Here is a 162,644-nt window from a genome sequence, read left to right as displayed (position 1 = left end):
ATTTGTAACCTATAATTGGGTTCAGTACTTTATAAGGTGTAACCTTATATGGGGTTCATCCCTTAAAAAGCGTAACGTAAATGGGGGTCAGACCACATTGAATACGTAAGGAACAACTACAGCCGCGCTTGTGAATGCATATTTTGGAGTAATTGTAAGTTTCTTTCCATCAACTACAGCAGTAGAAGCATAAGTCTTAGATGCGTCTACGTCAGCAACCTTTTTCCAGCTGTAGAAATAAGGTGTACCTGAAGATGTATCTTTGTTAGCAAGAACAGCTGTGAAGCCAGTGATGTCCTGTGTGAATTCAATTACGATTGGGCTACTGATAGACTTCTTGAAGTCGTCAAACTTAGTTGTAGCAGATTTGTCTCCAGCAGGAACAACGTAGTAACCTACAGTTTCGATTTTGATGTAGTTGTGCTCTCCAACAGCTTTTTTAAGAATCTTTGTAGAGAGTGAAGCTGTAGGATCAGAAACAAGGTTAGCAAAGTCAGCAGCAGTTGCTTTGTCAGTATTGAACAATACAACTGTGTCAACATCATTACCCTTTGTTGCTTTAAGTGAAAGGTAGTATGTCTTACCAAAGTCAAGTTTCTTGCTTGCTTCTGTCAAAGCTACAGTTACTACTTTTCCAGCAGCAGTTGCAGTTACAGCATAAGAAGTCTGAGTAAGGTCATTTGAACCTACTTTATCGCTGTCATAAAGCTCAGCTGTCCATTTAGCAGTGCTTACATCCTGATCGAATGTGAATGTAATGCTGTCTGTTGGCTGAATCTTTTCTACTTTAGCATCGTTCTGTCCAGCTGCGATAGATACAGTTTCTTTATAGAGGCTTGTAGAAACCATCTTGTATGTAAGCTTAGAAAGAGCATAACCTGTTTCGAGTTCTTTGCCAACTTCCCATGTTTTTGTAGCACCGTCTACAGCAGTTACAGTACCCTGAACTTTGAGTTCTGACTCGTCAGAAAGTTTGTTAAGAGCAAGGTAAACTGATTTGTCAGCTACATAGTTGTTTACATCTTTGTAAGAAGTTGAAGATTTGTCATAAACTAAAAGTTTAGAACTTCTTACAGCTTTGTTGAATGTAAGTTTAAGATATTTCTCTGCAGTTACAAATGCAGCACGTGACTGCTCAGCACCAGCAGGAAGTTCTGTTACGATTTCAACAGCAGTTTCAGCGAATTTTTCTGGGCCTACTGTGAAGTCTGTGTCAAAGTTCTTTGTTGTAAGAATATTTGTTGTTCCAGCAGCGCGGAATTTTGTTTCACCAGTTTTACCAACTACAGCTTCGCCAAGAGTTACGCGATAGTATCCAGTGTTAGCAAAGTCATTGTTTTTAGCACTGATTGTAAGAACTGTGTTTGTATCGTTGAATTTAGCTTCAAAGTCAGTTACAGCAGCAGTTGAAGTAGCAAGACCAGCTTTTGTTGTTGCATGTGTTACAGTTACAGCAGTAGCAATGTCATCTTTTGTAAGAGCTTTGATTGCTTTAGAGAATGTAAGAGTAAATGATTTGTCATCAACTTTTGCAACAGTTACGTCAATCTTGTTATCGAAGTAAGCGATAAGACCAACGTTTTTCGGCTCAGTTCCTGTAGTATCAACTTCAACATTGTTTTTCCAGTATTTAACATCGTCTGTCAAATCCTGTGCAAGACCTTTTACAGTGAATACAACTTTTCCGTCAGCATCTGAAACTGTGTCCCAGAATGTTGTTGGAGTAAGTGTAAGCTCTGTCTTTCCTTCATTCCAACTCTTAGAGAAAGCGTTTGTCAATTTTTTTGAAGAATAAGTTTCGTAAGCAACAACGCTTGCAGTTGTCATTGGTTTAGAGAAAGTAAGTTTAACTGGCTGTGTAAGACCAAGCTCAACATCGTCCTTTGAAGAATCGCTGATTTCAACGTAGATTGTTGTATCAAAGTAAGCTGTAAACTTGTCATTCAAGAGTTCTTTAGTTCCATCAGCTGCGAGAACTGAAAGTCGAACTTCGCCAGCTTTAGCATCAGTTGTTTGATTTCCAGCAGCTTTTGGTGTCCAAATGCCATCTTTTGGAGTAATTGTAACTTTCTTAGCATCTGTGCTGTCGATTGTTACAACGTAGTTCTCATCTTTAACATCCTGGAAACCAGAACCTGCAATGTCAACACGCTGGATAGCTTTGTTGAATGTGAATTCAAGTGGTGTTTTAACACTGATAAGTGCTGCGCTGTTGTTCTTGATGAGGTTTGTTTCTTTAACCCAAATCTTCTCAAGCTGAGCGAAGAGCATAATGTCAACACCAGCAACATTCAAAGAATTGCCGTCAATTTTGATTGTTGCTGCAGATGTTGCAGTTGAATCATTATAGCTTCCGTTGTTAAGGAGCTCTGCGGCATTTGAGCGATATGTAGACAAACCAACGTCTGTTGAGAAGTAAGCCTCAACTTCGCCAGCTTTAGCTGTGAATCCCTCAACATTAATTGAGAGAGGAACACCAGATGGGAGTTTTTCAAATTTGAAATTACCCTCAGCGTCTGTCTTAGAATCGAATGTATAAGGAGCGTTGCTATCAGCCGATTTATAAGTAACTGTTACAACAGTGTCTTTTGGAGCTGGATAAGTTGTCTCGCTGAAAACTTCAGCTGTTGCTGGTGAAGGATTGAGCTTGAGTTTACCGCTCAAAGAAGCATTCAAAGGAATGAGTGTACCTTCAGCCCATGTTGAGCTGTATGTTGTACCCAGTTCTGAATAAAGCTTCTGGATTTCCTTGAGGGCATTTGCAACAGTTGTCATTGTAGCAGATTTGTCCTCGTTATCCTTAATAGTAGCACCATAGCCATCGCCTGTAGCACTTGCAACTATAGAACCTGTGCCTACAGCAGTAGCGTAAGAATTAAGGATTGTTGCATACTGATCTTTCAAAGCTGAAAGGCGTGCATCCTCGATTCCACCGATGTTCTCAGCAGAAGAAACATATACACCCTTAATAAGGGCAGAAATGTAATCGTTCTTTGTTACAGTCAATGTATAAGCATAAGTAGTGCCTGTTGTTGGAACATTTGTAGATGTAGCCGGTACAAGTGTACCGCTAGTAGAAGCAGTTGTCTGAACGGCTTTTACTGTTGGATCGTTGACATCAACGTTCTCAAGTATGAATTCACCGCCACGGTTTGTTGAAGCAGTTTTATTGCCGAGAGTGACTGTTGCGCCTTCAACAGGTTCACCCCTGTTGTCAAGAACAACACCAACGATAGCTCCACGTGCATGCTCAGAAGCGCTGCGTGCACCTGAATCGTCATCATCATCGCTGCTACAAGCCATGAAAGATGTAGCTGCGAGAAGCATGGTTGCGACCGAAATTAATCGCAAAAGTTTTTTCATAAAAACCTCCGTTTTGAAAATAGTCCTAATCTCCGATACGAGGCTGACAAAAAATATGTCAACCCAATACTAGCGATTATTCAAAGGGTATGTTAAAATAGATTTCAGAAAAATTTATGAGTATAACGCACGGTTTTTAAGAATTTTATTAAATTTTATTAAGAAAAATAAGAGAAAAATAATAAAAATGGAGAATTTAGAGATTCTATGAAGTGTCAAATTTTCATTTTTGACAACCAGCAGGTTGCACTAGAGGGCCTTTCAAGCTATCTGAGCAAGAATGCGGGCTGCAAAATTCTGGGTCAGGCCAGCAACTTAATGGACGCAGAAGAAATAATCAGTCACGCAAAGACCGGCGACGGGCCGATTGTAGCGATAACTGAGCTTTCTTTTAAAAAGTCAGGCGGCGAGGACAACATCGACGGAACCGCCCTGCTCTCTGCCATGCGCTATTCCGGCAAAAATATTCTCCCCCTTGTCTTTACGATAATGGATGCGGCTTGTTACGCGCATATTGCGATGGATGATTTTGGAGCAAGGGGATTTGTGTCCAAAAATGCGCCCCTTCCTACCCTTCTCAACGCTATCGAAATTGTTGCGGCGGGCGGGCTTTTCATTCAGAACGAGCTAAAAGAAGGAATCAATCAGTTCAATTCCTTTCTTGCCACCCTCACAAAAACCGAAAAGAAGGTGCTCAAGTGCATGCAGGAGGGCGCAAACAACATGGACACTGCGGAAAAACTGGGGCTTTCCAAGCGCACGATAGAAAATCACCTCTCCAGCATTTACTCCAAAGCCGCCGTCACAGACAAAAACCAGCTTTTCAATTTTATGGGCATAAGTGCCAGCGAGGGACTATAGATTATCGGGTCAAGCCCGGCAATCCTTACTGATACAGATACAAGCATTTGCCGGCGCTGCTGCCCAAAAGTCCGTAAACGCTTGCTTCCGGATTTTTTGCAAGGCTTGCGGCTCCTGAAAGAAGCGACATCCAGCTTTCCTCAAAACGGTATTTTCTTTCGATAAAATTGACGTTTTCTTCTTTTTTATCTTCGCTATCTTTGTTCAAGATTTCCCGGATTTTTGCCTTTGCTTCATCGAATGAGCAGACTTGGTCAATCAGGCCGTTTTTCTGTGCCTGGGCAGCCGTGTAGACTCTGCCGTCAGCCAGTTCCTTTATGTCTGAAAGGCTCATTTTTCGTGAGTCGGCTACGATTCCCGTGAACTGCTCGTAGGCTTCATCAGCAATTGACTGCATGATTTCTTTCTGTTCCTGGGTGAGCGGTGAGTTGTAGTTGCCCATGTTTTTGTTTCGGCCGGCCGTGATTGTCGTGACTTTGACTCCGATTTTGTCGAGAAGGCCTGTCGCATCGAGGCTTCCGCCAGCAATTACGCCGATTGAACCTGTGAGCGTGTTGCGGTTAGCGAAAATTGTGTCAGCCGAGCAGCCGATGTAATAGCCGCCGCTTGCCGCAAGGGCTCCGAAGAAGGCAAATACCGGTCTTTTTGTGGAATTTTTGTATTCCATGAGGGCCAGATATGCTTCGTCTGATTCGTAAACCGTGCCGCCCGGAGAATTGATGTTGAGCAAAATTCCGCGGTTATTCGGGTCAGTCTTGGCTTTTTTAATCTGTTTGAGCAGCCATTTCTGGTTATAAGTTTTATTTTCTTCTGAAATTACGCCGTTGATGTAGATTACTGAAACGTAAGGCTTTTTTGTGCTGATTACAGGCTCGTCCAAATCCTTGTTTTTGGCCATGCTGATGATTTTGTTGAAGGCCCCACCCCTGTCCAAATCTTCGCCGTCAAAGTCTTCGTCAAATTCGTCGTAGAAATCTTCGCCATCAGAATCTGAGCCGCTTTTAAAAGTGAAAGAGAAACTTGGTTTTGACGTGATTTTTGAATAGATTGATCTGGCTCCAAAAATTACGGAAAGTGCCGCGATGATGATTAAAATTATAAGTCCTTTCTTGTGCTTCATTTTATGCCTCGAAATCTGCCGGTGTAAGTTTGCCCTGTGCAAAGGCCATTCGCTTTAAGTCGTAGTAAGCGTAAGTTTCGGTCATGGTCATGTATGGAATGAGCCAGACAAAGCCGATTCCACATGAAATCGCACACAAAAATGCCCAGCCCAAAAAGCTCATGTCCATCACAAAAAGATTTGCCTTGTGGCCCTGAGTAAGAACTTTGCTGATGTCCATTGCCTTCATCGCACCGATTCTCGGATTTTCAGCAAGAACGTAGAACATCATCGAATAACTGTAAGCCTTTACAATACCAGGAATTACAAACAAAAGGGACCAGAGGAAAACCCAAAGGAGATTCCAGAGACTGCCCAAAAGTGCTGACAGCCAGCGGGTTTCGATTCCTTCGAGGAAAGAGCTGAAAGTGATTTTTTCGGCGGCTTCTGCTGATGTTACGACAGAGTGCTGGGCAACAATCATCTTCATAAAGGTAAAAATCATTCCCACGCAGACGATTCCGCTTACACAGGCGCTGAGGATTCCGGTTCCTGTGCTTGAAAGGGCTGTAAGAATCAGATAAACGATTGCCGTAAGACATGGCACAGACCAGTTATTTTTTAAGGTTGAAAGAGCGTCTTTTTTATACTGAACTCGATTAAACATTTTTTCTTCTCCTTTTAGATTATTTTCATTCTAGCACTATTTGCGAAAAGATAATAGATTATGATAAAATATCTTCATGACAATCACACTTAAAAATTCTAACTACCAGGTAGTTCTCAACACGCATGGAGCCGAAATCACTTCCTTCCAGAGCGTAAAAGACGGCACAAAATATGTTTTTGAAGGCCCGGAAAGCGTCTGGAAATTCCACGCGCCAGTTTTGTTCCCTCATGTCGGCCGCATCAAAGACGGATTCTACACTTACGGCGACACTGAATACAATCTCGTAAACAACGGAATGAGCCGCGATTTGGAACACAATATAATAGAAGAAAGTGAAACAAGCGCAACTTTTGAGCTCACTGAAAGCCCGGAAACAGCCGGAAAATTTCCATGGAAATTCAGCCTCAAGACTCATTATGAATTAAAGGAAAACGGCCTTGTCTTCACAACAACCGTCACAAACACAGACAGCAAAACCATGCTTTTCTCTGTCGGAAGCCATACCGCTTTCTGCTGCCCGCGAAACACTGACCCGGCCGGCACTACAAACGCTGACTATCAGTACGAATTTGAGCGCAGAGAGCCTCTCACTACAGTCCTTTTAAATGACCAGGCTCAGCTTGCCGTCGATGAGGAAGGAACTGCCCCTTGCACCAAGCCTTACGGTGAAAAAGAAGCCGGAATCATCCCGATTACAGACCAGGGATTTGGAAACGGTCACTTCTTTACAGCCTTCAAATCAAACTGGGTGGGCTTGCGCAACAAAAAAGACGGTTCCCTCATCAAAGTAAACTGCTTCGGCTATCCATATCTCATGGTATGGCAGGGCGGAAAAGGCAGCGAAGGAGCCGCCGGAAACGGATTTAACTGCATTGAACCTTGGTACGGTCTCCCTGATGCCGAGAACACCGAGCACGAATGGGAAGAAAAAGCAGGATTGATTGCCCTGGAGCCTGGAAAATCCTTCACAGCAGATCAGAGCATTACAATTGAGAAATAAAACTAAAAGCCGTATTTAAGCAGGCTCAATTCAAGCACTTTGCCGCACAGTTCCTGAGGACCGCCGTGGCAAAGTGCGCTTGCAAATGGCCGGCCCACCAGAACGCAATCAGCACCAAGAGCCATTGCCGTGGCAACATCGCGCGGGCTTCGGATTCCGCCGTCAACCCAGATTTCATCACAATAATTTTTGAGTTCATCAACGTGGCTGGCAAAAAATTCTGCCGTGCTGCCCTTTCGGGTTTCTACCCGCCCGCCGTGATTTGAAATATAGACGATGTCGGGCTTTACTTCCTTTACAAGTTCAATGTCTTCCTGAGTGAAAATTCCTTTAATTGCAAAGGGAATCTTAATATGGTTTTTGATTTCAATCAGCTGGGCCGCAGATTTCTTTTCGAGTTTGACAAGATTCCGCATCGTGACGATGTTGTAGGAATCAATGTCTACTCCGGCAATTTTTACGCAATCCTTCGCCCATTCAAAACGCTCAAAAATCCGCTCGTTGGAATATGGCTTTATGAAGACGGAAGTTTCTGCCTGTGGCGCTTCGATTTTGATTTTCTGCAGGGCTTCAATTCCAAATTTGAGCTTTTCGTCGGGATAGCCGTCGCCAATCGAAAGACCAACGCCAACTTTGTGCATGGCCTGGATAATCGCATCGTAAAAATCAGATTCCTGACCAAAACCGATGTTCTCAACGGCACCGGTCATTGGAGCAATCGTAATCTGAGGAATGCGGAATTCCGGCTCCAGGTCAAGAAATTGTTTAATTCTTTCTATATTATTGTTGCGTACATTTTCCCAAGCAGAACAGTTGAGGATGAAATTTTCGTTTTTGCGGACGCCGCCCATTCCAGGCAGCTGGCCAATACACCCCTTTCCGTTACAAACTTTGCAAAAATTGCATTTAAAATTATTTTCACTCACTAAAATAGTATAGCGAATTATCCGATAATCATAAAGTATGAAGTGCCAAAAATGTTCAATTGTTGCGGGCATCCTTCTTTTTGTTCTCGCAGCATTAATTTCTGTATCATTACTTTTAGTCGCAGTTGATTTCGGACAAATCAGCCCTGCCAGAAACACGCTTTTCTATGCGCTGGGTAAAATGTTCACCGGTGTCTACGGCTTTACGTCAATTTGTATTCCGATTTTTCTGATTGTCGCCGGAATACAATGCTTTAACGCAAAATGGCGGTTCAGGAACGGAGTCCTGCTGATTGGCTCGATTGTTCCTTTCTTTACTCTCGATGCTGTTGAACACATCTGCCGCATGATTATAGCAAATGAAAGCGACACGGTAATGCTGGTAAAAATAAGCTCGACTCTGCTCATCGGTTCTTTAATTATTGCCGCAGAATACCTGCTTCTTTCGATTTTGGGCGACGTAATTGAAAATTCACTGATTGAAACTGCCGAAACGAAAGAATTCCTCGCCCACAGTCACCTGAACCAGCCGGAAGAAGAAGTTGTAATCCCGGAAACAGGAGAAAAAGACGAACTCGATGACTATTTTGAAGACGAAGAAGAGCTTCCTTTCGATGATGACGACGTGCATATTGTCCGAAGGGGATTTTTCTCACGCAACAAGAAGACTCCGCCCAAGGAAGAAGAGCTGGACCTTTCAAAAGACCGCCTTTTCCTTGAGCAGAAAGAAGTCCTCAAAGATTTGATTAACGACGGAAAGCCCCAGGCTCAGGAAGCAGACGACGATGCGACCTTGGTTGACGAGCCGACAATTATCGAGCACGAAGGCTTTGCAGAATCAGAAGACCTGCCGGAAGCCGTTACGGAAGACGAACTTCTCGATGATGAAGATTTTGCCGAGCCAGAGCTGCCGGAAGAACCTTCTCCATTCGACCACATTTTCGACCAGCAGAAAGAAGAGCCTCCAGCAAAAGAAGAAGAAGATATTACTTCTGAGACAGAATTTTCTGCTCCAAAAGAGGAATCTCACTTCCAGGACGTGGCACTCCCGGACGAAGAATTCGATGAAAGCGAGCCTGTAATCGGCGGAGAAGCAGAATTGATTTCCGAAGACGAGGATGAAATCGCCCCGGCAGATGAAGAAGATGAACTTGCTTCAAGCGAGCTTAACGAACCAACCGTAATTGAAGAAACTGCAAACGAAAGTGATGAGCCGGAATTTATTACCAATGAGGAAGAATCTGCACTCCCTGTAAATTCCCAGGACTTTCAGGACGAATTTGACCAGATGGACGATGTAAGCCCGGTTTCTTTTGGCGAAGATGATTTTGAAAATCTTTCAGAAGAAGAGTCTCACCCGGAAGACGAAGATTTCTTTGAGGATATCCCGGACGCACTTCAGGAAGAGGATGTCCCGGAAGTCTCTTTCCAGGAAGATGAAGCTGAAGAAGAAAGTGCATTCGAAGAATTTGCCGAAGACGATGACGTTGAGGAAGCCGCTGAAATCACAGAAGAGCCGAAAGACGATGATGTTGAAGAGGCTGTCGAAATCGAAGATGACATTGATTCCCAGCTTGATTTTGAAGAACTCCCGGACACAGAGCCTGAGCTTGCAAGCGAGCCTGAAACAGAATTCGCAGAAGACGAAGTTTCTGAGCCGGAAATTGTTGAATATCCCCAGGATGATGAAAACCCGGCTGACTTTATCAACATCGAAGACATAGCAGAAAGCCCGGAAGAACCAGTTAATGAAGAAATTGACGATGAGCCTTTTGAAACTGCAGAAGACCAGGAAGAGCCTTTGGGCGTAGAAGATATTTTCTCACAAATGGAAGCTGACGCCGCCGCAAATCCGGTCGTTAAAAATCCTGAGGATCTGGCTTTGGCTCAGCAGGCAGCCGTTTCTGAAAAGGCCGAGGGCGAAAGTGAAAAACCGGCACCTCTCCGAAAACTGAGCCAGTACGCAATCCCGACAGACTTGCTCGAAAAATTTGAAAACGAAGAATACTGGCGCATTGACGACGAGACAAAGGCCGCCGGCGAAAACCTCAAGCAGACTTTGAATGAATTCGGAATTGAAGCCGAAGTCACTGGAATCCGAAAAGGTCCGGTTGTCACAATGTTTGAGCTGCTCCCGGCTCCGGGCGTAAAACTCAGCAAAATCGTCAACCTTCAGGACAACATTGCCCTTGCCCTGGCCGCAAAATCAGTGCGAATCGTCGCTCCGATTCCAGGCCGCCACGCTGTGGGCATCGAAATCCCGAACAAAGAGCGGGCAATCGTATCATTCCGCGAAATTATCGAGCAGAATCTTCCTGAATACAAGAAAATGGCAATCCCTGTCATTCTCGGAAAGGATATTTCCGGTCAGTCACAGATTATCGACATCGCAAAAACACCGCATCTTTTGATTGCTGGTGCGACAGGTGCCGGAAAATCAGTCTGTGTAAACTCAATTATTCTTTCTATTTTGTACAACCGCTCGCCACAGGACGTCAAACTGATTATGGTCGACCCGAAAGTAGTTGAGCTGAAGCTTTACAATGACATTCCTCACCTGCTCACTCCGGTCGTAACCGAGCCAAAACGAGCCCTTCAGGTTTTGCAGTACTGTATCTGTGAAATGGAACGACGTTATGCCCTTCTCGATGGAATGGGCGTCCGTGACATCATGAGTTACAACACCCGAATCCGTGAACGCAGAATCGCAACCGAAAAACTGCCTTACATCGTGGTAATCATCGATGAGTTTGCGGACTTGATGGCAACCAGCGGAAAAGAGCTTGAAACAAGCGTAGCCCGACTTACAGCAATGAGCCGTGCAGTCGGAATCCACCTTGTTCTTGCAACCCAGCGACCTTCCGTAAACGTAATCACCGGTCTTATCAAGGCCAACATTCCTAGCCGAATCGCATTCATGGTTGCGAGCCGACAGGATTCACAGATTATCATCGACAGCATCGGTGCAGAAAAACTGCTGGGCAAGGGTGACATGCTTTACACCTCAGCCGTCAACCCGATTCCAACCCGAATTCAGGGAACTCTGGTCGGTGACAACGAGGTTGAGCGCGTAGTTGATTACGTCAAAACATTCGGCGGTCCTGACTACATTGACGACGAGATTTTCGTTGATGATGATGAGGAAATTGAAGAGGAGCCAGGCTTGTTCAGCGACGGCGAAGATCCTCTCTACGATCAGGCTTTGCAGATTGTTATTCAGGCTGGAAAAGCAAGCGCAAGCTACATTCAGCGGCGGCTTAAAATCGGCTACAACCGTGCAGCCCGTCTGGTTGAAGATATGGAAGCCCGGGGAATCGTTGGTCCTGCCAACGGAAGTAAACCCCGCGAAGTAATCCATGTGCCTTAAAATAAAAAAGCGGTCTCCCAGCGGGAACGCGCCCCAAACATCGCAGTGAGCAAAGCTCAGGCGAGTTTGTGTCGCAACCCCGATTCCGACCGCTTTTTTATTTTTGAGTTACCTGTCTTATAAATCGATTAACAGATAACTACTGAGTTGTCTGTTGAGCTGAATGGAGCCGGAATGTATTTATCAGCGGCCCAGTCGTTCTCCCAGCGAGAACCATCGAGAAGGTAGCGGAACTGATATTCTTTGCCAGCTTCAAGAGAAAGTTTAACAGAGAAAGAACCGTCCTTACCTTTTTTGAGAGGAGTTTCTGTGCTGCTCCAGCTATTGAAATCTCCAGCAATCGTTACTGTTTTTGCACCCTGTGCGGCTTCTGGAGACACTGAGAATGTTACGTTACAAGTTTTTTTGTCTTTTGAATAAGATTTCTTCAAAGCCATGATAAAGCCCCTTGTTTTTTAATCGATAAACTATTCTATACCAAATAAAATTTATTTGCAAGTTTTTTTAAGTTTTCTTCAATATTAATTTTATTTCTTGCCTTTGATTTTTGGTGCTTTACCGGTTGTGAGCCAGTGCTGGGCAAAATATGCGTCAGAAATCGGCTCATCGAATACGAAATCTTTAACAGTCGCGATTGTCTTTCGCCCTGTAACAAGGTTGGTGATGATATTTGAACGGCGCAGAGGATATTCAATGCCTGTCGCACCCTTAACCATCTCAACTTTGAGACATTCATAAAGCTTAATCATGTTGTTTTTTGAATCATAGTATTCGATTCGGACAGGGATGTATGTCTTTTTGTCAAACCATGACATGCGGTAAGAATATTCAACTTCGCTCTTTTTATATGGAGTTGACTTCATTTTCCAGCATAAATACGAATTACCGTTAACAGTGATTTTAGCTTCGTTCTCAACGATTTCATTTTTATCTTCGTCCTCGTTACGGATTGTCATGTCGTTGTAAGTGAGCTCTGTGCCGCCGAATGACTTTGTGCGCTCTGTCATTGGAATTCGGCGTGACTGGCGGAGTTTTGGCATGTAAACCCAGCGGTCGTCGGCTTTTTTGAGCTTTTCCAACTGGAGAACCCTCATACCCTTTACACTTGCAGGAGCTTTAAAATCAAATGCTACATTTTTGAGTCCATTATCAACACCACTGCCATACTGCCACAATTCGATGGTCTCTCTTTTACCGTCTTTTTCGATATTTTCGAGAATGATGGTTGAATAGTTGTAATCAGGAACCCTGTCCAAATCACAAAAAACTTTAGCGATTTCTTGCGCAGTCTGTGCAGAAAGACCGAATGATGCAAGCAAAAGTGAAATAATAACAAATACTTTAATTTTCATTTTGTGCTCCTTTTTGGCTACTTTTGAATCCTCTCAGTTTATTTTAAGTATTTTAACACAATTTTAAAATAAAGCAAGAGGATAAAAGACTTTGATAGCATTACTATCATATTTTTAAAGTTTTGTCATCCGGGCACTTTGTAAAATATTCTTTTAAGCGGGCGCGGGCATCTTCGTTGTCTTTTGCGTTTATCATCTGGGTCTGGAAATAGTGACCGAAGCTGAAATTGAGGCAGTAATATGCAAAGAATCTCTGAAGGCGGGTCTTCCAGAATTCGGGAGGCTGGCACTCTTCCACGCCGCTGATGAAATCAAGGGCAAGCTGCTCGCAGTCAATCGGCTCGCAGGAACGACCGGAAAGCTGAGCGAAAATCCAGGGTTTCTGGACGGCGGCGCGGGCAATCATAATTCCGGCAGCATGTGGGGCGGCTTTTTTTGCTTCCTCAAAACTTGCTACATCCTTTACATCGCCATTAAGGTTGACCGGGATTTCCGGGTATCGCAGGGCAAGTTCCTCGACGAAGTTCCAGCGGGCACGCTCGCGGTATTTTTCCTTTTTAGTTCGCGGATGAAGGGTGAGCATCTGAACTCCCTCGCCAACGAGCATGTCAGTAAACTCAAAGAATTTTTCGAGGGTAAAATCCTGATCTCCAAGTCGCAGCTTTACCGAAAGCCTTTTTGCAGGCCGGCCGTCCTTTGCAGCATTTTCAAGCGCAGACTTTACGCCGTGAACCATTGCCTGAGTTTCAGAAACCGGCTTTGTCATCCAGGCAATTCCGGCGCCGGTGTTTGCAATCTGGGGAGCCGAGCAGCCCATGTTCAAATCAACGCCGATTCCACCGCGCTCAGCCAGAAGACCAGCCGCCTGAGCCATTTTCTCGCCGTTTTTATCGGTCAGCTGCCAGACAAGCCTCTGAGAATCCGGCCCTTCCAAAAGATAAAATTTTTCCCAGGGACCGTTATTCAGCAGGGATGAGGCGTTTATCATTTCGTTGAAATACTCGTCGCAGCCGCCGAAGCGTTCAACAAGATTCCTGAAAGCCTGATGCGTAATTGCATCCATCGGCGCAAGAAGAAGTTTCATAGATTATCCAGATAGGGCGTTGCGGGCTTTCCCGCAGATGGGGGTAGCGACCAACGAAGTGGGCGCTAGGGGGAAGGCTTTCCCCCTTTATTTATATTGCTTTTATCAAATCAACTGCGGCATCGAGGAAATCGGCGTCCAATCGCTCTACGTCGCCTTCGTCGATTGCCTTGGAAATGTCCTCGCTCATCGGTATTCGGGCCAGAACCGGGATTCCGTAATCTTTTGCGATTCCGTTGATGTTGCTTTCACCGAAGACTTTGATTTCCTCGTTACAGTGAGGGCATTTTACATAGCTCATGTTTTCGACGAGACCTACAATCGGCACCTTCATCATGTTTGCCATTTTAACTGCCTTTTCGACAATCACGCGGACAAGCTGCTGGGGTGACGACACGACCACAATTCCGTCAACCGGGAGAGACTGGAAAACCGTAAGAGGAACGTCGCCTGTTCCCGGAGGCATATCGACGAACATAAAGTCTACGTCACGCCATTCAACATCAGTCCAGAACTGCTTTACTGCACCAGCGATTACCGGACCACGCCACAAAACCGGGTCCGTTTCCTTTTCGAGAAGGAAATTCATGCTCATGAGCTGGATTCCAGTTTCAGTTTTTACAGGATAAATCGTGCCTGTCTTGTCGCCGGTTGCCTTTTGGTCAGAAACACCGAAACTTGTCGGGATTGAGGGACCGGTGATGTCGGCATCGAGAACGGCTGTTTTAAAGCCCGCCTTTCGCATTTTTGAGGCAAGCAGGGCTGTTACGAGGGATTTTCCAACGCCACCTTTTCCAGATACAACGCCTATTACTTTTTTAACGCAGCTTCCTTCGCGGAGAGTGGCGCGCAAGTCTTTTGATTTACAATTTGAACCACATGTCGAACAGTTGTGGGTACATTCTTCTGCCATTTAAAATACCTCTTTGAGATTACTCGTTATTAAGATAATAAAATTTGAAGTGGAAGACAATAATAAACTAGCACAAAACGAAATGCTTTCTTATAATAATTTTATGGAAAAAAAGCATTATTATGCCGCGATTGTTGGCACCGGGCGGATTGGATTTTCGCTTGGCTTTGACAAAAAGCGCGAACAGCCTGCCAGTCATACCATGGCACTTCTCAATAACAAGCGAATCAAGCTGATTGCAGCCGCCGACTCCAACGAAGAAAATCTTGAAAAGTGGCGGAAATATGTCCGAAAGCATAACGGCAAAAATGACTTTACCCTGGTTTTTCCGACCAGCCAGGAACTTTACGAAAATGTGACCTGCCTCGACATCATCACGGTTGCAGTTAATGAAGATAATCACCTCGAAGAATGCATAAAGGCAATTGAATATAAACCCAGGCTGGTGATTCTGGAAAAGCCGGTCGCCCTCAATTCCGAGGAAGCCGAAAAAATCCGTGCAAAGGCTGAGGAATGCGGCGTTCCTGTAATGGTAAATCATGAACGAAGATTTGCAAAAGACTATCTATCGGTCGTAAGTTTAATTGATAAAATCGGAGACATTCAGTCTGTAACAGGAGAACTGGATTCCGGTCTGCGTATTTACGGTGAGGAATTTGAAAAGGACGGAACTTATTCGCTCCTGCACGACGGAACCCATCTGGTCGACATCCTGCAGTTTTTGCTGAAAGCATCATTATCAAATCCACTTGTTTCCGGCGTTCATAAGGATGAAAAAGGCATTGTGCGAAATTTCTCTGCTCACTACCAATCGGTCGTTAGTCAGTTTGGCACAATCCCGGAAGTCACCTTCAAAATGAGCGGCCGAAGCAAGTTCTTTGAGTTCAGAATTGAAATCCTCGGCACTCTTGGAAAAATCTGCGTTGGAAACGGATTTGCCGAGCTTTACCTTCGCGAAGAATCCAAACTCTACACAGGCTTTTACTCGCTCACCAGGCAAAAGATCAAGCTGCCCAAAAAGACAGGTTATTTCAGCGGAATGATTCAAAACGCGGTGGATTTTCTCGACGGAAATTCTGAGCTTGTCTCTCCGCTTGAAGATGCGATTTCAGATTTAAAAGTTCTCGAAGAAATTAAGGCAAAGTTTTAGGAAAAAAGAATGTCTCAGGAAAAAACAGCCAAAACAAATGTTTTGATTATCCAGCCGCCAATCGTGCAGCTCAACACGGCTTATCCCAGCGGTGCCTATCTCTCCGCATTTTTCAAATCTCTCGGTCACGAAACAAAATGGCTCGATTTGAGCCTTGCCCTTTACTACGAGATTTTTTCACGCTCAGGCCTTACAAAACTTTTTTCCCTCTGCGAAAAAAATGCCCTCAAGCTGGCAGACCAGGCCGAAAAGTCAGGTGACGAGGCGACGGCATTCAATCTCCGGCGCTATCTTGCCCAGAAAGATTTGTGGATTGAATGGATTGATTTTATCACGGCGATTTTGCGGCCGGGCTCGCGCGACAATATTTCTTCGGGCTATGAAAATGCCCACCGCTTTGTTTTTGGCGCCCATGTTCCGCGCGGAAACCGAATGGAAAATTATCTTGCGAATCTGGGCCACGATTTGACCACGGACGATGCCCGCTCGCTTGCAAGTTTTGCCCTGGCGGATCTTGCGGATTTTATCACGATTGCTTTTGACAGGAATTTTTCTCTGGTGCGCTATGCGGAAAGTCTGACGGTAAGCGAGTCAAGTTTTGCGGAAGTTGAGAAAGGCGCGGACAGCCCGATTCTAAAGGAGTTTTATGAGTCTCTTTTGAGGAAGCTAGAAATTGCTGAGGGGGAAAGCCTCGTCCTCATTTCAATTCCCTTTGCGGGGACTTTTGCGGCGGCACTGGCTACCGGACGATTCTTTAAGAAACAATTCGGGGACTCGGTTTATGTCTGCTTTGGCGGCGGATTTGTTAATACAGAATTGCGCGAGACAAACGAACCTTCGTTAGTTAAATATTGCGATGCCATTTGCTATGACCGGGGCTATGCTTCTTACAAAGAATTGGCAATGAGAATTGAGCAATTAGGAATTGACTCTTTGTCAGGGGCAAGTGAACCCATTTTCAAGCTCAGGCAGTTTGTTAATGATTCCGGCTCGGTTTGCGTGATTCCGCCGCTTGGGGAAGGTTCTGACACTTACGAACAGTCGTTAGCTTATGAAAAGGAAATTACATCTTCTTTGATTCCGGATTTTTCGGACATTGATTTTTCCCAGTACCCGCGGCTGATTGACGACACGAATCCAATGCACCGGCTCTGGTCGGACGGCAGCTGGATTAAGGCTTACATGGCCCACGGCTGCTACTGGCACAAATGTGCTTTCTGCGATGTTACTCTGGATTATGTCAAAGGATATTGTCCAACTAACGTTAGTAAGTTATATCAAGGACTCCTCGCCCAGTGCAGGGAAAAGGGCGTTTACGGAATTCACTTTGTTGACGAAGCAATGCCCCCGGCCCTCATGATTGCCTTTGCCCGCGAAAACATCGCCCACGGCTCGCCGATTACCTGGTGGGGAAACGTCCGCTTTGAAAAATCATTTACCCGCGATGTGGCAGACTTTCTGGCTTACGGCGGCTTAATCGGAGTTTCAGCCGGACTTGAATCTGCAACAGGCAACGGACTTAACGCAATCCACAAGGGCACGGATCTGGAGTCAATCGTCGGAGCCTGCTGTGCCTTTAAGGAAGCCGGAATCCTCGTCCACGCCTACATGATTTACGGCTACTGGTGGGAAAAGGAGCAGGATTTAATCAACTCTATGGAAACCCTGCGCCAGTTCTACGCAAACGGACTTTTGGATTCATGCTTCTGGCACAAGTTCGTCCTCACACGTCACTCGCGCGTTTACAAGGAATGGACTGAAGGCAAAATCCCGGATTTAAAGCCAATCGATCCCCAGGAAAAACAGAACGCCCCTCTTTTCGCCAAAAACGGCCTTCACTTTGAGGGAGAGAAAAAATCCCAGAAATACGGAGCTTTCCTCGACTATTCCCTCAACCAGTGGATGCACGGCGAAGACCTGGAAAAACCTGTCCAGAAATGGTTCGACTTCCAGGTTGCCCGCCCGACAGTTCCCAAAGATTTTATTGAAAAAATAATCGAAAAATACGAAGCAAAACGAGACGAAATTTTCAAAAAGCCTCTCCCCGAAGACAAAGCTAAAATCTTCTGGCTCGGCGGAGAAAAAGTCCCGCTTGCAAACGGCAAAATCGGCTGGTTCTACATGGGTGAATTTTACACAGCCAAAAAAAATGCCCCGGAAACTGAATTCCGAGGCAAAGGATTGTGTGTATTACCATAAAATGCGGCGCCCGCTATGGAGTGGCGCGAAGCGTTGCCAAAGGCAATGAGCGTTAGCGAACCACGGAACAGCGGCAGGAAATTGATTGCGCCCCTAATAAATCTTTTCGCCCAAAAGTCGCGCGATTAAGTCTACCGCAAAGGCAGCTGTCTGATTGCGAACATCGAGAACCGGGTTCACTTCCACGATTTCGGCAGAGCGTACCATACCGAGATCGCACATTTCTTCCATTAAAAGAAGGGCCTCGCGGTTTGTCATGCCGGCCGGAAGCTGATAGCCTGTTCCCGGTGCGTACATCGGATCAAGACAGTCCATGTCAAAACTTACGTGAACTACATCAACCTTCTGCTTGAAAAATCTGAGTACATGCCGCATGACTTCGTTAAAGCCCTGGCGGTCAATGTCGGTCATCGTGTAGGCTTTGACTCCAGCCTGTTTCATAAGCTCGCGCTCGCCTTCATCAACGCTTCGCAAGCCGACATAGCAGACGTTACGCGGATCAACTTTCTGTCCGTCAAAATACAAATTAGTAAGCTCAGGAAGGCCGTAACCGCAGCTTGCAGACATACACTCACCGTGAATGTTTCCGCTAGGGCTAGTTTCATCCGTGTTAAAATCGCCGTGAGCGTCAACGTAAAGAACGCCGAGCTTGAGCCCCTTCTTTTTGTAAGCGGCAGAAAGACCTGCAATCGAGCCGAGAGCTATCGAATGGTCGCCGCCAAGAATAAGAGGGAAATCCCCGCAAGAAGCAGTCTTTTCGACCTCTTCGGCAAGCTGAGTATTCGCACGCACAATCGGAGCAAGATATTTTGCCTTTGGATTGCCCACAGTCTCGAATTCCTGGGGGTTAATCTGAATCGGTGAGAAACACTGGACGGCTTTGTGACCAAGGCCTTCAATGCGTTCCTTGACTCCTGCGAGTCGGATAGCTGAAGGGCCCATATCCGCACCGTGACGGCTTGCACCATAATCCAATGGCATTTCAAGAATACGAATGTTCATCTTCCCAAAAACCTTTTAAATTCTTGCAAGGCCTGCTTTGCGGGCTTCTTCTGCAACTGCTTTTGCAACAGTTGGAGCAACACGCTCGTCAAATGCACTTGGAATTACAAGCTCAGGAGCAAGTTCTTCGTCGCTGATGAGTGAAGCCAAACCACGGGCAGCCGCAATCTTCATTTCCTCGGTGATTTTTCGTGAACGGCAGTCGAGTGCGCCGCGGAAAAGTCCCGGGAAAGCAAGAACGTTGTTAATCTGGTTAGGATAGTCGCTTCGGCCAGTTCCGACGATGTATGCGCCGGCAGCCTTTGCCTTTTCGTAAGTGATTTCCGGCTCAGGATTTGCCATTGGAAGAACGATTGATTTTGGAGCCATTGATTTGACCATTTCTTCTGTGACAACGCCTGGAACAGAAACGCCGACGAAAATATCAGCACCCTTCATTGCCTCTGCGAGTGTGTAACGTTTATTCTCTGGGTTTGTGAATTCTGTGATTTCTTTTTTGAGGAAGTCATATTTGTCGTAGTCTTCCTTGAGGATGATGCCTTTGCTTCCGAAACCGTAGATTTTTCTGATTCCGAGGTTGTAGAGCATACGCATGATTGAAGAACCGGCAGCGCCTACGCCTGAAACAACTACCTTGCAGTCCTCGGCCTTTTTGCCAGTGAGTTTGAGTGAGTTGATTACAGCGGCAGTTACTACGATTGCAGTTCCGTGCTGGTCATCATGGAAGACCGGAATGTCCAAGTCACGAATCAAAGCGCGTTCGATTTCTACACAGCGTGGAGCCGAAATATCCTCAAGGTTGATTCCGCCAAAAGTCGGTGCAATCTGCTTGCAGAATTTGATGATTTCCTGTGGGTCTTTTGTGTCGATACAGAGAGGAACGGCATCAACTCCGCCGAACTTCTTGAAAAGGACACATTTTCCTTCCATTACAGGCAGGCCGCCTGCAGGACCGATGTCGCCCAAGCCAAGAACAGCGGTTCCATCACTAACTACGGCAATAGTATTACCTTTCCATGTGTATTTATACGCATCATCAGGATTTTTATGAATCTGGCGGCAAGGTTCTGCAACTCCAGGAGTGTAAGCTACAGAAAGGTCATCACGATTTTCCAAAGGCATTTTCAATTCAGTTGAAATTTTGCCCTTCCATTCTACATGTTTTTCAAGTGCTTTTTCGTAAATTGTACTCATGTTGGTCATTATAGTACAAAAATTGTGATTAATAAACTGCTAGAATCGTATATAATTATAATATAGGTACAGTTTTTACAGGAGGCCTTATAAAAAATGAAATATTTCGAAACACTTAAAAAAGAACGCTCTCTCGACCGAGTAATTTTCCTCGCAGGAATGGTTCTCACCTTTATCGGATTTATGATTCCAACATTTTTCCTCAAAGATGAATCAGGAACTGTATTAAAGAACGTTTTTGGAGCAGCTTCTTACTTCAACAAAGCACCATCTGCTTACAACTCAACTTTCATCGTAATCACATGGCTTTGCTCAATCGCAGGAATCGCATTGTTCTTCTGCACAAAGACAATCGTCGGCGACATCATCGTAACTTTGCTTGCCCTCGCTTTTGAAATCGCATCAGTCATTTCAATCGCACCGGCCCTCACAGACATGTTCGGCGCTTACACAAAATTCTACACAAGCCCGGTCACACCAATCTTCGGTTACACAAGTGTCGGCGGATATCTGGTTTTGGCAGGCCTCATCACAGCAGCTGTCGGCTCAATTTTGGGCGCAGCTCACATCCAGCACCCAAGCCAGGCAAAATAATCATCTGATTTGAACATAAAAAATCCCGTCTGCTTCAAGAACAGGCGGGATTTTTTTTATCTTGTAAGCTTACGATAAACTGTCTTATGAGGAACGTCGTCGTCGATTCCGAGGACGTTTTTGCGCCATTCGACGTAATCGCTCCAGCTTCCTTCTACGAAGTGAACTTCCGAGTTGTTTTCGAAAGCCAGGATGTGAGTGCAGATTCGGTCGAGGAAGTAGCGGTCATGGCTGATTACGAGAACTACACCCGCAAAGCTGTTGATGGCTTCTTCGAGGGAACGGGTTGTCGTGATATCCAAATCGTTTGTAGGTTCGTCGAGCATGAGGACGTTTCCTGCTTCCTTGAACATCATACCCATATTGAGGCGGTTCTTTTCACCACCGGAAAGAACGCTGATTTTTTTGTTCTGTTCTGCTGAGTTGAAGTTGAACCAAGAGCAGTATGCGTGTGCGTTGATTTCACGGACTGCACCGTTGAGGGCGCGGCCTTTTTCGTCAACTGCACCGAGCTTAACGAGGTCGCTTCCACCTGAAAGCATTTCGTAGATTGTCTTGTTCGGGTCGAGCTTTGAACGCATCTGGTCAACGTAGACGAGCTTAACAGTGTCGCCCACTTTGATTGAACCAGAATCAGGAAGCTCCTTGCCCATCTTGCCGTCTGGGAGTTCGATTTCCTGACCTGCGGCACTTGCAATCATCTTGAAGAGTGTAGTTTTACCAGCACCGTTAGGACCAACGATTCCGACAACGCTTCCTGCCGGAATATGGAAGTCGAGGTTTTCAAAGAGAAGCTTGTCATCGAATGATTTTGTGAGCTTTTCTGCATCGATTACGACACTTCCAAGACGAGGACCGGCCGGAATTGAAATCTGTGTGTCCTTAAGCTGAACGCGCTTTGATTCTTCTGCAAGCAGGGCTTCGTATTTTGTGATGTGTTCCTTGTGCTTTGCCTGACGGCCTTTTGCTCCGGCGTGAATCCACTCCAACTCTTCCTGCATTTCGCGGCGGCGGGTTGAAGCCTGTTTTTCTTCGAGAGCAAGGCGTTTTTCCTTTGCCTCAAGCCATTCTGAGTAATTTCCTTTGAAAGGATAGCCTTCACCGCGGTCCATTTCCAAAATCCAACCGGCTACATTGTCGAGGAAGTAGCGGTCGTGAGTGATAGCGATGATTGTGCCCGGATAGTCCTTGAGGTGGCGTTCGAGCCAAGCGACTGTCTCTGCATCGAGGTGGTTTGTAGGTTCGTCCAGAAGCAGGATGTCCGGCTTCTGCAAAAGGAGTCGGCACAAGGCAACTCGGCGGCGCTCACCACCGGAAAGAACGTCTACGACCTGGTCGCCCGGAGGACAGCGGAGTGCGTCCATTGCAAGCTCAAGGTTTGAATCAAGGTTCCATGCGTCGGCTGCATCAAGCTTTTCCTGAATTTCTGCCTGACGTGCGCAGAGCTTGTCAAAATCAGCATCAGGATCACCGAAAGCCTCGTTTACTTTGTCAAATTCGGCGAGCAAATCTGTAATCGGCTTTACGCCCTCTTTAACGACTTCAAGAACGGTCTTTCCCGGCTCAAGATAAGGCTCCTGCTCCAGATATCCCATTGAGTAGCCCGGAAGGAGTTTTGTTTCGCCGGTGTAATCCTTGTCGATTCCTGCAAAAATCTTGAAAAGTGAAGACTTACCGGCACCGTTTTCACCAATAACGCCGATTTTTGCTCCGTAATAGTAAGAAATGGAAATGTCTTTGAGTACAACTTTAGTTCCATACGCGCGGGAAACGCGATCCATCGTGTAAATGATTTTTTTATCGTCGAATGTCTTTGCCATGCTTAAAATTATATATTAAATAGAAGATTTTGTCTTTAAATAATGGGGTCTGGCGGGGTCTTTCCATTGTTTTTTTAATTTTCTTCCAATAAAATTAAAAGTATGCAAATTTCGCAGAATATTAAGACCTACACAATCAATCTTCTCGTTGTTCTGTTTATTGCAGCCGGCATTTTTGTTGTAATCGCAGGCCGAAACACAAAAGATGCGCAGATTTTCAAATTTCAGGAAAAGACTTTCAACAAAGGCTGGTACTACTACGATCACTACGGCGAAAAGGTTTATATTCCTTCACTCCCGGCACAAGTTCCTGCTGACGGAATGAGAGCCACAATCTACCACGAAATCAGCCCCAACGATTTGGACACAAGCTCAATCTGTTTTTACTCGCAGCATCAGGACGTCAAATTAAAGCTCAACGACCAGGAAATTTACTCATACAAGACCGTCACCACGCCCAAAACAATCAAATCCTACAGGGCAATCTACAATTTCGTGGACCTGCCTTCAATTTCAGAAAAATCAGTCCTCTCCATCGAAAGCGAGGCAATAATTGACATCTGCGCCGGAAAATACGAGGAAATCTTTTTGGGAGACAGCGCCCAGGTTCTTTTTACAATCATCTACAAGCACCTCAATAATTTCCTGCTTGGCGTTATGTTCATCGTAACATCCTTCTTCCTTTTCGGAACCCACCATCTTTTCTCCTACACAAACAAAAAGGACTACACTCTGCTGGACTTTGCCCTGCTCACTTTTTTCATCGGACTCTGGCAGCTGGATGATTCAACCCTCCTTCTTTTCTTCACAGGTAACCTTCCCCTCTTGTGGTGCTTCAAGTACCTCAACCAGTTTTTCATATCCCTCTTTACATTCCTTTTCATGAGAAGCATCACCGATCAGAAGAACCGCCGCTTCCTCAAGACATTTTACTGGGTCATCATTCCGGTCATTCTCCTTCAGTTTACACTCCAGTTTACAGGCATCAGGGCTATAAAAAACACCCTCTTCCTGTCCTATACAATCTACTTAATTTCTAGCATTTACGTATTAATTTCCCTCTTTAAAGAGGATTGGGTTAAGACCAGCAGATTTAAATATCTCTGCATCTTCTCAATGATTACTTCAATCATCGTATTTACGCTTGCAACCCTTTCAATTTTCAACACTTTATTCTTCAATTCAATAATAAGCATTGGAGTCGCCCTCACATTCACCTCAACGCTTTTTATTACCTATCAGAAGGAACTTAAGATTTTTAAAGAGGTAAGCAAGGCTGACATGTACAAGACCATGGCCTTCATCGACATTGCGACCGGCGTTTACAACAAAACCGCATGGTTTACCCTGGTCGATAATTTTGCCGAAAAGGCTGATTCGCATGAAGAATACTGCCTGATTGTCTTTGACATGAACCACCTCAAAAAAATCAACGACACCTTCGGCCATTTAATCGGCGATAAAATGATAAAGTCATTCTGCGACTGTCTCGTAAGTGTAGTCGGCAATATGGGAAAGATTTACAGGGTGGGTGGAGACGAATTCATCTGCGTCTGCCAGGATTTCTACCGCGAGAACGTAATGACCATGCTGCACCATTTTGATGAAGCCGTTAAAAATCAGGAAGAAAGCGAATACAAATTTTCCGCTGCCTATGGATATGAATTCTTCACCCCTCGTTCACCGGCTGACTTCAAAAGTGCCGTTGAGCGCGCTGATGAAAAAATGTACGCCATGAAAGTCGAAATGAAGGCTACAAGAGATTAGCTTACTGTAAAATCAATTGCCTCGTCGGCAGGAATTGGCTTCGAGAAGAAATATCCCTGAATCGTATCAGCACCGAATTCCTTAAGTCGCAGGAACTGGCGCTCTTCCTCAACACCCTCGATAATCATGTTTTTGTCCAAGTCGTGCATGAGGTGTATGATATTACGGATGAAAGAATCCTTGCCGTCAACCAGATAGGTATCAACCAAAGATTTGTCCAGCTTGATCACGTCAACCGGAATGTATGTGAGGTAGCCCAGAGAAGAATAGCCTGTTCCAAAATCATCCATGAGCAGGCGGATTCCCAAATCCTTGAAGCGGCGGAAAATGTCATCGGCCAGGACGCTCTTTTCCAGGAAGAGGCCTTCAGTAATTTCAATTTCCAGATAATGAGGAGGAATATCGTAGCGGTTGAGCAATTCTTCGACAAAATCCACGTAACCGTGATCGTTGAGCTGGTTGCTCGAAAAGTTTACTGAAACCGGATGCAGGGTTTTGCCCTGGTCACGCCATGCCGCAAGCTGCTTGATTACAAGCTCGGTGGTGATTCGGCCGATACGCCAGATCCAGCCGCTGCGCTCTGCAACAGGAATAAACTGGCCCGGATAAATGCCCGGTTCCTTCATTCGCACCAGGGCCTCGTAACCTGAAACCTGTTTGGTCTGGGTATCAATCTGGGGCTGATAGAGCATGAAGAAGCCGTCGTTGTCAAATGCAGCCTGCAATTTTTCTTTAATGCGGATTTCTTCGAGGGCCTTTTCCTTCATTTTATCGTCGTAAATTACGATACCGTTCTTGCCCCGGGTCTTTGCCTCATACATTGCCGTTTCTGCGTTGATGATGTGCTGTTCTGCAGGCGTAATTCCGTCGGAGCAGGAAGCGCCCATGCTGGCCGTAATCGCAAGGCTTTCGTCACCGAGAGGAATCGGAGCACGGATAGCCGCAAAAAGCTGGCGGACAGTCTGGCAATCCATGTCGAGAATTTCATCAGGAATAACAAGAAGGAGCTCGTCACCGCCAAAGCGGGCAATCTTCCAGCCGCCCTCTTCGACCATTCCTTTTAGAAGGGCAACGATGTACTGCAAAATGCTGTCAGCAAGTGAATGACCATAATTTTCGTTGAGCATTTTAAAGTCATCGATATCAATGATGACGACCGAATAAACGCTGTCCAGCTTCATTTTATCACGCAGCCAGGCCGTTATTGTGCGCCTGTTCAATACGTCAAGAATTTCATCGTATTCGGCCTGATAAGTGAGCTGCTCCTGAGAATCCAAAAGTGTCTTTTGCGATTTTTTAAGCTCGGCAATGTAGGTCATGGAAATCATTTTGCCGACTTTTGAATAAAGCAGAATAATAATGAGCGTTACAAAAAGCATTATTATTGTAGGAAGAATCTTGCCATAGTGAGACAGGAAAGACTCAGGCCGGTTATAGAAAATCGTATCCTTTGGAAGAAGGGAAAAATCCAGGTTAAAAGACTTCATGAGGCGGTAATCAAAAGCTGTGCGGCTTTCTGTGTGAGCATCGAGGGGCATTTTTGAAAGGTCGCCATTGCCCAGAGCCCAAATAAGCATCTGGCCGGCTTTATAGCACTGTTCCTCTACGTCCATGTGAACTCCGCCCAGAATACCCATTCCTTCGCCACCAACATAATTTCTGAAAATAGGAACCGATGCGGAACGGACGACCGTACTTGTGCGGGCAAGCATGGAATAAACATTGCTCTGCTTGTCAGAATAACAGGTCATGTAAATGAGAATGGAATCCTTTGGAAGCTCAGCAAGCAGGAAAACCAAATCAGTCTGTGACAAAAGGGAAGAATCCAAATCAACAAAAGAATATTCTGGATATTTCTCGCGAAGACTCCAGAAAATCTCGAAATCAGTTTTGCCCGAAGACGACTGGTCATGAAGGCCGATTAAAGTTTTTCGCTCCGGGAAAAGAGATATGGCAAGATTTATCGTTTCTTCAAGGTAGTCATTTTCGTAAAGACCGGATATGTAGGGATTTCGGGAAGCTTTTAAAGCCAGGTCATAATTGTTGACACCGAAGAAAATCATGGGCATGTTTGGAAAAAGCTCTGACTGATATTTGAGGGCGAATTCCAGGGCTGCGTCATCACCAAGAAGAATCGCTTCGTATTTTTTCATATTTGAGAAGCGGTTTTTTATAAAACTGTAAAACTGGTCGATTGAAGCACTGCCGCGGGCATCGGAATACATGTAGGCAACGTCATATTCAATTCCGTTTGGGTAAAGACTTTTTCCAAGGCCCTTTATCTGAGAATCGTAAGTAAAATAAAGCGGGTCATAAGAGCTGATAAACAAAACCCGATGGCGAACTTCTGCAGGCGGTTTTATTTCATCATTTGTATCAATCTCATTTGTGATAAAGCGGAGAAGAAAAATAAAGAGGACAAATATACAAAGGAGACTAAGCAAAAGCGAAAAATTTCTTAAAAAGATAAGAGTTTTTCTTTTATCCATAAATTTCCTTATTTTCAGAAAGTTGTATACCTATTATATACCGTTTCATACGAATTTCACAAGAAAATTTTATATTATTTCAATATTTTTCCTCCGCCTTAAGATCTGCAAATTCATGGTAATCAAAAGTTTATCGACATAAATCAATATTCTGAGTAATATTTACCCATGTTCAAAACACCACCTCACTTTGATTCGCTCGCAGAAGCCCTGGTAACTCTTTTTGGAAGTTCAGTAGCAATCGCACACACTGACAGACTGACTGGCGGCGACATCAACAAAGCCTATGGCCTCACGCTCAATAACGGCGAAAGGATTTTTATGAAGGCCAACGCCAAGGAAAACGCGCCATTTTTTACAGCCGAAGCCCTCGCCCTTTCAGCAATCGAATCCACTAAAACAATAAAGACTCCGAAAATCATCTGCACCGGAACAGACGCCGGCGAAGAAGCTGGATATTCATTCCTCTTTTTGGACTTCATTGAATCAGCAGCCAAAGTCAAAAATTACTGGGAAGATTTCGGTCAGGAACTTGCCGCCATGCACAAGGCAGATACTGAAAAATTCACCTGCGGCAAAAAATTCGGCTTTCTTCAGGACAATTTCATCGGAGCAAGAAAGCAGGAAAACAGGGATTCCGACAGCTGGATAGACTTTTTCCGGAATTCAAGGCTGGCTCCTCAGTTTAAGGAAGCGGACTCTTATTTTGATACAAACGAACGAAAGTTAGTTACAAAACTTCTTGACCACCTGGAAGACTTTTTGATTGAGCCGGAGCAACCTTCACTTTTGCACGGAGACTTGTGGAGCGGAAACGCAATGCCAGGCTCAGACGGTAAAGCATGGCTGATTGATCCGGCTTCTTACGTCGGACACGCAGAAGCAGACCTGGCAATGACCGAGCTTTTCGGTGGCTTTGAGCAGGGTTTTTATCAGGCCTACAAAGAAGCAAATCCCCTGCAGCCCGGCTATGATGAGCGGCGGGATTTATACAATCTCTACCACCTCCTGAACCACCTGAACATGTTCGGAGCGAGCTATCTAAATCCTGTAAAATCAATTTTGGAGGAATATACAAAATGAGCGAATACAATTTCGACGTTGCAAAAATCACAAATGAAGTCGTTGAATGGATCCAGAAATGGATTAGCGAAAACGGAAACGAACTAACGAAAGTTATTGTCGGTGTTTCCGGCGGAAAAGATTCCAGCGTAGTTTCGGCCCTTATGGTCAAGGCTCTGGGAAAAGAGCGCGTAATCGGTGTAATGATGCCAAACGGAGAACAAAAAGATATTTCTGATTCACAAACGTTAGTTAGTCACTTAGGAATCAAAAACTACACCGTAAACATCGCCCAGGCTTACGAAGGACTTCAATCAGCTTTTGCAGTAGCCGGAGTTGTTGATACTGACGAAAATGCTCTTTTTGATGAGAATCACGCTAAACTACTGAACGATAGTTTTTCTTCTGTATTCAGGACAAATACACCGGCCCGCCTCCGCATGGCAACCCTTTACGGAATCGGAGCTCAAATCGGAAACTGCCGCGTAGCAAACACCTGTAACCTGAGCGAAGATTTGGTCGGTTACTCAACATTCTACGGAGACGCAGCAGGAGATTTCGCCCCAATCAACAAGCTCACGACCGAGGAAGTCGTTGCAATCGGCGATTATCTCGGTCTTCCATCATCACTGACCCACAAGGCTCCAAGTGACGGCATGTGCGGCAAAACTGACGAAGACAACCTGGGCTTCACCTACCACGAAGTCAATGAGCTAGCCCGCAAGAACGTCAAGGGCGAAAATGCAGAAAAGATTATTGCCAAGTACAAGGCAAATCTCTTCAAGGTAAAGATTATTGCATTGCCTTGTTACAGGCCGAACCTCCCATTGTTCCTGGAAATATAATCACGCGCCCGCCGTGGAGGGGCTTGTTCCTGAGCGTAGCGAAAGAATGAGGGTGACCGAACCCCGAAAGGGCGGCAGCCAGTTGATTCGCGCCTTAAAATAAATTAAAATACCCAAATCAACTCAGGAGGTCTTCTTATAATGAAGAAAATTGTTTTACTCGCTTTGTCACTGGTTGCCGTGTTTGGTATGATTTCATGCGCAACAACAAGCACAATGGATCCGGCAGCTCAAAAACAGGCTGCAATCAATAAATCTTTCGATCAGGTTTATAGCTCACATGCCGGCAATCTCGTTATGGACGGAGCAAAAAATTACACTGTAAAAAAGGGTGACACCCTCACATCAATCACAAAGACTTTCTACGCTGGCGATGACGAAAATGGATATTACTTCCCGATTATCATGCTTGCCTCACGAAACGTCGTAAGTGACCCGGAACTCATCACACCAGGCATGAAGCTTACAATCCCGAACTTTGAAAAGAACATCAAGGATAAGGCCGTAGCCAAAAAGATGAGCACTTTCTTCCGCGACCTCACAGGCGTTTACCGACAGAAAGACACTCCTGCAGCAGCTGACATTCTCCCACACCTTATCGAGATTGCAGACCTGCTTGCAAAGGGCGGACCAACAGCAATCGCCGAAGCAGAGGCCGCAGCAAAGAAAAGTGAAAAGCCTGCAGCCACAGAAGCAAAAGAAACAAAATCAGAAGGAAGTAATTCTTCAAAACCAAAGACATCAACTGAACCGGTTGTAATGCCTAACTAATTTTAGCCATATCTAAATTTTTTTCTTTGCGATTTCCATTTTTTGAGTTATCTTTATTATATATCATACGATAAGGAGACCAAATTATGGAAATCACACTCACCGAATCAAACTTCGAAGCAGAAGTTCTCAAGTCAGATAAGCCAGTTCTCGTAGATTTTTGGGCATCTTGGTGCGGTCCGTGCAAAATGCTTGCACCTACAATTGAGCAGATTGCAAATGAGAATGATTCTATCAAAGTCGGAAAAGTAAATGTCGATGACGAGCCAGCTTTGGCACAAAAATACGGAATTGTAAGCATTCCTACAGTAATTTTGTTCAAAAATGGCGAAGCAGCAAAGACTTCAATGGGCTTTGTTCCAAAAGAAACCTTGGAAGCAATGTTCAAGTAAAGATTTTCATTCCAAGCCGAACTGACACCACAAATCGTGGAGTTCGTCGCTTGAGAAAACGAAAGACAGGTACATTGAGAGGTCGGGATAACCTTCTACATCAGGTTTTTCGGCCTCTCCCCTGCTTTCACACCCCGCCTCTACCAGCTTTTCCTTAAAGATTTCAAACTGTTCCTGAGTACACAAATGATTCAGCTTAAGGCTTGCCTCAATTCCGGCAAAATTCCCGCATAAAACGATATAAACCCTGTCTTTGAACTGGCTTGCGTAAAGCCTGCCCTGATATTCTTCGTATGTGAAAACGCTCCAAGAATCAAGCTCCGGCTCAGCACGGTGGCAGGAAATCGCCAGAAAAGAAATCAACAAAAGCGCAGTAAAAGGAATAAAACTCTTTCTCATAAAAAGAATTATAACAGATTGCGTAAAAATAAAAAACTTCCAGCTGAAACTGGAAGTTAGTTGGAGACGATCGGACTTGAACCGAGGCTTCTAGTCGCGCCTTCCTAGCGCTCCCGCCAGCCCCGCCTCCACTCGCTGACGGCGGCCTCCTTGCCGCCTTTTCGCCTGTCGGCGCGCTCGTTTCGGAAGTCGGTTCTCTGCTACCAGGAACATTTTTTGAACAAAAAAAAGCTGTGTCAATTACAGCGAAAATTACTGGAGACGATCGGACTTGAACCGACTACCTCTACAATGCCATTGTAGCGCTCTAGCCAGGTGAGCTACGCCCCCGAATAGATTCAGTATGACAGATTCCTGGAAAAAATTCTAGCCGATTAAGTCTAAATTATGTATCTTTTTAAAGGAAATGAACTTCTATAAAATGAAACGGGGGTAAACATGAAGTACCGAAGAAAAGAAACAGTTGAAGCCCTTCAGTGGAATGGTAGAAATCAGGCAGAACTCAAGGCATTTGCAGGCCAGTTCGTGATGTTTGATTACGCGGATGTGGACAAAGACGGCGTTCTCGATGCGCTTCTCAAAGTCAAAAATGCCGAAAAGATTGAAAAAGCCGAGCCCGGCGATTATATCGTACGCGGAAAAAAAGGCGACTTTTTCATCATGAAGCAGGCAGAATTCGAAGCTCTTTACGAGGAAGCGGAATAATACATTAATAATTGTATTCCCTAAAATTCTGAATTTTTTTCTTTCCGTTTTCTCAAAATTTCATTATCTTTTCTATATATAAATTTCAAATAGAGGTATAAAAACCATGGCAGAATATCAGTTTCAAACGGAAGTAAACCAGCTTCTTAAACTTATCATCCACTCAATGTATTCAAACAAGGACATTTTCCTTCGCGAAATTGTTTCCAATGCTTCGGATGCGCTCGACAAGCTCAATTACCTCAAGGTTTCGGACGAGACTTACAAGGGCGTAAAGAGCGAGCCAAGAATCGACATCACTTTTGATGACCCGAACAAAATCTTGACTGTTCAGGATTCTGGTATCGGTATGAACGAGGAAGACTTGAACAACAACCTCGGAACTATCGCACGCTCTGGAACTAAGGCTTTCATCGAAAAAATCGCAGAGGATAAGAACGCCGGAGAATCTAACCTTATCGGTCAGTTCGGTGTCGGTTTCTACTCTGCTTTCATGGCTGCTAAAAGAATCAATGTTTACACACGAAAGGCAGCCAGCGACAAAATCTATAAATGGTCAAGCGACGGTACAAACAGCTACACAATCGAAGAAATCAAGGCAGACAGCGACGAGGCTAAAAAATATGGCTTTGATAAGGCTGAAACCTGCGGTTCTGCAATCGAAATGCTCTTGAACGATGATTCAAAAGAGTACGCTTCACGATGGAAGATTGAAGAGCTTATCAAACGCTACAGTGACCACATTGCATTCCCGATTTACCTTCACTACACACAGAACAAATATGACGACAAGGGCAACATCACTGGAAGCGAGGACAAGGTTGATCAGGTAAACTCAGCTTCTGCCCTCTGGAAGAGAAGCAAGAGCGAGCTCAAAAAGGAAGATTACGACAACTTCTACAAGACAATCAGTCACGACGGTCAGGAGCCGCTTCACTATGTTCACACACACGCAGAAGGAACTCAGGAATACACAACACTTTTCTATGTTCCACAGAACGCTCCTTTCGATATGTATCAGGCTGACTACCAGAGCGGTGTCAAACTTTATGTAAAACGAGTTTTCATCACTGACGACGACCGCGAGCTTTTGCCGGCTTATTTGCGCTTTGTCCGCGGTATCATCGACAGTGAGGATTTGCCACTCAACGTAAGCCGCGAGATTTTGCAGCAGAACCGAATTCTTGAGACTATCAAGAGCGCAAGCGTCAAGAAATTGCTCAGCGAGTTCAAAAAGATGGGTGAAGCCGCTGACAAGGCAAAGAAGACTGAAGCCGACAAACGCAGCGACGACGAAAAGGCCGCAATCGAAAAGTGGAACAAGTTCGTAAAGAATTTCAACCGCCCGATGAAGGAAGGCCTCTACTCAGACTACGCAAACCGCGAGGAAATCTCAGAAATCGTCCGCTTCAAGAGCACTGATGCAGCCGGCACTGGCGACGACAACTGGACAAGCTTTGCCGACTATGTTCAGAGAATGAAGCCTGAGCAGAAAGCAATCTACTATATTACAGGAACCGACGAAAAGAACTTGCGCGCTTCACCACTCCTCGAAGCATACAAAAAGAAGGGTTTTGAAGTCCTGATTATGGCTGACGAAATTGACGACATCGTAATTCCAAGTCTGATGAAATACAAGGAATTCGACCTCAAGGCTGTAAACCGCGCCGGAAGCGACGACGAGCTTGGCGTTGACAAGGACGAGGCAAAGAAGAAGGAAGAAGCCTTCAAGCCAGTTCAGGAAAAAATCAAGAAGGCACTCGGCGAGCGCGTAAAGGACGTCGTGCTTTCAAAACGACTTTCTGACTCACCGAGCTGTATCGTAGTTGACGAGAACGATCCTGGAATCCAGATGGAGCGCATGATGCGTGCAATGGGTCAGGCCGGCCCTGGAATCAAGCCAATCCTCGAAATCAACGGCGACCACGCAATCGTCAAGACACTGGAATCTTGCACGGACGAAGCCTACATCGCAGACGTGAGCGAAGTCCTCTTTGACCAGGCATTGCTTGTAAGTGGTGCTGAGCTCAAGGATCCGATGGAGTTCGTTAAGGCAATGAATAAATTGCTTAGCAAGTAAAACATTATAAAGCCAATGAATGCCGCTTCCTATGTGGGGAGCGGCTTTTTTGTGTATGCCATTCTCTTTCAGCGTGAATTCTGCTAGAATATTTCTGTTAAGAGAAACAATTCATGAAAGAAAACGAGACAATCAATACAAATCAGACTGCGGAAGAAGAAAAGGCTCAGGCTCTTCTTGAGGAAAAGGATTCTGAATCCCGCCTGCGAACTTATTCTGGGCCGGCGGCAATTGCAATCACCGTGCTTTTGTGCCTTTGGACGGCTTTCCAGCTCTGGTTCAGCACTTTCGGCGTTATCAGCGCGATTAATCTTCGGGCTTTCCACTGCATTTTCTTGCTTGCATTTACTTTCTTGCTTTATCCTGCCTACAAAAAACAGAAGCGGGTTCGAAAATTTCCGCCGATTGTTGACTTAGTTCTTATTTTGGCGGCTGTCTTTACTTTCGGATATCTTATAACCCATTACACTGAAATCGCACGGAACGGCGGACGAATCAATAAATATGAGGTCTGGATTGCGGCGGCGGCTATTCTTGTTGTTTTTGAGGCTTCACGTCGCACTTCTCCAAACCTTGCGATTCTTGCGACTGTCTTTCTTGCTTACAATTTCTTCGGAAAATACATTCCGGGTCAGCTTGGGCACAACGGATTCACTCTCAAGCGAGTTTTAATCACTCAGTTCTGGGGAACTCAGGGCGTTTTGGGAACCGGCATCAGCGTTTCTGCGACTTACATCTTCCTTTTCGTTGTTTTCGGCTCATTCCTTAAATATTCGGGCTTTTCAAAGTTCATCAATGACTTTTCGCTCACTCTCGTAGGTCAGACTCCGGGCGGTCCTGCCAAGGTTGCGGTTCTTGCTTCGGCACTCATGGGAATGATTAACGGTTCAGCTGTCGCAAACGTGGCCACCACAGGTACGATTACGATTCCGCTGATGAAGCAGACCGGCTACAAAAAGGAATTTGCCGCCGCTGTTGAGGCAACGGCTTCCACAGGCGGTCAGTTCTGCCCTCCGATTATGGGCGCAGTCGGCTTTGTAATGGCAGAATTCCTCAATTTGAGCTACACCGCCGTAATGATTGCTTCGATTCTTCCGGCTTTCCTCTATTATCTGGGACTTCTGGTTGCAGTTCACTTTGAGGCAAAACGGCTCGGTCTTTCGGGAATCGCAAAGGAAAACATTCCGAACGCACTCAAAGTCGTAAAGGAAGAAGGTCATCTAGTCCTTCCGCTGGTAATTTTGATTGCTCTCATGTGCAAGGGCTTCACTCCGCTTCTTGCGGCAGTAATTTCAATTTTCGTGACGATCGGAGCAAGCTGGATTCGGAAGGAAACCCGCATGACTCCTGACAAAATCCTCGCCGCCTGCGTTGAGGGAGCAAGGAGCGCAATCGGTGTCGGAGTTTCCTGTGTCATCATCGGCGTGATAATCGGAACGGTAACGCTCACGAGCCTGGGATTGAACATGGGCTATCTGATCCTCAACGTTGTTCCAAGCAATTCGATTTACCTGACAGGATTTTTGGTAATGCTGATGTCGATTATCCTCGGCATGGGAGTTCCTGGAGTTGCCGCCTACGTTATCGTTCAGGCAGTAGCCGTTCCGGTCTTAATCAAGGTTGGAATCGCACCGCTTCCGGCACACATGTTCTGTCTGATTTACGCATGCCTTTCAAACATCACGCCGCCGGTCGCAATCAGCTGCTATGTCGCTTCGGGAATCGCAGGCTCAAATCAGCTCAAGACAGGACTTCTTGCAGTCCGGCTGGGGCTCATCGGATTTTTGATTCCATTCTTCTTCCTGGGAAATCCGGTTCTCCTGATTGGCTCAAGCCCGGACTTCACGCTGGCACAAAGCCTTTGGGCAAGCATTACGGCCGCAGTCGGAACAGTCACGCTGGTTGGAGCACTTGAAGGCTGGTTCCTGAGGAAATCGGGCTGGATTGAGCGCGCAGCCCTTCTGATTGTAGCCCCGCTTCTTCTTTACGCAGGAGTCACGACTGATTTTATCGGATTCGGAATTCTGGTCGCTGTGATTGCGTATCAATTGATTAGGAATTTTCGTGCAAGGGATTGAAGGGGCGCGAAGCGTTGCGGAACAAAGTGAAGCAATGAAGCGAACAGCGGAACCCCGGAAAGCCCGACCGGCACTTGTGCCGGTTGCACCCAAATAAAATAAAAGGAGTTTTTATGAAAAAAACAACAAAAGTATTCGCTGCCATTGCTGGCACGATTCTTGCCCTTTCACTTGCTTCATGCAATGAAAAGAAAACAGCCGCAGCTGGCTCACACGAGAAAGTCACAATCAAATTCCCGACAGCGGGAGCAAGCGGCGCACTTTACGCAGTCGGTGCCGCAATCACAAACCTCTGGGACACACAGATTGACTTCGTAAGCGCTTCAAGCCAGGCTTCAAACGGCGGAATCGACAACCTCAACCAGATTGCAGACGGAGAATCACAGGTTTCAATCGCAATTTCATCAAACTGCTGGCAGAGCTTCAACGGAACTGACAGCTTCAAGGGAAACGCAAACAAGGACTTGCGCGTAATCGCAGGACTTTACTTTAACCCGAACCAGGTCGTCGCAACAAAAAAATCAGGAATCGAACAGATTGCAGACGTAAGGGGAAAGCATTTCGCAGTAGCAGCTGCTGGTTCTTCAGTCGAAGGTGAATGCAAAAACCACTTCACCGCAGTCGGCATGAACTATCCAAGCGACATTCAGGCAGAATACATCGCATTCGGAGACGCAGCAGACATGCTCCAGAACGGAACAATCGACGGCGCATGGATTATGAGCGGTGCACCGGCAGCAGCAGTCAGCCAGGCATGTTCAGCAGGATGCCATCTCGTAAACATCGGCGATGACGTAATCGCAAGCCTCAAGAAAGACTATCCGTGGTACGCAAAATTCACGATTCCAGCTCAGACCTACCCGGGACAGGACTCTGACGTTCAGACTTCGGCAATCAAAATGGTAATGTTCACATCAACAAGCCTCGACGAAGAAACAGTCTACCAGCTCACAAAAACACTCTGGGAACATATCGCAGAACTCGGTGAAGCACAGAAAAACCTCAAGGGCCTCACACCGGAAGCAGCCGTAGTAGACATCGCAGGCCTCCCACTCCACGACGGAGCCGCAAAATACTACAAAGAAGCTGGGATTATTAAATAAAGGGATTTAGAGGGGCGCCACTCGTCCTAAGGACGGGGCGGGTGTTCCGCCCTTCGCTTACGCTCATTGCCAGCAAGCTGGCAACTTCGGGGCTCCATACCCTGGCGCGGGAAAGATTTCAAAAAATTATTTTTACCAAACAGTCTTTACATCGTATTTGGGGATTATTGTATCTCGCGTAATTATCGTAAGATTTTCTGACTGTGCAAGTGCAATAATAAGGCGGTCAAACGGATCACGATGAATAAAATCAAGAGTTTTTGTCTTTTCGACATGAGAAGAAGTCATTGGTATTTGTATAAAACCTGCGTCCCTACATAATTCATCTAATTCTGTAATAGCAAGTGTTTCATCAAGTTTTCCTAATTTTTGTTTAATAGCAATTTCCCAAAGAGAAGCCATGCTATAAAAACATTCTTCTGATTCCATAATAGAGCGGGCTTTTTCTGAAAGTTCATTATTTCCTTGTGCATACCAAAGAATTGCATGTGTATCAAGCAAATATTTCATTACATGTACTCCGCAAAATCCGCAAGGGGTTCATCAAAATCAGGAGCAATATAACTTATTTTATTTTTGAGCGCACCGAAATAGGACTTTTTTTTGGCAGAAGTATGTTTTGCTTTATTTTTTTTATTAACATTATTTGCAATATATGCCAGTAAATAAAGCTGCTCTTCTAATGAGAATTCAAGAATCTGATTCTGTACATAAGCAAGTGCACCACTCATACACACACCTCCGTTACAAATAGTATACCACAATTTGTTGTAAAACACAGCTATTTTAGTAATTTATAATTGATTAAAACCTGTTATGTATTATTTTAAAGCATTTCGAATTTCATTTGTAATAGAACTTTGCAAATTTGCTACAATCTTTGAAGACAATTCTGTTATTAAGTCTTCCTTGTTAAAGCTTTTCAAATTATCAAGTGAAGCTTTTTCTTCAAGTAATAAACTAGGTTCTATTTCTAATTTTTCAGCAATCAAAGCAATCATTTCCAAAGGCGGAGAACTTTTCCCCTTTTCGATTAATCCTATATAATTTTGATTTTTCCCAACCAATTCAGAAAGTTTTTCCTGCGTAAATGGGGGATTATGACTTTTTCGAAAAAAGCGAAGATTATTTGCAAAAATCTCTCGGATTGCAAAAGAATTCATATTGTAACTATGCGATATTTTTTAATTTATTTTTACAATCTCAAATATTTGAAACTTTAGATATTGTCAAAATTTCAAATATATTGTATTTGTTTAAATAAATATAAAATGTTTGATTCTTTATCAAATCAATAATATAAGATTTGAAAATCTGTATTTTTCATGGAGCCTCTAATGAAAAAAATTTTATTTTTGCTATTTTTTGTTCTTTCTTCGTCTTTCTTCGCTCAAGAATATGGTTTAATCTCTAACGCAAGAGATTACATGGTCTTGATAAATAAATCAGGAAATGACGATACTTTTAGAATAAAAATCAGAGTTCCAAGAGGTTCAAGAACATCTGCCAATGCAGATGCATTTTCTTTTTCTCTAGATTCTAAAGTTCAAAACGAAGATCGCTTTGCTACATATATGACATGCACTCTAAAAAACGGTGAAAAGAAAAAGTCAAAAGAAGAATTTGATTGGAATCAAGTCGACCTTGTAAAAGTAGAATCGAAAAGTGGAAAAAAGTACACATTAAACATGTATTGTAAATTTAATGATTTGTATATTGAAATTTTACCTTATGAAGATTGGTAAGAGACTTAAAATGTTTACAATTAAAAAAAAATTTATTCTCCTCATTTGTTTTGTCTTTTTTTTACCAGAACTTTTTGCCAAAAAATCAAATTTAGATACCATAATTAATTCTATAAGTGAGTCTATAGTTTTTACTCTTCAAAAAAACACATCCATTGCTGTCCTTGATTTTAAGGCAGATTCAAAAAAGCTTGGTAGCTATATTAAAGAAAAACTTATTTCAGATATTATGGAAGTAGATCAAAACAACAAGCTCATAATTGTTTCAAGAGATGAATTTGATAAATTAGAAAGAGAATCTGAATTTCAGTATTCTGGATATGTTGATGATGAGACTGCAGTTTCACTTTGCAAAAAAATTGGTGCACAAGCATTGGTTGTCGGAAAAATTGAAAACTTAGGTAATGACTATGTACTTACGGTTAAATTATTAAATGTTGAGACCGCAGAATACTTATTTTTTAAAACATATACTATCGCAAATGATATAAAATTCAAAAGTGTTCAAAATTCAGAAGAAAAAGAAATAGAAACACCTGTCTTAAAAGTATTTAACAATTCATACACCTATAATGGAGATGTATATGTTGAAACAACAAATTCGCTTCTTTATAAAAGTATTTATAGTTTTGAAAAATACAGAAATGTAAAGTATAACAAAGAACATGAAATCGATATTACAGAATTTATAACTAATCTTGTAAAAGAAAACCCAGGTTTATCTGAACAATTAAGTTTTCTAAAAAATGGAGAATATACTATTATTGAGACAAATTCTACCGGGAATAAAAATGGAGAAAACTTTACCTCCAAAAGTGTTTATCGTTATGATGAAAATAGAATCTACATAAACTCAGATTTTATTAGATAATCCAGAAAAGAATAAAACCAAACACAATTACTAAAGAGAAAGAACTGGGGCGTTGCGGGGAATCCCCGCAGAGGGGGTAGCGGAAACCGCGAAGCGGTTGGAGCGAGGGGGAAACTTCCCCCTTCCCCCTATTCCTTGTGATACCTGTACGCCCCTTCGATTGCGTGGATCAAGTCTACTATCAGCGAATTGTAATGGACTTTTACGTTGTAGAGTTTTGCCTGCTCGACGATGGCGCCGTTGATTGCGTCGATTTCGGTCAGGCGGCAGTTCATTACGTCCTGGCTCATTGATGAATAGCCTTTGCCGGCGTCTTCGCACACATGATGAACCATGTTGAGCACTTCCCGGTATGAAAAATGGGTTCCGTCGGCTTCGGCTACGTCTACTGCCTCACAAATCATTTTTTCTGCAAAGTCCCAGGCGTACTTGTTTTCTATCATTGAGCCGATTGGAGCTCGCGTAATTGCCGTGAATGTATTGATTGAAAGGTTTACGAAAAGCTTGCTCCAGATTACCCGCTGAATGTCGTTCGTCTTTTCGACCTTAAAGCCGCATTCTTCGAGGATTGCCTGGATTTTGTCGAGGTTCTTGTTGTTTTCGAGATTGCTTCCGATTGTCGTTTCGCCGCTTCCGCTGTGTCGGACTTTTCCGCCGCCCATGTTTACGGAATTGTGCTTGCTTGTTCCAATGATGATGTTCTTTTTGTTGACGTATTTTGCGATTTTGCGGTCATTTCCGGCACCGTTCTGAAGTGTCATTACGAGGGTTTTATCGCCAAAAAGTTTTTTATTGTCACGAAGCGCGTCTTCGGTGAAGGTTGACTTTACGAAAACGACGACCAGATCAGCAGCTTCCTTGTATTCTCCGGAAATGCAGGCCTTTACGTTCTTGAAATTTTCTTCCCTGCCGTCTTCCTCAAGGACTGTTATTCCGTTCTGATTGATTGCTTCAACCTGCTTGTCAAAACTGTCAAGCATGATGACTTCATGATTGCGGCTGAGATATGCTCCGTAAAGGCATCCCATTGCACCGGCACCGATAATAACGATTTTCATATATTGCCCCCCGAAAATCTATTTTTACTTGAGGAAAATTATAGCACTAAGTGTTATTCTTCACAAATTCGGTAATCCCAGTTGTGCTTGGGGTAGCGGCCTTTCATTTCCTTACAGATTTCAATCCATGCACCGGTCCAGAAATGCTCAAGGTCATCGGTGATTTGAAGTGGACGGCTTGCAGGAGAAAGGAGTTTGAGCAGAACCGGCGTTCCCAAAATCTTCGGGGTCTCAAAGCAGCCGAAAATCTGCTGGATTATTATTTCCAGTGCGGGCTGTATCTTTCCGTCCGCTTTCTTTTCATACTTGATTTTACGCTTCCGTCCGTTAGCCAGAGTGAGCTGCAGGGGAACTTTTGAATCGATTTCAGCTCCGTCAAGATACCAGTAAAGGGCATCATAAATGTCCTGGGCGTTGATTTTTTGTGACTTAACGAACGGTCGTAACCATTCTTTCGCATTTTTCGCAAGAGAATTAAACTTTTTCTGCAATTCAGAATCTGAAACAAGTTCAGAACGTTCATTTTCTGGCTGATTTTTGATGTAAAACTCGGTTCTCAGCAGAAAATCTGAAATTTTGCTATCGAGCGGTAGTGAATCCAGGCCTTTTTTGCCGACAAGGTCACAAAGTGCCAACGCAAAGTCTTCTTCCGAAGGCGGCAGTTTCTTTTCCTTGATTATAATCGCGCCGTAAGCCAGAACTTCCTTTTTCTGAATCGAAAGATTTTTGAAATCGCTTCCGTTCGTTAGTCCTACAAATTCCGTTCTTATTTCAGACTTCGCATGATTCTTCAAAAACTCTTCGGCCTGATTTTCAGAAAGCGCCTCAAAAGAATAGATTTTTCCAGTCCGTTCCCCGGCATCAACTTCAGGCGCAACAAGCCAGATCGGAAAGGAAGAAAGCCGAGCCTGAGAAAGAAGCTCACGGCTAAGCCAGGCCTTCCGCCCGCTCGGAAACTGATATTCAGCACGATCAGCATTCGCTTGTGTCTCAGGAGAAATTCTGGCAATTCTGTCAGGAAAACCTGATAAAACAGGAGATTTACCGGCTTTTTCCGCACATTCTTGCGAGGCATTCAATCCTTTCAATCGACGTTTCAAATCATTCAAGAAAATCTTCTGCCGCTCCGGGCTTGCTTTGGCATATTCCGAAAAAGGAAGAACCGATTCCGCTCCGCCCGCAAGAGCCACACAGGCAAACCGGGGATGGAGACCAAGCTTCAAAACAGCCTTTCCTTTTTCGGTAATTCGTGTAGATTTTATACCGAGTGAATCTTCATGAATTTCAAGACAATCCAGATTTTCTAGCAAAAACTTCGCTGCATTCCAGGCAGATTCATTAGGCCGGGTAAGCCAGTCTAGTTTTTCAATTTCACCCGCTCCCCATTCGGCACATTCAAGCACAAGCCCTGTCAAATCGGCACGCAAGATTTCAGGCTGATTTTGCTCCAGCCGCACATCATGCTCACCCCACAAACGAACACATTTTCCGGCAGCAACTCGACCAGCACGCCCCGCACGCTGCTCTGCACTGAAAAGGCTTTCGTTCTCAGTCACAAGGTGTTCCATCCCAAGAGCAACATTCATTTTATTCACACGGCAAAGTCCAGAATCCACGACAATCGTAACGCCGGGAACAGTGAGTGAAGTTTCCGCAATTGCAGAGGAAAGAATCACACGGCGAGGAGAATCCACTGAACACGGACGAAGAATCTTTCGCTGCTCACCCAAAGGCACGGAAGAATGAAGAATCAGAATTTCTATTGAACTATCGGAAGTTAGTTTTTCTTCAAGCTCAGCTTTTGTTTTTCGAATTTCATAAATGCCAGGCAAAAAGCAAAGAATTGTATCTGAGCGAAACTTTGAGTTTTTTTCAAGAATAAATCTTTCGTTTTGTGGATTCTTTTTATAACTATCGTTAGTTTTTAATTCTTCCAAAATCGCATCCGCAACGCTCAAGTTCGGCTTGTATTCAATCTCAACCGGGAACTGACGCCCTGGAATCTGCATAACAGGTGCTGGTTTTTCCTTACAACCCAAGTATTCTGCTATCGAACGATAGTTAATAGTTGCACTCATCACGATTACAAACAAATCATCGCGAAGCTGCATCGTCTCTTTTAAGAAAGCAAGTGCCAGATCAGAATGAATCGAACGCTCGTGAAACTCATCCAGAACAATCACATTCACATCTTCCAAAAGCGGATCAACCTGCAAGCGCCTTGTCAAAATTGCCTCTGTAATAACTTCAAGCCGAGTCCGTGCCGAAACTTTTGAGTCAAGATGAAGCCTGTAACCCACCGTTCCGCCAGTTTCCTCGCCAAGCAAATCCGAAAGCCTGTCCGCAATCGCACTCGCTGCAAGACGACGAGGTTCAAGCATCAAAATCTTTCCATCAAAATGTTCCAGCAAAGCAAGAGGAACTGCAGTAGATTTTCCAGCAGCTGTTTCAGCAGTAAGAACGAGAAAACGAGATTCAGAAGATTTCAGAGTATCACAAATCTGGTCAAGATACGGATATATCGGAAGATTGGAAAGTTCAGGATTCATTTGAGACCATTATAATAGAAAAGAATCAAATTAATGAAGTTGTGTTAAGCAATCACTTAAACGGATCCTTCGACTGGTCCACGGTCATCAATTCATCCACATTCACGCCAAAATTCATTCTCTGCACCGACTTCAAAACCTGCTGATAACTGTAAGTCTTTTTTTCTTCTTTCTGCGCATTGAGAGCGGCAAGGACTTTCTTACAAGGTTTATATTTCGCGGCGCGGGCAAAAAGTTCATTGCGTGGAACAGCCCTTTTGGTCACTTTTAAATCCTCGGCAATCTGGCTCACAACGATGTCATCAATTCTCGCGCTTATTGAAGATGCCAGAACGTAAGCCTTTCGGACAGATTTTTCTTTGGTATCATAATAGAAAACTTTTGCGGCCTCAGGATTTTCCGTCGCAAGTCCATCCTCTGTTTCTTCCAGAGATTTTGCAATTCGAGCGGCAAATTTCAGAGGATTTTGTGGACTCTCAATCTTCTGGGACAAAGTTGAATCCGAATACAAGAAAGTTTTTTCAATCGCAACAGCATTTTCACAATTCAATGCAAAAACCGTATTTTCAAGCCAGAAATCCAAGTTATCATGAACAACATGAATGTATTCCGTACCTTTGACTGGAATTTGTTCGACATATCCGCTATTTTGAGAATCTTCCGAACTTTCGTTAGTCAGATTCTTATTCTCTGTCGAATTTTCTTTTTCATCAGGCACAAACTTCGTATCAATCACGCCATCAATTTCAAGCACGGAAATGTCATCACCACATGATAGTTTTATCACAGGGTGCATTTGTTCATCGCGCCCGAAAAGGCAAAGACCAGCTTTTTTACTCAAAATTTTTCCACTTACAAACGTCTCGACAGGCTCCGGCTCCGGCTCTTCTTCAACGATCACATCTTTTTTTGAACAGGAAATATTAAAAATCGCCGGCAAAGCGAAGGCACAAAAAACAAACTTACTTAAATTCATATTAATAATATCGGCAATTTGGCAAGGATAGACGATAAAAAAACTTGCAAATTATGAAGAATTATGAAAGAATAAATAAATTATGAACATTTATGAATAGTTACCAGAATTATGAAACTTTTTTAGGAGGCTAATTACATGGCAAAGAACAATCCTTTCACGCTGTCATTCGGAAAATCACCAAATGAAATTATTTCTCGTTATGAATTTGTCAATGATATAATCGATACATTCCAATCTGAAAATCCAATCAGTAATGCGTATCTCATAGAAGGATTGCGGGGAACAGGAAAAACCGTTCTGATGACAACAATAGAAAAAGAACTGGAGAAAGAAAATGATTGGATTATCGTTGACTTAAACTCTACCCAGGACCTACTTACAGATTTCGCAATGCGACTTGTTGATTCATGCAAAAATTTTTCGGACATATTCAAGAAGGGCTTCAATTTATCTATTGCTGGTTTCGGAATAGGTTTAAATGGTGAAAATCAGAGCCGTGACAGCGTTAGTATCATCTGTGAAATCTTGGAAAGTTTGAGAAAAAAGAACAAAAAAGTCTTAATCACTATTGATGAAGTGATGAACGGTGAGAATATGCGACATTTTGCAAGCGAATTCCAGATTCTTTTGCGAAAAGATTTTTCTGTTTTTCTTCTTATGACAGGTCTTTACGAAAATATTTATTCAATTCAAAATGATCCAGCACTTACTTTTCTACTTCGAACACCAAAAATCAAGCTTGAGCCTTTGAGTCTCGCACAAATCACAAAAACTTATCAGAAAGTTTTTGAAACCGACCTTGATATGTCAAAAAAACTCGCAAAAACCACGAAGGGCTATGCTTTTGCTTTTCAAGCACTTGGACTTTTGTATTTCGATTATAAAGATTCACTTTCTTTAGAAAAAATACTTCTTAAATTCGATGATTTGCTCGATGATTTTGTCTACAGAAAAATTTGGCAAGGACTTTCAGAACAAGACAAAAATGTGATTCTTGCGATTACAGATTCAAAAACACAAGTTAGTGAAGTCTGTAAGAAACTGAATATGACAAGTTCGACATTTTCGAAATACCGACAACGGCTTTTGGAAAAGGGAATTATCCAAGCACCACAGCATGGATATGTAGAAATCGTACTCCCTAGATTTGCGGAAGTTAGCAAATATTATGTAGAATAAAAAAAAATCCACCCCTATTTTGAAGTGGATTTTATTACCTTAAAGGTTTATTTTGTCTTCTTAAGTTTTACTGTATAGTAAGACTTCGCATTCTCCATCCATAGCATAAGCGAATATGAACCGTCATTATTTTTATCTAAATTCAGACTGTTCCATGCGCCATTAGACTTTAGATATGAAAGCTCACACTTGTCGGTGCGGCTCATAAACCACTGACCAATAAGCTCGCTTCCATCTACATTGATGGAAGCAGTTTTACGGTCGCTTCCGTCGTAATCCTGACCAGTCAAGAAGATCGTAACAGAAGAAATATCCGGGTCAGAATCATTCTTTTTTATAATCGAAGTGGAAATAAGCACAGTATTGATAAAATCAGAGTCATTAATCAAGTCAGCTCCGCTTCCAGTAATTTTTATGACCTCTCCCTTATTCCTGTTTTCAGTAAAATTATAAGTAAATAAGCCCCCAGCAACAGAACCTGCAAGTTCCACACCATTTGCATACACTTTTGAATCGTTCAATTCATACCATGTCTCAGGCCAAAGCTCCAGCTTAACCTGTGAATTTTTATTCACATAATACAGTCCATCTGAAACAACCTGTTTTATAAAAGTTCCGGTTCCATCTGCCTGTACGTCATAAAGATGAGCTTTTACATGCTCTCTAAGCCCACTTACATCAAAATATGAATAGATTGTTTCATCAGAAAGGCGTATTTCATCAAAAGCGATTTTCCTCGGCGCATTTTCAAATGAAATTTCCAGAGTGTCAGCGTTACAAGTAACATTCGCGGTAAACAACGAAGAAATTGCGTTCGTCTCAAGCCGCTCGTCCCCATACCCAGACTGCACAACTCCGCTTTTGTTTTCAGCATTCTCACAGTTTACAAAGACCTTGAACAGTTTTTCATCAGTAGTGAGATTTCCGTAAAAAGCGTAGGTATCAGACTCACTTTCTTCGACATCGGCAGCAAAAACATGAATCGTAATATTGTCGGATGGAGCCGCAACTTCTTTTGTACCTGCCTGTTTTAAATCGGTATAGCGGTATCCGCTTATAATCTGAATACCTTTTACATTGTCCGGCCATTTTTCGATTTTGACAGTTTTTGTCGGCTCTTCATCCTCTTTTTTACAAGAAACAAAAATTATCGTAGCAAGAGAAAGCAAAATTAACAAAATTTTTTTCATAATTTCCTCCTTTAAAAACTCCGCGTTAGCGGCGTTGCATGGAAGCAACGAATCAGCAAGTTTTCGCCAACGGTGAAAACTTGGCCGTGATAAAAATTACATGGATGTAATTTTTATCATGCCTCCTTTATTTAAAATTATAATACAGGAAAGACAAAAAAAATCCACCCCTACTTTGGGGTGGATTTTATTACCTTAGAGGTTTATTTTTTCCAAGGATTCTCGCGGATGAAGGTCTCGTCGCGCTCGTAACCAACTGAAATGATTCCGACCGGCGTCTTGCAGTAGTCTTCGATGAACTCAACATAGTCGCGAGCTGCTTTTGGAAGCTCTTCGTATGAGCGGCATTTTTTGAGGCTTGCCTTCCAGCCAGAGAACTTTTTGAGGACTGGCTTTGCCTTTTCCATTGCAGGAACGCTTGCCGGAAAGTCTGTAACGACTTTACCGTCGATTTCGTATGCGATACAAGCTTCAATTTCGTCGAATGTGTCGTAGATGTCGAGGTGTGTGAGAACGAGAGAATCGATTGAATTTGTGATGCAAGCATAGCGGAGTGCTACGAGGTCAAGATAACCGCAGCGGCGTGCGCGTCCTGTTGTAACACCGTATTCGCGGCCAGTCTTGCGGACATATTCACAAAGCTCGCCTTCGCTTTCGTTGTTGAACTCAGTTGGCATCGGGCCGTTTCCAACGCGAGTCTGGTATGCCTTGAAAACGCCGAGGATTTTGTCCAGGTCTTTAGGACCGATTCCACAGCCTGTAGCGGCACCAGCAGAGCAAGAAGCGCCGGAAGAAACATATGGATATGTACCTGAGTCGATGTCGAGCATTGCGCCCTGGGCACCTTCAAAAAGGATGTCATCTTCGCGGTATTCGTACATTTTTGCGGTCAAATCGACGCGCATTTCAATGAGCTTGTCTTTGTATTTGTTGAGGTAAGCGAGGTTTTCGCCTTCGAACTCAGCCATTTTCTCCGGCCAGTCCAAATCTGCAAGGCGGAGACCGTCGCGGTGAGCCTTTTCTGAATAAGCGATACCGATTCCGCGGCCTGTTGTGCCGATCGGGCGTTTGCGGGCTGCATCGCGGTCTTTGTCCATCTGGCGGTAACCAGGAAGAATGATGTGAGCGCGGTCAGAAATGAAAACGCGGCCTTCCCAGTCGATTCCGTTGTCTTTGAGCATCTGAAGCTCGTTGAAAAGTGCCTCAGGGTCAATAACCATGCCTGCACCGAGGAAAACTGATTTGTTTGGATACAAAATTCCAGACGGAACCTGATGAAGTGCAAACTGTTTTCCATCAACGACGATTGTATGACCTGCATTTGGTCCGCCGGCATAGCGGACTACATATTTGGCATCTTCTGCCAGGTAATCAACAATCTTTCCCTTTCCTTCGTCGCCCCACTGAGCACCGATAACAACGACCTTCATAAAAGCCCCCAAAAATACGCGTGTTTCTACGCAAAAATACGAAATATTATATCAAAAACTGAAGGTTGTTTCAACGAATACTAATTTACTTCAATTCAAGGGAAATGTTTGTGAATTCTACGTAAGCATTTCGCGAAGTGTATGTTCCGACGTACATATTTTCCTTGTCATACTCGTTCAGATTGATTGTGTATGTTACAGGAGCTTCCTTCCCGTACTGAACCGTGAATTCGTTTCCTTTTTTTGTGATTGAAAGGGCTACGCTTGTGCCTTTAGCCGGGACTGACTCAACAGAATGTGGATTTTCCTGCAAAACGGTGTCGATTCGGGCAAATCCTGCTGACCATGCATCAACATTCGCAATCTTGACTGCACCGGCGGCGGCATAATTGCTGTTCAATCCGCCCAGGCTTTCATCAATGATTACGTTGTCGCGTGCCATAAGTCCGAAAGAAACCTGATTGTTTGACTTGATGTTGAGGATTTTTGCATCAGCTGTGAGGGTAAAATCTTTATCGACTGGCAATTTCTGGAAATAGAACAGAATTCCGTCTTCAGAATTGGCGATTTTACCACAGTCCTTGCTTCCGTCCTTCATTCCGGAATGCATTACAACGCCGTTTGCATTTTCTTCGATTTCGTTCAAATCAGAATTTCCGGCCTTTGTTGAACCGCCGATGCTTCCGAAGGCTGCTCCCCACCAAGGATCTGTCGTTTCAAAGTTCACGCTTTTTGCCTGAGGTGCGCCATAGCCCGGCTCAACATAGTCTGCATTTTTGAGTGAATCGAGGTCATATTTTGGCTCAGTGATTTTTCCAACAAGCTTTTTGAAGTTTTTGTCCTTTTTTGCAAGGTCTTCAACGAGGATTTTAGCGATTACAGAAGCACCATAAGCATTGAGGTGAGTCGTGTCGATTGAACCTTCCTTCATGCCTGTCTGAGCGTGGAATTTTTTTGCCTCGTCGCCAATTTTTTCGTAAAGGGCCTTTGTATTTGCAGTCTGGTCAACAACAGTGACTTTGATTTCTGAGCCCAAGTCGCGGATTGACTGAGGATAGTCACCGCCCGGGAATTCTGAACTTCCCTTTGTGACGTGAACTGAATTTCCTTCGTATTTTCCATCTTTGTTGAGGCGGACAATCGGAGTTACGAGAACCGGAATTGCACCGGCATTCTGGGCAAGCTTTACATAGTTTTCGTAAAGTGAATTTTTGAATGAGCCGGCTTCGTCTTTTCCGCCGTTTGGATTTGTGTAGCGTTCTTCCTCAAGCTTTTCGTCATTGTGGCCAAAAGCAATCAGAAGATAGTCACCCTTGCGGATGTTTGATTTAAGAAGCTCGTAGTTTTTTCCAGAGCCTGAATCAGTGATGAAGTTCTTTGATGAGCGGCCGCTGACTGCAAGATTTACGACGGCAGCCTTTTTTGAATTCAGATAATCCTGAACTTTTGTTCCGAATCCAAAGCGGGGAATATAATATGGGTCGTTGAATGGGGATGCGGTTGAATCTCCTACGATGAAGACTCGCGAAAGTTTTTTTCCTTCCGGAATTTGAATGTCAGTGGCAACGACAGCCTCGACTTTTTCGAGTTTTGCTGTGGCAGCATCCTGTGCGATTGCGGAAAGTGAAAGGCAGGTAAAAGCGATTCCTGCGGCAAGAATTTTTTTCATAGTTTTCTCCTATTAAGATAAATTATAAACGCCCCTCTTGTAAAAAAAAGACATAAAAAAGATGTGAATTTGTCGGATTTTGTCAGATTCTATCCAATATCTACCTATTTAAAAATAATAAAAATTCCTTTAAACTTCTTTCTATAACAATTATAGGAGTTAAAAATGGATTCTGTAATGATTGCAAAAATCTGTGCGTTCGTGCTTTATCTTGGCTTCATGATTTACATCGGCCTTCGTAACGCGAACAAAAACAACAGCTCGTCTGACTTCTTCCTGGGCGGACGACAAGTAGGACCATGGGTTACTGCCCTTTCAGCTGAGGCTTCTGATTCTTCTGCCTGGCTTTTGATGGGCTTGCCTGGCCTCTGCTACCTTGGCGGCGTGCGCGAAACTTTCTGGACTGCGCTCGGTCTCATCGTGGGAACATACCTCAACTGGCTTTTCGTCGCAAAACCACTCCGCAAATGCTCGATTTCTTTCGGCGACTCAATCACAATTCCAGAGTTCTTCTCAAACCGATTCAACGACAAGTCTCACATTCTTTCAATCGTTTCTGTCGTTTTAATCGTATTCTTCTTTACAATTTACACTGCTTCCGGTTTCGTTGCCTGTGCAAAGCTTTTCAACTCAGTTTTCGGACTCCCATATCACGCAGGACTTGCAATCGGTCTGGTCGTAATTTTGTGCTACACAATCACCGGCGGTTACACAGCCGTCTGTACAACTGACTTCGTTCAGGGAACCTTGATTTTCGTAGCATTCGTTGTATCAGCAACAATCGCTGTATTCGCTTTGGGCGGACCTACCGAGGCAATCGCTCAGGTTCAGTCTTTCGATGCACGTGCCCTCGCAAATGAATTCGGCGAGAACATGCAGAAGGCTTTTGCCGGAAACCAGTCTTTCAAAGGCATGGCAATTATCTCGGCTCTCGCATGGGGCCTGGGTTACTTCGGTATGCCTCACATCATCGTCCGCTTCATGGGAATCCGCTCAAACGACGAAATCAAAAAGGCACGCCGAATCGGCACTGTCTGGATGGTAATTTCTTACGTTGGCACATTCTTAATCGGTACAATGGGAACTGCTTACCTTTTGAAGCACGGTGTTCTCCTTGGAACAGGTGCAGAAGAAGTCATCGTTGACGGCGTAAATCAGTTCGGTGACGCAGAAACAGTTTTCAGTGCGACAATGCTCAAAATGTACCCTGCTTTCATCGGCGGAATCTTCCTCTGTGCAATCCTTGCGGCTTCAATGTCAACCGCTGACTCTCAGCTTCTGGCAGCATCAAGTGCCGTAGCCCAGGACATCTACAAGGGAATCATCAACAAAAACGCAGACGAAAAGACAGTCTTGAACGCAAGCCGCTTCATGGTCTTCCTGATTGCCCTGATTGGTCTCCTTCTCTCACTCAATCCGTCATCTTCAATCTTCGGCCTCGTATCTTATGCATGGGCTGGATTCGGTGCAACTTTCGGACCGCTCGTTCTTCTCGCTCTCTACTGGCGAAAAACAACTGCAAAGGGCGCAATTGCAGGTCTTATCACAGGCTTCGTTGCAGTCGTTTTGTGGCACAACCTTCCTGCATCAGTTCACCCGATTTTCGGTCTCTACGAAATCCTGCCGGGCTTCGCAATCTGTCTTTTGTTCACAGTCGTAGTTTCTCTCCTCGACAAAACAAAGGACGAAAAAGTGCTCGCCCAGTTCGATGCATATAAAAAAATGAGTGACTAAATAGTTTGCAAATTCATAAGTCCTCTGTTAAAATAGAATTCTGAAATTCATCTTAATAGGGGGCTTAGAATTCTTATGAAAAATCGAAGTCTCACCTTCAAATTCACCCTAATGTTTGCGGCTTTTACAATCATCACGCTTGTAATCAGTTCGCTTCTTTCCTATGCAAATCAAACGAATCTTTATAAACAGCAGCGCGAAGAAAGCATTCGTTATGTCGCATCATATCTTGAAGATGTGCTCACTTCTGACGGAGAAGATTTCGCCTGGTGGCAGGAATATTTTCTAAAAAACTACAAAGACCTTAATATTCCCCACGATTTCGGTCCAAAAGAAATTCAGCAGGCCCGGCACAAATACGAAAAACTTTTCTCTCAGAATTATCCCGGAATAATTCCCGGCATCGACATTGCCTTCAGCGAGCTTCCAAAAGAAATCAAGACCGCCTACACAATTTATAAGCATGAGTATTACCTTTACAAATTCGAGCAGGCCTGCAAAAGATTCAATCTGGCTTATGTAGAGTACATAATTCCTGACGTCAACACAGGACGGATAATGTACGCCCTCGATGCCATGCGCGACGAAAAAATCATTAACGGTGAAAAATACATTGAGCTTGGAATCTCTGTCCCCCACTCGCCCGAAGAACACAAAACTGAATGGGAAGCCTGGAATTCCGGGATTCAGCCGAGCGGTTACGATTCTTTTGACAATGAATACGGAAAAACCTACGCCTACTACATGCCCCTTTACATCGGCACGAAAAAGCTGGGTCTGATTGGCGTTGAAGTCTTCATTTCAGCCGTAAACAAGGAAATCCTCCGCGCCACAATTCGCCAGATGCTGATGATTAGCGGTGTCCTCACCCTTTTCATGGTATTTCTGCTTTTCTTAATCCGCTTGAGATATATCCGAAAGCTTATCCGCCTGCAGCATGCAATCGATGAATATTCAAAGAGCAAAAAGACTGAAATCGCCGAGCAGCTTCTCAGCGACGTCACCAACAAGGACGAAATTTCCACGATTATGGCAAAATTTGCCGAAATGATTTTCAAGCTGGAAACCTACATGAAGTTCCTTGTCAAAACCCGCCAGGACTTGCAGGACACTCAGAAAAAGGTTCAGGAAATGAGCGAGGATGCCGTCAAAGACTCACTCACCGGCATCCGCAACAAAAACGGCTACGACCGGGAAGTTAAGCACGTTGAATGGGAAATGTCGGACGGCCTGCAGGAAATCGGCCTCGCCCTGATTGACCTCAACTCCCTCAAAAAAATCAACGACACTTACGGCTACGACAAGGGAAATGAGGCACTTATTTCCCTCTGTCAGATTGTTTGCGACACTTTTGACCATTCGCCTGTCTTCAGGATTGACGGCGACGAATTTGCGGCCATTTTAAAAGGACATGATTTTAAGCATGTCGACGAGCTTGTTTCAAAATTCAAGCGCCAGGTCAAAAAAGCCCAGGGAAACCAGGATCTGGAAGACTGGAAAAAGATTTCGGCCACAATCGCCTATGCACTTTTTGATCCACAGATAGATACTACTTTTGAAAACATCTTCAAGCGGGCCGTCGAAGAAATGTCCAAAAGCAAAAAGACAATAAAAGCCCCTGCCAAAGATTAATTTCCCCCAAAATAAAAAAGGCTGCCTGCTGAGGTTCAACCGAACTTCAAACAGGCAGCCTTTCTAGCTTTTAAGCCTATTATTTAACTTCGCCGTTATCAACAACAACTTTCTTCAAGTGCCAGATATCGCGGACGTAATCCTCGATTGTACGGTCGCTTGAGAATTTGCCTGCATTAGCAATGTTAATGAGAGCCTTGCGTGCCCAGCCTTTTTTGTCTGTATAAGCCTTGGCAAGCTCTTCCTGTGCCTTGCAGTATTTGTCGAAATCAGCAAGAACGTAGTAAACGTCCGGGCGCTGACCTTCAACACCGTAGACCAAAGAATCGTGAATCTCTTTGAAAACCTGACGTGTCGGGTCGTATGTGCCGTCAACAAGCTGCTCAACAACCTTTTCGAGACGCGGGTTGCGCTCAAGATACTGCTGTGGGTTGTAAGAGTGCTCTTCTTCCATTTTGAGGATTTCTGGAGTTGTAAGACCGAATACGAATCCGTTCTCTTTTCCAGCTTCCTCGAAAATCTCGATGTTTGCACCGTCGAGAGTACCCATTGTGAGGGCACCGTTGACCATGAACTTCATGTTTGATGTACCAGAAGCTTCTTTTCCGGCTGTTGAAATCTGCTCAGAAACGTCTGCTGCCGGGAAGATTTTTTCTGCGACAGAAACGCGGTAGTTCTCAATGAATACAACGCGGAGCTTTCCACCAATTCGGCGGTCATTGTTTACGCGCTCAGCAACAGTGTTAATCAATTTGATGATTGACTTTGCACGGCGGTAACCAGAAGCTGATTTTGCTCCAAAGATGAATGTGCGGTTTGGAGCATTGTAGCTTGGGTCCTCAATGATTCGGTTATAAAGATACATGATGTGAAGGACATTGAGGAGCTGTCGTTTGTACTCGTGGAGTCGTTTTACCTGAACGTCGAAGATTGAATCCGGATCAAGGAATTCATTCTGTTTATGCTTGAGGTAGTCAACCAAAGCTTCCTTATTGCGGCGTTTGATTGCGATAAGTTCTTCAAGAGAAGCGTCATCATCAACATATTTTTCGAGACCTTTGAGCTTTGTCAAATCCTTTTCCCAGCCGTGACCAATTCGTTTTGTGATGAAGTCGGCAAGCTCTGGGTTAGCGTTCAAAAGCCAGCGGCGCTGAGTGATACCGTTTGTCTTGTTGTTGAATTTCTTTGGATAAAGATCGTACCAGTCTTTGAGCTCCTGATTTTTGAGCAATTCAGTGTGAAGCTCTGCAACACCGTTTACGCTGAAACAAGCATGAATTGCAAGCCATGCCATGTAGACTTTTCCGTCATGGATAATAGACATGTGATTCTGCTTTTTGTAGTCGTTCGGATATTTTGCACGAAGCTCAATCATGAGACGACGGTTGATTTCTTCAACAATCTGATAGATTCGAGGAAGCAAGCTCTGGAAGATTGCAATATCCCACTTTTCAAGAGCCTCAGCGAGGATTGTGTGGTTTGTGTAAGCGAATGTTTTCTGAACGATTTCCCAGGCTGAGTTCCAGCCAAGGCCATATTCGTCCAAGAAGATTCGCATGAGTTCAGGAATAGCAACAACCGGGTGAGTATCATTAAGCTGAATAACGTGAAGATCTGGGAATTTTGTAAAATCCGTGCCGTAATCTGCAACAAAGTGATGAACAAGATCCTGCAAAGAAGCAGAAGAGAAGAAATACTGCTGCTTAAGTCGCAAAGATTTACCTGTCGGACCGCTATCATTCGGATAAAGAACGCGGCTTACGTTCTCTGCGCTGTTCTGGCGAACAACAGCCTCGTTGTAGCGCATATCATTGAAAAGCTGCAAGTCAAAACCGTTCGGGCTTGAAGCCTGCCACAAGCGGAGTGTGTTGACTGTATTTGTATCGAAACCAACTATAGGCATATCATAAGGAGTTGCAGTAACCTCCTCTGCATTCTCGACATAGAATCGATCCTGTCCGTCCGGAGTTTTGCCATATTTGATTTCGCCACCGAATTTAACAGTAACTGCCAAATCTGAGCGTTTGATTTCCCACGGGTCACGGTGTTTGAGCCAGTTGTCAGGATATTCTACCTGATAGCCATTTTCGATTCTCTGCTCGAACATACCATACTGATAGCGGATGCCGTAGCCGTGTCCAGGATAATCCAAGGTTGCCAATGAATCCAAGAAGCAGGCAGCAAGTCGGCCAAGACCACCGTTACCCAAACCAGCATCAGGCTCTTCATCCTCGATAAGATTGAAGTTGATGTTCATATCTTTGAGAACCTTCTGAACTTCTTCTTTGATTCCGAGGTTGATAAGGTTGTTGCTCAAAGCACGTCCCATCAAAAATTCTGCGGAAAGATAATAGAGCTGCTTTGTAGGCTTTTTTTCGTACTCGTGACGGGTTGCCATCCAAGCCGGCATTATCAGCTCTTGAACAGAAGCAGAAACAGCATCAAACAAGTCGTGACTGTTTGCCTGAGAAATGTCTTTTCCGTACTGTCGGCGAAGACGAGCGGAAAGATTCTCTCTGAATTTCTCTGCATCAAATTTCATAAAAACTCCTTTAAAACTTTATTTGCTTATTAAAACCAAGATACTATTTGCCATAAGGACATAGTGCTCCTGGGAATTCAAGGTTTCTTCTTCACCACCAAGCAGAATCGCGGTTCGGTTGTGAATTGAGGTGTCGATTGTGCGGTACCATTTTCGTCCGCTCGACGGCTTTGGAATGGTAATCGTCAAATCGCGGATATCCATGTTCATGGCGACAAAGAAATCATTGTCGTCTTTTGGCAGCCCGGCAGCCTTTCCGCCAAGACGGAAGCCAAGATAGCGGTTCATCTTGTTCCAGTCCGGAATCGTGCCGTCAAAATTGAACCAGCTGATGTCAGGAGGCTCGTTGAACTGGCTTGTAGCAGCTCCGCCAAAGAAAGTGCGACGATGGAACACAGGATGCTGATTTCGCAAAGCAATCAGTTTTTGAACGAATTCAAGCATCTGCGAATTAGTGTTCAAATCTTCCCAATTAAACCAGGAAGTTTCATTGTCCTGACAATATGCGTTATTGTTGCCGCCCTGAGTGCGACGAACTTCATCACCAGCAACGAACATTGGAACGCCCTGAGAAATCATGAGCGTTGTGAAGAAATTGCGCAGCTGAGTGGAACGAAGATTCTCAATCTTTGGGTTGATTGTAGGACCTTCGTAACCGTAGTTGTAGCTGAGGTTGTTGTCGTTGCCGTCACGGTTGCATTCGCCGTTATCCTCATTATGCTTGTAGTTGTAAGTGACCAAATCGTTGAGGGTAAAGCCGTCATGAGCCGTGATGAAGTTGATTGAGTGAACCGGAGAACGGCCGCTCAAAGCATAAATGTCGTTTGAACCGGCAATTCGTGTGGCTGCCTCGTTGGCAATGTATTCGTCACCGCGGATAAAGCGGCGGATTCCGTCACGGTAGTGGTCGTTCCATTCGCACCATCTTCCGCCCGGGAAGTTGCCGATCTGATAAGCGCCGCCGCAGTCCCAGGGCTCAGCGATGATTTTTGTGTTGCGGAGAATTGAATCCTCGGCAATTCGCCTGGCAATCGGAGCATTGTCACAAATGTAGCCCCTTTCGTCACGGCAAAGCTCGCTGGCCAGGTCAAAACGGAAGCCGTCAACGTGCATTTCAAGAACCCAGTAATGCAGACAGTCGATGATGAAATCCTGAACTACCGGATGATTTGCATTGACCGCGTTACCGCAGCCTGAATAGTTCATGTAATATTCTTTGTGGTCGTTTACAAGGTGATAGAAAATCTTGTTGTCAAAGCCGCGGAAATTGAGTGAAATTCCGTTTTCATTGCCCTCGGCCGTGTGATTGAAAACTACGTCGAGAATGATTTCGATTCCAGCGTTATGAAGGGCCTTGACCATGTCCTTAAATTCACGAACACATCCGCCAGGAGTCTTGTCGCTCGAATAAGAACATTTTGGAGCAAAAAAACCGATTGTGCTGTAGCCCCAGTAATTCTTCATGCGGGCGCCAGTACGCGGATTGACGTTTGTATTTTCGTACTGATCGAATTCAAAAACAGGAAGAAGCTCAACTGCTGAAATTCCAAGTGACTGAAGATAAGGAATTTTTTCGATAAGGCCGCGGTATGTGCCCGGATGCTCGACCTTTGAAGTAGGCGAAGCTGTGAAACCTTTCAAGTGAGTTTCGTAAATGATGGATTTTTCGAGCGGAATTGCAAGAGGCTTGTCGTCTTCCCAATCGTATTCATCGTCATCAATGATTACACATTTTGGGAAACGCTCCATGTATTTATCTTTGCCAGGCTGCATGTATTTGAAAACAGAGCCCGTCGTAAAAGCCTTTGCACGCGGATCAAAAAGAGATTGATTCTTGTCAAAGCGATGGCCCCGGCTTGGCGTAAAAGGACCGTCAACCCGGTAAAGATACAAATCACCGGCTTTGAGACCTTCGACAAAAACATGCCACAAATCACCAGTGCGGTTTTCTTCCGGGGTTAACTCTACCGTGTGATACGGAACTGCATCTTCCGCAGAATTATAGAGTTCGAGAAAAATCTTTTTTGCATTCCTACTGAATACAGTGAAATACACACCCTTTGGCGTAACGGTAGTGCCCAAATTCATGGGTTTTCCCGCTTTAGTCCGAATCGAGTCCATATTAGAATAATTATAACACACAAGCCTTAATAATTAAAGGAAAATTTCAGAAAATCATACGATAGTCATAAATTTATGAGAATTTTGGATTATTGTATTATTTTTTTAGCCAAGTTCTGCAAGTTCTTCCCAGCGCTCGTAATCAGCGGCCAGCTTTTCTTCGACTGATTTGTATTCTTCGCCAGCCTTTTGAGCCACAGAAAAATCCGAAGAAGCCATCTGCTGCTCAAGCTCAGATTTTTTCTCCTCAAGCTCCATGATTTCCGTTTCAAGATTCTCGAATTCTTTCTGTTCTTTGAAAGTCTTTTTGCGGTTTTTTACAGGTTTAGAGGGTGAAGTCTCCCCCTCGCTACAAGCGTCAGCTGCGCTGCCGTTTTCCGCTACCCCCTCTCCTAAGGGTGTACCCCCCTTAAAATCCCCCGATTTGCTCTCAGAATTTAGTTTTTGCTTACTACCGTTCGTCTGTTTATCCTTATTCGCGGAATTTTCACTCCTACTTCCTAACTCCTCACTCCTAGCTTTCTCATCTAAATACTCAATATACTCCGAACATTTGCCAACAAAGCCTGAAACTGAGCCATCTTCTTCCATGATGAACATTGTGTCGGCGATTTTGTCCATGAAATAGCGGTCGTGACTAACGATGAGCAGGCATCCTTTGTAGCCGAGCAGGAATTCCTCAAGGATATTCATCGTGAAGATGTCAAAGTCGTTGGTCGGCTCGTCGAGAATCAGGAAGTTAGGATTTGAAATCAAGAGGCGGACCAGGAAGACCCGCTTGCGCTCGCCGCCGCTCAAAGTCGAAAGCATCGAGTGCTGGATTTTGCCCTCAAAGCCGAAGTGATTCAGGAAAAGACTTGCGCTCAAGGTTTTGCCGTCGTTCATTTGTACCACGTCGGCGGCTTCCTTGATGTATTCGAGCACGGTCAGGCTCAAGTCCTTGAAAACCGGATTCTGCTGGTAATAGCCGAAAAATGTGTTCTCGCCCTTAACGATTGTTCCAGAATCAGGCGGAACAAGCCCGGTGATTATGTTCAAAAGAGTAGATTTTCCAGAGCCGTTCCCGCCAAAAATACCGATTTTTTCGCCTTTGCTGAAGGTGTAGGAGAAATCCTTAATGACTGGGGCTGAGCGGGCGTTGCGGGTAGGGAGCGACCCCGCTTGCGGGGGCAAAACCTGTGAGACAGGTTTTGAGCGAGTCTCGGCGAAGGCTGTGCCTGAGCCGTGTCCGTCACTTTGGGGTTTTAGGGGTTCACCCCTAGGCGATGGGGGTGTCGGCGCAACGGAGTGCGACGCAGGGGGAAGGCTTTCCCCCTCTGCATTGCCCTTCAAGAAATTCTTTGAAATCCCATGCAGTTCCAGAATTTTTCCGCCCAGGCGACGGCCTGCCACCTCAAACTGAAAGCCCTTGTCCTTTGCAAATTTTTCGCGGTTAATCAGCTGCATGTCGCGCTGGATTCTTGCCTTTGCCTTTGTTCCGCGCGCACACGGGCCACGGCGAAGCCAGTCACGCTCAAAACGGAGCACGCTTTCAATACGCCGCTCGGTGTTTTCTTCGATTTCGGCCTCAATTTCCTTTTTTTCGAGATAGGTCGAATAGTTGCCCTGATAAAGCTTGAGGCTCGTCCGGAAAAGCTCGTAAATGTTGGTGCAGACAGCGTCCAGAAAGTAGCGGTCGTGAGTGACCATGAGGACGGTGCGCTTGGTGTCGTGAAGATAATTCTGCAGCCAGTAAATCGTCTGGATGTCCAGGTGGTTGGTCGGCTCGTCCAGGAGAAGGAGCTTTGTGTCCTCAACAAGAACCTGTGCCAGCGCGACTTTTTTGACCATGCCGCCGGAAAGAGTGCCCATTTTGCGGGAAAGGTCGTTGATTCCGAGGGTACCCAGGATTGAGCGGATCTGGCTTTCGTAGTTCCAGAGGTCGCCCTTGTCCATTTCAAGGGTGAGTTCGTCGAATCTTTTCTGCTGACCGTTAGTTAGTCCAGCCCCCATTTTGTCGCAAAGGTCCTCGTATTCGTTGATTATTTTGAGTTTGGGGCTTTTTGATTTAAAAATATGCTCGCGGATTGTGTTTTCTGAGTCAAATTCGGGATTCTGCGGAAGATAACTAACTCCCGATAGTTTGTTTATTGTAATCTGGCCGTCATCAGCGTTCAAAACGCCAGCGATGACATTGAGAAGAGTCGATTTTCCGGTTCCGTTGCGGCCGATAATCGCAGCCTTTTCGCCTTCATTGAGACCGAAAGTCACGTTTTTAAAAAGCGGCGCTTCCCGCCCCATTTTTGAAACATTTGAAACTGATAATATATTCATAAGTTACTTTTCTTCCTGCCAGTCTCTGCTGCTTATAAAAAAATGATCTCCAGAACGCCCGTCAATTCCTGTAGCAAATTCAATTCCATCTTCGGGACGCTGGTCTTTGTAATTTGAAAACGAGTACCAATAAGTACATTCCACATCGTTATCATCATTATCTACATACTCAGAAGGAAATTCGTGAAAAAAGAAATAATTGCAGCCTTCTCTTTTAATCAAAGACTTTTCATCGATGGGGAGCTTGATTCCACAATAATACTTGGCAAAATTTTTTGACGCTTTTATGAATTCTTCTTTAGTCATTTTATATCGCACAGATTCCTATAATTTTAAGAAGAATTGTAGCACAAAACATTGAAAGATTGAATCTGTGTAAGAAATTGCCAGCCTGCACTTTTCTGCACAGGCTGAACGATTTCTACTCCCCAAGGATTTCCCCGAGAGCTTTTACGGCATTTCGCACGCAATTGTCACACTCGCAAAGAACTTTCCCGGTACCGACGCCCTTCAAATCCTTGCATGTGACCGCCCCGCACTTCTCACGGAAGTTTGCAAGAAGCTCGCGGCTCTGACGGACAGTTCCCTCGCCGTTCGTGCGAAGTCCAAGAATCATATTCGCGCCAACCAAAGCACCGCAAGTAGCTTCCATGCACCCCATTCCGGCCGCAAAACCCGCTGACATTTTCTGCAAAGTCGCTTCATCAACATTCACTGTATCGGCAAAAACTTTTGTAACAGCCTGGCAGCAATTGCAGGCTCCGGTAAGTTTTAGTTCCGCCGCCTTTTCAGCACGCTCGTTAATTGTCATTTTAGTACCTCTTTATATTTCAATTTGCAAATGCCCTGTGTCATCGTTCCCATAGGACAGAAAGTGCACCAGCTCCGCGGCTTGTAAAGCACCATCACAATCAGCCCGATTAAAGTCGAAGTGAGCATAAGACTATAAAAACCATAACTGAATTGTGCCACCCACGCAAGACTTTCACCCAAAAATGCCGGATTATAAGCCCATTTCCACGGAACACGGAACGTCCAGAAAAGCTTAACCGCCTGTCGAAGATTCTGAGCACCCGAAGCAACAAGCCAGGTCTGCCAGACCATAGAACCGAACATCGTAAGGAAGAATATCAAAAATCCGTAGCGGAAATATTTTGAAGTGATTGCTCTGGGAGTCGTTTTATTCCGGGAAAGCTTAAACGATGAGCCTAGCAAATTAAAAAGCTGACCGCGACCGCACATATTATTGCAGAACCATTTGTTCCCGCCCACAATCGCAAAAATCAGCGGAAGCAAAAAATCAATCATGCCGAGCCACGCAAAAAGAATGTTAAAAAATCCAAGCGCGAAATACACAATCGACCAAACCCAAAGATAGTTGTACCATTTCTTAGTTTTCATGCCGCACCCTCCCTCAAAACCGGAGAAATACAGCCAACAGGACAAGTTTTACCACACAAGCCGCATCCTACGCAAATTTCAGAATCAACACGCGCAAAACATCCGTGAAGGACCGAAATTGCCCCGCGCGGACAGACATTCGCACAGGCTCCGCAAGCCACGCACCGAGCCTCGTCAACCCGGGCATATTTTTTTGATTTCATAGCCACCTCTTAACATAAGGATAACCAGGAAATCAAAAATCGTATGTGATTAAGTCACACAACTAATTTTCCCGTATCCAGAATCTCAATTTTTCCGCGGCCCAGACGGACAAGTCCTTCTTCTTCCATATATTTAAGCGTTTTTGAGACAACTTCCCGCACGCTTCCAATCTGTTTTGCCAAATCTTCGTGCGTGACAGAAAGCACATTACTTTTTTGTCGCAATCTCTCGTCATGCAAAGCAAGCGCAATTCTCTGGTCAATTTTCATAAAAAGAACCTGCTGAATCGTCCAGAGGACTTCAGAAAATTTCTCTGTAGCATTTTTGTAAATGTAAAGCTCAACAAGAGGATTTTCCAGTTCAACTTTGTGAAGAACTGCAGACGGTATCAAACTAACGGTAGTTTCTTCTCCCGCTTCAATCAGAACATCAAAAACAATTGAATCCATTAGACACGAAGCCGAAAGAATACAGACATCACCAGCCTCAACCCGATAAAGCGTAACTTCGCGGCCTTCCTCAGAAACGCAATAAACCCGCAGGCTACCAGAAACGACAGCCATAACTCCACGACATTCTCCGTCAGAACGATGAATCAATTTCCCCGCTGAAAAAACTTCCGTTCGTAAGTTTTGCTCTAAAAAAGCGGCCTGAGAAGGAGTTAAATCTTTCCAAAACGAAAAAAGAGTTGCAGGAGTGTCCATAAGTCATATTATAGCATAAAAATACGTTCACACAAAAATCTTTTGTCAAAATCAGAGAATTATGATATTCTTTTTGTCTATTAAACCACTAGGCATAGGAGAAAACCATGAAAGTAATTCTTTTTAACGGAAGCCGCAACGAAAAAGGCAGCACATACACAGCTTTGAACCTTGTCGCAGACTCACTCAAAGAAAATGGAGTTGAAACCGAAATTTTCTGGGTTGGAGGCAGAGCACTCACTGGCGAAATCGACGCCCTTGTTGAAGAGGCTATTGCAAAATTGCAAACCGCAGACGGAATCGTGCTTGGCTCACCAGTTTATTATGCTTCTCCGAGCGGTGAAATGGTCGCTTTTTTGGACAGACTTTATTGGAAGGGAGAAAAATATCTCCGATTCAAGCCGGCAGCTGCTGTCACAGTCGCACGCAGAGCTGGAACTACTGCATGTCTCGACGTCCTCAATAAATACATCACTTACGCGCAGCAGCCTGTAATCACTTCACGCTACTGGAACATGGTTCACGGCTCAAACGGCGATGACGTCATGAAAGACGAAGAAGGAATCCAGATTATGCACACAATCGGCCGAAACATGGCATGGATTTTAAAGAGCATTGAGGCAGGAAAAACCGCTGGCGTCGCACAGCCAGAATCAGAAAAGAAGGTTTGGACTAATTTTATTAGATAACAACTATCGTTTGGTAGTTATATTCTTTCGCTTACTTTATAGACTTCACAACACTGTCCTTAGATTTTTCATCGGGCAGTGTTTTTTTTATTCGGTCTTTAATCCGTCGAAAGCACCTTCTTCATAAAGCTCAAGAAAAGCCTTTGCCACAACTGGATCAAACTGCGTTCCGGAACATTTTTTTATTTCCTCAACAATTTCCCCCATTGGGAGCTTTTTTCGGTAAGGACGGGTTGAACTCATGGCATCAAAGGCATCGGCAACGGAAATGATTCGCGCAACCCACGGAATTTTTGTTCCTGCAAGATTTGTCGGATAACCTTTGCCGTCAAACCTCTCATGATGATACTTGGCTCCCTCGGCAAGAAAAGTCTGTTTTTTTACTTTTTTGAGGATTTCATATCCTCGATACGCATGTTCTTTTACGGTTTCGTATTCTGCCGCGGTTAATTTCCCTGGCTTATTCAAAATTTCATCAGGGATTCCAATTTTTCCAATATCATGAAGCAAGGCAATATTATAATATCTTCCGGAGGTCTCTTCATCTTCGCCAAGTTTTGAGGCAAGCATTCTGGTGTATTTCGCAACCCGAAGCGAATGTCCGTTCGTATAAGAATCCTTTCCGTCAATACAAACTGAAAACGAGTCAATAATGGAATTCGTGAAATCCAAAATATCATTTCTACGGCTCTCTTCAGATTGTAAAAGCATTTCAGTTCTCTTATAAATAATCACAACTGATAGAGTAGTACCAATCGTAATGAACAATCCTGGCAAACAGCCCGGCCTAAACTGAAAAAGCCCAATAGTCAGGGAAATAAAACGCCAGCCAAGAATAACTAAAGCCGTATAAAATCCTAATCTTCGGTAGAAAACCGTAAGCGAGATCAAAGCAACAGCCACTAAGGAAGAAAAAACACCAGCCAGAACATTCACTGGCAAAATATGACCAGAGACTGAAAAAGTCTCGGTAGACATTGATGTTTTTCTGGCAAAATAGGCCATAACCACATAGAAGAGCAAAAGCGAAAGGCATCCTAATTTGGATGTAATTTTACTGATTATCTGGATTATACTTTTTTTCATGTTATAAACTATAACACGGTTTTTTAAAAAATCATATAGATTTATAACTATTCCGTTTTAATATTGTCAAAAAGCCCCTCTTCGTACAGATCAAGGAAGGCTTTTGCGACAACCGGGTCAAACTGGCTGCCTGAACAGTCCTTGATTTCCTTGACAATCTGATCCATCGGCATCTTTTTTCGGTAAGGCCGGGTTGAATTCATGGCGTCAAAGGCATCGGCAACGGAAATAATTCGCGCAACCCAAGGAATTTTCTTTCCGCTTAGCTTTGAAGGATATCCCTTGCCGTCATAGCGCTCATGATGATAGTAAGCACCTGAAGATATGTCTTTCTGACTCTTTACCCTTTTAAGGATTTCAAATCCGCGGTAAGTATGGGTTTTTATCGTCTCATATTCTTCTTCATCCAGTTTGCCGGGCTTGTTGAGGATTTCATCAGGAATACCGATTTTTCCGATGTCGTGCAGCAATGCAATGTTGTAGAATTTCTGAGCCGTTTCCTCGTCTTCACCAAGTTTTTGAGCAAGCATCTTAGTATATTTTGCAACCCGGAGAGAATGCCCGTTTGTGTAATAATCCTTACCGTCAATACAGACAGAGAAAGCATCAATAATGGAATTGTTAAAATCTACAAGTTGTTTTTTATGAGTTTCATGCTCCTGAACAATTCTCCTGCTTTTATGGTAAATAATTATAATTGCAAGCAGGGCTACAACGGTTGTAAAAAATGCCGGAAGGCTCATAGGATGAAAGAGAGTCATACCACGAGCAAGCCTTATCGCACGGACTATAAGAATCACCATAGCTGTGTAAAATCCGATTCTACGATGGAAGACGACCATGCAAATCAGGACGATAGTTGAAATTGAAGAACATACAGGAGCCAGAAGACCTATTGGATATTGGTGCCCAAAAATGTGGAGCATTTCTTTAGAACCAGAAGTTAATTGAGAGCCTTTTGCAGAAAGGAAATATAGGGCAACAAATAGAAGATAACCAAAAAGAACAGGAATGTTTCGGATTTTAATTTGCTTTTTTAAATATGTTATATATTTTTTTTGCATATTCTAAATTATAACACAATCTCTAAAAAAAATACGCTTATTATTGACTTATTTGCCTAATAGTTTTAACATAAAACATATGAATAATTGTTCAAGTGATAACACAGAAGATTTGCAGGTAATCTCGGATTCAATGCCGGACGAGGATTTGCTTTTCAATTTGGCCGAACTTTTTAAGATTTTCGGTGACTCTACCCGCATCAAGATTCTTTTCGCACTTCTGGGGCGCGAAGTTTCGGTCGGGGATTTGGCACAGGTTCTCGGCATGACTCAGAGCGCAATCAGTCATCAGCTGAGAATTCTCAAAACAAACGGCCTGGTCCGTTACCGCCGCGAAGGAAAATCGCTATTTTACGCCCTCAGCGACGATCACGTATCAAAAATCCTGAACATGGGATTAGAGCACATTGAGGAGTAATTTATGGAACATAAACATGAAAATCATCTTGGAGAGCACATTCACTGTGATTGCGGTTGCTGCGAGCACGACCATCACGAGCACGACCATGAGCACGAAGAGCACTGCCACGAAGGACATTGCGAATGCGAACATGACGAAGAATCTTCTCCGCTCAAAAAAATCCTGTTGGCTGGTGTGATTTTTATCGCCGCCCTGCTTTTCGAGCATCTTCCGATTTTTTCAGCAGATTCTCCCCTCCTGCAGAGTCTTTCAACTAACTTCCGTTCGGTTGGTTTTGTAAATTCAGGAGCCAGCACCCGCCTCATTTACGGAATTCTTTATCTTGCCTCATATTTAATCTGCGGCCGGGACGTCATCAAGGGAGCAATCCGTAACATCCACAAGGGAAACGTCTTCGGCGAACAGTTTTTGATGACCGTCGCTTCGGTCGGCGCGATTTTTGTCGGCGAGTATGCTGAAGCCGTAGCCGTCATGCTCTTTTACAACCTCGGCGAATTCGTTCAGGATTACGCCGTTGACCGTTCCCGCGATTCAATTTCCGCCCTCATGGATATCCGCCCGGACAAGGCAACAGTTATCCGCGACGGAAAAGAAATTGTCGTCTCACCGGAAGAAGTCCAGGTTGGTGAAATCATTCAGGTAAAGGCCGGAGAGAGAATCGCCCTCGACGGCATCGTAGTCGAAGGAAAATCTTTTGCAGACACATCTGCCCTCACAGGCGAAAGTCTTCCACGCGAAGTTGCCCCTGATTCAGAAGTTCTTGCAGGCTTTGTAAACCAGACAGGCCTCCTTAAAATCCGCGTCACAAAATCTTACGGAGAAAGCGCCGTCACAAGAATCCTCAACCTCACCGAAAAAGCAAGCGAGGTCAAGGCAAAGAGCGAAAAATTCATCGCCCGCTTTGCAAAAGTCTACACGCCGATTGTCTGTATCGCAGCCCTTGCAGTTGCAGTCCTTCCGCCACTCGCATTGCAGTTCTTTGCACCGGATCTTTTCGAAAAATACGGCTGGTCGGTCTGGATTTACCGCGCTCTTACATTCCTCGTCGTTTCATGTCCATGTGCCCTCGTAATTTCAGTTCCACTTGCTTTCTTCTGCGGAATCGGAGCTGCTTCAAAATCTGGCGTTCTTATCAAAGGCTCAAACTTCGTCGAGATTCTTTCAAAGGCAAAAATCGCCGTATTCGACAAGACAGGCACCCTCACAAAAGGCATTTTCGACGTCGCTCAGGTCAATCCTGCAAATAGATTTACGAACGATAGTTTGCTTGCAATCGCTACTCACGCTGAAAGCTATTCAAACCACCCGATTTCAAAGTCACTCAAAAAGGCACACCACTGTGTCCTCTGCGATGCCCTCAAAATCCTCGAACCGGAAGAAATCACAGGATTTGGCATACGCTCGGTAGTTGACGGCAAAACAGTCTTAGCCGGAAACGCAAAACTCATGCTCCAGGAAAAAGTCACGGGCTTTACAGAAGACAAAGGCCCGGCAGCCGGAACAATCGTTCACGTTGCAGTTGACGGTCTTTACGCCGGAAACATCGTAATTTCTGATCAGGAAAAAGAAGATTCAAGGCAAACGATTGGTAGTCTCAAAAAGCTGGGAATCAAAAAAACCGTAATGCTCACCGGCGACACGGCGGCAACAGCCCAAATCGTTGCGGAAAATCTCGGAATCGATACAGTCTACGCTGACCTTCTCCCGGAAGACAAAGTTTCCAAAGTCGAAGAATTAATTGGCACGGACAAGCTTATCTTCGTTGGTGACGGAATCAACGACAGTCCTGTCCTCGCCCGTGCCGACGCAGGAATCGCAATGGGCGCCCTGGGAAGTGATGCCGCAATCGAAGCCGCAGACGTTGTAATCATGGACGACAAGCCAAGCCGCCTTATTGATGCAATCAAGATTTCCCGCCGCACGATGAACGCAGTCTGGCAGAACATTTACGCTTCAATCGGCATAAAAGTCGCAATCATGCTCCTGAGCGCAGTCGGAATCGGCAACATGTGGCTGGCAGTTTTCGGAGACGTCGGAGTCTGCATCCTCGCCGTAGCAAACGCGGCAAGAGTTCTGAAAAGATAAAAATAACATTGAATTTTATAGAAAAAACTACACAAATTTAAACTTCAGTGTTAAAATAGTCTTTATGAACGAAAAGACAAAGACTAAGAAACAGGGCAAATTGGTCTACTATATCGTAGGCATTACAGTTGTGATTGTTGCAGCATTGACTTCGGTGCAGATTCTTGTAGTAAAGGGCCGCACCAAGCAATCTGTAGCATATTCGTACGAAATTAACTGCCGCAAAATCTCTGAGGCATACGCAGATGTAGTTTCAATCCGCCTGAGCGAATACATCAAGCAGATGCGCATGTACACAGAGGCAGATGTAACCCAAACAGAGGATCCCCATCAGATTCAGGAGTGGCTCGTTGCTCACGCCAAGTCACGCACTCCTGATTTTGACCGAATCGGCTACATCGATGACAAAGGCGACTTCTACAACGACCAGAACAAAGTCACCAACGTCAAAGACCGTGTCTACTTCCAGGCCATCATGGTTCAGGGAAATGACACAAACATCGATGACCCGGTAACGTCAAAATCCACAGGAAGCACGATTATTCATGTCTCACAGGCAGCCAAAAAAGACGGCAGGACAATCGGCTTCTACAGCGCAGTCGTCGGCGTAAACAAGCTCACAGAATTCATCAAAACCATTCAGCTTGGCCAGACAGGTTACGCAATCCTTTTCAACAGCGAAGGTGACGTAATCGCAACTTCTGCTCCAGAAACAGATGAAGAAAGCAAAAATACCCTTTTTGCAGCATTGCAGCCGGTCATTCAGGCTCTTAAACAGAAACAGAGCGGCTACATGTGGATTGACGCAGGCAAACTCGGTAAACAGTATGCCACTTATCAACCGGTCGAAAACGCAGACTGGGGCTTCGCATTCATTATTGATGAACGACAGGTTTATGCAACCGCAAACGAAATCTCAATCACCCTCGTATTCGCAGGAATCATCCTTGGAATCGCACTTGTTCTTGGAATCGGTGCAGGAATTTTCCATTCCCTCAAGCCTCTCCAGAAAGTTCAGTCTTCTATCGACGAAATTGCATCCGGAAAAGCTGATTTGACTCAGCGAATCACAGGAGCAGCCGCAAACGTCAACAATGAAATCGGTGGCGTTGTAAAAGGCTTCAATAAATTCACCGAAAAGCTCCATTCGATTGTCTCTGACGTCAAAGGCTCAAAAGAAATCCTTGCAGCCGCAGGTGAAGACCTGGACGTGAGCATGCAGGAAACAAGCGCTTCAATCACCGAAATTATCGCAAACATCACGAGCGTCCACAATCAGATTTCATGTCAGGGTGACAGCGTTTCACAGACAGCCGGTGCCGTAAACGAAATCGCATCAAACATCGAATCCCTCGAACGAATGATTGCAAACCAGTCTCAGAGCGTAAGCAATGCTTCTTCCGCAGTCGAAGAGATGATCGGAAACATCGCATCCGTAAACAATTCTGTCGATAAAATGGCTCACTCATTCGATTCCCTCACGGAAGATGCAAAGAGCGGTGCTGAAAAACAGGTTCATGTAAACGATCGAATTCATGAAATCGAACAGCAGTCACAGATGCTTCAGGAAGCAAATGCCGCAATTGCCGCAATCGCAAGCCAGACTAACCTTCTTGCCATGAACGCCGCAATTGAGGCTGCCCATGCCGGTGACGCAGGAAAAGGCTTTGCCGTTGTAGCAGATGAAATCCGAAAACTCTCAGAAACATCTACAATCCAGTCGAAGACAATCGGTGATCAGCTTTCAAGCATCAAGGAATCAATCAACTCTGTTGTAGCGGCTTCCCAGGAATCAAGCGATGCATTCAACAGCGTTACTGAAAAAATCCATGACACAGACCAGCTCGTCCGTCAGATTAAATCTGCAATGGAAGAACAGCAGGAAGGCTCAAAGCAAATCACGGATTCCCTTCAGTCAATGAACGACAGCACTATTGAAGTCCGCACTGCATCCGAAGAAATGTCCATCGGAAACAAACAGATTCTTGATGAAGTTCGGAACCTTCAGAATGCTACAACCGTCATGAAGGCCAGCATGGAAGAAATGGCAGTCGGTGCAAAGAAAATCAATGAAACCGGAGCCGCCCTTTCTGAAATCGCCGAAAAAATGAAGAATTCAATCGAACAAATTGGTACGCAAATCGACCAGTTCAAGGTATGATATTTCGGACATGAAAAAGCCATTTGCATTGATTGCAGTTCTGCTTTGTCTCGCTCCGGCCTTCTCCCACACACATTCCTTACAGCTTGTGCAGGGAGAAGGAAAAAATATCGTCGAGCGAATCAAGGTTCCGCCCAAGTTCAAGCGAATCAAAGCCGAGCCGCAAAGCTTTGCCGGCTATTTGCGGAATTACCCTTTAAAGGAAGCCGCCAGCCCCCTTCTTCTGCACAATGGTAACCAAAAATCAAATCAGGAAGCCCATGCCTGCATTTTTGACATGCCTCCTGAAAGCAAATTGCAAGAAAACTCCCAAACGATAGTTAGATTATACGCTCAATATCTTTACGCATCAGGAAAAGAAAAAGAAATTTCCTTCCATCTGACTAATGGTGAAATCTGCAAATGGACAGAATGGCTTTCAGACTGCGAAAGAAAGCGGAATTTACGAAAAGATGTTGCAAATGACTTAAAAAAATGGACGAAATACGAGAAGCCGGTCAGTAAAAAGGAAAAAGATGAATTTTTCCGCTCTTACCTTAAAAATATTTTCGCCCACACAAGTCCCCTTTCAATGATGGAATATGAATCCAAATCGATTGAAATAAATCAAGTGCGAACCGGTGACATTCTTTTTGATTTGAACAAACCCGGCTATATCTGCATGGTCGTGGACATCTGCAAAAACCCTGAGACTGGCGAAAAAGCCTATCTTCTTGCTCAAAGTTCTTCTCCTGCCTCAGATTTTTATGTGTTAAAAAATCCCAAGCTGGTTAACGATCCCTGGTATCATGAAGAAGATTTTAGAATGCCAGCGGAAACCCCGGAATACCTTTTCCCAAAGGACAGCTGGCGAAGGCTCAGCTATTTGGGAAATTAACCAATCAAAGCTATTTGACAAAAATCTAGCAGCATGACAAACTTTTAAATATGAGAACATTTCTTCGTTTTTTACTCGTGACGGCGGGTGCAGTCCTCATGGCTGTAAACATCAATACATTCGTTCATGGAGCAGGACTACTTCCTGGCGGATTTACAGGAATAACGCTTCTCTTGCAGGAAGTTTTCTCAAAATTCTTTAATATTAACGTTCCTTTTGCCGTCTTTTACTGGGGCCTAAACATCGTTCCAGCAATAATCTGTTTTAAATACGTCGGAAAAAAATTCACAATCTTTTCAATCTGGGCTATTTTGCTTTCAGGCTTCCTCACGGACATAATTCCCGGTCTGGATGTCACAAATGACGTTTTACTCTGCACAATTTTCGGCGGAATCGTAAACGGCATGGCAATAAGTTTTTGTCTTCTTGCAGGAGCAACAAGCGGCGGCACAGACTTCATATCAATCTATGTTTCTGAAAAAACAGGCCGCAGCATCTGGAATCACATTTTCATTGGAAATGTAGTCGTACTCGTCACCTTTGGAATTCTTTTCGGCTGGACGCGCGCACTCTATTCAATAATATTCCAGTTTGTAACCACGCAGCTTCTAACAAGCCTTTACAAGCGCTATCAGAAATCAACCCTGCTGATAATCACCAACAAGCCGGACGAACTCGTCAAAACAATCCGTGAAACGACCGGCCACGACGCAACTCTTTTCAAAGGCGAAGGCTGCTACACCGGCCTGGAACGCAGCATGCTCTACACGGTAATTTCAAGCGACACGGAAGAAAAATTAGTTCGCGAAGTCAAAAAGACCGATCCGATGGCATTCGTAAACATCCTGCAGACAAAAATGCTCAAAGGCAATTTCATAATGAAAAAGCAGGATTGAAAACAGGTCGTTCCCGCCACTACAATCCCTAACGAGAGGAAACAATGAACTATCAGAAAGAACTAGAAAAAATTCTCGAACAAATTGAAGCTATAAAAAATACCGTTAGTTATAAAAAACCGACTTTACTTCTTCATGCCTGTTGCGGCCCATGTTCATCCTATGTGATTGAATATCTGGCAAAGATTTTTGACATCACGATTTACTATTACAATCCCAACATCCACCCAAAAGAAGAATATTTCCGCCGCCTGGAAGAATTGAAAAAGTTTCTGGAACGATTTCCCGAGGCCATACAGAACAGCGTAAAGCTCGTAGTCGACGAATACAATCCCGAAGATTACTTTGAAGCAACTAACGTTCGTTTTGAAAAAGAACTGCAAACCGAGCCTGAAAAGGGTGAACGCTGCAGAAGATGCTACCAGTTCCGAATGAAGCGGGCCTGGGACTACGCCTGCAAAGAAGGCTTCGATTGGTTCACCACAACGCTAAGCATCAGCCCCCACAAAGACAGCGAAAAAATCAATGTAATTGGAAGAGAACTGGAAAAAACTATCGATAAAGAAGAAGATTTGACAGAAAATTCAAAAGATAAGGGGCAAGAAACTAACGATAGTTTGAATATTACCCCGCACACAAAATTCCTCCCCTCAGATTTCAAGAAAAAAGGCGGATTTTTGCGCAGCACCCAGCTTTCCGAAGAATACGGTCTCTGGCGCCAGGACTACTGCGGCTGCGTATATTCGATGCGAAAAGATTAGAAAATTCCCTAGCACAAGCCCCCGAAATCTCTGTATAATAGAAGAATCAAACTCCCTGGGGGAAAACATGGCTTACAAAATTTTCATTGACGGAAAAGAAGGAACTACCGGTCTCAAAATTTATGAACGATTCGAAAACCGAAAGGACATCGAGATTCTTTTGATTGACGACGAAAAACGCAAGGATCCGGCTGAACGCGCAAAAATGATCAACGCTTCGGACTTTACTTTCCTCTGCTTGCCGGACGCCGCTTCTATCGAGGCAGTTTCACTCTGCACGAATCCGAAAGTACGCATTATCGACGCTTCAACGGCTCACCGCACGAACCCGGACTGGGCTTACGGCTTCCCGGAGCTTTCTGCAGAGCACCGCGCAAAGATTGAAAAATCTAACCGTGTCGCAGGTCCTGGCTGCTATGCTTCTGGCTTCGGCGCAATCTGCTTCCCTCTCGTAAAGCACGGAATCATTTCGCCTGACTATCCGGTCGTCTGCCATGCCGTTTCAGGATATTCAGGAGCTGGCAAAAAAGCCATCGCTCAGTACGAGGATCCGAACCGAAATCCTGAGCTTGCGTCTCCACGCCTCTACGCCCTCACTCAGGAACACAAACACCTGCCGGAAATGATGAAGGTTTCTGGCCTCAACTATAAACCGATTTTCAATCCTTATGTCTGCGATTATTTCCAGGGAATGACGGTCACAGTTTCCCTCCACGCACGACTTTTGGAAAAAAAGCTTACCGCAAAGGAAATCGCCGAAGTTTTCAAGGAGCACTATGACGGATGCCGTTTCGTAAAGGCAGCTGACTTCATGGGCGAAGGAATCCTCACAGAAAGCTTCATCCCTGCAAACACTCTGGCCGGCACAAACAACATGCAGATTTTCGTCTGCGGCAACGACGAGCGAATCGTTATCACAAGCCGTTTCGACAACCTGGGCAAAGGTGCAAGCGGTGCTGCCGTTCAGTGCATGAACATCATGATGGGAATCGACGAAGGAACAGGGCTGTAAGAGTTATAGTCAAATCAGGACATTCGCATGGAAGAAAAACCAATCTTAGAGAAAGCAGAACGGATTCGTGATGTCATCCGCTACATCAAACGATTTAAGAACGCAGCCGTCGTCATTCATATTGATGATGACATTATCGACTCGCCGCTGTTCGTCAGCCATATCCGCGACATTGCATTGATCCATCAGGCTGGGCTCCGTGTGATTATCGTTCCTGGTGCGCGCAAAAAAATCGACGAAATTCTTTCACAGAACAAGATTTCCTGGACTTACGAAAACGGCTGCCGAATCACCCAGAGCGAGGCAATTCCTTTAATCCGTAATGCGGCTTTTGAGGTTGCAAATAATGTCATGACCAGTCTTGCCGGTGAAAACCTTACGGCTGTAATCGGCAACTGGGTTCGTGCGCGCGGAAAGGGTGTCCTTGGCGGAGTTGATTTTGGAACAGCCGGTGAAATCGACAAGCTTGATGACAATACGATTCAGACTGTCCTCGACAACGGCTTCATTCCGATTTTCCCCTGCATCGGCTGGAGCTTGAACGGAAAGCCATACAACATTTCTTCGGCTCAGCTTGCAGCCCAGATTGCGACTCACCTGCAGGCAGACAAACTTTTCTTCCTTCTTCCAAACGCAGAACTTTCTGAAAAATATTTCTTGATTCCAAAGGATCAGGGACTTTCCCCGGAAGGCTGCGTCCCGGCCATGAATATCGAAGAGCTGGAAGAATTTTTGAATGTGAATTCTGAAACTAACGAACGAAAGGAAGTTCAAGAATCATCATCAGAGAAAATTATCTCTCTTCTTCACCTTGCAAAAATATCTGTTGAATCAGGCGTTACCCGCGTCCACATTCTGAACGGTTCTATCGAAGGAACTTTGCCTTGCGAGATTTTCAGCGACCTGGGTTCGGGTACGATGATTTATAAATCAAATTACGGCAAATTCCGTGCTATGCGCCGCGAAGATATTTCAGCTGTCCTTTCACTTATACGACCGTTCGTTAGTAAAGAAATTCTTCTTCCACGCAGCGAACAGCAGATGGAATCTGAATACAACGACTACATTGTTTACGAACTCGACGGTGCAATCCGAGCCTGTGCCGCACTTCACATTTACGACCGAACCCAGGCAGAAATTGCAGCACTTGCGGTTGATGAAACTTGCGCCCACATTGGAATCGGGCCGAAGATGATAGAATATCTGATTGAAAAGGCAAAAACTGTATCGATTGAAAGCGTATTCATCCTCACCACACAAACTGCTGACTGGTTTGAAAAACAGGGCTTTGTGGCAGATTCAATCGACACGCTCCCGGAACGTCGCCGTGAAAAGTGGAATCCAAAACGCGGTTCAAAATTGTTCAGACTTAATCTTAAAAAGCAAACTAACGGAAGTTTGTAAAAAGCTCAAAACCTTTATTTTAAATCTGTATTTCTCTCCTTTTATTTTTCCTCGCCGAAAAATTTTTTATTTATTTTCTGCAAACCTGTAAACTTGTTCCATTCTTTCTTTGAACAGAATGTGATGCCGCTTGAAAGTCCAACGTGCCACATCAAATGGCGGAACTGTCCAAGAATCAACTCCAGCCTTGTGTAGTCGCAGTCCTTTGGTTTTTCAAGAAGCTCTACAGCTGTGAGTTTTTCAAAATAGGATTCGATCTTTCGTTTTACATATTCAAAATAATTCAAGAGCTGGTCGCGCGAAATCACTATGCTTTTGTCACTCACGTATCCTTCACGGCTCGGATCAATCACGCTCAGATTTTCCTGAATACCGAAAAGATTCTCGCCCTCGTAAACGTAGTCCATTGGGTTGATGAAAAATCTGTCCATGGAATGAAGATAATGGAAAATGTAGCGCGAATTGTTTTCCTCGTCAAACACGGTTTCCAAATCCGCTGTCAAAATCTGATCCTTTACATTGATGAAGTTGATTTCCTGCTGACTGGCAATCTGCCGGATTATTTCTTCCATTGAAACCTCCTGATTTTGAACCTCTTGCTTTTATTCTCCGGTAGGAACGTCCGCGTTCAGGCTTTTGTTGCGATAATTTAGATTGGTTCTGAGTGAATAGCCCATCTTTCCCCAGAAAGAATTTGCCTTGTCGTTGTCCTTGAACACAAGTCCAAATATTTTTGTGATTCCTTCTTTTTTGAGGGCTTCCTCGGCTTTGGCGACAAGAGTACGGGCGATTCCCATGCGCTGAAAATCAGGGTGGACGCAAAGGTGATGAATGATTGCCCTTCTTCCGTCATGTCCCGTGAGGATTGCGCCGACGATTTTTCCGCCGCTTGTCGCCGCAAAGCATGTCGTAGGGTTGCGCTTCATGTAGCGTGTGATTCCTTCGCGAGTGTCGTCCACAGGATTCAAGGCTCTTTTTGTCTGCTCAACCTGATTCCATAAAGACCAAAGCTCGTCGTAATCTGCAGGTGTGAGTGTCTTGTAATTGATTTCGCTTGTTTCCTTTTCTATTTTTCTTCTGAAAATTCCAGAGTCTTCTCCCCAGATACTTTTCATTTTTCCAACGAATTCAAAACCGTATTTTTCGTAAAGGCCTTTTTCGTCTGATGAAACATAAACATATTCTGATTCCGGGTAGAGAGCAGCGGCATTATTCATGCAGTGTTCGATAATTTGTCCTGCAAGATGATGGCCACGATAGGCTGGAGCTGTGAACACAAATCCAATCCATGGTTTGAGATTGCTTTCAATTTCATCTCTATCGCAAAAAGTCAAAAAGGATGCAAGACTTGGTTTGCCATCGGTAAGTTTCTCTTCGTCAAGCAGAAGATATAAGCTGCCTTTCCCAAGCTTCTGGTGGAAAGAGCCATCTTTTAAAAGTGAAAGTAAAAAAGGAATCGCGCCCCATTCTTTTGAATGAGCCTGCATCTGAGCCAGAATGCTTTCTTTGTCTTCATAAGAAAAATAGTCTTTTAAAATAAATGTGCTTTTCAATTCTGCATCCTTAAAGCGAAAGATTCATCCCCTCGCCGTTGTCGTTAAAGCCCAAGCTCTTGTAGAGCGGATGTCCCATTTGTGTGGCATCAAGGCTGATTTCCGTAACGCCCCGGGACTTTGCTTCTTCAATCAAATACTCAACCATCATTTTTCCAACTCCACGCCTGCGGAATTCCGACCTTGTGTAGACGTTCATAAGATGCGCCCTCTTTCCCGTGGGATGGTCAAAGGTGGGCATGACATTGATGTAGCTCAGACTTGCACAGCCTGCGATTTTATCTCCGTCCATTGCAAAAACTGTAGTCTGCTCGCCCTTCAAAAAATATTCGCGGCTGCATTCAAGTAAAGTTTTGTCAAAGGGTGCGTTTTCATCAAGGCCGTTTACAATCCGCAGCATTTCAAGGCGGATTTGCATCAAGGTCCCAATGTCGTTCTGGTTCGTTTTCCTGATTGTCATCATTCCCTCCCCTTTTTCTCATACTCCTCTTTCAAATCTATTCTTTGTACTCTTTTTGTATGTGAAAAATATCTTCTTTGCAAAGGAATTTTTTTCCGTCAAATTCCATCTTTAGAATCCAGGGCATAAAATCTATGATTTTCATAAAGCTTTCGCCGTTAAAACTTTTGTCATAGTAGTTTATTATGGAAGAAAGTGCCGTCCCGTGAGTTCCGATGACAATGTTCTTGCCGTCATATTTCTCAAGGATTTCATTGAGCGCCTCGATGTTCCTTTCCTGAACGGCACCAATGGATTCTCCGTCTTCTTCGGCAAATGAAAAATCAGCCCAGCGCTTTTTGAACATTTCATGATTGTTGCCGTCTTTTCCAGCTTTGCGTTCATGGAGACGTTCGTCAGTTTGAATCGATTTGCCGTAAGATTCTGCTGCTTTTTTTATTGAATCATAGCTCCGCCTGTAGGGGCTTGAGATAAAAACGTCGATTTGTTTGTCCTTGAGAATTTCCGCCACCTTGATTGAGTCTTCAAGGCCTTCTTCTGTCAATGGACGGTTTCTGTCATCCTTGATTTTTCCGTCTGGCTTGCAGTGTCGTACAAAATAAATTCTTGTCATACTTTTCCTACCTTTTGTCCTTGTAAGCGTATCCAAAGTTAATCGGAGGGGCTGTAACGGAAACGTAAATAAACTCCCCGTCGCCATCGTTCAAAAGTCCGTGAACGTCCTTGTCAGCGAATCGGGCAACGTCTCCTGCCTTGAATTCTTTTTCCTTGTCGTCGGCAAGAAGAAGTTTGCCGGAACCTTTGGTGGCGTACCAAATCTGCTCGGATGCGTCGTGGGTGTGGCGGGGTTGTATCGCACCGGGAACAAGATGAACTTCGGTAATGGTCACACGCTCGCTGCTTGAATTTTCCGGATTTAAAAGCTGACGCGAAACTACGCCCGGATTTGACAGTTCTTTGATGTCGCTTGCGTTAATAAATTCCATATGTGCCTCCTAAAATTTTAATCGCATGTCGCGATATCATCTTTCGAAGCCCGATCAAACGTTATATTCATTTTTTTACACTCCTTTTACTGATAAAGGAAATCTGCTTTAAGCTAGTTTCAATTGTACTTTTATTCACTGTGTAAGAAAATTGGAAATTTTACATTTTTTGATAACAATATTCCATTCTATATGTAAAATTGTTATTAAATTTTATACCTGCCCGAAAATTGCTTCTATCCCCTTTTTGAAGATATTCTACAAATATCGATTTTCGTATTCCTCGATAGAAATCGGCTTGCAATAATAATAGCCTTGAATGACCTCGCAGCCCAAAGCCCGAAGTTTTTCCACCTGCTGCTTTTGCTCCGCACCCTCGACCAAGCAAGTAAAATTCAATTCTTTTGCAAGCGAAATGATATGACGAATTACGGATAAATCTTTTTCATTTTCCTGTTCTGTTCCAACTTTATCAACAAAACTTTTGTCAATTTTAAGCGTATCGAGCGGCATTTGTGTAAGCAGCGACAATGAAGAATATCCTGTTCCGAAATCATCCATCGAAATTTTAAAACCAAGCGAACGAAGTTCTTCCAAAACTCTTATCATTTGCTCCATGTCACTGTAAGTCGCGCTTTCGGTCAGTTCAAAATCAATCAAATTATGACTTACGCCAAATGAATCAACAATATCTGTAAGATGTTTAATAATATTTTTGTCATACAATCGATTTCGAGAAAGATTCACTGAAATCGGATAAAGAGTCTTCCCCTCATTCTTCCATTTTGCGAATGCCGCGCAAACTTTCTTCAATACAATATCATCTATTTTGCCAATAGAACCATCTTTTTCAAAAAACGGAATGAATCTCGATGGTGACAAGAATTCCTTTCCTTTATAATTCCATCTGACTAAAGCCTCAGCACCTTTTAATTTTTCTGTGATGATGTCAACTTTGGGCTGTAGATTTACAAAAAATTCGTCTTTTTCAACCGCCGTATCAACATAAGCCTTGATTGTGTTGCTCCAAAGAACATCATCGTGCATCTTTTCTGTGTAAAAAACAATGTCCGTCTTGTCAGGACTGTTTCCTAACGCCTGAGCCATTTTTCCTTCATCCGCAACCCTATTCCCGGAATGAATCGCAAATTGCATTGGAACTACGCCACAACGATAATGAATCTTATAATTCGGATCTTCATCAAGATGCGAGATACTCTCAAAAAAACTCTCCAGCTTTTCGACCATTTCTTCCTGAGGCATATCTCTAAGAATAATCGCGAAATTGTCTTCGTGGCATCTTCCGCCAGCATATATGAAATCTGATTCTTTTATTGCATTCACAACCTTAGCCAAAAGTTTATTTGCCACAATATGACCATAAACTTCATTCAGAACCTTGAACATCTTTATGTCAAAATGAGCAAACGCATAGTCTTTTATACCAGCAGCTTCTGGAATTTCAAGATAGGGAACAAGATGATTCCAATTATAATAATTCGTGATTGGATCAAAAAACGCCTTACGATAAAGCATTTCTTTATCCAGCTTGTCAAATTTATCATCCAAAATATCTTTCGCACGGTTCTTTTTAAGCTCACACTCATAAAGAATCCTGATTTTTTTGGCATGTTCGAATACAGCCGTAACATTTGGCTCGGATTTTATAATCAAATCGCTATAATGTCTGTGAGCATCGTCATCCAATAAAAGTTTTTCACTTATTCGCTGAATATAATTTTCTGTAATTTCATTTTCTTTTTCAAACTCAACTGCATAAAAAAACGAACTTTCAAAAACAAGCGAATTCAAATCGTCAGGATATTTTATTCGATCATCATCAACTCGAAACTCAATTCCAATTACTTTTTTGCCGAGCGAATGTATAAAAAAAATTCCTGGATAATCATAAGCTCCGAAGGAATCCGTATATTTTTTGATTTTGTCACATACAATGCCATTATAAAAAGCTTCGATATCAGAATCAGATGCTTCAAGATAATAAAGAATCCTCTTCGGTTTATAGAGCTGATTCCGCTTGTTTATGAACATAAAAATCCCTCGACTTTTTAAAAGATTTCTTATTATATTTCGTTTTTAGCAATTTGTCGAAGAATAATTACATTCGCGAAAGTTTATATTTTATTACATCAAAATCCAATTTCCTTGAGAACCGCATCCATGAATTTTGCGTTTTTAATAGAAAATTCTGGACTTACAAACGGTAGTTCGTTATTAAAAATACATCTTCCAAGTTGTTCAATTTCAAGCGAATAATTCTGTGGAACTTCGATTTTTCGCTCAGTAATGCCCTTTTCTGTGAAAATCTTGTAACTCAGACTGCCGGACTGATTGTATTCAACTTCCGATCGTATGTTTCCTTTTGAGCCGTGAATATAGAGACGGTCAAAGCGGGAATTGGTGTTTTTGCCAAGAATCATTCCGACATTGAAAGCAGCCCTTGCTCCATTCTTGAAGCGGACAAAACCTGTGGTAATATTATCAACGCCCTGATCAGAAAATTCTGCGCAGGCCTTTACACTCTCGACATCTGAATCAATCATCGAAAGAATCATCGTGGTGCAATAGCAGCCCAAATCGTAGAAAGCACCTCCACCAAATTCTTTGTAAAGGCGAAAGTCTTCTTTATACCCCTGAGTTACGAATGCCGTGTCGATAAAATCAACTTCTCCTATGATTCCGATTTTTATGTCATCTTTTAGGCTCTGGACATAAGGACTATGAAGATAAGCATAGGCTTCCATAAGATGAACGCCGTTTTCTTTTGCAGCGGCAAACATTTCTTCGGCTTCGAGCGCATTCAAGGCAAGAGGCTTTTCACAAAGAACGTGCTTTTTTGCTTTGAGAGCTTTGATTACCCATTCTTTGTGAAGATTGTTAGGAAGAGGGATATAAACTGCCTGGACTTCACTGTCTTTTAAAATCTCATCGTAACTGCCGTAATACTTTTGAAATCCGTATTCATCCGCAAAAGATTTTGCTTTTTCAAGACTGCGACCTGCGATTGCATACAGTTCTGCATTCCGGGCAAGTTTGATTCCTGGAATTGTTGCCCAGCGAGCGATGTTTGCGGTTCCCAGGATTCCCCATTTGATTTTTTCCATTTGCCTTCTCCTTTTTTACAAAACTTAAAAATTCTTTTTGCTTTCTTCCAGTGCTGAAATCACTTTGTCGCACCAGGAATCAAATTCTTCGTCCAAAATCTGGCATTCGGGATGAGACATAACGTAATCAAGCGCAAGGCGAACTCCGTCATGGAAAGGGATTGTCGTTGTCATTTTTGGAACAAGGCGTTTGAGCTTTGAATTGTCAAAAACAACCGAAACTGACTTGTCGCCGATAAGGCTTCCTTCAAAATCAAAGCCTAACTTATCACCTGCAGCACTCAGATAATCAGAAGCAACGTGATAAGCATTCAGTTTTACTCCAAGCGCATCTGCAATCGTCTGATAAATCTGATTCCAGGAAAGAACTTCGTCGCCGGTAATCTGAAATGCCTCGCCTATTGCATGTCTGTTCAGCATGAGGCCGATATAACCGGTCGCAAAATCCTTGTTGAAGGTTACATGCCAGAGGGAAGTTCCGTCTCCCTGAATGATTACAGGTTTCCCGTCCATCATCCGCTTAATGACCTGATAAAAGCCCTTTTTTCCGTGCACGCCAAGCGGAATGTGACGTTCGTCGTAAGTGTGGCTGGGGCGGACAATCGTTACAGGAAAGCCCTCTTCGCGATATTTTTTGAAAAGGAATTCTTCGCAGGCAATTTTGTTTCTGGAATATTCCCAGTGAGGATTTGAAAGAGTCGTGCCTTCGGTAATCACATAATTTGCAGCAGGTTTTGCGTATGCTGAAGCCGAAGAAATATAGATATACTGCTTTGTCTTTCCCTTAAAGAGCCGGTAATCGCGTTCAACCTGCTCTGGAACAAAGCCAATGAACTCATTTACGACGTCAAATTCCATTCCAGCAAGCTTTTTGCGGGCATCTTCCTCGTTGGAAATGTCGCAGACAATCTGATGAACATTGGAAGAAACCTCAGCCGCCCTACTTCCGCGGTTCAAAAGCCAGACTTCCCAATCCGGCCGTTGTGAAAGTTCCCTTACGATTGCAGAAGAGATTGTTCCCGTTCCACCTATGAATAAAGCCTTTGATTTTGCCATAAAGTTCCCCCAAAATTTTCCTTAAACCATCATTTTGTAGATTTTAGTACAGTCGTCTTCGTTAAGCGTTACGAATCCAGTGATTGAGCCCGGTCGTCCGTCTCCCCGACAGAGGACTTCAACCAGTTTTGGAATATCCTCTTCTTTTGCTCCAAGCTCACTGAAATTCTTCGGCATTCCAAGAGAAACAAGGAAAGACTGCAAGGCATTGATTCCTTCAAGAGCCGTAACTTCCGGGTGCTCAAAATCCATCTGGCAGCCCCAGACGCGGGTCGCAACCTGGGCAAAGCGCATTACGTTATGGTTCATGACATATTTGAAGACAGCCGGCATTGTTACCGCAAGACCTGCACCGTGAGCGCAGTCGTACAGGGCAGAAAGCTCATGCTCGATGTTGTGGCTGTTCCAGTCCTGGCTTCGTCCGACACCGCAAGAATTGTTGTGAGCCATCATTCCAGCCCACATGATGTTGGCGCGTGCCTCGTAGTTGTTTGGATCAGCGATTACGCGCGGTCCTTCATGCTTCATCGTAAGCAAAAGGGCTTCAATCAGACGGTCAGTAACTTCAACTTCCTTTGTATTTGTAAGGTAGCGCTCGTAAAGATGAGCCATAATGTCTGTGATTCCGGCCGCAGTCTGATGTGGTGGCAGAGTCTGGGTAAGTGCCGGATTTAAGATGCTGAATTTCGGGCGGATTGCGTTTCCGCTTGCGCCGCGCTTGAACATTCCTTCTTCTTTTGTGATTACAGAGTCCGGGCTTCCTTCGCTTCCGGCAGCCGCAATTGTGAGGACTGTTCCAATCGGAAGGGCTTTTTCAATCGGCTTTCCGCTGTAAAAATCCCAGAAATCACCGTCATAAAGAACGCCTGCCGCAATGGCTTTTGCTGAGTCAATCGTACTTCCGCCGCCGACAGCGAGGATAAAATCAACCTTCTCTTTTTTGCAAAGCTCGATTCCTTCATAAACAAGACCGCTTCGTGGATTTGGTTTTACGCCGCCCAGCTCCACAAAAGAAATTCCCTCTTTTTTCAAAGAAGCTTCAACTCTGTCCAAAAGTCCTGATTTTTTTGCGCTGCTTCCGCCAAAGTGAATCAAGACCTTGCTTCCGCCAAATTTCTTTACATATTCTCCTGTCTGATTTTCAGATTCCTTTCCAAAAACAAAAAAAGTCGGTGAATAAAAAGTAAAATTTTCCATAGTCTAAATCTCCTTCCCTTTTAGGATAAGTCCACTTTTCCGAAAAAAATAGAAGATTTTTATTGAAAACTGCCCATTTTTTGCTATATTTAAATAGTCGCCTGAAATCAGAATGCAGAAAGAAATAATCAAATACCCTCACATTCATGGAGTCTCATTTACAAACGAAGGAATTCCAACTTCCTTTCCTTCTCACTGGCATAATGCCGCAGAATTCATTTTGATTTTAAAAGACGGATGCAAATATAAGATTGACGGAAGACTTTATGCCCCCGAAAAAGGCGATATTCTTCTTGTCTGGCCCCGGGAACTTCACGAAGTCGTGCACACTCAGGAAAACGGTCTGGTTTTAATTCAGTTCTCGTCCTATTTATTGGAAAGCAATTCTGATTTTGCAGCCGCCTCCCACTTTTTGAACGAATGTCACATTCTCAAAAGAAAAGAAAATCCGGAATTGGCAGCAAAAATTGAGGATTTAATCTATCAAATCCGTGACATGCAGAAAAATACCCAGTATTTCACTGAAACCCGCTGCAAGCTTTTGGTCTACGAAATTCTTTTGATTTTGGGCGATTTTATTTTGAAGGAACACCAGCAGAGCCTGGGCAACGAGAATTTTTCTGACCGGCTCTGGGAATATATCCGCTACGCCTGCAGCTACATCGCAGAACATTCCGCTGAAAACATTACCCAGGCCGAAGTTGCAGAAAAAACCGGCTTAAGCCAGTATTATTTTTCCAAGCTTTTTAACGAATACACAAAGATGAGTTTTCCTTCCTACCTCGCAGGAATCCGCGTGCAAAACGCAATCAATCTTTTGGAAAATGAAAGCCTTTCCGTCACTGACTGTGCCTTTGAAGCCGGCTTCCAGTCAACAACGACCTTCAACAAGCTCTTCCACGAACGAACAGGCTGCAGCCCCCGCCAATACAGAAAGATGCGCTCTCAGAACAAGCAGGAATAGACCAAGCTAACGAACCTTAGTTAGATTTTGACAGATAATCCAGAAATTCCGAAGTCTTAGACCAGTATTTTATTCCCCAGTTCTCGAAATTCCATTCTTCCATGTAATCGTTACATTCATAATCGATGTAAAAAATCTCTTCCTCGCCAGAATCTGCATTCTTTTGAACGACGAAATTTGTTGGAAAATAATCAATGTTAAGCCCGGCTTCTTTTGCTCTTTCTGCCATCTGACGAGCCAGACTCAGATATTCTTCCTTCATTCCGCCATTTTTTACCAGGTCAAAAATCGTTTCTCCGTCGATGAATTCCTTTACGATTCTTTCGTTTTCAAGATCAATGTCCAGCATTTTGGGGATTCTGATTCCGGCATCGCAAAGGCGTTTGTAGTCTTTCTGCTCAGATTCGATTTTATTTCCGAAAGTATAATAGCTGCAAGGCTCATGATGAATCTGCTTCAGGACAACTTTTTCAGATTCCGAAGAGTCCGCCTTTTCTGCAAGATAGGAATATCCGCCCTTTCCATGCCCAAGCAGCCTGATGATTTTATATTCATTCTGATTCACAAAAAGACTTTCGATTTTTTCCATATTTTCCATGACTGACTTTCCTGCCTCAAGGATAATGAATTTTACCCTAGACCGCTACATTTTTCATCCAGCGCCTGCTTTTTAAGAGCCAGATGCTGATTCCGACACGGACAAATTCTTCCAGCGAGAGGAAGAAATAGACCCACCAGATCGGAAGCTTGAAGAAGTAAGCCGTAGCAAATCCAAGGGGGACTCCGGCTCCCCAGGTTCCGATTATGTTTACGGCCGTCATGAATTTTGTCTGACCGCCTGACTGCAAAACTCCGCCGCCAATTACCATGTTGAAGACTTTTGCCGTAAAGACAAAGGCAAAGGCCGCAAGAATTTTTACCGTAACAGCCCTTGTTTCTGGGGCAACATTGAAAAGCTTCACATAAAGCGGAGAAAGGAGACACACGATCAATCCGATTATGATTCCGGCAGTAACCGTAAGGCGGACAAAATCTATCGCCTGGGACCAGGCCTTTTTCTCATCATTTGCACCCAGCGAGTTTCCCACGATGATTCCAGAAGCCGATGAAACTCCGCAGAGGGCACCGATTGCAATTCCCTGAATCGGGTACATCAAAGTCATGGCGGCGCAAGGTTCCGTTCCCAGATGGCCGTAAATCACCGCATACATGTTTTCACCGAGCGACCAGAGAAATTCTCCCACAAGAATCGGAGCAAGAATAAAGGCCGCATTTTTGACGAATTCCCTTGAAAAAGTAAGGGCCGGATGTAAAAAGAGATTCTGCTTTTTCTTTTCACGGATAAACAATGCAACAACAATCAGCATTTCAATCACATGAGAAAGAACAGTTGCAATCGCAGCACCGGATTCTTCCATTCTCGGGAGAGGACCAATTCCAAAAATCAAGAGCCAGTTGAGCAGCGTATTCGTAATAATTGCGACAACGCCTGCTACAGCCGGAAGCTTTGCCCGGTTCATATTACGAAGCAGAGTCGAAACAAACATCGTAAGGATTTCCGGGAAATAGCCGGCCGCACGCCATCTGAGATAAAGGGCTGCCTTTGAAATCGTCTCGGAATCATCGGCATAAAAAGCCATAATCTGATTTGGAGCAAAAAGCGAAGCGAGAGTAAATCCCACGACAAAAATCAGTGAAAAATACAGGGGCAGATAAAAGCTGTCCCTCACGCCCCTTTCATTTTTCGCCCCGACATATTGGGAAATCAGGATTCCGGCCGCCGCAACAATTGCCGACACCGTGACTGAAAAAAGCGAGGTAAATTTCCCGGCAAGCCCGATTCCAGCGATACAGGCACTACCAAGAGAGCCAATCATAATCTGATCAATCAGGGAAAGCGAGGAATGCATAAGAGTCTGAACCGTAATCGGCAGAGCAATATCAGTTAATTTCTTCTTGAATTCTTTGTCCATATATTGGCATAATACAATCAGTTTTTACTAAAATCTTGCAAAATAATAGCGATTTTATAACACAAAACTATTATAATTTTAGAAACAAATGAAAAATTTACGGGAATCACGCGAATCACTTCATGAAAAAACTTCTCACGGCAAAAAGACTTTCCCCTACATCGTCTATCACGCGCGCATTCCTGAATGGCTTTTGTACTTTCCCCTGCACTGGCACGATGAATTTGAAATTATCCTGGTCACCTTTGGACAGGGAATTTTTACAGTCAACGGCCGGAAATATCTTTGCGAAAAGGATGACATGATTTTAATTCCCAGCGGAGCAATTCATTCGATGGAGCAGCAGGAAAATTTCAACGTGGAATATTTCAACATTCTCTTTTCATTTTCGCTGCTTGAAGAAAACCCTGATTCCCACTGCAGCCGCCAGTATTTTTCGCGGATTTCAGAAAACGTGATTTTAAAAAATTACCATCTAAAAAAAGACAGCAGTCTGAATTCCCAGATTCTTCCGCTTGTAAAGGATTTAGTCCTGCACCGCGCCGAAAAATATTCCGGCTATGAACTGATGATAAAAGCCCGACTTTTTGAAATCCTTCATATAATCATAAATCATGATTTGAACGAGGGAGCCAATAAAAATCAAAGTGAGCGGGAAAGAATCAACACGGAAAGGCTCAAAAAAATTCTTTCCTACACTGCCGAACATTTTTCCGAAAGGATTACGATTGAAGAAGCCGCATCCATCTGCTCAGTTTCGCCCAGCCGCTTCATGAGCATTTTCCGCTCACAGACTGGAATGAGCTACATTCAGTATCTCAATGACTACCGATTGGAAGCCTCAGCGGAACTTCTTTCTTCCGGGAACTTTTCAGTGACAGAGGCCGCAATCAAAAACGGTTTTGAAAACATTTCATATTTCATCCGAGCCTTCAGAAAAAAATTTGGCTGCACCCCGCTGGAATATCGGAAGGCAGCCAAATCAAAAATCAACTAACGAGCGTTTGTCTATTTTATCATCTTCAAAAAGAGCTCATGAATCCTTGTGTCTTCCCCGACCTCAGGATGGAAAGCCAGCGCAATCTGATTCTTATAGCGGACTGCGACAGTTTTTCCTGCGACCTCGGAAAGAAGCTCAACTTCATCACTTTCGCTTTTTTCGACATAAGGAGCACGGATAAAAGTCATTTCAAATTCCCCCAGGCCCTTGAAATCGCCTTTCGTCACGAAACTTCCAAGCTGGCGGCCATAGGCATTTCTTTTGACTGTCACAGGCAGCGTTCCCAAATGGACGGAGGAATCTCCTGAAATATGCCGGGCAAGCAGAATCATTCCTGCACAAGTCGCAAGAACCGGAGTACCCTTTTCAATCAGAGCCTTTATCGAATCAAACATATCAAGCTCACGAAGAAGTTTTCCCTGAACCGTACTTTCTCCACCCGGGAGCACAAGTCCGTCCAGAACATTTTCCGTGATGTCAGATTTTTTCCGCAGCTCGACAGTCTGGGCGCCAAGCCGCTCAAGCATTCTTTCATGCTCGATAAAAGCCCCCTGAACCGCAAGAACACCAATCTTCATTTACTGACCTCTTGCTTCCATAATCAGCTTGATTTCGCTCTCGTTGATTCCGACCATAGCCTCGCCCAAGTCCTCGGACAACTCGGCAATCAGTTTTGCATCACGGAAATTCGTAACGGCCTTAACGATTGCCTGGGCCCGTTTTTCCGGGTTTCCAGATTTGAAAATTCCTGAGCCGACAAAAACACCTTCCGCACCAAGCTGCATCATCAGGGCCGCATCGGCCGGAGTCGCAACGCCACCAGCCGCAAAATTAACGACAGGTAGTTTTTTATTCTTGTGGACAAATTGAACCAATTCATAAGGAACCTGAAGGGCCTTAGCCGCCTCAAAAAGCTCGTCCTCGCGCATTGAGCTGAGTCTTGCAATCTCGCTGTTCATCTTACGCATGTGGCGGACAGCCTGAACGACATCACCGGTTCCAGGTTCACCCTTAGTCCTTATCATCGAAGCGCCCTCGTTGATTCGTCGCAGAGCCTCGCCCAAATCCCGCGCACCGCACACAAACGGAACTTTAAATTCCAGCTTATTGATATGATAGACATCATCTGCCGGAGAAAGGACTTCCGATTCATCAATATAATCAATCTCAATCGCCTCAAGAATCTGAGCCTCAACAAAGTGACCGATACGACATTTTGCCATTACAGGAATCGAAACTGCATCCTGAATACCCTTAATCATCTTTGGATCACTCATTCTCGAAACACCGCCAGCCGCACGGATATCCGCAGGAATTCTCTCCAAAGCCATTACAGCACAGGCTCCGGCTTTTTCAGCAATCACAGCCTGCTCCGGTGTAGTGACATCCATAATTACGCCGCCCTTCAACATCTGGGCAAGTCCCTTGTTCAATTCATATTGTTTGTTTTCCATAGTTCCCCCTGAACGAAAAATATGTTATAAAGATACTGGCATTAGGAAAATATTCAATTTGATAAAATTCTATATGCCAGAAGGAATTTAAAAAATGCTCAGCTACAATCTTTCAGAAGCAAAAGGACCTCTTTACAAATCGCTTTATCAGTTTATACGGGAAGATATCCAGTCAGGAAAACTAAAAGCCAACGAAAAACTTCCCTCAAAAAGAAGCCTCGCCCAAAATCTTGGAATTAGTACCATTTCGATTGAAAATGCGTATGACCAGTTAATCTGCGAGGGCTATATTTATTCACTTCCAAAGAGAGGATATTTTGTCGCTGAAATCGAAAACATCAATGAGCTTAAGCCTAAATCCGTTCCCAAATCAGAAGCAAAGATAAACATTCACGAAAGAGGCATAGATTCTGACTTTTTTGACTTTTCATCAAACCGCGTCGAAAAAGAGAATTTTCCCTTTTCAATCTGGGCAAAAATCCTTCGCGAAATAATCTCACAAAATGAAAGCCAGCTGCTTGAAGTCTCTCCCTGCGGCGGTGTCCGGGAATTAAGGGAAGCAATCGCAAATCATCTTGAATCTTTCCGGGGAATGAGCGTGAATCCCGATCAGATTATCGTGGGAGCTGGAACCGAATATCTTTACGGGCTTTTAACCAAACTGCTTGGAAATGATAAAACTTACTGCATCGAAAACCCCGGCTATAAAAAGCTCAAAAAGATTTATGAATCCAACGGAGCAAAGTGTCTTGCCGTAGACATGGATGAGCAAGGTCTTTCAATTGAAAAACTCCGCTCTGCGAACGGACAGATAGCCCACATCAGCCCCACACACCACTTCCCGACCGGAATCTGTATGCCTGCCAGCCGCCGCTATGAAATGCTCGCATGGGCAAACGAAAGCGAAGAAAACTACATAATAGAAGACGATTACGACAGCGAATTCCGCCTGAAGGGAAAGCCTCTCCCGCCACTTTTCAGTCTGGATATTTTCGGTAAAGTAATTTACATGAACACATTTTCAAAATCCCTGGCCTCGACAATCCGAATCAGCTACATGATTTTACCGGAAAAACTGGCGAATCTTTTTTATCAGAAACTGGCCTTTTACTCATGCACAGTCTCGACTTTTGAGCAGTACACGCTGGCTTCCTTTATAAGCAAGGGATTTTTTGAAAAGCACATCAACCGGATGAGGCTCCACTACGGACGAAAGCGAGCAAGAATAATTGAGGCAATAAAAAGATATTTCTCCGAAAACGAATGCCAGATTATTGAAAATGATTCCGGCCTGCACTTTATCCTGAAATTCAACACGCCCCTCACAGACGAACAATTCAAGGAAATACTCAGCTCAAAAGGGATTCTTATAAGCTCAATAAGCGATTTCGAGATGAACGACAAGCCCCAGAGCTCCCACGAGTTCATCCTCAACTACTCAAGCATCGACATGGAAAAACTGAATTCCTCACTAAAAAAACTAAGGGAAGCCCTGATTTAAGACAGCGCCTTTCCTAAAAAAGAGACCGAACCTTAGTTAATTTTTTCAGAAGAGCGGAAAGCTCCTAACAAACGAAAGGAAACAATTAAGGAGAAGAAGTTCAAAAAACTACCTAACGAAAGGCGTTTTTTGCCTTTGTGACATGAAATTTCCCAGGCATCTATAAAATTCCAATCGAACGAAAGTGAGTTTAAAGATTTTTGCATGAAATAGACTGGGAAGACTTTAAAATCCTTACTATCGCTAGGGAGTATGAAGTTTTCCACAAGTTTTAAACATTTCGTGGAAAAGTAAGTGGCAACTACAACGTTTCACATGAAACATTCCACATTTTATGTTTATAAAACAAACCAACGTTTCTTAGTTTTCCACAATTTGTGCAAAACTTGTTAATAAGTCAAACTTCTCCACAAATTTTAAACAAAGTGTGGAAAAGATACTTATCCTGAAGTTTCATGTGAAACAGAGAGAAGCGGCTCTGAATAACTTCTTATCCAAGATTTCTGTTTCACATGAAACATTAACTTTGTAATTCCCTACCCTATTTTATTAGTTGCGTCTTTTAAGGAATCATGTCTGGTTCTAAAAACCTCAGATTCAAAGATTTCATTCCGAAAACCTCTGGGAAGATGCAGATAAAAGAGAGCTTTATTTGAAATTTCAAACTATTATCTACCCAATTGTTTCATGTGAAACAAATAAATTGAACGAAAAACAGACTTTCTTATCAGGATTTTATTAAATTGACCAGCTACAGAGCTTTGACTTAAAAAGCAGCAACCTAGGCAGGAAAACTTCCCAAAACAACAGAGATATGAGCAGATTATCGTGTATTCTCTCCAAAGAAGCAGAAATAAGAAAAGAATCTCCTGCCTTTAATCAAAATAATAGAAATAAGAACAGAAGATTTCTTTTTCCTTATTAAAATAGCAGAGATATGGACAGGCAATCTCGCTATTTCTTCAAAATACTTTTCCCTTAAAATAGTAGCGAATTAAAACGATAATCTTTCAAAATAGCAGGTATATAAAGCAGAATTTATCGTATTTCTAGGCATTTTGACTTTTATTGGGGAAATAAATGGAAGATTCGTACATATTACGAGTGCCGCTCTAAAAGAGAATTGGTTTCCAAATATTTTATAATACCCTTCGAATTATCCAGGTTTTTGACAATTAAATATATCATTCCGGGCAATATTTTTCTTATTGAAGAATATTTCTGATTAAAAAAAGCTTTTCTCGATTTGTATCTAAAATCATTTTTCATAGCTCTAGTTTTCGTTGGAATATCAATAAGAGAAGGATTTGGAAATAAGCAAAAAAAGGAGAAATAATCATCTGATCCTGGAAGGTTTTAGTGGGGAAATAAAACTATCAGAAAAACAAACTCATTTTGATTTTAATCAGTAAACACGAATAAAATTGTTTCACATGAAACATTATAAGCTGAATGTAGATTTCTAATTCAAATATGACTGCAAAATAAACATAGCGCTTTCGAGCAACTTCACCTCAATCATAATCACAAAGATTTTTTGCACATTTTCCTATATAAACATAAGAAATTTACCAGCCACACTTTAACAGATGAAGACTCTTTACCAGATCCATGTCATTTGAGATTTTCCTGATTACAGACAAGAGAGCCCACTAAGTTTTTTTATTTTCAAACTATAAGAAAAAATTGTTCCTTTACAAACACAAAAATTCTTCAACTCATATTTCTGATCCGGCTTACGCTTATAAAAAAATCCCTTACAAATTCTCTTTACGATTACACTCTTTCACTAAGTCGATTCTCTTTTCACCCTGCAGCCAAAAAAATCATTTTCGATTTTACTTAAACTCTGAACACTTTCTATGATTTACTTTACGACTACAAGATATTTTCTTTACCGATTTTGACTAGAGGAAGAAATCTTTTACAGCTAAAAAATCTACATGCCGCCAGAATTATCCAGGCTATAACTCTGCGAGTTGTTTATTTTAGATCAGAGTCAATTCAAATTACTTCCTACCAAACTTTTTCTTTTTTCTACCGCTTATTCAAAATCTGCTAATTTATTCTTCCATCTATCGAAAAACTTCAATTCTAAGCATCTTATACAAAATTGTTTCATGTGAAACATATTATTACAATTCGTTTATTCAAATATTCACGATGCTGGAGAAAAGAGTTTTTACCTGCTATTTTTCGCCAAAATGTTTCATGTGAAACAAAAAAAAAGCCGAAGAAGCTCTTTAGCTCCTTCGGCCGCCTGATGGTTATTAATCAGCCACTATGATATGAACGAAAAGGAGAATGACTGATTTTCACTACCTAATCCCCATTTACATTGTATATTACAAACGAACTTTTGTCAGCAAAAAAGTTTAAAATTTTTGCATTTTTTAGGAAATTATTATCGGCATGTTTCATGTGAAACATCAGCAAAATTCTAAATAAATGTCTACCTACCGATAGTGCAAAATTATTTTTCGTCTTCATACACTATCTATAGCGTAAATTCCAAACTCAAATTTCAAATTCACACTAAGGCATTTTATTTTTTCATAAAAAAAAAGCCGTGCATCATAAATTGACACACGGCTTCATTTAGTTTTGGAAGAAAAAGAGATTAAAAGAGGAAAAGAAACCTTTTGCAAAAAGGTGGCGTTTCCTCTTTTGTTTTATTCCTTTTCCTGGGCTACGCTGTCGAATCCAACAACATAGTCTGGCGAATCAATATTGATGACTCTTGTACCACTCGCTCCCCTACCCTGCTTTGAAACATCAGCAGCTTTAATTCGGAGAGTTTTTCCCTGGCCAGTCATACAGATAACTTCGGCATCCTCAGAAACAGCGATTGCTCCGATAATCTCGCCCTTGTTGTCCGTATTGCTGAAAATGCGCTGTCCGCCGGTTCCACGGCCATGCTGACCGAATTCCTCAAAGTCAACTCGCTTTCCGATACCTTTTTCGGTGATTACGAGAGCGTCTTTGCCTTCTTCGACACAGATTGCGGCTGCAAGTTCATCACCCTGTGAAAGTCGGATTCCAGTTACACCGGCACTTGCACGACCCATTGGCCTTACATCTTCCTCATTTATGCGGAGAGCCTGACCTCTACGGGTGACAAGCATAACTTCTTTATTTCCGCTAGTCAAAATAGAAGATACTAATTTATCGCCGTCCTTGAGCTTGATTGCGATTACGCCGCGTGTTTTTGCGTTTGAGAACTCTGTAGTCTGGCATTTTTTGACAACGCCGTTTGCAGTCGCCATGAAAATGTACTGATCCTCGCTGAATTCTTTCATGGTTACGATTGTCGTGATTTCCTCGTCCGCAGAAAGCTGCAGGAGAGACTTAACGCTTGAACCACGGCTTGAACGGCTAGACTCTGGAATCTCGTGGACTTTAATCCAGTAAGCCTTTCCTTCGTCTGTCATGAATGTGATGTATGATTTTGTTGTGGCGATGAAAATCTGGTTGATGTAATCGTCTTCGATGAGGTTGGCACTCAGGCTGCCCTTCCCTCCCCTACTCTGAGCTTTGTAGAGTGTGAGAGGAACTCGCTTGATGTAGCCCATCTTTGAAATCATCACGACGACTTCTTCTTCCTTAATCATGTCCTCTGTGTTGATTTCTTCGACTTCATCAGCAACGATGTCAGTTTTGCGGTCATCGCCGTATTTATCTGCAAGTTCGTTTGTCTCGTCCTTGATAATTCCGAGAATCTTTTCGTGGTGAGCAAGCAAATCTTCCAAGTGATCAATCAAGGCCTGAAGTTCTTTGATTTCTTTCTGCAAATCCTCAATCTGCAAGTGAGTGAGGCGTTTGAGCTGCATGTCGACGATTGCCTGTGCCTGCTCGTCATCGAAGTTGAATCTTTCTTCCAAACGAAGCTTAGCCTGCTCGGTCGTGTCGCTTCCACGTATAATCTTGATTACTTCATCGATGTTGTTGATTGCCGTAATCAAAGCCTGCAAGATGTGCATTCGGTGCTTTGCGACTTTCAAGTCATAAATCGTGCGGCGGGTAATAACTTCGTCACGGTGATTTACGAAATGCTGAATCAGCTGCTTGAGTGTAAGAATCTGAGGCTTAAGATAAGTCGGCTTCAAAGTGAGCATTCCAGGCTCGTCGTATCTTGGAGTTCCTTCCTTTTCTTGAGGAACAAGGGCAAGGTTGATTACGCCGAAATTTGCCTGCAATTCAGTCTTTGAGAAAAGCTGGTTCAAAATGATTTTTGTGACAGCATTCTTTTTAAGCTCGACTACAAGACGCATACCAACGCGGTCGGAAGTTTCGTCGTTCGCGTCGGCGATTCCCTCAATAATCTTATCGTCTTTGAGCTGGTTGATTTTCTTGATGATATTTGTCGTGTTCACGCCGTAAGGAACTTCTGTGAAGACGATTTTTTCATGACCACGCTTGTCAGTTTCGATAGTGAATTTTGAGCGGATTGTGATTTTACCTCGGCCTGTGCGGTAAGCCTTTTTGATTCCCTCTCGGCCATAAATCGTGCCGCCAGTCGGGAAATCCGGGCCTTTGATGTATTTCATCAGTTCATCGATAGAAATTTCCGGGTTATCGATGTAGGCAGAAATTGCAGTGGCTACTTCACGAAGGTTGTGGGTAGGCATGTTAGTTGCCATACCGACGGCGATACCAGTCGTACCGTTACAAAGAAGGAAAGGAAATTTTCCAGGAAGAACAGCCGGCTCTTTTGTGGTGTCGTCAAAGTTTGCCACCATATCGACAGTGTTCTTTGAAATGTCAGAAACCATCTCTTCGGTGATTTTTGACATTTTGGCCTCAGTGTATCGGTAAGCCGCAGCCGGGTCACCAGCAATCGTACCGAAGTTACCCTGAGGAGTTACAGTCGTATATCGCTGAGAAAAATCCTGACCCAAACGGACAAGGGCATCATAAACAGAAGCGTCACCATGAGGATGATAGTGGCCCAGAACTTCACCGACAATCGTAGCACATTTTTTAGTCTTTCCGCCCGAAGCCAGGTGAAGGGTGTCCATTGCGTACATGATTCGGCGGTGAACCGGTTTGAGACCGTCACGGACATCCGGCAAGGCACGCTGAACAATTACCGACATCGAATAGTCGATATAAGCCTGCTTGACTTCATCTTCAATAGGAATTTTTATTACTGTTCCACCTTCCGGTGTTTTTTCTTCTTCTAACATTTATATTTCCTTTTAAATATCCAAATTAGCGTAGCTTGAATTGCTTTCGATGAATTCACGCCGCGGCTCTACTTCCTCACCCATGCAGACGCTGAAAATCTTGTCAGCGGCTTCGGCATCCGGGATTGTAACTACGCGCATTTTTCGATGGGCAGGATCCATTGTAGTTTCCCAGAGCTGCTCACCGTCCATCTCACCAAGACCTTTATATCGCTGAACGTCAGCCTTTTCCCGCTGGTCGCCAAGTGCTGCAAGAGCATCATCACGCTCCTGATCAGAGTAGCAGTAAACAGGCTCTTTTTTGCCAAGCTGAACTTTGAAAAGCGGAGGCATTGCAAGATAAACATATCCGTGCTCAATCAGCTGCGGCATATAGCGGAAGAAGAATGTGAGCAGAAGTGTGCGGATGTGGCTTCCGTCGACATCGGCATCGGCCATGATGATGATTTTGTGATATCGGAGCTTTTCGATGTTGAAGTCTTTTCCGAATCCTGTTCCCAAAGTTTTGATAACCGGGTCAAGCTTATCATTGCCCATAACTTTTTCCGGGCTGACCTTTTCAACGTTGAGCATTTTTCCCCAGAGAGGAAGAATTGCCTGAGTCTTTGAGTCACGGCCTTTCTTTGCAGAACCGCCCGCAGAATCACCCTCGACTATGTATACTTCGCAGATTTCAGGATTGTCTTTAATTGAACAGTCAGAAAGTTTTTCCGGCTTCTGGAAACCAGCACCTACAGTCTTTTTACGGGTAGCTTCCTTTACCCTTCGAGCTGCAACTCGTGCCAGAGCCTCACCGATTGCCTTTTCAAGAACGCGGTCAAGAACAGTCGGATTCAATTCAAAGAAGATTGTAAGCTTTTCTTTTACGAGAGAATCAACGATTGTTCGGACTTCCGTGTTACCCAGCTTGTCCTTTGTCTGACCGACGAATTCCGGCTCAGGAACTTTCATTGAAAGAACGGCTGCCAATCCAGCTCGGACATCTTCACCGGTAAGCTTTTCTTTTTTGTCCTCACCAGGCTCAAATTTGCCGTCACGGTCAGGCATCTTCTTTTTCATCTTTTCGTTGCCGTCAAGAGCCTTGTTCAAAACCCAGAGCAAAGCAGTTCTGAATCCGTCAAGATGAGTACCACCATCGCGTGTGTTGATGTCGTTTACATAAGTATGAATATCTTCTGAATAAGAATCGTTGTACTGGAAAGCAAGCTCAGTGATTACATTATCCTTTTCTCCCGTGATGTAAATCGGTTCTTCCGGGTAATAGAACTTGCTTTTTTTGTTGGCGTTTATTTCCTTTACATAATGAACGATACCGCCCTCATATTTGAGAACATCTTCTTTTGGAGTTTCAAGACGCTCGTCACGGAAAGTAATCACGATTCCGCTGTTCAAGAAAGCAAGCTCTTTGAGTCGCTGCAAAAGAACATCAAAATCATAAGTCGTAGTCTCAGTGAAAATAGTTTTGTCGGCCTTCCATCGGATTGTAGTTCCGTGAGCCTGAGTGTCGCCGATGACTTCTACCTTTGTAACAGGAATTCCACGCTCGTACTTCTGACGATAGATGTGACCGTCACGGCAGACAGTAGCTTCAAGCCAGTCAGAAAGGGCATTTACGCAGGAAACACCTACACCATGCAGACCGCCCGAAACTTTATAAGCATTTTTATCGAATTTACCGCCCGCATGAAGACGGGTCAAAACAAGTTCCAGGGCAGAAATTTTCTCTGTAGGATGAATATCGACAGGAATTCCTCGACCGTTATCTTCGACGCGAACAATATCGTCCTTTTCAAGTGCAACCACGATATTATCACAATAGCCTGCCATAGCTTCATCGATACAGTTGTCTACAGTCTCATAAACAAGATGATGCAAGCCTTTCGGACCAGTTGAACCAATATACATACCAGGTCGTTTGCGAACAGCCTCAAGACCCTTTAAAACCTGAATACTCCCCGCCGAATAATTAGCAGCCATTTTTATTTCCTTGTACAATAAAGATTTATGATTTTAGATAAAAGACATGAAAAGACTTTTAGAGAAGAATATTATAGTAGAATTTTTAAAAAGAAACAAGGATAAGGGAAAATTAGGAATCAGGGATGAGCAATTAGAAATTGGGGGCTACCTGCCTACCGGCAGGTCGGGTTTAGGGTCTCCTACCGCGCCGAAATCACAGATTTCGTCGAGACTCGACTAAAAAGTCGTCTCACGACTTTTTTCGCCTACGGCGACCGTCTCACTACCTAGCCCAGAAAGTTAAAATTTCATTTTCTTTGTTGCAATTACTTTGTAATATAATCCGAAGCAATATGTAACAATCAAAAGTAAAATCAAAATAATCAAGCTAAATCCAATCGCATATTTATTTCCAGTCGCAAAAAGAACGCCGGCGATAAGACATGCGAAAATATATAATACACAACAAATTACTTTTAACAAAAGCGAATCTTCATCAGGCAAATATTTTCCGAAAATCTTTTTCCAAAATACATATAAAAAAATGCCTGCAACTAAACCAAGAATTGCACCAACAGCATATTGCATAACAAACTCCCTAAAAATACGGATTCATTTTTAATCTGAATCCGCATTATAAAAATCTTAGTTTTCTTTAGAAAAACAAATTACAGCCTTGTAGCGTGGAAAAATAAGACAGCATCGACCAATGATTGTCTCATACTGCTCGAATTTCCAGCCTTCAGCAGCCATTTTGTTGATTTTAGCCTCAATTGCTGCTCCACGAAGTGTACCGGTGCAAAGACCTGCATTTACTTCTTCTACTTTGTAAGTCATAACCTACTCCTTTTTGTAAATATATTTTTAATGCCAAAGGCACTAAATAGCTTTTTCAGCGTGTTCTTTCATTACTTTTGCGAGCAATTTTTCTTTTGCTCTTTCAACACGCAAATTTCTGCCATTGCATTTTTTACATAATGCATAATATTCTTTTGAAAATCCATTCGAAATTAATAAATCACGGATAATAAGCCTAAAACATGGTTCATGCATTTCACATTCGAAATATTCATCTTTATAACCACGAGTTTTTAAACGGTACAAACTAATTTTGTAATAACGATATTTATAATGAGTAGAAAAAAGAATTCTGAAAAACTGAGCTATAACAGGAAGTGCAGCCAATACAAAAATCAAAGATAGAAGATTTTTTGGAAACAGAAATGATTTATAAACAAAAAACGCAGCACTTAAAAGAATTATAATTCCTAAAAGGCATAAATATCCGAAAAGAAAATATTTGAATAACAAATTCTTTAAAAATCGAAGTCTCATTTTTTGTAATTTTTTTTTATTTCATTGAGTATTGTCATTTGAAATATAAGCGTAATTATCACTACTCAATTTAGAATTTGATTATATATCAATACAAAATTTTTACAAGTGAAAAAAAATCACATGACATACATTAGTCTAAGGACTTTTGGGAAAGAATTGATAGTGAACTTAAATTTGAACAGATTACGACGTTTTTCGCAGAATGATTTAAACGCAATTCTTACGGTGGTGAATGCTATTAACGAGAAATATGAGAAGTTTTATCCTACTCTTTGATATTTTTTTACATCAATTGGTTCGAGAACCGTTTTAAGAGATGCAGAAACAGAAGCGTTTTCAGTATTCAAATATTCTATCTTCACTTTGTATTTAGTTTTTAATCCTGTAATAAATTCATCTGCCCAAGATGGTGCAAGAACTTTGACATTCGCAAAATCAAGAGAAATAGTATCATTTTCTTTTAAATTTTCAAAAATATATGCAGAAGCTCCCAAAAAGGCTTCTCTTCCAGCAGGACGAGACATAAGCATTTCTCCAAAAGAAGACATATCAACTATCATTTCTTACTCCTTACATGAAATAATACAAAAACAACCATCATGATTATAATCAGATTTCTCAAAACTATATCCATTTTTATCAGCATTGCAAACAGCATTTCCAGACTGAAAAAATAGATTCCATTGATTTTCAACAACCGATTTTATAACAAATTTCAATCCGTTTCCTCTCATTTCTGGAGCACGCCCAGAAATAGGTTTTGTAAATGCTGTTTCAATGGCTTTTGAGTCATCATCAATTTCTTTTAAAACCCTTGAAAGAGTTGTTTTAAGTCCAACACCAAAATCACATAAAAAAATATAACCTGGATTTGAATCAAAATCACAGAAAACACCTTTAGGAACTTCTGTTCTGAATGAAAAATTGTGGTCAAATGTATTTGCTCCAATTTCACCTATAACGGCTCCTAAAAGCCAGTTTTGAGTTCGAGAAGTATAAGATACTAATCGTGCATCAAAAACATCTCTTGTCTTTGAAATTAGTTCTGAAAAATCACCTTTCTTAATCTGAGTTATTTTATTTATGAATTCATTTATTTCTTTTACAGATATCAAATTTTTCTTCCTTTTCTTTATTATATCACAATTTCTCATAAAATCTATAAAACAAAAACACTAAACAGTATATTATTCCCCTCCAAAATTTTAAGATTCAATATAGTGGAAAAAATCTGACTTTCATTCTAAAATGAGCCATATGTCAGAACAGCTTTACAAAGAAATTTTTGAAGAGGCAATGAATCTTCTTCGAGAAGAATACAAATCATCAGGCAATGAAAACGAATTCATTTTAAATTTCAATCTTTCTTATATTGAAGACACTATTTCTGAAATCAAGGTTGGTGTTGCCTCAAAATTTTTATGGGATCGAATGGTTCAGAAAGGCAACGTTTCTAAAATTCAGTCAAAAATCACGGAACTTTCAGGTCAGAATATAAATCTTTCGCCTATTTATAATTTTATTCCGCAGTCGCCCTCTAATCAGAGTCAGCCTTCTCAGAATCAAAATTCTCAGTCTATGCAGGAATCTGCTGAATCTCCAAAAATCGAAGAAAATCACCCTCAGGAATCATCTTCTTCAGCTTCAAAAACTCAGACAAAGATTTTTTTTGATACTAACCTTCCGGAATATTCTTCATCTCCAAAAGTCAAAAGTCAGCCGCAGATTGAGCCTCATTCCCAGCTGATTGAAGACTTCACTTTCGAAAACTTTATTCCAGGCGACAACAGTGATTATGCTTACAAGGCCTGTCTTGCAGCGGCAGAAAATCCCGGCAGCAAAAACTACAATCCGATTCTTCTTTACGGTCCTTCTGGTGTAGGTAAAACTCACCTCATGGTCGCTATCGGAAATTCAATTTACTATCGCAATCCAAAACTCAAAATCGCTTACATCACAACTGAATCAATGATGAACGAATTTACGGCCTCAATCCGTGAACGCACGACCGATAAATTCACCAAAAAATACCGTAAGCTCGATGTCCTTCTTCTCGATGATATTCAGTTCCTTGAAAAATCAGAAAAACTGCAGGACGAGCTCTTCTACACTTTCGATGAAATCTACAACAGAAAGGGTCAGATTGTCTTTACAAGTGACCGTCCCCTCAAAGACATCAATGGCATCGTAGAACGACTCAAGACAAGGTTCGGCCGCGGTCAGAATATTGACCTTAAGGTTCCTGATTACGAAACGCGTCTGGCAATCATCGATAAAAAACTTGAATTCCAGGGAAAATCCATTCCTCAGGATGTAAAGGAACTTATCGCACAGACTTTCCAGTCAAATGTCCGTGAACTTGAGGGTGCCCTCTCCCGCATGATTGGTTATGCCGAATTAATGCACAAGGATCTCACTCTCGAAATAGCAAAAGAGCAGCTCAGCGATTCAATAAATCCGGCCGGAAGCGGAATCATAAGCGTTGAAAACATCCAGAAAGCCGTAAGTGATTTCTATAATGTTTCGGTTGATGATTTGAAGAGTTCTTCCCGCAAAAAGACTGTCGCAGTCCCTCGTCACATCGCGATTTATCTTTGCCGTGAGCTTACGGAATATTCCCTGGATGAAATCGGCGAAGAATTTGGTGGCCGGGATCATTCAACTGTAATTTCTTCTATTAATAATATTGAAGATAGGCTTAAAACCGGCGACATTGCGATTTCAGACATCATTAAGGCACTGTCCAAGCAGATTGCAAAAAGCAATTAAATTTCCTGCCCCGAATGTAAATTTCGGGGTATTTTTTTGGCTTAAATTTGTGAATTCATTGCTAAATTCTTGTGGATTTCGTGTGGAAAACTTTTATTTATGTGGAAAAGTGGAAAACTTGTTGAGAAGTTTAAGATAGTTTTTAACTTTCTAATTTTCTGTTTTTCAATGAATTAAAATGCTTTTCAACAAATTCACATCCCTTATTATTATTACTACTAAATTCTTTAAAATTTAAATATAAATAACTTTTGGGGAAAGTTTTTCAAAAAAATAAGAATTCGCTTTAAAAATAAAGAAAAATTTTCTATAATAGAAAAACACTGAACAAGAAATTTGTTTACAGGAGTTAAAAATGAAGTTTACTTTTGACCGAAACGCGATGATTAATGAAATTTCTATCGCGCAGGAAATTATTTCTACTAAAAATGCTTTGTCAGTTCTATCAAACGTTCTTTTGATTGCTGAAGGCGGTACCCTCACAATTAAGGCAACTGACATCAAAGTAAATTTTCAGACAAAAATTCCTGTTGATATTGAAGAAGAAGGCTCAACAACTGTTCTTTGTGACAAATTTATGGGAATTCTTTCTGCTCTTCCAGAGGGTGAAATTGAGTTCCTTCTTAAAGACAATGACAACCTTGTATCAGCAGTAATCCGCCATACAACAAAAAAAATCAAATATCAGCTCAACTGCACTTCTCAGGATAAATTCCCAGAAATCGCTGTTGCAGAAAAGGTTTCATTCTTTGAAGTTCCGGCAAAAGAGCTTAAGTCTATGATTACTCAGACAAGCTTTGCCGTAAGTGACGACGAAACCCGCTACTTCATGAACGGCGTTTATTTTGAAAAAAAGGAAGACAGGCTTGTTCTGGTTGCTACAGACGGACGCCGCCTTGCCTATGCAGAAAAATCTGTCCTCGCTGGTGTAGCTGATTTCCCTGCTGCAATCGTTCATCCGAAGATTCTCAATGTTGTTGCAAAACATGCTTCTGATGAAGGTCAGATTTCAGTTGCAATCGTTGACAAAATGATTTTCTTCAACTTTGCAAACTATGAATTCTCTGCAACATTGATTGACGGTCAGTATCCTAACTATGCGCGAGTAATTCCTGAGACACAGGCTCACTCTTTCAAAGTTTTGAAAACAGAATTTGTTGACGCTCTCAAACGAATTGCAATCATGATTGATAAGACAGGAAGAATCATTTTTAACCTCACTCCTGGAGTTCTTACAATCACTTCAAAATCAACTGACTTGGGCGATGCAAAAGAAGAAATTCCATGTCAGTATGACGGTGAGTCAGTTTCAATTTCAATGAACTACAAGCACATCGACGCTCCTCTCAAAGTTATGAACAGCGAATACATCACATTTGAGTTCACAGAGGTAATGAGGGCTGTAACACTCCGACCGGAGCCAGCTGCAGATTACTTCCACATCCTCATGCCAATGTCTGCGGAGTAAATGCCGGTACTTTCAGTTTCTTATGTAAATTATCGCAATCTCGAAAATAAGACGATAGACCTTCTTTCAAAGGAGGTCTATTTTGTCGGAGAAAACGGTCAGGGAAAAAGCAATCTTCTTGAGTCGATTTATTTTTCTGCTTACGGAAATTCCTTTCGTACCCGCTCGGATGCAGAAATTGTTCGTGAGGGCGAAAAATCTTTCAGCGTGAAGACCTTGTACCGCGAGGAAAACGGCAATACGGCCAGTCTTTTTTTTACCTACGAAAATCAGAAAAAACGGATTGAAAAGAACGGCAAGACAATTAAGGACCGCAAGGAGCTTATCAACACGATGCCCTGCGTACTTTTCTGCCACGATGATCTGGATTATGCGACCGGCGAACCTGAAAAAAAGCGCTTTTTTATAGACCAGTGCCTTTCCATGTACGACGTCCTTTACATCGACTTGAACCGCCGTTACAAGAAAATCCTTAAAAGCCGCAATATTTCTCTCAAAGAAAAAAAATATGAAATGCTGGATATTTTTGACCAGCAGCTTGCACAGGACGGAATTGAGATTCAGAAAAAACGGAGTGCTACGATTTTCAAATTCAACCAGATTTTCGGAAAACTTTACGAGCAGATTACGGGAATTGACGGCGTTTCAATAAAATATGTTCCCAGCTGGCGGACTGAGGAAAATCAGCCGGTTACGATGGATTTTGCCCTTTCAGTTCTGGCCCAGAAGCGCGAGATGGACAAGGTGATTCAGACGACGATGAGCGGACCCCACCGTGACAGGATTGTCTTCGTGCGGGGAGGAAAGAACTTCGTTCCAAACGCTTCAACAGGTCAGCGCCGTCTTCTTGCGATTTTGCTTCGGATTGCCCAGGCCATTTATTACACTCAGGTTACCGAGAAAAATCCGATTCTCCTTATGGACGATGTTATGCTGGAACTTGATCCGGATAAGAGGCAGTCTGTCACTACCCTACTCCCGGCTTATGACCAGCTTTTCTGTACATTTTTGCCCGGTGAGCCTTATGAACGTTACAAAAAAAGCACGACAAAGATTTATGGAATTGACGGCGGCAAGTGGGAATTAAAGAACTGAAATTAGATTCTTTCTTGCTTTTATGATACACTCTTCGCATGAATTTAAATCGAGAGGCTCAGATACATTTTATTGTTGCCTTCATTGGCGGATTTTTAGGATTATTTCCGATTGTCAATGTGGCACATTTCTTGGGTTCAGCCCAGACAACCAATTTGATTGATATTGTTTTGGGCTTGCTCAGTGGAGAAGGACATTCGGTTCTTTTTCACGTATTTGGAGCTTTTTTGTATGGTCTTGCGATTTTTCTCGTGACTTTTCTTCCCAAACATACAAAAGCGAACGTAAAAATTCTTGCAATGATTGTTGATGTAACTGCTGCCTTTGCGATGTGGCTTTTTCCGGTTTCCAGGGATTTACCGCTTACGGTCTATCTCTATCCTACTTTTTTTGCGATGGCCTTTCAGTGGTGTGCTTTTAAAGGGGCCTACGGTTTTACAAGCTCCACTATCTTTTCATCGAATAATTTCAGGCAGTTGATTTCTTCACTGACGGAAATTTTTTTCAACGGAGACAGGTCTTATTCGCTTAAAGCAAAATTTTTCGGACTCACGCTTTTTTGCTTTCATTTTGGACTTACCCTGAGCTGGTTTTTCTGGCGATTTTTTGGTAACGCAGGATTTTTGTTCGTGATTCTGCCATGCGCTGCTGTTGTCTGGATTTTGTCACGGGACTAGAAATATTGATTTTTGATAGGAGCTTTTAATGTTTAATGAAGATAATTTAATTTCCGCCCAGGAAATGATAATGACTGCCTTTACGAACATCGAGCGTGCGGAAGTCGAAAAAAACAATAAGCTTCTCAAAACATGGCGGTTTACGCTGGAGTCTATTCGTTCCAATGCAAAGAACGGAGAAAATCTGGGCATAAATCTTTATTCACATTCCAGGGTAATTGATTTGAAGAACGGAATTCTTCTGATTGAAGCTGATCATCCTGCCTGGATTCAGACTTTCCGGATTTACCAGAAGTACATTCTGAACGGACTCAAGAGAGGCGTTCCCGATGTAAAAATATCATCGCTGGCTTTCCGTCTTCGTGGATCTAACGTCGAGCTTCATTCTCAGATGAAGGAAGAAAAAATCCGCAGCAATATCGAAGAAAGAATCCAAAAAGAAGAAAAGGTTATTCAGGAATTTGATGAAAAGAATAAAAATCTTGAAAATTCTCAGTCTCAGGACGGCGAGAATTCAAAAAATTCCACTCAAAATAAAGAAATTCCTCAAAATTTAAGGCAAATTCTTGACCGCTTAAAGGCTGATATATTGACCGACAGCAAGTAAATTTGTTAAACTATTTGCCACTACCAAATTTTTGCGAGGATAGAGGAAGTTCTTGCAAAATTGCTCAAATTTTTTATCAAAATTTAGGGTTACCCCCAACAGAATAAGGAGAATGTTCTATGAAACGAACATACCAGCCAAGTAAAGTTAAAAGAAACAGAAAATTCGGATTCCGCGCTCGCATGGCAACTCGCGGTGGTCGCATGGTTCTCGCTCGCCGAAGAGCAAAGGGCCGCAAGAAGCTCTCAGTTTGTGACGAGCACAAAAAATACTAATTCTTATTTCTAAGAGGCAGGTTTTATGAAATCAGCAGGTTTTACACGCGACGAGCATATAAAAAGACCTAATGATTTTAAAAACCTGTTCAAAAACGGGAAAAGGGCGAGTACAGCGGGAGCAAAACTTTTCTTTCTTCCAAACGGTATGAATTTCAACCGGATTGGCTTTCCCCTTCCCCGCGGTTTTGGCAATGCAGTTCAGCGCAATCGTGCCAAACGATTCAGTCGCGAAACCTATCGTAATTTTAAAGCACACCTGAACACCGGATATGATATACTTTTTCTGGTATATCCCCCTTCCGAGAAAGACTCGTTCAGCACGCGGTGTGTTCAATTTCGTACATTGTGTGAAAAAGCTGGTTTAGTCAAAGAATGAAGAACGCACTCGTATTCATTTTATGTCTACCGATTCGCTTTTACCGAAAGTTCATCTCTCCACTCAAAGCACCTTGCTGCAGGTTTTATCCTTCATGCTCGGCTTATGCTTTGGAAGCCTTGCAAAAGCATGGCCCGATCAAGGGAATGTATCTTTCGACAAAACGAATTTTAAAATGCACTCCTTTTCATCCAGGCGGTTACGATCCGGTTCCGTGAAAATCATTAACAGCGAAAATTACTGCCATTAATTGGCATCAGGATGTTTTATAATGGAAAAAAATACCGTATGGGCTATCGGCCTTTCGACTGTCGTTCTTGTCGGATTCTTTGCGGCACAGACTATTTTGTTCCCGCCAAAGCCTCAGGAGCAGCAGGCTCAGACCGAGCAGACAACTGAGGTCGTAGAGAATCAGGCAACCGGCGAGTCAGAAAAACAGGATTCTTCTATCGAAGAAAACCTTTCAATCGTTTCAGAACTTTCTGATTCAGAAAGCCTTTCTGAAGAAAAATTCACCATCACTACAAACAAAGTAGCAGTTACTTTCACAAACCGTGGCGGTGATATCGTAAGCTACGAGCTTATCGAAAAAGATGATCGCGGGGCACTTAAAAACCGTGATGCAGATACAGGAAAGGGCGTTGAGCTTATCGAAAACCTTTCTGACAGAAACCGGGCTTTCGGTCTTTCACTTGGTGGCGCTACCCGCCCAATCATCGATGACATTTTCAACGCAAAAAAACTTGACGACTATTCAATCGGCTTCTTCAAAAAATTTACTTCAAAAAATGCAGACGGCTCAGAGAGCGAATTCACCCTTGTAAAAAAATACACTTTCAAACCAAACGATTACACATTCAAGCTTGAAGTAACAATCGACGGCGACGAGAATTTCAAGGGACTTGATGTTGGCGGTGCTGCTTACACACTCCGAACAGCTCCACAGGTCGGCCCGAAATTCAATCCAAAAATGGACCGCTACGAGTACCGCGAGCTTGTTTCTTTCAACGGCGAAAAGGCAAAAAAGACACGTCTCGGCTCAAAACAGACAAAGAATTATGAGCGTGACTGGATGTGGACTGCAATGGCCGGAAAATACTTCGAGTTCATTGTTTACCCGGAAAACAAAACTTCAATGTCCAGCACAGTCGTTTACAACTCTGAAATCGAAGTTGGCGATGCAACTAACGCACAGGTCAAAATGACCCGAAAACCAACTGACAAAAAAGAAACAAACGACACATATTACATCTACGCTGGTCCACGCAATGAATCAGAACTTAAGAATTATGTTTCTGAGGACAAAAATGAATGGGGCTTGAGCGGAGTTCACTTCAACGAAAGCCTTCAGACTTCAGGCTTCCTTTACTGGCTCGAAGTCGTACTTAAATTCCTTTTGGAGAACATCAACAAAGTCGTTCACAACTGGGGCGTTTCAATCATTATTGTAACGATTATCCTTAAAATGGCTCTCTTCCCACTCACAAAGAAGAGCCTGGAAGGCACTCAGAAAATGCAGAAATTCCAGCCGAAAATGCAGGAACTTCAGGCAAAATACAAGGGCGACCCGCAGAAACTCCAGATGGAAACTGCAAAAATGTACAAGGAAATTGGCTACAACCCGATGAGCGGCTGTCTGCCAATGATTTTCCAGTTCGTAATCTTGTTCGCTATGTACAACCTCTTCAACAACTACTTTGAGTTCCGCGGAGCTTCATTTATCAGTGGTTGGATTGAGGATCTTTCTCAGGGCGATCGTGTAGGTCCTGTATTCGAACATGGCCTTCCAATCCTCGGCTGGAACCAGATTCGAATCTTGCCGGTAATTTATGTAATTTCTCAGCTTTTGTTCGGAAAAATCACTGGCAACGGCGGAACAGCTACAGGCTCAACCGGAGCTCAGATGAAGATGATGATGTACGGTATGCCGATTATGTTCTTCTTTCTCTTCTATAATGCACCTGCCGGATTGCTTCTTTACTGGACAGTTTCAAACATCTTCCAGCTTGGACAGCAGATTGTCATCAACAAAATGATGAAGAACAAAAAGGACGAGCCAAAATTGAAGCTCGTTCAGAATAAAAAACGAAAATAATCCACAAGGAGAAATATATGACTTACGAATTTGAGGGCAAAACCGAAAAAGACGCTATTGAAAAGGCAACTATCGAGCTTGGTCTTGAAAGCGATCAGTTCGACGTTGAAATCATCGAAACACAGAAAAAGACATTGTTCAAAGCCGGTTACGTTAAAATCCGTGTTCACACAGACGAGGCTACACCTGGCGTAAAATATGACGACGACAATGATTCACCGGTTGAGACTGCAAAACGCGTTATGGGAAATCCAATTCCACAGGACGAGTTCGAGCAGAAACTCACAACATTTGTTTCAGAAGTAATCGCAAAAATGGGTTATGAGGCAAGTGTTGAAATCATGTTCCGTGAAGAAAAGAAAATCGGGCTCAAGCTCAGCTCAGAAAGCTCTTCAATCCTCATCGGACGCAAGGGAAAGAACCTCGACGCTCTCCAGCTTCTTGCAAACGTTTATGCAGGTCACCTCGGTCGTGAAGATGTCCGCGTAATCCTCGACACAGAAAACTACCGTGTACGCCGTGAGGAAAATCTTGTTCACCTCGCTTACACAACAGCTGACAAAGTACGCACAAAGAGAACTTCAATTCTTCTTGAGCCGATGAATCCGTTCGAGCGACGATTGATTCACACAACGCTCAATGATTTCGCAGACATCGAGACAAAGAGCGAAGGCGAAGGCTTGTACAAACAGGTACGAGTTATTTACAAAGGCGCTTACTAAAAAATGCAGCACCGGCTAAAATGGCCGGTGTTTTTTGTAACTGAGGGATTTTCAAATCATTATATTTATATGAAGAAATTATTTTTATTTTTAGAGACTGCTCTTCTTGCATTTGGATTGAACGCGCAGAGCATCTCCCCTACCCTTCTTGAAAGAGTTAAGTCTGAGGGCGAGATCCAGAATGTTTTTCTAAACGAGGCCCCTGTTGAACTTTCTCTTCTCCCTAAAACGGAACTTTCTTCACTTGCAATCAATCACTGGGATAATGGCGAAAAACCCCGGCTCACTACTGAAAAGATTTTCTATCTCGACAAAAAAACTTTGGGCTTAGTAAATGAAGATCTTTCTTCCATTAATATTACGAAAGTTTCAAAGGTTATCCGTTCGATTTCCACGATGAAGGGCACGGAATATTATTCAAACCGCCACAAAAAGTGGGAAACCCTTTATCACGAGGCATATCTCGTAAAATCTCCGGACGAAAAGAAAAAAATTCCTGATGAAACGGAAGGAAGCGCTGAAGGTAAAATTCTTTACTGTATGCAGGATGACAATTCTTTCGGCGAGTGCTATTACAAGCTGGAATATCACGAGCGGGCAAATGAGGTCAGCGTTTGCTTTGATAATTTTGAGCCGTTTAAGTTCGGGCCGATTACAGCTGCCAAGGCTCATAACGTAAAGATTAATCTGGTCGTTGTTGACGAGGGAGATCATTTCCTTGTTTATCTGATGGTTCAGGCCTACTACCCTCGAATCGCAATGCTGGAAAACAAGATGATTGATTCTTTCAACGCTCGCGTGGATTCGATTTACAAGTGGTTCGTTGCTGAAATGGGCAAAAAATGATATATTTTAAAATCTCAAAGGTAGGAGAATAAAATGAAAAAAACAATATTTGCGGCAGTCTTCGGCTTGTTCGCAATAGCTTTTGGAGGATGTAAACCAATGGACAAAGAATTAAGCGCAATCAAAGGAAAAGACGGCCTTTTTGCAATCATGGAGACAAGCAAAGGTTCTATCGTACTTGAGCTTTTCTACAAAAAAACACCGCTCACAGTAACAAACTTTGTCGGTCTGGCAGAAGGCACTCTTGATGACGCAAATGGAAAGCATTTCTACGACGGACTCACATTCCATCGTGTTATCGCTGATTTCATGATTCAGGGTGGTGATCCTGAGGGTACAGGCCGTGGCGGTCCAGGCTACCGATTTGCTGATGAATGTCGTGATGACTTGAAGTTCGACAAACCTGGTTATCTTGCTATGGCAAATGCAGGTCCGGGAACTAACGGTAGTCAGTTCTTTATCACTCACGTTCCAACAGACTGGCTCAACGGAAAGCATACAATTTTCGGTCAGGTTGTAAATTCAGACAGTCAGGATATAGTAAATAAAGTTCAGCAGGGCGATAAGATTGTAAAATTAACTATCATTCGTCAGGGTGCAGACGCTGAAAAGTTCACAGCTACACAGGCTGATTTTAACAAGCTCAGCGAAGAAGTTAAAAAGGCTAACGAAGAAGCAAAAGCAAAGAAAATGGCTGCTTTCATCGAGGGCTGTGAAAAAGATCCAAAAGGAATTTACTACAAGATTCTTAAAGAAGGTTCTGGAAGCAAAGTCGGCAAAGGCAAGAACGTATTTGTTGAGTACAAGGGCTATTTGCAGGATGGACAGATTTTCGACGCTTCTGCAGGAATGATTAAGGGCGCTCACGAAGGTCTTTCTTTCAAGACTGACGGCGGCCAGATGATTCCTGGATTTGACATCATGGTTCAGGATATGAAAGTCGGTGAAACACGAAAAATCGTAATTCCGCCGGAGCTTGCTTATGGTTCACGCGGTGTTCCACAGGCTGGAATCCCAGGCGGTGCTTACATTGCATTCGACGTTCTCTTGAAGAGCGCAAAATAAGAATCTTAGGAACTGATATAATCCAAAAATCTTATAAGAAGGACATAGGGCTTGAACCTTTGTCCTTCTTTTAGTCCCAGGGTAATAAAATAATAATAGGCAATCCGCAGAAAAAGCGGCAGGACAAAGAGTGCATTAATCACTGGGAATTTACTTTCCATAACCCACATAATTACGATATAAATTTCCGACAAAATTAAAGCAGTTGACCAATAGGTATTTTCGATTTTCCGAGGAAAAAGCGGCTTAAAAACTGAAAAGGCAGCGGCTACATTCAAGGGGAAAAGATAGAGATATTCAAAATTGTTTTGGAGAATCGCCTGATCGGAAGACAAATTCATAAAAATAATAAAGAATCCTGAAAGTCCGCTTGAAAAAAGAAGAGTAAAATCAAAAATCTGCATGCTTTTGTAGATTGAAACTATATGCAGCTTTTCAAAATAATAGACTAACACTTGGTAGACTGTGACAATAAAGAAAATCGAAGAGACGATAATCAGAAAGATAATTAAGTTTTTCTGATTGTTGGAAAAGTGACTTTGGTTTTGCAGTTCAATTGATTCTTTTTCTGCCAGTAAAACAAAACTACCGTTAATTCGTTTATAATTCAGTTTGTGCTTTGTCAGGCCTGAAAATGAATATCGGTCTCTGCTGGAAGTTGAGCCTACCATTCGGTAGCAATCGTGCAGAATCTGTGAAATGTGACTCTCCGAGTTGTTTGTGAGGATATCAAAATCGTAGCTGTAATCAGGAAGGGCTTTTAGAATTATTCGGATAAAGTTATAGATGTAGGCGATTTCTTTGGGCGTGAGGTCCAGCGAAATTTCAGTGATTGAGGTATTTTTCTGCTGGCTCTGGGCAAGGAAGAATTTAAAAAAATCATAGCTTTTTATGAAGGCCTTTTTATCCTCAAAGAAGAATTTGAGCCCGAAGAAGGTGTCTTCAAAATCATCGAAATGGGCAAAGTCAATCAGAGTGTCGAACTGGTTTTCCTTGTCGTAAATACGCAGGCAGCTTTTTGAAAAAAGTGAGTGCGAAAGATCCTGGTAATCGACTGAAATGAGAGATATTTTTGCCTTTTCAGAGAGCTTTTCCGGAAATTCTTGTGAAAAAGAGGCGGCAAGAGAAATCAGAAAAAAAGTAATGACGAGAAAAAATTTTTTTATGTTTGCTTTGGTCTTTAATCTCAGAAAAAACATTTTTATTTGAAATTTATGATTATTCTATTTTATGCTAAAATTCGCTGTATTGCTAGAGAATTCGTAAAATGGTAGAATTTATAAATTGTAAAATGGAATTTAATTCTCCCTACCTCACTGAGCAGATTATTGCTTACATCGGAAACAAACGCAAACTTCTCCCCTTGATTTATAAGGCCATCGAAAATGCCGGAATTTTGCCCGATGAAAATGTAAAATTTTTTGACGTTTTTTCGGGAAGCGGTGTTGTCGCCCGTTTTGCCAAGTTTTTGGGAATGGAAGTTTTTGCAAATGACTGGGAATATTATTCCTACGTTTTAAATCAGGGATTTTTGAATTTCAATGAGTCAGAAATCGAGGAGATCTTCGGCAGCCGTCAGGAATTTGAGGCCCTTCTTGATAAAATCAATTCCCTACCTGCAGCGGACGAAGAAAATCAGTATATCGCAAAATATTATGCTCCCAAGGAATTTGATGTTGAGCAGGCTGATTACAAGACGGAAAGGCTTTTTTACACGCGGGAAAATGCCCTTGCAATCGATAAAATCCGTAACTTTATAGAAGAAAATTATTCTAAATCAGTTCAGAAGAAAAGTGGCTGCAGTGAAAAGATTTTCTATCTTCTTCTGGCAATCTTGCTTTATGAGGGTGCGACCCACACAAATACTTCCGGCGTTTTTAAGGCCTTTCACAAGGAATTTGGCGGACATGGAAAGGATGCCCTCAGCCGTATTATGAAGAAAATCGAGCTGCATTACCCTGTTCTGATTGATTCAAAGGCTCCTGTCCATGTTTTTCAGGAAAATGCCAACGAACTTGCTCGGAAGGTCAAGGGAATCGACATAGCCTATCTGGATCCGCCCTATAATCAGCATCAGTATGGAAGTAATTATCATTTATTGAATACAATCGCTAAATGGGACAAAATTCCTGCCCCCCTCGATTTGAATGCAAAGGGAATCTTAAAAAGAAAGGCTGCGATTCGTGAGGACTGGGTTAATACCCGCTCTGATTACTGCTACCGTGACAGTGCAGAAAAGTCTTTTGAAGACCTGATTATGAATCTTGATGCCCGCTTTATTTTCATTAGCTACAGCACTGACGGAATCATTCCTTTTGAAAAGATGAGGGAAATCTGTACAAGGCGCGGAAGACTTTCTCTGGTGACTAATGAGTACACGACCTACCGCGGCGGAAAGCAGAGCAACAAGAGGCAGAATAGCAACATCGAATTTATCCTGAGTATCGACACTAGCCGGAAAAGTGACGAAGAATCAGTCCGGGAAATTGATTTTATCCTCAAGCGCAAGAAGGCCCTGCTTCTTTTTAAGCAGAAATATTCGTATGAAAAGCTGATGAATCTTGCGGACAAGGTTTTCGAGGATGAAAAGAAATTTGTGATTGAAGGACTTGAAATTACGAGCAAGGACTTTTTTACTCTCGAAATTCCTGAAGACTTCGATAAGCTTGAATACGAAAATCTTGAGAGATTTTATGACAAACTATCGTTAGGTATTTGTCAGACAAAGGAAGAAGAACTTGAGGAAATACTGCTGCGCCTGGAATGGGATAATTCTGACAAACGTTCGTTAATTAAACAGATTCCTATTGCCCTGAATAAACTTGCAAACAGAAAAAATGAAGAATCATTTAAAATCTGGCTGGCAAAGATTGAGAGTCTTGCAGAGAGCAAGGCAGACTTGTACCAGCTGATTTCAGACAAAATCTTTAGAATTAAAGAAGTTGCCGAAATAAGAATGAACGTTAGTTAGTAGATTATGACTAACGAGCGGTAATTAGTTTTAGTTTAAAGCCAGGCTTACAGAAAATCCGTTGCCGAGCAAGGCAAGGTTTACGTCGTGCTTTTGATTGAAGGTGTGAAGCCAGGGAACCAAAAATCCTGAAAGGCCTCCGATTGTGGCACCGGCTAAAACGTCGGTCATGAAGTGATTTCCGCTTGAAAGCCTTAAAGCCACAACTCCGATTGCCATTGAATAAGCTCCGGCTGTGACAGGAATCCGCCATTTTGATTCCGGAAAATATTTTGAGAAGGTGTAGCTGGTAAAGGTCGCGCTGGCAAAAGCTATGGTCGAATGTCCTGACGGGAAGGAATTTGCCCAGTCACCCTCGTCTATGTCGTCTTCCGGGAAAGTGCTCGGGTCGTAATACATGTATGGCCGAGGTCGGGTGACGGCAAGTTTTATCATTTCCTTGATTCCGTTAGCGATTAAAAGTGTTTCAGCGTACATTGCGGCTTCTGTAATCCATTCGCTTTGATCCGTGAAAACAAGAAGACCAGGTGTTGCCATTGTGGCGGCAAGCAAAAAATCCGCTGCCTTATCCCTGGAATGTGAGTAAGAATTCATGAAGGGTCGGTCAAAGGCATTGACGTCATCCTTGTCGTAAATCTTTCCCTTGTATTCCTGGCGGTTGACTTTTAAAACATTGTCCAAAAGCAAGTCTCCGCCTGAAAGCAAAACTCCGCTTCCAAAAAGAATGCCGTCCTTTATCGGGTCGAGCTTGAAGGGCGAATTTTCAGCAGAGAGTATAGGCTGAATCAAAAAAGTCAGAAGAAAAGAACAAAGGGTGAATTTCAAAAGTTTTTTCATAGTTTTATTTCCTGGTATATGTTACATAAGTGTAGGGAATTTTGCCATCATGTCTGGCAACAATTTCCTTATAAAAGAGGCTTTCGTCAAAAATGGGAAAAAAAACATCGCCCGGGCAGTCAAGTTCGACTTCAGTGATATACATTTTTTCCACCAGAGGAAGGGCTTCTTCGTATAATTTCTGACCGCCTGAGATGAAGATGTCTTCTTGACCGGCAAGTTCAATTGCTTCTTTCAGGCTGCGGGCTGTCTTGCAATTTTCTGAGTCAAAATTCTTTGTTTTTGAAACGACGATTGTTTTTCTGTTTGGGAGGGGACGGCCGATTTCTTCAAAAGTTTTCCGGCCCATTATGACGGTATTTCCTGTAGTAAGTTCGCGGAAACGGCCCTGCTCTCCCTCGATTTTCCAGGGAATTTTGCCATTGGAACCGATTACACGATTTTTGGAGTAAGCGACAATCAGGGAAATCATGATTAGAATATATCATACTGCCGCTGAGAAAGGAATCCCTTGATTTTCGCACAAGGGATTGGAGCACCGCCGGAGGCGTTGCCGTAAGGCAATGGAAACGAGCGCAAAAACGAAAGCGCTCGAGCGTCCAGCGGAAGTGCGTAAAGCCCGCCCCTGCCGAAAGGCAGGGATGTGCCCGAATTTATTTTCCGAAGTAGTTCAATGCGTTTCCGAAGCTGATGTCCTTTACAATCTGAATCAGAGTGTCCATGTCAGCAGGATATTCGCCGTTTTCTACCCAGCCGCCGATTACGTTACAGAGGATTCTGCGGAAATATTCGTGGCGTGAGTATGAGAGGAAGCTTCGGCTGTCTGTGAGCATACCTACGAATGCAGGAATCATGCCGAGGTTACCGAGAACCTTAATCTGCTGTTCCATACCGTCCTTGTGATCGCAGAACCACCAGCCTGAACCGAGCTGGATTTTGCCTTTGATTCCGCCGCCCTGGAAACAGCCCATGATTGTTCCGATTGAGTAGTAATCTTTTGGGTTGAGGGTGTAGAGGATTGTTTTTGGCATTCCGCCCTTCTCTTCGATGAGATTCATGAGGCCAGCAAGGTTCTCTGCCATTGGTTTGTCGTGGCTGCCGTCGAAACCTGTGTCCGGGCCGAGTTTTTTGAACATTGCCTTGTTGTTGTCGCGGATTGCGTTCATGTGCCACTGCTGAACGATTCCACGCTCTTCGTATGCACGGCCGAGGGCAACGAGAATCTTTGTCTTGTAAGCTTCTGCCTCACATTCTGAGATTACTTCGCCGTTCAAAGCGCGTGTTACGACTGCATCGATGTTTGCATCTGTGTCGATTTTGCAAGGAGGATATTCAAGAGCGTGGTCAGAAGCGCGGCATCCGTTCTCAATGAAGAAATCAAGGCGTTTGATAAGAGCTTTGATTACATCATCAGAAGTTTTGATTGCAATTCCGCTTACTTTGCTCAGTTTTGCGATATAGTCTTTGTATGTTGGAAGATTGATGTTGATTGCTTTGTCCGGGCGGTAAGACGGGCGGACTTTTGTTGCGATTTTTCCGATTGGTGCTGTTCCGGCTGCGATGGCCTTGTGGTATTCGAGGGAATCAATCGGGTCGTCTGTTGTTCCGACAGCGTAAACGTGGAATTTTTCGAAAATTCCTTTTACTGAAAGCTCGTCGCTCTGGAGCATTTTGTTTGCTTTTTCCCAGATTGCAGGAGCTGTTTTTACTGTGAGCGGCTCGTCGATTCCGAAGTATCGCTGAAGCTCAAGGTGTGTCCAATGGTAGAGAGGGTTTCCGATAAGATGTTCGATTGTCTCTGCCCATTTGAGGAATTTTTCGTAGTCAGGTTTGTCGCCAGTGATGTAGTCCTCGGTTACGCCGTAAGTACGCATCTGTCGCCATTTGTAATGGTCGCCGCCAAGCCAGATTTCTGTGAGATTCTTGAATTTTTTGTTCTCTGCAATCTGAGCAGGAATGAGGTGACAGTGATAGTCCCAGAGAGGTTCGTTTTTGCAAGCCTCAAACAACTTCTGAGCAGTTTTAGTCTCGAGAAGAAAATCTTTGTCCATGAATTTTTTCATTTGCGTTCTCCAAGGTAAAAATCTTCTATAAATATAGAAAAATCTAATTATTTTAGCGTGAAAAACTTGAAAAAGTGATGTTAAATTCTGCACATTTCTTGTATAATAAAGAGATTTTTTAGCTAATGTTTAGCTATTTAATAAAATAGGAGGCTTTCAAAAATGAAGAAAGTTTTGGTCTGCAAGGAAAAGGACGAGCGCGAAACACGTGTTGCCCTCATTCCTGATGACATTAAAAAACTTGTTTCTATGGGCTTTGAATTCAAAGTCGTTTCTGGAGCAGGTTTGAAGAGCGGGTTCAGCGATGAAGCTTACAAAACAGCTGGTGCTTCAATCGTTGCAAAAGAAGAAGATGCATACGACGATTCAGAAATTATCGTTCGTATCATGAAGCCAGAGTCAATTGACGGAATCAAAAAAGACACATTGCATCTCAGCTACATGGATCCGTTCAACGAAAAAGAACTCCTTAATAAATTTGCTGCACAGGGAATCCAGGCTGTTTCTCTTGAAATGATTCCACGTTCAACACTTGCTCAGAAGATGGATGTTCAGTCATCACAGACTTCTTTGGCAGGTTACGTTGCTGTCGTAAATGCAGCTGCTAAACTTCCTAAAATCCTTCCTATGATGGTTACTCCGGCTGGTACAATCAACCCGGCTCGCGTTTTCATTATTGGTGTCGGTGTTGCCGGTCTTCAGGCAATCGCTACTGCAAAACGTTTGGGCGCACGTGTTGACGCTTTCGATACTCGTCCGGTCGTTGAAGAGCAGGTTAAATCACTCGGTGCTTCATTCGTTAAGATTGACCTCGGTGAAATGGGTCAGACTGCACAGGGATACGCAAAAGAGCTTACTCCTGAGCAGATTGCAAAACAGAAGGAAGCTCAGGCTAAAGTTTGTGAAAAAGCAAACATCGTCATTACAACTGCAAAAGTATTTGGTCGCAAGGCTCCACGCCTTATCGAAAAGAACGTTCTTGACCGCATGATGCCAGGCTCAATCGTAGTCGATATGGCTTGTTCAACAGGCGGAAACGTTGAGGGTTCTAAGCTCTTCGAAAACGTTGTTACAGAAAACGGCGTTACAATCATGTCTGGTGATTTGCTCGAGCGACAGGTTCCGTATGATGCTTCAAAGATGTTCTCTGGAAACATCACAGCTTTCCTCACACACGCTGGTTTCTACAACAAAGAAGCAAAAGAGTTCAATGTCAACATGGAAGATGACATCATGAAGGGTTGTCTCTTGACTCAGGGTGGACAGATCATCCACGAGCGCTTCAAGGCATAAGGAGATTTAAAATGGATATAATGCTTATTTTCGTATTTGTAATCGCTGCCTTCCTTGGATTGGAGTTGATTGCAAAAGTTCCTTCACAGCTTCATACACCGTTGATGTCAGGAACTAACGCTATTTCTGGTATCACTGTTGTTGGTGCTATTTCTATCACAGCAGCAGCCGTTAAAATCGGTGGAAAGGTCGGAGCTGTTCTCGGCTTCCTCGCTATTGTTTTTGCTACTATCAACGTAATCGGTGGTTACATGGTAACAGACCGAATGCTTGGTATGTTCAAGAAAAAGGACTCTAAGAAATAAGAGGTGCTGAGAAATGTCTGATATAGCTATTAAAATTCTTTACATGGTTTCATGTATCTTCTTCATCCGTGGTATCAAATTGCTCGGAAAGACTGATACAGCCCGCAAGGGTAACGCATATTCAGCGGTCGGTATGTTGATTGCTTGTGTCACAGTTCTTATCCAGAAAGACGTTATGAGCGCATTTGCTTCTGACGCTGGTGCATGGGGCGGAAACCCGCTTTTGGCAAACGGCTACTGCTGGATTATCGTAGCTGTTTTGATTGGTACAATCATCGGTGCTATCTGGTCTAAGAAAGTTCAGATGACTGGTATGCCAGAGCTCGTTGCTTTGTTCAACGGTTTCGGTGGTCTTTCTTCACTTCTCGTTGCTTTGACTCAGTACATCGCTGCAGAGAAAGGTGACTATTTCACAGCAGTTTCACTCGGCCTTACAATCGCAATCGGTGCTGTTGCATTCACAGGTTCTTTGGTTGCTTGGGGCAAATTGAGTGGAAAAATGACTTTCAAAGGCTGGGTAATTCCTGCTAAGAACGCTGTAAACGGCGTTTTGTGCGTTCTCGGTCTTGTTTCAATCATCGCTTACGCTTTCTTGACTTCTGACAATCCACTCGGATGCGCAGAAATCGAGAAATACGCAATCATCGCTTCAACAGCAATCTTCCTCCTTTTGGGCTTCACAATGGTTATCCCAATCGGTGGTGGTGATATGCCGGTTATTATCTCATTCTTGAATGCTTTGTCTGGTTTGGCTGCCGCTTTCGCAGGTTTCGCAATCAACAACACTGTACTTGTAGTTTCTGGATGTCTCGTAGGTGCTTCTGGTCTCATCCTTACATTGATTATGTGTAAGGCTATGAACCGCACATTCGGTTCCCTCCTCTTCAAGAGCTTCGGCGGTCAGAAGAAGAAGGGCGCAAATGGTCCTGCAAAAGAGCCAAAATCTATGTCTGTCGAGGATGCTTACATGATTCTCGAGGCTGCAAAGAACGTTGTATTCGTTCCAGGTTATGGTATGGCTGTAGCTCAGGCTCAGCACGCTGTAAAAGAGCTTTGCGACAAGCTTGAAGAGAACGGTGCAGAAGTAAACTTCGCAATCCACCCGGTTGCAGGTCGTATGCCAGGACACATGAACGTATTGCTTGCTGAGGCAAATGTTCCATATGAGCAGCTCAAAACAGCTGACGAGATGAACCCACAGATGAGCAATGTTGATGTTGCAATCGTTATCGGTGCAAACGACGTTGTTAACCCAGACGCTATCAACGATGAGTCTTCACCACTCTACGGTATGCCAATCGTTAACGCTCACGAAGCACGCACAGTATTCGTATTGAAGCGTGGTAAGGGTACAGGCTTCTCTGGCGTAGAGAACCCACTCTTCACAAACGACAATACTGTAATGATTTACGGAGATGCTAAGGCTACAGTCTCAGCTCTCGTAAGTGAGTTTAATGAGTAGTAATTGCGGAAAACTAATGACCTCCTGTCATTAGTTTTCCTGCACGGAAATCAAAGATTTCTGTCCTTGCTTTTTGCGGGCATCTGTGCCCGCAGATTTTTCATAAAACGAACGCCAGTCGTGCCTTTGGGTGTGGCTGGCTTTTTTTTGCTTCTATATAATTTTTTACCCAAAATCTTAAAACTATGTTAAAATATCTTTGTGAGAAACAAACCAAAAGAATCAGTATTTGTCTCAAAAGAGCGCCCTTGTGGCTATTAAGAAACTAACGATCAAATTTATCAGAAGGGGTAGAAAAATGAAAAAATCACAATGCATTGCGGCGAGCACACTGCTTGCATTCTTGCTCGCCTCGTGCTCAAACATTGTCAGCGACACGGCGGTAAGCACGAACGCACAAGCCGGTGCAAGCACAAGTAAGACAGAAGCGGCTTCTCCAGACGGCGAAATACTCATTGAATTTATGGGAAATCCTGCCTGCGACATCACGCTTTTGAATGAGTATTGGGCTGCAAATGGAACGCCGTTCCAGGCCCCGGCAGTTTCGAAAAGCTCAACTACTACAGACAGCAATATCATAGACACTGCTTCCTGTTCTGCCCGTGCAGCAGGCGATGTTGCGGGGGAAGTAGCAAAGGATGTCGCAATCAACGGCTTTGGCGACATGGTAAAGAACTTTTCAGGAAAATCCCTGCTTACCTGGGCGGGCGGCACGGCTCTTAGTGGCACGATAGGTGCGCTTGCGGGCGTTGGCGTTACCTATCTGCTTGACGCGCTCGGCATCGTAAAGAGCACAGCCAGTTATTTTAAGGAAATCAGCGGAAAACTCGATAAAATCGACAAGCAGCTTGCTACCATGCAGACCATGCTTAAAGAAATGGAAGCAAAGCTCTATACTGAAACTCAGTATCAGGGGGAGCTGACCCGCTACTACACGGTCATGCAGGACCGGGACAACCAGTACAATAACATTTACACTGACGCGATGATTTGCTGGAACAGCATTATCGATGTTCTTTTTGAAGCAGCAGTTGCATCTCAGTATCAAGACGATGCGACAGGTTACACTGCAAAAATTGCCGAACTCAACACAAAAGAAAAAAAACTTTCTTATTTAAGCGGATTCATCGACAGCTCAAGCTGGAAGAACGCAATGAGCGCCTCAGATGTCGCCTTAACAACTGATGCAGCCGGATCGGCGTTCAAAAAATATTTTGAGGATAATGCAGAGACTATCAGCGAAAAAATAGAAGCGAAGGTTAAAGCATGGGGCGTAAATGCGAACACAGGAGCTTCCAGCGTGTTCAAGCTCTGTAAGTATCTGACTGACACCAACAAGGGTATCGCAGGCGAAAGTTTTAATATGTACCGGCTCTACGACAAATACGCAGAAGTTTGCTTTGTCTGGGAGCAGGAAGGCTACAGCTGGCGGCAGCAGATGCGTGACCAGGACAGTGCTCTGATTGCCATGAGCGCTCCCCTTGCCTACTGGTACTATACGATTACCGAAACGCTCCATGCCTCTTCAACAAACTGCGACGAGTTGCAGGCCTATATGAATGCAGCAAAGTCGCTTAATGAAACGTACCCCGTCGTGCGCCATTCTACGCCGGTTTACCAGAAATGGGGAAGCAAGTGGCAGGGACAGGCCTTTACGGGAACGCTTGCCCAAATAGACTACACAAAAGTAATGAGCAGTAAGTGGGCAACGCCAAAGATTGATAGGTCGGCATCCAGAAATCTTGTAAAGAAGAATATTCTGGAAGATTCGAAATACCGCTATAACGCTTCCCGTTTATACGCAGGCTTAGAACCAAAGGCGCCGCCGTCAGATACCAATACCATCTGTGCCGAGGCGCAGAATATGGCCATGCCGGAAGAATGGTACAAAGAAATTTTTGATGCTTATGCGGTTAAATCTTCAACCGGTGTGACTCATAAGGCTCTCTTTGACATATTCAAGTCGGTTGGCTTTACCAATGCTGACGGAAGTGCATTTTCATTTACTTCCTCAACCGTACAGGACTATGAAGACTTTTTTATCACGAACCGCAGAACCTATATGAGAGTTGCGGCTGGCTACAATGCTGGTAACTGGCATGAGTACTGCCCGCATGTTACGGTTGTCGTTGGAAACTCAACTGCTACCTGTGAACGAAGCGGGCACGAGGTATGTCCTGTCGTATACGCAGGCCGCTATGTATACCATCTCAGTCATTATGGAAAAAGTTCTCACGAAACAGATAAAAGCGATAACTACAAAATCTGTATGAAAACATTGACGACTTGGCTTCACAAGTTTTACTACCCTGTAAAGACTGATACCGTTTTGGTAGCGCAATAAGGAGGCCACAAATGAAACTGATACGAACTTTTATAGCATCGGTTACCACAGCGATTGCGCTAGTTACCTTTGCTGCCTGCTCGCATGATAGCGATTCGGAGAACACGCAAGTGCAAGTCAGCTTTGAAGGAACGTCTCTCTACGGCTCCCTGCTTGATGTGAATTTTGTGGGCGCTCACACTGCCTATGTTAGCATGCATGACTCACTCTTGAGTGATGAAGAGAACCTCTACAGCTACACTGCAACTTCTGATACAGTCACGCTTCAGATGCAGAAAATTGCGGCCCCGGACGGAAGCGGAAAGCTTGTTACGCAAGCCGGCTATATCGGCTACTGGGAATCGGAAGACTTCAAATATGCAAACATTATTACGGATGATGTCACAAGCTGGTATCAGACCGAGATTTTCACCGTCACCGACGCAGACGACACGGTCTACACGTTCACGAACAAGACGACCTATACCCGAAACGGTGATAAAACAAGCTCGGTGATTATGACAAGTGGTAAAAGCAAATCAAGCAGCGGCACGGAAACGACGCTCTTTAGCGATTTGTCCGGCTATACTGATATAGAAAGCAAGTACAGTGCATCAGAATTTACGAATGTCGTTACCGTGCATGTATACAAAGTGACCACAACGATTGAAAACGAGGAAGAATCTGTGAGCATTGCCCCCTACACTGGCTATCCGTTTTCGCTTGTGGGAGCGTCTGTCGGCAAAAGCGAATCTGCCGTCGGCTCTGACGATGCAGATACGCAGGAGGACATAAACCTGCGAAAAGAGTTTTTTGCCTCACGCTACGAAGAGCTTTCCGCAAACGACTGGGCTATGGTAAAGGCTGAGTTCATGCCACGGACATACCGCTACGAAAAGAATAAGACGGTAACAAAATCCGCACTGAAGGAAGACGGTACATATGAGCATTATAATGTCACCTACGATTACTACCTGACACAGCAGTATACATCGGCAGAGACATCAATCTTTATGTATGCACCGGACGATGTCGCTGACCTTGCACAGTTTACGGGAAATGCCGCCGTGTTCAAAGGTTTTACAGGCTCTATCTCCTTCGTCAAAAATGGCAGCACGACCGAAAGCTACCACAGCGAAAGCGTAGACACATCCACAAAAAAGATGACATTCTTCGAGGTCATAGAAAGTGACGAAGAAGAAAGCGTGGAGTCAGATGACACCCTTGCAAAAACAATTACTGCCACCTACAGTGTGAACGAGAACGGAAATGCCACCACGCTTACGCTCGCCTTTGAGACAAAGCAAGGCTTTACAGTGAGTGGAAAGACTATCACATTGGAGTACAGCCCTGTTGAAGAAGGGCTTATGATAGATGTAACAAAATCATGTAAGCCGCGTTTTTAATATGTTATACATGAAAGAAAACTACGGAGGTCAAGATGAAAAAACTTCTTCTTGCAGGAACGGCTCTCGCGTTTTTTGCTGCTCCGCTATTTTCAACAACACGTTACTCTACAAATCCCGATGAATGTGTGGACGGTGTGTGTTTTGTTCCGCAGTATGCCGATGACGGTCGTGAAAACTACGCGATTGTTTCCCCGGTCGGTTATCACGATGTGCCGATGATTAGTCAGGCAAAAAGGCTCGACAATCTCAAAGGAAAGACAATTGCGCTTGTGGGCGGCTCTTTTATGGCACCTACAACTCACAACGAGCTTAAACGCTGCATCGAAAAAGAATTTCCCACCGCAAAAATCTACATGTTCGATGATATCGGTCAGGCCGGGCCTTATTCTGTGTTCGGGCAGACTGAAAAAACAAAAGCTTTTCAGGAGCGGCTCAAAGAATTCAAAGTTGACGCGGTAATTGCGGGGAACTGTGGCTGCGGACTTTGCACCACAAAAGAAACAGGCGGTTCCATTGCCGCTGAATATATCGGGATTCCGACCGTGACCGTTGCAGCTCCAACTTTCGTGGCTCAAGTGCATTCAACCGGCGTAAACCGTGGCGTTCCTGTTCTTCGTACGGTTGAATATCCGGGTGCCTTTGCTTCCCACTCCACAGACGAACTCAAAAAGAATGCAAGGGAAGTTCTCTGGCCACAAATTAAGACCGCCCTTACTACGCAAATTACAAAAGAAGAAATTGCAAAATATGCTCCCGAAGGAAAACGACCGGCCGAGGAAATCATCTATTACGGAAATTACGACGAGATTCAGGAATACATGCAGATAAACGGCTGGAGTGACGGACTTCCAGTTGTTCCGCCCACAGACGAAAAAATTCAGGAATACTTGAAATTCACAGGCTTTAAGGGAAGCGATGTCCTCGGAACTTTTGCCCTGGCTTACCGGGAATGCACTGTCTACACGGTGGCGGCAAATGCTGTAATGGCAGGAGTCCCGCCTGAGTTCATGCCAGTCTGCATTGCGTTTGTGCAGGGAATGAACAACGGAGAATGGCGAAAACCCCTTGCCTCAACTCATGGCTGGACTCCGTTTGCATGGCTCAACGGCCCGCTTGCCCGCCAGCTCGGAATCGACAATCAGCAGGGAATGATTAGTGAAAAGGCAAACAAAGCTTTAGGGCGATTCATTGATTTGGCTATGCTTAACATTGGCGGCTATTATGTAAAGGAAAACCGTATGGGCTCTTTCGGCTATCTCACGCCTTTCACTTTCAGCGAGGATGAGGAAGCCTGTGCCCTAATTGGTTGGGAGCCTTATCATGTTCAGCATGGATTCGATTTGAATGCGAATACAATCACAGCGGGAAGTGCCCTTGCCTGGGGAAACAACATCACCCCGGCTACCGACGACCCGGAAAAAATCATGAATCTTATGGCCTTCGACATCACAGAAAAACAGCAGAATGGGCTTGGAAACACAAAGCCGCAGGTTCCGCGCACCGTTTTCATTACCGAGTATGTGGCAAAAGACCTTGCAAAGGAATATAAGACAAAATCGGATTTGGAAGATGCGCTGATTGAGACCGCCCGCCGCCCGCTTGCACTCCGCACATATGCCCACTACTGGGCCAACACAGGAAGCCAGCAGTATAAAAGGCGCACTTTCGATCAGCATTATGAAATGCTTAAAAAAGACGAGGCGGAGCAGGTAAAAATGACGCCCACGCCCGAATGGTACAAGCCGATTATCACCGAAGACCAAATCATGACGATCGCCACTATGAACAAAGGCGACACGGCATTTTTGGTTACAGGAGACGCCAACCGCAACAAAGTGCAGGTTATGCCCGGCGGCGGATTTGTCACCACAGAAATCAAGCTTCCGAAGAATTGGAATGAGCTTGTCGCACCTCTTGGTTATGAGCCGATTGAAAATTTCTATCTTAAAGCAAATTTTAATACTGACGAAGGCAAAAAAACGGATGCGGAAAGCAAAAGCAAAAAGCAGCCCACCGCCGCAAAGCAGGGAACTCGCCCTCAGCGGCTAAAAAGGCCTCTGCCTTAGTGTTGGGAATCCCGCAGTAGCAAAAAAACTGAAACTTTTGTGCTACAATTTGATTATATATACAATATACAGGTCATTTCGGATATGCGCAGTGACCGAAAGGAGATCAACATGAAAAGATTTTTGATTGCAATCGCATTTCTTGCATTCTCGTCGCTTACATTTGCACAAAAAGCAGGCGAGAAAATCACATTCACGGCCACTGACTTGAAGGGCGCGGCCGTCACAAGCGAGATTTTTGCCAAAAACAAAGTGACAATGCTGAACGTCTGGGGTACATTCTGCGGCCCATGTATCCGTGAAATGCCAGATCTTGCAAAACTTAACAATGAGAACAAAAATAAGGGCGTTGAGGTTGTCGGAATCGTGATTGACATTCTTGATCGAAAAGGAAATATCGATTCGCGCGTAAAATCAAGCGGTGAGGCAATCATCGCTCAAACCGGGGCGAATTACACGCACATAATTCCGTCAAAAGAAATGTTCAGCGGAGTTCTCCGGGGCGTTCAGGCTGTTCCGACGACGATTTTCGTGGACTCAAACGGCAAGCAAATTGGCGAAGCTTATCTTGGCTCGCGAAGTCAAAAAGACTGGCAGAAAATCATTGACGAGATTTTAAAGAAATGAAACTGACCGACAAACACCGGAAAATCATCGCAATACTTTCTCTTTGTGCTGGAATCGCATTCGTGATTGCGGGCATTTTCCGTGGTGAAGCCGAGACTGTCGTTAACAAAGCCACCCGAATCTGTATGGAGTGCATCGGAATCGGGTAAAATTATTGTATGGCAGCTAAATCTAAAATCAAAAAACACAGTCGAATTCGTCTCATAACTCAGGCTTGTTTTGCCGCCCTTTCCAACGGTTACATCAAAGGCTTTGCGAACGGCCAGATTTTTGAAGGCAGCTCCAAATTCATCTGCGTTCCAGGAATGAACTGCTATTCATGCCCTGGTGCGCTTGGTGCCTGTCCGATTGGCTCATTGCAGGCAACTCTTAATGCCCGCGAGTACAAAATCTCAATGTACGTTGTGGGGCTTCTTGTTATTTTCGGAACATTGCTCGGCAGGTTCGTGTGCGGTTTTTTGTGTCCGTTCGGGCTGATTCAGGACTTGCTTTTTAAGATTCCATTTGTCAAAAAAATCCGCCGTCTTCCGGGTGAGAAAGGTTTGCGCTGGCTCAGGTTCCTTTTCCTCGGCGTTTTTGTGATTCTGCTTCCGATGTTCGTGATTGACATCACAGGCCTTGGCGAGCCGTGGTTCTGCAAGTGGATTTGCCCGGTCGGAACGCTTGAAGGCGGAATTCCCCTTGTGCTTTTGAATTCTGCTATGCGTGGAGCCGCCGGTTTCATCTTCCGCTGGAAGCTTGCTATCCTTTTGGTCACGATTCTTTCTTCTATTATAATATACCGCCCTTTTTGCCGTTACATTTGTCCTCTCGGTGCGATTTACGGCATTTTCAATAAAATTTCCTTTTACAGATTCAAAATTGATTCCGAAAAATGCACAAAATGCGGTGCCTGTCAGAAAATCTGCAAGCTAAACATTCCTGTTTTCGAAAATCCCAACTCAATGGACTGTATTCGCTGCGGAGACTGCAGGGCAGGCTGTCCTCACGGGGCAATCGGGTTATAAGAAAACGCCCTTTATTGAAGTAATTTTTTTTGATTTTTGCTATAATCCTTAGGCTATGAAGAAATTTTTTGCAACTTTGGCTATTTTTACATTTTTATTTCAGGGGATTTTTGCTCAGTCAGAAGAAGAAAATGAATCGAATTCGGCTTCGGTAAAAGATGTAGTGATTGCAGTGGGCGATGTCTGTCTGGTAAATATGATTTTCAACAGTACTGCGCGAATCGTTCTTGAAGAGGAATACAGCCAGACTACACTTTCAACGATGAAGGAAAATCTGAAAAGTCACTGGGTTTGGGATGAAGACGGATTTTTTATGAATCAGTTTGGCCATCCTTATCAGGGTTCTTTGTATTACGGCGCCGGTCGTTCCAACGGACTTGATTTCTGGCAGTCATTTTTTGTGGCTTCGACAGGTTCTTTTCTCTGGGAAGAATTCGGCGAGACGACAACTCCGTCAGTAAATGACATAATTACGACTCCGATTTGTGGCGCGATTGTCGGAGAATCGCTTCACCGCCTTTATATCGATGCCTATGAATTTTTCCCGGCTCTGGCATGGCTTTTGAGTCCAGCTGACGGATTGAATTCTGCGGTAAAGAACAAAAGGCCTCATGTTTCCGGCCGCACTCAGGAACTCGACTTTATTTTTCACGGAGGAATGGAAACCTCTTCTGCTGAAGTTTCTGACTCTCTGGACAGGGAATATCAGGAAAAAATCGCCGGAGGAAGCGCGGTTCACATTCAGTACGGTGTGCAGGACGCCCACACTTCAAAGGAAGCTTTTGATTTGTTTACGGCGGACCTCGATTTTACGGTCGCTTCCAAACGCTATTACAATATCGAATATTCGATTGACGGATTTTTGTATTCCCGGGCACTGTACTTTGATGAAAGTGAAGGAACTCTGGGCGTCAACCTCATGTATGACGGCAAAAAGACAAAGGACACGGCTTTTTCTAACGCGGCTGTCGGTGTCAAATACATCGGAACAAAAAAAGCGGCTGATTCTGACGGAATTTTCCGATTCTCGGCTCAGCTCGACGGAATTTTCATGGGTACGCGAAGTCTGTATCCCCTCATGAACAAGGTTCAGGTTAATTTTTCTGGCCCGGACAAGCTTAATCCGCCAAGATATTATGATTTCACTTATGGAATTCTTGCAAAAGCGGGCTTTCTTCTGGGAAATTCTTTCTGGGGAATGCTTTACGGCGACTTGGAATCAAGTTTTGCCCTCCCCTACTATCATTCGGAGCTGGAAGAGGCGGAAGGAGAAAAGCATTTTCTGCTTCAGGCAAAGCTGGGTTACGAGCATAAGATCGCAAATCATTTGACCCTGGGCCTGCGCGATTCCTTCATTTATAAAATCGACTGTCTTAAAAACGGAATCGATTCGACCCAAAAACTAAATTCAGCTCAAATTTACGCAAAAATTGTATTCGAAAGAGAATAGATTTTTCAGCAGGGATTCTTCTTCCCTGCTTTTTTTTTCTTGTGTCCGTAATTCTGATATGTTAGTATTGCTTAGAGGTACAAAATGACATATTCAGAGGTTCTTGAAGAAGCAAGAAAGACTATTGGCGACAAGTGCAAGGCTTGTCCTGTATGTAACGGAGTGGCCTGTAAAAATACAATTCCTGGTCCAGGCGCCAAGGGAAGCGGAACTGTTGCCATCCGAAATTATAATGCCTGGCAGAATATTTGCGTGAATATGGACACAATTTATGAGCACGGAACCGTAGATACTTCTATTGAATTCTTTGGAAAGCACTTTGCTATTCCGGTTTTTGCAGGTCCAGTTGGAAGCGTTAATTTCCATTATGGCGAAAAATACGATGATTTGTCTTATAACCATACTCTTCTTTCGGCCTGTGCAAAAAATGGAAGCGTGGGCTTTACCGGCGATGGCGTTAACATAAAGATTATGGAAGGGGCGGCAAAAACAATCGCCGCAAACAATGGAATTGGAATTCCTACTATTAAGCCCTGGGATTTAGACACAATCAAGGAAAAGATGGAGATTGTCCGCACAGGAAATCCTTTTGCCATGGCAATGGACATCGATGCGGCGGGACTTCCTTTCTTAAAAAACCGAAATCCGCCGGCTGGAAGCAAATCTGTGGCCGAGCTCAAGCAGATTGTTGAAATGGCAAAACTTCCCTTCATCATCAAAGGCGTTATGACAGCTCGAGCTGCCCTCAAGGCAATGGAAGCCGGAGCAAGTGCAATCGTCGTTTCAAATCATGGCGGGCGGGTTTTGGACGGCTGCCCTGCAACTGCCGAAGTCCTGCCGGAAATCGTTGAGGCTGTAAAAGGCAGAATCAAGATTATCGTTGACGGCGGAATCCGAAGCGGAACCGATGTATTCAAGGCTCTTGCTCTTGGCGCTGATGCGGTAATAATTACCCGGCCTTTTGTTAATGCCGTTTTTGGTGCCGGAGAGGAAGGCGTAAAGGCTTTCATCGAAAAAATCAAGGGCGAGCTTGAAGACACAATGGCTATGACCGGCGCCCTTAAAATCTCTGACATCTCAAAAGACATGATTTCAAAATATTAATTTGCGATTCATTCTCATATTGACATTTTTGTTACTTTAGTGTAATTTGGGATTCGTTCTCAAATTGGTGGCAACATCACTTTGGGAGCGGAGTTTTAATGAGACATATTTACAAGGGACAGAAAGGAAAAGTTTCGCTTTTGCTTGCGGTATTGATGGCGGCGTCACTTTGTCTTTCTGTCTTTTTTGTTTCACAGCACATTGAGCACAGCCATGATGATGCGGACTGTCCGGTTTGTGCAATTCTCCAAATCGCCAGGGCAAATTTCCAGAACCTTAATTCGGGAGCTTCGATTTCCGTCCAGGTTCAGAATTTCTCGCTACTCCCCTTCTCTTTTGCAATCCTCCTTTCTTTCATTATTTTTGCAACTCCTGTAACAGAAAAAACAAAACTCAACAACTGAAATTCCTTTTTTATCGAGAATATCCGCGCCCGCCGTGTAGCAGGGGCGAAGCCAGTCGAAAGCGCTAGCTTTTGACCGAGGGTTACCGAGCTGCGGAAGGGCGTAGGACGAAAAACTGCGCTAAAAAGGAAAAATTTATGAATAAAACTCAGAAAAAGCCTGTCGTGCTGATTACAGGCTATCTTGGTTCGGGCAAAACCACCCTTTTGAACAATCTTTTGAAACAGGAAAAACGCCGGGTCGCCCTGATTGTAAATGACATGGGCAGCGTTAATATCGATGCGGAAATCCTCAAGGAAAACCGGGAAAACGTCACTGAATGTCCCATGTTTGAGCTTCAGAACGGCTGCATCTGCTGTACCCTCCGCGACGAATTCATTGAGCAGATTGAGAAAATCTCCAAGCTTGATTCGGTTGAGGTCGTTTTTGTCGAGGCTTCGGGAATTTCTGATCCGGGAGCAGTTTCGGCAAGTTTCTTGGCTTACGAGGAAGACAATCCGAACACCAGCGTTTACCTCACATCAGTTGTAACGGTCGTTGATGCGGACAGAATTTACCGGGAATTTTTGAGCGAGCTTAAGAGACGCAAGGAAGATGACAAAGTTGATGAGAACAATCTGAGCAATCAGGAAATTTCCACTCTGATTGTTGACCAGATTGAGTTCTGCAATTTTATTGTTTTGAACAAATGCGATTTGCTGGATGAAAAGCAGCTTGCGGAAGTTCATTCGATTGTAAGGCAGTTCCAGCCAAGGGCGCCGATTTTTCATACGACAAAGGGCATGATTGAACTTGAAAAAATCGTTACCAAAGAGCCTTTTGACTTTGAGCAGATTGATTCGTCTTCGGCAATCCAGAAAGCAATAAATTCGCTTGACGGGACAAAGGGCTGCACTGACGAATACGGAATCACGTCTTTTGTTTACGAGGAACGCCGGCCTTTCAACCGCGAAAAATTTTTGAATTTCGTCAATGAAAATTATCCGAAGTCGTTGATTCGGGCCAAGGGCTACATCTGGTTCAGCGATGCGGATCAGGACGTTCAGCTTTTCGAGCAGGCTGGCCGCAATTCTTCGGTAATGGAAGTTTCTTACTGGGTGGATGCGCTTGTTGACGAGCAGAAGAATGAAATTCTGGCAAACAACCCGGACATGAAAGAAAACTGGGATGAAGAATTTGGAGACAGAGAAAATCAGATTGTATTTATCGGAAAAGGCTACGATCAGGCGGAAATCAAATCCGCTCTGGAAAAATGTCTCGATGAAAAGGCAATCGCATAGTTTTGGAGGTAAAAAATGAAAATAAATAAAATTTTTGCAGTTGCGGGCGTTTTGCTTGCTCTTGGTTGCGGTTCGGTTTTTGCAAAAAAGGCAAAGGCTGAAACAAACAAACTCAAAGTTGTTACTACGATTTTCCCGGAATATGACTGGGCAAGAGAGGTCATCGGGGAGAATGCCGACAATGTGGAGCTTACTCTTCTTTTGAATAATGGTGTTGACCTGCACAGCTATTCGCCGAGCGTAAAGGACATCGCGAAGATTTCTGAGGCGGACATTTTCGTTTATGTCGGCGGCGAGAGCGATGAATGGGTCGATGATATTCTTAAAAACGCAAAAAATCCCAACATGAAGGTGATAAATCTTGTTGAGGTTTTGGGCGACAAGGTTAAGTGCGAGGAAATCGTTGAGGGAATGGAGCATGAGCATCATCACGACCACGACGCGCACGGACACGATGAGCACCATCATGACCACGATGAACACGGTCACGACGACCATGACGATGATGACGAGCATGAGCATCATGAGGCGCATGAACATCATCACGAAGATGCTCATGAACATCACCATGATGAGCACGGTCATGACGACCACGATGAACATGACGAGCACGAGCATCACCATCACGAAGAAGATGAAAAAGACGAGCATGTTTGGCTTTCTTTGAGATTCGCAAAAACTTTGTGTGGTGCAATTGCCGATGCTCTCTGTGAAAAAGATGCAGCAAATGCCGCTGTATACCAGAAAAATCTTGCTGCTTATACAGCAAAACTTGATGCTTTGGATGCAAAATACACTGATATGGTAAAGAATTCTTCTAAAAAGGTAGTTGTTTTTGGCGATCGTTTCCCATTCCGCTATCTGGTAGAGGATTACGGACTCAAGTATTATGCCGCATTCACAGGTTGTTCTGCAGAAAGCGAGGCAAGTTTCAAGACAATCGTATTCCTTTCTGAAAAAGTGAACGAACTTGATTTGCAGTGCGTCTGCCAGATTGAAACTGGAAACGGAAAAATTGCCAAAACTGTAATTTCCAACAGCAAGAACAAAAAGGCAAAGGTCGTGACATTCGACTCGCTTCAGTCAACCACGGCAAAGCAGATTAAAAAAGGCGCGACATATCTTGGTGCGATGGAAAAAAATCTTGAAGTCCTCAAAATGGCTTTGAAGTAAAAAAGTTTAGAAATAAAAAGATTTAAAAAAGTGAAGCCCGTCAGAATCAACTGGCGGGCTTTTTGTTACATAGGTTGATTGTCGAGTTTTGATACAGCTATTAATTTCAAAATTCGCCAATCGGACTACATCAAGTCTTCAATGTCGATTTCACCGGCGACACATGGAACTGCGATCTGCCAGTTTTCGAGAACCTGCGGGTGGATTTCACCGAAGATTCCGACCTGCTTTCCGTTTACGATTACGGCTGCCTGACGGCCTGGGATGAAGCGCGGATCGTTTGCTTCTTTGACTTCGTACTTGTGGTCAAGGAAGTAAATGAGTGAAGCAACTTCGCTTGCAAGGTCATTGAAGTTTGCGTTGTTTGCGGCTGTCATGAAGCCGAGTGACTGAATTGTCTTTGTTCCTGTGTTTTCGCTTTCGTCGAGGAAGGCAACTTTACCAATCTCGAAGATTTTGTGCGGGAAGATTGCGTTTGCGGCTGCGCTTTCTGCACGGAGAAGAGAAGCGATGATTGACGGGCGGACGAACTGATAGTTTTCGCTCATCGGGTTGAGGATTTCAATTACCTTGTCAGCGCTGATGTTCATGCGGTCGATGTAGTCGCGCTTGCTTCCGAGGTAGTTGAAAATCATTTCCTGATAGCCCAAGCCAACCATGATTTCCTTAGTCTTTCGGCTGAACAATGTAACGTCAGAAAGCTTACCGATTGTGAAGTCGTTTGGCTTCTGCGGCTTGAAGTAGTCCAGGCTCATGCCGATCATTACGTCTTCAATAACGTCAACTTCGTGGAGGAAGTCGTTGCGGTATGGAGCCGGATTAACTGTAAATTCAACGTCAGTCTTGTTTGCGGCGCAGTATTTTGCAGTTTTTTCGTTTGTAGCAATGTCTTTTGCAGTAACGTCATTGTCCATGCGGCTCAATGCGTCCAAAACCTGCTCTTTTGTGAGGTCACTGCCCAGCTTTTTATTGATTGCGGCCAATGTTGCCTTTGCTTCTTTCTGGAAGTAGTAAGGAACGACGATTTCCTTTCCGAAGCCAGTTTCATAAGGATGAACGACTTTAACCGGAAGAATCTCGTAGCCTGCATCGTGGAAGTCACATGCAACGATGTTTGCGGCGAGAATCAGGTTTTCCATGTTGTCGCCGGTAAGCTCAACCATCAAATCCTTGTCGCCAACCTGAACGGCACCCAAAGTTGCCGAGTTGATGATTGGTGCCATTGAGAGGACTTCGTTTTTGTCGTCTGTAAGGAGAGGGAATTTGTTAAGCCCTTCGAGAATCCAGCCGAAATCCTTTCCTTTCGGGTGGTCTGTGAGAATCTGGCGGCAGGTCATCGGAGCGTCACATGCGAGCGGAACGAATGAAGTTTTGTCCGGGTCAACTGCCTTGTAGTGGCATGGCCATGTGATTTCCCTCATGCGGTAAACGCCCATTGAAATTGACTTTCGCTTGCGGCCGAAGTTCCAGCAGAGTTTTTCCTGAGTCTGGATGATGTCCTTGAGCATGGGGTCGTCGATTGGCTTTCCGGAAATTACGAAGCTGACCATGAAAGGACGGACATCCTTGAGGCCCTCTTCGACAGTGATTGTACGGTTGCCTGTATCTTTGATTGCTCCCTTGCGTGAAATGAAAGATGAGTAGTCAGAGCGTTTTGCGCCCTCGTGCAGGCGGAGCTGACGTGTTACGCCGCCGGTTGACCACAAATCAGGGCGGTTTGTATCGTTAAGTTCGATTTTGATGACGCGCTCGTCTTCGCTCATTGACATGTCTGGCTTTTCGTCAAGCTCAGCCTTTCCGCAGACAAGCTTTCTCTCAAGCGTGTCGTAGTCATATTTTTTTCCAAGAAGATTAAAAAAAAGTTTTTCGTTTACTTCAATTTTTGGCATGATATTCCTCGAATTTTATTCAATGAATTTCTATTATATAGAATATTTTGAGCGCAATCAACGGTCTTGCGCCCTTCCGCTGCTCGGTAACCCTCGGTGCCTCCGGCACTGGCTCCGCCACAGCTCCACGGCTGGCGCGTAATTAAATGTTGCAAAAAAGCTAATTGGCTTTACAATGATATAAAAGGGGAATTTAAATGAAAAAAGTTGCAACTTTATTTGCCGTCTGCGTGACTGTAATGAGTTTGGTTTCCTGCGGGAAGGATTTTCGTTCTGCTGCCATGAAACACGGCTTCCGCACAGGAATGGCAATCACTCCGGGTGATTTGTATGACGAAACAAGCAAAAAAATCATCAAAAGTGACTGCAACATACTTGTCTACGAAAACAACATGAAATACGGAGTCCTGCGCCCAAATAAAAAATTCTGGAACTGGAGCGACATCGATTTGCTCATCAAGTTTGCTCAGGAAAACAAGATGGCCGTAAAATGGCACACTCTTTTCTGGCATCAGCAGAATCCACCCTTCCTTTCGTCTTACTGGACCCGCGAAGAAGCCCTTGCCGAAATGGACGAGCACATCACTACAATCATGAGCCGCTACAAGGGAATCATTTCTGAATATGACGTCGTCAACGAAATGTTCAACGAAGACGGCACCATGCGCGAGACAGTCTGGCTCAAAACAATCGGCCCTGATTACATCGAACACGCCCTCAGAAAAGCCCATGAAATCGATCCTGATGCAAAACTCTACCTCAACGAATACTCAAACGAAGAAAAAGGCCACCCCAAGGCTGACGCAATGTACAATTTCGTAAAGGACTTGAAGGAGCGCGGAGTTCCGATTGACGGCGTTGGAATGCAGCTCCATCTTGATACGACAATTCCATGTAGTGAAGAAGCAATCCGGGCAAACCTTGAGCGTTACAAGGAGCTTGGAATCGACATTTCCTTCAGCGAAGTTGACATCCGAATCCCGACAGGCGACAATGCCGCCGCAAATGAAGGCCGCCAGCAGGAAATGTATGAAATGCTTTACCGCTTTGCCCGTGAAATGTCGAACGTAAAGAGCGTAATCACCTGGGGAATTTCCGACAAGCACAGCTGGGTTCCGTCATTTTATGCAGGCAAAGGTTCTGCCCTGCTCTACGACAATAAGCTAAAGCCAAAGCCTGTCTACGAGGCTGTTTTCAAGGAAATCTCTAAATAAAGGATTGGGGCTGAAAGGCCCCTTTTTTGTCCCTAGCACAAAAGTTGCATAAAATTTATAATACGGATATGGAAATTAACGCAAAACAGAGAAAATTTTTGGAAAAGAACGCACAGCCTCTCAATGCACTTGTTCAGGTCGGTGGTGCGGGAGTGACAGAAAATCAGCTGGCACAGATTTCACGGCTTTTGGGTGAGCATGAGCTTATCAAAGTCAAATTCAACGAGTTCAAAGAAGAAAAGCGCGAGCTGGCCAACGATATTGCCGAAAAAACACAGTCAACCGCAGTTCGTTTGATTGGAAACGTGCTGATTCTTTATCGACCAGCAAAAGAAGCTAACGACCGTAAGTTTGAAAAAGAACTGAACAAGCTCGAAAAATAACTAACGTTCGATAGGTTTACCGTTCAGAACGGCTTCAATCAATTGACCCTTTTTGTAAACGAGCTTGAGCGAAAAGAAAGGCGCGTTTTCTTTCAGCAAACGGAAGAAAATCTTGTCGCCTTCCCAAAGCTCCAGCTCGTCAATTTTGTCTATAGGATACCATTCAAGCTTTCCTTCGTCACAATCAATTATATCACCATGAAAACTATCGGTCGTAAATAAATGCATGTATTCGGCAGGAGCATCATCAGAAACAAAAGTTACGATGCCACGAAATCTAAAACTATCGATAGTTAGTCCGGTTTCTTCCTTAACTTCTCTCTTCAGACAGTCCTCGGGGCTTTCATGTTCTTCAAAGTGTCCGCCAACGCCAATCCATTTGTCGTGGTTGATGTCATTTTTTTTGGTAACGCGGTGCAGCATGAGGTAGCAACCGTCTTTTTCAATATAGCAAAGTGTAGTCAGCTGAGATTTCATGAGGATAGTTTAACAAAAAAGTTTCATTTCGTAAAACTAAAGTTTGTGTCTTATATTCCAAAGTGTAAAAAAATCAATTCGGAGTTTAATTCCATTTATTCAGCAAAGAAAATATCCTCTAGTTGCAATGCAAGAAAAATTACAGAGAGGTGGAATATGCAGGTAATTTGGAAAAAAGAGTTTAAACCAGGTGAAGCCTGGTCGGGATGTATCGGGCGGCAGAAATATATTCATTTCAAGGCCCTTGGTGACAACGCGAATGTCTCAATTCTTCTATATAACATGAGAGATAATTCTGAGCGTTACAATATGCCTGATACGCTGAAGGCCCAGTTTACTGCGCATCTGACCAAAGGAAATGTTTTGATGAGTGACAATGGGCGGGTTCTTGCATCAATCGTTGAGGATTCTACGAAATGGATAGATTCAATTTCTGGTTTGACTACAAAGGAAATGACAGATGCAAAATACGGCGAGACTTCATATCAGGTTCAGCGCAATGATTTTTACAGGAACGGTTATGACAATTTCAAAATTGAGCTGGTTCGTAACGGAATGGGAAAACGGGATATTGTTCCCCCTGTGAATCTCTTTTCAAAAGTCTTTGTGAAGGAAGACGGTTCGATGCATTATGCCGAAGGACATTGTAAAAAAGGAGCAACTATAACGCTTCGTACGGAAATGGATTGCCTTGTTGTGATTTCTAATACTCCGAATCCGCTCAATCCTTCTAAGGAATATCCGTCAGTTCCTGTTCAGATGGAAGTTTATGATGCACCAAAAACAGATTTGACTGACTATTGCGTTAATTTCCGGGATGAAAATTACAGGGCATTTGAAAATACCTGGGATTACTACAATCTTTTGGGTTTGTGATTTGATTTTACGGAAGCAAGGCCGCTAACGCGGATTTTTTAAAGGAGAAAATTATGTACGGATTTATTGAAAAAGATTCACCACTTAAAATAGAAGATGCGATTTATAATGAAGAAGTAAAAGCCGGACTTGGCTGGATGCACGAGCTTAAAAAAGGTCAGACTTTCAGAATCATTGATCTGGAAGGAAATCAGGCCGTGGATACAACTTTCTACGATTTGCATGACCCGGAAGACCATTACGGAGCGATTCCAACAATCGTTATGCAGGGAAACATCTATCTTACGACTGGTTCAATTCTCAGGACTGAAAGCGGAAAGTCGATTCTTAAAATAACCGCTGACAAAACCGGCCGCCACGACACTTTGGGCGGAGCTTGTTCAAGGCAGAGCAATACCGTCCGTTATGCAAGAGAAAAAGAATATATGCACGCTTGCCGGGATTCTTTCATGCTCCAGCTGAGTGACTGTGAATATGATATTAAAAAAAGAGACCTAGCTCCGAATATCAATTTCTTTATGAATGTTCCGATTACGGAAGACGGGTATTATAAATTTGATGACGGCGTTTCTGCACCAGGAAAATATGTTGAGATGGAAGCTCTGGAAGACGTTATGATTCTGATTTCAAATTGTCCTCAGCTCAATAATCCCTGCAATGCCTATAATCCGACTCCTGTGCGATGTGTAATCTGGGATAAATAGGGGGTGCGAATGATGTATTTTCCAGAAAAACTTTCCGTCCAATGGATTAAAGCTTCTTACGATAGCGGAGAGCTAAAACCATCAGAATTAATAAAAGAAATAATTTCCAGAAGCAAAAAATATACCGAAAAAAATATCTGGATTGTCGAGCCCTCGCATGAATTGATGGACAAATATGTTAAGAAGCTTCCAGCCAGGAAAGACAATATGCCTTTGTGGGGAATTCCTTTTGCCATAAAGGACAATATTGATTTGGAAGGAATTCCGACTACGGCCGCCTGTCCTGATTTTGCGTATATTCCATCTGAAAGTGCGACAGTTGTTCGTAAGCTTATTGAAGCGGGCGCGATTCCGGTTGGAAAGACAAATCTTGATCAGTTTGCGACAGGACTTGTGGGAACTCGTTCTCCTTATGGGGAATGTCATAATGCTTATCAGGATGAAATGATTTCGGGCGGTTCTTCCTCTGGTTCTGCTGTATCAGTGGCACTCGGTCTTTCATGCTTTGCGCTTGGTACTGATACTGCCGGAAGCGGAAGAGTTCCCGCGATGCTGAATTCCTTGATTGGTTATAAACCTCCAGTCGGCTCATGGTCAACGAAGGGTGTAGTTCCGGCCTGTGCGAGCCTGGACTGTGTGACGGTTTTCGCCAACAGTCTTGATGAAGCCCTGCTCGTGGACAGTGTTGCACGCGGTTATGATTCGGATTGCGTATGGTCGAGAAAAATTGAAAAAAAAGGTGAAAAACTTCCTTCAAAAATATATCTTCCGAAAGATTTGCCGGATTTTTTTGGAGAATGGAAGAAAATCTATCAGAAAAAATGGGAAAATGCAGTTTCAAGGATTAAAAAACTTGGAATTCCTTATGAAGAAATTGATTATTCAATCTTTCATAAAGCGGCACTCATTTTATATGAAGGCTCTTATGTTGCCGAACGTTGGGAAGATTTAAAGGATTTCGTTGACAATAATCCGGGAAAAACTTTTGACGTTACCGAAACAATTTTACGGAGTGGTTCGACCCCAGAAAAAACGGCCGCAAAATTGTTCGGCAATTTGCATGAACTTCAATTTTACAAGCACAAGGCTCAGGAACTTCTTGAAGATGCTGTAATGATTATGCCTACTGCTGGCGGAAGTTTTACAAGGACTCAGGTTAGAGAAAATCCGATAAAAACAAACAGTCAGATGGGTTTGTATACAAACCATTGCAATCTTCTTGATATGGCGGCAATCGCTGTTCCAGAAAATACATCGGACAAATCTTATCCTTTTGGAATTACTTTGTTCGCCCTTCATGATTCAGAGAATTTGCTTTGCAGTCTGGCAAAGGCTTTTTTGGAGAGCGAATCGATGCTGCTGGGGGTGTGCGGCCTTCACAAAAAAGGCTACTGCCTTGAAAGTCAGCTTGTTGAACTTGGCGGGGAATTTGCAGCTCACAAAAAGACATCTGATGAATACGAACTTTATAAACTGAATACAAATCCGGTTAAACCCGGAATAGTCAGGCGTAAAAAAGGAATGAAAGTGGATATCGATATTTACCGGCTTCCGAAGAAAAGTTACGGGGCTTTTATGGAAAAAATTCCATCTCCACTTTCAATCGGGACAATCAGGCTGGACGACGGAAGTCTTGTCAAAGGTTTTTTGTGTGAGGAAATTGCCTTGCAGGAAGCCGAACAGATTGAAAAATTTTAGAAAAAATATGCAGAAAAGTATCTAAAGTTCTAAAAGGCGAAAATATTTCAAACTTTAAGACAATTATTTGTTTTTGAAGGCTTTAGTATTCTAAAAACATCAAAAGTACAAAGGCGTACAGATTCTGAAAAGAGTTTGTACGCTTTTTTTTGGTGAAAAATATAGGAGCGTAAAATATGGAGACGATTTGGAGCAAAACTTTGATGCCAGGTGACAGATGGTCTGGTTCAATCGGGAAAGGAAAAATCATCAGATTTACGGCGATGGGCGATGGTGCGAATTTGGCTATGCTCATGTACAACTTTTACAATCTTTCTGAGCACTATAACGCCCCTGACACGATGAAAGCTCAGCACACATTTTTCCTTACAAAAGGACATGCGATTATCAGCGATATGGGGCGGGCTCTTGCAAGCATTGTTGATGATACCTGCGGCTGGCATGATTCAATTACAGGCTATACCACACGGGAACAAACAGATGCAAAATATGGAAAGACAACCTATCAGGAACAGGGCAATTCATATCTGAAATCCGGGCAGCAGAATTTCATAAATGAGCTTACAAAAAACGGAATGAGCAAAAGGGATTTGATGCCGCCAGTTAATTTCTTTTCGAAAATTGATGCGGATGAAAAAGGAAATATGATTTTCTGTCCTGATAACTGCAAAAAAGAAATGACAGTCGCAATTCGAACAGAAATGGATGTTTACATAGTTCTTTCAAATACACCGAATCCGATGGATCCTTCGACAACTTATCCGTCTGTTCCGATTCAGATTGATATTTCAAACGCAAATCCTGTGGATTCAACTGATTTTTGTGTCTGTTCTTCAAAATATACGCGGCGGGCATTTGAGAACACTTGGGAATACAACCTGCTTTTAGGCAAGTAAGTGGAGGTAGGATATGTCAATTTCATTTGAAAAGGTTGAGAGTAAAAGAAATATAAAAGATGCAATTTACACAGAGGTGATTCCTGCCGGTCTTGGATATATGAAGCCGCTTTACAAAGGTCAGACTTTGAGAATCGAAGACACTCACGGTAATCAGGGACTGGATTTTTTGTGCTATGACCTTCACAACCCGGAAGATCATTACAGTTCGACTCAAACTATCTGCCGGCAAAAGAACATTTACATAAATGTGGGAACAACTTTAGTCACGGAAAGCGGAAAAGAACTTTTGAAAATCACGGCTGATACCTGCACTTGTCAGGACACCTTGGGCGGAGCATGTGCCTGTGAGAGCAATACAGTCCGATATGGCCATCACACGCTTCACATGCGGACTTGCCGGGATACATTCCTTGAGTGCATTTCGGAATTTGCAGGCCAATACAGCAAGGTAGATCTTGTTCCGAATGTGAATATTTTTGCCCAGATTCTAAAGCTTCCAGACAATACATTTGAGTTTTTGGACGGCATTTCAGCACCTGGTTCTTACATTGAATTTGAGGCATTGAATGACACCATGATTTTAATATCGAATTGCCCGCAGATTAATAATCCATGCAGTGGTTTCGCACCTACAACAAATCAGATTTATATTTTTGATAAATAAAACTGGAGGTAAAAATATGAAGATGGTAAAAGCAGTGGTCAGGCCAGAAAAAGCGGCTGAGGTTTTGGAAGCCTTGAACAAGGACGGATTTGTCGCCGCTTCCCGAATCAGCATTCTTGGCCGGGGACGTCAGAGAGGTCTTAAAGTCGGAGATATTATTTACGACGAAATCCCGAAAGAGATGATTATGATTGTCATTGAAGACGAAGACCTTGAGAAAGTCGAAAAAATCATTATTGAATCGGCACGCACCTCAAAAACTGGAGCTTTTGGTGACGGAAAGATTTTTGTGCTTCCTGTCGAGCGGGCTGTAACAATCAGCACTGGCGAAGAAAAGCTGTAAGGGCCAGAAAACGGGGGCTTTATGAAGCAAGTAATAATTATTATCCGTACGAATAAGTATTTTCAGACACGCGAAGCATTGGTCAAGCAGAATTTTGGCTCAATCAGCGAAAAGGAAATCATCGGGCGCGGAAAAGTACCAGGTCATTACACGGCAGTAACGGGAGAAGAAAGTCATGCGAATTATTCTTTCTCTGCCAAACGAATGATAGAAATGTATGTCCGTGACGAAGATGTTGACCGCCTGATAAAGGTCGTTCTGGAAATAAATAAAACTGGAACTACTGGCGACGGAAAGATTTTTGTTCTGCCAGCAGAAACTGCAATCCGAATTCGCACTGGTGAAGACGGAATAAATGCAATTATGTAAAACCTGGAGGTATTTTTATGAGAACGAATGTTTTTAAGATTGGATCTTTGATTTTTGCTTCAATTTTAACTGTTATAACTTTGATGGGCTGCAATAAGTCAAAAAAAGAAAGCGCGGCAGGTGACAAAAAGAAAACTTATACTGTGGCGACTTCGGCTTACCCTGCTTTTTATCTTTTGTATATTGCACAGGAAGAAGGATTTTACAAAAAGGAAGGCCTTGATGTAAATGTTGTTTATTTCCCGGTCTATTCGGATTCCGTTATGGCATTCTCGACAGGTCAGGCCGATGCGATTGGAATTGCTATGCCGGACACTATTGCCCCATATATCAGTGGAGTTCCGATTGAAGCGATTGCCATGCTTGATAACTCGAACGGTGCGGACGGAATTGTCGGAAGAGAAGGAATTTCAAGCCTCGCGGATTTAAAAGGCAAATCAATTGCTACTGAGTACGGTACGATTGAACATTTCTTCCTCGCAAAACGCCTTGAATCTGCCGGCCTCACAATGGACGACATCAAGTTTGTTAATCTTTCGATTGCCGATTCAGGCCCGGCTTTTCTTGCGAATACAGTCGATGCGGCTTCCTTGTGGGAACCAACTCTGAGCGAATCTTTGGCTCGTCCTGGATGCACGCTGCTTACAAGCTCCGAGGATACTCCAGGACTGATTGCGGATGTTTTTGCAGTAAACAAAAATATGCCTGAAGCAGATAAAATCGCCTTCGTAAAGGCCTTGTATGATTCGCTGGATTTTTATTACAAGAATCCTAAGAAAGCAATTTCAGATATGGCCCGCTGTGCCGAAATCCCGGAAGAAGAAATGTGGGTTTCTATGAGCGGTTCCAAGCTTTTCAGCCCGAAGGAAGCGTATGAAACAATGTCATCGAAAGCTCAGGAGTATACGGCTCTTGCTTACGATGTTCAGGAAGTTGCGAACTTTCTTTATTCAATAAAAATGATTGAGTCTTGCCCTGATGTGAGCGGAATTATCAATCCTGAGCCTGCAAAAAAAGTTCTTGATGAAATCGGAGACTTCCCGGTACCAGACACTAAGAAGTATTAACAAGCTTGCAATTCAAAGAGGAGGCTTAAATTGAAAGTTTTCCGAATAAGAAAAAATATAAGCAAGAGAGTTTATCTTTCGATAGCGATAGTATCTTTTGTTTTGCTGATTGCGCTGTGGCAGATGTGCTGTAGCTTTAAATGGGTGAATCCGATTTTCTTGCCTTCGCCAGTGAAAGTCATACAGTCAATTTACAATGATTTTACAAGCGGTGCTATCTGGTCGGATATGTACATCAGCTGCTACCGAATCTTCATGGGATTCATTTATGCGACTGTTCTGGGAGTTGTTCTTGGAATCCTTGCTGGTTGTTATAAGCCGTTTGAGGCTTTTATTCAGCCTATGGTCGAATTCCTGCGCTATCTTCCAGTTCCGGCATTTGTTCCGCTTATCATGGTGTGGGTCGGAATCGATGAATCTGCTAAAATCGCCGTCATTTTTATCGGAACTTTATTTCAGCTGATTCCTATGGTTGCAGATGACATACGAAGCGTTCCTGATGATTATGTGAATGCCGCTTACACGCTTGGAGCACGGCGGCGCACGGTAATTTTCAAAATCTTGATTCCAGGAATGATGCCGCGCTTGTTTGAGACTTTAAGAATGATGATGGGCTGGGCCTGGACTTATCTTGTTGTCGCGGAACTTGTAGCCGCAAATTCTGGATTGGGTTACAAGATTCTGAAGGCGCAGAGGTATTTGAAGACTGGCACGATTTTTGAAGGAATTATTGTAATCGGACTTCTGGGACTTATTCTTGACCGGGTTTTTGGTCTCATCGGAAAGAAACTCTTTAAGTGGGCGGAAGGAGGCACGAAATGATTTTCAGGAAGAATAAAATTTCAGATTCAGAGAATAATCAGCCGATTGAGGCCCGTGTCGCAAACAGCAAGATATATGGAAAAGGCGTCACAAAGATTTACACTGATTCTAAAAAGAAAACACTTGCGATCGATCATGTGAATTTTGATGTCCTTGAGAATGAATTTGTTTCGATTGTCGGCCCGTCAGGTTGTGGTAAGTCAACGCTTCTTAAGATGATAGGCGGACTTGATGATATTTCGGAAGGTTCAATTATTCTTGATAACCGAAAACTTGACGGTCCGGGAAAAGACCGGGGCATGGTTTTTCAGGGATATTCGCTTTTTCCCTGGATGACTGTTGAAGAAAATATCCGCTTCGGCTTGAAACTGAAGAAACTCCCGAAAGACGAGCAGGATAAAATCATTGACAAGTATCTTGAAATCATCGGGCTCACTCAGTTCAAAAAAAGTCTTCCGAAAGAGCTTTCCGGAGGAATGAAGCAGCGTGTTGCAATTGCCAGGGCACTTGCGAATCAGCCGGAAGTTCTCTTAATGGACGAACCTTTTGGTGCGCTTGATCCTCATACAAAATCGATAATGCAGCAGCTTATGCGGAAAATCTGGCAGGACGAGCATCCGACAATAATCTTCGTAACGCATGATATTGAAGAGGCTGTTTTCCTTTCCACAAGGATTTTCGTAATGAGTGCGAGACCGGGACGCATCATGGCCGAAATCCCGATTTACCTTCCTTATGAAAGGACTTTGGACTTGAAAGATACGCCAGAATTTATCGAAATCAGAAAAAAAATCAACAACATGCTTCATCCATCAGATGAAAATGATATTGGAGAATAATTATGGTCAAAAAGGTAATGATAGCGAACCGCGGAGCTATTGCGGTCAGAATTGAAAGAACTCTCAAAAAGATGGGCATTACTTCCGTTGCGATTTATTCGCAGGCAGATCAGGACAGCCTTCATGTAAATAATGCCGATGAAGCATATTTTCTTGGAGACGGAAAAGTTTCTGACACATATTTGAATACAGATCTGATTCTTAAAATTGCGAAAGAACATGGAGTTGATGCGATTCACCCTGGTTACGGATTTTTGAGTGAAAACGCTGATTTTGCGCGAATTTGTGAGCAGAATGGAATAAAGTTCATCGGTCCGACTCCAGAGCAAATGAAAATGTTCGGCCTTAAGCACAGTGCCCGCGAAATTGCAAAAAAGGCAAAAGTTCCCATGCTTGAAGGAACTCCCCTGCTTTCGGGCGCAGACGAAGCTGTAAAAGCCGCAGAGAATTTCGGTTATCCGGTAATTTTAAAAAGTACGGCGGGCGGCGGCGGAATCGGAATGAAAGTCTGTTATTCAGAAGAAGAACTTAGAGCCGCTTATGATGCCTGTACTCACCTTGCGAAAGCTAATTTTTCTAACGCAGGCGTTTTTCTTGAGAAATATCTTGAAAAAGCAAGGCATATTGAAGTTCAGATTTTTGGAAATGAATATGGGGAAGTTGCTGCTCTTGCAGAACGCGATTGTTCGGTTCAGCGTCGAAATCAAAAAGTCATGGAAGAATGTCCGGCTTACGGGATTTCCGAAGAAACAAGAAAGGCTCTTAAAGATGCCGCAAAACGTCTTGCAGTTGAAGTTGGTTATCGTTCAGCTGGTACAGTAGAATTCCTTTATGATGTTAAATCTCAGGGATTTTATTTCCTCGAAGTAAATACTCGTCTTCAAGTTGAGCACGGAGTTACGGAGGAAGTTCTTGGAATTGATCTCGTTGAGTGGATGGTTCGTGAGGCTTCTGGTGAGCTTAAGAATCTTGATTCACTTTACGGAAAAACAAATGGAGTTAGTATTCAGACCCGAATTTATGCTGAAGACGGAAAAAGAAATTTCGCCACAAGTGCAGGAAAGTTAGACACAGTAATTTTCTCAAAAGATGCCCGAATTGAAACATGGATTAAGGATGCTGTGGTTGTCTCACCGAACTACGATCCTATGCTTGCGAAAATTATTGTCCACGCAGATGACAGAAAGAGCGCGATTGCAAAAATGACAAAAGTTCTTGAGGAAACAAAGATTTACGGTATCACTACAAATATCGATTACCTTCATTCCTTCCTCCAGACAAAGCCTTATCTTGAAGGCAATCTTTTTACACACATGCTGGATGATTTTACATATTCCGAAAATACGGTTGAAGTTCTTGACGGTGGACTTCAGACGACAGTTCAGGATTATCCGGGACGATTAAAATACTGGGATATCGGAGTTCCACCGAGCGGAGCAATGGATAATTTCAGTTTTCGTCTGGCAAACATTATTCTTGGAAACTCAGCTGGACTTCCGGGGCTTGAATTTACGCTCAAAGGCGGAAAGTACAAATTCCGTGCGGACATGACAATTTGTTTGACTGGCTGCGATATGTCTCCGACTCTGGATGATTTGGAAATCCCAATGTATAAGCCTGTTTCTGTAAAAGAAGGACAAATTCTTGCGCTTTCAAAAGCAAAATCTGGTTTACGCGCATACATGGCTGTAAAAGGCGGACTTGATGTTCCGGAGTATCTGGGTTCGGCATCGACATTTGCACTGGGCGGATTTGGTGGACATTCAGGACGAGTTCTCAGGACAGGTGATATTCTTCATGTCAAAAAAGATACAAGCCCTCTTCCAAATATAACAGTTGATTCTTCATATCTTTCAACGGCAAATGAAATTTCTGTTGTTCCGGGACCACACTGTACAAAAGAATTCCTAAAACCAGAATTTATGGAACAGCTTTCTGAAACGGAATGGGAAGTTCACTTTAACTCGGACAGGACAGGCGTTCGTCTTATCGGCCCGAGTCCTGCATGGGCCCGCGAAGATGGCGGTGAGGCTGGACTTCATCCATCGAATGTTCACGATACGGCTTATGCGGTCGGCACAATCGATATGACAGGTGATATGCCGATTATTCTTGGTCCTGACGGCCCTTCTCTCGGAGGATTTGTATGTCCTGCAACAATTCCTTCTGGTGAGCTTTGGAAACAGGGACAGCTTGCCCCAGGAAGCAAAGTCCGCTTCAATTATATCACGATTGAAACTGCCGAAAAAATCCGTAAGGCTCAGGAAGATTATCTTGCCTCGCTTGCCAGCGGAAAATCAGAGAAACTTGAAGAAGTTCCCCGCGGAGATAAGATTGAGCAAACTTATCCTGTGCTCAAGAAAATTGAGCTTGACGGAAAAGACAAGCTTGTAATCCGTTGTGCTGGTGACGAATATGTGCTTGTAGAATATGGCGAGATGGAAATTGAAATGCGCCTCAGAATCCGGGTAAACGCATTGAAGCAGTCTATAATCGCCGAAAAAAATATTCCTCTGATTGACGCAACACCGGGAATTCGCTCTCTCCAGGTTCATATCGATTCGACGAAAATGAGCATTTTTGAACTAGCAGATATTATAGTAAAACTGGACAGCCAGATTGGAGATTTAAGCAAATTCCGCGTGAAGAGCCGAAAAATCAAGCTTCCTTTGAGCTGGCATGACCCGCAGACAATTCTTGCTATGAACCGCTACAAGGACAATGTTCGTCCGAACGCTCCGTGGTGCCCTGACAATATTGAATTTATCCGGCGTATTAACGGAATGAATTCAATTGAAGACGTAAAGGATTTGATTTTCAACGAAACTTATATCGTAATGGGATTGGGAGATGTTTATCTGGGTGCTCCAGTTTGTATTCCTCTGGATCCTCGGCATCGTCTTGTTACGACAAAATACAATCCTGCGCGAACCTGGACTCCAGAGAATGCAGTCGGAATCGGCGGAGCTTATCTTGGAATTTACGGTATGGAAGGTCCTGGCGGATATCAGCTTTTCGGGCGTACGATTCAGACATGGAATCCGAAGGGTGCAACAAAGTCATTTAGGGAAGGTAAACCCTGGCTTCTGGACTTCTTCGATCAGATTCAGTTCTATCCGGTTTCTGCAGAAGAACTTTTGAAAATTCGCGAAGATTTTCTCCGTGGCCGCTATGAAGTTGAAATCGAGGAAACATACTTTGATTATGGTGAATATGAAAAGTTCCTTGAATCAATCAAAGAAGAAACAAAAATCGCGAAAGCTCATCAGGTCGCTTCTTTTGAGGCAGAAAAACAAATGTGGAAAGAAAAAGGACTTGATAAATTTGAGGCTCACCACAATGCCGAGACTGAAACTGCAGCAGTTCCAGAGGGTGCAACTGAAGTCTTTTCAAATATGCCGGGCAGCGTATGGAAAATTCTTAAGAGTGAAGGAGATTCTGTAAAAAAAGGCGAAGCAATTATCATTGAAGAATCAATGAAGATGGAAACAGCTCAGCTTGCCCCTTGTGACGGAAAAATCGTGGGAATTTACGTAAAACCTTCGCAGGAAGTGTTCAGCGGACAGATTCTCGCAGCAATTAAGTAGCAGGGAGATAAAAATTCAAACTAAAGTTCTATTGTAAAAACTGACTTTTCATTGTTCTTTCAGTTCTAAAAGACCTGTAAGTTTGCTATACTCTAGTCGAATATTCGACAAAGAAGCCGGAAAATTATCGTGTGCAGCATGGTAAAGTTTCCGGCTTTTTTTATGGAGTTTTATGCTGACTGAAAATGAATGGAACATGATTAATAATATCTTGTTGGAACTGTATACGCTCAAAGAGATAGATGTTCTTATCAAAAAAGTCTTCAATGTTTTGAGAATACTTATTCCGTTTTCTAAGGGATTCTTTATAAGTTTGGATGAGAACCAGGAAATTCAGGCTTCGGACTCTTATTTTCTTGGTTTTGATGAAAAAATTTCTGATAAATACATAAATGATTTTTATACATTGGACTATCTGAAATACTTATATGATTTTTGTCAGGAAACTTCGGTTTTTCAGGATTCAGCGATTCTTGCGGACGAAATAAGAAAAAAGAACGATTTTTACAGAAAGTTTTTGCTTCCGTCGGATATTCCTTACGGGGCTGGAATTCTGCTCATTAAAAACCGGAAAATAATCGGGGTTTTCAATTTTTTTAGAAGTACAGTCCTGGGCGATTTTTCCCAAAAAGATATTTACATTCTGAATCTCTTAAAACGCCATATAGAAAATCTGATTTATTCAAATATAAATGACGCAACACAGAAAATTTTTATGGATGAATCGTGGGAAGAAATCAAAAAAACATACAATTTTTCTGACCGTGAAGCAGAAATCCTCCAGTTAATTGCTGAAGGAAAAAGCAACGCCGACATTTGCGACATCCTGTATGTAAGTCTCTCGACAGTAAAAAAACATGTCTACAACATCTTCAACAAAACCGGCGTCAATTCCCGAACCCAACTGCTGAGTTTGATTTATTCAAGCTAGAATGGGGGAAGGGGATTTCGTTAGATTAAATCTTCATCATCAGAAAAACCGAAAAAGGAGAAAACTTGTTCATGTGTACTTAAAGGAAAGCTTCTTTGCAAATAAGAATTTTTCATTTTGATAAGATGTGTCATGATTTGTCCTTCTAATTAAACAGAGTAATACCATTTAAGATTATATTATAATTTTTAAATCTGTAGAACACAATCTTTATGTGTATGTAAAACTTTCCGCCCCGCTATGGAGTGGTGGCGTAAGCCAGTCGGGAGCGGAGCGGACGACCGAGGGTGACCGAGCCACGGAACAGCGGCAGCTGGTTGAATGGCGCCTAATTAAAAAGTTTAGCTTATATCGGATTTTTATTTTTCCTTCTGGGTGGTATAAATTTTAGGATTTCTTAAAATAATATTATAATCTGGGCGATTGGAAAATACAATAAATTTTTTCTTATTACTGTTTAAGTATAAATTTTACCTAAAAACAAGTTTTATAAATTGAATGACCGTTTGATAATTTTTATATGGGCGAGAAATCAGAGAAAGTATCAATTTCTGTACTTTTTGGGCAGAATGTCAAAAAATACCGCAAGCAGGCGGGGCTTACTCAGGAACAGCTTTCGGAGCAGCTTGGTGTGTCTCAAAAGCATCTTTCTATTATCGAGACGGGCGCGCAGTTTGCTTCGGCTTCTCTTATCGGGCGGATTTCGGAGGTGCTTAAGGTTTCTCCGGCTGATTTGTTTGGTGGTTCCAGCGATGAGGTTTTGAACGAGATTAAGTTTATGCGCGAGACTATTGTTTCCATGCTGATGAACGGTATCATGGGGGAATTTGCGACTTTGGATTCTACAATGGACGATATTAAACGTTTACTTGGAAAACTTACATCCAGTTGATTGCGCCCTTATTTTTTGATAGATTCAGAGAATGTTTATTGAGAAATCTTTAGAGCAGAGGGCGGAATCCCGCCAGTTTTTTAAGTCGCTTTTTACTATTGTTGGGCCGATTGCGCTTCAGAATTTGATTTCTGCGGCGGTTGGTTCGGCTGATGTCGTGATGCTCGGCTATGTCGGGCAGGATGCGATTGCGGCGGTAAATCTTGCTTCTTATATTCAGTTCATTTTGTTCCTGTTTTTCATTGGTCTTTCTTCGGGCGTCGTGATGTTGGCGGCTCAGTATTGGGGCAAAAAGGACACTTATTCAATCGAGACAATTTTTGGAATCGGCACTAAGATTTCTGCGGCGATTGGCTTTGTTTTTGCGGCTGGCGCATTGTTTGTGCCGGAGCTTCTGATGAAGATTTTTACGAACGAGGAAAAGCTGATTGTCATCGGTTCTGAATATTTGCGCGTTGTGGGCGTAAGTTTCGTGATTCTTGCTTTTTCGCAGATTTATCAGGCTGTTTTGAAGAGTATTGAGCGGGTCAAGCAGGTTACGGCGATTACTACGGCTGCTCTTTTGCTGAATATCGGTCTGAACGCGGTTTTCATTTTCGGCCTTTTTGGTGCTCCAAAGATGGGCGTTAAGGGCGTTGCGCTTGCGACTACGATTTCACGCGTGATTGAGCTTATGCTTTGCGTGGTGATTTGTGCGCGCGTCAGGGAAATTCATTTTTCGGTTGGCACTTTGTTCCGAAAAAACACAATACTATTGAAGGATTTTATTAAATATTCTGTTCCTGCGATTGGAAACGAGGCTGTCTGGGGCGCCGGCTGGTCGATGTACGCCGTGATTATGGGGCATCTTGGCTCTGATTTGGTTGCGGCGAATTCTGTTGTAAGCGTCGTGCGAAATTTGGCGAGCGTTCTTTGCTTTGGGATGGCTTACGGTGGCGCGATTTTGCTCGGAAAGCAGATTGGTGCCAATCAGATGGAGCTTGCAGGCCGCAATGCTTCGCGGCTTGTGAAGAGCACGATTTTGGCAGGATTTGTGGGAGCGGTCCTTTTGGGCTTGTGTCGCCCGATTCTTTTCAGGATTGCTGACCTGAACGAGCAGGCTTCGTATTTCCTCACTCCCCTTCTCTACATCAACTGCGTGTCGCTTTTTGGTGCTGCGATTAACACTGTTCTGATTTGCGGTGTTTTCCGTGCGGGCGGTGACGCAAAATGGGGCTTGATTCTGGACAGTCTTGCGATGTGGACCGTTTCCGTTCCGATTGGCTTTGTGTGCGCATTCGCCTTCCATCTTCCGCCGCTTGTTGTTTATCTGATTTTGTATGTAGATGAATGGGAAAAGATGATTTTCAACGTGATTCACTACAAGAGCAAAAAGTGGATGAAAAATATCACGCGGGAATTTTAAATTCCTCTAGCATAAAATCCCATTCTTTGATATTATATGATTTCAGTATGAAAACGATGGTGATTACTGACATGAAAATTCTCAAAAAAATTGAGTGCGGTATTCATTTTTATTATTGATTTCTAAGGCGAAATTCTTTTTTAAGGGTTTCGCCTTTTTTATTTTGGTTTTAATAGGAGTAAATATAAAAATGGCAAAACGAGAAGACATCAACAAAGTTTTGATTATCGGTTCGGGACCGATTGTGATTGGTCAGGCTTGTGAGTTTGACTATTCGGGAACTCAGGCTTGTAAGGCTTTGCGCGAACAGGGATACAAGATTGTATTGGTAAACTCTAACCCGGCTACTATTATGACTGACCCGGTTATGGCAGACAGCACGTATATTGAGCCGCTGAATGTTGAGCGTCTTTCTCAGATTATTGAAAAGGAACGTCCTGATGCGCTGCTTCCTAACCTTGGTGGTCAGACTGGTTTGAACATGGCTATGGAATTGAACAAGGCCGGCGTTCTTGATAAGTACGGTGTAAAGGTTATTGGTGTAAACCTTGATGCTATTGAGCGCGGTGAGGACCGTGAGATTTTCAAGGAGACTATGAAGGGGCTTGGAATCGACACTCCTCGCTCGGGAATCTGTCACACTGTTGAAGGAGCCGAAAAGATTGCTGAAGAAATCGGCTTCCCTCTGGTTGTTCGTCCTGCTTACACTATGGGCGGTCAGGGAGGCGGTTTCTGCTACAATGTTGAAGAGCTGCGCACTATTGTTTCGAACGGTCTTGATTTGTCGATGACTCATCAGTGTTTGATTGAGGAATCTATTCTTGGTTGGGAAGAGCTTGAAGTTGAAGTTGTCCGCGATGCTAAGAATCAGATGATTGCAATCTGTTTCATCGAAAACATTGATGCTGTTGGTGTTCATACCGGTGACTCTTTCTGTTCTGCTCCATTTATGACTATTGATAAGGAACTTGAAGAAAGACTTAAGAGAGACGCATTTAAGATTGTTGAATCTATCGGCGTTATTGGTGGTACTAACGTTCAGTTTGCTCATAATCCTAAGACTGGTCGTGTTGTTATTATTGAGATTAACCCACGTACATCTCGTTCTTCAGCCCTTGCTTCTAAGGCAACTGGTTTCCCTATCGCTTTGATTTCTGCAAAGCTTGCTTCTGGTATGACTTTGGATGAAATTCCTTACTGGCGTGATGGTACTCTTGAAAAATATACTCCGGGTGGAGCTCCTGATGGAGACTACGTTGTACTTAAGTTTGCACGCTGGGCATTTGAAAAGTTCCGCGGTGTTGAAGACTCGCTCGGTACTTCTATGAAGGCCGTTGGTGAAGTTATGTCTATTGGTAAGACTTTCAAAGAGACTTTCCAGAAGGCTATCCGCGGTTTGGAAAATGGCCGCTCGGGTCTTGGTTTTGCTAAGGACTTTAATAGAAAATCTGCTGATGAACTTTGCGAAATGCTCAAGACTGCTTCAAGCGAAAGATACTTCCAGTTGTACGAGGCTATTCGTAAGGGTGTTCCTCTTGAGAAGCTCCATGAGATTACATACGTTAAGATGTACTTCCTTGAGCAGATGAAAGAGCTTGTTGATTTGGAAGAAGAAATGCTTAAGAACCCTGGACGTGTTCCGGAAGATAAGCTTTTGATTCAGGCTAAGAAAGACGGATTCAGCGATAAGTATCTTTCTAAGATTCTTAAGGTCAGCGAAAAAGACATCCGCAACCGCAGAAAGGAACTCGGTGTAAAAGAAGCATGGCTTGCTGTTCCAGTATCTGGCGTTGAAAATGCTAACTACTACTATTCTACATATAATGCTGAAGACAAATCAGTTGCAACTGACAACAAGAAGAAGATTATGATTTTGGGCGGTGGTCCAAACAGAATCGGTCAGGGAATCGAGTTCGACTACTGCTGCTGTCATGCGGCTATGCAGCTCAAAGAAATGGGATACGAGACAATCATCGTTAACTGTAACCCAGAGACTGTTTCTACAGACTACGACACATCTGACAAACTTTACTTTGAGCCTGTCACAACAGAGGATGTTCTTCAGATTTACGAAAAAGAAAAGCCGTTCGGTGTTATCGTACAGTTCGGTGGCCAGACTCCACTTAACATTGCCCGCGAGCTTCAGGAGAACGGTGTAAATATCTTGGGAACAAGCATCGACTCAATCGACATCGCTGAAGACCGCGACCTCTTCCGCCACATGATGGAAAAATTGGAAATCCCAATGCCAGAAAGCGGAATGGCAATCGATTTCAACGAGGCTAAGGCTTGTGCAGACAAAATCGGCTACCCAATCATGATTCGTCCTTCTTTCGTTCTTGGCGGACGCGGAATGGAAGTAATTTATGATGAAGCTACTTTGAAGGAATACGTTGAAAAGGCTGTTGGTGTAACTCCTGACCGCCCACTTTTGATCGACCGCTTCCTTAAGAATGCTCTTGAGTGTGAAGCTGATGCTTTGGCTGATTCAACACACGTTTATATCCCGGCTGTAATGGAGCACGTTGAGCTTGCAGGTATTCACTCTGGTGACTCGGCTTGTGTAATCCCTCCAGTATCGATTCCAGCTGATAACCTCAAGACAATCAAAGAATATACAAAGAAGATTGCAGAAAGCCTCCATGTTTGCGGTTTGATGAACATGCAGTACGCAATTGAAAACGGAAAGGTTTATGTAATTGAAGCTAACCCACGTGCTTCTCGTACAGTTCCTCTCGTATCAAAAGTTTGTGATACACAGATGGCTAGATTGGCAACTCGTATGATGTTGGGCGAGTCTTTGGAAAGCCTCGGCCTCAAAGACAAGAAGATTCCTTACTACGGAGCAAAAGAAGCTGTTCTTCCATGGAACCGCTTCCCAGGAGTAGACCCAATCCTCGGACCAGAAATGCGTTCTACAGGTGAGGTTCTCGGACTCGCTGAAAACTTCCCACTTGCCTTCTACAAGGCACAGGAAGCAGCCGGCTCAGAGCTTCCACACGCACCAGCTGCATGGGAAAACAAGAAAGTTTTGATTTCTCTTTCAAACAAAGAGGGTCAGAAAGAAGAAGTTCTTACAATCGGTAAGACTTTGAAAGACCTCGGCTTCACACTTGTAGGAACTCAGGGAACTGCAGACTTCTACAACTCAAACGGAATCAAGTGCGACGTTGTAAACAAGATCGGTGCCGGCCGCCCAGACGTTGTCGACATGATTATGAACAAGGAAGTTTGCCTCGTAATCAACACTCCAAAAGCTAAACGCAACTACGCAGAGGATCGTAAGACTATCCGCAAGATGTGTTTGAAGTACAAGGTTTCTTACATTACTACAATTGCCGGCGCTCTTGCTGCTGTTAAGGGTATCGAGAGTGTTAAGAACGGTAATGGTGGAGAGGGTGGAGTTAAGTCTCTGCAGGAATATCACAGATTGATTAAATAACAAAAGCAATAACTGTCATCCTCGGGCTTGCCCGGGGAACTTTTGAGCGCCAGTTCTGACTTCGGTCGGGGCTGGCGTTTTTTTCAGCCCCCGTCCTTAGAATTCGTAGTAAACACCGCGTTGGACGAAGCCTGAGAATCCGTCTTTTTCTGGGCTTACTTCCTGCATTTTTTTGTTGTAGTGGTAGAGTGACATTTTAGCCCGGACTTCCTGGGGGAAGAGTTTTAGCTGCTCATAGGAAGCGTGGACTCCGACTGAATAGCCGCTGACGTCGCAATCGTGGAAAATATGCTCGATTTTAGGGAAGTGCTCGAGCAGGAAATTGATTTGCTCCGGGTTGTACTGGGTGTCGCCGGTAAAGAGAATCCTGTCATCAAAAATAATTCCGTAGGAAAGCTGGGAATCTTTGAAGGAAGTTGCCCTGGTTGTGATGTGTCGTGTGCGGAATAATTTGAGGTTTATTGAGCCGATGTTTGCCTCGAACATTTCAAAGGGCTTTGTCTGGATTTTTTTGATTGGAAGCTCTGAAAAATAATCGTTGAAGGTCATTTTTCCGTTTTCGCTGTACTGAATTCCGCCTTTTAGTGATTCATTCCACAGTTTTTTCTTGAAAATTTTGGGAATTACGATGTTGACCGGGTGTTTTGAAATGTAATAGGCCGACAGGGCAAGTTCTTCCATGCCGCCGATATGATCTGCATGTGGATGCGTTAAAACAAGATTCTTGATTTTGGAAAGTTTGGCATTGTATTCTTTTTCGAGGATATAGGGGCAAAGGGTGCCGCAATCGACAAGGACATGACTCTCGCCTTTTACTACCAAAAGATTTGACTGAAAATATGTTTTTTGGAAAGCATTTCCCGCTCCCAAAAAGAAGAAGGAAAGCTTTCCGTCATTTGTAAATTCAAGCTGATTTGAAAACTCTTTCGTTGTCATGACGCAAATATTATATCATAATTTTGCGAGCTTGGTACACAGAAATTTATTTCTTTCCTGTTTTAACACCAGCTTTTTCAAGAGTAATCTTGCTGTTGATTTTGTCGTCATACATGAGCTGAACGCTGACTGCAGCAACCGGCTTTGCAACAACCTTGTATTTGAGAGAGCCTTCGTATACTTTTCCAGCCTTGATGTCCTTAATCTGTTCCTGCTGGTCAGAGATTGGTGTCCACCATTTTGCAGCCTGTGAGTTGTCGATAACCATCATTGCAAGATAAGGAAGGTCAACGTTGCTGGTGAATTTATAGAAAACTTCGATTGTGTCGCCAGGATTTGGCATGTCTTTTGAGAAGAAATTTGTGAAGATTGGCGGATTTTCGTTCTGGTAGTTTGAGCCATACGGATTCTTGACGATTTTAACGACTTTGCCGTTAGAAGTGTCGCCCAAATCGATGACATAATTTTTTTCAGCAAAAAGCGAACCCAAGAACAATGCAGAAACTGCGACCATTAAAAACAATTTTTTCATGTTAACTCCTTTTTTGTTTTTGTCTTTACAATAATTTTACCACTGATTTTCAAATTAGCTAGAAAAAAATAAAATTTTTAATCAGAACAAAAAGAGCTGCTCGTCGCGGAAAGATTTCTGTCTGGCGTTTTTAACTAAGTCGTCCTCTTTTGAGTCTCCGAGAAGGAAAGATGACTGGGGATTATGAAGGGCGTAGTTTTTTGCGACAAGTTTGGCATCGTAATTTGCGTAGCAGTATTTGCAGAGATGGGGGCATGAATTGTAAGCGCCGATATCGTTTGTGGGCAGGCAGAGGCAGTGCTTACGGAGCAGGGAAACTCCGATTTTTGGAAGAAGATGGATTCCCGCGGCCTTTTCGACAGTTTCCCTTGAAACGCAGGCGCCTGGTTCCACGCCGCATGAAGTTAAGTCGATTTTTTCGGCGCAGGACTCGATTTTGATTCCGTTTTCAAAGGCGATTCTTGATAGCGAAGAAGCGAGGAATTTCTGGTCATTTTCGGAAACTTCCTTTACGCCGGGGAAATTCTTTTTGGTCTTTTGATATAAATCGATAAAACTGATGATGCAGCGGTCGGTCGAATCACGGAGCTTTTCTGCCATGGCGCGGAAGGCTTTTATATGGAAGGAAACTGAATATTTTTCGTTGATGAAAATTGGATCGTAGCGCCAGCAAACCCGGTCTTTTCCAAGTGCCTTGCTCAGCTCGATAAAGGAATCCATCACGGCGGATTTTTCGGGAACGTTGGGCTCGATGTCCTTTTCGTAGGGAGTTATCGTCACATGAAAATACATGCCGATTCCCCTTGATTTTAGTTCGTCGAGATAAGGCAGAATGGGAGCCGGGTTTTTCGTGCAGAAAATGAAGCAGTCAACGAGGTCGCGGGTGAGCTTGTATCTGGAAACGTGCTCGCCGTAGTAAGGATTGCGTACGTCGACAAAGCCCGCGCGAACTCGGTTCATGAACCACTCAGAGTAAAAAGCCGGAATGTCAGTGCGCCCGCTAGCGAAAATCAGCATGGGGAGATTATAACAAAAAAGCCGGCTTCCATAAAGGATAACCGGTTGTTAAAAACGTTACAGCGTTACTCCGTCTTTGAAAATCGCGATTTCGCGGTAGCCGTTCTTTTCGTTCTTGGTGACGGTTCGGCCAGAAACGATGTCGATAATCTGCTGCAAGAGTGCGTCGCGGACAGAATCGCTTGGCTCGTCAAGGAGGCGGGCTGCGTCAAAGTCAATCCAGCCGCGTTTGTTCTGTGCGAGCGGGTGATTTGTTGCGATTTTGACTGTCGGAACTGGGGCTCCGAGCGGAGTTCCCCGTCCTGTTGAGAAGAGGATGATGTTTGCGCCGGCAGCAGTCATGTCTGTTGTTGAAACGATGTCGTTGCCCGGTCCTTCAAGCAAAGTGAGTCCTGTAACGTTCTGAGGGAGACGCTCGCCGTACTTCAAGACGCCTGTGACAGGAGCTTTTCCGCCCTTCTGAACACAGCCCAAAGACTTGTCTTCCAGAGTTGTGATTCCGCCTGCCTTGTTTCCCGGTGAAGGATTTTCGTAGCAGACCTGGTTGTGGCGTGAGTAGTAGCCTTTAAATCCGTTAATCAGTTTTACGGTTTTGTCGAAGCGCTCTTTGTCAACGCAGCGGTTCATGAGCATCTGCTCGGCACCGAACATCTCCGGAACTTCAGTGAGCATTACGCGGCCACCCATTCCAGTCATTGCGTCACAGATTCGGCCAATCAATGCGTTTGCAGTGATTCCGCTCATTCCGTCTGAGCCGCCGCACTTCATTCCAAGAACGATGTCTGTGAGTGGAGCTTCTTCGCGCTGGAATTTTCCTGCGTATTCAGCAAGTTCGGTCAAAAGCTTCTTGCCTTCTTCCATTTCGTCCTCAAACTGCTGAGTGACCATGAATTTTACGCGGTTTTCGTCGTATTCGCCCAAAAATTCCTTGAAATATGGAACGTTGTTTTCTTCGCAGCCGAGTGAAACGACCAGAACGCCGCCCGCATTCGGATGATGAACCAAATCAGCAAGGATTTTTGCAGTTGTTTCCTTGTCACCGCCCATCTGAGAGCAGCCGTAAGGATGAGTCCATGTGAAAAATCCTTCGACACCGCCCTTTTCGCTCGGTTTTGGCTCTCCGGCGCAGAATTTTGCGTTTGCCCACATTGCGAGGTTTTCAGAAATCTTGTTTACGCAGCCGACGAGAGGCACGATCCAGATTTCGTTTCGGCTTCCAACCCGGCCGTCAGCGCGCTTGTAGACGTTTACGCTTGGAACATTTGCGCGAAGTTTTTCAGTTTCCTTGTACCATGCATCGTAAGCAGCCTTAGCCCTGGCCTCGTCGTAAGTGTATTCGAGTTCGCCCGAAAGAAGGGTGTGGATGTTGTGTGTGTGTACGTGCTTGCCTTCCGCAATATCCTCGGTCGCTTCACCAATCGGATAACCGTATTTGATTACCGGCTCGCCTTTTTTAATCTGGCGGATTGCAAATTTATGTCCTGCGGTGATGTCTTCCTGCAAAGTTACAGTGACTTCCGGAACATTGTCCATTGCCTCAAGAGTAACCTGAGTGCCTTTTGTAAGCGGTTCGAGTGCAACGGCAACGACATCCGCTGAATTTATTCTAATTGCGATTTTGCTCATTTTGTACCTCGCTGAATCGTTCATGCTTGGGTTTAACCCTGATACCATTATTATTGAAGGGAATCAAAATGTATATGTAAAAAAAAGACGGGAATTTATACAAAGAAGGGTGAGCAGGAAACTAAGGGCGCTACCCTTCGGGTCGCTACGTCCGCACTTCCGCTGCCGCTCCATTGCCACGCAGGTTTCGACTCCGCTCAACCAGCGCGGCAACGCTTCGCGGTGCTACCATCGCTAGCGCAAACCAGCCCATGATGATTGTGGAGAGTTAAACACGCTTTTTGTGTTTCCCTGAGAAACGATTTTTCCCCCCTCGTCTCCGGCTTTTTCTCCAAAATCAACTATATAGTCAGCAACTGCTGCAATAAATTCAGGATTATGTTCAACCATGATTATGGTTTCACCATTTTTTTGCAGTTCAAGAATAATTTTTTTGAATTTATCAATATCAGTTTCATTTAGACCGGATGTTGGCTCATCGAGAATATACAGATTTCCTGCATTAGATTTAGAACCTAAAGCCCTTGCAAGTTTTATTCGCTGTGACTCGCCACCAGAAAGATTCATTGAAAACTGGCCAAGTTTAATGTAGCCAAGCCCTATATTTTTCATACAAAGAATTTTTTCATATATTTCCTTATGTTCAACAAACAAGTCCGCTATTCCATCAATTGGAGAATCCAGGATTTCTGAAATATTTTTTCCTTTATATTGAACCTGTAAAATCTGACTAGAAAATCTTTTTCCTCCACAAACAGGGCAAACAATATAACTGTCTGGCAAATACTTTAATTCTATCTTTTGCATTCCTGTTCCTAAACAACATTCACATCTTCCTGAGTTGACATTTATGCTGAAATTTCCACTGCCCAAGCCCCTGCGTTTTGCAGATTCTGTCTGTGCAAAAATTTCTCTTATTTCATCATAAATTTCAAGATAAGAAACAACTGTTGAGCGAGGGGTTTTTCCAATTGGCTTTTGGTTTACAAAATAACTCTTTTTTATTTTTTTAGATCCATCAAAATAATCACAATGAACATTTTCTTTTGAATCAAAGCATTCCTGCACTACAGATATTAAAGTGGATTTTCCAGAACCCGAAACGCCGGTTATGCAGGTAATTCCTTGAATCGGAAAACTGACATTTTGATTTTTTATGTTTCTGAAAGTGATGTTTTTCAGTTCAAAGAAGTTTGAAAAAGCTTTTTCTTCTTTGAACGAAAGAATATATTTATTTGTAGAAGGCTTTTTACCTTCTGAAATAATGTAACCGCCTTCAGGTCCTCCAACTGGGCCCAATTCAATTATATTTTCTGCCTGGGAAATATATTGCTTGTTATGCTCAATGGCAATAACCGTATTCCCTTTTTTGACAAGATTCCTTGTGGCATTGATAATATTATCAACATTTTTCCAGTGAAGTCCTTTACAGGGTTCATCAAGTATGTAGATTATATCTTTCAGAGGACAATTAAGCTGATTTGCTATTCGTACCCGTTGTGTCTCTCCTCCTGATAAAGAAGGAATGTTCCTTGCAGCCGTTAAATATCCAACATTCAGTGTCAACAGCAAAGCTACCCTTTGCTCAATCTGTTTTAAAAGAGGATTTACAGCTTCTGACAAACTGCCAGCCTTATATTCATCAAATACTTTTGAGAGCCAATTATTTAAGTCAAAAAAAGAAATCGACTCTACTTCTGCAATGCTCTTCCCGCAAATTTTAAATTTTTCATTGTCATCGTTAAATCTACTTCCCTGACAGGCTGAACATTTTTGTTTTATCAGGTATTTTTTGATTCCGGCAAATGTTGAAGGTGTTTCAATGTCACTCAGTTTTTCTTTTAATTCTGTTACGGCACCTTTTGAACGAATGTCTTTTTGCCTGTAACGGCCTTTTATATTCTTAAAACTCAAATGAAAGACTGTTTCTTCTTCCCGATATAAAAGATTGTGAAGTTCGTCAGTCGATAACTCGTCAATTTGCTTTTCAACATCAATATTGTATTTTTCACATATCGCCATGAGCAACTTATGCTCTAATGATGCTTTTGTTCCTTTGTAGTATAAAATACCGCCATCTTTTAATTTCCGTGTCTTATCAGGAATCAGAAGTTTTTCAGATACGGCAAACTCTTCCCCGAGACCTTTACAAACAGGACAGAAATTATCAGGATTATTTGAAGAAAAAAAATTCTCCGTAAGTTTTTCCTTGAATTCAAAAGAAAGAATCAATGCAAACAAAGAACGCAGATAATGAGAAATATCTGAAACTGTTCCAACTGTAGATCTGGGGTTAAAATTATAATAATTTTGTGAGACATTAAATGCTGGACGAAGATTTTCAATAGACTCAACTTTTGGTTTTCCCATTAGTTTTTGTCCGAACATATTGCCGGACATGCTTTCTAAAAATGCTCTCTGGCTTTCCGCATAAATCGTATCATAAACGAGAGAAGACTTTCCGCATCCCGATACACCTGTAACGCAATTAAATGTCTGCAAGGGGATTGAAAGAGAAATATGTTTTAAATTATTTTCAGAAGCATCAGTAATTATAATACTTTCCTTGTTTTCCACACCATTCACAGTCCTTTCTCCTTTCGAAATTTTTATATTTTATATTCATGGAAAAAATGTCAAATTCTCCCCGCCTGTTTATATTGGAAGGCATGGCACACTTTGAAAGAATTTTTATTGCTTCCATTCCAACCATACTTGCAATAATTGAACACATGGGGCCAAAACTTCCGACTTTTCGATTTTCAACCATCAATTTTTTTACTCTTGTCCTGTCAATAGTGTTTTCTTCGTCCAAAGTCTTTTGAAAACACTTAACGCAAGCTGTTTTATTTGGAATTACAGTTTGACCGATTAACGATAAATGCTGGTTATAACCGCCGCCAACAATATGTGGAATATTGTGTTCCATGCAATATTCACCTATCCAGAGTGATGTTGAATCCACATTCGGCTTATCAGCACAATTTATAATCAAGTCTATCTTGTAGCCATTAAGTGAAGGTAATTTTTCATTTGTCAGAAATTCTTTTATCTTGGTTATGCGAATATCACTTTCATATTGCAACAGAAATTTCTCCATAACATCCACTTTACTTTTTCCTATATCCATTTCTGAATAACCAAACTGCCTGTGAATATTTGAGGCCTCAACTTTGTCAGCATCCATCAAGATAAGATTTTTTACACCGGACTGAACAAGATTACAGGAAACCCAGGAACCTACAGCTCCAAGGCCGATTACGAGAACTGTAGAATTTCGCAGGTTATCCCAGAATTCAACGAGATTTTTGTGACTGGCGGCATAGTCTCCCAGTAAGTTTATTACACGTCGATACGATTCATAATCTGAAAAATCATTTTTTGGTTCAATAAAGGAAAGCAAGCCTCTCTCACTGAGAAAGTTTAAAAAAGATTCCAGTGAAGATTTTTCAATATTATACTCCTTTGAAAGTTCTTCAATGCTTTTTATGCCATCAAGATGATTCACCAAGTCAAAAATTGTATCATTTCCCACTTTTATTTTTATGGATGAGCGGGTATTTGTTTTGTAAAATTCCAAAATTGAAGAAGTTAATTTTACAACCGAAACAGTTGCACTAAGTTTTGGTTTCATTACACGCTCCTTCTTCCACAAATCGGACAGTCAGGATTTCTTTTTATACTTAAATAGGTTAATTCCATATCCTTAAAAAGAAATTCGCCACGGATCTTAAAATTTTTCTTCAAATCTACTATTCCGGTTATGTATTTTACGATTTCGATTGCAGCGTATGAAGCTGAGAACAGTGATTGCATGGAAGTTCCCCCAATTTCGTACATACGTTTTGCCACCGGATGTTTAGCAGGTTTCCAGTTTTTAAGGCTTTCTTTGAAATATCCAGCGTAACATTCTACACAGGGAGTCACATAAGGAATTATCAGTTCACCCGTGCTGGAAAGATGAGCATCAAAACCTCCTGCGATAAAATGCGGAATTCTATATTTCATACATACCCTGGATATTTTTGATGATGTGTATCCAATGTAAGGCTCATCCAGAGTATTTACGATAAAATCTTTTCCCTGGATAAGATTTTCAATATCATCAGCAGGTTTTAAGCTTGAATTTATAATTTCTACAGAAATTTGTTTATCAATGGACTCTAGAAACTCCTTTAGTGCTTGGGTTTTGTTTTTCCCCAGTTTTTCCTTTGAAAAATATAAATGCCGGGAAAGGTCTGATTCATCTACAGTATCAAAATCAAAGATAGTTATGTTTCTTACACCTGCCATGGCAAGTTCAATGGCAATATTACCACCGATAGCTCCACAGCCAAAAACAAGAACTTTTGCGTCGAAGAGTTTTTTTTGTGCGCGAAGAGCTTTTTCATAATCATCAAAAAATTCAGCAAAATAGTTTATCTGTCGTGAAAATCTGTCCAAATC

The 162,644-nt window shown here is 43.3% G+C and carries 141 protein-coding genes and 2 tRNA genes (1 of these 143 running past the window's edge); 76 read left to right on the top strand and 67 right to left on the bottom strand.

Going from position 1 to position 162,644, the window contains the following annotated elements; all coding sequences use genetic code 11:
- Positions 1-87: 87 nt before the first annotated feature.
- Positions 88-3,363, bottom strand: a complete 3,276-nt coding sequence (locus tag HNP76_RS02575; RefSeq protein WP_184657154.1) for a carboxypeptidase-like regulatory domain-containing protein — start codon at positions 3,361-3,363, stop codon at positions 88-90.
- A 207-nt stretch (positions 3,364-3,570) separates the two neighbouring features.
- On the opposite strand from HNP76_RS02575, the gene HNP76_RS02570 reads away from it, so the two are divergent.
- Positions 3,571-4,224 (top strand): LuxR C-terminal-related transcriptional regulator, encoded by a 654-nt coding sequence (locus tag HNP76_RS02570; protein WP_184657152.1) that lies wholly within the window; start codon positions 3,571-3,573, stop codon positions 4,222-4,224.
- Positions 4,225-4,249: 25 nt separating this feature from the next.
- Here HNP76_RS02570 and sppA read toward each other — a convergent pair whose 3' ends face one another.
- Together sppA and HNP76_RS02560 are read right to left on the bottom strand one after the other, a co-directional pair.
- A complete protein-coding gene (gene sppA, locus HNP76_RS02565; RefSeq protein ID WP_246462670.1) occupies positions 4,250-5,344 on the bottom strand; it encodes a signal peptide peptidase SppA in 1,095 nt (364 codons plus the stop codon).
- A gap of 1 nt (position 5,345) precedes the next feature.
- Positions 5,346-5,990 carry a DUF975 family protein gene (locus tag HNP76_RS02560; RefSeq protein WP_184657150.1) on the bottom strand — a complete coding sequence of 215 codons (645 nt, stop codon included), beginning with the start codon at positions 5,988-5,990 and terminating at the stop codon, positions 5,346-5,348.
- A gap of 76 nt (positions 5,991-6,066) precedes the next feature.
- Between HNP76_RS02560 and HNP76_RS02555 the strand changes: the two genes are divergently transcribed.
- Positions 6,067-6,993: an aldose epimerase family protein gene (locus HNP76_RS02555; RefSeq protein ID WP_184657142.1), complete on the top strand. Its 927-nt coding sequence runs from the start codon at positions 6,067-6,069 to the stop codon at positions 6,991-6,993.
- Positions 6,994-6,995: 2 nt separating this feature from the next.
- On the opposite strand, the gene HNP76_RS02550 is transcribed toward HNP76_RS02555, so the two are convergent.
- Positions 6,996-7,919: an alpha-hydroxy-acid oxidizing protein gene (locus HNP76_RS02550; protein ID WP_246462668.1), complete on the bottom strand. Its 924-nt coding sequence runs from the start codon at positions 7,917-7,919 to the stop codon at positions 6,996-6,998.
- Positions 7,920-7,956: 37 nt separating this feature from the next.
- On the opposite strand from HNP76_RS02550, the gene HNP76_RS14305 reads away from it, so the two are divergent.
- On the top strand, positions 7,957-11,286 hold the full coding sequence (locus tag HNP76_RS14305) for a DNA translocase FtsK (RefSeq protein ID WP_246462666.1): 3,330 nt from the start codon (positions 7,957-7,959) through the stop codon (positions 11,284-11,286).
- Positions 11,287-11,414: 128 nt separating this feature from the next.
- On the opposite strand, the gene HNP76_RS02540 is transcribed toward HNP76_RS14305, so the two are convergent.
- From HNP76_RS02540 to HNP76_RS02525, 4 genes are all read right to left on the bottom strand, one after another.
- Positions 11,415-11,723: an isoamylase early set domain-containing protein gene (locus HNP76_RS02540; protein ID WP_184657138.1), complete on the bottom strand. Its 309-nt coding sequence runs from the start codon at positions 11,721-11,723 to the stop codon at positions 11,415-11,417.
- Positions 11,724-11,813: 90 nt separating this feature from the next.
- Positions 11,814-12,638 carry an outer membrane lipoprotein-sorting protein gene (locus tag HNP76_RS02535; RefSeq protein ID WP_184657136.1) on the bottom strand — a complete coding sequence of 275 codons (825 nt, stop codon included), beginning with the start codon at positions 12,636-12,638 and terminating at the stop codon, positions 11,814-11,816.
- A 106-nt stretch (positions 12,639-12,744) separates the two neighbouring features.
- A complete protein-coding gene (locus HNP76_RS02530; protein ID WP_184657134.1) occupies positions 12,745-13,722 on the bottom strand; it encodes a tRNA-dihydrouridine synthase family protein in 978 nt (325 codons plus the stop codon).
- A gap of 91 nt (positions 13,723-13,813) precedes the next feature.
- Positions 13,814-14,635, bottom strand: coding sequence for an Mrp/NBP35 family ATP-binding protein (locus HNP76_RS02525; protein WP_184657133.1), 822 nt, complete (start codon positions 14,633-14,635; stop codon positions 13,814-13,816).
- 103 nt (positions 14,636-14,738) lie between these two features.
- Here HNP76_RS02525 and HNP76_RS02520 point away from each other — a divergent pair, with 103 nt between their 5' ends.
- Both HNP76_RS02520 and HNP76_RS02515 read left to right on the top strand, forming a co-directional pair.
- Positions 14,739-15,785, top strand: coding sequence for a Gfo/Idh/MocA family protein (locus tag HNP76_RS02520; protein ID WP_184657131.1), 1,047 nt, complete (start codon positions 14,739-14,741; stop codon positions 15,783-15,785).
- Positions 15,786-15,794: 9 nt separating this feature from the next.
- Entirely contained in the window at positions 15,795-17,984 is a 2,190-nt protein-coding gene (locus HNP76_RS02515) for a B12-binding domain-containing radical SAM protein (protein WP_184657129.1), read from the top strand.
- A gap of 93 nt (positions 17,985-18,077) precedes the next feature.
- Here HNP76_RS02515 and rocF read toward each other — a convergent pair whose 3' ends face one another.
- Entirely contained in the window at positions 18,078-18,986 is a 909-nt protein-coding gene (gene rocF / locus HNP76_RS02510; RefSeq protein ID WP_184657127.1) for an arginase, read from the bottom strand.
- Between the two features lie 15 nt (positions 18,987-19,001).
- Entirely contained in the window at positions 19,002-20,180 is a 1,179-nt protein-coding gene (locus HNP76_RS02505; protein ID WP_184657125.1) for an NAD(P)-dependent malic enzyme, read from the bottom strand.
- Positions 20,181-20,276: 96 nt separating this feature from the next.
- On the opposite strand from HNP76_RS02505, the gene HNP76_RS02500 reads away from it, so the two are divergent.
- Positions 20,277-20,774: a hypothetical protein gene (locus HNP76_RS02500; RefSeq protein WP_184657123.1), complete on the top strand. Its 498-nt coding sequence runs from the start codon at positions 20,277-20,279 to the stop codon at positions 20,772-20,774.
- Positions 20,775-20,830: 56 nt separating this feature from the next.
- Here HNP76_RS02500 and ettA read toward each other — a convergent pair whose 3' ends face one another.
- Positions 20,831-22,594: an energy-dependent translational throttle protein EttA gene (gene ettA / locus HNP76_RS02495; protein WP_184657121.1), complete on the bottom strand. Its 1,764-nt coding sequence runs from the start codon at positions 22,592-22,594 to the stop codon at positions 20,831-20,833.
- Positions 22,595-22,696: 102 nt separating this feature from the next.
- On the opposite strand from ettA, the gene HNP76_RS02490 reads away from it, so the two are divergent.
- The gene (locus tag HNP76_RS02490) at positions 22,697-24,361 is read left to right on the top strand and encodes a sensor domain-containing diguanylate cyclase (RefSeq protein ID WP_184657119.1); all 1,665 of its coding nucleotides are present in this window, start codon (positions 22,697-22,699) and stop codon (positions 24,359-24,361) included.
- On the opposite strand, the gene HNP76_RS02485 is transcribed toward HNP76_RS02490, so the two are convergent.
- Positions 24,358-26,850, bottom strand: coding sequence for a bifunctional diguanylate cyclase/phosphodiesterase (locus HNP76_RS02485; protein WP_184657117.1), 2,493 nt, complete (start codon positions 26,848-26,850; stop codon positions 24,358-24,360). The two genes, HNP76_RS02490 and HNP76_RS02485, sit on opposite strands and share 4 nt — an antisense overlap.
- A 168-nt stretch (positions 26,851-27,018) precedes the next feature.
- Here HNP76_RS02485 and HNP76_RS02480 point away from each other — a divergent pair, with 168 nt between their 5' ends.
- The 4 genes from HNP76_RS02480 (at position 27,019) to trxA (ending at position 29,920) form a co-directional block, all read left to right on the top strand.
- On the top strand, positions 27,019-27,933 hold the full coding sequence (locus HNP76_RS02480; protein ID WP_184657115.1) for a fructosamine kinase family protein: 915 nt from the start codon (positions 27,019-27,021) through the stop codon (positions 27,931-27,933).
- The gene (nadE, locus tag HNP76_RS02475) at positions 27,930-28,757 is read left to right on the top strand and encodes an NAD(+) synthase (protein WP_184657112.1); all 828 of its coding nucleotides are present in this window, start codon (positions 27,930-27,932) and stop codon (positions 28,755-28,757) included. The genes HNP76_RS02480 and nadE overlap by 4 nt, the downstream gene beginning before the upstream one ends.
- Positions 28,758-28,898: 141 nt before the next feature.
- Positions 28,899-29,528 carry a LysM peptidoglycan-binding domain-containing protein gene (locus HNP76_RS02470; RefSeq protein WP_184657111.1) on the top strand — a complete coding sequence of 210 codons (630 nt, stop codon included), beginning with the start codon at positions 28,899-28,901 and terminating at the stop codon, positions 29,526-29,528.
- A gap of 86 nt (positions 29,529-29,614) precedes the next feature.
- Positions 29,615-29,920, top strand: coding sequence for a thioredoxin (gene trxA, locus HNP76_RS02465; RefSeq protein ID WP_184657109.1), 306 nt, complete (start codon positions 29,615-29,617; stop codon positions 29,918-29,920).
- Positions 29,921-29,926: 6 nt separating this feature from the next.
- On the opposite strand, the gene HNP76_RS02460 is transcribed toward trxA, so the two are convergent.
- The 3 genes from HNP76_RS02460 to HNP76_RS02450 form a co-directional block, all read right to left on the bottom strand.
- Entirely contained in the window at positions 29,927-30,319 is a 393-nt protein-coding gene (locus tag HNP76_RS02460; RefSeq protein ID WP_184657107.1) for a hypothetical protein, read from the bottom strand.
- A gap of 61 nt (positions 30,320-30,380) precedes the next feature.
- A tRNA-OTHER gene (locus tag HNP76_RS02455) sits at positions 30,381-30,449 on the bottom strand.
- Between the two features lie 126 nt (positions 30,450-30,575).
- Positions 30,576-30,649: transfer RNA gene (locus tag HNP76_RS02450), tRNA-Ala, on the bottom strand.
- A gap of 108 nt (positions 30,650-30,757) precedes the next feature.
- On the opposite strand from HNP76_RS02450, the gene HNP76_RS02445 reads away from it, so the two are divergent.
- The 4 genes from HNP76_RS02445 to HNP76_RS02430 all read left to right on the top strand — a co-directional run bounded on the left by HNP76_RS02445 (position 30,758) and on the right by HNP76_RS02430 (position 36,285).
- Positions 30,758-31,024: a hypothetical protein gene (locus HNP76_RS02445; protein ID WP_184657105.1), complete on the top strand. Its 267-nt coding sequence runs from the start codon at positions 30,758-30,760 to the stop codon at positions 31,022-31,024.
- A gap of 106 nt (positions 31,025-31,130) precedes the next feature.
- The gene (gene htpG / locus HNP76_RS02440) at positions 31,131-33,104 is read left to right on the top strand and encodes a molecular chaperone HtpG (protein WP_184657103.1); all 1,974 of its coding nucleotides are present in this window, start codon (positions 31,131-31,133) and stop codon (positions 33,102-33,104) included.
- A 113-nt stretch (positions 33,105-33,217) separates the two neighbouring features.
- Entirely contained in the window at positions 33,218-35,182 is a 1,965-nt protein-coding gene (locus tag HNP76_RS02435) for a TRAP transporter permease (RefSeq protein WP_184657101.1), read from the top strand.
- A 113-nt stretch (positions 35,183-35,295) separates the two neighbouring features.
- The gene (locus HNP76_RS02430; protein WP_184657100.1) at positions 35,296-36,285 is read left to right on the top strand and encodes a TAXI family TRAP transporter solute-binding subunit; all 990 of its coding nucleotides are present in this window, start codon (positions 35,296-35,298) and stop codon (positions 36,283-36,285) included.
- A gap of 132 nt (positions 36,286-36,417) precedes the next feature.
- On the opposite strand, the gene HNP76_RS02425 is transcribed toward HNP76_RS02430, so the two are convergent.
- The 3 genes from HNP76_RS02425 to HNP76_RS02415 all read right to left on the bottom strand — a co-directional run bounded on the left by HNP76_RS02425 (position 36,418) and on the right by HNP76_RS02415 (position 37,448).
- Complete coding sequence (locus HNP76_RS02425; RefSeq protein ID WP_184657098.1) at positions 36,418-36,795, bottom strand: type II toxin-antitoxin system VapC family toxin; 378 nt, start codon at positions 36,793-36,795, stop codon at positions 36,418-36,420.
- A complete protein-coding gene (locus tag HNP76_RS02420) occupies positions 36,795-37,016 on the bottom strand; it encodes a DUF2281 domain-containing protein (RefSeq protein ID WP_184657096.1) in 222 nt (73 codons plus the stop codon). The genes HNP76_RS02425 and HNP76_RS02420 overlap by 1 nt, the downstream gene beginning before the upstream one ends.
- A 90-nt stretch (positions 37,017-37,106) precedes the next feature.
- Positions 37,107-37,448 carry a helix-turn-helix domain-containing protein gene (locus tag HNP76_RS02415; RefSeq protein ID WP_184657095.1) on the bottom strand — a complete coding sequence of 114 codons (342 nt, stop codon included), beginning with the start codon at positions 37,446-37,448 and terminating at the stop codon, positions 37,107-37,109.
- A 174-nt stretch (positions 37,449-37,622) separates the two neighbouring features.
- Here HNP76_RS02415 and HNP76_RS02410 point away from each other — a divergent pair, with 174 nt between their 5' ends.
- Both HNP76_RS02410 and HNP76_RS02405 read left to right on the top strand, forming a co-directional pair.
- A complete protein-coding gene (locus tag HNP76_RS02410; protein ID WP_184657093.1) occupies positions 37,623-38,030 on the top strand; it encodes a hypothetical protein in 408 nt (135 codons plus the stop codon).
- Positions 38,017-38,901, top strand: a complete 885-nt coding sequence (locus HNP76_RS02405) for a hypothetical protein (RefSeq protein WP_184657091.1) — start codon at positions 38,017-38,019, stop codon at positions 38,899-38,901. Before HNP76_RS02410 ends, HNP76_RS02405 begins: the two co-directional genes overlap by 14 nt.
- Positions 38,902-39,029: 128 nt before the next feature.
- Here HNP76_RS02405 and HNP76_RS02400 read toward each other — a convergent pair whose 3' ends face one another.
- Genes HNP76_RS02400 through HNP76_RS02390 form a run of 3 tightly spaced genes read right to left on the bottom strand, consistent with a single transcriptional unit; the run spans position 39,030 to position 43,484 of the window.
- On the bottom strand, positions 39,030-39,959 hold the full coding sequence (locus HNP76_RS02400; RefSeq protein ID WP_184657089.1) for a ketopantoate reductase family protein: 930 nt from the start codon (positions 39,957-39,959) through the stop codon (positions 39,030-39,032).
- Between the two features lie 53 nt (positions 39,960-40,012).
- Complete coding sequence (locus HNP76_RS02395; RefSeq protein WP_184657087.1) at positions 40,013-42,508, bottom strand: ATP-dependent RNA helicase; 2,496 nt, start codon at positions 42,506-42,508, stop codon at positions 40,013-40,015.
- Between the two features lie 52 nt (positions 42,509-42,560).
- The gene (locus tag HNP76_RS02390; protein WP_184657085.1) at positions 42,561-43,484 is read right to left on the bottom strand and encodes a hypothetical protein; all 924 of its coding nucleotides are present in this window, start codon (positions 43,482-43,484) and stop codon (positions 42,561-42,563) included.
- A 138-nt stretch (positions 43,485-43,622) separates the two neighbouring features.
- Here HNP76_RS02390 and HNP76_RS02385 point away from each other — a divergent pair, with 138 nt between their 5' ends.
- Positions 43,623-44,666, top strand: coding sequence for a DUF8462 domain-containing protein (locus tag HNP76_RS02385; protein WP_184657083.1), 1,044 nt, complete (start codon positions 43,623-43,625; stop codon positions 44,664-44,666).
- 47 nt (positions 44,667-44,713) lie between these two features.
- Here HNP76_RS02385 and HNP76_RS02380 read toward each other — a convergent pair whose 3' ends face one another.
- From HNP76_RS02380 to HNP76_RS02370, 3 genes are all read right to left on the bottom strand, one after another.
- Positions 44,714-45,856: a hypothetical protein gene (locus HNP76_RS02380; protein ID WP_184657081.1), complete on the bottom strand. Its 1,143-nt coding sequence runs from the start codon at positions 45,854-45,856 to the stop codon at positions 44,714-44,716.
- A gap of 203 nt (positions 45,857-46,059) precedes the next feature.
- The gene (gene purA, locus HNP76_RS02375) at positions 46,060-47,286 is read right to left on the bottom strand and encodes an adenylosuccinate synthase (protein WP_184657079.1); all 1,227 of its coding nucleotides are present in this window, start codon (positions 47,284-47,286) and stop codon (positions 46,060-46,062) included.
- A gap of 85 nt (positions 47,287-47,371) precedes the next feature.
- A complete protein-coding gene (locus HNP76_RS02370) occupies positions 47,372-48,955 on the bottom strand; it encodes an SGNH/GDSL hydrolase family protein (RefSeq protein ID WP_184657077.1) in 1,584 nt (527 codons plus the stop codon).
- Positions 48,956-49,120: 165 nt separating this feature from the next.
- Between HNP76_RS02370 and putP the strand changes: the two genes are divergently transcribed.
- Together putP and HNP76_RS02360 are read left to right on the top strand one after the other, a co-directional pair.
- Positions 49,121-50,689: a sodium/proline symporter PutP gene (gene putP, locus HNP76_RS02365; protein WP_184657075.1), complete on the top strand. Its 1,569-nt coding sequence runs from the start codon at positions 49,121-49,123 to the stop codon at positions 50,687-50,689.
- Positions 50,690-50,764: 75 nt separating this feature from the next.
- Complete coding sequence (locus HNP76_RS02360; RefSeq protein ID WP_184657073.1) at positions 50,765-52,321, top strand: GGDEF domain-containing protein; 1,557 nt, start codon at positions 50,765-50,767, stop codon at positions 52,319-52,321.
- Positions 52,322-52,400: 79 nt separating this feature from the next.
- Here the strand turns inward: HNP76_RS02360 and HNP76_RS02355 are convergent, their stop codons facing one another.
- From HNP76_RS02355 to HNP76_RS02320, 8 genes are all read right to left on the bottom strand, one after another.
- Positions 52,401-54,863, bottom strand: a complete 2,463-nt coding sequence (locus HNP76_RS02355; protein ID WP_184657072.1) for a glycogen/starch/alpha-glucan phosphorylase — start codon at positions 54,861-54,863, stop codon at positions 52,401-52,403.
- 18 nt (positions 54,864-54,881) lie between these two features.
- Positions 54,882-56,951: a glycogen debranching protein GlgX gene (gene glgX, locus HNP76_RS02350; protein ID WP_306790371.1), complete on the bottom strand. Its 2,070-nt coding sequence runs from the start codon at positions 56,949-56,951 to the stop codon at positions 54,882-54,884.
- 138 nt (positions 56,952-57,089) lie between these two features.
- Positions 57,090-59,297, bottom strand: a complete 2,208-nt coding sequence (locus HNP76_RS02345; protein ID WP_184657068.1) for an ABC-F family ATP-binding cassette domain-containing protein — start codon at positions 59,295-59,297, stop codon at positions 57,090-57,092.
- A gap of 3 nt (positions 59,298-59,300) precedes the next feature.
- A complete protein-coding gene (locus tag HNP76_RS02340; RefSeq protein ID WP_184657066.1) occupies positions 59,301-59,603 on the bottom strand; it encodes a hypothetical protein in 303 nt (100 codons plus the stop codon).
- Between the two features lie 115 nt (positions 59,604-59,718).
- Positions 59,719-60,108: a C-GCAxxG-C-C family protein gene (locus tag HNP76_RS02335; RefSeq protein WP_184657064.1), complete on the bottom strand. Its 390-nt coding sequence runs from the start codon at positions 60,106-60,108 to the stop codon at positions 59,719-59,721.
- Entirely contained in the window at positions 60,105-60,698 is a 594-nt protein-coding gene (locus tag HNP76_RS02330) for a 4Fe-4S binding protein (protein ID WP_184657062.1), read from the bottom strand. Before HNP76_RS02330 ends, HNP76_RS02335 begins: the two co-directional genes overlap by 4 nt.
- The gene (locus HNP76_RS02325) at positions 60,695-60,901 is read right to left on the bottom strand and encodes a 4Fe-4S binding protein (protein WP_184657060.1); all 207 of its coding nucleotides are present in this window, start codon (positions 60,899-60,901) and stop codon (positions 60,695-60,697) included. Before HNP76_RS02325 ends, HNP76_RS02330 begins: the two co-directional genes overlap by 4 nt.
- Before the next feature lie 54 nt (positions 60,902-60,955).
- Positions 60,956-61,606, bottom strand: coding sequence for a Crp/Fnr family transcriptional regulator (locus HNP76_RS02320; protein ID WP_184657058.1), 651 nt, complete (start codon positions 61,604-61,606; stop codon positions 60,956-60,958).
- Between the two features lie 107 nt (positions 61,607-61,713).
- On the opposite strand from HNP76_RS02320, the gene HNP76_RS02315 reads away from it, so the two are divergent.
- Entirely contained in the window at positions 61,714-62,295 is a 582-nt protein-coding gene (locus HNP76_RS02315) for a flavodoxin family protein (protein ID WP_184657056.1), read from the top strand.
- An 87-nt stretch (positions 62,296-62,382) separates the two neighbouring features.
- Here HNP76_RS02315 and HNP76_RS02310 read toward each other — a convergent pair whose 3' ends face one another.
- Positions 62,383-63,381: an HD-GYP domain-containing protein gene (locus HNP76_RS02310; RefSeq protein WP_184657054.1), complete on the bottom strand. Its 999-nt coding sequence runs from the start codon at positions 63,379-63,381 to the stop codon at positions 62,383-62,385.
- Between the two features lie 47 nt (positions 63,382-63,428).
- Positions 63,429-64,445, bottom strand: coding sequence for an HD-GYP domain-containing protein (locus tag HNP76_RS02305; RefSeq protein ID WP_184657052.1), 1,017 nt, complete (start codon positions 64,443-64,445; stop codon positions 63,429-63,431).
- 79 nt (positions 64,446-64,524) lie between these two features.
- Between HNP76_RS02305 and HNP76_RS02300 the strand changes: the two genes are divergently transcribed.
- The 8 genes from HNP76_RS02300 to argA all read left to right on the top strand — a co-directional run bounded on the left by HNP76_RS02300 (position 64,525) and on the right by argA (position 74,062).
- The gene (locus HNP76_RS02300) at positions 64,525-64,863 is read left to right on the top strand and encodes an ArsR/SmtB family transcription factor (RefSeq protein WP_184657050.1); all 339 of its coding nucleotides are present in this window, start codon (positions 64,525-64,527) and stop codon (positions 64,861-64,863) included.
- A 3-nt stretch (positions 64,864-64,866) separates the two neighbouring features.
- On the top strand, positions 64,867-66,951 hold the full coding sequence (locus tag HNP76_RS02295; protein ID WP_184657048.1) for a heavy metal translocating P-type ATPase: 2,085 nt from the start codon (positions 64,867-64,869) through the stop codon (positions 66,949-66,951).
- A gap of 64 nt (positions 66,952-67,015) precedes the next feature.
- Entirely contained in the window at positions 67,016-69,112 is a 2,097-nt protein-coding gene (locus tag HNP76_RS02290; protein ID WP_184657046.1) for a methyl-accepting chemotaxis protein, read from the top strand.
- A 10-nt stretch (positions 69,113-69,122) separates the two neighbouring features.
- On the top strand, positions 69,123-69,989 hold the full coding sequence (locus tag HNP76_RS02285) for a DUF4846 domain-containing protein (RefSeq protein ID WP_184657044.1): 867 nt from the start codon (positions 69,123-69,125) through the stop codon (positions 69,987-69,989).
- 50 nt (positions 69,990-70,039) lie between these two features.
- The gene (locus HNP76_RS02280; RefSeq protein ID WP_184657042.1) at positions 70,040-70,885 is read left to right on the top strand and encodes a YitT family protein; all 846 of its coding nucleotides are present in this window, start codon (positions 70,040-70,042) and stop codon (positions 70,883-70,885) included.
- A 44-nt stretch (positions 70,886-70,929) separates the two neighbouring features.
- Positions 70,930-71,646 (top strand): epoxyqueuosine reductase QueH, encoded by a 717-nt coding sequence (locus tag HNP76_RS02275; RefSeq protein WP_184657040.1) that lies wholly within the window; start codon positions 70,930-70,932, stop codon positions 71,644-71,646.
- A 67-nt stretch (positions 71,647-71,713) separates the two neighbouring features.
- On the top strand, positions 71,714-72,658 hold the full coding sequence (gene argC / locus HNP76_RS02270) for an N-acetyl-gamma-glutamyl-phosphate reductase (protein WP_184657038.1): 945 nt from the start codon (positions 71,714-71,716) through the stop codon (positions 72,656-72,658).
- 27 nt (positions 72,659-72,685) lie between these two features.
- Entirely contained in the window at positions 72,686-74,062 is a 1,377-nt protein-coding gene (gene argA, locus HNP76_RS02265) for an amino-acid N-acetyltransferase (RefSeq protein ID WP_184657036.1), read from the top strand.
- Between the two features lie 41 nt (positions 74,063-74,103).
- On the opposite strand, the gene HNP76_RS02260 is transcribed toward argA, so the two are convergent.
- The 9 genes from HNP76_RS02260 to HNP76_RS02220 all read right to left on the bottom strand — a co-directional run bounded on the left by HNP76_RS02260 (position 74,104) and on the right by HNP76_RS02220 (position 82,439).
- Positions 74,104-74,634 carry a hypothetical protein gene (locus HNP76_RS02260; protein WP_184657034.1) on the bottom strand — a complete coding sequence of 177 codons (531 nt, stop codon included), beginning with the start codon at positions 74,632-74,634 and terminating at the stop codon, positions 74,104-74,106.
- Between the two features lie 30 nt (positions 74,635-74,664).
- The gene (locus HNP76_RS02255; RefSeq protein WP_184657032.1) at positions 74,665-75,615 is read right to left on the bottom strand and encodes a GNAT family N-acetyltransferase; all 951 of its coding nucleotides are present in this window, start codon (positions 75,613-75,615) and stop codon (positions 74,665-74,667) included.
- 10 nt (positions 75,616-75,625) lie between these two features.
- Positions 75,626-76,075, bottom strand: coding sequence for a GNAT family N-acetyltransferase (locus HNP76_RS02250; protein ID WP_184657030.1), 450 nt, complete (start codon positions 76,073-76,075; stop codon positions 75,626-75,628).
- Positions 76,076-76,112: 37 nt separating this feature from the next.
- A complete protein-coding gene (locus tag HNP76_RS02245; RefSeq protein ID WP_184657028.1) occupies positions 76,113-76,688 on the bottom strand; it encodes a histidine phosphatase family protein in 576 nt (191 codons plus the stop codon).
- Between the two features lie 7 nt (positions 76,689-76,695).
- Entirely contained in the window at positions 76,696-77,061 is a 366-nt protein-coding gene (locus tag HNP76_RS02240; RefSeq protein ID WP_184657026.1) for a cupin domain-containing protein, read from the bottom strand.
- A 258-nt stretch (positions 77,062-77,319) separates the two neighbouring features.
- Complete coding sequence (locus tag HNP76_RS02235; protein ID WP_184657024.1) at positions 77,320-79,113, bottom strand: putative bifunctional diguanylate cyclase/phosphodiesterase; 1,794 nt, start codon at positions 79,111-79,113, stop codon at positions 77,320-77,322.
- Positions 79,114-79,211: 98 nt separating this feature from the next.
- Positions 79,212-80,186 carry a Gfo/Idh/MocA family protein gene (locus HNP76_RS02230; protein ID WP_184657022.1) on the bottom strand — a complete coding sequence of 325 codons (975 nt, stop codon included), beginning with the start codon at positions 80,184-80,186 and terminating at the stop codon, positions 79,212-79,214.
- Between the two features lie 24 nt (positions 80,187-80,210).
- Positions 80,211-81,242, bottom strand: a complete 1,032-nt coding sequence (locus tag HNP76_RS02225; RefSeq protein ID WP_184657020.1) for an NAD-dependent epimerase/dehydratase family protein — start codon at positions 81,240-81,242, stop codon at positions 80,211-80,213.
- A gap of 21 nt (positions 81,243-81,263) precedes the next feature.
- Complete coding sequence (locus HNP76_RS02220) at positions 81,264-82,439, bottom strand: iron-containing alcohol dehydrogenase (protein WP_184657018.1); 1,176 nt, start codon at positions 82,437-82,439, stop codon at positions 81,264-81,266.
- A gap of 112 nt (positions 82,440-82,551) precedes the next feature.
- Between HNP76_RS02220 and HNP76_RS02215 the strand changes: the two genes are divergently transcribed.
- Positions 82,552-83,403 carry an AraC family transcriptional regulator gene (locus tag HNP76_RS02215; protein WP_184657016.1) on the top strand — a complete coding sequence of 284 codons (852 nt, stop codon included), beginning with the start codon at positions 82,552-82,554 and terminating at the stop codon, positions 83,401-83,403.
- Between the two features lie 16 nt (positions 83,404-83,419).
- Here the strand turns inward: HNP76_RS02215 and HNP76_RS02210 are convergent, their stop codons facing one another.
- A complete protein-coding gene (locus HNP76_RS02210) occupies positions 83,420-84,001 on the bottom strand; it encodes a BUD32 family EKC/KEOPS complex subunit (RefSeq protein WP_246462660.1) in 582 nt (193 codons plus the stop codon).
- A 37-nt stretch (positions 84,002-84,038) separates the two neighbouring features.
- On the bottom strand, positions 84,039-85,376 hold the full coding sequence (locus HNP76_RS02205) for an MATE family efflux transporter (RefSeq protein WP_184657014.1): 1,338 nt from the start codon (positions 85,374-85,376) through the stop codon (positions 84,039-84,041).
- A gap of 88 nt (positions 85,377-85,464) precedes the next feature.
- Here HNP76_RS02205 and HNP76_RS02200 point away from each other — a divergent pair, with 88 nt between their 5' ends.
- Entirely contained in the window at positions 85,465-86,373 is a 909-nt protein-coding gene (locus HNP76_RS02200; protein WP_184657012.1) for an AraC family transcriptional regulator, read from the top strand.
- 11 nt (positions 86,374-86,384) lie between these two features.
- Here HNP76_RS02200 and pdxT read toward each other — a convergent pair whose 3' ends face one another.
- Positions 86,385-86,954 carry a pyridoxal 5'-phosphate synthase glutaminase subunit PdxT gene (gene pdxT / locus HNP76_RS02195; RefSeq protein ID WP_184657010.1) on the bottom strand — a complete coding sequence of 190 codons (570 nt, stop codon included), beginning with the start codon at positions 86,952-86,954 and terminating at the stop codon, positions 86,385-86,387.
- Positions 86,955-87,830: a pyridoxal 5'-phosphate synthase lyase subunit PdxS gene (pdxS, locus tag HNP76_RS02190; protein ID WP_184657008.1), complete on the bottom strand. Its 876-nt coding sequence runs from the start codon at positions 87,828-87,830 to the stop codon at positions 86,955-86,957.
- Between the two features lie 94 nt (positions 87,831-87,924).
- On the opposite strand from pdxS, the gene pdxR reads away from it, so the two are divergent.
- Positions 87,925-89,331, top strand: a complete 1,407-nt coding sequence (gene pdxR / locus HNP76_RS02185) for a MocR-like pyridoxine biosynthesis transcription factor PdxR (RefSeq protein WP_184657006.1) — start codon at positions 87,925-87,927, stop codon at positions 89,329-89,331.
- Between the two features lie 2,672 nt (positions 89,332-92,003).
- Here the strand turns inward: pdxR and gyrA are convergent.
- The 7 genes from gyrA to HNP76_RS02150 form a co-directional block, all read right to left on the bottom strand.
- Positions 92,004-94,517, bottom strand: a complete 2,514-nt coding sequence (gene gyrA, locus HNP76_RS02180; protein WP_184657004.1) for a DNA topoisomerase (ATP-hydrolyzing) subunit A — start codon at positions 94,515-94,517, stop codon at positions 92,004-92,006.
- Between the two features lie 12 nt (positions 94,518-94,529).
- Positions 94,530-96,494 (bottom strand): DNA topoisomerase (ATP-hydrolyzing) subunit B, encoded by a 1,965-nt coding sequence (gene gyrB / locus HNP76_RS02175; protein WP_184657002.1) that lies wholly within the window; start codon positions 96,492-96,494, stop codon positions 94,530-94,532.
- A gap of 282 nt (positions 96,495-96,776) precedes the next feature.
- Entirely contained in the window at positions 96,777-97,064 is a 288-nt protein-coding gene (locus HNP76_RS02170; RefSeq protein WP_184657000.1) for a hypothetical protein, read from the bottom strand.
- A gap of 57 nt (positions 97,065-97,121) precedes the next feature.
- A complete protein-coding gene (locus tag HNP76_RS02165) occupies positions 97,122-97,313 on the bottom strand; it encodes a DUF4177 domain-containing protein (RefSeq protein WP_184656998.1) in 192 nt (63 codons plus the stop codon).
- A gap of 42 nt (positions 97,314-97,355) precedes the next feature.
- Positions 97,356-97,811 carry a hypothetical protein gene (locus HNP76_RS02160; protein ID WP_184656996.1) on the bottom strand — a complete coding sequence of 152 codons (456 nt, stop codon included), beginning with the start codon at positions 97,809-97,811 and terminating at the stop codon, positions 97,356-97,358.
- Positions 97,812-98,074: 263 nt separating this feature from the next.
- The gene (locus HNP76_RS02155) at positions 98,075-98,374 is read right to left on the bottom strand and encodes an STAS-like domain-containing protein (RefSeq protein ID WP_184656994.1); all 300 of its coding nucleotides are present in this window, start codon (positions 98,372-98,374) and stop codon (positions 98,075-98,077) included.
- Positions 98,375-98,377: 3 nt separating this feature from the next.
- Positions 98,378-98,929 carry a hypothetical protein gene (locus HNP76_RS02150; RefSeq protein WP_184656992.1) on the bottom strand — a complete coding sequence of 184 codons (552 nt, stop codon included), beginning with the start codon at positions 98,927-98,929 and terminating at the stop codon, positions 98,378-98,380.
- 142 nt (positions 98,930-99,071) lie between these two features.
- Here HNP76_RS02150 and dnaA point away from each other — a divergent pair, with 142 nt between their 5' ends.
- From dnaA to HNP76_RS14425, 12 genes are all read left to right on the top strand, one after another.
- Positions 99,072-100,583 carry a chromosomal replication initiator protein DnaA gene (dnaA, locus tag HNP76_RS02145; protein WP_184656990.1) on the top strand — a complete coding sequence of 504 codons (1,512 nt, stop codon included), beginning with the start codon at positions 99,072-99,074 and terminating at the stop codon, positions 100,581-100,583.
- 355 nt (positions 100,584-100,938) lie between these two features.
- Positions 100,939-102,051, top strand: a complete 1,113-nt coding sequence (gene dnaN, locus HNP76_RS02140; protein ID WP_184656988.1) for a DNA polymerase III subunit beta — start codon at positions 100,939-100,941, stop codon at positions 102,049-102,051.
- Positions 102,052-103,146 (top strand): DNA replication/repair protein RecF, encoded by a 1,095-nt coding sequence (gene recF / locus HNP76_RS02135; RefSeq protein WP_184656986.1) that lies wholly within the window; start codon positions 102,052-102,054, stop codon positions 103,144-103,146. It abuts the gene before it with no gap.
- A gap of 38 nt (positions 103,147-103,184) precedes the next feature.
- Positions 103,185-103,823 (top strand): YoaK family protein, encoded by a 639-nt coding sequence (locus HNP76_RS02130; RefSeq protein ID WP_184656984.1) that lies wholly within the window; start codon positions 103,185-103,187, stop codon positions 103,821-103,823.
- A gap of 28 nt (positions 103,824-103,851) precedes the next feature.
- Positions 103,852-104,430, top strand: a complete 579-nt coding sequence (locus HNP76_RS02125) for a DciA family protein (protein WP_184656983.1) — start codon at positions 103,852-103,854, stop codon at positions 104,428-104,430.
- A gap of 119 nt (positions 104,431-104,549) precedes the next feature.
- Positions 104,550-104,705 (top strand): 50S ribosomal protein L34, encoded by a 156-nt coding sequence (gene rpmH / locus HNP76_RS02120; protein ID WP_184656981.1) that lies wholly within the window; start codon positions 104,550-104,552, stop codon positions 104,703-104,705.
- A 25-nt stretch (positions 104,706-104,730) separates the two neighbouring features.
- Positions 104,731-105,084 (top strand): ribonuclease P protein component, encoded by a 354-nt coding sequence (rnpA, locus tag HNP76_RS02115; protein ID WP_184656979.1) that lies wholly within the window; start codon positions 104,731-104,733, stop codon positions 105,082-105,084.
- Complete coding sequence (gene yidD, locus HNP76_RS02110) at positions 105,081-105,302, top strand: membrane protein insertion efficiency factor YidD (protein ID WP_184656977.1); 222 nt, start codon at positions 105,081-105,083, stop codon at positions 105,300-105,302. The genes rnpA and yidD overlap by 4 nt, the downstream gene beginning before the upstream one ends.
- Positions 105,303-105,355: 53 nt before the next feature.
- Entirely contained in the window at positions 105,356-107,179 is a 1,824-nt protein-coding gene (gene yidC, locus HNP76_RS02105; protein ID WP_184656975.1) for a membrane protein insertase YidC, read from the top strand.
- Between the two features lie 17 nt (positions 107,180-107,196).
- Complete coding sequence (jag, locus tag HNP76_RS02100; protein WP_184656973.1) at positions 107,197-107,901, top strand: RNA-binding cell elongation regulator Jag/EloR; 705 nt, start codon at positions 107,197-107,199, stop codon at positions 107,899-107,901.
- Between the two features lie 69 nt (positions 107,902-107,970).
- Positions 107,971-108,747 (top strand): DUF6675 family protein, encoded by a 777-nt coding sequence (locus HNP76_RS02095; protein WP_184656971.1) that lies wholly within the window; start codon positions 107,971-107,973, stop codon positions 108,745-108,747.
- A gap of 33 nt (positions 108,748-108,780) precedes the next feature.
- Positions 108,781-109,812, top strand: a complete 1,032-nt coding sequence (locus HNP76_RS14425) for a peptidylprolyl isomerase (protein WP_184656969.1) — start codon at positions 108,781-108,783, stop codon at positions 109,810-109,812.
- Between the two features lie 5 nt (positions 109,813-109,817).
- On the opposite strand, the gene HNP76_RS02085 is transcribed toward HNP76_RS14425, so the two are convergent.
- The gene (locus HNP76_RS02085) at positions 109,818-111,011 is read right to left on the bottom strand and encodes a lipoprotein N-acyltransferase Lnb domain-containing protein (RefSeq protein WP_184656967.1); all 1,194 of its coding nucleotides are present in this window, start codon (positions 111,009-111,011) and stop codon (positions 109,818-109,820) included.
- 92 nt (positions 111,012-111,103) lie between these two features.
- Here HNP76_RS02085 and HNP76_RS02080 point away from each other — a divergent pair, with 92 nt between their 5' ends.
- The gene (locus tag HNP76_RS02080) at positions 111,104-112,783 is read left to right on the top strand and encodes a DNA adenine methylase (protein WP_184656965.1); all 1,680 of its coding nucleotides are present in this window, start codon (positions 111,104-111,106) and stop codon (positions 112,781-112,783) included.
- A gap of 30 nt (positions 112,784-112,813) precedes the next feature.
- Here HNP76_RS02080 and HNP76_RS02075 read toward each other — a convergent pair whose 3' ends face one another.
- The 3 genes from HNP76_RS02075 to uxaC form a co-directional block, all read right to left on the bottom strand.
- The gene (locus HNP76_RS02075) at positions 112,814-113,620 is read right to left on the bottom strand and encodes a phosphatase PAP2 family protein (RefSeq protein ID WP_184656963.1); all 807 of its coding nucleotides are present in this window, start codon (positions 113,618-113,620) and stop codon (positions 112,814-112,816) included.
- Positions 113,621-113,624: 4 nt separating this feature from the next.
- Positions 113,625-114,092 (bottom strand): dihydrofolate reductase, encoded by a 468-nt coding sequence (locus HNP76_RS02070; RefSeq protein ID WP_184656962.1) that lies wholly within the window; start codon positions 114,090-114,092, stop codon positions 113,625-113,627.
- 181 nt (positions 114,093-114,273) lie between these two features.
- The gene (uxaC, locus tag HNP76_RS02065; RefSeq protein ID WP_184656960.1) at positions 114,274-115,683 is read right to left on the bottom strand and encodes a glucuronate isomerase; all 1,410 of its coding nucleotides are present in this window, start codon (positions 115,681-115,683) and stop codon (positions 114,274-114,276) included.
- Positions 115,684-115,845: 162 nt separating this feature from the next.
- On the opposite strand from uxaC, the gene HNP76_RS02060 reads away from it, so the two are divergent.
- The 14 genes from HNP76_RS02060 to HNP76_RS01995 all read left to right on the top strand — a co-directional run bounded on the left by HNP76_RS02060 (position 115,846) and on the right by HNP76_RS01995 (position 131,586).
- On the top strand, positions 115,846-116,976 hold the full coding sequence (locus HNP76_RS02060; protein ID WP_184656958.1) for an NAD(P) transhydrogenase subunit alpha: 1,131 nt from the start codon (positions 115,846-115,848) through the stop codon (positions 116,974-116,976).
- Positions 116,977-116,987: 11 nt separating this feature from the next.
- A complete protein-coding gene (locus HNP76_RS02055) occupies positions 116,988-117,281 on the top strand; it encodes an NAD(P) transhydrogenase subunit alpha part 2 (protein ID WP_002706748.1) in 294 nt (97 codons plus the stop codon).
- A gap of 13 nt (positions 117,282-117,294) precedes the next feature.
- The gene (locus tag HNP76_RS02050) at positions 117,295-118,743 is read left to right on the top strand and encodes an NAD(P)(+) transhydrogenase (Re/Si-specific) subunit beta (protein WP_184656956.1); all 1,449 of its coding nucleotides are present in this window, start codon (positions 117,295-117,297) and stop codon (positions 118,741-118,743) included.
- Between the two features lie 298 nt (positions 118,744-119,041).
- Positions 119,042-121,087: a hypothetical protein gene (locus HNP76_RS02045; protein WP_184656954.1), complete on the top strand. Its 2,046-nt coding sequence runs from the start codon at positions 119,042-119,044 to the stop codon at positions 121,085-121,087.
- A gap of 11 nt (positions 121,088-121,098) precedes the next feature.
- The gene (locus HNP76_RS02040; RefSeq protein WP_184656952.1) at positions 121,099-122,472 is read left to right on the top strand and encodes a hypothetical protein; all 1,374 of its coding nucleotides are present in this window, start codon (positions 121,099-121,101) and stop codon (positions 122,470-122,472) included.
- A 35-nt stretch (positions 122,473-122,507) separates the two neighbouring features.
- Positions 122,508-124,541, top strand: a complete 2,034-nt coding sequence (locus HNP76_RS02035) for a UGSC family (seleno)protein (RefSeq protein WP_184656950.1) — start codon at positions 122,508-122,510, stop codon at positions 124,539-124,541.
- Positions 124,542-124,652: 111 nt separating this feature from the next.
- On the top strand, positions 124,653-125,168 hold the full coding sequence (locus HNP76_RS02030; protein WP_184656948.1) for a TlpA family protein disulfide reductase: 516 nt from the start codon (positions 124,653-124,655) through the stop codon (positions 125,166-125,168).
- Positions 125,165-125,317, top strand: coding sequence for a CD1871A family CXXC motif-containing protein (locus HNP76_RS02025; RefSeq protein ID WP_184656946.1), 153 nt, complete (start codon positions 125,165-125,167; stop codon positions 125,315-125,317). The genes HNP76_RS02030 and HNP76_RS02025 overlap by 4 nt, the downstream gene beginning before the upstream one ends.
- Before the next feature lie 9 nt (positions 125,318-125,326).
- Complete coding sequence (locus tag HNP76_RS02020) at positions 125,327-126,175, top strand: 4Fe-4S binding protein (protein ID WP_184656944.1); 849 nt, start codon at positions 125,327-125,329, stop codon at positions 126,173-126,175.
- Between the two features lie 55 nt (positions 126,176-126,230).
- Positions 126,231-127,625: a DUF3943 domain-containing protein gene (locus HNP76_RS02015; protein ID WP_184656942.1), complete on the top strand. Its 1,395-nt coding sequence runs from the start codon at positions 126,231-126,233 to the stop codon at positions 127,623-127,625.
- An 84-nt stretch (positions 127,626-127,709) separates the two neighbouring features.
- Positions 127,710-128,729, top strand: coding sequence for an alpha-hydroxy-acid oxidizing protein (locus tag HNP76_RS02010; protein ID WP_184656940.1), 1,020 nt, complete (start codon positions 127,710-127,712; stop codon positions 128,727-128,729).
- Between the two features lie 98 nt (positions 128,730-128,827).
- The gene (locus HNP76_RS02005; RefSeq protein WP_184656938.1) at positions 128,828-129,133 is read left to right on the top strand and encodes a hypothetical protein; all 306 of its coding nucleotides are present in this window, start codon (positions 128,828-128,830) and stop codon (positions 129,131-129,133) included.
- A 137-nt stretch (positions 129,134-129,270) separates the two neighbouring features.
- Positions 129,271-130,413, top strand: coding sequence for a CobW family GTP-binding protein (locus HNP76_RS02000; protein WP_184656936.1), 1,143 nt, complete (start codon positions 129,271-129,273; stop codon positions 130,411-130,413).
- A 15-nt stretch (positions 130,414-130,428) separates the two neighbouring features.
- A complete protein-coding gene (locus tag HNP76_RS01995; protein ID WP_184656934.1) occupies positions 130,429-131,586 on the top strand; it encodes a metal ABC transporter substrate-binding protein in 1,158 nt (385 codons plus the stop codon).
- A gap of 125 nt (positions 131,587-131,711) precedes the next feature.
- Here HNP76_RS01995 and pheT read toward each other — a convergent pair whose 3' ends face one another.
- Complete coding sequence (gene pheT, locus HNP76_RS01990; protein WP_184656932.1) at positions 131,712-133,475, bottom strand: phenylalanine--tRNA ligase subunit beta; 1,764 nt, start codon at positions 133,473-133,475, stop codon at positions 131,712-131,714.
- 197 nt (positions 133,476-133,672) lie between these two features.
- Here pheT and HNP76_RS01985 point away from each other — a divergent pair, with 197 nt between their 5' ends.
- Positions 133,673-134,689, top strand: coding sequence for an endo-1,4-beta-xylanase (locus HNP76_RS01985; protein WP_184656930.1), 1,017 nt, complete (start codon positions 133,673-133,675; stop codon positions 134,687-134,689).
- Positions 134,690-134,757: 68 nt separating this feature from the next.
- The gene (locus HNP76_RS01980) at positions 134,758-135,072 is read left to right on the top strand and encodes a YhbY family RNA-binding protein (protein WP_184656928.1); all 315 of its coding nucleotides are present in this window, start codon (positions 134,758-134,760) and stop codon (positions 135,070-135,072) included.
- Here the strand turns inward: HNP76_RS01980 and HNP76_RS01975 are convergent, their stop codons facing one another.
- Positions 135,073-135,549 (bottom strand): NUDIX hydrolase, encoded by a 477-nt coding sequence (locus HNP76_RS01975; protein WP_184656926.1) that lies wholly within the window; start codon positions 135,547-135,549, stop codon positions 135,073-135,075.
- A gap of 156 nt (positions 135,550-135,705) precedes the next feature.
- On the opposite strand from HNP76_RS01975, the gene HNP76_RS01970 reads away from it, so the two are divergent.
- The 15 genes from HNP76_RS01970 to carB all read left to right on the top strand — a co-directional run bounded on the left by HNP76_RS01970 (position 135,706) and on the right by carB (position 154,087).
- Positions 135,706-136,425: an urea amidolyase associated protein UAAP1 gene (locus HNP76_RS01970; RefSeq protein WP_184656924.1), complete on the top strand. Its 720-nt coding sequence runs from the start codon at positions 135,706-135,708 to the stop codon at positions 136,423-136,425.
- A gap of 53 nt (positions 136,426-136,478) precedes the next feature.
- Entirely contained in the window at positions 136,479-137,129 is a 651-nt protein-coding gene (locus tag HNP76_RS01965; protein ID WP_184656922.1) for an urea amidolyase associated protein UAAP2, read from the top strand.
- 9 nt (positions 137,130-137,138) lie between these two features.
- The gene (locus HNP76_RS01960) at positions 137,139-138,827 is read left to right on the top strand and encodes an allophanate hydrolase (protein ID WP_184656920.1); all 1,689 of its coding nucleotides are present in this window, start codon (positions 137,139-137,141) and stop codon (positions 138,825-138,827) included.
- Positions 138,828-139,003: 176 nt separating this feature from the next.
- Positions 139,004-139,723: an urea amidolyase associated protein UAAP1 gene (locus HNP76_RS01955; RefSeq protein ID WP_184656918.1), complete on the top strand. Its 720-nt coding sequence runs from the start codon at positions 139,004-139,006 to the stop codon at positions 139,721-139,723.
- Between the two features lie 13 nt (positions 139,724-139,736).
- Positions 139,737-140,390 (top strand): DUF1989 domain-containing protein, encoded by a 654-nt coding sequence (locus HNP76_RS01950; protein ID WP_184656916.1) that lies wholly within the window; start codon positions 139,737-139,739, stop codon positions 140,388-140,390.
- Between the two features lie 16 nt (positions 140,391-140,406).
- Positions 140,407-140,733, top strand: coding sequence for a P-II family nitrogen regulator (locus HNP76_RS01945; RefSeq protein WP_184656914.1), 327 nt, complete (start codon positions 140,407-140,409; stop codon positions 140,731-140,733).
- Positions 140,734-140,754: 21 nt separating this feature from the next.
- Positions 140,755-141,102 (top strand): P-II family nitrogen regulator, encoded by a 348-nt coding sequence (locus tag HNP76_RS01940; protein ID WP_184656913.1) that lies wholly within the window; start codon positions 140,755-140,757, stop codon positions 141,100-141,102.
- Positions 141,103-141,119: 17 nt separating this feature from the next.
- On the top strand, positions 141,120-142,169 hold the full coding sequence (locus HNP76_RS01935; protein WP_184656911.1) for an ABC transporter substrate-binding protein: 1,050 nt from the start codon (positions 141,120-141,122) through the stop codon (positions 142,167-142,169).
- 171 nt (positions 142,170-142,340) lie between these two features.
- Positions 142,341-142,991: an ABC transporter permease gene (locus HNP76_RS01930; RefSeq protein ID WP_246462658.1), complete on the top strand. Its 651-nt coding sequence runs from the start codon at positions 142,341-142,343 to the stop codon at positions 142,989-142,991.
- A complete protein-coding gene (locus HNP76_RS01925; RefSeq protein ID WP_184656909.1) occupies positions 142,988-143,830 on the top strand; it encodes an ABC transporter ATP-binding protein in 843 nt (280 codons plus the stop codon). Before HNP76_RS01930 ends, HNP76_RS01925 begins: the two co-directional genes overlap by 4 nt.
- 2 nt (positions 143,831-143,832) lie before the next feature.
- Positions 143,833-147,417: an urea carboxylase gene (uca, locus tag HNP76_RS01920; RefSeq protein ID WP_184656907.1), complete on the top strand. Its 3,585-nt coding sequence runs from the start codon at positions 143,833-143,835 to the stop codon at positions 147,415-147,417.
- Between the two features lie 172 nt (positions 147,418-147,589).
- Positions 147,590-148,348: a response regulator transcription factor gene (locus HNP76_RS01915; protein ID WP_184656905.1), complete on the top strand. Its 759-nt coding sequence runs from the start codon at positions 147,590-147,592 to the stop codon at positions 148,346-148,348.
- A 520-nt stretch (positions 148,349-148,868) separates the two neighbouring features.
- Positions 148,869-149,240 (top strand): helix-turn-helix domain-containing protein, encoded by a 372-nt coding sequence (locus HNP76_RS01910; RefSeq protein WP_184656903.1) that lies wholly within the window; start codon positions 148,869-148,871, stop codon positions 149,238-149,240.
- Positions 149,241-149,271: 31 nt separating this feature from the next.
- Positions 149,272-150,645: an MATE family efflux transporter gene (locus HNP76_RS01905; protein WP_184656901.1), complete on the top strand. Its 1,374-nt coding sequence runs from the start codon at positions 149,272-149,274 to the stop codon at positions 150,643-150,645.
- Between the two features lie 190 nt (positions 150,646-150,835).
- Entirely contained in the window at positions 150,836-154,087 is a 3,252-nt protein-coding gene (gene carB, locus HNP76_RS01900; protein WP_184656899.1) for a carbamoyl-phosphate synthase large subunit, read from the top strand.
- Between the two features lie 96 nt (positions 154,088-154,183).
- On the opposite strand, the gene HNP76_RS01895 is transcribed toward carB, so the two are convergent.
- The 7 genes from HNP76_RS01895 to HNP76_RS01865 form a co-directional block, all read right to left on the bottom strand.
- Positions 154,184-155,023, bottom strand: a complete 840-nt coding sequence (locus tag HNP76_RS01895; protein WP_184656897.1) for an MBL fold metallo-hydrolase — start codon at positions 155,021-155,023, stop codon at positions 154,184-154,186.
- A gap of 46 nt (positions 155,024-155,069) precedes the next feature.
- Entirely contained in the window at positions 155,070-155,555 is a 486-nt protein-coding gene (locus HNP76_RS01890) for a hypothetical protein (RefSeq protein WP_184656895.1), read from the bottom strand.
- An 81-nt stretch (positions 155,556-155,636) separates the two neighbouring features.
- Positions 155,637-156,572, bottom strand: coding sequence for a DUF1848 domain-containing protein (locus HNP76_RS01885; protein WP_184656893.1), 936 nt, complete (start codon positions 156,570-156,572; stop codon positions 155,637-155,639).
- A gap of 57 nt (positions 156,573-156,629) precedes the next feature.
- Positions 156,630-158,198: a UxaA family hydrolase gene (locus HNP76_RS01880; RefSeq protein WP_184656891.1), complete on the bottom strand. Its 1,569-nt coding sequence runs from the start codon at positions 158,196-158,198 to the stop codon at positions 156,630-156,632.
- A 234-nt stretch (positions 158,199-158,432) separates the two neighbouring features.
- Positions 158,433-160,784 (bottom strand): ATP-binding cassette domain-containing protein, encoded by a 2,352-nt coding sequence (locus tag HNP76_RS01875; RefSeq protein ID WP_221301043.1) that lies wholly within the window; start codon positions 160,782-160,784, stop codon positions 158,433-158,435.
- Entirely contained in the window at positions 160,744-161,832 is a 1,089-nt protein-coding gene (locus HNP76_RS01870; protein ID WP_184656889.1) for a HesA/MoeB/ThiF family protein, read from the bottom strand. The genes HNP76_RS01875 and HNP76_RS01870 overlap by 41 nt, the downstream gene beginning before the upstream one ends.
- Positions 161,832-162,644: the 3' portion of a HesA/MoeB/ThiF family protein gene (locus tag HNP76_RS01865; RefSeq protein ID WP_184656887.1), read on the bottom strand. Its footprint extends 309 nt past the window's final position; only the last 813 of its 1,122 coding nucleotides appear in the window; its start codon lies off the right edge, out of view — the gene reads right to left on this strand; the stop codon is at positions 161,832-161,834. The genes HNP76_RS01870 and HNP76_RS01865 overlap by 1 nt, the downstream gene beginning before the upstream one ends.

It is taken from the genome of Treponema ruminis, assembly GCF_014201975.1.
Lineage (GTDB): Bacteria > Spirochaetota > Spirochaetia > Treponematales > Treponemataceae > Treponema_D > Treponema_D ruminis.
This window is presented reverse-complemented; position numbering and strand designations above follow the sequence as displayed.

What these genes read in the sequence shown, in the direction of transcription:
- HNP76_RS02575 (WP_184657154.1), bottom strand. Translation starts at nt 3,363, where the DNA reads ATGAAAAAACTTTTGCGATTAATTTCGGTCGCAACCATGCTTCTCGCA.
- HNP76_RS02570 (WP_184657152.1), top strand. Translation starts at nt 3,571, where the DNA reads ATGAAGTGTCAAATTTTCATTTTTGACAACCAGCAGGTTGCACTAGAG.
- sppA (WP_246462670.1), bottom strand. Translation starts at nt 5,344, where the DNA reads ATGAAGCACAAGAAAGGACTTATAATTTTAATCATCATCGCGGCACTT.
- HNP76_RS02560 (WP_184657150.1), bottom strand. Translation starts at nt 5,990, where the DNA reads ATGTTTAATCGAGTTCAGTATAAAAAAGACGCTCTTTCAACCTTAAAA.
- HNP76_RS02555 (WP_184657142.1), top strand. Translation starts at nt 6,067, where the DNA reads ATGACAATCACACTTAAAAATTCTAACTACCAGGTAGTTCTCAACACG.
- HNP76_RS14305 (WP_246462666.1), top strand. Translation starts at nt 7,957, where the DNA reads ATGAAGTGCCAAAAATGTTCAATTGTTGCGGGCATCCTTCTTTTTGTT.
- HNP76_RS02540 (WP_184657138.1), bottom strand. Translation starts at nt 11,723, where the DNA reads ATGGCTTTGAAGAAATCTTATTCAAAAGACAAAAAAACTTGTAACGTA.
- HNP76_RS02535 (WP_184657136.1), bottom strand. Translation starts at nt 12,638, where the DNA reads ATGAAAATTAAAGTATTTGTTATTATTTCACTTTTGCTTGCATCATTC.
- HNP76_RS02530 (WP_184657134.1), bottom strand. Translation starts at nt 13,722, where the DNA reads ATGAAACTTCTTCTTGCGCCGATGGATGCAATTACGCATCAGGCTTTC.
- HNP76_RS02525 (WP_184657133.1), bottom strand. Translation starts at nt 14,635, where the DNA reads ATGGCAGAAGAATGTACCCACAACTGTTCGACATGTGGTTCAAATTGT.
- HNP76_RS02520 (WP_184657131.1), top strand. Translation starts at nt 14,739, where the DNA reads ATGGAAAAAAAGCATTATTATGCCGCGATTGTTGGCACCGGGCGGATT.
- HNP76_RS02515 (WP_184657129.1), top strand. Translation starts at nt 15,795, where the DNA reads ATGTCTCAGGAAAAAACAGCCAAAACAAATGTTTTGATTATCCAGCCG.
- rocF (WP_184657127.1), bottom strand. Translation starts at nt 18,986, where the DNA reads ATGAACATTCGTATTCTTGAAATGCCATTGGATTATGGTGCAAGCCGT.
- HNP76_RS02505 (WP_184657125.1), bottom strand. Translation starts at nt 20,180, where the DNA reads ATGAGTACAATTTACGAAAAAGCACTTGAAAAACATGTAGAATGGAAG.
- HNP76_RS02500 (WP_184657123.1), top strand. Translation starts at nt 20,277, where the DNA reads ATGAAATATTTCGAAACACTTAAAAAAGAACGCTCTCTCGACCGAGTA.
- ettA (WP_184657121.1), bottom strand. Translation starts at nt 22,594, where the DNA reads ATGGCAAAGACATTCGACGATAAAAAAATCATTTACACGATGGATCGC.
- HNP76_RS02490 (WP_184657119.1), top strand. Translation starts at nt 22,697, where the DNA reads ATGCAAATTTCGCAGAATATTAAGACCTACACAATCAATCTTCTCGTT.
- HNP76_RS02485 (WP_184657117.1), bottom strand. Translation starts at nt 26,850, where the DNA reads ATGGATAAAAGAAAAACTCTTATCTTTTTAAGAAATTTTTCGCTTTTG.
- HNP76_RS02480 (WP_184657115.1), top strand. Translation starts at nt 27,019, where the DNA reads ATGTTCAAAACACCACCTCACTTTGATTCGCTCGCAGAAGCCCTGGTA.
- nadE (WP_184657112.1), top strand. Translation starts at nt 27,930, where the DNA reads ATGAGCGAATACAATTTCGACGTTGCAAAAATCACAAATGAAGTCGTT.
- HNP76_RS02470 (WP_184657111.1), top strand. Translation starts at nt 28,899, where the DNA reads ATGAAGAAAATTGTTTTACTCGCTTTGTCACTGGTTGCCGTGTTTGGT.
- trxA (WP_184657109.1), top strand. Translation starts at nt 29,615, where the DNA reads ATGGAAATCACACTCACCGAATCAAACTTCGAAGCAGAAGTTCTCAAG.
- HNP76_RS02460 (WP_184657107.1), bottom strand. Translation starts at nt 30,319, where the DNA reads ATGAGAAAGAGTTTTATTCCTTTTACTGCGCTTTTGTTGATTTCTTTT.
- HNP76_RS02445 (WP_184657105.1), top strand. Translation starts at nt 30,758, where the DNA reads ATGAAGTACCGAAGAAAAGAAACAGTTGAAGCCCTTCAGTGGAATGGT.
- htpG (WP_184657103.1), top strand. Translation starts at nt 31,131, where the DNA reads ATGGCAGAATATCAGTTTCAAACGGAAGTAAACCAGCTTCTTAAACTT.
- HNP76_RS02435 (WP_184657101.1), top strand. Translation starts at nt 33,218, where the DNA reads ATGAAAGAAAACGAGACAATCAATACAAATCAGACTGCGGAAGAAGAA.
- HNP76_RS02430 (WP_184657100.1), top strand. Translation starts at nt 35,296, where the DNA reads ATGAAAAAAACAACAAAAGTATTCGCTGCCATTGCTGGCACGATTCTT.
- HNP76_RS02425 (WP_184657098.1), bottom strand. Translation starts at nt 36,795, where the DNA reads ATGAAATATTTGCTTGATACACATGCAATTCTTTGGTATGCACAAGGA.
- HNP76_RS02420 (WP_184657096.1), bottom strand. Translation starts at nt 37,016, where the DNA reads ATGAGTGGTGCACTTGCTTATGTACAGAATCAGATTCTTGAATTCTCA.
- HNP76_RS02415 (WP_184657095.1), bottom strand. Translation starts at nt 37,448, where the DNA reads ATGAATTCTTTTGCAATCCGAGAGATTTTTGCAAATAATCTTCGCTTT.
- HNP76_RS02410 (WP_184657093.1), top strand. Translation starts at nt 37,623, where the DNA reads ATGAAAAAAATTTTATTTTTGCTATTTTTTGTTCTTTCTTCGTCTTTC.
- HNP76_RS02405 (WP_184657091.1), top strand. Translation starts at nt 38,017, where the DNA reads ATGAAGATTGGTAAGAGACTTAAAATGTTTACAATTAAAAAAAAATTT.
- HNP76_RS02400 (WP_184657089.1), bottom strand. Translation starts at nt 39,959, where the DNA reads ATGAAAATCGTTATTATCGGTGCCGGTGCAATGGGATGCCTTTACGGA.
- HNP76_RS02395 (WP_184657087.1), bottom strand. Translation starts at nt 42,508, where the DNA reads ATGAATCCTGAACTTTCCAATCTTCCGATATATCCGTATCTTGACCAG.
- HNP76_RS02390 (WP_184657085.1), bottom strand. Translation starts at nt 43,484, where the DNA reads ATGAATTTAAGTAAGTTTGTTTTTTGTGCCTTCGCTTTGCCGGCGATT.
- HNP76_RS02385 (WP_184657083.1), top strand. Translation starts at nt 43,623, where the DNA reads ATGGCAAAGAACAATCCTTTCACGCTGTCATTCGGAAAATCACCAAAT.
- HNP76_RS02380 (WP_184657081.1), bottom strand. Translation starts at nt 45,856, where the DNA reads ATGAAAAAAATTTTGTTAATTTTGCTTTCTCTTGCTACGATAATTTTT.
- purA (WP_184657079.1), bottom strand. Translation starts at nt 47,286, where the DNA reads ATGAAGGTCGTTGTTATCGGTGCTCAGTGGGGCGACGAAGGAAAGGGA.
- HNP76_RS02370 (WP_184657077.1), bottom strand. Translation starts at nt 48,955, where the DNA reads ATGAAAAAAATTCTTGCCGCAGGAATCGCTTTTACCTGCCTTTCACTT.
- putP (WP_184657075.1), top strand. Translation starts at nt 49,121, where the DNA reads ATGGATTCTGTAATGATTGCAAAAATCTGTGCGTTCGTGCTTTATCTT.
- HNP76_RS02360 (WP_184657073.1), top strand. Translation starts at nt 50,765, where the DNA reads ATGAAAAATCGAAGTCTCACCTTCAAATTCACCCTAATGTTTGCGGCT.
- HNP76_RS02355 (WP_184657072.1), bottom strand. Translation starts at nt 54,863, where the DNA reads ATGAAATTTGATGCAGAGAAATTCAGAGAGAATCTTTCCGCTCGTCTT.
- glgX (WP_306790371.1), bottom strand. Translation starts at nt 56,951, where the DNA reads ATGAATTTGGGCACTACCGTTACGCCAAAGGGTGTGTATTTCACTGTA.
- HNP76_RS02345 (WP_184657068.1), bottom strand. Translation starts at nt 59,297, where the DNA reads ATGAATATATTATCAGTTTCAAATGTTTCAAAAATGGGGCGGGAAGCG.
- HNP76_RS02340 (WP_184657066.1), bottom strand. Translation starts at nt 59,603, where the DNA reads ATGACTAAAGAAGAATTCATAAAAGCGTCAAAAAATTTTGCCAAGTAT.
- HNP76_RS02335 (WP_184657064.1), bottom strand. Translation starts at nt 60,108, where the DNA reads ATGACAATTAACGAGCGTGCTGAAAAGGCGGCGGAACTAAAACTTACC.
- HNP76_RS02330 (WP_184657062.1), bottom strand. Translation starts at nt 60,698, where the DNA reads ATGAAAACTAAGAAATGGTACAACTATCTTTGGGTTTGGTCGATTGTG.
- HNP76_RS02325 (WP_184657060.1), bottom strand. Translation starts at nt 60,901, where the DNA reads ATGAAATCAAAAAAATATGCCCGGGTTGACGAGGCTCGGTGCGTGGCT.
- HNP76_RS02320 (WP_184657058.1), bottom strand. Translation starts at nt 61,606, where the DNA reads ATGGACACTCCTGCAACTCTTTTTTCGTTTTGGAAAGATTTAACTCCT.
- HNP76_RS02315 (WP_184657056.1), top strand. Translation starts at nt 61,714, where the DNA reads ATGAAAGTAATTCTTTTTAACGGAAGCCGCAACGAAAAAGGCAGCACA.
- HNP76_RS02310 (WP_184657054.1), bottom strand. Translation starts at nt 63,381, where the DNA reads ATGAAAAAAAGTATAATCCAGATAATCAGTAAAATTACATCCAAATTA.
- HNP76_RS02305 (WP_184657052.1), bottom strand. Translation starts at nt 64,445, where the DNA reads ATGCAAAAAAAATATATAACATATTTAAAAAAGCAAATTAAAATCCGA.
- HNP76_RS02300 (WP_184657050.1), top strand. Translation starts at nt 64,525, where the DNA reads ATGAATAATTGTTCAAGTGATAACACAGAAGATTTGCAGGTAATCTCG.
- HNP76_RS02295 (WP_184657048.1), top strand. Translation starts at nt 64,867, where the DNA reads ATGGAACATAAACATGAAAATCATCTTGGAGAGCACATTCACTGTGAT.
- HNP76_RS02290 (WP_184657046.1), top strand. Translation starts at nt 67,016, where the DNA reads ATGAACGAAAAGACAAAGACTAAGAAACAGGGCAAATTGGTCTACTAT.
- HNP76_RS02285 (WP_184657044.1), top strand. Translation starts at nt 69,123, where the DNA reads ATGAAAAAGCCATTTGCATTGATTGCAGTTCTGCTTTGTCTCGCTCCG.
- HNP76_RS02280 (WP_184657042.1), top strand. Translation starts at nt 70,040, where the DNA reads ATGAGAACATTTCTTCGTTTTTTACTCGTGACGGCGGGTGCAGTCCTC.
- HNP76_RS02275 (WP_184657040.1), top strand. Translation starts at nt 70,930, where the DNA reads ATGAACTATCAGAAAGAACTAGAAAAAATTCTCGAACAAATTGAAGCT.
- argC (WP_184657038.1), top strand. Translation starts at nt 71,714, where the DNA reads ATGGCTTACAAAATTTTCATTGACGGAAAAGAAGGAACTACCGGTCTC.
- argA (WP_184657036.1), top strand. Translation starts at nt 72,686, where the DNA reads ATGGAAGAAAAACCAATCTTAGAGAAAGCAGAACGGATTCGTGATGTC.
- HNP76_RS02260 (WP_184657034.1), bottom strand. Translation starts at nt 74,634, where the DNA reads ATGGAAGAAATAATCCGGCAGATTGCCAGTCAGCAGGAAATCAACTTC.
- HNP76_RS02250 (WP_184657030.1), bottom strand. Translation starts at nt 76,075, where the DNA reads ATGACAATCAGGAAAACGAACCAGAACGACATTGGGACCTTGATGCAA.
- HNP76_RS02245 (WP_184657028.1), bottom strand. Translation starts at nt 76,688, where the DNA reads ATGACAAGAATTTATTTTGTACGACACTGCAAGCCAGACGGAAAAATC.
- HNP76_RS02240 (WP_184657026.1), bottom strand. Translation starts at nt 77,061, where the DNA reads ATGGAATTTATTAACGCAAGCGACATCAAAGAACTGTCAAATCCGGGC.
- HNP76_RS02235 (WP_184657024.1), bottom strand. Translation starts at nt 79,113, where the DNA reads ATGTTCATAAACAAGCGGAATCAGCTCTATAAACCGAAGAGGATTCTT.
- HNP76_RS02230 (WP_184657022.1), bottom strand. Translation starts at nt 80,186, where the DNA reads ATGGAAAAAATCAAATGGGGAATCCTGGGAACCGCAAACATCGCTCGC.
- HNP76_RS02225 (WP_184657020.1), bottom strand. Translation starts at nt 81,242, where the DNA reads ATGGCAAAATCAAAGGCTTTATTCATAGGTGGAACGGGAACAATCTCT.
- HNP76_RS02220 (WP_184657018.1), bottom strand. Translation starts at nt 82,439, where the DNA reads ATGGAAAATTTTACTTTTTATTCACCGACTTTTTTTGTTTTTGGAAAG.
- HNP76_RS02215 (WP_184657016.1), top strand. Translation starts at nt 82,552, where the DNA reads ATGCAGAAAGAAATAATCAAATACCCTCACATTCATGGAGTCTCATTT.
- HNP76_RS02210 (WP_246462660.1), bottom strand. Translation starts at nt 84,001, where the DNA reads ATGGAAAATATGGAAAAAATCGAAAGTCTTTTTGTGAATCAGAATGAA.
- HNP76_RS02205 (WP_184657014.1), bottom strand. Translation starts at nt 85,376, where the DNA reads ATGGACAAAGAATTCAAGAAGAAATTAACTGATATTGCTCTGCCGATT.
- HNP76_RS02200 (WP_184657012.1), top strand. Translation starts at nt 85,465, where the DNA reads ATGAAAAATTTACGGGAATCACGCGAATCACTTCATGAAAAAACTTCT.
- pdxT (WP_184657010.1), bottom strand. Translation starts at nt 86,954, where the DNA reads ATGAAGATTGGTGTTCTTGCGGTTCAGGGGGCTTTTATCGAGCATGAA.
- pdxS (WP_184657008.1), bottom strand. Translation starts at nt 87,830, where the DNA reads ATGGAAAACAAACAATATGAATTGAACAAGGGACTTGCCCAGATGTTG.
- pdxR (WP_184657006.1), top strand. Translation starts at nt 87,925, where the DNA reads ATGCTCAGCTACAATCTTTCAGAAGCAAAAGGACCTCTTTACAAATCG.
- gyrA (WP_184657004.1), bottom strand. Translation starts at nt 94,517, where the DNA reads ATGTTAGAAGAAGAAAAAACACCGGAAGGTGGAACAGTAATAAAAATT.
- gyrB (WP_184657002.1), bottom strand. Translation starts at nt 96,494, where the DNA reads ATGGCTGCTAATTATTCGGCGGGGAGTATTCAGGTTTTAAAGGGTCTT.
- HNP76_RS02170 (WP_184657000.1), bottom strand. Translation starts at nt 97,064, where the DNA reads ATGCAATATGCTGTTGGTGCAATTCTTGGTTTAGTTGCAGGCATTTTT.
- HNP76_RS02165 (WP_184656998.1), bottom strand. Translation starts at nt 97,313, where the DNA reads ATGACTTACAAAGTAGAAGAAGTAAATGCAGGTCTTTGCACCGGTACA.
- HNP76_RS02160 (WP_184656996.1), bottom strand. Translation starts at nt 97,811, where the DNA reads ATGAGACTTCGATTTTTAAAGAATTTGTTATTCAAATATTTTCTTTTC.
- HNP76_RS02155 (WP_184656994.1), bottom strand. Translation starts at nt 98,374, where the DNA reads ATGATAGTTGATATGTCTTCTTTTGGAGAAATGCTTATGTCTCGTCCT.
- dnaA (WP_184656990.1), top strand. Translation starts at nt 99,072, where the DNA reads ATGTCAGAACAGCTTTACAAAGAAATTTTTGAAGAGGCAATGAATCTT.
- dnaN (WP_184656988.1), top strand. Translation starts at nt 100,939, where the DNA reads ATGAAGTTTACTTTTGACCGAAACGCGATGATTAATGAAATTTCTATC.
- recF (WP_184656986.1), top strand. Translation starts at nt 102,052, where the DNA reads ATGCCGGTACTTTCAGTTTCTTATGTAAATTATCGCAATCTCGAAAAT.
- HNP76_RS02130 (WP_184656984.1), top strand. Translation starts at nt 103,185, where the DNA reads ATGAATTTAAATCGAGAGGCTCAGATACATTTTATTGTTGCCTTCATT.
- HNP76_RS02125 (WP_184656983.1), top strand. Translation starts at nt 103,852, where the DNA reads ATGTTTAATGAAGATAATTTAATTTCCGCCCAGGAAATGATAATGACT.
- rpmH (WP_184656981.1), top strand. Translation starts at nt 104,550, where the DNA reads ATGAAACGAACATACCAGCCAAGTAAAGTTAAAAGAAACAGAAAATTC.
- rnpA (WP_184656979.1), top strand. Translation starts at nt 104,731, where the DNA reads ATGAAATCAGCAGGTTTTACACGCGACGAGCATATAAAAAGACCTAAT.
- yidD (WP_184656977.1), top strand. Translation starts at nt 105,081, where the DNA reads ATGAAGAACGCACTCGTATTCATTTTATGTCTACCGATTCGCTTTTAC.
- yidC (WP_184656975.1), top strand. Translation starts at nt 105,356, where the DNA reads ATGGAAAAAAATACCGTATGGGCTATCGGCCTTTCGACTGTCGTTCTT.
- jag (WP_184656973.1), top strand. Translation starts at nt 107,197, where the DNA reads ATGACTTACGAATTTGAGGGCAAAACCGAAAAAGACGCTATTGAAAAG.
- HNP76_RS02095 (WP_184656971.1), top strand. Translation starts at nt 107,971, where the DNA reads ATGAAGAAATTATTTTTATTTTTAGAGACTGCTCTTCTTGCATTTGGA.
- HNP76_RS14425 (WP_184656969.1), top strand. Translation starts at nt 108,781, where the DNA reads ATGAAAAAAACAATATTTGCGGCAGTCTTCGGCTTGTTCGCAATAGCT.
- HNP76_RS02085 (WP_184656967.1), bottom strand. Translation starts at nt 111,011, where the DNA reads ATGTTTTTTCTGAGATTAAAGACCAAAGCAAACATAAAAAAATTTTTT.
- HNP76_RS02080 (WP_184656965.1), top strand. Translation starts at nt 111,104, where the DNA reads ATGGAATTTAATTCTCCCTACCTCACTGAGCAGATTATTGCTTACATC.
- HNP76_RS02075 (WP_184656963.1), bottom strand. Translation starts at nt 113,620, where the DNA reads ATGAAAAAACTTTTGAAATTCACCCTTTGTTCTTTTCTTCTGACTTTT.
- HNP76_RS02070 (WP_184656962.1), bottom strand. Translation starts at nt 114,092, where the DNA reads ATGATTTCCCTGATTGTCGCTTACTCCAAAAATCGTGTAATCGGTTCC.
- uxaC (WP_184656960.1), bottom strand. Translation starts at nt 115,683, where the DNA reads ATGAAAAAATTCATGGACAAAGATTTTCTTCTCGAGACTAAAACTGCT.
- HNP76_RS02060 (WP_184656958.1), top strand. Translation starts at nt 115,846, where the DNA reads ATGAAGAAAGTTTTGGTCTGCAAGGAAAAGGACGAGCGCGAAACACGT.
- HNP76_RS02055 (WP_002706748.1), top strand. Translation starts at nt 116,988, where the DNA reads ATGGATATAATGCTTATTTTCGTATTTGTAATCGCTGCCTTCCTTGGA.
- HNP76_RS02050 (WP_184656956.1), top strand. Translation starts at nt 117,295, where the DNA reads ATGTCTGATATAGCTATTAAAATTCTTTACATGGTTTCATGTATCTTC.
- HNP76_RS02045 (WP_184656954.1), top strand. Translation starts at nt 119,042, where the DNA reads ATGAAAAAATCACAATGCATTGCGGCGAGCACACTGCTTGCATTCTTG.
- HNP76_RS02040 (WP_184656952.1), top strand. Translation starts at nt 121,099, where the DNA reads ATGAAACTGATACGAACTTTTATAGCATCGGTTACCACAGCGATTGCG.
- HNP76_RS02035 (WP_184656950.1), top strand. Translation starts at nt 122,508, where the DNA reads ATGAAAAAACTTCTTCTTGCAGGAACGGCTCTCGCGTTTTTTGCTGCT.
- HNP76_RS02030 (WP_184656948.1), top strand. Translation starts at nt 124,653, where the DNA reads ATGAAAAGATTTTTGATTGCAATCGCATTTCTTGCATTCTCGTCGCTT.
- HNP76_RS02025 (WP_184656946.1), top strand. Translation starts at nt 125,165, where the DNA reads ATGAAACTGACCGACAAACACCGGAAAATCATCGCAATACTTTCTCTT.
- HNP76_RS02020 (WP_184656944.1), top strand. Translation starts at nt 125,327, where the DNA reads ATGGCAGCTAAATCTAAAATCAAAAAACACAGTCGAATTCGTCTCATA.
- HNP76_RS02015 (WP_184656942.1), top strand. Translation starts at nt 126,231, where the DNA reads ATGAAGAAATTTTTTGCAACTTTGGCTATTTTTACATTTTTATTTCAG.
- HNP76_RS02010 (WP_184656940.1), top strand. Translation starts at nt 127,710, where the DNA reads ATGACATATTCAGAGGTTCTTGAAGAAGCAAGAAAGACTATTGGCGAC.
- HNP76_RS02005 (WP_184656938.1), top strand. Translation starts at nt 128,828, where the DNA reads ATGAGACATATTTACAAGGGACAGAAAGGAAAAGTTTCGCTTTTGCTT.
- HNP76_RS02000 (WP_184656936.1), top strand. Translation starts at nt 129,271, where the DNA reads ATGAATAAAACTCAGAAAAAGCCTGTCGTGCTGATTACAGGCTATCTT.
- HNP76_RS01995 (WP_184656934.1), top strand. Translation starts at nt 130,429, where the DNA reads ATGAAAATAAATAAAATTTTTGCAGTTGCGGGCGTTTTGCTTGCTCTT.
- pheT (WP_184656932.1), bottom strand. Translation starts at nt 133,475, where the DNA reads ATGCCAAAAATTGAAGTAAACGAAAAACTTTTTTTTAATCTTCTTGGA.
- HNP76_RS01985 (WP_184656930.1), top strand. Translation starts at nt 133,673, where the DNA reads ATGAAAAAAGTTGCAACTTTATTTGCCGTCTGCGTGACTGTAATGAGT.
- HNP76_RS01980 (WP_184656928.1), top strand. Translation starts at nt 134,758, where the DNA reads ATGGAAATTAACGCAAAACAGAGAAAATTTTTGGAAAAGAACGCACAG.
- HNP76_RS01975 (WP_184656926.1), bottom strand. Translation starts at nt 135,549, where the DNA reads ATGAAATCTCAGCTGACTACACTTTGCTATATTGAAAAAGACGGTTGC.
- HNP76_RS01970 (WP_184656924.1), top strand. Translation starts at nt 135,706, where the DNA reads ATGCAGGTAATTTGGAAAAAAGAGTTTAAACCAGGTGAAGCCTGGTCG.
- HNP76_RS01965 (WP_184656922.1), top strand. Translation starts at nt 136,479, where the DNA reads ATGTACGGATTTATTGAAAAAGATTCACCACTTAAAATAGAAGATGCG.
- HNP76_RS01960 (WP_184656920.1), top strand. Translation starts at nt 137,139, where the DNA reads ATGATGTATTTTCCAGAAAAACTTTCCGTCCAATGGATTAAAGCTTCT.
- HNP76_RS01955 (WP_184656918.1), top strand. Translation starts at nt 139,004, where the DNA reads ATGGAGACGATTTGGAGCAAAACTTTGATGCCAGGTGACAGATGGTCT.
- HNP76_RS01950 (WP_184656916.1), top strand. Translation starts at nt 139,737, where the DNA reads ATGTCAATTTCATTTGAAAAGGTTGAGAGTAAAAGAAATATAAAAGAT.
- HNP76_RS01945 (WP_184656914.1), top strand. Translation starts at nt 140,407, where the DNA reads ATGAAGATGGTAAAAGCAGTGGTCAGGCCAGAAAAAGCGGCTGAGGTT.
- HNP76_RS01940 (WP_184656913.1), top strand. Translation starts at nt 140,755, where the DNA reads ATGAAGCAAGTAATAATTATTATCCGTACGAATAAGTATTTTCAGACA.
- HNP76_RS01935 (WP_184656911.1), top strand. Translation starts at nt 141,120, where the DNA reads ATGAGAACGAATGTTTTTAAGATTGGATCTTTGATTTTTGCTTCAATT.
- HNP76_RS01925 (WP_184656909.1), top strand. Translation starts at nt 142,988, where the DNA reads ATGATTTTCAGGAAGAATAAAATTTCAGATTCAGAGAATAATCAGCCG.
- uca (WP_184656907.1), top strand. Translation starts at nt 143,833, where the DNA reads ATGGTCAAAAAGGTAATGATAGCGAACCGCGGAGCTATTGCGGTCAGA.
- HNP76_RS01915 (WP_184656905.1), top strand. Translation starts at nt 147,590, where the DNA reads ATGCTGACTGAAAATGAATGGAACATGATTAATAATATCTTGTTGGAA.
- HNP76_RS01910 (WP_184656903.1), top strand. Translation starts at nt 148,869, where the DNA reads ATGGGCGAGAAATCAGAGAAAGTATCAATTTCTGTACTTTTTGGGCAG.
- HNP76_RS01905 (WP_184656901.1), top strand. Translation starts at nt 149,272, where the DNA reads ATGTTTATTGAGAAATCTTTAGAGCAGAGGGCGGAATCCCGCCAGTTT.
- carB (WP_184656899.1), top strand. Translation starts at nt 150,836, where the DNA reads ATGGCAAAACGAGAAGACATCAACAAAGTTTTGATTATCGGTTCGGGA.
- HNP76_RS01895 (WP_184656897.1), bottom strand. Translation starts at nt 155,023, where the DNA reads ATGACAACGAAAGAGTTTTCAAATCAGCTTGAATTTACAAATGACGGA.
- HNP76_RS01890 (WP_184656895.1), bottom strand. Translation starts at nt 155,555, where the DNA reads ATGAAAAAATTGTTTTTAATGGTCGCAGTTTCTGCATTGTTCTTGGGT.
- HNP76_RS01885 (WP_184656893.1), bottom strand. Translation starts at nt 156,572, where the DNA reads ATGCTGATTTTCGCTAGCGGGCGCACTGACATTCCGGCTTTTTACTCT.
- HNP76_RS01880 (WP_184656891.1), bottom strand. Translation starts at nt 158,198, where the DNA reads ATGAGCAAAATCGCAATTAGAATAAATTCAGCGGATGTCGTTGCCGTT.
- HNP76_RS01870 (WP_184656889.1), bottom strand. Translation starts at nt 161,832, where the DNA reads ATGAAACCAAAACTTAGTGCAACTGTTTCGGTTGTAAAATTAACTTCT.